Source organism: Psychromonas saccharinae (assembly GCF_051201515.1).
Classification (GTDB): Bacteria; Pseudomonadota; Gammaproteobacteria; order Enterobacterales; family Psychromonadaceae; genus Psychromonas.
Map to the genome: position 1 here is coordinate 3,979,333 of NZ_CP195153.1, position 230,686 is coordinate 4,210,018.

Annotated in this window: 199 protein-coding genes, 8 tRNA genes and 3 rRNA genes (1 of these 210 cut by a window edge); 56 read left to right on the forward strand and 154 right to left on the reverse strand. The window is 37.8% G+C overall.

Features of this window, described 5'->3' with window-relative positions:
* Positions 1 to 51: 51 nt before the first annotated feature.
* From ACR30L_RS17790 to murI, 4 genes are all read right to left on the reverse strand, one after another.
* Entirely contained in the window at positions 52 to 852 is an 801-nt protein-coding gene (locus tag ACR30L_RS17790; protein ID WP_435235573.1) for a sulfotransferase domain-containing protein, read from the reverse strand.
* Positions 849 to 2,171 carry a flippase gene (locus ACR30L_RS17795; RefSeq protein WP_435235574.1) on the reverse strand — a complete coding sequence of 441 codons (1,323 nt, stop codon included), beginning with the start codon at positions 2,169 to 2,171 and terminating at the stop codon, positions 849 to 851. The genes ACR30L_RS17790 and ACR30L_RS17795 overlap by 4 nt, the downstream gene beginning before the upstream one ends.
* Before the next feature lie 114 nt (positions 2,172 to 2,285).
* A complete protein-coding gene (locus ACR30L_RS17800) occupies positions 2,286 to 2,546 on the reverse strand; it encodes a YkgJ family cysteine cluster protein (RefSeq protein ID WP_435235575.1) in 261 nt (86 codons plus the stop codon).
* Positions 2,547 to 2,623: 77 nt separating this feature from the next.
* Positions 2,624 to 3,499: a glutamate racemase gene (gene murI, locus ACR30L_RS17805; protein ID WP_435235576.1), complete on the reverse strand. Its 876-nt coding sequence runs from the start codon at positions 3,497 to 3,499 to the stop codon at positions 2,624 to 2,626.
* 277 nt (positions 3,500 to 3,776) lie between these two features.
* Between murI and trmA the strand changes: the two genes are divergently transcribed.
* Positions 3,777 to 4,874 carry a tRNA (uridine(54)-C5)-methyltransferase TrmA gene (gene trmA / locus ACR30L_RS17810; protein WP_435235577.1) on the forward strand — a complete coding sequence of 366 codons (1,098 nt, stop codon included), beginning with the start codon at positions 3,777 to 3,779 and terminating at the stop codon, positions 4,872 to 4,874.
* Positions 4,875 to 5,113: 239 nt separating this feature from the next.
* On the opposite strand, the gene ACR30L_RS17815 is transcribed toward trmA, so the two are convergent.
* The 5 genes from ACR30L_RS17815 to ftsY form a co-directional block, all read right to left on the reverse strand.
* Entirely contained in the window at positions 5,114 to 5,944 is an 831-nt protein-coding gene (locus tag ACR30L_RS17815) for a prephenate dehydratase (RefSeq protein WP_435235578.1), read from the reverse strand.
* Positions 5,945 to 6,018: 74 nt separating this feature from the next.
* Positions 6,019 to 6,870 (reverse strand): RNA polymerase sigma factor RpoH, encoded by an 852-nt coding sequence (gene rpoH / locus ACR30L_RS17820; protein WP_435235579.1) that lies wholly within the window; start codon positions 6,868 to 6,870, stop codon positions 6,019 to 6,021.
* Between the two features lie 206 nt (positions 6,871 to 7,076).
* Positions 7,077 to 8,066 (reverse strand): permease-like cell division protein FtsX, encoded by a 990-nt coding sequence (gene ftsX / locus ACR30L_RS17825; RefSeq protein ID WP_435235580.1) that lies wholly within the window; start codon positions 8,064 to 8,066, stop codon positions 7,077 to 7,079.
* A complete protein-coding gene (ftsE, locus tag ACR30L_RS17830) occupies positions 8,059 to 8,739 on the reverse strand; it encodes a cell division ATP-binding protein FtsE (protein WP_435235581.1) in 681 nt (226 codons plus the stop codon). Before ftsE ends, ftsX begins: the two co-directional genes overlap by 8 nt.
* Positions 8,740 to 8,753: 14 nt before the next feature.
* On the reverse strand, positions 8,754 to 9,935 hold the full coding sequence (ftsY, locus tag ACR30L_RS17835) for a signal recognition particle-docking protein FtsY (protein ID WP_435235582.1): 1,182 nt from the start codon (positions 9,933 to 9,935) through the stop codon (positions 8,754 to 8,756).
* Positions 9,936 to 10,030: 95 nt separating this feature from the next.
* On the opposite strand from ftsY, the gene rsmD reads away from it, so the two are divergent.
* Positions 10,031 to 10,639: a 16S rRNA (guanine(966)-N(2))-methyltransferase RsmD gene (rsmD, locus tag ACR30L_RS17840; protein ID WP_435235583.1), complete on the forward strand. Its 609-nt coding sequence runs from the start codon at positions 10,031 to 10,033 to the stop codon at positions 10,637 to 10,639.
* A 65-nt stretch (positions 10,640 to 10,704) separates the two neighbouring features.
* Here the strand turns inward: rsmD and ACR30L_RS17845 are convergent, their stop codons facing one another.
* The gene (locus ACR30L_RS17845) at positions 10,705 to 11,319 is read right to left on the reverse strand and encodes a YccT family protein (RefSeq protein WP_435235584.1); all 615 of its coding nucleotides are present in this window, start codon (positions 11,317 to 11,319) and stop codon (positions 10,705 to 10,707) included.
* A gap of 184 nt (positions 11,320 to 11,503) precedes the next feature.
* Here ACR30L_RS17845 and ACR30L_RS17850 point away from each other — a divergent pair.
* Positions 11,504 to 12,533 (forward strand): IS630 family transposase gene (locus ACR30L_RS17850; protein WP_435235585.1). Its coding sequence is split into 2 segments (ribosomal slippage): positions 11,504 to 11,958 and positions 11,957 to 12,533, totalling 1,032 coding nucleotides; the frame shifts between segments, so codons are not numbered across the junction.
* On the opposite strand, the gene ACR30L_RS17855 is transcribed toward ACR30L_RS17850, so the two are convergent.
* The 5 genes from ACR30L_RS17855 to ACR30L_RS17875 all read right to left on the reverse strand — a co-directional run bounded on the left by ACR30L_RS17855 (position 12,530) and on the right by ACR30L_RS17875 (position 18,976).
* Positions 12,530 to 13,553 (reverse strand): IS630 family transposase gene (locus ACR30L_RS17855; protein WP_435235586.1). Its coding sequence is split into 2 segments (ribosomal slippage): positions 12,530 to 13,100 and positions 13,099 to 13,553, totalling 1,026 coding nucleotides; the frame shifts between segments, so codons are not numbered across the junction. The two genes, ACR30L_RS17850 and ACR30L_RS17855, sit on opposite strands and share 4 nt — an antisense overlap.
* A gap of 167 nt (positions 13,554 to 13,720) precedes the next feature.
* Positions 13,721 to 13,836 (reverse strand): 5S ribosomal RNA (gene rrf, locus ACR30L_RS17860).
* Positions 13,837 to 13,964: 128 nt separating this feature from the next.
* Positions 13,965 to 16,852: ribosomal RNA gene (locus tag ACR30L_RS17865) — 23S ribosomal RNA — on the reverse strand.
* 437 nt (positions 16,853 to 17,289) lie between these two features.
* A tRNA-Glu gene (locus ACR30L_RS17870) sits at positions 17,290 to 17,365 on the reverse strand.
* Between the two features lie 68 nt (positions 17,366 to 17,433).
* Positions 17,434 to 18,976, reverse strand: a 16S ribosomal RNA gene (locus tag ACR30L_RS17875).
* Together the 16S, 23S and 5S rRNA genes with 1 tRNA gene alongside form the textbook arrangement of a ribosomal RNA operon.
* 402 nt (positions 18,977 to 19,378) lie before the next feature.
* Here ACR30L_RS17875 and ACR30L_RS17880 point away from each other — a divergent pair.
* Together ACR30L_RS17880 and ACR30L_RS17885 are read left to right on the forward strand one after the other, a co-directional pair.
* Positions 19,379 to 19,924, forward strand: a complete 546-nt coding sequence (locus tag ACR30L_RS17880) for a gamma carbonic anhydrase family protein (RefSeq protein WP_435235587.1) — start codon at positions 19,379 to 19,381, stop codon at positions 19,922 to 19,924.
* Positions 19,925 to 20,146: 222 nt separating this feature from the next.
* Entirely contained in the window at positions 20,147 to 20,938 is a 792-nt protein-coding gene (locus tag ACR30L_RS17885) for a 2OG-Fe dioxygenase family protein (protein ID WP_435235588.1), read from the forward strand.
* 145 nt (positions 20,939 to 21,083) lie between these two features.
* Here the strand turns inward: ACR30L_RS17885 and argH are convergent, their stop codons facing one another.
* From argH to argC, 5 genes are all read right to left on the reverse strand, one after another.
* A complete protein-coding gene (gene argH, locus ACR30L_RS17890; RefSeq protein WP_435235589.1) occupies positions 21,084 to 22,964 on the reverse strand; it encodes an argininosuccinate lyase in 1,881 nt (626 codons plus the stop codon).
* Positions 22,965 to 23,279: 315 nt separating this feature from the next.
* Positions 23,280 to 24,485: an argininosuccinate synthase gene (locus tag ACR30L_RS17895; protein ID WP_435235590.1), complete on the reverse strand. Its 1,206-nt coding sequence runs from the start codon at positions 24,483 to 24,485 to the stop codon at positions 23,280 to 23,282.
* A gap of 4 nt (positions 24,486 to 24,489) precedes the next feature.
* Positions 24,490 to 25,401, reverse strand: a complete 912-nt coding sequence (locus tag ACR30L_RS17900) for an ornithine carbamoyltransferase (protein ID WP_435235591.1) — start codon at positions 25,399 to 25,401, stop codon at positions 24,490 to 24,492.
* A gap of 10 nt (positions 25,402 to 25,411) precedes the next feature.
* Positions 25,412 to 26,194 (reverse strand): acetylglutamate kinase, encoded by a 783-nt coding sequence (argB, locus tag ACR30L_RS17905; protein ID WP_435235592.1) that lies wholly within the window; start codon positions 26,192 to 26,194, stop codon positions 25,412 to 25,414.
* 13 nt (positions 26,195 to 26,207) lie between these two features.
* Complete coding sequence (gene argC, locus ACR30L_RS17910) at positions 26,208 to 27,218, reverse strand: N-acetyl-gamma-glutamyl-phosphate reductase (RefSeq protein ID WP_435235593.1); 1,011 nt, start codon at positions 27,216 to 27,218, stop codon at positions 26,208 to 26,210.
* 253 nt (positions 27,219 to 27,471) lie between these two features.
* Here argC and argE point away from each other — a divergent pair, with 253 nt between their 5' ends.
* The 3 genes from argE (at position 27,472) to tusA (ending at position 31,952) form a co-directional block, all read left to right on the forward strand.
* A complete protein-coding gene (gene argE, locus ACR30L_RS17915; RefSeq protein WP_435235594.1) occupies positions 27,472 to 28,617 on the forward strand; it encodes an acetylornithine deacetylase in 1,146 nt (381 codons plus the stop codon).
* 181 nt (positions 28,618 to 28,798) lie between these two features.
* A complete protein-coding gene (gene ppc / locus ACR30L_RS17920) occupies positions 28,799 to 31,435 on the forward strand; it encodes a phosphoenolpyruvate carboxylase (RefSeq protein WP_435235595.1) in 2,637 nt (878 codons plus the stop codon).
* A gap of 280 nt (positions 31,436 to 31,715) precedes the next feature.
* Positions 31,716 to 31,952 (forward strand): sulfurtransferase TusA, encoded by a 237-nt coding sequence (tusA, locus tag ACR30L_RS17925; protein ID WP_435235596.1) that lies wholly within the window; start codon positions 31,716 to 31,718, stop codon positions 31,950 to 31,952.
* A 12-nt stretch (positions 31,953 to 31,964) separates the two neighbouring features.
* On the opposite strand, the gene galU is transcribed toward tusA, so the two are convergent.
* Entirely contained in the window at positions 31,965 to 32,792 is an 828-nt protein-coding gene (gene galU, locus ACR30L_RS17930) for a UTP--glucose-1-phosphate uridylyltransferase GalU (RefSeq protein ID WP_435235597.1), read from the reverse strand.
* A 241-nt stretch (positions 32,793 to 33,033) separates the two neighbouring features.
* The gene (locus ACR30L_RS17935; RefSeq protein ID WP_435235598.1) at positions 33,034 to 33,477 is read right to left on the reverse strand and encodes a ComEA family DNA-binding protein; all 444 of its coding nucleotides are present in this window, start codon (positions 33,475 to 33,477) and stop codon (positions 33,034 to 33,036) included.
* A gap of 237 nt (positions 33,478 to 33,714) precedes the next feature.
* On the opposite strand from ACR30L_RS17935, the gene rfaH reads away from it, so the two are divergent.
* The gene (gene rfaH, locus ACR30L_RS17940) at positions 33,715 to 34,224 is read left to right on the forward strand and encodes a transcription/translation regulatory transformer protein RfaH (protein ID WP_435235599.1); all 510 of its coding nucleotides are present in this window, start codon (positions 33,715 to 33,717) and stop codon (positions 34,222 to 34,224) included.
* 3 nt (positions 34,225 to 34,227) lie between these two features.
* Positions 34,228 to 35,070, forward strand: a complete 843-nt coding sequence (gene glpG / locus ACR30L_RS17945) for a rhomboid family intramembrane serine protease GlpG (RefSeq protein ID WP_435235600.1) — start codon at positions 34,228 to 34,230, stop codon at positions 35,068 to 35,070.
* Between the two features lie 18 nt (positions 35,071 to 35,088).
* Here the strand turns inward: glpG and ACR30L_RS17950 are convergent, their stop codons facing one another.
* A complete protein-coding gene (locus ACR30L_RS17950; RefSeq protein WP_435235601.1) occupies positions 35,089 to 35,493 on the reverse strand; it encodes a flagellar basal body-associated FliL family protein in 405 nt (134 codons plus the stop codon).
* Between the two features lie 128 nt (positions 35,494 to 35,621).
* On the opposite strand from ACR30L_RS17950, the gene ACR30L_RS17955 reads away from it, so the two are divergent.
* Entirely contained in the window at positions 35,622 to 36,182 is a 561-nt protein-coding gene (locus tag ACR30L_RS17955; RefSeq protein WP_435235602.1) for a chorismate--pyruvate lyase family protein, read from the forward strand.
* Positions 36,179 to 37,042 carry a 4-hydroxybenzoate octaprenyltransferase gene (gene ubiA, locus ACR30L_RS17960; RefSeq protein WP_435235603.1) on the forward strand — a complete coding sequence of 288 codons (864 nt, stop codon included), beginning with the start codon at positions 36,179 to 36,181 and terminating at the stop codon, positions 37,040 to 37,042. Before ACR30L_RS17955 ends, ubiA begins: the two co-directional genes overlap by 4 nt.
* Positions 37,043 to 37,090: 48 nt before the next feature.
* Here the strand turns inward: ubiA and ACR30L_RS17965 are convergent, their stop codons facing one another.
* The gene (locus ACR30L_RS17965; RefSeq protein ID WP_435235604.1) at positions 37,091 to 37,822 is read right to left on the reverse strand and encodes a glutathione peroxidase; all 732 of its coding nucleotides are present in this window, start codon (positions 37,820 to 37,822) and stop codon (positions 37,091 to 37,093) included.
* 407 nt (positions 37,823 to 38,229) lie between these two features.
* On the reverse strand, positions 38,230 to 39,660 hold the full coding sequence (gene hldE, locus ACR30L_RS17970; RefSeq protein ID WP_435235605.1) for a bifunctional D-glycero-beta-D-manno-heptose-7-phosphate kinase/D-glycero-beta-D-manno-heptose 1-phosphate adenylyltransferase HldE: 1,431 nt from the start codon (positions 39,658 to 39,660) through the stop codon (positions 38,230 to 38,232).
* 176 nt (positions 39,661 to 39,836) lie between these two features.
* On the opposite strand from hldE, the gene ACR30L_RS17975 reads away from it, so the two are divergent.
* Positions 39,837 to 41,741 (forward strand): ATP-binding protein, encoded by a 1,905-nt coding sequence (locus tag ACR30L_RS17975; protein WP_435235606.1) that lies wholly within the window; start codon positions 39,837 to 39,839, stop codon positions 41,739 to 41,741.
* 174 nt (positions 41,742 to 41,915) lie between these two features.
* On the opposite strand, the gene rplS is transcribed toward ACR30L_RS17975, so the two are convergent.
* The 5 genes from rplS to ffh form a co-directional block, all read right to left on the reverse strand.
* Complete coding sequence (gene rplS / locus ACR30L_RS17980) at positions 41,916 to 42,269, reverse strand: 50S ribosomal protein L19 (protein ID WP_435235607.1); 354 nt, start codon at positions 42,267 to 42,269, stop codon at positions 41,916 to 41,918.
* Between the two features lie 41 nt (positions 42,270 to 42,310).
* Positions 42,311 to 43,057: a tRNA (guanosine(37)-N1)-methyltransferase TrmD gene (trmD, locus tag ACR30L_RS17985; RefSeq protein ID WP_435235608.1), complete on the reverse strand. Its 747-nt coding sequence runs from the start codon at positions 43,055 to 43,057 to the stop codon at positions 42,311 to 42,313.
* 19 nt (positions 43,058 to 43,076) lie between these two features.
* A complete protein-coding gene (gene rimM, locus ACR30L_RS17990; RefSeq protein ID WP_435237923.1) occupies positions 43,077 to 43,577 on the reverse strand; it encodes a ribosome maturation factor RimM in 501 nt (166 codons plus the stop codon).
* Between the two features lie 54 nt (positions 43,578 to 43,631).
* On the reverse strand, positions 43,632 to 43,880 hold the full coding sequence (rpsP, locus tag ACR30L_RS17995) for a 30S ribosomal protein S16 (RefSeq protein ID WP_435235609.1): 249 nt from the start codon (positions 43,878 to 43,880) through the stop codon (positions 43,632 to 43,634).
* Between the two features lie 458 nt (positions 43,881 to 44,338).
* Entirely contained in the window at positions 44,339 to 45,763 is a 1,425-nt protein-coding gene (ffh, locus tag ACR30L_RS18000; protein WP_435235610.1) for a signal recognition particle protein, read from the reverse strand.
* A 163-nt stretch (positions 45,764 to 45,926) separates the two neighbouring features.
* On the opposite strand from ffh, the gene ACR30L_RS18005 reads away from it, so the two are divergent.
* The 3 genes from ACR30L_RS18005 (at position 45,927) to ACR30L_RS18015 (ending at position 49,832) form a co-directional block, all read left to right on the forward strand.
* The gene (locus ACR30L_RS18005; protein WP_435235611.1) at positions 45,927 to 46,718 is read left to right on the forward strand and encodes a cytochrome C assembly family protein; all 792 of its coding nucleotides are present in this window, start codon (positions 45,927 to 45,929) and stop codon (positions 46,716 to 46,718) included.
* Between the two features lie 670 nt (positions 46,719 to 47,388).
* Positions 47,389 to 48,315, forward strand: a complete 927-nt coding sequence (locus ACR30L_RS18010) for a porin (RefSeq protein ID WP_435235612.1) — start codon at positions 47,389 to 47,391, stop codon at positions 48,313 to 48,315.
* A 236-nt stretch (positions 48,316 to 48,551) separates the two neighbouring features.
* Positions 48,552 to 49,832: an HlyC/CorC family transporter gene (locus ACR30L_RS18015; protein ID WP_435235613.1), complete on the forward strand. Its 1,281-nt coding sequence runs from the start codon at positions 48,552 to 48,554 to the stop codon at positions 49,830 to 49,832.
* 39 nt (positions 49,833 to 49,871) lie between these two features.
* Here the strand turns inward: ACR30L_RS18015 and luxS are convergent, their stop codons facing one another.
* From luxS to ACR30L_RS18100, 17 genes are all read right to left on the reverse strand, one after another.
* Positions 49,872 to 50,381, reverse strand: a complete 510-nt coding sequence (luxS, locus tag ACR30L_RS18020; protein ID WP_435235614.1) for an S-ribosylhomocysteine lyase — start codon at positions 50,379 to 50,381, stop codon at positions 49,872 to 49,874.
* A gap of 63 nt (positions 50,382 to 50,444) precedes the next feature.
* Positions 50,445 to 51,074, reverse strand: a complete 630-nt coding sequence (locus tag ACR30L_RS18025; RefSeq protein ID WP_435235615.1) for a hypothetical protein — start codon at positions 51,072 to 51,074, stop codon at positions 50,445 to 50,447.
* 22 nt (positions 51,075 to 51,096) lie between these two features.
* The gene (gene gshA, locus ACR30L_RS18030; RefSeq protein ID WP_435235616.1) at positions 51,097 to 52,677 is read right to left on the reverse strand and encodes a glutamate--cysteine ligase; all 1,581 of its coding nucleotides are present in this window, start codon (positions 52,675 to 52,677) and stop codon (positions 51,097 to 51,099) included.
* Positions 52,678 to 52,743: 66 nt separating this feature from the next.
* Positions 52,744 to 53,175: a YqaA family protein gene (locus ACR30L_RS18035; RefSeq protein ID WP_435235617.1), complete on the reverse strand. Its 432-nt coding sequence runs from the start codon at positions 53,173 to 53,175 to the stop codon at positions 52,744 to 52,746.
* 55 nt (positions 53,176 to 53,230) lie between these two features.
* A complete protein-coding gene (locus ACR30L_RS18040) occupies positions 53,231 to 54,361 on the reverse strand; it encodes a sodium ion-translocating decarboxylase subunit beta (protein WP_435235618.1) in 1,131 nt (376 codons plus the stop codon).
* Positions 54,362 to 54,370: 9 nt separating this feature from the next.
* The gene (oadA, locus tag ACR30L_RS18045; protein ID WP_435235619.1) at positions 54,371 to 56,185 is read right to left on the reverse strand and encodes a sodium-extruding oxaloacetate decarboxylase subunit alpha; all 1,815 of its coding nucleotides are present in this window, start codon (positions 56,183 to 56,185) and stop codon (positions 54,371 to 54,373) included.
* 21 nt (positions 56,186 to 56,206) lie between these two features.
* Positions 56,207 to 56,458 carry an OadG family transporter subunit gene (locus ACR30L_RS18050; protein ID WP_435235620.1) on the reverse strand — a complete coding sequence of 84 codons (252 nt, stop codon included), beginning with the start codon at positions 56,456 to 56,458 and terminating at the stop codon, positions 56,207 to 56,209.
* Between the two features lie 694 nt (positions 56,459 to 57,152).
* Positions 57,153 to 57,229, reverse strand: a tRNA-Arg gene (locus ACR30L_RS18055).
* A gap of 84 nt (positions 57,230 to 57,313) precedes the next feature.
* Positions 57,314 to 57,390, reverse strand: a tRNA-Arg gene (locus tag ACR30L_RS18060).
* Between the two features lie 65 nt (positions 57,391 to 57,455).
* Positions 57,456 to 57,532, reverse strand: a tRNA-Arg gene (locus tag ACR30L_RS18065).
* A gap of 21 nt (positions 57,533 to 57,553) precedes the next feature.
* Positions 57,554 to 57,646: transfer RNA gene (locus ACR30L_RS18070), tRNA-Ser, on the reverse strand.
* 168 nt (positions 57,647 to 57,814) lie between these two features.
* On the reverse strand, positions 57,815 to 57,997 hold the full coding sequence (gene csrA / locus ACR30L_RS18075) for a carbon storage regulator CsrA (RefSeq protein ID WP_435235621.1): 183 nt from the start codon (positions 57,995 to 57,997) through the stop codon (positions 57,815 to 57,817).
* 102 nt (positions 57,998 to 58,099) lie between these two features.
* Positions 58,100 to 59,332 carry an aspartate kinase gene (locus ACR30L_RS18080; protein WP_435235622.1) on the reverse strand — a complete coding sequence of 411 codons (1,233 nt, stop codon included), beginning with the start codon at positions 59,330 to 59,332 and terminating at the stop codon, positions 58,100 to 58,102.
* Positions 59,333 to 59,387: 55 nt separating this feature from the next.
* Positions 59,388 to 61,991 (reverse strand): alanine--tRNA ligase, encoded by a 2,604-nt coding sequence (alaS, locus tag ACR30L_RS18085; protein ID WP_435237924.1) that lies wholly within the window; start codon positions 61,989 to 61,991, stop codon positions 59,388 to 59,390.
* Between the two features lie 236 nt (positions 61,992 to 62,227).
* Positions 62,228 to 63,271 (reverse strand): recombinase RecA, encoded by a 1,044-nt coding sequence (recA, locus tag ACR30L_RS18090; protein ID WP_435235623.1) that lies wholly within the window; start codon positions 63,269 to 63,271, stop codon positions 62,228 to 62,230.
* An 82-nt stretch (positions 63,272 to 63,353) separates the two neighbouring features.
* Positions 63,354 to 65,660 (reverse strand): EAL domain-containing protein, encoded by a 2,307-nt coding sequence (locus ACR30L_RS18095; RefSeq protein ID WP_435235624.1) that lies wholly within the window; start codon positions 65,658 to 65,660, stop codon positions 63,354 to 63,356.
* Positions 65,661 to 65,731: 71 nt separating this feature from the next.
* Positions 65,732 to 66,223: a CinA family protein gene (locus ACR30L_RS18100; RefSeq protein WP_435235625.1), complete on the reverse strand. Its 492-nt coding sequence runs from the start codon at positions 66,221 to 66,223 to the stop codon at positions 65,732 to 65,734.
* A gap of 42 nt (positions 66,224 to 66,265) precedes the next feature.
* Between ACR30L_RS18100 and mutS the strand changes: the two genes are divergently transcribed.
* Positions 66,266 to 68,842: a DNA mismatch repair protein MutS gene (gene mutS, locus ACR30L_RS18105; protein ID WP_435235626.1), complete on the forward strand. Its 2,577-nt coding sequence runs from the start codon at positions 66,266 to 66,268 to the stop codon at positions 68,840 to 68,842.
* Between the two features lie 86 nt (positions 68,843 to 68,928).
* Positions 68,929 to 70,383, forward strand: coding sequence for a hypothetical protein (locus ACR30L_RS18110; RefSeq protein WP_435235627.1), 1,455 nt, complete (start codon positions 68,929 to 68,931; stop codon positions 70,381 to 70,383).
* Between the two features lie 18 nt (positions 70,384 to 70,401).
* Here ACR30L_RS18110 and ACR30L_RS18115 read toward each other — a convergent pair whose 3' ends face one another.
* Positions 70,402 to 71,244 carry a 23S rRNA (adenine(2030)-N(6))-methyltransferase RlmJ gene (locus ACR30L_RS18115; protein WP_435235628.1) on the reverse strand — a complete coding sequence of 281 codons (843 nt, stop codon included), beginning with the start codon at positions 71,242 to 71,244 and terminating at the stop codon, positions 70,402 to 70,404.
* 123 nt (positions 71,245 to 71,367) lie between these two features.
* Here ACR30L_RS18115 and ACR30L_RS18120 point away from each other — a divergent pair, with 123 nt between their 5' ends.
* The 3 genes from ACR30L_RS18120 to ACR30L_RS18130 all read left to right on the forward strand — a co-directional run bounded on the left by ACR30L_RS18120 (position 71,368) and on the right by ACR30L_RS18130 (position 75,936).
* Positions 71,368 to 72,735, forward strand: a complete 1,368-nt coding sequence (locus ACR30L_RS18120) for an MFS transporter (RefSeq protein ID WP_435235629.1) — start codon at positions 71,368 to 71,370, stop codon at positions 72,733 to 72,735.
* Between the two features lie 19 nt (positions 72,736 to 72,754).
* On the forward strand, positions 72,755 to 73,378 hold the full coding sequence (ssb, locus tag ACR30L_RS18125; RefSeq protein WP_435235630.1) for a single-stranded DNA-binding protein: 624 nt from the start codon (positions 72,755 to 72,757) through the stop codon (positions 73,376 to 73,378).
* Positions 73,379 to 73,563: 185 nt separating this feature from the next.
* The gene (locus tag ACR30L_RS18130; RefSeq protein ID WP_435235631.1) at positions 73,564 to 75,936 is read left to right on the forward strand and encodes a sensor domain-containing protein; all 2,373 of its coding nucleotides are present in this window, start codon (positions 73,564 to 73,566) and stop codon (positions 75,934 to 75,936) included.
* Between the two features lie 7 nt (positions 75,937 to 75,943).
* Here ACR30L_RS18130 and ansA read toward each other — a convergent pair whose 3' ends face one another.
* On the reverse strand, positions 75,944 to 76,972 hold the full coding sequence (gene ansA / locus ACR30L_RS18135; protein ID WP_435235632.1) for an asparaginase: 1,029 nt from the start codon (positions 76,970 to 76,972) through the stop codon (positions 75,944 to 75,946).
* Between the two features lie 106 nt (positions 76,973 to 77,078).
* Positions 77,079 to 78,995: a RecQ family ATP-dependent DNA helicase gene (locus ACR30L_RS18140; protein WP_435235633.1), complete on the reverse strand. Its 1,917-nt coding sequence runs from the start codon at positions 78,993 to 78,995 to the stop codon at positions 77,079 to 77,081.
* Between the two features lie 179 nt (positions 78,996 to 79,174).
* On the opposite strand from ACR30L_RS18140, the gene ACR30L_RS18145 reads away from it, so the two are divergent.
* A complete protein-coding gene (locus ACR30L_RS18145) occupies positions 79,175 to 79,894 on the forward strand; it encodes a tRNA-uridine aminocarboxypropyltransferase (protein WP_435235634.1) in 720 nt (239 codons plus the stop codon).
* Between the two features lie 14 nt (positions 79,895 to 79,908).
* On the opposite strand, the gene glpE is transcribed toward ACR30L_RS18145, so the two are convergent.
* The 11 genes from glpE to ACR30L_RS18200 all read right to left on the reverse strand — a co-directional run bounded on the left by glpE (position 79,909) and on the right by ACR30L_RS18200 (position 91,252).
* Positions 79,909 to 80,211 carry a thiosulfate sulfurtransferase GlpE gene (gene glpE, locus ACR30L_RS18150; protein ID WP_435235635.1) on the reverse strand — a complete coding sequence of 101 codons (303 nt, stop codon included), beginning with the start codon at positions 80,209 to 80,211 and terminating at the stop codon, positions 79,909 to 79,911.
* 103 nt (positions 80,212 to 80,314) lie between these two features.
* A complete protein-coding gene (locus ACR30L_RS18155) occupies positions 80,315 to 80,797 on the reverse strand; it encodes a GNAT family N-acetyltransferase (RefSeq protein WP_435235636.1) in 483 nt (160 codons plus the stop codon).
* A 19-nt stretch (positions 80,798 to 80,816) separates the two neighbouring features.
* The gene (locus tag ACR30L_RS18160) at positions 80,817 to 81,104 is read right to left on the reverse strand and encodes an excalibur calcium-binding domain-containing protein (RefSeq protein WP_435235637.1); all 288 of its coding nucleotides are present in this window, start codon (positions 81,102 to 81,104) and stop codon (positions 80,817 to 80,819) included.
* Positions 81,105 to 81,141: 37 nt separating this feature from the next.
* On the reverse strand, positions 81,142 to 82,050 hold the full coding sequence (locus ACR30L_RS18165) for an aldo/keto reductase (RefSeq protein WP_435235638.1): 909 nt from the start codon (positions 82,048 to 82,050) through the stop codon (positions 81,142 to 81,144).
* 127 nt (positions 82,051 to 82,177) lie between these two features.
* The gene (gene cydC, locus ACR30L_RS18170) at positions 82,178 to 83,956 is read right to left on the reverse strand and encodes a heme ABC transporter ATP-binding protein/permease CydC (RefSeq protein WP_435235639.1); all 1,779 of its coding nucleotides are present in this window, start codon (positions 83,954 to 83,956) and stop codon (positions 82,178 to 82,180) included.
* Complete coding sequence (cydD, locus tag ACR30L_RS18175; RefSeq protein WP_435235640.1) at positions 83,956 to 85,755, reverse strand: heme ABC transporter permease/ATP-binding protein CydD; 1,800 nt, start codon at positions 85,753 to 85,755, stop codon at positions 83,956 to 83,958. The genes cydC and cydD overlap by 1 nt, the downstream gene beginning before the upstream one ends.
* Before the next feature lie 136 nt (positions 85,756 to 85,891).
* A complete protein-coding gene (locus ACR30L_RS18180; RefSeq protein ID WP_435235641.1) occupies positions 85,892 to 86,914 on the reverse strand; it encodes a LacI family DNA-binding transcriptional regulator in 1,023 nt (340 codons plus the stop codon).
* Between the two features lie 8 nt (positions 86,915 to 86,922).
* Positions 86,923 to 88,020, reverse strand: a complete 1,098-nt coding sequence (locus tag ACR30L_RS18185) for an ABC transporter ATP-binding protein (RefSeq protein ID WP_435235642.1) — start codon at positions 88,018 to 88,020, stop codon at positions 86,923 to 86,925.
* Between the two features lie 2 nt (positions 88,021 to 88,022).
* Positions 88,023 to 88,985, reverse strand: coding sequence for a carbohydrate ABC transporter permease (locus ACR30L_RS18190; protein ID WP_435235643.1), 963 nt, complete (start codon positions 88,983 to 88,985; stop codon positions 88,023 to 88,025).
* Between the two features lie 6 nt (positions 88,986 to 88,991).
* A complete protein-coding gene (locus ACR30L_RS18195; protein ID WP_435235644.1) occupies positions 88,992 to 89,855 on the reverse strand; it encodes a carbohydrate ABC transporter permease in 864 nt (287 codons plus the stop codon).
* Between the two features lie 47 nt (positions 89,856 to 89,902).
* Positions 89,903 to 91,252 carry an ABC transporter substrate-binding protein gene (locus ACR30L_RS18200; RefSeq protein WP_435235645.1) on the reverse strand — a complete coding sequence of 450 codons (1,350 nt, stop codon included), beginning with the start codon at positions 91,250 to 91,252 and terminating at the stop codon, positions 89,903 to 89,905.
* Positions 91,253 to 91,895: 643 nt separating this feature from the next.
* On the opposite strand from ACR30L_RS18200, the gene ACR30L_RS18205 reads away from it, so the two are divergent.
* Positions 91,896 to 92,561, forward strand: a complete 666-nt coding sequence (locus tag ACR30L_RS18205) for a hypothetical protein (RefSeq protein ID WP_435235646.1) — start codon at positions 91,896 to 91,898, stop codon at positions 92,559 to 92,561.
* 170 nt (positions 92,562 to 92,731) lie between these two features.
* Here ACR30L_RS18205 and ACR30L_RS18210 read toward each other — a convergent pair whose 3' ends face one another.
* From ACR30L_RS18210 to ACR30L_RS18220, 3 genes are read right to left on the reverse strand one after another with little or no spacing between them, the layout of a single operon-like run.
* Positions 92,732 to 93,727, reverse strand: coding sequence for a DUF2955 domain-containing protein (locus ACR30L_RS18210; protein ID WP_435235647.1), 996 nt, complete (start codon positions 93,725 to 93,727; stop codon positions 92,732 to 92,734).
* On the reverse strand, positions 93,727 to 94,632 hold the full coding sequence (locus ACR30L_RS18215) for an HlyD family secretion protein (RefSeq protein WP_435235648.1): 906 nt from the start codon (positions 94,630 to 94,632) through the stop codon (positions 93,727 to 93,729). The genes ACR30L_RS18210 and ACR30L_RS18215 overlap by 1 nt, the downstream gene beginning before the upstream one ends.
* A 3-nt stretch (positions 94,633 to 94,635) precedes the next feature.
* Positions 94,636 to 96,057 (reverse strand): coniferyl aldehyde dehydrogenase, encoded by a 1,422-nt coding sequence (locus ACR30L_RS18220; protein WP_435235649.1) that lies wholly within the window; start codon positions 96,055 to 96,057, stop codon positions 94,636 to 94,638.
* Positions 96,058 to 96,213: 156 nt separating this feature from the next.
* Between ACR30L_RS18220 and ACR30L_RS18225 the strand changes: the two genes are divergently transcribed.
* On the forward strand, positions 96,214 to 97,104 hold the full coding sequence (locus ACR30L_RS18225) for a LysR family transcriptional regulator (RefSeq protein ID WP_435235650.1): 891 nt from the start codon (positions 96,214 to 96,216) through the stop codon (positions 97,102 to 97,104).
* A gap of 1 nt (position 97,105) precedes the next feature.
* On the opposite strand, the gene mobB is transcribed toward ACR30L_RS18225, so the two are convergent.
* The gene (mobB, locus tag ACR30L_RS18230) at positions 97,106 to 97,648 is read right to left on the reverse strand and encodes a molybdopterin-guanine dinucleotide biosynthesis protein B (protein ID WP_435235651.1); all 543 of its coding nucleotides are present in this window, start codon (positions 97,646 to 97,648) and stop codon (positions 97,106 to 97,108) included.
* Positions 97,649 to 98,086: 438 nt separating this feature from the next.
* On the opposite strand from mobB, the gene ACR30L_RS18235 reads away from it, so the two are divergent.
* Entirely contained in the window at positions 98,087 to 98,665 is a 579-nt protein-coding gene (locus tag ACR30L_RS18235; protein ID WP_435235652.1) for a hypothetical protein, read from the forward strand.
* 106 nt (positions 98,666 to 98,771) lie between these two features.
* Here the strand turns inward: ACR30L_RS18235 and ACR30L_RS18240 are convergent, their stop codons facing one another.
* Entirely contained in the window at positions 98,772 to 99,686 is a 915-nt protein-coding gene (locus ACR30L_RS18240; protein ID WP_435235653.1) for a LysR family transcriptional regulator, read from the reverse strand.
* A gap of 99 nt (positions 99,687 to 99,785) precedes the next feature.
* Here ACR30L_RS18240 and ACR30L_RS18245 point away from each other — a divergent pair, with 99 nt between their 5' ends.
* The 4 genes from ACR30L_RS18245 (at position 99,786) to ACR30L_RS18260 (ending at position 104,343) form a co-directional block, all read left to right on the forward strand.
* Positions 99,786 to 100,583, forward strand: coding sequence for a TSUP family transporter (locus ACR30L_RS18245; protein ID WP_435235654.1), 798 nt, complete (start codon positions 99,786 to 99,788; stop codon positions 100,581 to 100,583).
* Between the two features lie 268 nt (positions 100,584 to 100,851).
* Positions 100,852 to 101,829: a hypothetical protein gene (locus tag ACR30L_RS18250; RefSeq protein WP_435235655.1), complete on the forward strand. Its 978-nt coding sequence runs from the start codon at positions 100,852 to 100,854 to the stop codon at positions 101,827 to 101,829.
* A gap of 674 nt (positions 101,830 to 102,503) precedes the next feature.
* Entirely contained in the window at positions 102,504 to 103,181 is a 678-nt protein-coding gene (locus ACR30L_RS18255; protein ID WP_435235656.1) for a DUF1826 domain-containing protein, read from the forward strand.
* 112 nt (positions 103,182 to 103,293) lie between these two features.
* On the forward strand, positions 103,294 to 104,343 hold the full coding sequence (locus ACR30L_RS18260) for a CobW family GTP-binding protein (protein WP_435235657.1): 1,050 nt from the start codon (positions 103,294 to 103,296) through the stop codon (positions 104,341 to 104,343).
* Positions 104,344 to 104,450: 107 nt separating this feature from the next.
* On the opposite strand, the gene ACR30L_RS18265 is transcribed toward ACR30L_RS18260, so the two are convergent.
* Both ACR30L_RS18265 and ACR30L_RS18270 read right to left on the reverse strand, forming a co-directional pair.
* Positions 104,451 to 107,264, reverse strand: coding sequence for an FAD-binding and (Fe-S)-binding domain-containing protein (locus ACR30L_RS18265; RefSeq protein WP_435235658.1), 2,814 nt, complete (start codon positions 107,262 to 107,264; stop codon positions 104,451 to 104,453).
* 65 nt (positions 107,265 to 107,329) lie between these two features.
* A complete protein-coding gene (locus tag ACR30L_RS18270) occupies positions 107,330 to 109,033 on the reverse strand; it encodes an L-lactate permease (protein WP_435235659.1) in 1,704 nt (567 codons plus the stop codon).
* 180 nt (positions 109,034 to 109,213) lie between these two features.
* Between ACR30L_RS18270 and ACR30L_RS18275 the strand changes: the two genes are divergently transcribed.
* On the forward strand, positions 109,214 to 110,116 hold the full coding sequence (locus ACR30L_RS18275; RefSeq protein ID WP_435235660.1) for a LysR family transcriptional regulator: 903 nt from the start codon (positions 109,214 to 109,216) through the stop codon (positions 110,114 to 110,116).
* Positions 110,117 to 110,346: 230 nt separating this feature from the next.
* On the opposite strand, the gene ACR30L_RS18280 is transcribed toward ACR30L_RS18275, so the two are convergent.
* The 3 genes from ACR30L_RS18280 to ACR30L_RS18290 all read right to left on the reverse strand — a co-directional run bounded on the left by ACR30L_RS18280 (position 110,347) and on the right by ACR30L_RS18290 (position 110,649).
* A tRNA-Pro gene (locus tag ACR30L_RS18280) sits at positions 110,347 to 110,423 on the reverse strand.
* 27 nt (positions 110,424 to 110,450) lie between these two features.
* Positions 110,451 to 110,526 (reverse strand) — tRNA-His (locus ACR30L_RS18285).
* Positions 110,527 to 110,572: 46 nt separating this feature from the next.
* Positions 110,573 to 110,649 (reverse strand) — tRNA-Arg (locus tag ACR30L_RS18290).
* 461 nt (positions 110,650 to 111,110) lie between these two features.
* Between ACR30L_RS18290 and rnr the strand changes: the two genes are divergently transcribed.
* The gene (gene rnr / locus ACR30L_RS18295; RefSeq protein ID WP_435235661.1) at positions 111,111 to 113,600 is read left to right on the forward strand and encodes a ribonuclease R; all 2,490 of its coding nucleotides are present in this window, start codon (positions 111,111 to 111,113) and stop codon (positions 113,598 to 113,600) included.
* Between the two features lie 59 nt (positions 113,601 to 113,659).
* Positions 113,660 to 114,400, forward strand: a complete 741-nt coding sequence (rlmB, locus tag ACR30L_RS18300; protein ID WP_435235662.1) for a 23S rRNA (guanosine(2251)-2'-O)-methyltransferase RlmB — start codon at positions 113,660 to 113,662, stop codon at positions 114,398 to 114,400.
* 123 nt (positions 114,401 to 114,523) lie between these two features.
* Here rlmB and ACR30L_RS18305 read toward each other — a convergent pair whose 3' ends face one another.
* Positions 114,524 to 115,756 (reverse strand): DUF481 domain-containing protein, encoded by a 1,233-nt coding sequence (locus ACR30L_RS18305; RefSeq protein ID WP_435235663.1) that lies wholly within the window; start codon positions 115,754 to 115,756, stop codon positions 114,524 to 114,526.
* Between the two features lie 337 nt (positions 115,757 to 116,093).
* Here ACR30L_RS18305 and rpsF point away from each other — a divergent pair, with 337 nt between their 5' ends.
* The 6 genes from rpsF to ACR30L_RS18335 all read left to right on the forward strand — a co-directional run bounded on the left by rpsF (position 116,094) and on the right by ACR30L_RS18335 (position 120,057).
* Entirely contained in the window at positions 116,094 to 116,483 is a 390-nt protein-coding gene (gene rpsF, locus ACR30L_RS18310; protein ID WP_435235664.1) for a 30S ribosomal protein S6, read from the forward strand.
* An 8-nt stretch (positions 116,484 to 116,491) separates the two neighbouring features.
* The gene (gene priB / locus ACR30L_RS18315) at positions 116,492 to 116,797 is read left to right on the forward strand and encodes a primosomal replication protein N (protein ID WP_435235665.1); all 306 of its coding nucleotides are present in this window, start codon (positions 116,492 to 116,494) and stop codon (positions 116,795 to 116,797) included.
* A gap of 9 nt (positions 116,798 to 116,806) precedes the next feature.
* The gene (rpsR, locus tag ACR30L_RS18320; RefSeq protein WP_028865159.1) at positions 116,807 to 117,034 is read left to right on the forward strand and encodes a 30S ribosomal protein S18; all 228 of its coding nucleotides are present in this window, start codon (positions 116,807 to 116,809) and stop codon (positions 117,032 to 117,034) included.
* Between the two features lie 15 nt (positions 117,035 to 117,049).
* Complete coding sequence (gene rplI / locus ACR30L_RS18325) at positions 117,050 to 117,502, forward strand: 50S ribosomal protein L9 (RefSeq protein WP_435235666.1); 453 nt, start codon at positions 117,050 to 117,052, stop codon at positions 117,500 to 117,502.
* Between the two features lie 191 nt (positions 117,503 to 117,693).
* Complete coding sequence (locus tag ACR30L_RS18330; protein WP_435235667.1) at positions 117,694 to 118,158, forward strand: GAF domain-containing protein; 465 nt, start codon at positions 117,694 to 117,696, stop codon at positions 118,156 to 118,158.
* Positions 118,159 to 118,392: 234 nt separating this feature from the next.
* Positions 118,393 to 120,057 (forward strand): methyl-accepting chemotaxis protein, encoded by a 1,665-nt coding sequence (locus ACR30L_RS18335; protein WP_435235668.1) that lies wholly within the window; start codon positions 118,393 to 118,395, stop codon positions 120,055 to 120,057.
* 71 nt (positions 120,058 to 120,128) lie between these two features.
* Here ACR30L_RS18335 and gspD read toward each other — a convergent pair whose 3' ends face one another.
* The 5 genes from gspD to prfB form a co-directional block, all read right to left on the reverse strand.
* Entirely contained in the window at positions 120,129 to 122,273 is a 2,145-nt protein-coding gene (gene gspD, locus ACR30L_RS18340; protein WP_435235669.1) for a type II secretion system secretin GspD, read from the reverse strand.
* Positions 122,274 to 122,660: 387 nt separating this feature from the next.
* Positions 122,661 to 123,191, reverse strand: coding sequence for a porin family protein (locus tag ACR30L_RS18345; protein ID WP_435235670.1), 531 nt, complete (start codon positions 123,189 to 123,191; stop codon positions 122,661 to 122,663).
* A gap of 392 nt (positions 123,192 to 123,583) precedes the next feature.
* Positions 123,584 to 124,117, reverse strand: a complete 534-nt coding sequence (locus ACR30L_RS18350; RefSeq protein WP_435235671.1) for an outer membrane beta-barrel protein — start codon at positions 124,115 to 124,117, stop codon at positions 123,584 to 123,586.
* 207 nt (positions 124,118 to 124,324) lie between these two features.
* On the reverse strand, positions 124,325 to 125,842 hold the full coding sequence (gene lysS, locus ACR30L_RS18355) for a lysine--tRNA ligase (RefSeq protein ID WP_435235672.1): 1,518 nt from the start codon (positions 125,840 to 125,842) through the stop codon (positions 124,325 to 124,327).
* Between the two features lie 91 nt (positions 125,843 to 125,933).
* Positions 125,934 to 127,032, reverse strand: a protein-coding gene (prfB, locus tag ACR30L_RS18360; protein ID WP_435235673.1) for a peptide chain release factor 2 whose coding sequence is annotated in 2 segments (ribosomal slippage) — positions 125,934 to 126,956 and positions 126,958 to 127,032 — 1,098 coding nt in all. Because the reading frame shifts where the segments join, the coding sequence is not laid out codon by codon here.
* Positions 127,033 to 127,432: 400 nt separating this feature from the next.
* Between prfB and ACR30L_RS18365 the strand changes: the two genes are divergently transcribed.
* The 4 genes from ACR30L_RS18365 to ACR30L_RS18380 all read left to right on the forward strand — a co-directional run bounded on the left by ACR30L_RS18365 (position 127,433) and on the right by ACR30L_RS18380 (position 130,748).
* Positions 127,433 to 129,157 (forward strand): acetolactate synthase 3 large subunit, encoded by a 1,725-nt coding sequence (locus ACR30L_RS18365; protein WP_435235674.1) that lies wholly within the window; start codon positions 127,433 to 127,435, stop codon positions 129,155 to 129,157.
* A complete protein-coding gene (gene ilvN, locus ACR30L_RS18370; protein WP_435235675.1) occupies positions 129,150 to 129,647 on the forward strand; it encodes an acetolactate synthase small subunit in 498 nt (165 codons plus the stop codon). Before ACR30L_RS18365 ends, ilvN begins: the two co-directional genes overlap by 8 nt.
* Positions 129,648 to 129,723: 76 nt before the next feature.
* Positions 129,724 to 129,921, forward strand: coding sequence for a hypothetical protein (locus ACR30L_RS18375; protein WP_435235676.1), 198 nt, complete (start codon positions 129,724 to 129,726; stop codon positions 129,919 to 129,921).
* Between the two features lie 212 nt (positions 129,922 to 130,133).
* Positions 130,134 to 130,748 carry a tetratricopeptide repeat protein gene (locus ACR30L_RS18380; protein ID WP_435235677.1) on the forward strand — a complete coding sequence of 205 codons (615 nt, stop codon included), beginning with the start codon at positions 130,134 to 130,136 and terminating at the stop codon, positions 130,746 to 130,748.
* Positions 130,749 to 131,627: 879 nt separating this feature from the next.
* Here ACR30L_RS18380 and tuf read toward each other — a convergent pair.
* From tuf to tusD, 7 genes are all read right to left on the reverse strand, one after another.
* Positions 131,628 to 132,812, reverse strand: a complete 1,185-nt coding sequence (gene tuf / locus ACR30L_RS18385; protein ID WP_435235678.1) for an elongation factor Tu — start codon at positions 132,810 to 132,812, stop codon at positions 131,628 to 131,630.
* Positions 132,813 to 132,886: 74 nt separating this feature from the next.
* Positions 132,887 to 134,980 carry an elongation factor G gene (fusA, locus tag ACR30L_RS18390; protein WP_435235679.1) on the reverse strand — a complete coding sequence of 698 codons (2,094 nt, stop codon included), beginning with the start codon at positions 134,978 to 134,980 and terminating at the stop codon, positions 132,887 to 132,889.
* A gap of 80 nt (positions 134,981 to 135,060) precedes the next feature.
* A complete protein-coding gene (rpsG, locus tag ACR30L_RS18395; RefSeq protein WP_435235680.1) occupies positions 135,061 to 135,531 on the reverse strand; it encodes a 30S ribosomal protein S7 in 471 nt (156 codons plus the stop codon).
* A gap of 83 nt (positions 135,532 to 135,614) precedes the next feature.
* Positions 135,615 to 135,986, reverse strand: coding sequence for a 30S ribosomal protein S12 (gene rpsL / locus ACR30L_RS18400; protein WP_435235681.1), 372 nt, complete (start codon positions 135,984 to 135,986; stop codon positions 135,615 to 135,617).
* Positions 135,987 to 136,185: 199 nt separating this feature from the next.
* Complete coding sequence (tusB, locus tag ACR30L_RS18405; protein ID WP_435235682.1) at positions 136,186 to 136,476, reverse strand: sulfurtransferase complex subunit TusB; 291 nt, start codon at positions 136,474 to 136,476, stop codon at positions 136,186 to 136,188.
* Between the two features lie 324 nt (positions 136,477 to 136,800).
* On the reverse strand, positions 136,801 to 137,166 hold the full coding sequence (gene tusC, locus ACR30L_RS18410; protein ID WP_435235683.1) for a sulfurtransferase complex subunit TusC: 366 nt from the start codon (positions 137,164 to 137,166) through the stop codon (positions 136,801 to 136,803).
* Positions 137,167 to 137,175: 9 nt separating this feature from the next.
* On the reverse strand, positions 137,176 to 137,562 hold the full coding sequence (gene tusD / locus ACR30L_RS18415) for a sulfurtransferase complex subunit TusD (protein ID WP_435235684.1): 387 nt from the start codon (positions 137,560 to 137,562) through the stop codon (positions 137,176 to 137,178).
* A gap of 188 nt (positions 137,563 to 137,750) precedes the next feature.
* On the opposite strand from tusD, the gene ACR30L_RS18420 reads away from it, so the two are divergent.
* Entirely contained in the window at positions 137,751 to 138,209 is a 459-nt protein-coding gene (locus tag ACR30L_RS18420; protein ID WP_435235685.1) for an Lrp/AsnC family transcriptional regulator, read from the forward strand.
* A gap of 215 nt (positions 138,210 to 138,424) precedes the next feature.
* On the opposite strand, the gene ACR30L_RS18425 is transcribed toward ACR30L_RS18420, so the two are convergent.
* From ACR30L_RS18425 to ACR30L_RS18655, 47 genes are all read right to left on the reverse strand, one after another.
* Positions 138,425 to 139,705 (reverse strand): serine dehydratase subunit alpha family protein, encoded by a 1,281-nt coding sequence (locus ACR30L_RS18425; RefSeq protein WP_435235686.1) that lies wholly within the window; start codon positions 139,703 to 139,705, stop codon positions 138,425 to 138,427.
* Positions 139,706 to 139,891: 186 nt separating this feature from the next.
* Positions 139,892 to 140,278, reverse strand: coding sequence for a RidA family protein (locus ACR30L_RS18430; protein ID WP_435235687.1), 387 nt, complete (start codon positions 140,276 to 140,278; stop codon positions 139,892 to 139,894).
* 414 nt (positions 140,279 to 140,692) lie between these two features.
* Positions 140,693 to 144,913: a DNA-directed RNA polymerase subunit beta' gene (gene rpoC / locus ACR30L_RS18435; RefSeq protein ID WP_435235688.1), complete on the reverse strand. Its 4,221-nt coding sequence runs from the start codon at positions 144,911 to 144,913 to the stop codon at positions 140,693 to 140,695.
* 80 nt (positions 144,914 to 144,993) lie between these two features.
* Positions 144,994 to 149,040 (reverse strand): DNA-directed RNA polymerase subunit beta, encoded by a 4,047-nt coding sequence (gene rpoB, locus ACR30L_RS18440; RefSeq protein ID WP_435235689.1) that lies wholly within the window; start codon positions 149,038 to 149,040, stop codon positions 144,994 to 144,996.
* Positions 149,041 to 149,341: 301 nt separating this feature from the next.
* Positions 149,342 to 149,710: a 50S ribosomal protein L7/L12 gene (rplL, locus tag ACR30L_RS18445; protein ID WP_435235690.1), complete on the reverse strand. Its 369-nt coding sequence runs from the start codon at positions 149,708 to 149,710 to the stop codon at positions 149,342 to 149,344.
* Positions 149,711 to 149,750: 40 nt separating this feature from the next.
* The gene (gene rplJ / locus ACR30L_RS18450) at positions 149,751 to 150,254 is read right to left on the reverse strand and encodes a 50S ribosomal protein L10 (RefSeq protein WP_435235691.1); all 504 of its coding nucleotides are present in this window, start codon (positions 150,252 to 150,254) and stop codon (positions 149,751 to 149,753) included.
* A 286-nt stretch (positions 150,255 to 150,540) separates the two neighbouring features.
* Positions 150,541 to 151,245, reverse strand: a complete 705-nt coding sequence (gene rplA / locus ACR30L_RS18455) for a 50S ribosomal protein L1 (RefSeq protein ID WP_435235692.1) — start codon at positions 151,243 to 151,245, stop codon at positions 150,541 to 150,543.
* A gap of 4 nt (positions 151,246 to 151,249) precedes the next feature.
* Positions 151,250 to 151,678 (reverse strand): 50S ribosomal protein L11, encoded by a 429-nt coding sequence (rplK, locus tag ACR30L_RS18460; RefSeq protein WP_435235693.1) that lies wholly within the window; start codon positions 151,676 to 151,678, stop codon positions 151,250 to 151,252.
* A gap of 317 nt (positions 151,679 to 151,995) precedes the next feature.
* Entirely contained in the window at positions 151,996 to 152,544 is a 549-nt protein-coding gene (gene nusG, locus ACR30L_RS18465; protein ID WP_435235694.1) for a transcription termination/antitermination protein NusG, read from the reverse strand.
* Between the two features lie 9 nt (positions 152,545 to 152,553).
* Positions 152,554 to 152,934: a preprotein translocase subunit SecE gene (gene secE / locus ACR30L_RS18470; protein WP_435235695.1), complete on the reverse strand. Its 381-nt coding sequence runs from the start codon at positions 152,932 to 152,934 to the stop codon at positions 152,554 to 152,556.
* A 288-nt stretch (positions 152,935 to 153,222) separates the two neighbouring features.
* The gene (locus ACR30L_RS18475; protein ID WP_435235696.1) at positions 153,223 to 154,176 is read right to left on the reverse strand and encodes a DHH family phosphoesterase; all 954 of its coding nucleotides are present in this window, start codon (positions 154,174 to 154,176) and stop codon (positions 153,223 to 153,225) included.
* A complete protein-coding gene (gene cysC, locus ACR30L_RS18480; RefSeq protein ID WP_435235697.1) occupies positions 154,173 to 154,832 on the reverse strand; it encodes an adenylyl-sulfate kinase in 660 nt (219 codons plus the stop codon). The genes ACR30L_RS18475 and cysC overlap by 4 nt, the downstream gene beginning before the upstream one ends.
* Before the next feature lie 118 nt (positions 154,833 to 154,950).
* A complete protein-coding gene (locus ACR30L_RS18485; protein ID WP_435235698.1) occupies positions 154,951 to 156,678 on the reverse strand; it encodes an SLC13 family permease in 1,728 nt (575 codons plus the stop codon).
* Positions 156,679 to 156,753: 75 nt separating this feature from the next.
* On the reverse strand, positions 156,754 to 158,163 hold the full coding sequence (cysN, locus tag ACR30L_RS18490; RefSeq protein WP_435235699.1) for a sulfate adenylyltransferase subunit CysN: 1,410 nt from the start codon (positions 158,161 to 158,163) through the stop codon (positions 156,754 to 156,756).
* A 118-nt stretch (positions 158,164 to 158,281) separates the two neighbouring features.
* Complete coding sequence (locus ACR30L_RS18495; RefSeq protein WP_435235700.1) at positions 158,282 to 158,632, reverse strand: four helix bundle protein; 351 nt, start codon at positions 158,630 to 158,632, stop codon at positions 158,282 to 158,284.
* Positions 158,633 to 158,703: 71 nt separating this feature from the next.
* Positions 158,704 to 159,612, reverse strand: a complete 909-nt coding sequence (cysD, locus tag ACR30L_RS18500) for a sulfate adenylyltransferase subunit CysD (RefSeq protein WP_435235701.1) — start codon at positions 159,610 to 159,612, stop codon at positions 158,704 to 158,706.
* A gap of 797 nt (positions 159,613 to 160,409) precedes the next feature.
* Positions 160,410 to 161,549 (reverse strand): UDP-N-acetylglucosamine--undecaprenyl-phosphate N-acetylglucosaminephosphotransferase, encoded by a 1,140-nt coding sequence (gene wecA, locus ACR30L_RS18505; RefSeq protein WP_435235702.1) that lies wholly within the window; start codon positions 161,547 to 161,549, stop codon positions 160,410 to 160,412.
* Positions 161,550 to 161,887: 338 nt separating this feature from the next.
* Entirely contained in the window at positions 161,888 to 162,433 is a 546-nt protein-coding gene (rfbC, locus tag ACR30L_RS18510; RefSeq protein ID WP_435235703.1) for a dTDP-4-dehydrorhamnose 3,5-epimerase, read from the reverse strand.
* 23 nt (positions 162,434 to 162,456) lie between these two features.
* The gene (gene rfbD / locus ACR30L_RS18515; RefSeq protein ID WP_435235704.1) at positions 162,457 to 163,335 is read right to left on the reverse strand and encodes a dTDP-4-dehydrorhamnose reductase; all 879 of its coding nucleotides are present in this window, start codon (positions 163,333 to 163,335) and stop codon (positions 162,457 to 162,459) included.
* Positions 163,335 to 164,294: a glucose-1-phosphate thymidylyltransferase RfbA gene (gene rfbA / locus ACR30L_RS18520; RefSeq protein ID WP_435235705.1), complete on the reverse strand. Its 960-nt coding sequence runs from the start codon at positions 164,292 to 164,294 to the stop codon at positions 163,335 to 163,337. Before rfbA ends, rfbD begins: the two co-directional genes overlap by 1 nt.
* Before the next feature lie 105 nt (positions 164,295 to 164,399).
* Positions 164,400 to 165,479, reverse strand: coding sequence for a dTDP-glucose 4,6-dehydratase (gene rfbB, locus ACR30L_RS18525; protein WP_435235706.1), 1,080 nt, complete (start codon positions 165,477 to 165,479; stop codon positions 164,400 to 164,402).
* A gap of 55 nt (positions 165,480 to 165,534) precedes the next feature.
* Positions 165,535 to 166,359 (reverse strand): glycosyltransferase, encoded by an 825-nt coding sequence (locus ACR30L_RS18530; RefSeq protein ID WP_435235707.1) that lies wholly within the window; start codon positions 166,357 to 166,359, stop codon positions 165,535 to 165,537.
* A gap of 122 nt (positions 166,360 to 166,481) precedes the next feature.
* Positions 166,482 to 167,360 carry a glycosyltransferase family 2 protein gene (locus ACR30L_RS18535; protein ID WP_435235708.1) on the reverse strand — a complete coding sequence of 293 codons (879 nt, stop codon included), beginning with the start codon at positions 167,358 to 167,360 and terminating at the stop codon, positions 166,482 to 166,484.
* A 1,613-nt stretch (positions 167,361 to 168,973) separates the two neighbouring features.
* Positions 168,974 to 169,159 carry a hypothetical protein gene (locus ACR30L_RS18540; RefSeq protein ID WP_435235709.1) on the reverse strand — a complete coding sequence of 62 codons (186 nt, stop codon included), beginning with the start codon at positions 169,157 to 169,159 and terminating at the stop codon, positions 168,974 to 168,976.
* Positions 169,149 to 169,973, reverse strand: coding sequence for an ATP-grasp fold amidoligase family protein (locus ACR30L_RS18545; RefSeq protein WP_435235710.1), 825 nt, complete (start codon positions 169,971 to 169,973; stop codon positions 169,149 to 169,151). Before ACR30L_RS18545 ends, ACR30L_RS18540 begins: the two co-directional genes overlap by 11 nt.
* Before the next feature lie 310 nt (positions 169,974 to 170,283).
* Entirely contained in the window at positions 170,284 to 170,916 is a 633-nt protein-coding gene (locus ACR30L_RS18550) for an HAD family hydrolase (protein WP_435235711.1), read from the reverse strand.
* Positions 170,917 to 170,953: 37 nt separating this feature from the next.
* Positions 170,954 to 172,123, reverse strand: coding sequence for a hypothetical protein (locus ACR30L_RS18555; RefSeq protein WP_435235712.1), 1,170 nt, complete (start codon positions 172,121 to 172,123; stop codon positions 170,954 to 170,956).
* A 24-nt stretch (positions 172,124 to 172,147) separates the two neighbouring features.
* Complete coding sequence (locus ACR30L_RS18560; protein WP_435235713.1) at positions 172,148 to 173,305, reverse strand: glycosyltransferase family 4 protein; 1,158 nt, start codon at positions 173,303 to 173,305, stop codon at positions 172,148 to 172,150.
* 61 nt (positions 173,306 to 173,366) lie between these two features.
* The gene (locus ACR30L_RS18565; RefSeq protein ID WP_435235714.1) at positions 173,367 to 174,590 is read right to left on the reverse strand and encodes a glycosyltransferase; all 1,224 of its coding nucleotides are present in this window, start codon (positions 174,588 to 174,590) and stop codon (positions 173,367 to 173,369) included.
* 9 nt (positions 174,591 to 174,599) lie between these two features.
* Positions 174,600 to 176,051, reverse strand: coding sequence for an oligosaccharide flippase family protein (locus ACR30L_RS18570; protein WP_435235715.1), 1,452 nt, complete (start codon positions 176,049 to 176,051; stop codon positions 174,600 to 174,602).
* A gap of 77 nt (positions 176,052 to 176,128) precedes the next feature.
* Entirely contained in the window at positions 176,129 to 177,370 is a 1,242-nt protein-coding gene (gene wcaK / locus ACR30L_RS18575; RefSeq protein WP_435235716.1) for a colanic acid biosynthesis pyruvyl transferase WcaK, read from the reverse strand.
* Positions 177,371 to 177,485: 115 nt separating this feature from the next.
* The gene (locus ACR30L_RS18580; RefSeq protein WP_435235717.1) at positions 177,486 to 179,615 is read right to left on the reverse strand and encodes a hypothetical protein; all 2,130 of its coding nucleotides are present in this window, start codon (positions 179,613 to 179,615) and stop codon (positions 177,486 to 177,488) included.
* On the reverse strand, positions 179,599 to 180,111 hold the full coding sequence (locus tag ACR30L_RS18585) for a hypothetical protein (RefSeq protein ID WP_435235718.1): 513 nt from the start codon (positions 180,109 to 180,111) through the stop codon (positions 179,599 to 179,601). The genes ACR30L_RS18580 and ACR30L_RS18585 overlap by 17 nt, the downstream gene beginning before the upstream one ends.
* Positions 180,108 to 180,659 carry a hypothetical protein gene (locus ACR30L_RS18590; protein ID WP_435235719.1) on the reverse strand — a complete coding sequence of 184 codons (552 nt, stop codon included), beginning with the start codon at positions 180,657 to 180,659 and terminating at the stop codon, positions 180,108 to 180,110. The genes ACR30L_RS18585 and ACR30L_RS18590 overlap by 4 nt, the downstream gene beginning before the upstream one ends.
* Positions 180,656 to 181,837 (reverse strand): hypothetical protein, encoded by a 1,182-nt coding sequence (locus ACR30L_RS18595; protein WP_435235720.1) that lies wholly within the window; start codon positions 181,835 to 181,837, stop codon positions 180,656 to 180,658. Before ACR30L_RS18595 ends, ACR30L_RS18590 begins: the two co-directional genes overlap by 4 nt.
* 48 nt (positions 181,838 to 181,885) lie before the next feature.
* Positions 181,886 to 182,767, reverse strand: a complete 882-nt coding sequence (locus ACR30L_RS18600) for a hypothetical protein (protein WP_435235721.1) — start codon at positions 182,765 to 182,767, stop codon at positions 181,886 to 181,888.
* Complete coding sequence (locus ACR30L_RS18605) at positions 182,760 to 183,497, reverse strand: PulJ/GspJ family protein (protein WP_435235722.1); 738 nt, start codon at positions 183,495 to 183,497, stop codon at positions 182,760 to 182,762. Before ACR30L_RS18605 ends, ACR30L_RS18600 begins: the two co-directional genes overlap by 8 nt.
* Positions 183,460 to 183,891: a type IV pilus modification PilV family protein gene (locus ACR30L_RS18610; RefSeq protein WP_435235723.1), complete on the reverse strand. Its 432-nt coding sequence runs from the start codon at positions 183,889 to 183,891 to the stop codon at positions 183,460 to 183,462. Before ACR30L_RS18610 ends, ACR30L_RS18605 begins: the two co-directional genes overlap by 38 nt.
* Before the next feature lie 4 nt (positions 183,892 to 183,895).
* A complete protein-coding gene (locus ACR30L_RS18615; protein WP_435235724.1) occupies positions 183,896 to 184,384 on the reverse strand; it encodes a type II secretion system protein in 489 nt (162 codons plus the stop codon).
* Positions 184,368 to 185,567, reverse strand: a complete 1,200-nt coding sequence (locus tag ACR30L_RS18620) for a type II secretion system F family protein (protein WP_435235725.1) — start codon at positions 185,565 to 185,567, stop codon at positions 184,368 to 184,370. The genes ACR30L_RS18615 and ACR30L_RS18620 overlap by 17 nt, the downstream gene beginning before the upstream one ends.
* Positions 185,564 to 187,264 (reverse strand): GspE/PulE family protein, encoded by a 1,701-nt coding sequence (locus ACR30L_RS18625; RefSeq protein WP_435235726.1) that lies wholly within the window; start codon positions 187,262 to 187,264, stop codon positions 185,564 to 185,566. The genes ACR30L_RS18620 and ACR30L_RS18625 overlap by 4 nt, the downstream gene beginning before the upstream one ends.
* Complete coding sequence (gene gspG / locus ACR30L_RS18630) at positions 187,239 to 187,676, reverse strand: type II secretion system major pseudopilin GspG (protein ID WP_435235727.1); 438 nt, start codon at positions 187,674 to 187,676, stop codon at positions 187,239 to 187,241. The genes ACR30L_RS18625 and gspG overlap by 26 nt, the downstream gene beginning before the upstream one ends.
* 829 nt (positions 187,677 to 188,505) lie before the next feature.
* On the reverse strand, positions 188,506 to 189,303 hold the full coding sequence (locus ACR30L_RS18635) for a DsbA family protein (RefSeq protein WP_435235728.1): 798 nt from the start codon (positions 189,301 to 189,303) through the stop codon (positions 188,506 to 188,508).
* 100 nt (positions 189,304 to 189,403) lie between these two features.
* A complete protein-coding gene (locus ACR30L_RS18640; protein ID WP_435235729.1) occupies positions 189,404 to 191,254 on the reverse strand; it encodes a hypothetical protein in 1,851 nt (616 codons plus the stop codon).
* Between the two features lie 1,413 nt (positions 191,255 to 192,667).
* A complete protein-coding gene (locus tag ACR30L_RS18645; RefSeq protein ID WP_435235730.1) occupies positions 192,668 to 193,615 on the reverse strand; it encodes a Wzz/FepE/Etk N-terminal domain-containing protein in 948 nt (315 codons plus the stop codon).
* Positions 193,616 to 193,785: 170 nt separating this feature from the next.
* Entirely contained in the window at positions 193,786 to 196,557 is a 2,772-nt protein-coding gene (locus tag ACR30L_RS18650) for an SLBB domain-containing protein (protein WP_435235731.1), read from the reverse strand.
* 72 nt (positions 196,558 to 196,629) lie between these two features.
* Positions 196,630 to 197,844, reverse strand: coding sequence for a capsule assembly Wzi family protein (locus ACR30L_RS18655; RefSeq protein WP_435235732.1), 1,215 nt, complete (start codon positions 197,842 to 197,844; stop codon positions 196,630 to 196,632).
* A gap of 277 nt (positions 197,845 to 198,121) precedes the next feature.
* On the opposite strand from ACR30L_RS18655, the gene ACR30L_RS18660 reads away from it, so the two are divergent.
* The 7 genes from ACR30L_RS18660 to ACR30L_RS18690 all read left to right on the forward strand — a co-directional run bounded on the left by ACR30L_RS18660 (position 198,122) and on the right by ACR30L_RS18690 (position 205,880).
* Positions 198,122 to 198,352, forward strand: coding sequence for a hypothetical protein (locus tag ACR30L_RS18660; protein WP_435235733.1), 231 nt, complete (start codon positions 198,122 to 198,124; stop codon positions 198,350 to 198,352).
* Positions 198,353 to 198,421: 69 nt separating this feature from the next.
* The gene (locus tag ACR30L_RS18665; RefSeq protein WP_435235734.1) at positions 198,422 to 199,102 is read left to right on the forward strand and encodes a YjbF family lipoprotein; all 681 of its coding nucleotides are present in this window, start codon (positions 198,422 to 198,424) and stop codon (positions 199,100 to 199,102) included.
* A gap of 4 nt (positions 199,103 to 199,106) precedes the next feature.
* Complete coding sequence (locus tag ACR30L_RS18670) at positions 199,107 to 199,886, forward strand: capsule biosynthesis GfcC family protein (protein WP_435235735.1); 780 nt, start codon at positions 199,107 to 199,109, stop codon at positions 199,884 to 199,886.
* Positions 199,886 to 202,102, forward strand: coding sequence for a YjbH domain-containing protein (locus ACR30L_RS18675; protein WP_435235736.1), 2,217 nt, complete (start codon positions 199,886 to 199,888; stop codon positions 202,100 to 202,102). Before ACR30L_RS18670 ends, ACR30L_RS18675 begins: the two co-directional genes overlap by 1 nt.
* Positions 202,103 to 202,354: 252 nt before the next feature.
* Positions 202,355 to 204,511: an adenosylcobalamin-dependent ribonucleoside-diphosphate reductase gene (locus tag ACR30L_RS18680; RefSeq protein ID WP_435235737.1), complete on the forward strand. Its 2,157-nt coding sequence runs from the start codon at positions 202,355 to 202,357 to the stop codon at positions 204,509 to 204,511.
* A 20-nt stretch (positions 204,512 to 204,531) separates the two neighbouring features.
* Positions 204,532 to 205,212 (forward strand): hypothetical protein, encoded by a 681-nt coding sequence (locus tag ACR30L_RS18685; protein ID WP_435235738.1) that lies wholly within the window; start codon positions 204,532 to 204,534, stop codon positions 205,210 to 205,212.
* A gap of 203 nt (positions 205,213 to 205,415) precedes the next feature.
* Positions 205,416 to 205,880 (forward strand): hypothetical protein, encoded by a 465-nt coding sequence (locus ACR30L_RS18690; protein ID WP_435235739.1) that lies wholly within the window; start codon positions 205,416 to 205,418, stop codon positions 205,878 to 205,880.
* A gap of 136 nt (positions 205,881 to 206,016) precedes the next feature.
* On the opposite strand, the gene ACR30L_RS18695 is transcribed toward ACR30L_RS18690, so the two are convergent.
* Positions 206,017 to 207,504: a carboxypeptidase M32 gene (locus tag ACR30L_RS18695; RefSeq protein WP_435235740.1), complete on the reverse strand. Its 1,488-nt coding sequence runs from the start codon at positions 207,502 to 207,504 to the stop codon at positions 206,017 to 206,019.
* Positions 207,505 to 207,618: 114 nt separating this feature from the next.
* On the opposite strand from ACR30L_RS18695, the gene ACR30L_RS18700 reads away from it, so the two are divergent.
* Positions 207,619 to 208,266 (forward strand): LysE family translocator, encoded by a 648-nt coding sequence (locus tag ACR30L_RS18700; protein ID WP_435235741.1) that lies wholly within the window; start codon positions 207,619 to 207,621, stop codon positions 208,264 to 208,266.
* Positions 208,267 to 208,583: 317 nt separating this feature from the next.
* Here ACR30L_RS18700 and ACR30L_RS18705 read toward each other — a convergent pair whose 3' ends face one another.
* The 5 genes from ACR30L_RS18705 to ugpB all read right to left on the reverse strand — a co-directional run bounded on the left by ACR30L_RS18705 (position 208,584) and on the right by ugpB (position 213,627).
* Positions 208,584 to 209,429 (reverse strand): HAD family hydrolase, encoded by an 846-nt coding sequence (locus ACR30L_RS18705; protein WP_435235742.1) that lies wholly within the window; start codon positions 209,427 to 209,429, stop codon positions 208,584 to 208,586.
* Positions 209,422 to 210,528, reverse strand: a complete 1,107-nt coding sequence (locus tag ACR30L_RS18710) for a sn-glycerol-3-phosphate import ATP-binding protein UgpC (RefSeq protein ID WP_435235743.1) — start codon at positions 210,526 to 210,528, stop codon at positions 209,422 to 209,424. The genes ACR30L_RS18705 and ACR30L_RS18710 overlap by 8 nt, the downstream gene beginning before the upstream one ends.
* A complete protein-coding gene (gene ugpE / locus ACR30L_RS18715; protein ID WP_435235744.1) occupies positions 210,529 to 211,377 on the reverse strand; it encodes a sn-glycerol-3-phosphate ABC transporter permease UgpE in 849 nt (282 codons plus the stop codon).
* Complete coding sequence (ugpA, locus tag ACR30L_RS18720; protein ID WP_435235745.1) at positions 211,377 to 212,258, reverse strand: sn-glycerol-3-phosphate ABC transporter permease UgpA; 882 nt, start codon at positions 212,256 to 212,258, stop codon at positions 211,377 to 211,379. Before ugpA ends, ugpE begins: the two co-directional genes overlap by 1 nt.
* Before the next feature lie 61 nt (positions 212,259 to 212,319).
* The gene (ugpB, locus tag ACR30L_RS18725; RefSeq protein ID WP_435235746.1) at positions 212,320 to 213,627 is read right to left on the reverse strand and encodes a sn-glycerol-3-phosphate ABC transporter substrate-binding protein UgpB; all 1,308 of its coding nucleotides are present in this window, start codon (positions 213,625 to 213,627) and stop codon (positions 212,320 to 212,322) included.
* A gap of 250 nt (positions 213,628 to 213,877) precedes the next feature.
* On the opposite strand from ugpB, the gene ACR30L_RS18730 reads away from it, so the two are divergent.
* Both ACR30L_RS18730 and ACR30L_RS18735 read left to right on the forward strand, forming a co-directional pair.
* On the forward strand, positions 213,878 to 214,594 hold the full coding sequence (locus ACR30L_RS18730; protein ID WP_435235747.1) for a glycerophosphoryl diester phosphodiesterase: 717 nt from the start codon (positions 213,878 to 213,880) through the stop codon (positions 214,592 to 214,594).
* A 27-nt stretch (positions 214,595 to 214,621) separates the two neighbouring features.
* Complete coding sequence (locus ACR30L_RS18735) at positions 214,622 to 215,383, forward strand: DeoR/GlpR family DNA-binding transcription regulator (protein WP_435235748.1); 762 nt, start codon at positions 214,622 to 214,624, stop codon at positions 215,381 to 215,383.
* 213 nt (positions 215,384 to 215,596) lie between these two features.
* Here the strand turns inward: ACR30L_RS18735 and ACR30L_RS18740 are convergent, their stop codons facing one another.
* The 15 genes from ACR30L_RS18740 to uxaC form a co-directional block, all read right to left on the reverse strand.
* Positions 215,597 to 216,541: a DUF6268 family outer membrane beta-barrel protein gene (locus ACR30L_RS18740; RefSeq protein WP_435235749.1), complete on the reverse strand. Its 945-nt coding sequence runs from the start codon at positions 216,539 to 216,541 to the stop codon at positions 215,597 to 215,599.
* A gap of 49 nt (positions 216,542 to 216,590) precedes the next feature.
* Positions 216,591 to 216,974, reverse strand: coding sequence for a pyridoxamine 5'-phosphate oxidase family protein (locus ACR30L_RS18745; RefSeq protein WP_435235750.1), 384 nt, complete (start codon positions 216,972 to 216,974; stop codon positions 216,591 to 216,593).
* Positions 216,975 to 217,268: 294 nt separating this feature from the next.
* The gene (locus tag ACR30L_RS18750; RefSeq protein ID WP_435235751.1) at positions 217,269 to 217,637 is read right to left on the reverse strand and encodes a sirohydrochlorin chelatase; all 369 of its coding nucleotides are present in this window, start codon (positions 217,635 to 217,637) and stop codon (positions 217,269 to 217,271) included.
* Positions 217,638 to 217,742: 105 nt separating this feature from the next.
* The gene (locus tag ACR30L_RS18755) at positions 217,743 to 218,258 is read right to left on the reverse strand and encodes a lipocalin family protein (RefSeq protein ID WP_435235752.1); all 516 of its coding nucleotides are present in this window, start codon (positions 218,256 to 218,258) and stop codon (positions 217,743 to 217,745) included.
* Between the two features lie 92 nt (positions 218,259 to 218,350).
* The gene (locus ACR30L_RS18760; RefSeq protein ID WP_435235753.1) at positions 218,351 to 218,779 is read right to left on the reverse strand and encodes a group II truncated hemoglobin; all 429 of its coding nucleotides are present in this window, start codon (positions 218,777 to 218,779) and stop codon (positions 218,351 to 218,353) included.
* Positions 218,780 to 218,787: 8 nt separating this feature from the next.
* The gene (locus ACR30L_RS18765; RefSeq protein ID WP_435235754.1) at positions 218,788 to 219,072 is read right to left on the reverse strand and encodes a YciI family protein; all 285 of its coding nucleotides are present in this window, start codon (positions 219,070 to 219,072) and stop codon (positions 218,788 to 218,790) included.
* A gap of 8 nt (positions 219,073 to 219,080) precedes the next feature.
* Positions 219,081 to 219,509, reverse strand: a complete 429-nt coding sequence (locus ACR30L_RS18770; protein ID WP_435235755.1) for a GNAT family N-acetyltransferase — start codon at positions 219,507 to 219,509, stop codon at positions 219,081 to 219,083.
* Positions 219,510 to 220,394: an NAD(+) diphosphatase gene (gene nudC / locus ACR30L_RS18775; RefSeq protein ID WP_435235756.1), complete on the reverse strand. Its 885-nt coding sequence runs from the start codon at positions 220,392 to 220,394 to the stop codon at positions 219,510 to 219,512.
* On the reverse strand, positions 220,381 to 220,752 hold the full coding sequence (locus tag ACR30L_RS18780) for a winged helix-turn-helix transcriptional regulator (protein WP_435235757.1): 372 nt from the start codon (positions 220,750 to 220,752) through the stop codon (positions 220,381 to 220,383). The genes nudC and ACR30L_RS18780 overlap by 14 nt, the downstream gene beginning before the upstream one ends.
* Positions 220,753 to 220,845: 93 nt before the next feature.
* Positions 220,846 to 221,313 (reverse strand): DUF1847 domain-containing protein, encoded by a 468-nt coding sequence (locus ACR30L_RS18785; protein WP_435235758.1) that lies wholly within the window; start codon positions 221,311 to 221,313, stop codon positions 220,846 to 220,848.
* Positions 221,314 to 221,334: 21 nt separating this feature from the next.
* A complete protein-coding gene (gene nagA, locus ACR30L_RS18790) occupies positions 221,335 to 222,468 on the reverse strand; it encodes an N-acetylglucosamine-6-phosphate deacetylase (protein ID WP_435235759.1) in 1,134 nt (377 codons plus the stop codon).
* 19 nt (positions 222,469 to 222,487) lie between these two features.
* On the reverse strand, positions 222,488 to 223,270 hold the full coding sequence (kdgR, locus tag ACR30L_RS18795) for a DNA-binding transcriptional regulator KdgR (protein WP_435235760.1): 783 nt from the start codon (positions 223,268 to 223,270) through the stop codon (positions 222,488 to 222,490).
* Between the two features lie 146 nt (positions 223,271 to 223,416).
* Entirely contained in the window at positions 223,417 to 223,806 is a 390-nt protein-coding gene (locus tag ACR30L_RS18800) for a DUF2809 domain-containing protein (RefSeq protein ID WP_435235761.1), read from the reverse strand.
* A gap of 93 nt (positions 223,807 to 223,899) precedes the next feature.
* Positions 223,900 to 225,894, reverse strand: a complete 1,995-nt coding sequence (locus tag ACR30L_RS18805; RefSeq protein ID WP_435235762.1) for a heparinase II/III domain-containing protein — start codon at positions 225,892 to 225,894, stop codon at positions 223,900 to 223,902.
* Positions 225,895 to 225,918: 24 nt separating this feature from the next.
* Complete coding sequence (uxaC, locus tag ACR30L_RS18810; protein ID WP_435235763.1) at positions 225,919 to 227,325, reverse strand: glucuronate isomerase; 1,407 nt, start codon at positions 227,323 to 227,325, stop codon at positions 225,919 to 225,921.
* Positions 227,326 to 227,660: 335 nt separating this feature from the next.
* Here uxaC and kduD point away from each other — a divergent pair, with 335 nt between their 5' ends.
* From kduD to ACR30L_RS18825, 3 genes are read left to right on the forward strand one after another with little or no spacing between them, the layout of a single operon-like run.
* On the forward strand, positions 227,661 to 228,422 hold the full coding sequence (gene kduD, locus ACR30L_RS18815; protein WP_435235764.1) for a 2-dehydro-3-deoxy-D-gluconate 5-dehydrogenase KduD: 762 nt from the start codon (positions 227,661 to 227,663) through the stop codon (positions 228,420 to 228,422).
* A gap of 9 nt (positions 228,423 to 228,431) precedes the next feature.
* Positions 228,432 to 228,953 (forward strand): YgjV family protein, encoded by a 522-nt coding sequence (locus ACR30L_RS18820; protein WP_435235765.1) that lies wholly within the window; start codon positions 228,432 to 228,434, stop codon positions 228,951 to 228,953.
* A gap of 46 nt (positions 228,954 to 228,999) precedes the next feature.
* Positions 229,000 to 229,644 (forward strand): RpiB/LacA/LacB family sugar-phosphate isomerase, encoded by a 645-nt coding sequence (locus tag ACR30L_RS18825; protein ID WP_435235766.1) that lies wholly within the window; start codon positions 229,000 to 229,002, stop codon positions 229,642 to 229,644.
* Positions 229,645 to 229,699: 55 nt separating this feature from the next.
* Here the strand turns inward: ACR30L_RS18825 and ACR30L_RS18830 are convergent, their stop codons facing one another.
* Both ACR30L_RS18830 and ACR30L_RS18835 read right to left on the reverse strand, forming a co-directional pair.
* A complete protein-coding gene (locus tag ACR30L_RS18830) occupies positions 229,700 to 229,930 on the reverse strand; it encodes a hypothetical protein (RefSeq protein ID WP_435235767.1) in 231 nt (76 codons plus the stop codon).
* Positions 229,931 to 230,217: 287 nt separating this feature from the next.
* Positions 230,218 to 230,686, reverse strand: the 3' portion of a protein-coding gene (locus tag ACR30L_RS18835; RefSeq protein ID WP_435235768.1) for a hypothetical protein. It continues 206 nt past the right edge of the window; only the last 469 of its 675 coding nucleotides appear in the window; its start codon lies beyond the right edge, outside the window; it ends in the stop codon at positions 230,218 to 230,220.

The window sequence follows — 230,686 nt, forward strand, 5'->3', positions numbered from 1 at the left end:
AGTATTTCATAGTTCTTTGATTCTAACGCGTTATTTATACTAATATTAATTTCAATTCTTTAGCAATTCAGGATAGAAGTACTCAATTTCATCTTTTGCAACAAGAGTTATATATTCTTTAATATCAGCAGTTAGTAATTCTTCTTTTCTTTTTTTATTCTTTTTACCCACAAAAGTCATAGAATAGTTTGGATTACTATCTTTGTAATGTAGTTCAAGTTGAGACATTTCATCAAGTGATGAATATTTCAATGCTTTCTGCAAAACCTCAACTAAAACTTCAACTCCTAAATTTTCATATAATTTTTTTATTTCTAGTTCAGCATTAGATAACAAATTTTCATACTTAATAAAATGTAACCTTTGTGCATCTAGTCTTTTGTAATGCCAACTATTAATATGATTTTTCCATGCAACAATACCGTTATTACTTTTTACAAACTCTTCAAATGTGAAGTTTTGCCCATGATCAGTTAAGAAATTATAATAACTCACCATAACATCAAATGGATTTCTAATTAAATAAACTACAAAATAATAATATGGATTATATTTAGAGTGTGATTTAATAAACGATCTATTTAAAAACCGATTAATATTTATCCCTTTGACCTGATGTATATCAGGCAAATATTTATGATGATTATAAAATGTAATCTTTTCTCTCTTATCAATTAATTGTAACTCTATATTTCCAATAATATTCTGTAACCAAGTAATACCACTCTTTGGAAACTCAACAATATAAATATCATCATGCATTGGATTCTTAGGAAGCATATTTTTGTACTTTAAGTATCTTAAATACTCTTTACCGCCTTTGGCTAATTGCTTTAAGCTTTCTTTTATCATTTGAACTCTTTTATTTTATAAAATGTAAATATAGCTTCTGTTTGCATTCTAAAATTTATAATCGTTTTTGAGGACAATAAATTTCCAAAATAAGTAGCGATGGAGTAAGAAATAAGTGTTGCGTAAACAGCACCGATAAGGCCATATTTTTCTATCCAATATAAATTTAAAAGTATATTTATCAGAGCACCTGCAAATAATCTTATAGTCGCTATATGCTGCAAATTTTCTGATATATACCATTTCCATGAACCATTATTCAAAAAAACAAACATTATTGACCATACATACAACTGTAACAATGCGATAGACTCTGTATATTGCTCACCATAAGTATATAGAACAATATAATCTGACAAAAAATAAATGAAAGTTGATATTACCAAAGAGATAAATACGAGTAGTCTATATAAATTTTTTATTCTGTTGATATATATAGTTTGTGATGTTTTTTTGGAGTTTATAATAGCTGGAAATAAAGAATTCGTAATTGCTACTGTTATAAACAACCACATTTCACTAAACCTTACAGCTACTGCATAGTAACCAATTGCTTTATTCCCAAGCATGTTACCAATCATAATTTGGTCTATTTTCATATATAAAGCTATAGCTACCCCGGAAAGAATCATAGGCCAGCTTTGCTTTAGTAAATATTTTACTTTATAAAACTTAAACTTCCAATTTGAAAAATCTAAATGTTGTATTTTATAAAAATATATTAACCCGACTGCTACGACTAAAGTGTCTATACAAACAACGCTTGCGAAAAGTATTAAAGGAGCATCATTTAATATCAAAATAACTTTCAATATAGAAGATATTAATAAACTAATTGTATTTGCCATAACAACATATTTTGACAGAACTCTTGATTGAAAATAAAAATCAATAACATTAAAGCTTTGGAAAACTACTGATAATGATATAATTAATATCAATAAATTTGTAAAATAATCATGATTAGTGAATTGTATCGCAATCAATATAACAATGATCATAATAAAAAAACCGACTAGCTTTAGAACAAAAGTAGTACCTAGTAAAACGTCTCTGTCCCCTTCATTATTTAATAACTCTTTTACAACTATTGAATCTAAACCTAATGCAATAAAAACTGTAAATAAACCTAAAAAACTTTGTGCATAACTAAAAAGTCCAAATTGTTCAGGTCCTAAATATCTTGCAACCCAAATACCAACAAAAAGTCCAACGACCATACGTAGTATCTTTTCTGCAAACAACCATGAAGTATTCTTAAAATACCTAATGAAACCTTTATGGTGTTTTAATTCTTTTATTTTTGAAAGAAAAACCATTAATGTAAATTAACCTCTAAAATTATATTAAGTATCAACAAACCATTGTATACCTTAATGTTTACCTAAATACTGTAAATCTTGACTCTAAAAACTAATTTTATATTTATAGTATTAATAATTAGGCGCAGTTTCTAACTCTAACCGCTCTATTAATACCAACGCCTCTTCCCGTGTATCTCCGCAAACATCTAGCCCTGCTTTAAAATCATCACACAATTGTGGACGATCGGGATCACCAAATATGTTACATAAATTATCATCACTTAAGTTGAAGCAACGTATACCTGCAGGTTTTCCTTCTGGCATATTAGGCAATGGTGTGTTTATTGAAGGCGCGATGCAGCAAGCTCCACAATTTTGTCTACATTGCATATTAAAGATCATCATTATAAGGAAAAGTTGGATGATAGCATTTTATCTAGGAAATTATATTATCTATCAAACATAGTTCAGGGGGTCTCGATAAAAAGGCTGGGTGTGACCGGTAGCTTCGCTGCTGTTTTTTGATTAAGTGGATCATCTTTATATTGGGATAATGATGTAAAACCATAATCCTTAAATCGGTGTTGTAATACCTGTAGATTTGCCTTTTCAGCTGAACTATATGATTTGGTGTAGAATGCGATATGTTGATTATTATCTATATTATTGGACTGTTCAGCGAGCAACAGTGATACTCGATGCGCAATTGCTTTTCCTGAATCTACTAAGGTCACTTGATGTTGAAAACATGCTGCAATTTCTTCTTTTAATAGAGGAAAATGTGTACACCCTAATACAATGATATCAGGTCTAACAGGTAAACTTAGCCAAGGCGCTAGTATTTTATTCAAGCAGTTTACATCTATCGGCAAGCCGTGGAGTTTGTTTTCAGCTAGTTTGACAAGCTCCGTTGAACCAATTTTTAAGACTTCAAAATTAACAGCAAACTGTTCAATTAAATGTACAGTGTAATGACGGTGGATAGTTGCAGGTGTTGCTAATAATCCTATCACGGCATTTTTAGTTAGTTGTGCAGCGGGTTTTATTGCAGGCACAACGCCAACAATAGGAACCGATAAATGACTTCGTAACACATCTAAAGCGACAGTACTTGCTGAATTACAAGCAATAACGATAAGGTCAACGGGATGTTTGTTTACAAAGGAAAGTAATAATGCTGTTAGTCGATTAATTAGAAAGTCATCTTCAAGTTCGCCGTAGGGAAAACAGGCATTATCAAAGAGGTAGTAACTATTAATATTCGGGTTTACATGGATAATTTCTTGGTAAACTGATAGCCCACCGACACCAGAGTCAAAAATCAAAACTTGCTTTACTGTCATTTATTTAATCATCGTTTTCGATATGTGGCTCGATTTTACGCTTTTTATATTGAATGCCAATTTTAAGTTTGGCGTTATTTTGAAATATTAAATTAGATACTGGAAACCCGAAATAATTAATATCGAATAAAACTTGTTTAGCGAAGCTTAAAAAATCTCTGGGACTAAAATCTTATCACAGATATATTTTTTAATAACAAGCGCCTGTTATCTTTCATCTTGCCTCTTCCTTCTTGCTACTTTACACTTCAGTGAATTACTAAATAGAGAGGTTAAAATGAGTTTGCAATTTGTTGATCCAGATAATTATGAAAAGCAATTAAATGCTAAAAAAACACAATTCAACGAGCAATTTGCGACGTTTAATCTCCCCACATTAGAATGTTTTGCATCACCTAAACAAAACTACCGAATGCGCTCTGAATTTCGTGTTTGGCATGACGGTGACGATCTTTATTACATTATGTTTGATAAGGAAACAAAGCAAAAAATTAGAGTCGATCAATTTCTACCAGCCGGCATGCTTATTAATAATTTAATGCCGAAACTTATCACGCTGTTAAAATCATCTGACATTTTACGCCGTAAACTATTTCAAGTAGATTTCTTATCAACCTTAAGTGGACAGGTTGTTGTTAGCCTGCTCTATCATAAACAACTCGATGATCAATGGCTTTCGGAAGTTAACCGAATCAAGTCCGAGCTATCGAATGAATTTAACATTCACTTTATTGGACGAGCAAAGAAACAGAAAATCTTAGTAGATCAAAACTATGTTGTTGAAAAATTAAATGTCGATGGACAAGTGTTATTTTATCAACAAATTGAAAATAGTTTTACTCAGCCTAATACTGAAGTCTCGATAAAAATGCTGGAATGGGCGATTGACTGTACCCGTGATAGTCAAGGTGATCTATTAGAACTTTATTGTGGTAATGGTAACTTTTCATTAGCGCTAGCCAAAAACTTCAATAAAGTGTTAGCAACGGAAATAGCGAAACCTTCGGTGCATTCTGCTCAGTTTAATATTGCTAAAAACAATATTGATAATGTCACAATTATTCGCATGTCTGCTGAAGAGTTTACTCAAGCGATAAATGGCGAGCGTGAATTTAATCGTTTAGAGGGGATTAATTTAAACGATTATCAGTGTAATACTATTTTTGTAGATCCGCCTCGCGCTGGATTGGATGATGAAACAGTTAAGATGGTACAAAATTACGAAAATATTTTATATATAAGCTGTAATCCAGATACTTTATATAACAATCTTGAAGTGTTTAACCAAACCCATGAAGTGAAACGTTTTGCTTTATTTGACCAATTTCCCTATACGCACCATACGGAAGCAGGTGTTTATTTAGTTAAACGGTAAAGCAGCTGTCAGCTTTCAGTTGTTAGTTTAAGAGTTATGCATTCCACGGCGAGTTTGCCGACAGACAAGAGCTCACGAACGGGCTAAGTTCTGCATACCCTGGATGAGCATGGGAACGAGAGTAATAGCAGTAGCAAGCTACGATAAAGAGGTTTAGCATTTCGAAGCTCTAGGCTCGAAGCTTGGAAACGAGGATAAGGAGTTACTGACAGCTGACAGCTAACGACTGAAAGCTTGTTTTATCCCTCAGCTTTTATATATGAACCAATAATAGTCAATGGATACTCATTTCTAATTAATTCAAAGGCGCGTTTTATATTTTCATCTTCCTGATGACCATCAATATCGATAAAGAAATGATATTTGCCAAATTGTGATTTAGTTGGTCGAGACATAATAGACGTCAAGTTAACTTTCTGTTTGGCAAAAGCATTAACGATATTACCTAACACCCCAGGGCAATCTTTATCATTACGGACCACAAGCGTTGTCTTATAATTTTTATCCTTAAGCCTTGGCTGTTCTTTTCCACTCAATACTAAAAAACGTGTTTGATTATTCTCATAATTAGTGACATTTTCTTGCACCAAAATATTTTTTTCAACCATATCAAGTACATGATGAGGAATAATGGCTCCAGCTCCTTGCCCTGCTTGTTGAGCAAGTAAAAAAGATTCCATATTGCTCTGCGTTGTATGCAATTTAACCTTATCTAAGCTGTGAATAAACTCTGAACACTGCCCCTGGGCAACAAACTGGACATATAAATCAGTTAATTCAGAGATATCTTGGCACTTTGCTACAAACGAAAACTTAATCGGTAATAACAACTCTGCAATCACGACAAGATTAGTATCAATAAGGTGGTCTAATACAACTTGAACATACCCTTCGGAGAGATTTTCAATCGGCAGCACACCGACATCACAATCTTTCCCAATGGCATTAAAGGTTTCGCTTAAGGAAGGGAAATAGCTAACTTCACAGGGGATACTTTCAGTTTTAATATATAACTGAGTTGCCATATCTGAAAATGTTTCTTTCGGTCCAAGAGTTGCGATTCGATGCATGAGAGGTAACACTATAAAAGAAAGTAAAAAAGGACGATAAAAAAAGGTGAACAATTTGTTCACCTTTAATATTTTTATTCGAAATTAATATTTGTTTTTAATTTACCAATAGCATTAGCTTCGAGCTGACGAACACGTTCAGCTGACACGTTATATCGAGAAGCTAACTCTTGTAAGGTTGCTTTCGGTTCACTCAACCAACGAGAGCTAATTATATCTTGGCTTCGCTCATCAAGCTGAGATAAAGATGCATATAATTTACTTTTTAGATTCGATTCAGCATTTTCATTTTCAACTGCAACGGCAACGTCTGCGCTTTTATCTTCTAGATATTGTACAGGCGCATAGCTCGAATCTTCATCATCACTATCACTTAAATCGAAAGATTGGTCTTGCCCATTTAAACGAGACTCCATTTCCAATACATCTTTCGTACTAACGTTAAGGTGTTCAGCAACGGTTTCAACTTCCTCTTGACTAAACCAACCTAAACGTTTTTTTGCTTTGCGAAGGTTAAAGAATAATTTACGTTGGGCTTTAGTCGTTGCGACTTTAACAACACGCCAATTACGAATAACATATTCATGAATTTCAGCTTTAATCCAATGAACCGCAAAAGAGGCTAAACGAACACCAACAGAAGGATCAAAACGTTTAACAGCCTTCATTAAGCCGATATTACCTTCTTGAATTAAATCTGCTTGTGGCAAGCCGTAACCTGCATAGGTTTTGGCAATATATGCAACGAAGCGTAAATGTGACATTACTAGTTTTTTTGCGGCGTCTAAATCACCGTCATTAAATAAGCGTTCTGCAAGTTCCTTCTCTTCTTCTGCTGTAAGCATCGAGAATTGATTCACAGATTGAACATAGGCTCCAATGCTTCCTTGAGGAACTAAACTCATTGAATCTATTGTTTTAGTCATGGTTCACCTTATTTATTTGTAATAAAAATATTAAACTATATATCTTATTTTAGCATTTTTATAATAAATGCGTAGCGTCTTTTTATAACACGTCGTATTAAAATTCACAATATTAAAAGTATATAGGAATACCTAATATTGAAAAATAAAAGACTAAAAACAAAAAAAGAGATCTAAAGATCTCTTTTTTATACAAGGATTAGTGATTATTTGGGCTCAATTTTCACCAAGTAACGTTTAACAGATATATAGGAAGCAATAAACCCAAGGAAGCTTGATAAGCCAACGAGAATAGCCACTTCTCTAATATTCAAAATTGATATTTCGAAATCAATTCGATATAAGTCCATTAAACTCGCAACACCGGAATGAATCCATTGCACTAATAACAAAGTCAAAACCCAAGCAATTAGCCCCCCCAATAAACCATACCAAATCCCCACATAAACAAAAGGTCGTTGGATGAAGCTATTAGTTGCACCAACCAGTTTCATTACTTCTATTTCTGCACGTTGATTTAATATATTCAAGCGGATAGTGTTACTCACCACAAGGAAGACAGACAGTAATAACAACAATGCAATTGCCATCATTACATCGACAACCAAACCAATTATTGATTGCAATTTTTCAATCCAATCAATATCAACTTGAACCAAATCAACATCGGGTTCTCGTTTAAGCTTAGCGACTAACAATTTACTTGCTGCAATCGTCATCGCTTGTTTTGCAGGAACAACAACCAATACATCCGGAAGTGGATTTTCATCGAGATAATTTAATGCCTTAGAAAAACCAGACATTTCTTTAAACTCTTCGAGCGCTTGATGATTAGTAATATGGGTAACCGTTTCAATTTCACCGTATAAACCCAGCTTATTAATTAAAACTTGAACACGTTGTTCTGAAATATCTTTTTTCAAAAACAAACTAATTTCAGAGGCTTTATTCCATTGCCCACTTGCACGTTCAACATTCTTTTGTAAAACATGAAAAACAGAAGGCAATGATAAGGCAACCCCTAGCACTAAAATAGTCATCATTGTCGAAAAAGGTGTATTCCACAGTTCTCTAAAACTAATAAAAATCTGTTGAAAATGCTGATAAAAAAATGCTGAAAGGCGTCTTCCCAATGATACTTTAGTTATCCGAGGTGATCCTGATAGTATATTTTTTTCTAATTTTTGCTTAGCCATTGCGTTCTCTCATCAATCCGTCGTTAATCATTTCACCCTCTTTTAGGGTCAATGTGCGATAACGCATTTTTGCAATCAAGCCTAAATCATGGGTTGCAATTAACACTGACATACCTAATTCATTAAGAGATTCAAATAGACTCAAAATCTCTAATGATAATTTAGGATCGAGGTTACCAGTTGGTTCATCGGCAAGTAACAATGGGGGTTGGTTAATAATTGCACGTGCAATCCCTACCCGTTGTTGCTCACCACCAGAAAGCTGCATAGGCTCATAATCAGCTTTATCAGACAAGCCAACTTTATCGAGCGCGACAAGACTACGACGTTTGATTTCATAAGGACTGTATCCTTCAATCAAAAGTGGTAATCCAACATTTTCTAACACAGTTCGGTTCATTAATAAGCGATGGTCTTGAAAGATCATTCCGATATGACGGCGCATATAAGGAATATCATTCCCCTTTATGCCGCTAATATCATTACCGTTAAGAATTATCCGTCCGGTGCTCGGTCTTTCCATCAAGCTGATTAATTTTAATAGCGTACTTTTCCCTGAGCCAGAATGGCCGGTTAAGAACGCCATTTCGCCCTGCTTCAAATGAAAGTCAACATCCTTTAATGCACAAAAATCACCTGCATAAATTTTGCTGACTTCTTCAAATAAAATCATAGTTTATTATTACCTTATTCTGAATCTTCTTCTTTCGAAAAAAGTGCATCAGTAAACTCCTTGGCATTAAATTCTCGTAAGTCATCAATACCTTCCCCTGTACCAATATAACGAATTGGCAATTTAAACCTATCTGCAATTGAAAAGATGATACCACCTTTTGCAGTTCCATCTAGTTTTGTTAACGTTATTCCAGTCAAACCAACAGCTTGGTCGAACAATTGTACCTGACTAATTGCATTTTGACCGGTTCCTGCATCAATAGTCAACATTATTTCGTGCGGTGCGGTTTCATCCTTTTTACGCATAATGCGTACGACCTTACTTAGCTCGTTCATTAAGTGGTCTTTATTTTGTAAACGCCCGGCAGTATCTGCAATTAAAATATCCGCACCTCGCGCTTTTGCAGCATCCATTGCATCAAACAAAACCGAAGCACTATCAGCACCAGTTGATTGCGCAATAACAGGGATATCGTTTCGTTCCCCCCAAACCTGAAGTTGCTCGACAGCAGCTGCCCGAAAAGTATCACCTGCAGCTAACATGACAGATTTACCCTGTTGCTGATATTTTTTAGCCAGTTTACCAATAGTCGTTGTTTTACCAACACCATTAACACCGACCATCAAAATAACATAAGGAGATTTTCCTTCATCAATTCTCAGAGGTTGTTCTACTTTTTTCAAAATATTTGCTAAATCGACTTTTAGTAAATCGTATAAAGCACCGGCATCTTTTAATTGTTTACGGTTTGCATGCTCAGTTAAATTATCGATAATCTTTAATGTTGTCTCAACTCCAATATCAGCAACAATTAATTGTTCTTCTAATTCTTCAAACAATTCATCATCAATCTGCTTCCCTTTCAAAAAAGAAAATAAACCACTACCAAGACTCAGGCGTGTTTTTCTTAGGCTTCGTTTAAAGCGAGCAAAAAAACCTAATTTGCTTTGTTCTTCAGTGATTTCTGATTTAACAATTTCTTTTTTCTTATCGTCAGCAACCCTAGACTCAGTTGGTGTTTCGATAAGCGGCTGAACGATAGCGTTTTCCACTTCAATTTTTTGTGCTTCTAATCTTTCAGCTTCTAATTTTTTAGCAAGTGCGACTTCAAGTAATGAAGGTTTTTTATTCTTATTATTTTTCTGCTCTGTATCCATTCCAGATTCAGAAACTGTCTCATTATTTTTTGCCATTAATTAAAAACCTTACTTACAATCAATTGGAACTGTTAATATAACAAACTCTTAATACCGTTATATTACCATCTTATTCTCGGACTAAAAATTATATGGGCAGAAATCAACAAGCTAAATATCACGAAAGAAACAAAAAAACGGAAAAAACCGGTTTTATCCGTTTAATATCAGGTAAATGGCGAGGAAAAAAACTTCCTGTTAAAAACAAAGAAGGTTTACGACCTACAACCGATCGTACCAAAGAAACACTATTTAACTGGTTAATGCATGATATCCGCGATTCAAACTGCCTAGATTGTTTTAGTGGGAGCGGTAGTTTAGCATTTGAAGCCCTATCACGCTTCGCTAATAAAGCATTATTGTTAGAACGTGATAAACAAGTCGCCACTCAATTAAAAGAAAATTTAACAATATTGAAAGCTGATAATGGTATTATACTTGAGACAGACTCCATCGATTATTTACAAAAAAAAGCAAATCAACAATTTGATATTGTTTTTGTTGATCCACCTTTTAACAAAGGATTAATAACTCCTTGCTGCCAGGCCCTAGAACAAAATAATTATTTAATGCCGCAAGCTATAATCTACATTGAAATGGAAATACAATTAACCGATATTGATTTACCGACTAACTGGCAATTATTAAAAGAGAAAAAAACCGGTCAAGTGAGCTATCAACTTTACCAACGAAAAATTTAATATTGTCCTTCTGATAATGAACAATTGAGTTGCCCTTAATAATAAGCAACTCAATTAAGTAAAATCTACTTTATATCTTGTTCTAAGAGCCACATTCTAAATGCTTTTTTCTCTTCTAATGAAGACTTTTGATAAATAGTAATAAGCTGCTGGGTTTTATTGTGCATATTTTCACCTTTAAAGGTATTTTCTTCAATTTGCACTTTATTGCTATCGACTAAAGCAGGCGCCATAATTCCATTAGTTTGATTATATTTAGCAATAAGTTTCTCAATATCAGGTTTAATTTGAAAACCTTCTTCGAAAAGTTCTTCACCATCAGTTACTTTAATTGTTTCTTTATCATTATTAACTAGCCAAACAAGCCCTTTCCGAACAGCAGATTCAGCTTGATTTACATCTCTGAAATTACGTACTTTGATTTCAGTGTCACCAGCAACATCAATCGAAAAAATAGTTGGACGGCTATAAACCATATTTTGTTGGTTAATACGTTTGGCAAATTGAACAACAACCTGATGTTCTCCATTCGTCACATTAAGATCTTTACTTTTAAGCATACCCGAACTAATTTTTTGCCCATCAATAGCTAATAATTCAACACCATTTACCCCCTTTAACGTCGCAGCATGACTAATTGGTATTAACACTAAAGATAAGAACAAAACTAAGAATCTCATTTATATTTCCTTAAAACAGTAAAACGAATAATAAAAACAATCATATACCTTATTCTATCAAGTTAAATTAAAGACGCATTAGCTAATCTAATGAAACAGTGATGAAGTTATAATTAATGAATAAAATTTATACCAATTCCATTAATTTTATGATCTAATAAAGCACTCATTAAAGGTGCTGAATATGACTCAAGAATTATCGAAAATGATTAGCTCAACCTCAGATGCGAGATTAAAACTTCGTTTATTAGCGGTATCTCACTTTCTTGATGGTAAAAATAGAACTCAAATATCTGAATACTTAAAAGTAAGTCGAACGAGTGCAAATAGTTGGATACAAACCTATTTAACACAGGGAATTTCAGGGTTAAAAGAGAAAAAACATACGGGGCGCCCAAAAGGCCTAAGCGAAAAGCAACTGTCTCAACTGAAAGAGTTTGTTGTTTCTTCGGCTGTAAAGGCAGATGGTGGCAGACTCCAAGGAAAAGATGTCCAGCAGTATATTTTAGTTGAGTTTGGTATTGAGTATAAAAAGTCCAATATTTACAACCTATTACACGAATTAAATCTAAGCTGGATAACTACACGTTCAAAGCATCCCAAGCAGTCAATTGAACGTCAGGAAGATTTTAAAAAAATTCAAAATAAAAACGATCCTTAAGATCCCAGGTCATGTTGCGTTAGAGCGGGTTGATATCTGGTTTCAAGATGAGGCGCGTTTTGGACAACAAAATACGACCACTAGAATATGGGCTGAAAAAGGAACGAGACCACGCGTAGTACAGCAACAACAATACACTTACGCTTATCTATTTGGTGCTGTTTGCCCAGCAAATGGTAAAACAGAAGCTATCATTGCTCCTTTTAGTAATATGGAAATCATGAAAGAACATCTAGCGCTTATTTCCAAAGCAACGGAAGCGGGTCGCCATGCTGTAGTGATAATGGATGGTGCCAGCTGGCATCAGGAATACTTAGATCAAGCATTTGCTAATCTAAGCATTATTCACATCCCACCTTATTCTCCTGAATTAAATCCAATCGAGCAAGTATGGTCATGGATGAGACAAAATGAAATTGCCAATCGTGTTTTTAGTGATTATGAAGATATTGAAGGGAAGTGCACTATTGCTTGGAATAACTTTAGAAGTGATATTAATAGAGTCATGTCACTATGCTTAAGATCGTGGATTAATACCAATTCCGTTAATTAAGTTCCCAAATTAATCCAGTCTCTATAACATAATGATTTAACCGCTTCTGTATCTTCGCAGAAGCAATTCCAAGCCCTACAACACTGATCAACAATGTCGTTATAGTTATCAAAACACCTATTAGCTAACTTATTCTGTCGTAGCCAACGCCATACCTGTTCTATTGGGTTTAATTCTGGTGAATAAGGCGGAATATGTATGATTGTTAGATTATCAAACTCATCAGCTAAATAGGCTTGATGCCAACTTGCTTGATCCATAATGACTACCGAATGCTTACCTTTAGGTGTTGCTTTGGATATGAGAGCTAAATGCTCTCTCATTCCCTCACTATTACTGTTAGGCAATACAAGTGCCTCAGTTTGCCCAGTGTTAACGCATACTGCGCCAAATAGATAAGCATATTCAAATTGTTGCTGCTGAACGGCTCTTGGTCTTGTTCCTTTTTCAGCCCAAATTTTAGTGGTGGTATTACGCTGACCAAATCTTGCTTCATCTTGAAACCAAATAAAGACATTAGATAAGTGGATATGGCCTGGGATCTTAAGGATCGTTTCTATTTTGAATTTTTTTAAAAGATTTTTGGGCTTCAATTGATTGTTTGGGGTGCTTTGAACGTGTGGTTATCCAGCTAAGTTTTAGCTTATGTAGGATCTGGTAAACATTCGTTTTTTGATAGCTAATACCAAAGGAGGTTTTTATATATTTCTGTACGTCTTTACCTTGCAGGCGGCCGCCTTCAGGCTTGATGGCATTATCTACAACATATGCTTTTATTTGTGCTAATTGCTCAGGTGTTAATTTTGAAGGCCTGCCACTGCGGGACTTTACTTTTAATCCATCCAATCCCAAATCAAGATAAGATTTTATCCAAATATTGACACTTCTCCGACTAACTTTCAAAAAAGATGCAATTTCGGTTCGGCTTTTACCGTCAATAAAGTGAGAAACAGCAAGTAGTTTTAATCGCTGCCTAGCGTTAGATGTAGCATTAATTAGCCCAGAAAAATCGTGATCCATATAAACTCCTTTGATAGTGCTGTAATTAGATCACATATTTAACGGAATTGGTATAATTTGACCAGTTAATTAATGGAATTGGTATTACCTTCCACTATGAAATATCACAAACAGCAGACATAAAAAAACCCTGTCGACGTTAGTCAACAGGGTTCGTTTAATTAGGCGCTTGGCGATGCCCTACTCTCACATGGGGAAACCCCACACTACCATCGGCGCAACTGCGTTTCACTTCTGAGTTCGGCATGGAGTCAGGTGGGACCACAGCGCTAGTGTCGCCAAGCATAAAAAGTAATTAGAAAAGCTGTTTGATTCTTGTTCTTTATTTATCTAATCTTTGCATTCGTAAAATACGCTTCGCAAGCTTATTTCTTAAGTTGACTTGGTCCAACCAATGTACTTAGACATTGTATGGTTAAGCCTCACGGGTAATTAGTACAAGTTAGCTCAATACGTTACCGTACTTACACACCTTGCCTATCAACGTTGTAGTCTTCAACGGCCCTTTAGGGAGATTAAATCTCCAGTGAGAACTCATCTTGAGGCTCGCTTCCCGCTTAGATGCTTTCAGCGGTTATCGATTCCGAACGTAGCTACTGGGCAATGCCATTGGCATGACAACCCAAACACCAGCGGTTCGTCCACTCCGGTCCTCTCGTACTAGGAGCAGCTCCTCTCAATTCTCAAACGCCCACGGCAGATAGGGACCGAACTGTCTCACGACGTTCTAAACCCAGCTCGCGTACCACTTTAAATGGCGAACAGCCATACCCTTGGGACCGACTTCAGCCCCAGGATGTGATGAGCCGACATCGAGGTGCCAAACACCGCCGTCGATATGAACTCTTGGGCGGTATCAGCCTGTTATCCCCGGAGTACCTTTTATCCGTTGAGCGATGGCCCTTCCATTCAGAACCACCGGATCACTATGACCTACTTTCGTACCTGCTCGACGTGTCTGTCTCGCAGTTAAGCTGGCTTATACCATTGTACTAACCTCACGATGTCCGACCGTGATTAGCCAACCTTCGTACTCCTCCGTTACTCTTTGGGAGGAGACCGCCCCAGTCAAACTACCCACCAAACAGTGTCCCAAACCCCGATTCAGGGGCCATGGTTAGAACTCAAAACATACAAGGGTGGTATTTCAAGGTTGGCTCCACGTCATCTGGCGACAACGTTTCAAAGCCTCCCACCTATCCTACACATGTAGGCTCTAAGTTCACTGCTAAGCTGTAGTAAAGGTTCACGGGGTCTTTCCGTCTAGCCGCGGGTACACTGCATCTTCACAGCGATTTCAACTTCACTGAGTCTCGGGTGGAGACAGCATGGCCATCATTACGCCATTCGTGCAGGTCGGAACTTACCCGACAAGGAATTTCGCTACCTTAGGACCGTTATAGTTACGGCCGCCGTTTACCGGGGCTTCGATCAAGAGCTTCGACCTAAGTCTAACCCCATCAATTAACCTTCCGGCACCGGGCAGGCGTCACACCGTATACGTCATCTTGCGATTTTGCACAGTGCTGTGTTTTTAATAAACAGTTGCAGCCATCTGGTATCTTCGGCCGACAGGGGCTTAGAGAGTAAATCTCATCACCTCCATCGGCGTACCTTCTCCCGAAGTTACGGTACCATTTTGCCTAGTTCCTTCACCCGAGTTCTCTCAAGCGCCTTGGTATTCTCTACCTGACCACCTGTGTCGGTTTGGGGTACGATCCTTATATTTCTGAAGCTTAGAGACTTTTCCTGGAAGTATGGCATCAATGACTTCATCACCGTAGTGACTCGACATCGTGTCTCAGCATATAGTGTTCCGGATTTACCTAAAACACCTGCCTACGCACTTGAACCTGGACAACCATCGCCAGGCCCACCTAGCCTTCTCCGTCCTCCCATCGCAAAATATAAGGGTACGGGAATATTAACCCGTTTCCCATCGACTACGCCTTTCGGCCTCGCCTTAGGGGTCGACTCACCCTGCCCCGATTAACGTTGGACAGGAACCCTTGGTCTTCCGGCGGGGAGGTTTTTCACCCCCCTTATCGTTACTCATGTCAACATTCGCACTTCTGATACCTCCAGGATGGTTTACACCTTTCCCTTCGACGGCTTACAGAACGCTCCTCTACCACGCATATAAATATGCGTCCGCAGCTTCGGTGATATGTTTAGCCCCGTTAAATCTTCCGCGCAGACCGACTCGACCAGTGAGCTATTACGCTTTCTTTAAAGGATGGCTGCTTCTAAGCCAACCTCCTGGCTGTCTGAGCCTTTCCACATCGTTTCCCACTTAACATATACTTTGGGACCTTAGCTGGCGGTCTGGGTTGTTTCCCTTTCCACGACGGACGTTAGCACCCGCCGTGTGTCTCCCGTGATTGCACTTGTTGGTATTCGGAGTTTGCATGGGGTTGGTAAGTCGGGATGACCCCCTAGCCCAAACAGTGCTCTACCCCCAACAGTGATACACGAGGCGCTACCTAAATAGCTTTCGAGGAGAACCAGCTATCTCTTGGTTTGATTGGCCTTTCACCCCCAGCCACAAGTCATCCCCTAATTTTTCAACATTAGTGGGTTCGGTCCTCCAGTTGATGTTACTCAACCTTCAACCTGCTCATGGCTAGATCACCAAGTTTCGGGTCTAATCCCAGCAACTAATCGCCCAGTTAAGACTCGGTTTCCCTACGGCTACCCTAGATGGTTAACCTTGCTACTGAAATTAAGTCGTTGACCCATTATACAAAAGGTACGCAGTCACGGAATAAATCCGCTCCTACTGCTTGTACGTACACGGTTTCAGGTTCTATTTCACTCCCCTCACAGGGGTTCTTTTCGCCTTTCCCTCACGGTACTGGTTCACTATCGGTCAATTAGGAGTATTTAGCCTTGGAGGATGGTCCCCCCATATTCAGTCAGAATTTCTCGTGCTCCGACCTACTCGATTTCACTTAGAAGAAGTTTTGGTGTACAGGACTATCACCTTGTACCGTTGCACTTTCCAGAGCATTCCACTAACTTTTACTAAGCTTAAGGGCTGACCCAATTTCGCTCGCCGCTACTTTCGGGATCTCGGTTGATTTCTTTTCCTAAGGGTACTTAGATGTTTCAGTTCCCCTCGTTCGCTTCGCTTAGCTATGTATTCACTAAGCGATGACACCGAAGTGCCGGGTTGCCCCATTCGGAGATTCCAGGATATAACGTTTGTTATCAACTCCCCTGGACTTATCGCAGATTACCACGTCCTTCATCGCCTCTAATTGCCTAGGCATCCACCGTGCACGCTTATTCACTTAACCATACAATATCTAAAGACATTGCATGTTGTTTCCAAGACGCTTGCGATTTCTCATATTTTACATATGAAAAACACATTTGCGTTTTTCGTGCACCTATCAATCATTTACATGATTGAGTAGATACGTACGTTATTCAAAGTATCAATTTGAATAACATTTTATTTTTGCTTGATTACAATTACTAAAACCTTGGTTTTAATAATTGAGAACAATTTCGTTTATATTTATCTATACATCACAATAAATTGTAATGTAGTTGATAAATAAGAACTTTATCAGCTTTCCTAATTGTTAAAGAGCAGTGTTAAAAAACACTTTATAAACATTAATTAACTTAATATTTATAAAGTGCATTTCCGGTGTAACAGTGGTTCCTTTCTTGAATCAAGAAAGAGAATTTGCGGAGCAAATATCTTTTTATTTATTCAAATAAAAAGTGGTATCCCCAAGGGGATTTGAACCCCTGTTACCGCCGTGAAAGGGCGGTGTCCTAGGCCTCTAGACGATGGGGACCCGGAACTTTTGCACTTTATCATTCTAATCAAACAATCTGTGTGAGCACTAATAGTCGTTTCGTTACGTAAGGAGGTGATCCAGCCCCAGGTTCCCCTAGGGCTACCTTGTTACGACTTCACCCCAGTCATGAACCACACCGTGGTCATCGCCATCCCCGAAAGGTTAAGCTAATGACTTCTGGTGCAGCCCACTCCCATGGTGTGACGGGCGGTGTGTACAAGGCCCGGGAACGTATTCACCGTGGCATTCTGATCCACGATTACTAGCGATTCCAACTTCACGGAGTCGAGTTGCAGACTCCGATCCGGACTACGACAAACTTTATGAGATTCGCATACCCTCGCAGGTTAGCAACCCTTTGTATTTGCCATTGTAGCACGTGTGTAGCCCATCCCGTAAGGGCCATGATGACTTGACGTCGTCCCCACCTTCCTCCGGTTTATCACCGGCAGTCTCCCTAGAGTTCCCACCATTACGTGCTGGCAACTAAGGATAAGGGTTGCGCTCGTTGCGGGACTTAACCCAACATTTCACAACACGAGCTGACGACAGCCATGCAGCACCTGTCTCAGAGTTCCCGAAGGCACTCTACTATCTCTAACAGATTCTCTGGATGTCAAGGGATGGTAAGGTTCTTCGCGTTGCATCGAATTAAACCACATGCTCCACCGCTTGTGCGGGCCCCCGTCAATTCATTTGAGTTTTAACCTTGCGGCCGTACTCCCCAGGCGGTCTATTTAATGCGTTAGCTTTGAAACCCACGGCATATAGCCACAAACTTCTAATAGACATCGTTTACTGCGTGGACTACCGGGGTATCTAATCCCGTTTGCTCCCCACGCCTTCGCGTCTCAGTGTCAGTTACTGTCCAGGTGGCCGCCTTCGCCACTGGTATTCCTTCAGATCTCTACGCATTTCACCGCTACACCTGAAATTCTACCACCCTCTACAAAACTCTAGTTAACCAGTTTCAAATGCAGTTCCAGGGTTGAGCCCTGGGCTTTCACATCTGACTTAATTAACCACCTACACGCGCTTTACGCCCAGTAATTCCGATTAACGCTCGCACCCTCCGTATTACCGCGGCTGCTGGCACGGAGTTAGCCGGTGCTTCTTCTGCGAGTAACGTCACAGATAGCAGTTATTAACTACTACCCTTTCCTCCTCGCTGAAAGTGCTTTACAACCCGAAAGCCTTCTTCACACACGCGGCATGGCTGCATCAGGGTTTCCCCCATTGTGCAATATTCCCCACTGCTGCCTCCCGTAGGAGTCTGGACCGTGTCTCAGTTCCAGTGTGGCTGGTCATCCTCTAAGACCAGCTAGGGATCGTCGCCTTGGTAAGCCATTACCTTACCAACTAGCTAATCCCACTTGGGCTAATCAATAGGCGTAAGGCCCGAAGGTCCCCTACTTTGCTCCGAAGAGATTATGCGGTATTAGCAGTCGTTTCCAACTGTTGTCCCCCACCTATTGGCATATACCCAAGCATTACTCACCCGTCCGCCACTCGTCATCAACTAGCAAGCTAGTTATGTTACCGTTCGACTTGCATGTGTTAAGCCTGCCGCCAGCGTTCAATCTGAGCCATGATCAAACTCTTCAATTTAAAGTTTAATTTGCAACCTAAGTTGCGACTCAATATTACTGACTAAAACTAGAAACTTATGTTTCTTATTATTCTGAATTAATGAATTAATTCGTGTGTCACTGATATTGATTTTTGTCCCGAAGGACTATTTTGAAATCGACTATCAATGCGCACACAGATTGTTTGATTAAATTGTTAAAGAGCTTACAAACACTGTGTAACTTGCGTTACGTCCTGTGTCTGTGGATGCGCATTATAGAGATTCGTCGATCATTGGCAAGCCTTTTTTATCGAAAAAAACGTTATTTTTGCAATTAATTTTTATACCTACTTTACAAACAAGTTATCCACAGGTTTATCTTTGTTACACACACCTTATTGTCGTATAGTTAATTTTATTTCCTATTTAATGAGATTTTTATGCTTCCTGTATTACGCCCCTTTAATCAAACTTTTCCGACTATCGGCAAAGATGTTTATATTGATCCCTTTTCATCAATCATTGGCGATGTTGAATTAGCCGATGATGTTAATATTTGGCCCATGTGCGTATTACGTGGCGACGTCAACGCCATTAGAGTTGGTAAACGAACTAATATTCAAGATGGTAGTGTTTTACACGTAGCGCGAAAAGGTGAAGCGAGTCTCGAAGGTTATTCTTTAAATATCGGAGAGGATGTTACCGTCGGACACAAAGCAATGTTGCATGCTTGCCAAATTGGTGATCGTGTTTTAATTGGAATGGGTGCGATTGTTTTAGACAATGCACGCATCGATGATGATGTCATTTTAGGCGCGGGTTCTTTAGTACCTCCCAATAAACATCTTCAATCTGGTTATCTCTATCTTGGCTCTCCAGCTAAAGCTGCGCGACAATTAACAAGTGATGAGCTTGCATTTCTAAAGCGTTCAGCATCACATTACGTCAAACTAAAAAATGAATACCTAAAAGAAAGCGCTAAATAAGCTTTTTTTATACTTACCCCCTAATCAAATCTCAGTTAATGCTTATTAAGTGAGATTTGATTAGGCTCCCTTTAACAACAGTGACTAGGGAGACACCTTTCCATTTCATCGATAAATACATTTTCCTGCTTGAACTAATGTAACAGATTATTATTTTCATTCCTTTTATGCCATAAAAATAGAATAAGCAATGTCGCTTATTACTATGCAGAGGAAAATATAATGTCACATACACAAGTTAACTATCATCCCCCTTATATTGCCCCACCTACATTAACTTCCAAATCCTATTGGAATACACATGTTACCGAAGAACTTTCTGAAGGTTACTGGAGCAAAACAAATATTACATCACATATCAACCTCGCCGAGTGGCAAACCTATTTACAACACTTACCTAAAGATACTTATGTAGATACCCGTTGGAAACGTATGTCGTGGCTTTATATTGATGATTCAGGTGAGATAAATACATTACCTAATTGCCCAATGGCACAAAGTGGAAATTATAATGATGCAAAAACCATGTCAAATAAATTGCGTTACTACCCCGCATTAGAACATTCATTTTTACAACGCGAAGATGTAAAGGCTTTTATAAGAGCATGGGCTGAGCTTTGGGGGATATATCCTGGGGAACCGATTCTTATGCAGATTAATGGTATCAAAGGCGAACAATTGCTAGATCCTTTGCAGGGCCAAGGCACTCATCAAGATGGAAGTCAATTTCTAAGCGTACTGGTGTTAAATAGAAAAAATGTAACGGGAGGAAAAAATACGCTGAGTTTGGATAAACAAGCTAAATATCCAATCACAGAGGCTATCTTAGCGCCAGGCGATATTATACATATCCGAGATAATAAAATTTATCATAATGTATCATCCATTGAACCGCTAAATAAGTCTCTTCCTTTTGAACGATTTATTATCATTATTAATAGTCGTTTTAATGACCCATTTCAAAATAAAGTATTACGTGAACACTTTCCAGATGTAGTACTCAATGAAGGTTAAATAATATGCCAATACTCAATCATAAAAATAGTATTTATTTACCTTAAAACAAGATAGAAAGGTGTTATTCAGATACACCTCGTCTCTATGTTACCAATCAAGGTAATCTTTTATAACTTGATTGGTAACATATATACTGTCTCTATTAATTATTACTCATGTCTTTATGAAGCAGCATACTTGTCTTATAGTTTAACTCTAAAGCCCTTTCATCCGTTGCATGCTGAGTTACAAACATTGCACAGTCTTTTAATACTTTTTCAGGCATTGTTGTTTTACTTGCAGGACTAAAGCCTAATTTCATAAAGAATTCCGGCATACGCGTTAGCACAAACAAACGTTTAATCGTTAATTTCTCAGCCTGCTTTACTAATAACTCTACGAGTACACTACCTTGCCCTCGCCTTTCATAACCAGGCTCAATACCTAATGACCGTATCTCAGCTAATCCAGTGTCATAAATATGTACAGAACCACAACCAGTCACTTTTCCATCTAATTCAGTTACCGTAAATTCAGAAATTGATTGTTCTAAATCCGCTCTATCTCTTGGTAGATTTTCACCATTATCGGCCCAGTAATTCACCATAGACTCGATACGATCAACATCATTCAAATTCGCAGGTCTAATAATGATGCCTGACGTGTTTCGCTCGCTCATTCTGTGTTCCGCTTCGGTAAGCGCGAACTCAACCTGCTTAGGACATACACCACCAAGTGCTTTACGGGCTGCTAATGTTGATTCCAATGTTAATACAGGATAAACATCATCTTCAATAACATCTGAAAACGCTTTAAATTCTGCAACGGTTAATTCTTCAAGCGGTACGCCTTTTTCAATCGCACTAACAACAGCAACACCAACAATATGATGGGCTTCACGGAATGGAATCCCCTTCGCAACAAGATAATCAGCAAGCTCTGTCGCATTTGAATAACCACCTTTAGCAGCTTCTTCGGTGCGTTCTTTATTTACTTTTAGATCTGTCAACGCCATTGCAGCCATTTGCATGCAATCGCCCCAAGTATCTAAAGCATCAAATAAGCCTTCTTTGTCTTCTTGCATATCTTTATTGTATGCTAGTGGTAATGCTTTAAGTGTCATTACCATACCAGCTAATGAACCAAAAACACGTCCTGATTTACCACGAATAAGTTCCATTGCATCGGGGTTTTTCTTTTGTGGCATTAACGAAGAACCAGAGGTCACTAAGTCAGACATTTCAATAAAGGCAGATTCGCCACTATTATAGAAGATAAGATCCTCAGCCATACGTGACAAATGCACCATTGATAATGTTGCACAGCTCATCAATTCAACGACATGATCACGATCAGAAACAGAATCGAGACTATTACGCGTTGCACGTGCAAACCCTAACGAATGAGCCAACGCTGTTCTATCCATAGCATAAGCCGTCCCCGCTAAGGCACCACTACCCAAAGGACACGTGTCTAAACGTTCAAGACAACCAAGTAAACGGCTATGATCACGTTCTAACATTTCAAGGTAAGCTAAACACCAATGAGAAAAAGTAACAGGTTGCGCACGCTGTAAATGCGTATAGCCAGGCAAGACAACACCTTGATGAATACGCGCTAGTTCAATAAACTTTGCTTCGAGTGTCTCTAAATGGGCGATTAATTCGTGTGCTGTTTTTTTACACCAAAGCTTTAAATCTGTTGCGACTTGGTCATTACGGCTACGACCCGTGTGTAACTTTTTACCTAAATCGCCCACACGTTGAATTAATTGCGTTTCAACCCAAGAGTGAATATCTTCTGCATCGGATTGTAATATTTGCTCAGGAGCCGCCTTCACTGAGACTAATAATTCGCTTAATGCCGACTCTACGCTTTGTTGTTCATCAACCGTTAGGACATTCACAGAGACTAATGCTTTTGACCAAGCAATTGAGCCAATAATATCTTGTTCTGCAAGACGGTAATCGAATTTTAATGAGTCATTAAATAGTTTAAATTTTACGTCTGCCGCTTGGCTAAAACGTCCGCCCCATAGTGCCATATATATGCTCCGTCACTTCAATTTATTGAGTTGATTATCTTATTTAGTTTTTGTTAATGCCAATCCACTAGATTGCGAGTTATCAATGAAACCGTTTATATCGAACCAATTTACCACGATTTAAACCATATAAACTCTAACTGTTTGATTAAGCAGAATGTTATAACTTATTACTATTTAAATAAATTCTTTTTCTATAAAAATGTATTTAAATAAAAATTCCTGTTTAGCGATTAAACCAAACAGGAATTCAACAATTATCTTTATTTATAGCCGACCTAAAATAAACAGCTCTGCCATAATAAAATAATATTATTAACCTTTATTCAACTTACGAATGCGGCTCGAAAGTGAATACAAACGGATAAATCCTTCGGCATGCTTTTGATCGTATACATTATCATCGCCAAAGGTTGCAAACTCTTCTGAGTATAAGCTATTTGGTGAGCGTTTTTGAACTGCAGTCACCTGGCCTTTATACATTTTTACGACAACCTCGCCATTCACATCCTTAGCAAGCGCTTCAGAAGCAGCAAGTAACGATCCGCATAATGGTGTAAACCAACGACCGTCATACACTAAATGCGCGAATTCCTGACCAACTTGATCACGCCATTTACGTGCAGGTTTATCATGTACTAGTTCATCAATACCACGAAGTGCAGTCACCATCACTGTACCTCCAGGTGTTTCATAACAGCCTCGAGATTTCATGCCAACGGTACGGTTTTCAGTGATATCAATACGACCAACGCCGTGTGCTGCTGCTTTTTTGTTTAATAACATCAATGCATCATAAGGTGCTAATTCAACACCATCAACAGCAACAACACGTGAGTTTTCAACTTTAATTGTCAAATATTCTGGTTCATTTGGCGCATCTACAGGATCAACTGTTAAAGTCCAAACACCTTTACTAGGCTCATTCCATGGGTCTTCAAGCTCACCACCTTCGTGGGAAATATGCCATGCATTTGCATCGCGACTATAAATTTTAGTCGCACTTGCCGTTGTTTTAATATTACGTTCAGCAAGGTAGTCTAGTAAATCTTCGCGAGATACCATACTCCATTCACGCCAAGGTGCAATAACCGTTAACTCAGGAGCAAGTGCTGCAAAACAACTTTCGAAACGAATTTGGTCGTTACCTTTACCTGTACAACCATGACAAACAGCATCCGCACCAACTTTAAGCGCAACTTCAACTTGTGCTTTTGCAATAATTGGGCGTGCCATTGATGTACCTAATAAGTAAGTACCTTCATACACTGCACCCGTTGCAATCGTTGGATAAATATAATCAGCAACAAACGCTTCTTTTAGATCAACGATATGACATTCTGATGCACCTGAAGCCAATGCTTTTTCTTCTAATCCGATTAACTCTTCAGCGCCTTGACCTACATCGGCACAAAAAGCAACAATCTCACAGTTATCGTAGGTTTCTTTCAGCCATGGAATAATTGCTGACGTATCTAAACCACCAGAATAAGCGAGTACAACTTTTTTTACTTTACTCATTTGATTATTTTCCTTTCATCAATGTAAGCATAATAGCGTTTTGAATATGCATTCTATTTTCTGCTTGATCAAAAATCAATGAAGCAGGGCCATCCATTACATCCGAAGTAATATCTAAACCACGGTGAGCAGGCTGACAATGTAATATATGCTGAATACCCGTTGCATCAAGTAATTCTTGATTGATCTGGTATGGCATGAATTTTTCTTTAATTTGTTCAAGTGGTGTATCGTCACCCATTGATAACCAAGTGTCACCATAAACAACGTCATAACCTTTAATATCTTCAATATTGTTGGTTACTGTAATAGTAGCGCCACTTTTAGCCGCTAATGCTTCCGCTTTTTTTAGAATTTGAGCATCAGGACTATGACCAATAGGACAAACAGCGGTGACAGTAGCGCCTAGAATAGCACCAGCAATAAATAATGAGTGAGTCACATTATTACCATCACCGATATAAGCAAGTTTAACTTGCGATACGTCATCATAATTCTGAGATAACGTCATAAAATCAGCCATCGCTTGGCAAGGGTGGTACAAATCACAAAGTGAATTAATAACTGGCACAGATGAATACTTGTTCATTTCTAATATTGTTTTGTGGTCATAAACACGTGCCACAATACAATCCGCCCAACGAGAAATATTTGCTGCAAAATCTTTCACATCTTCACGTTGCCCCATTTCACCATTCGCTTGGTCTAAATATACAGCATGACCACCCAATTTATGAATGCCAATATCAAACGTTACACGCGTACGTAGCGATTGTTTTTCGAATAACGTAACAACACTTTTTCCCGCTAATGCTTGTGCATATTTAGTCGGGTTTGCTTTTAAATCTTTACCCAGTGCAATAAGATCTAGTGCTTCTTGCTGAGTCATTTCTAAACCGGTTAATAAATTTTCCATATTCAACTCTCTACTTAACTACTTTTGTACCCACTGCTTGTCCGGCAAGCAATGACACTAAATTATCTGGGTTTTTCCAACTTGCCAACATAACATAACCTAATTGTTCTGCGGCTTGCAATGCTGCTTTTACTTTGACAGCCATGCCATCTTGAATCACATTCTCAGCAATGAGTTTATCTGCTAATTGAGTACCTAATTCAGGAATAACCTGTTTTTTATCGTCCCAAACACCATCAACATCGGATAAGAACACAAGCTCTGCATCAATTAACTCACAAATAGCAATCGCAGCTTGGTCTGCATTAACGTTATATAAACGCCCATCATCACCAATGCCAATCGAGGAAATAACAGGTAGATGGCCACCAGCAAGTAATCCATTGATTAATGAAGGATTGTTTGGACTACAAAGACCAACCGCGCCAAGATCTGGATCCATTTGTGTCACTTTACAACTAAAACCATCTGCAAGCGATAAGCCAACGGCAGAAAGACCAGCTTGTAACGCTTTTGCCATCAAAAGTTTATTTGATGTTCCTGCTAGTGCACCTGCAACATAGGGAATTTGTTCAAAAGGCGTAATTCTTAAACCATTTTTCTTCTGACTAACGATGTTCATTTTTTTTAAAACATCTTCAACAATAACACCACCACCATGTACTAATAACAATGGACGTTGTTTATCTTTTAGATATGCAGTTAAAGCCGAAAATAAATTGGTTAATGCCTGCTCATTTTCAAGTACTGCACCGCCGAGCTTAATCAATAAAGGTTTTAATGCGCTTGTCATGATTCTATCCTGTTTATAAAAGTGACGTTGTAATAGCAAAACCAAAACGCAAATTAATGCATTGTATTGCTTGTGATGACGCACCTTTTAATAGGTTATCAATCGCACTAAATGCAACCAAGTCTTCTCCTTCAACAGCCCAACCTAAATCACAGTAAGGTGTCCCTACAACATTTTTAAGTGCAGGGAACGTTCCATCCATCAAACGAACAATAGGTTTATCTGCATAGGCTTCTTGATAAGCTTGATTAACTTGCTCTGCAGTCACGCCAGCTTTTAGTTGCACATTAATACTGGCTAAAATTCCGCGTTTAAAGCTACCTAAATGTGGTGTAAAGACCACCGGCAATCCCAAATGCTGATCAATTTCAGGTTTATGACGATGGGTAAACACACCATAAGGTTGTAAACTAACTTCGCAGAAACTACTCACTACACTTGCTTTTCGTCCCGCGCCACTCACACCACTGGTCGCATTAATTGTCGGTTTAGTTCCCGCTTTGATTAAACCCGCTTCAGCCAAAGGCTTTAGAGCTGTTAATGATGCGGTTGTATAACACCCAGGCACTGCAATAAGATCAGTATTTTTAACCGCTTCAGCATTCCATTCAGCTAAACCATAAACCGCTTTTTCAAGTAATTGTGGATGTTGATGTGTAAAACCATAAAACTTATCATAAAAACCACTTTCATTAACTCGAAATGCACCGGATAAATCAAAAACAACAGTATTTTGCGCTAAAAATAATGGCGCAAGATCGTGGCTAACTTCATGCGCAGTTGCTAAAACAACAATGTCGATACCTTTACAGGCCGCTTCAATGCCACTGTTACCAAGTGGTTGTAATGGCATATCAACTACACCGAGTAAGTTACCATAAAGACTGGATAACTTTTTACCCTTATCTAAGCTACCTTCAGAAACATATAAACCAGCCAATTCGATGTCGGGATGACGGGTTAGAAAATGTGCTAATTCTGCGCCAGTATATCCGCTAGCACCCACAACAATGGCTTTTAACATAAAGAAGTTCCTGTTTTGTTGACTCTAAAAAAACGACAAGAATCGCAAAGAAATGTAGTCTAGATCTTTACTTCACGATCAAAAACACATAGTAACCAGAAGTGACTATTTATTCAATATTAATGAATATTTATTTTAAGGTATTTACTTGATCATTTAATCTGCTATTGTGTTGTGAAAGATAATTGTTATTAACAAACTATTCTTCCTTTATATACAACACAATTTTTCTCGATTTATTTAAAGGTGCACTATGTCATTGCCCCCATTTTTAAACCTATATAAAGATATTATCGCTATCCCATCAATCAGTTCAACCGACTCGTCATGGGATCAAAGTAATTTACAGGTCATTAATCAATTGGCTACGTGGCTTGAGCAACTTGGTTTCAAAAATGAAATCGAAGCAGTAAAAAATGCGCCTGGTAAATATAACTTAATCGCGACCTTAGGTGAAGGTGATGGCGGTTTATTACTTTCAGGACATACCGACACCGTTCCCTATGACGAGAAGCTTTGGACAACAGATCCTTTTACAGTAGTTGAAAAAGACGATCGTTTATATGGTTTAGGCACCATCGATATGAAAGGCTTTTTTGTATTTATTATTGAAGCACTAAAAGAGATCGATTTAACAAAGCTTAAGAAACCCCTACGTATTTTAGCGACTGCCGATGAAGAAACAAGCATGGCTGGCGCGCAACAAATAGGGCAACAAAAAAAGTTTAAACCCGATTATGCCATTATAGGTGAGCCAACTGGATTATCTCCTGTTGTGATGCATAAAGGAAATATGTCTGAAGGTATTCGTATCACAGGGCGAACAGGTCATAGCTCCGATCCTGAAGCAGGCTTAAATGCAATCGAAGTGATGTACCTCGTTATTAATGAATTAAAAAAAGTACAACAAAAACTCAAAGACAACTACTCTAACCCGCATTTTAAAGTTCCTTATCCAACCCTTAATTTTGGTGCGATTCATGGTGGAGATAGCCCTAATAGAATATGTGGTTGCTGTGAATTACACATCGATATGCGCCCCATTCCAGGTCTGACAACAAATGAATTGTTCATGATGATTAAGCAAGCACTATCGGAAATTGAAAAACGTTATCCAAAAAGTGTTGATGTTTACCATTTACATGAGCCAATTCCCTCATACCAATGCCCATTACACTCAGATTTAATTGAAAATGCAGAAATCTATACAGGTAACTCAGCAGAGAGTGCGAACTACTGTACAGAAGCGCCTTTTATTCAACAACTTGGCTGTGATACGATTGTTTTAGGCCCTGGACATATTGCACAGGCGCATCAAGCAGACGAATATCTTGACCTCTCATTCGTCAAGCCAACCAAAAGTGTTATTGAAAAAATGATAAAACACTACTGCAGCTAGCCTACAGAATACACAACACATGAAAGCAATTAACTTATGTAATTAAATTACCAGTTGATATAAAGAAGAATAAATTTGGATAGATTTTATTCACGCTATATTGATTGTTATACCGGTTATGATAAGTTAGTTATTCCTTTTTATTTATAAATGTAATTTTATTACAAGGATTATAGGATATATGACAGAAGAATATGCGAACTTACGCAGCAACGTTGGCTTATTAGGACAACTGCTGGGTAAAAGTATCAGTGAACATTTAGGTGCTGAGTTTCTTGATAAAATAGAAACCATTAGACAACTTTCTAAATCATCTCGCGCAGGTAATGAAAACGATGGTGAAACACTCGTTAACTTACTTAATAATCTATCCGATGATGAACTACTACCAGTTGCACGAGCATTTACTCACTTTTTAAATCTGGCTAATATCGCTGAACAATTTCATGGTATCTCTCGTCATTGCGACCGTAGTGTTTGTTCTCCCGATCCCATATCGCAATTAATCCAACGCTTAAAATCTGAAAACCTCAGTCAAGAAGCAATTCAACATGCAGTCAGTGAACTGCAGATGAACATGGTACTCACAGCACATCCGACAGAAGTGACTCGTCGTACCCTTATTCATAAACATACTGCAATCAATGATTGTTTAACATTACTTGAACTTCACGATATATCCGATAAAGAGCGTGATAAATTACTTGGACGCCTTGAAGAATTAATAACTCAAGCATGGCATACCAATGATATTCGTAAAGTACGCCCAACACCTGTTGATGAAGCAAAAGCTGGCTTTGCATTTATTGAAAATAGCTTATGGGAAGCGGTGCCTGAATATGTTCGTCAACTTGATGAAAGTTTACAAAAAGAGTTAGATATCTCACTACCTATCGATGCATCTCCCATTAAATTTACATCTTGGATGGGGGGCGACAGAGACGGTAATCCATTTGTTACCGCAAAAGTAACTGAAGAAGTGTTACTAACCAGTCGTTGGGTTGCCGTAGATTTATATCTCAATGATATCAAACTACTAACGGAAGAATTATCCATGGATAATTGCTCCGCAGAATTGCAAGCAGCTGTGGGTGAAGGTGTAGATGCACCGTACCGAGTTATTTTACGTCAACTGCGTGAAGAGCTAAAAGAAACGCGAACAGCGCTTAGTGCGACACTACAAGGATTAAGTAGCAGCGCGAAAGATATCGTGACAAGCACAGAGCAATTAAAAACCCCCCTTGAGCTTTGTTACAACTCGTTAATTAAAACAGGCATGCACAGTATTGCAAATGGCTTGATTTTAGATATTTTACGCCGCATCGCTTGTTTTGGTATCAATTTAGTCAAACTCGATATTCGTCAAGACGGTGAGCGTCATGGCGATACCATTGCAGAATTAACACGCTACCTTGGTATCGGCGATTACAATGCGTGGGAAGAAACTGATAAACAAGCATTTTTATTACAAGAATTAAATAGCAAACGCCCACTTATCCCGAATACTTGGAAGCCATCTGCAGAGTCACAAGAAGTAATCGATACTTTCCGTGTTATAGCAAAAACGGATCCAGAAGCGCTCGGCATTTATATTATATCAATGGCCCGTCAAGCTTCAGACGTTTTATCGGTTCAATTATTATTAAAGAAAACAGGCTGCTTTAATCGCATTCCCGTTGCACCATTATTTGAAACACTAGACGACTTAAATAATGCGGCAAAAGTAATGAAACGTTTATTGGCTGTTGATTGGTACCGAGGCTATATCGGTGGCGAACAACATGTGATGATAGGTTATTCTGATTCTGCCAAAGATGCAGGTGTAATGGCAGCTAACTGGGCACAATATACTGCGCAGGAAGCACTGGTTAAAATTTGTGAAGATAACGATATCAAACTTGTTTTATTCCACGGACGTGGTGGCACAATTGGTCGTGGTGGCGCACCGGCACATCAAGCTTTACTATCCCAACCTCCTGGTTCATTAAAAGGTGGTTTGCGTGTTACAGAGCAAGGTGAAATGATTCGCTTTAAGTTTGGTTTGCCTAAGGTGGCCATTCAAAGTTTGAACCTTTACACTGCCGCAGTGCTTGAAGCGAATTTAATACCGCCACCAGCACCAAAACAAGAATGGCGTGATTTGATGGAACGCTTTGCTGAAGAATCTTGTGAAGAGTACCGTCGATTTGTCCGTGAAGAGCCTGAATTTGTTCCTTATTTCAGAAGCGTAACTCCAGAGCTAGAATTAGGCAAATTAGCATTGGGTAGTCGACCATCAAAACGCAAACCTAATGGTGGGATTGAAAGCTTACGTGCCATTCCTTGGATCTTTGCTTGGAGTCAAAACCGACTAATGCTACCTGCATGGTTAGGTGCAGGTACACCACTTAAACAATACCTTGATGAAGGTAAAAAACCGCTTATACGAGAAATGTACCAAAAATGGCCATTCTTCCAAACGCGTCTTGAAATGTTTGAAATGGTCTTTTTGAAAGCCGATGAAGCGTTAACTAAGTTCTATGAAGAGCGCCTCGTTCCTAAAGAATTATGGCCACTAGGACAACGTTTACGTGAGAATCTTGTACTGACTCGTGAAACCGTACTAGAAACAATTCCAGATCATAAATTAATGCAAGAACAACCATGGATAAAAGAGTCAATTGAACTCCGTAACCCTTACGTTGATCCGCTTAATTTACTACAAGCAGAATTACTGAGTCGTTCTCGTAAAAATGGCGATGAAATTTGTCCTGTTATTGATCAATCATTAATGGTTACCATTGCAGGTATTGCAGCAGGTCTTCGTAATACAGGTTAATCTAAACACAATACGCTTTCAGCTATTTGTCATTCTTGCTAAGAAATGTATTGAATTGAAGTCTAATAGTTGAAAGCGAAACATTCATATTTGTTCTGAGATTCCTAACGTTGTTCGGAATCTCAACATCTTCCCTATAAAAAACTCCCATCTAACAAGCTAAACACTAAAATTAGAATGCTATCGGCATTCGACTAGATCATCATCATAAATAGCTTTAGAATAGCTCTAGAATAGCTCTCCGAACTAAAACGATAACAATAGAAGTGATATAGATGTAATGGATAAAGAAAGCAGCCAAGAACTCAATACAATCGGATTGCGATGTCCTGAGCCTGTCATGATGGTCCGTAAAACAGTCAGAAAAATGCAGGAAGGTGAGTTATTAAATGTGATTGCAGATGATCCTGCAACCACTAGAGATATACCTAGCTTTTGCCGATTTATGGAGCATACGCTAGTGGAAGCAAACGTAGAACAAACACCTTATCGATACTTAATTCGAAAAGGTATTTAATCTTAGTTCATTTTAATCTTCGTAGATATTGTCATAGACGTAGTTAGTTGCTTCGATATAACCAGGCACACTACCACAATCAAAACGTTTACCTTTAAATTTATAAGCGAGCACACAACCTTTCTTGGCTTGAGTTAGCAATGCGTCCGTAATTTGAATTTCGCCACCTTTACCAGGAGGCGTTTCTTTAAGAATATCAAAGATATCAGGCGTTAAAATATAACGACCAATAATCGCTAAATTACTTGGAGCAGTTCCTTGAGGTGGTTTTTCAACCATGTCATCAACACGATAAATATCATCTTTAATCATTTCACCTTTAATCACACCATATTTATGGATTTGATCTTCAGGTACTTCTTGAACGGCAACAATAGTACAACGGAACTGATTATATAAAGCAACCATTTGCTTTAATACGCCATCACCTTCTTCATTAATACATAGGTCATCGGCTAAAACGACAGCAAAAGGTTGATCGCCAATTAATTTCTTACCAATTAAAATCGCGTGACCAAGTCCTTTCATTTCACGTTGACGAATAAAGGTAAAGTAAGCATTGTCCATAATGGCACGAATATCTTTCAGCTTCTCTTCTTTCGGTGTACCACTAATTTCATTCTCTAATTCATAATTAATATCGAAGTGGTCAGTTAACGAGTTCTTTCCTCGCCCAGTCACGATACACATCCCATTCATACCAGCTTCTAAGGCTTCATCGACACCAAATTCAATTAATGGTTTATTAACAATCGGCATCATTTCTTTCGGCATAGACTTAGTTGCGGGAAGAAAACGAGTCCCATAACCTGCAGCGGGAAATAAACATTTTTTAATCATAAAATTCAACTTCCTTTTAGATTTATCAGAATAAAACACAAAAAATTTTCAATTTACAGCAATTTTTCTTACGTAATAAATCTGCCATATAAAATCAAAAAATAATAAATACACAAAGATTCTAACACAAAATTAATAAGTTAAAACCTTAAGACCTGTTTATCTTCCTTAGCTTAATTTACCGATACATAAAAACAGGAACTGTAATGAAGCCAAGCAGTTCCCAAGATATAATATCAATCTATTTTAATGTTAAATAGGGCTGAGCATTCTTCAAAATACCATCACCGATGCCCTTCACATTAGTTAATTGCTCAAGATCCGTAAATTTCCCATTCTTTCTACGGTAATCAACAATCGCCTTTGCTTTAGCTTCTCCTATCCCTTTAATTGACATTAAATCATCAGTACTCGCTGTATTGATATTGATCTTTTTACTCATCGACGATGCCGAGGCAACGGTTTTTTTCTTAGTCGTAGACATCGATTTTTTAGAACTTTCCACCGCTTTGCTTGTCTTGTTTTTAACCGTCGTTGATTGTTTTGACTTTTCAGTTGAAGCGGTTGATTTTAATGTATTAATACTTGATGGTGTCTTCGAATCGGCAGCAAAAGTAGTTTGAACTGTCCCAAAAGTAACAAGTGAGGCAGTTAAAATTAAACGAAATAGTAATTTATTAAACATGTAAACATCCTTTTTTAAAATAAAAGTGGGATCTTAAATGTTAACAATAGAATAAAAACCATCCTAACGTTAACATTTAAGCAACATTCTAAAGTTAGTTGGTTTTTTGACATATTCAAGAAATAAGAATAAATATAGGGAGAAAATAAAGTATTATAGAGCTTTACTCTGTAAAAATAATTTAGTTAATTTAATATTTTCAATATAGTAGCGTCATAAAGTAGCAAAGGAAAAAATATGAGTGAACAGTGGTTTGTTGCCTATTGTAAAAGTAGAGAAGAATTACGTGCGCAACAGAATTTACATAATCAGGGGATTCACTCTTTTTTTCCCAAAATTCGAAAAAATAAGATAATAAGAGGAAAGAAGACTGTTATCGAAGAAGCACTTTTCCCGAGTTATTTATTTATCTTAACCGATAAAGAAAATAGTGCATTTCCTAAAATTCGTTCAACACGGGGCGTTAATGATCTAGTAAAATTTGGTAATAAAATTATTAGCGTGCCTGAAACACTAATCGAAAATTTGGAAAAACTTTGTTATTCCATTAATGATCTCAATGCTGATAACAAAGTTGACCTAAAAAAAGGAGACAAAGTCGAAATTCTAAATGGCTCTTTTCAAGGGTTAACGGCTATTTTTAAAGAGCAAGATGGGCTTGAACGCTCAATGCTATTTCTCCAATTGCTCAATCAAGAAAACACCGTTTCTTTCAGTAATAATGATATTCGAAAACTGGAAAGTTAATATATGTTCACACTTCATCATTTTCAAAATTTACGTGTTGCACAGGCTTTCTCTGACTATTTAACCAGTATTCAAATTCAGAATGAAATTCAACACGATGAATTTACTTATCTAATAATAATTAAATTAGATACTGATCAAATGCAAGCCGAAGAAGAACTTGCCCTTTTTTTACAAAACCCAAATGAAACCAAATATTTATCAGCAAGCTGGGAAACGGGGTCACCAAGCAAGCAACATTCGCAGTTAGCCTATGTAAATTCTAATATTTTTTCTAATTTCATTGCGCGTGGTGGTTTAGTCAGTCATAGCATTTTCATCGCATGTATTATTATTTATGCATTAACGAGTCTTGGCTTTGTTGAGCCAATGCATTCTCCCTTTGCTTTTTTTACATCACTTCCCTTCGATTACTCACAAAGCTGGCGTTTTGTTACTCCTGCTTTTTTACACTTTAGCGCATTACATATAACCTTCAATTTACTTTGGTGGTGGGAATTAGCGGGCACGGTTGAAAAGCACCATGGAAAACTTCGCTTAGTATTACTATTTTTATTTACCGCTATCACTTCTAATCTGGCACAGTTTTATGTCGTTGGCCCTTATTTCGGAGGGTTAAGTGGTGTTGTTTATGGATTGGTTGGCTATTGTTGGTTATCTGGAAAACTAAATAAACAAGGCAACGTATTATTGCCTAATGCTTATTTTATCTTTTTACTCGGTTGGCTCGTACTAGGTTTTGTTAATATATTACCGGTTAATGTGGCTAATTATGCCCATTTAGTTGGATTGCTTGCAGGGCTATTTCTTGCCTTTATCAGCCCAAAATTACATACCAAGGGTTAATAAGAAATCGAAAGCCAGTTATTGAAATAAGAATTTAGTAAACAGTACATCGATAATCGGTTTTGCTTTTGTTTCAGTAAAGAGCAGTTCATTTAACTCTTCGACACAACGCTGACGAATAGCATCTCTCTGATCCACCGATTTTACTGCCTTTTCGTCTTGCTCCCCTAAAATCGTAATAATTCTGTCGCGAATAAGGGGGTCATGTTTTTCTAATAGGGCATAATCGTCTTTGGAACGCACCATTAGCTCAACAGTCATACGTATAAATCCTATACGTTTTCCTGATTTAATATAATTTGTAATAATATCTGGCTCAATGGAGTAATACTGGTAGTCATTCGCCTCTGCCCCCTCCTCTGCAAATAGAGGTGAAGATAAAAATGAAAAACAAAATATTAAAATAAGCACTTTTTTAAACACAGCTCTTTCCTTATTACAAAAACTACGATTCATGATTGTATAAACCAGTGGTTTGAAGATATTTGAATGATACAATAGCAAAACATCATTATTGTAACTCAAAATTAGATCAACGAGTAAAGGTCATTATGCACAATCACCCATTTCCAATATCTTTAGCTGCATCTTGGGCAACTCAAAACCAAATGGAACCTTGTACTGATAAAATAAATTCATGGCTTTACGACGAAGATTCGTTAACTAAGAAACTTGAAAATTTATACGCAAAATTTCATGTTCAAGTAAACCACCAACTCATTATAGATGCTTCAACGGAAAATTTATCCGGATGCTTTCCTCATGAAAAAAAAATATTATTACGTGAAGTCTTTTTGTATTGTGATGATGTCCCCGTTGTTTTTGCACAAACAGAAATTCCCCTCAGTACTTTAGATAAGCAACAAACTCAGTTAGCGAATATTGGGAATCAATCACTTGGCAAAATATTATTTCAAAACACCAATATGAAAAGAGGTCCGATTGAAGTTGCCGCATTTACCGAAAATAAACCATTAAACAATCTCTGCCAATCACTTGAGCAACAATCTCCAAATACACTTTGGGCTCGTCGATCTCAGTTTTTTTTAGAAGATAAACCGCTACTTGTTAGTGAACTATTTTTACCCGCATCAGGCATTTATCAAATATGAATTATTTTTGTAAACAAAAGTGTCAAGCCTATCTGCAATTAATGCGTATGGATAAACCAATTGGCAGCCTTCTTTTACTTTGGCCAACACTCTGGGCTTTATGGATTGCAGCTAAAGGCTTTCCTCATCTATCGGTTTTAGTGGTATTTATCTTAGGTGTTTTATTAATGCGCAGTGCAGGATGCGTTATCAATGATTTCGCAGATCGTAAAATAGACGGTTTTGTAAAGCGCACTAAAGATCGCCCTTTACCGTCAGGAAGAGCAACGAGTATCGAAGCAATTGCCTTGTTTTTAGTCTTATCAATCAGTTCTTTTTTATTAGTATTGACACAAAATAGCCTTACTATTCAACTCTCCATTGTTGGTATTTTACTTGCTTTTTCTTACCCCTTTATGAAACGTTTTACCCACTTTCCACAATTTATACTTGGCCTTGCCTTTGGTTGGTCAATCCCTATGGCCTATGCAGCACAAGCTGGAAAATTAGCAACGGTTGTATGGATATTATTTGCCGTTAATATTTTATGGACTATCGCCTACGATACACTTTATGCCATGGTCGATAGAGATGATGACTTAAAAATAGGTGTAAAATCCACTGCGATTTTGTTTGCGAAAAATGATCGATTAATTATAGGGTTACTACAATTTTCATCTTTATGTTTATTAGTTTTTTTAGGTTGGCTAGAAGGATTAAACTGGATCTATTTTGTGGGATTAACCGTGGTGCTTGGATTATTTATTAATCAACAAATATTAATTACAGACCGAGAAAGAGAGGCTTGCTTTAAAGCTTTTCAAAATAATAACTACGTCGGTGGCGTTATTTTTATTGCATTATTTTTAAGTTATCTTTAAAACGCCATTTATTCAAATAGCGCTTATTGTTTCTATGATATTAAAACGTTAGCTGTTTACATATGCAATAACGGCATTACTATCACCCACATGACGCCCATCAACGTAAAGTTGAGGAACAGTCGTCTGCCCTGTAATGGCCTTTAAGCTCACACTAGTCGCATCAGTACCAAGTACAATCTCTTCAAATGCAATGTTATTATCTTTTAAAGCTGCTTTTGCCTTGGTGCAGAACGGACATCCAGGTTTCGTAAATAACGTGACCGCTGAAGGTGCTTTTGCTTTAGGATTAATGTAATTAAGCATTGTATCAGCATCAGAGACTTCAAATGGGTCGCCAGGCTGATTAGGCTCTATAAACATTTTTTCAATAACGCCATCTTTAACTAGCATACTATAACGCCAGCTGCGTTTACCGAACCCTATTTCACTTTTATCAACTAACATCCCCATCCCTTCACTGAAGGTACCGCAACCATCAGGAACAACGGTAATATTACCCGCTTCTTGATCCGCCAACCATGCATTCATAACAAAGGTATCATTAACACTCAGACAAACAATTTCATCCACACCGTTTTCTTTAAGCACGCCAGCTAATTCATTATAACGAGGTAAATGAGTTGAAGAACACGTTGGTGTAAATGCCCCCGGTAATGCAAATAAAACAACTGTTTTCCCTGTAAATAGTTGATCAGTAGTGATGTTTACCCATTCATCATTTTGACGAGCAGGAAAACTTGTATTTGGCACTCTTTGACCTTCAATGTTCTCTAACATGTAATACTCCAGATATATATTTTGGGACAAGCATAAGCTTATTGCGATAAAGTTATAATCTACACAATCACTCGATAGATAAAACCATTTAGTCTGAATAAATAAATAGTTTTTTTGTTATTTAAATGCTAATAAAAAGATATTTTGTGTAGTCAAAGAGCATAGCAGATCTTAATAAGAGGAGAATGACTAATTTGAAATTATGGGATAAAAGAAAAATAGCAGTATAAAAACAAAAAACGGTTATCGTTTGAGAAATTTTAAATAGGTCCGCTTAACCTCTGTATTTATATACCCGTTACCATTCAAGATGCAGAAATCAGCATCTTAATTGGTAACGGGTATATAATAAAAAATCAATGATAACCCTAGAAAAATAGGGTCATCATTAATTCAAGAATCATATGCTAATCGTTATTTCGAATAGTTTTAATAATCTCAGTAGTCGAGCAACCTTCTTCAAACTGTAATACTCGAACCTCACCACCATTATCAATAACCTCAGCACCACCTGCAATTTCTTCTGGTTTATAATCGCCACCTTTAACTAATAAGTCAGGCAATACTTCAGCGATTAACCGTTGTGGCGTTTCTTCTGTAAATTCAATCACCCAATCAACGGCGCCTAAACCAGCTAACACGGCCATACGACGATCAATAGGGTTAATTGGACGCCCTTCGCCTTTCAAGCCTCGAACAGATTCATCACTATTAACGGCAACGATCAATCGCTGCCCTTGCTCACGCGCAGTATTAAGGTAAGCAACATGACCGGCATGTAAAATGTCAAAGCAACCATTAGTCATTACCACTTTCTCACCACGATGCTGTGCTAATTTTACTGCAATTTTTAATTGCTCTTCAGACAACACACCAAAACCAATTTCTTGTTGGCTATAAACGGCATTCGCTAGTTCAATCGTATTTACCGTTGATGTCCCTATTTTCCCCACTACAACACCCGCAGCGGCATTGGCCAGTGTACAAGCTTCTTCAAAAGAACTACCTGCAGCTAAAGAAGACGCCAAAACAGAAATAACCGTATCACCAGCACCGGTAACATCATAAACTTCTTGGGCTAAAGTAGGTAAATGAAAAGGAGCAACACCTTCCCTTACTAAGGTCATTCCATTCTCACTTCGGGTAATTAACAGTGCTTGTAAATCAAACTGTTTAATTAAACCTAACGCTCGCTCAACTAATTGTTCATCGGAATCACAATGGCCAACAACCGCTTCGAATTCGGATAAATTAGGGGTAAGTAATGTTGCACCGCGATATTTTTCAAAATCAGCACCTTTTGGATCAACTAACACCGTTGCACCCGATGCTTTTGCTAGCTGAATCATCGGCTGTATATCCGATAATGATCCTTTATTGTAATCTGAAAATATAACAACTTTATAGTTAACTAATAAATTTGATTCAATTTTTTCAACCATTTGAACACTATCAATATGATGGAAACTTTGTTCAAAATCTAATCGAATTAATTGCTGATGACGGCTTAATACACGTAATTTAGTAATCGTCGGGAAATTCGGTAATATAACAAAATCAGTTTTAACATGAACTGATTTCAAGCTATTTGCTAATGCATTTGCAGGCTCATCATTACCAACTAGACCAATTAACGTTGCACTACCACCAAGCGCGGCAACATTTAGCGCGACATTTGCAGCGCCGCCTGGACGCTCTTCAATTTCTTCAACTTTAACAATCGGTACAGGCGCTTCTGGTGAGATTCGCCCTGTTGGGCCATGCCAATACCTATCTAACATAACATCGCCAACGACTAAGACCTGTGCATTTTTATATTCAGGTAATGTTATTTTCATATCTTATCTCTTTTTATAGGGAGCAACTTATAGCTATGCAGTATACAAGATTATCATACTCATATTGCTAAGCATTTTATTTTTATATTAAAAAGTAAGATAAAAATTCCCCAAATATTATAGAAACCTATATTCTTATTAATAGAGATCACTCCCGCTTAAAGAGAATATAATTTATGCTAAGTATTTTATGTGTTGATAGTGAATTGCAACGCCTCGCTCAATTAAAACAAGACTTGCTCCCATTAAGTGTTAGATTCAACATTATTGACGCAGACACACAAAAAAATGCAGAACAATTACTATTACAAGATAATCAAAATATCGCCTTAGTTATTTGTGCAGAAACATTGCTGGATGGTTATGCCATTTCTCTATTTAAACAACCACAATGTAACCAATTAAGAAAAATAATTTATACCGACACGCCAACGGTATCAATGTTAGGAGAGTTCATTAATCAAGGCCATATTGATTACTTTTTACAAGTTCCCTATAAAGTGCAAGAACTACTACGCATTGTCCAGACCCAGGTAAGTAGCTATCGAATAAACCAACAAAAAAACCGAAAAACACAATATAGCCCAATTAATAAAACCCGTTTACTTAATACATTAGACTCTTCTGAAACACCAAGTTTTCAAGATAAATTTATCGATTATTCCCTCTATACCGACTCTGAATTATCTAACCTCGTTCTTAGGTATTTATATTTTGTCTTAGAAGAGCAAGGTGATAAAGATGTTCGTCGAACTTACAGTTCAAATCACTTATTAACCAGAGAAGGTGAACCCAATTCTTTTCTTTGGTTTATCTGTAAGGGGGAAGTCTTAATAAAAAAACGTAATACACAAAATGAAACGCAAGATCTCACTATTATGCAAGCAGGTGGTATTGTTGGCGGCATGTCTTTTTTAACCGGAGAAAGCGCATTTAGTACCAGTCTAACCCTGTCTACAACGGAAGTATTAAAAATAGATAAAGTAGTTTTTTCAAACATTATGAAAGTAAATACGGCATTGCTCGCGCCTTTCAGTAGCTTATTATTGCGTAATTTTAATCGTCGCTTACAACGCAGCATTTCCGCAGAATTAACCCTTAAGGAAACCTTAAACTCCTTAGATGCAGCCCATAGTCAGTTAGTTGATAGTGAAAAAATGGCCGTATTAGGGCAATTAGTGGCGGGAATAGCCCATGAACTAAACAACCCTATTGCGGCAATATTAAGAGGCTCAGATACATTAATTACACTTATTAGCAGCTTGTTAGATTACGAAAAACATAGCGCCTTCTCTTTGCTTGCATCAAAAGTGTTAGAGCAAGGACTAACCGTTCGTCCACTTTCAACGTCGGAGGTAAGACAACGCATAAAAAACTTATTACCAACGATCAAAGATAAAAAAATGGCGAAGTTATTAGTCAATATGAATCTAGATAATATTACTATCCCATTAGAAAATGACCGTAATTTCAAAGATAGTGTGTTATTACTCAATCAATATTATCAAGTAGGAACCATCTTACGAAATAGTAATAGCTGCTCAACACGTATTGCAAATTTAGTAAAAAGCTTAAAACATTATGCAGGACAAGATAGCGAAACCTGTAGCTCTACCAATATCCACGAAGGACTGGAAGAAACACTCATTATTTTTGAAAATAAACTGAAGAATTATCAAGTTATTAGAGAATACCAAGTTCTTCCAAAAATTGATTGTTATCCAATAGAATTAGGTCAAGTTTGGACAAATATCATTTCTAACGCAATTGATGCAACGGATGGTCAAGGAAAACTTAAAATATCAACGGTCAATCTTCCCTATGATGAAACGCCTAATATTCAAGTCATTATTGAAGACGATGGTTCAGGCATTCCAGAATCAATTCGCTCAAAAATATTCGAGTTAAATTATACGACGAAAAGAAAAGGAAACTTTGGTCTTGGAATTGGACTAACGATTTGCTCTCAAATTATCAAACGACATAATGGATACATAGAAATAGAATCTGAATATGGAAAATTTACCCGTTTTATCGTTACATTACCTGTATTTAATCCAAATATTGACAGTAAAAAGTAGCGAAAATTAAGCAATAAACAATTTTAACCGGTCAAATAGATCAGCTAATTATTATGATTGGCATTATTTTCTTAGAAAAATAGTATTACTAGAGAAACAAAAAAGCCCGCAAAAAAGCGGGCTTTTAGCAATTAATTCTATTCAATAGAACTAATTAAACTGCAATTTAAAAAATTACTTCTTACCAAGCTTCTCTTTAATACGAGCAGCTTTACCAGTAAGTTCACGTAAGTAGTATAGTTTAGCTTGACGAACCACACCGCGACGTTTAACTTCAACGCTTCCTACAATTGGGCTGTGAGTTTGGAATACACGCTCAACACCTTCACCATTCGAAATTTTACGAACTGTGAAAGAAGAATGTAAACCACGGTTACGCTTAGCGATAACAAGACCTTCAAATGCTTGAAGACGCTCTTTTTCACCTTCTTTTACGCGAACACGTACTACAACTGTGTCACCCTGTGCAAATTCAGGGATATCAGTACGTAATTGTTCATTTTCAATTGCTTGTATAATATTGCTCATTTTAATACCTTTAATACCTAGTTAGCCAATAACATCGCTGGTTAGTTGGAGTCACTTTCCAGAGCAGCAAGCAATTTAGCTTGCTCGTCAGTCAGAGCTAGGTTGTTTAATAAATCGGGCCTTCTTTTTTTCGTGCGTTGCAGTGATTGTTTTAAACGCCAAAGACGAATTTTTTCATGATCACCACTTAATAAAACACTTGGCACTTGCTTACCATCTAACATCTCAGGACGCGTATAGTGTGGGCAATCTAACAAGCCATCCGCAAAGGAGTCTTGTTCTGCTGATTGCTGATGACCTAATACACCAGGTACAAAACGTACCACTGCATCAATTAAGATCATTGCAGGCAGCTCACCACCACTTAACACGTAATCACCTACTGACCATTCTTCGTCAACTAAGCTTTCAATTACGCGTTCATCTATTCCTTCATAACGTCCTGCGACTAAAATCAAAGCGGTTTCGCTTGATAATGACACTGCATTATGATGGTTTAAACGTTGTCCTTGAGGAGAAAGATAAATTACCTTTGCCTCGTGCCCTGCTTCTAAAGCGGCCTGTTTTGCTGCAACAATTGCATCCCGTAAAGGTTGCACCATCATCAACATACCAGGACCACCACCATAGGGACGGTCATCAACCGTTCTATGTTTATCCAAAGTAAAATCACGTGGATTCCAACATTGAATCGAAAGCAGATTATGTTTAATCGCTCGACCTGTCACCCCATTTTCGCTAATGGCCCGGAACATATCCGGGAAGAGGCTTACAACCCCAATCCACATTGCTTTTCTCCCAGGGTAATCAGAAATCAGGTTGCCAATTAACTGTAATTAGTTTGCCGGTAATATCTACTTGAGAAATCACTTGCTCTTCAATAAACGGAATTAACCGTTCTTTTTGTCCAAAAGCATCATTCGAGTTGGCTTTTACCACAAGCACATCATTAGAGCCTGTTTCCATCATTTCGGTGACAACACCTAAATCATAACCTTTATCAGTTTTAACCTGACACCCGACTAAATCTCGCCAGTAGAAATCGTCTTCCAACGTAGGAAGATGACTTGAGTCAATAAGAAGCGCATTACCAACAATGGCTTGTGCATCTTCACGAACATCAAATCCAGCTACTTTTGCAATAAAACCATTATTATGACGTTTCCAATCGGTAATCATAACCTCTTGAAGTTGTCCTTTAGATTCCATCAACAAAGGCTTATATTCAAAAATACTTTCAGCGTCATCGGTGTAGGAGTGGACTTTTAACCAACCTTTGATGCCATAAACTGCACCAAACTTACCCATTTCAATTGGTGTTGCTTTTTCGTTGCTCACCTAATGCTCCTCACCTAACTGCAATTATGCAGCTACAGCGTTGTCTTTTACTAATTTAGCTACACGATCACTTAGCTGTGCGCCAAGACCAACCCAATGGTTGATGCGATCTGTATCTAAACGTAATTTTTCTGATTTACCTTGTGCAGTTGGGTTAAAGAAACCAACTTTTTCAAGGAAACGACCGTCACGTGCGTTACGGCTATCAGTTACTACCACTTGGTAGAATGGGCGTTTTTTTTGTCCGCCACGAGCTAAACGAATAGTTACCATATCGTCCTCTATATATTGTTAAACGTATTTAGTCAGAAAATTCTGACCACCTGCTTTTGTAGAAAGCCGCAAAATTATACTCTTCTTAGCTAAAAGAACAATCAAAATCACACAATGATATTTATTTAGCTGTCAGCTTCAAGCTTTCAGCTGTCAGTAAGTGGATAAATAGTGCGGGGATAGATGAAATAAACTGCGAGTGGTGAGCTGCTAGCGACGAACTTCGTAACTCTCGACTCGTAGCTCGTACCCAATAAAAAAAACTTTGCAGCATTATCAAAAAGACATATACAACTTAGGCTAGCAAGCTGCGAGTGGCGAGCTACGAACTTCGTAACTCTCGACTCGTAGCTCGTAGCTCGTAGCTCAATGATACATCCCCACTCTGAAAATGGGAACGAGGAAAATGCAGCTCCCATTAATAAACTGGCAGCTGACAACTAAGAGTAGCAGTTAGATTATTTCTTTTTAAAACGACCTAAACCAGGAGGCATTCCCATTCCGCCCATTCCAGGCATACCGCCAGCACCACCCATGCCGCCCATCATACCTTGCATGCCGCTCATCATTTTACGCATGCCGCCTTTACCGGACATTTTCTTCATCATTTTTTGCATTTGCGTAAATTGTTTAAGCAATTTGTTCACATCTTGTATTTGTGAACCAGAACCTGCAGCTATACGGCGTTTACGTCCGCCTTTAATAATTTCTGGTTTAGCACGTTCTTTTTTTGTCATTGAGCTGATAATCGCTTCCATTTGATTAGTTGCTTTATCATTCACCTGATTTTTAACTGCATCGGGAACTTGTCCCATACCAGGCAGTTTGTCCATCATCCCAGCCATACCGCCCATACTTTTCATTTGTACCAGTTGCTCACGAAAATCATCAAGATCAAACCCTTTGCCCTTAGTGATCTTGTTAGCTAATTTAGTGGCTTTTTCTTTATCAACTTTGCTTTCAATTTCTTCAATAAGTGACAATACATCACCCATGCCTAAAATACGTGAAGCAAGACGATCTGGGTAAAATGGCTCTAATGCATCAATTTTTTCACCCATACCGATAAACTTAATCGGTTTGCCTGTAATATGACGAATAGAAAGTGCGGCACCACCACGAGCATCACCATCAGCTTTCGTTAAAATCACACCAGTTAACGGTAACACTTCATTAAAGGCTTGAGCAGTATTTGCTGCATCTTGACCGGTCATTGCATCAACAACAAACAGCGTTTCAACAGGATTAATTGCTTTATGAAGATCTTTAATTTCTGTCATCATATCGCTATCAACATGCAAACGACCTGCCGTATCAACAATAACAACATCAAAGAAATGTTTCTTAGCGTGGTCTATCGCGGCATTAGCAATATCAATTGGTTTTTGAGTAATATCACTTGGGAAAAACTCTGCATCAACTTCACCGGCTAATGTTTCCAATTGTTTAATCGCGGCAGGACGATAAATATCAGCACTCACCACTAAGACTTTTTTCTTTTCGCGATTTTTTAATAATAAGGCTAATTTTGCAACCGACGTTGTTTTACCCGCCCCTTGCAAACCCGCCATCAATAAAACAGCCGGAGGTTGTGCAGCAAGGTTTAATGATTCATTAACCTCACCCATAGCAACTTCAAGTTCTTTTTGAACGATTTTTAGAAATGCCTGGCCTGGGCTTAAGCTTTTCGCGACCTCTTGTCCTACTGCACGCTTTCTCAATGATTTGATAAAATCACGCACCACGGGTAAAGCAACATCGGCTTCGAGTAACGCCATGCGCACTTCGCGCAGAGTATCTTTAATATTGTTTTCATTTATGCGTCCTTTGCCACTGATATTTTTCAGGGTTTTGGACAATCGATCCGTTAAATTCTCAAACATACTCTGCTCTCGTTGCTAAAAAATAAAATAATTATACCCAATTCTGCGAATGCAAAATAGTACTAAGTTACAACCAACTTATTAATTAAACAGATAAAGACTGTTTTAAGCACAAAGCTGATCGTATAATCCCCTTATCGTTAACTTAATTATACTGAGTGATATGGATTATTTATTGTTAATTTGTGGTCTTTTTTATCTGATTGCTAGTGCCATTTCTGCTAGTAAATTGATCGCACCTAAAAAACCAATTAATCGCTATCTCATTCCTATTATTGCCCTAGCATTAACCACTCATGGATATTGGTTATATCAGCATATTATGACACTTCATGGTCAAAACTTGCCCATTTTAATCGTGTTATCTTTAGTGACCTTTATTATTTCAATACTCACTACTTTTTCTGGCAAACTTTTTAATACCGGTATGCTGCAACCTGTTGTCTATATTTGTGCCGTTATTAATTTAATTGCCGTCGCGTATTTACCGAGTCAATTTATTACCCATGTTCAAGCCCATCCTGTACTTGGACTGCATATATTACTCGCATTATTAGCCTATTCAATATTAAGTATTGGTAGCTTGTTTGCGTTGCAGTTAGCTTATCTTGACTATCGTTTAAAAAATAGAAAACTCCCTCTGACAAAAATTGATATGCCACCAATGATGAGCCTAGAAAAAAGCTTATTTCAAATTGTATTTATTGGCTTTATTTTATTAACCTTTACATTAATCACAGCCTTTTTCTTTCTCGATGATATGTTTACTTCAGAACGTATCAATCAAGCTATTTTATCCACCATTGCTTGGGTTATTTATGCGTTATTACTTTGGGGCCATAATACGCACGGGTGGAGAGGACGCATTACTATTTACTGCACCATAACAGGCTCATCATTTCTGACACTTGCTTATTTCGGTAGTCGATTTGTCAGTGAAGTGATTCTAAATTAATCTTCATGCTTAATGCACTTAACTCAGATAAAGCAGACAAAGAATTAAAAATACACTACAGAGGACACCGAGTTAAAAAAAGAAAAGCACAAAATAAGCAATAATTAGCTTATAACATATTGTTTTAGTCTTTTATCCGTGCAGCGCACAGCGCCTCTGTTAATGAATACGAACCGAAACGCAGTGTCGCAGTCACATGAAATGTGCGTGGTAGTGCTTTTTACAAAAACAGCCTGAGTAATCTACAGAAGCATGTTAATCATTTAAAAATGAACGAACACTCATTTCTGTTTTCATTTCAATCTATTATGATAAATTTAATTTCTTATTTTTATAAATAAGAGCAATTTTACGTCGGATTAAATGTCTACAAATTTAAAATATGCAAGCATCACGACAAAAAAAGATTAATATTTACACAGAAATTTGAGAGCTCTATCAAAAAATGAGCATGAAAAAATAGTGATCTACTGCAAATAAACAAAAAAACGAACAATAAAAACAATAAAATTCAATAACTTAAACAATTCCCACAAAGTTCCCACTGATATTGCAAACTCAAATCAAATTGCTTAATGTACAAATCGTAAAACGCAAACCGTTATTACAAAAAATTATAAAACTAACTCTAAATAATAATTAATACTTTGCAAACAAGGCGATAAATATCATGAAAAAAACTCTATTAGCGATAGCAATGACAGGTTTATTCGGTGCAACAGCTCAAGCAGCAACTGTATATGATGCAGATGGCGTAGCTGTTGAATTTTATGGTGACATTGAAGTTTTCTTAGCAAATGACACAGATGGTACTGACGCAACAATCCAACTTGATGATGCTGATTTAATGGCTAAAGTAACAAGTGTCGTAAATGATGACCTATCAGTTTACGGTGCAATTGAATATGTAGAAAATGTTGGTGACGGCGCAACTAACGCTCTTACATTAGACCACGCTTCTGTTGGTTTTATTTTTGATGCAGGCACACTATCTTTTGGTAAACAAGCAACTTTACTTGATGATGCTGGTATTTTTAATGATTACGTATTCGGTGTATCTGATTTTGCAGTAAACGGTGCTAACTCTGGTGAGCAAACAGTAAAATTCACTTTCGCTCAAGGCAATGTCTATGGTGGTGTTGCTTATAATATGGGTCAAACATTTGGTGATGCAGACGATGATTCAAGCATCCTAGATGGTAAAATCGGTATGACAATGGACAATCTTGATGTTGTTTTATACGCAGCGCTTGTCGATGATGGTACTGAAAAAGAAAAAAATATCCGCGTTGAAGCAACATATTCAATGGATGCGTTAACACTGGCTGCAACAGCTGCAACAACTAGTTACGATGGTGAGTCTGGTACATCTTTTGGTGCTCAAGTTGCTTACTCAATGGATAAATTCACCTACAGTGTAGGTGCTGCTAAAGTTGATACTTCTGATATCACTGGCGGAACAGACCAACTAGATTATATTGCAGGCGTTGAATATGCTTTAGCTAGCAACACTACTGTATATGGCCAAATTGGTGGTAACGATAACGATGCAACTGATGACCTTGGTTATGCTGTAGGCATGCAAGTTAGCTTCTAAAGTCAATTTAACTCTTGTAGACATAATCTACGATTTTTAAACAAATAATCCGATGACTCATACTCATCGGATTTTTTTATTTATAACGTAATACAATAAAGAAGAACGATTAATTACTCAATTTGGCCAAAAAACACTGCCAAGCGCCTATTTACAGTCATCATTTTTGTTTTATGTTGTGCGTATCGCTAGTATCATATGAATATAAATCCTAACTTAATACAAAAGAGAGAATCTTGAACGACATACCCAACAGTGCTTTATTTATCACGCTGGTAATTTTAATTGCAATTTCGGCTTATTTCTCAAGTTCAGAAACGAGTATGATGTCACTTAATCGCTATCGATTACGCCATCTCGCTAAAGATAAAAATAAAGTCGCCATGCGCGTCGAGAAACTTCTTACCAAACCAGATAAACTCATTGGCTTAATCTTAATAGGCAATAACTTAGTTAATATTCTTGCCTCTGCAATTGCGACAATTCTTGGGCAACGTTTATTTGGCGATGCAGGTATTGCTATTGCAACCGGTGTACTTACGTTGGTTATTTTAATTTTTGCAGAAGTCACCCCTAAAACCATTGCTGTGCTCTACCCTGAAAAAATTGCTTTTCCAAGTTCATTTATATTAAGACCATTACAAAAGCTACTCAGTCCATTAGTTTGGTTAATTAATGGTTTTTCTAACGGTCTACTCCGTATTGTTGGGATCAATGTGAGTCAACAACAGGATAATGCCTTGTCCAGCGATGAATTACGCTCTGTCGTTGACGAAGCAGGTACAATGATTCCAGCGCATCACCAACAAATGCTATTGAGTATTCTAGAGCTTGAGCAAGTCACCGTTGATGAAATAATGGTGCCACGAAATGAAATCGCAGCCATTGATATTAATGATGATTGGGAGAGCATTCTTAAACAACTACAGCATCGTACTCACACTATGACCGTGTTATATCGTGACAGTATTGATGATGCCATCGGTTTCATTCATGCACGAGATTCATTACTTATCCTATTAAAGGAAGAGTTTACTAAGACATCTCTATTACGTAGCGTTAGGGAGTTATACTTTATTCCCGAAGGAACGCCCCTTAATACGCAATTAATTAAATTTCAATTGAATAAAGAACGTATCGGTTTAGTTGTTGATGAGTACGGTGATATTCAAGGACTTGTTACTCTTGCAGATATACTGGAAGAAATTGTAGGGGACTTTACGACGACACATGTTTCTCACGCTTCCCAGGAAATTCATAAACAACAGGACAATTCCTATATTATTGAAGGCTCCATGGGTATCAGAGACCTTAATAAAGAGATGGGATGGACATTACCAACCGATGGTCCTCGCACCTTAAATGGCTTGATTATCGAGCATTTAGAAGAGATCCCAGAGGCGAAAATAAGCTCACGGATCTGTGGTTACCCAATGGAAATATTAGAAGTTGAAAATAATATGGTCAAACTTGTGAAAGTGCTGCCTCACCTTTATAGCGGTGATGAAGAAGAGTAACGTCAAGCAAATACTTAAGTTACTCTATGTTAGACGCAATTAAAGTTGTTTTAGTTGCGCTTCGCTTAATGCAATATCAACATTCTTATTAACACCGATACCTTCATCAATGACATTTTGCGCAATCGCTTTTGCTTCCGTTAATGAATGCATCGAATAGGTTCCACATTGATATTCATTTAATTCTGGAATGTCACTCTGTGCTTTAACTTCGAGTACATCTTGCATTGAGGCTAACCATGCTTCTTTCACTTGATCTTCAGAGGGAGAGCCAATTAAACTCATATAAAAACCCGTACGGCATCCCATTGGTGATATATCGATAATTTCAACGCTATCACTGTTTAAATGGTTACGCATAAATCCTGCATATAAATGTTCAAGTGTATGGATCCCTTTTTCAGATAAAATATCTTTATTTGGAATCGTAAAACGAAGATCAAATACCGTAATTGTGTCTTTTCCTGGTGTCTGCATTGTTTTTGCAATACGAACAGCAGGTGCTTGCATAATGGTGTGATCCACCGTAAAACTGTCTAATAATGGCATCTTCTTTCCTTTTATTTCATTCTTTAATTATTAATATTTACTGTTCAAAAATAGCATCAAGATTTAGTCGAAAAACAGTCGCCAAAGCCAACTTGAATCTAAATTGTCTTTACACGTTTTTAATTGTTGGGCATAACGTTTTGCACGACTATCTACACGATGAGATACTTTTTTCAACCATGGTTTCTTATTATAACTCTTTTTCCGGTAACCACCCCACCCTTCATGGTAGTTTAGGTATTGGCCATAAGCGTCCCATTTAGATACGCCGTTTATTTTATGGGTTTTGTAGGTAAACCATCCCATAAAATCGATAGCATCGGAAAAATTATCTCGATCAGCCCAACGATGACCAGTTTCTCTTTGATAATCGTCCCAGGTCATTGTTTTAGCCTGTGCATATCCATAGGCACTACTTACGCGGCCAATCGGAATAAACCAAAAATAACGCATAGGAGGGCTGGCATTATGTTTAAAACTGCTCTCCTGATACATCATTGCGATCGGAACATGGATAGGCGTTCCCCAGGTATTTTGCATTGCTTTTGCAGCATCATACCAATCATGATTTTCAAAAAAAATATCGCAAATATTCTCGGGATTTTTAGGGGGAGGCGTCGCACAGGCTGTCAGCAATAAACCAGAAAAAATACAGATAACACCATTTTTTAGATTTATTTGTTTATTTCCCACGGGCACGCCTTACAATCATTAACTACTCTTTTTCTGCATCCGCAAAATATTGCGCTAAATACTGATCAAAGGCTAATGTATCGCTTTTCTCAATTTCCTGCTGTTTTTGAATTGAATTCACACGTTCTTGTTGGAAATGTTGATCCGACCAAATTTGATAATCTTGAGCAAGTAACTCGGCTTTATAGGTTTTAGATAAGTTTAATGCAAGTAATCCATTATCAATGTTTTGTTCTTTGATCATCGCTAACACTCGCGCAGAACTTGTTAATTCTGGTTTGGTAAAACGACAGATAATATGCTCAATAGCTTGTTGGTAATGTTGATTACCTTTACTCTCATCTAATACTACTGCAAGCTCTTGCAATTCTTCCGAGATCCACGTTCCCCATTGTGCAACGCTTTGCTCTGTGCCATCGATTTCTAATTGAAGATCTGGCTTACGCCCTTCAGTTACAATTTTATTAAAATTTTCTCTAAAATGTGCTGATGTTTGCGCATTAATTTCAGGAGACGGTTTAATGGCACACCAAGTTAAAAACAGATCTAAGAAATTAACCTGCTCTTCGGTGATACCGACTTTTGCAAAGGGATTAACATCCAATGAGCGAATTTCAATATATTCAATCCCGCGTGCTTTTAATGCTTGTGATGGCGTTTCACCACTTTTCTGAACGCGTTTTGGGCGAATAGAAGCATAAAGTTCATTTTCTATCTGCAATATATTGTCATTAAGTTGTACGTACTTACCGTCATTTTTAATGCCCATTGCTTTAAATTCTGGGGATTTTTGATGCAAAGCATGACGCACTGACCCCAAGTAATTATCTAAGGAGTTATAACAAATATCTAATGATGATTGACTACTATTGGTATAACCCAAATCACTTAAGCGCAATGAAGTCGCATAGGGTAAATAAATAGAGCCATTGCCAATTTTACTAAATTTAAAACCCGTTTCTTTTCCTTGGAGGAAGGAACTACATAAAGCAGGTGAGGCACCAAATAGGAATGGAATAACCCAACCATATTTAAAATAATTACGTATTAACCCTAGGTAGCCTGCTGATTTTGCATCTTGACCAGATAATTCTGAACCATGAAGCTCAGACCAGGTCGACCAAAAATCTTCTGGTAATGAAAAATTATAGTGCACGCCTGCAATCACTTGCATCATACTACCATAACGATTTTTCAAGCCTTCACGATAAGTTGTTTTCATCAAACCTACATTCGACGTGCCATATTGTGCGAGCTCGACATTATTTTCGCTTTTCACAAAACAAGGCATACTAATCGGCCAAAGCGTTTCATCTTCATCAAGATTTTTGACAGCATAGTGATGGATATCATTAAGGTAAGCAAAAAGTTGATCGACGTCTTTAGCAACTGGCGTGATGAACTCTAATAAGCTTTCAGCAAAATCTGTCGTAATAGATTGGTGGCATAAAGCACTACCAAAGGCATAGGGATGTGGTTGTTGTGATAACTTCCCATCGGGTTTAACGCGAAGCGTTTCACGTTCAACACCGCGTCCAAAACCAACAAGTGATTGCGGTTTTTGACCAAGAATGGTTAAACGTTGCTTAAAATTAAGAGACAAAAGTAAATCCATTATGTAGCTAGAATATACTTCAGAGTAACCTATATAATGGTTATTTGACAAGGATTAAGCAGCTAAGTTAGGTAACAAATATAACGTAGAGCTAACAATTAACCAATATCGTAATGCTTTTCCAACAATAATCGCAATTGTTGAAGGTAAGATAGAAAACCTTAACCACCCAGCAGCCAACGGTAAAAAATCACCAATAATAGGCAACCAACTGAAAAATAATGTTATCACACCATAACGACAACTGTATTTCCACGCTTTAGGATATTTATAAGCCGCTTTATCACGCCCCCAGTTAATATAATATCCCAGTAAATACGTTATTATTGCGCCTAAGCTATTACCTGCGCTTGCGCTCAACCAATACAACCAACTATGTTGTGGATCGGCCTTAATATAATAGATTAATAGCAATTCAGACCCGCCAGGAAAAAGGGTCGCCGAAACAAAGCTACTTGTAAACAGTATTAATAATTCAGATAGCAAATCAAATCCAATAAAAAAGGCCGCTAATGCGACCTTTTAATTCAATGATGATACATTAACCCACTAACGCAAGTAAGACACCCGCAGCAACTGCACTACCAAGTACACCCGCAACATTTGGTCCCATTGCATGCATCAATAAAAAGTTATAAGGATTTGATTCTAATCCTACTTTGTTTGCCACACGTGCAGCCATCGGAACAGCAGAGACGCCAGCAGCACCAATAAGTGGATTAATTGGGTTTTTAGAAAATTTACCCATCAATTTTGCCATCATAATACCGGAGGCAGTACCAATTGAAAATGCAATCGCCCCCAAGGCTAAGATGCCTAATGTTTCCAAGTTTAAGAATTTATCTGCTGATAGTTTTGAACCAACACCTAATCCAAGGAAAATAGTAACAATATTGATTAACTCATTTTGTGCCGTATGACTTAAACGATCAACAACACCTGATTCACGCATTAAATTACCTAAGCAAAACATACCAATTAATGGTGTCGCAGCGGGCAAAAATAGAATGGTTAACATCAAGACAGCAAGTGGAAAAATAATTTTTTCCTTTTTGCTAACGACGCGTAACTGTTCCATTTTTATTGAGCGTTCTTCTTTTGTCGTTAGTGCTCGCATAATAGGCGGTTGGATAATAGGCACCAACGCCATATATGAATAAGCAGCAACAGCAATAGCACCAAGTAAATCAGGAGCTAACTTAGAGGCTAAGAAAATTGCTGTCGGCCCATCTGCGCCACCGATAATCGCAATCGCAGAAGCATCTTGTAGAGTAAATTCAAATCCTGGAATTAAGTTAAGTAAAATAGCACCAAATAGCGTTGCAAAAATACCAAACTGAGCCGCAGCGCCTAAAAACAATGTTTTAGGATTCGCAATCAATGCACCAAAATCGGTGAGAGCCCCTACCCCCATAAAAATAATTAATGGGAAAATCCCCGTTTCAATACCAACATGGTAGATGTAATAAAGCACCCCACCATCTTCAGTAAACCCTGCATTAGGAATATTCGCCAATATTGCCCCAAAACCAATAGGGAGTAATAATAATGGCTCAAATCCACGAGCAATCGCTAAGAATAAAAGGATGCAACCAACCGCAATCATGACTAGGTCGACTAAGGCAAAGTTAGCAATCCCTGTGTCCATCCAAAGTTTTATTAATCCGTCCACATGATTCCCTTAACCGATTGTAAACAGTGGTTCACCCACTATTACAGCATCGCCTTCTTTGACTAATATAGCTTGTACTACGCCTGCATTAACCGCTCTGATTTCAGTTTCCATCTTCATCGCTTCCAACACAAGCAGTACATCCCCTTCGCTTACTTGATCACCTTGTTTTGCGAGTACCTTAAAAACATTACCAGCCAATGGCGCAGTAAGATCTTCCCCTTCTCCAGCAGGTGCTTGTACTGGCGCAGCGGTCGATGTGGTCAAGTTTGCCGTAGGAGCCGCAGGAACAATACCATCGATACTGCCCTCAGGACCAACCTGCACAGTAAATAACTGACCATCTACAGCAACAGAATATGTCTCTGCTTTGCTTTTAGTCGCGGCTTTAACCGGTGCAGAAGAAGCGACATCATCGACACTCGGAACAGGCTCAAACGCATCTGGATTATCTCTGTTTTGTAGGAACTTCAACCCAATTTCAGGGAATAAAGCATAAATCAGTGCATCATCAATTTCTTGTTCAGCAAGCTTAATTCCTTTTTCTGTCGCCACTTTTTTTAACTCGGAAATAATATGATCCATTTCTGGCTTAATATTATCTGCAGGTCGACATGTAATAGGTTGGCCACCGTCTAACACTTTTTCCTGTAACTCTGTATTAACAGGTGCGGGTGTTGCACCGTACTCACCTTTTAAAACCCCAGCCGTTTCTTTAGTGATATTTTTATAACGCTCTCCCATCAACACATTGATCACGGATTGTGTCCCCACAATTTGTGATGTCGGTGTTACTAATGGAATATAACCAAGATCTTTACGGACAACTGAAATTTCTTTCAATACTTCATCCATCTTATCCGCAGCGCCTTGCTGTTTTAATTGGCTTTCCATATTGGTCAACATACCACCGGGTACCTGAGCAATTAAAATTCGAGGATCAACCCCTTTTAATTCACCTTCAAATTTCCCATATTTTTTACGAACATCACGGAAATAAGCAGAAATCTCTTCGAGTTTATGTAAATCTAATCCGGTATCACGCGCCTCACCCTCTACCATTGCAACGAGAGTTTCTGTTGCAGAGTGTCCATAGGTCATACTCATAGAAGAAATAGATGAATCAAGAATATCGACTCCTGCATCAATTGCTTTTTGTTGAGAAGCTAAACTTAAGCCCGTCGTTGCATGACAATGGAGTGCGAGAGGAATATCAGTACTGGCTTTAATTTTAGTAACTAACTCTTCAGCTGCATAGGGTTTAAGTAATCCAGCCATATCTTTTATGCATAATGAATGACAGCCCATATCTTCGAGTCGTTTAGCTGTATCAACCCAATTATCAATGGTATGAACAGGGCTGGTTGTATAAGAAATCGCCCCTTGAGCATGCCCGCCAACTTTAATGGCCGCTTTAATCGCTGCTTCAAAATTACGCACGTCATTCATCGCATCAAAAATACGGAACACATCAACACCGTTCTCGTGTGCACGTTCAACAAATTTTTCAACAACATCATCAGCATAGTGGCGATAGCCTAATAAATTTTGGCCACGTAATAACATTTGTTGTGGTGTATTGGGCATAACTGCTTTTAATTCACGAATGCGATCCCAAGGGTCTTCTCCTAAATAACGAATGCAAGAGTCAAACGTTGCGCCTCCCCAACTCTCAATCGACCAATACCCCATTTGATCGAGTTTTGCTGCGATAGGTAACATATCATCGATACGCATTCGGGTAGCAAATAAAGACTGATGCCCATCGCGCAATACTAATTCAGTGATTGCTAGTGGTTTAGACGCGTTCTTATTTTTATTCATTTTATCATTCCCTCTAAGATTTTATGCCGTTGTTCTTTTACGGTATTGCATGACAGCAGAGCTGATAGCCGCAACAACTTTTGGATCGATATCTGATGACTGAGGCTTAATTGCCTTTTGGACTGGCTTAGTCGCGACGGTAGGTTGATCTGCGTGTACAAACATTGCTAATAACTTGATAGCAATCATCAATAAACCTAAAAACATAAATACAAAGGTCATTCCTAACCCTAACAGCGTCATTGCCTTTAATAATAACTCGGTAATATCCATACTTTATATCCTATAGTTGTAGGTAACAGATCAATATTTATAGATGCATTCGTTATTCTGAATAAATATTCATAGCCATTTATTTTTTTATGGTTTTCAAAAAGACTAAATAAGTCGCAGACCTCTCTTTATGCCCCCTTAAAAGTCAAATAAAAAGCTATTTCTTTGTTAAAACCACTAAATTAACTATTTCATAATAGTTGATGAGCTTTACTGTGGGAACAGCATATCATACGAAATATTGTGCTCAATTGAAAGACAAGCAATATTGTGAACACCGATAAACTAAACACTAAAAATAATATGCTTATAAATAAAAGCTATTCAGTGCCAAATACGACTGTAAAAGCACTATTGCCAAGTCAAATTTCAATCAAAACGGTTTTATTTATTATGCTGAAACAAAAAGTATAAATATTCATTTAAGCTGAATACTTATATAAATTAACCAATACCCTCGGGGATACAGATGTAAAACTCCGATAAATTAACAATAAAACCAGCTGAGAACACTTTATTATAAGACCCTTTTAACATTTAATTTTGCTGTCAAGATCATAAAAAACAAGGAAAAAAATTTAGGAAAGCTTGGGATGTGATTTTTGTGCTTAATAACTCTTTTTTATACCCGACAATCATGAAATAAATCGAAAATAGAAAAATCATGAAAAAAGAAAGAGAGGAAATAAAGAGATGGTGCGGGTGAAGGGATTCGAACCCCTGACCGCCTGGTTCGTAGCCAGGTACTCTATCCAGCTGAGCTACACCCGCATGGTGTCATAATATTAAGTGGTTTAATATTATTAAGCTCTTAAAAACAAAAAAACTTACCGAAGTAAGCCTATTATCAAAGAATGGTGCGGGTGAAGGGATTCGAACCCCTGACCGCCTGGTTCGTAGCCAGGTACTCTATCCAGCTGAGCTACACCCGCCGCGATATTCTTTTGTTTTTAATTTTTTATTCTTAATACGCACATCTGTTACTACTAATAAAAGATGGTGCGGGTGAAGGGATTCGAACCCCTGACCGCCTGGTTCGTAGCCAGGTACTCTATCCAGCTGAGCTACACCCGCTTTAAGAATCTTTTAACAAAATGGCGGTGGAGGAGAGATTCGAACTCTCGAACAGGCTATAAACCCGTTACTCCCTTAGCAGGGGAGCGCCTTCGGCCACTCGGCCACCCCACCGTCGTCTTGTTGGCGCACATATTACTGTCTTATAAAAACAAGTCAAACATTTTTTAACAATCTTATTCTATTTGACTATTAAACAAGCAACTCATGACTTATGAGTGAACAACATCCCCTCTTAAAGCAAAAAAGAGCAATTAAGCTCTTTTATATTCGTTGCAATAATTAACTATTACCGTTCTCTTTTTCTGCTTGAATACGCATGTAAATCTCTTCACGATGCACTGATACTTCCTTCGGTGCATTAACACCAACACGTACCTGATTACCTTTTACACCTAAAACAGTCACGGTAACATTGTCACCAATCATTAAAGTTTCGCCAACTCTGCGAGTTAATATAAGCATACACTGCCCCTATTATATTTTTTATTTCCATTAATTCTATTTGCACTTGTACAAATAGAATTTCGATTTCTTACAATATCTTACAGTATAGTGCTGAAAGAACTATTTTTCTTCTTTTGGTTCAACATCTAATTCAAACGCTTTATGCAATGAGCGAACAGCCAGTTCTAGGTATTTACTATCAACCAACACAGAGATTTTAATTTCTGATGTTGTTATCTGATGAATATTAATCCCTTCTTGGCCTAATGTTTCGAACATTGTTTTTGCGACGCCAGGATGATTCCACATACCAACACCGACAATAGAAACTTTTGCAATATCACTGCTTCCTTGAACACTTTTTGCTCCAAGTCTGACACAAACTTCTTCTAAAAGTTCCTTAGCATGAAGATAATCATCATTATGAACGGTAAATGTAAAATCTGTTTTACCATCACCTAATGTATTTTGAACGATCATATCCACATCAATATTAGCACCACAGATTGGCGAAAGAATTTGTGCCGCTACGGTGGGTTGATCCGGTACACCAGACAAAGTTAAACGCGCTTCATCACGATTAAACGCGATGCCAGAAATAACCGGAGATTCCATCTTATTTTCCTCATAACTAATTAATGTACCGCCACCATCTTTAAAACTAGATAAAACACGAAGTGGCACATTGTATTTACCAGCAAACTCTACTGAACGAATTTGTAATACTTTCGTTCCTAAACTTGCCATTTCCAACATTTCTTCAAATGTAATGCTATCGAGACGACGTGCATTTGGCTCAACACGAGGGTCTGTTGTATAAACACCATCTACATCCGTATAAATTTGGCACTCATCAGCCTTTAAAGCAGCAGCAATAGCAACGGCAGAGGTATCAGAACCTCCTCGTCCCAGCGTGGTTATATTATTCTCTGGTGACCGCCCTTGAAATCCAGCGACAACAACAATACGGCCTTTTTGTAAATGTTGCTGAAGATTTTCAGTTTCAACATCTAAAATTCTTGCTTTACCATGACTACCGTCGGTTTTCATACGGATTTGATCACCCGTCATTGACACCGCATCAATATCCAAATCATGTAATGCCATGGTCAATAACGCAATCGTCGTTTGTTCGCCGGTCGTTAATAATACATCCATTTCTCTTTGACTAGGATGCTCATTAAATTGCTTCGCAAGTGCAATCATACGGTTAGTTTCACCTGACATAGCAGATAAAACCACAACCACATCATTACCCGCTTCTTTTGTTGCTTTAACTTTTTGAGCAACAACCTTTATCCGTTCAACGTTACCCACCGAGGTCCCGCCATATTTTTGAACAATTAATGCCATTATAATTTCTCAAATATTGTAAATATTAACCTGCTGCACGACACAGCAGGAGGTGTTATAGACGTTCAGCTAACCACGGCTCAACTAACGCAAGCGCATCTTTCAACGCAGCGGGATTATTACCACCCGCCATTGCCATATCAGGACGACCTCCACCTTTACCACCGACAGGAATTGCAACAACATTAACCAGCTCACCTGCTTTGACTTTTTTAGTTAAATCCTTAGTAACACCAGCAATTAAACTGACTTTATCATCTGATACAGCCGTTGCTAACACCACAATTCCAGACTGCAATTTATTCTTAATTTGGTCTACGCTGTCACGCAACGATTTAGGGTCAACACCTTCCATATTCGCAATAACAGCCTTAACACCATTAATTTCAATCGCACCATCCGTTAAATTAGCACCGGCAGCACTTGCTATTTTGGCTTTTAACTTCGCCACTTCTTTTTCTAATTGTTTCGTATGATCTAATACTTGAGCAACCTTATCAGCAACGGAATCATGATCGCCTTTCACTAAAGCACAAACCTTATCAACCTGACCTATCACTTTTGTAACGGCCTGTTCTGCGACCGCACCAACGCATGCTTCAATTCGTCGGACACCAGCAGCAATACCTGATTCAGAGTTGATTAAAAAGATACCCATATCACCCGTTCGCTGTGCATGTGTACCGCCACACAACTCGATAGATACATCACCCATTTGAACAACACGAACAACATCATCGTATTTTTCACCAAATAACGCCATTGCACCCGACGATTTAGCTTGCTCAATATCCATTAATTCAGTTGATACTTCGACATTATTACGAATCGCTTGGTTAACAAGATCATTAACTTGTTTTAACTCTTCAGCCGAAACCGCTTCGAAATGAGAGAAGTCAAAGCGTAATTTATCTGCGTCAACGAGAGACCCTTTCTGGGTTACATGTTCACCAAGTACTTTACGCAAAGCTGCATGCAATAAGTGTGTTGCAGAATGATGTAATGCAATCGCATGACGACGTGATTCATCCACTTGACACTTAACCTTGTCATTAAGTGCTAATGAACCACTTTGAATAAATCCAGTATGCAAAAACGCATGGCTCGATTTTTGTGTATCAGTAACAACAAACACACCATTTTCAAGTATTAACTGTCCTGTATCACCTGACTGACCGCCCGACTCGCCATAAAAAGGCGTTGTTTCTAATATAACTTGTCCTTTATCGCCTTCGCTCAGAGAATCAACAAAAGCACCATCTTTAATCAACTGGACTACTTTTGTATTACCTTCAAGATCTTCGTAACCAATAAAGTCAGTTGTTTCTTCAACGGTTAGGTGATCATTATAATCGGTACCAAAATGATTCGCTTGTTGCGCACGCGTTCGTTGTTCTTCCATGGCTTTATCAAAACCATCTTGGTCAATTGTTAGGTCTCGCTCACGTGCTATATCAGCCGTTAAATCTGCAGGGAAACCGTAGGTATCATACAGTTTGAAAACTAACTCACCTGGAATAACAGTGCCTTGTAATGTTTCTAATGCATTATCTAAAATCTGTAATCCACGATCTAAGGTTTTTGCAAATTGCTCTTCTTCAAGACGTAATACTTTCTCTACAAATTCACGCTGAGTCAGCAATTCAGGATATGCATCCCCCATTTGATTAATCAGTTCTTCATAGACTTTATAAAAGAAAACACCATTTGCCCCCAGTTTATTACCATGACGAACAGCACGACGAATAATACGACGTAACACATATCCTCGGCCTTCATTTGATGGCATAACACCGTCACAAATTAAAAAGCCACAGGACCGGATATGGTCAGCAACAACTCGTAACGATTTATCTTCAAGATCAGTACAGCCCGTAACCTCTGATACTTTTTTAATTAAAGCTTGGAAAAGATCAATATCATAATTAGAGTGACCATTTTGTAGAATGGCAGAAATACGCTCTAATCCCATCCCCGTATCAACGGAAGGTTTTGGTAGGTTTTCCATCTTCCCATCAGCATGACGATTAAATTGCATGAAGACCAGATTCCAAATTTCGATATAACGGTCACCATCTTCTTCCGGCGTCCCAGGAGGTCCCCCCCAGATATGCTCGCCATGATCATAGAAGATTTCAGAACAAGGACCACATGGCCCAGTATCGCCCATTGACCAGAAATTATCCTTTGCTCCGATACGTGATAAACGAGCAGGATCTACACCAATTTCTTCAATCCAAATACGCTCTGCTTCAGGATCTTCATTAAATACCGTCACCCATAGTTTTTCTTTCGGAAGTTTTAACTCAACGGTTAAAAATTCCCAAGCAAAGGTAATCGCATCGCGCTTAAAATAATCGCCGAAACTAAAGTTACCTAGCATTTCAAAAAAAGTATGGTGACGTGCTGTATAACCTACATTATCGAGGTCATTATGTTTACCACCCGCACGTACACAACGTTGGCTTGAAGTTGCACGTGTATAATTTCTTTTTTCAGTTCCTAAAAATGTATCTTTAAATTGATTCATCCCTGCGTTAGTAAATAGCAAAGTTGGATCATTATCAGGTACCAGTGAGCTACTACTGACGGTCTGGTGGCCCTTATTAGTAAAGAAATCGAGAAACCCTTGGCGAATCTCAGAAGTCGACTTAATCATGGTCATGATTTATTCCAAATAAATGTATCAATTTGCACTTTTAAAATGACTTGATAAAAGAACAAATGGTTTAAAAAATAGTAGCGGTCAATATAACACGGAGCATGGTACGGGGAAAGTATGAATCAAGGGATAAAGCAAGTGGTTAACGTAGATGAGGTTGATTTTACAGAAAGAGATATGCAAAGCGTATCAATATACGCTTTGCTAATTTGGCATTTTAAGCTTTTAAACTTTTATGCTTCTTCCTCTGCGTTTTTAGCATCTTTTACAGCTTCATCTTTTGGCAATAAAGCTTCGCGAATTTTAGCCTCTAACTCTTCTGCCGCAGCTGGATTTTCACGCAAGAATTGACAGGCATTTGATTTACCTTGGCCAATTTTGGTCCCATTATAAGAATACCAAGACCCCGCTTTTTCGACGAAGTCTTGTTTTACACCTAAATCAATTAATTCGCCAAAGTGATTAATCCCTTCACCGTACATGATTTGGAATTCAGCTTGTTTAAACGGAGGTGAAACTTTATTTTTAACCACTTTTACGCGAGTTTCATTACCAACAATTTCATCACCATTTTTAATTGAACCAATACGACGAATATCTAAACGGACGGACGCATAAAATTTAAGTGCATTACCACCAGTTGTTGTTTCAGGGTTACCAAACATAACACCAATTTTCATACGAATTTGGTTAATAAAGATAACTAAACAGTTAGTTTGTTTAATATTACCCGTTAATTTACGTAATGCTTGAGACATTAAACGAGCCTGTAAGCCCATATGTGAATCACCCATATCGCCTTCGATCTCGGCCTTTGGTGTTAATGCTGCAACGGAGTCAATAACAACTAAATTAACAGCACCTGAACGCACTAGCATGTCGCAAATTTCTAATGCTTGCTCACCGGTGTCTGGCTGTGAAATAAGCAAATTATCAACATCTACGCCTAATTTTTTTGCATAAATAGGATCAAGAGCATGCTCAGCATCAATAAAGGCACAGGTTTTACCTTGCTTTTGCGCTTCTGCAATAGCCTGTAATGTCAATGTCGTTTTACCAGAACTCTCTGGTCCGTATATTTCAACAACACGGCCATAGGGCAATCCGCCTATACCCAACGCAACATCTAAACCTAATGAGCCAGTTGAGACCGATTCAATCTCCATCATTGCTGCTGCGCCATCACCTAAGCGCATAATTGAACCTTTACCAAATTGTTTTTCAATTTGGCCAAGTGCTGCAGCTAATGCTTTATCTTTATTTATATCCTGACTCATGTTTTCTCCAAAATAGGTTATGCTGTTCATAAAAACAGTATACTGTTGATTTGCACAGTATCAAGTTATTTATAATATTATTTTATTCTGTTATTAAACCAACGGCCTTTAGTAGCAAATCAAAATCCATTGTTGGCAGTGGTTTGCTAAAATAGTAGCCTTGATAACATTCAATACCATAGGATTTTAATAATTCAAATTGTACTTTTGTTTCTACGCCCTCAGAAACAACGCCTAAATGAAAGTTATTACCCAAATCGACAATTGATTTCACCATCACATTGGCTTGTTGATCATCAATAATATCATTTACAAAGGATCTATCTATTTTAATTTCATCTATAGGCAAAGATTTTAAGTAGCTCAATGAAGAGTAGCCGGTTCCAAAATCATCTAAAGAAATATGTATTCCATAATTTTTTAATAAAGTTAACTTCTCTATCGCATCATCAATATCATGCAGCAACATCGTTTCTGTCACTTCGAGAGTAAGTTTTGTATGGTCAACGGTATACTGCTCAATAATATTAATCACTATTTCAACAAAGTCTTTTTGCCAAATTTGTTTAGCACTCAAATTCACTGCCATCGTTAAATGCTTGGTGTTTTCATTCGCTTGCCATTTTGCTAATTCCTTACAAGCCAAGTGCAACACGTTATTACCCAAGGGAATAATTAAATTAATATCTTCAGCAATACTAATAAACTTAGTGGGAGGAACAAGCCCATGAATAGGATGATTCCAACGAACTAAAGCTTCAGCGCCAGTAATATCCTCATTTTTGTTGTATTTCGGTTGTAAATAAATACAAAAATATCCATTATCCAATGAAGCTCGCATGCTTTTTTGTAATGAATTTGTATGGTGTAACTCTTTTTGCATTTCTAAATCAAAAATTATCGCATCGTTTCTTCCTTCAGCCTTTACTTGATACAAAGCAAGATCTGCAAGTTGAAGAAGTTTTTCTGGCGAGGTGTGGTCTGACTTAAAAATCACGCCGCCAATACTTGTTGTGATTGTATATTCAATGCTTAATGATTTAACTTCACTATCTAAATGAATAGGTAATGCGATTTCGCCTCTTATACGCTCTGCTATTTTCTCTGCCCGCACCGTAGCTGTATCGGCATCAGTACCAAGATCAGAAAGAAGAGCAACAAATTCATCGCCACCAAATCGTGCAATAACACCGTTCCCATTAATACAGTTATTTAACCGCTCCCCAATCTGGATCAATAAACGATCTCCCATATGGTGGCCATAGGTATCATTGAGTAATTTAAAGCGATCTAAATCTAAAAACAGTACGGCTTTATAGGCACCATTACAATTAGCAATCATGTCATTTAATTGTTTATCAAGTAAGACACGATTAGGGAGATGGGTTAACTGATCATAATAGGCAAGCGACTCAACTTTTTCCTTATTATATTTTTGCTCTGTAATGTCCTGAACAATACCAACTACCCATATTGGTTTGCCTTGTTCATCATTTTCAACAACCATCCCTCTATCCCAAACCCAAATAACATCGCCATTTGGCTTTTGTATTCTAAATTCAACGTCGTAGGATTTATTCTCTGTCATTAAATCAGATAGCGCCTTATCCACGATACTTTTATCTTCCGGTAAAATACAATTTTCAAATTCTTGAAATGATTCTTGGCTTCCTTCAATCCCGCTAATTAATTCCCATTGTCTATTATGTAATACTTCATTTGTTCGAATATTCCATTCCCACAACCCCTCTTGAGAAACACCTAAAACAGATTCAAGTCGTAACTTATCTTTTTCCGCATGATTCTTAGCAATGGTTATTTCAGAAATATCGCGCGCGATAACAATGATATGTTTCTCACCAAGCGGATTAGTAAAAGGCACTTTGAGGGAATGAAAATGACGAATCTCTCCCGTTTTTGCATCAACGGAATCTTCGTAAATGACTTCTGATTTATTATTTTTCATAATCGCTTGGATATTTTTTTTAAAATACTCGGCATGTTCTTTATTACCGGTAAAATAAGCATCGTCTTTACCCACCATCTCTTCTGGTGTTGTGCCGTAAAGTTGAGCAACATATTGATTACCAAAGACAAACTCTCCCTGATGATTTTTAATCACAACGGGTTCAGGCATCATATTGAGTATATTTTTAATAATACTGTTACAGGAAATTAAGTTTGCGATAAGGCGATAACAGAAAATAATGAAGAAGAGAAATAAAGCAGAAATGATTCCGAAAACATAATAAAGAAATTTAAAATTATTTGTCTCTAAAAAAAGATAAAAACAAAAAACACAAACACCCAGACAAAATATAAATAAGCATATTGATGACGTAACAAATACCGGTGAAGTGATTCGACTCTTTGAAAAAATATTGTGCATAGGCAGTGCCCCTACTAACAACTAATTAGCAATAACTAAACTATATATTTTAATACACCATATCAATTTGGTTAATTGATATGCTCCATTAAACCAATTAACGCTAAACGTATTGCTTGCGTACGCACTTCACTACGATCGCCTACGAATAGATAAGTAGCTGTTTTACTACCGACATGTGCGTTGTACCAAGACATACAAACGGTACCGACTGGCTTTTCTTCTGTACCACCGTTTGGTCCGGCTATCCCACTTATCGCAACAGCAATATCAGCATTAGAATGAGCCGTTGCGCCAATCGCCATTTGCTCGACCACCTGCTCAGAAACTGCACCATACTTTTTAAGTACGTGCGCATCAACTTCAAGCATCTGTTCCTTCGCATCATTGCTATAGGTAATAAAGCCACGATCGAAACACTGTGAACTTCCAGAAATTTCTGTAATAGCGTATGCTACTCCACCTCCGGTACAGGATTCGGCAGTGGCAGCAATTAGCCCTGATAGCGTGAGCTTTTCAACCAAAACTTGCGCTAATTCTTGAACGGTTTTTTCAGTAAGCATATATTTCTCCGCCATTTACTATTTTGATTAAGTGTATTAGTTATGAAGTCGACAGAACAAGAGTTAAAACAACATACGCCAATGATGCAACAATTTTTAACCATCAAAAGCGAAGTCCCCGACACCCTATTGTTTTATAGAATGGGGGATTTTTATGAATTGTTCTTTGACGACGCTCGTAAAGCTTCACAATTACTTGGGATCTCGCTAACACAACGCGGTAAAACGGGTGGTAATGCTATTCCCATGGCCGGCGTTCCTTACCATAGTGTAGAAGGTTATTTAGCTAAATTAATCGAAATGGGCGAATCAATTGCAATTTGTGAACAAATTGGTGATCCGGCCACCTCTAAAGGCCCCGTTGAACGAAAAATTGTTCGGATAATCACCCCGGGGACCATTACCGATGAAGCACTACTCGATGATCGCCAAGATAATTTATTATGTGCGGTTTATCAGCAACAGGATAATTTTGGCTTCGCCTCTTTAGATATCGGCAGTGGACGATTTATCGTTAATCAATTTAAACATACAGAAGCACTTCAAGCTGAATTACAACGTCTTAATCCAGCTGAATTACTCTACCCAGAAAACTTTGAGTCATTAGAATTTATTGAACACTTGCAAACCATTCGCCGCCGACCAGAATGGGAGTTTGACTTAAATACCAGTAAAACGACTTTAAATAAGCAATTTGGTACAAAAGATCTCATTGGATTTGGTGTCGAAAAAGCAGAATTTGCACTTTGCGCTGCAGGCGCCTTGTTGCAATATATCAAAGATACGCAACGTACTAGCTTACCGCATCTCCAGTCCATAAAACTTGAGCAAAGTATTGATACCGTTATTTTAGATGCAGCGACACGCAAGAATTTAGAATTAACCCAAAACCTTTCGGGTGGGTTTGATAACACTCTTGCGGATATCATTGATTGCACGGTAACACCAATGGGAAGCCGTTTATTAAAACGTTGGATCCACCAGCCAATTCGCAACTTTAATATTCTTAATTACCGTCAAAGTATGATCCAAACATTAATTGATAGCGATCTCACCGATGCACTTGCGCAGCCATTAAAACAAATCGGGGACGTAGAACGCGTCATTGCACGACTTGCATTACGCTCCGCTAGACCGCGTGATTTAACTCGTTTGCGTAGTGCCTTTGCACTTCTACCTGAATTACAAAACTTAATTGCAGAAATGCCATCTGAACTTGTCACTAAACTCAGTAAAGAAATGGGGTCTTACCCAGAGCTCCTGGAATTATTAGAAAAAGCTGTCATCGAAAATCCCCCCGTTATTATTCGCGATGGAGGAGTAATTGCTGAAGGATATAACCAAGAACTCGATCAGTGGCGCAATCTTGCTCAGGGCGCAACAGACTATTTAGAAAAACTCGAAATAAGAGAGCGTGAAGCAACCGGAATATCGACATTAAAAGTGGGATACAATCGCGTACATGGCTATTACATTGAAACGAGTCGAGCACATTCCGATGCGGTACCTTCACACTATATTCGCCGACAAACATTAAAAAATACCGAGCGTTATATCATTGCGGAGCTTAAGGAACATGAAGACAAAGTATTATCGAGTCAAGGCAAAGCCTTAGCCCTAGAAAAGAAACTGTATGAAGAATTAATTGATCTGCTCTTACCGCATCTAAAAGACCTGCAATTTACTGCACAGGCACTCGCGGAACTAGATGTATTAAATAACTTAGCGGAGCGCGCGCTAACGCTTAATTATGTTCGCCCTGTATTATCTGCCGATAGGGGGATCACTATTGAAGAAGGTCGACATCCAGTCGTTGAACAAGTCAGTAAAACCCCATTTATTGCTAATCCGATATCGCTCAATGATCAGCGTCGTATGCTTATTATTACCGGCCCAAATATGGGCGGTAAATCAACCTACATGCGCCAAGTTGCATTAATGGTATTAATGACACATATCGGTAGCTTTATCCCAGCACAAAGCGCTCAAATAGGACCAGTGGATCGTATATTTACCCGTATTGGCGCCTCTGATGATCTTGCCAGTGGACGCTCTACTTTTATGGTAGAAATGACTGAAACCGCAAATATTCTTCATAATGCAACAAAAAACAGTCTGGTATTAATGGATGAAATAGGCCGAGGTACTAGTACCTTTGATGGCTTATCACTGGCTTGGGCATGTGCAGAAGAGCTCGCTCAAAAAATCCAAGCTTATACCTTATTTGCAACCCATTATTTTGAATTAACCAGTTTACCGGAAACCATTCCAGAGCTAGTAAACGTTCACCTAGATGCAATCGAGCACGGTGACAGTATCGCATTTCTACATGCAGTACATGAAGGTGCCGCAAACAGAAGTTATGGATTACAAGTCGCTTCATTAGCAGGCGTGCCAAAACAAGTGGTTGAAAATGCCAAACATAAACTGCATCAATTAGAAGTCAGTTCATTGGCTCATAAAGACACGGCACCAATACAAACGGCATTAGACTTTACACAACCAGAAACGGATCCCGCTATTGATTTACTTAATAGCATCGATCCCGATGAATTAAGCCCGAGAAAGGCATTAGATCTTATTTATCAAATGAGAAAGTTGGTCGTCGCTAAAGAATAGAAATAAATAAGTGATTGTATATTGAAAAATGTAAGGAAAGCAGAAATAACAAAGCTTATAATACCTCCGATTATCAGGAGAAGTAGTTGCGTAAATTCAGACTTAAAAAACAAGAAAAACTATCAATAAAATTTGTCCATCATCTTAATAAGGGTGAGCATCGTAAAGTCGATATTTACTTTGCATTACCCAAGGAGATGGGCATTAACCAGAAAACCTTATCGGAAAATGAATATTTTAACGCCGGCATTAAAGGTCGGCGTTCATATTTTACGAAAGGATTGCATCTACCATTATTGCATACCCGTTTTGCAACGAGAATGAAGCGCTCACCTGAAGAATATAAAAGTAATTTAAACCTATTTGCTTATCAATACTTAGTCGCCCTCGATACCGATAGTCACAGTGCATTAAATATAAAAGAAAATGAAAAACTATCAGACTTCTATCATGCCGCGAATGAATTAAGTGAACATTGTTTAACGATTCTAAAGAAAAACCGCAGCCATACTCTTAACGATCCCGTTTATCAGTCTATTTTTGATAATGTCGATAACTACCTTTCCTGGTATACAGAACAAACGCTTTTGCGCATGCTAGCCAAGAAATCACGGACAACCGAATTTGCTGATATTCGCCAGCATATCCTCAAGATTTGTGAAGAGGAAAACCAATATCGACAAGATAAATGTTACAACAGCCCCGCAACAATCAACGATCCTAACCGCATCGCAAATAAAATGCGGCTGCTGCGAAGACTGATTGAATATGGTGTTATCTTCAAAAGTAACACGATCGAATTAGGCAATATCACACGCAAAATCGCAGCGGGAGTTGCGACGACATTAATTATGAGTGTTGTTTTAATATTGATCACCAAAACGCAAGGTGTTTTTAGCAGTATTACCGCTTTAATGATTCTAGTTCTCGCTATTATTTATGGTATCCGAGAAGTATTTAAAGATGACTTCAAAACAATACTTTGGCAATGGGTGCGTAAGGGAAAACCTAAATGGGCACGGACACTTAAAGATGCGGTTAATCATAAAGAAATCGCACGACAACGAGTTTGGTTAGATTATATAAAATCAGACAAGCTGCCCATCCAAACTAAAAATTTACTCGAAAAACGACACTTACAAAATAAACAAAGTGCCGAATTTTTACATTTCCGAATCGAAACAAAGGTCAATTATCAGGGCTTTCAAGCTGGCTATGAAAGTATTGAAGAAAATATTGTATTTAGTCTTCGCCCTTTTGCTCGTTACCTTGAACGTGGCAACGATAAAGTCTACCAACAGAATTCACCGACAGCGAACAAAGAAAAAATTCACGGCATTACCATCGCACGACGCTACCAAATAAATATGGTTATTGCGTTAAACCTAGGTGAATATAATCAAGAATTCGAGCGCTATCGCATTACCCTCGACCGCGCTGGCATTATTGAATTAGAAAAAGCAGACACCATTGCCAAAAAAGAGGCAAAAAAGAAACAAGGTACCTATTCAAGGTTACGTATGCTACTGCCCTTTAAATAAGAAAAATAATAAACTTGATTACTCCTCAACTAAGGTTTCTATTCGATAGAAACCTTCTCCGCGCATTCCCAAGGTATTAGCCAGAAATGGTAAAGACGCTTCCATGTCCGCCTTTAATGTCCAAGGCGGATTAATCACAATCATCCCCGTCGACGTCATGCCTTTTTCCATTGAGTCCTTACTTAACCCCAATTCAAAAAGTTGAATATTTTTTATTCCTGATTGCACCAACTCTCGTTCCATTGTACTAATAGTCTGACGATCAACCACTGGATACCAAAGCGCATAGGTTCCCGTTGCAAAACGTTTATGCGCTTTAATTAAAGTATCAACCACCTGTTGATATTCCGTTTTAATTTCATAAGAAGGATCAATTAGCACAAAACCACGACGTTCTTTCGGAGGCATATTAGCAATAAGTCCTTTTAAACCGTCACTATTAGCCATTTTGATTTGACGATTGCCTGAAAAATTTTCACGCATATTAGTAAATTCATTCGGATGTAATTCAAATAGAAACATCCGGTCTTGGTCACGTAACATTTGTAGCGCAATACTCGGTGAACCAGGATAAAAATTTAACTCACTCTGCGCATTAAACTCAGTCACCTGCTCAAGATAATCAGCAACAGGATCCGGTAGATCAGTGCGTCCCCATAACGGCCCAATACCATTTAAAAATTCATTGGTTTTTAATGCCTCATTAGAATCGAGAGAATACGCACCACAACCGGAATGTGTATCGAGATAACAAAATGGTTTATCTTTTTTAAGCATGTAATTAAGAATAGAGGTAGACACCGTATGTTTTAAGACATCTGCAAAATTACCCGCATGAAAAGAATGGCGATAGCTCAGCACAAAAATACTCCAATAAAATAGAACGCATAATAGCCACCATTATACCCTAAAAAATGTCCTCGCTAATACGCAATGGCATGTTATTATTCCGCCTCAAATTATTAACCTGAAAATGGAACAATAATGTCAAGCGACTCTCTCACCTCCATCGAAAAACGCGGCGCACTGTCCCTCTCTCTTATTTTTGCATTACGAATGTTCGGGCTGTTTATGATCCTGCCTGTGTTTGCTATTTACGGGCAACATTTAGTCGGTTATTCACCAGTGTGGGTTGGCTTTGCCATCGGTGCATATGGACTTACCCAAGCACTATTACAAATACCAGCCGGGATATTATCGGATCGTATAGGACGACGACCGGTTATTTTTATTGGCTTACTACTTTTTGCATTGGGTGGCATTATCGCTGCTTTTTCTGACAGTATTTATGGTGTTACGCTTGGGCGTGCAATTCAAGGTGGCGGCGCAATTGCCAGCGCGGTGTTAGCATTAACCGCCGACCTAACTCGAGAAGAACAACGAGCAAAAGCAATGGCGATGATTGGTATGAGCATTGGTGTCGCCTTCGCGCTGGCACTCGTTGCCGGCCCTATTTTGGCTCCTCTTTTTGGTTTACAAGGTTTATTTATATTAACCACAATAGGGGCATTAACGGGCATTGCCGTTCTACATTTTTTAGTGCCAAAGACAATAATCCAGGCTCCTCGAGGACAAACGGGCGCGATTCCCAAACAACTTTTACAACTTATTAAAAATCCGCAACTATTTCGCTTAGATATTGGCATTTTTATGCTTCACTTGACCCTAACCGCAATATTTGTGGTGCTTCCGATGCAACTCCAAAGTCTTGGGTTTACGGTTGAAAAGCATTGGCAACTGTATTTGCCAGCACTGATAGGATCAGTTATTTTAATGCTGCCGATGTTAATTATCGGTGCAAAAAAGAACATGAATAAACACTTCTTTTTATTTGCGATTGCCTTAATGGCCACCAGCCTAGTCGCAATGGCACTTTCATCACAATCCTTACCGCTAATGTTTATCTGTGTTTTACTTTACTTTACTGCATTTAATTTCCTAGAAGCCTCATTACCGGCTTTTATATCGATGCTTTCCCCAGCAGGTACGAAAGGAAGTGCTATGGGGATCTACAGCACATATCAATTTCTTGGTGCATTTTGTGGTGGCATTGTAGGTGGTACTTCCTATAAACTATTAGGTAGTAATGGCGTATTTTTATGTTTAGCTTGTTTAATGTTACTCTGGTTGATTATCTCCTGGGGAATGCATAATTTAAGTAAAATTCGTACTTATACCTATACAGCTGATATTAAAGATGAAAATCACGCAGCCCAGTTAACAGAGCAATTATTGAAACTGAATGGCATATTAGAAGTCGTCACGATCATCGAAGAACAAACTGTTTATCTTCGGGTAAATAATCAAGTCTTTGCTCTGCAAGAAGCGAAAGATATTTTAAAAAACAGTTAAAAGAAAACGGAGCAAAAACATGTTTAACCGTAGTGTAAACAAAGTCGTATTAGTCGGTAATTTAGGAAAAGATCCTGAAATGCGTTATATGCCAAATGGCGGCGCTGTAGCAAATTTAACACTCGCAACGACTGAAAGCTGGAAAGATAAACAAACCGGTGAGCGTAAAGATAAAACGGAATGGCATCGTTTAACTGTGTTTAACCGTCTTGGTGAAATGTGTGGTGAGTACCTAAAAAAAGGCGCTAAAATTTACGCTGAAGGTAAATTACAAACACGTAAATGGCAAGGTCAAGATGGCCAAGATCGTTACACAACCGAAGTCGTTGTATCCGAAATCCAAATGCTAGATGCGCGTAATCAAGCACAGGCACCTGGACAATATGGCAGCAGCCCACAACAACCAGGTAGTCAACAACCTAGTGCGCAACAAAGCTGGGGAAATGCCCCTCAACAAAGTGCTCCGCAGGCACCGGCTCAGCAAGCAGCACCACAAATGGCGCCAGCTTACCAACAGCCAACACCGGCAAGTCGCCCTCCACAAGCACCAGCTCAACGACCAGCGCCAGCTGCGCAACCAAAACAAGAGCCGGTTCAATACAATGAACCGCCAATGGATTTTGATGACGACATCCCGTTCTAACCAAAGACAAAATTGAAAAAATATTCATTAAAGCCGCTAACTAGCGGCTTTTTTAATTAATAAAATGCATCCACTCGCATTTTATATTCATTTATTACCAATTCTCCTAGTACAACGGATAAAATAGTGTAAATTTAATTCCAATGGTAAACTGTTTATATTCTAAGAAGCAGGGAGCTTATAGAGTGGAATTTGAAAACGAACTAAATAATGATTATTTAGCGAGCTTGTTGCATTTACAAAGTAAATCAACAATGTTACCCGTTAGTAAAATACATGACGTTATTCTTCAGGGGCTAAAAGACTTCCCTGGGATAGAGAGCATTCTTTGGGAAGATAAAAAAGATGCAGTCAGTCATGAAAATACCATTGAGCTCCCCTTAAAGCATGGCACCGCAAATTTTGGCTGCCTACAACTTATTACCTCAGATAAATCCACCTTAACGCCTTTTCTTCCCTATTTACGAAACTTCGCCACATTACTAACTGCTCTAATCGAAAACAGTAAAAAAGAATCCACAACCAGTATTCAAGAACGACTTTTTGAAATGGCCCCAGACTTACTCTGCATAGCGTCGAATAAAGGTTACTTTACAAAATTAAGCCTTTCATGGGAAAAAACATTAGGCTGGTCAAGGCATGAATTGTATGAAAAACCCTTTATTTCTTTTATTCACCCCGAGGATATTGAAGATACAAATAAAGCATTTAATACATTAATCAATGGCCAAAATGTTAATAATTATGTCAATCGATACCGACATAAAAATGGTGCTTACCGCTGGTTAGAATGGACGTCTTACCCTGAAAGTGAAGATACTTTCTTTGCAACCGCGCGCGATATTACCGACACGCGGGCCATTGCTAAAAAGTTACAGTTAGCGGCCAGTGTCTACAATAACACCACGGAAGCCATTTTTGTTTTTAATCATAAAGGGCATATTCTTTCCGTTAATCCTTCATTTACAAAATTAACAGGATTGTCTTTTGAGCAGGCATTAATAACTAATATTGCAGAACTCGATAGTACTGAAAATAATAGTAAACATACTTTAAGTAAACTCATCAACCCACGGTCACCAAATAGCTATCGAACCGGCAATACTTGGTGCAAAAAAGTATCTGGGGAAAGCTTTTTAGCTTCTTGTAGCGTCACACTTGTTCAAGATAAACATATGATCGGAGAACAACGCTTTATTTGTGTCATGAATGATATCACTGACCAGAAAAAAGATGAGCAACGCATTCGCCAATTAGCCTATCACGATCCATTAACCGGACTTGCTAATCGAACGTTATTACAAGACCGTATTACTCACTCTATTTCGAATGCCAAACGTAATCAATCTCGTATGGCACTATTATTTATTGACCTCGATAATTTTAAATCCATTAACGATACACTTGGCCACGATGCTGGCGATGAGGTGATTAAAGCACAGGCGAAACGGTTACTTTCTTGTATACGAAAATCCGACACGGTGGCACGTTTTGGTGGGGATGAGTTTGTCATTTTTATTGATAATGTAAAGAACACTGCCGATCTTTCTCATTTAGCACAAAAGATATTAACCGTGCTTGCGAAACCGATAACAGAAACGTCATCTCCAGTTTCTTTGACCTCCTCCATCGGTATTGCCATTTTCCCCGAAGACGGTTCAAGTTACGATAAATTAATGAAAAGTGCAGATACCGCAATGTACACGGCAAAGGCATTTGGGAAAAATAATTTCCGCTATTTTTCTTCAGCCATGATGGTGAAAGTTGATGAACGATTACAGCTAGAAATGGAGCTACGTGATGCTATCGATAATAATCAATTTGAAATGTATTACCAACCACGTGTCTGTCTTGCCAATAAAGAAGTCTCTGGTGCTGAAGCACTGATTCGTTGGAATCATCCCCAAAAAGGGTTAATTTGCCCATTACTTTTCATTCCCTATGCTGAAGAAGCGGGGTTGATAAATGAGATTGGTCGACAGGTCATTATCACCGTAATCGAGCAAATTGCGCAATGGAAAATAGACCTAATACAAGAAATACCCATCGCCATCAATATATCTGCACTCCAGTTTAATGAAGGTGAAATTAGAGATACCATCCTTGAACAATGTGAGTTACATGACGTAGCGCCTAACTTAATCGAACTAGAAATTACCGAAACCGTTGTAATGGAAAATTTAGATAAATCCATAAAAACACTTCAAGATCTCCGAAATATTGGCGTTCGTATTGCTATCGATGATTTTGGAACCGGCCTTTCGTCGATGGCTTATTTAAAAAAATTACCACTAGACACCTTGAAAATCGATAAATCATTTATCCATGAAATTGAAACGAATGCTGATGATATCGCAATTGTCAAAATAATCATCGCACTCGCGCAGGTTTTGGGATTAGATATTATTGCTGAAGGTGTAGAATTATCGATCCATGAAAAAATGCTCAATAACTTGAGTTGCCAACATGCTCAGGGCTACTATTATGCCAAGCCCATGCCCGTAAAAGAGTTTGTTGCTTTCATGCATCAACAGGATATCGAGCCGCTAACAAAATAAAAAATTATTAGCGCTGTTCTCCAATGGCTCCGAGTTCACCACGTAAATCGGTTTCTAGCAATTCTCGGATCACTTTATTAGATAACCCCTGACTCAGTAAATAATACAGTTTAGCAATCACGGTTTCGGTGGTCATATCCAAACCACTAATTACCCCAACTTCGCGCAACGCATGCCCAGTAGCATAACCATCCATATTCACCCGACCTTTGAGACACTGACTACAATTAACAATTAAAATGCCACGATCTTTTGCTTCTTTTAAGGTCGCTAATAATTGAGCATCTTGCTGTGCATTACCTACGCCATAAGTTAATAACACAAGGGCTTGAAGCGGGCTCTTTAATAAATTATCCAGCACCTGCCAATCTAACCCCGGAAAGAGATGCAAAATAGCGATAGACTGCTTGGTAATTTCACTCACCTGTAAACGCGTATTAACTGATTTCTGTTTATGTCCGGCAATATCTTTTATTGCAATCCCCGCTTCAAGTAAGACAGGATAATTCGGGGATGCAAAGGCATCAAACCCATCTGCATATTGCTTCGTTGAACGATTACCACGAAACAGTTGGTTATTAAAAAATAAACACACTTCATTGATCGGATGATGTGCGGCAATATAAAGCGAATTTAACAAATTAATACGCGCATCGGTTCGTAATTGTGAAAGGGGAATTTGAGACCCAGTAATAATAACGGGCTTACTCAGATTTTCGAAAACAAATGACAACGCCGATGCGGTATAAGACATGGTATCGGTGCCATGCAAAATAATAAACCCATCAAAATCATGGTAACGCTGTTGAATATCCGATGCTAATAATTGCCAAATATCAGGAGAAACATTGGCAGAATCTATAAGCGGATCATATTCATGAATTTCAAATTCGGGCATATCTTCATGGTAAAACTCAGGCATATTAGCAATGGTTTCAGATAAATAACCAGCAACTGGAATATATCCTTCCGTCGATGGTTTCATTCCAATTGTGCCACCCGTATATGCGATATAAATGCGTTTTTTATTGCCCATGGTTCCCCCTGATTTTTGCGCACAAGATAACAGAATTTAAGGGGTTTCTAAATGTATATTTAGTCTCAAATGATAGACTGAGTAAGATAACCTATTTTATCTTAAATTATTTGATTACAAGTTCTTTATCAATCCAGTCTTTTACATCTTTAAAGCGATACATTTCAAAGGAACCAAAACCACTCAAGCTACGCACTTTTAAACGCGTAAAAATAGGTGTAGTAAGCCCACAGAAGAACCTTGCCAATAAGACGGAGCTTGTTTTATCTGCGAGCTTATCGCGAATAGACTCACTTAATAGATGAAAATCATATTGCTCAAGTGGTGGTAATGCAGGCGGTTCGGGCAAAATAGCGGGCTTACCAGCACAAACGGAGCAATGTCCGCAAGGTTGTTGAAGACGATTATCGGAAAAGTAATTCGCAAGCTGAAGACTTAAACACGTTTTACTCGCAAAGAAATCTAATAAGTGATGGATACGTTTTATTTCACTGGTTTCTTTATCGCTGAATCGCAACACTAACTGTTCGCGTAAATTAGACGTTATCGCTTCTTTAAACACTTTATAGACTTGCGTCATCTGCTTACTTTGTAGCTCAATTAAGCCTTTCTGGTCAAGGTAATCTATCGCCGCAATGACACGACTTCGTTCACTACCATAATTTGAATACAATCTGTCAAAATTAATTGTCGCCCAAGTACGCGCCTTGTCAGAACTATGCAATATAGATTGTAAAAACGCGACACGCTCGCCTTGAAAGTGCCCGAGCAACGCATTTTCTGAAACTAACAGTTTATATTTATATTCAGCATAATAACTATAAGCAGGTTGGATCACGCCTTCTAATTCCAAATAAACAAGCAATGTTTTTAGTGCTAACAAACGCACATTAGACAAACTAGACAGGCTATTCATCAGCACTTCCCATTGTCCGTTTGTTTGTTGTATTTCATTTAAAATATAATCAATTGCAGTGGGCTCAGGTGTATCTGAATAGACAAAATTTTCCAGAATATTAAGGTGACTTTTATTCGCTAACACCAAGCAATCTGATGATAATCCATCTCGACCTGCCCGCCCTATTTCCTGTGCATAATTTTCAATAGATTTAGGTAGGTCATAGTGCACGACAAAGCGAATATCACTTTTATCAATTCCCATCCCAAAAGCAATTGTCGCCACAATCAAGGGTAATTGACCAGACATAAACTGCTGTTGAATCGCCACACGCTTTTCACTGTCCAAACCGGCGTGGTAAGCAGTGGCATCAACACCGTGCTTAGTTAAATAATTCGCTAAGCCCTCGGCTGTTTTTTGTAATGTCACGTAGATTATACCGGATGTGGCTTTACGCTCAGTTACCCAAGGAATTAACGCAGCGAGTTTATCCTCATCACTTACACCAACGACGGAAAGATTTAGATTAGCTCGATAGGAACCCGTTAAAGTAATATTGTTCGGATCGATAGCAAATTTATTCGCCATATCTTCGATCACTTTATCTGTAGCAGTCGCGGTCAACAATAAAACCTGAGGTATATGAAAATCGCGACGATATTGCGCTAATTTAAGATAATCGGGACGAAAGTTATGTCCCCATTCAGAAATACAATGCGCTTCATCAACCACCAACATAGAGATAGGAAGCTTCTTTAGAAATAACCGAAATCGTTCGCTATTCAATCGCTCAACGGAAATAAACAAAATTTTTATCTCGCCCGCAGACAGTGCATTGTACACGGCAGCTGACTCAGCGGGGGTCTGCATCGATTGAATACTTGCGGCACTAATACCTTTACTTTGTAAAAACTGTAATTGATCTTGAATCAAGGCAAGTAAAGGAGAAACAACTAAAGTCAAATGCGGAAGACGAAGTGCAGGAAGTTGATAACAGAGACTTTTACCTGAACCAGTAGGAAAAATAGCCGCAGCACTTTGCCCATCAACCAAGGTGCGAATAACCTGCTCTTGACCATCACGAAACGTTGAAAAACCAAAATATTGTTCAAGTAACTGCTTCATCTTATTCTCACCTGATTAACTAAGTTTTGTTTATATCATATACCCTAAAGTCTCGATTTAACCCGTTAGATCTTCACCTTTATGCCTAGAATCTGCTCACCTCTCGTCTTGCTGATTTCTGCATCTTGAATGGTAATGGGTATATAATCACAATTTCGATTAACCGACAGGCATATGTTATGCGCATTCATGCAATTCATAAACTTTATCAACAACGTCTAAGCCAATGTACTCGTCCTTTTTTAGCACGAGGTGGACGCATTGAACGCTGCACTAATTGTATGCTATTACCTAATTTATGCATTTGCAGTATAAAACAAACTGTCACCACCAACAGTGCATTTGTCTTGTTAATGTATGATGATGAAATTCTCAAGCCAAGTAATACGGGTCGCTTGATAGCAGATCTTATCCCTAATACCTATGCTTTTATTTGGTCTCGAACAGCCCCAGAAACTGAATTATTAACGTTATTGGCAGATCCGCAATGGCGGCCCATTATTATCTTTCCAGCCGAATATACAACAAGTGAGAGGCTTATACATGATTTGCCAGAAATAGGAGAAAAACGTCCTTTATTTATTATTTTTGATGGCAGTTGGGCACAAGCCAAGAAAATGTTCCGTAAAAGCCCTTATTTAAATAACTTTCCTATTTTATCTTTTTCGCCGGAAACCATCTCACGTTATTTAGTACGTAAGGCAAGCAAAGATAACCAACTCGCCACCGCAGAGGTAGCAGGACGAGTACTGGAGTTTATAGGGGAAAGTCAAAATGCCGAAATAATGGACTTATTATTCGACACATTTAAAGAGAACTATTTACTCGGGAAAGAGCGTAAGCAGCTACCTGACAATGCGAGCCAATACCGTTTAGCTGGATTACTTCAACAAAAATGAAACTCGCTTAACCACTATAGTGTTTGCAGTGCCCATTGCTGGTAACCACCGTCAACACTATATGATTCAGTAAAGCCTCGATGGAAAAAGTAATCTGCGGCACTTTTACTGCTGTTACCGTGATAACAATAAATAATCACAGGTTTTGCTTTATCTGAACTTTCAATAACCTGCTCAACATTTTCATTATTCACATTCGTCGCATGATAAATGGATCCTCTTGAAAAAGATTCAGGATCCCGAATATCTAATAGTGTTGCCCCTTCAATTTTTAATAATGCTTCGGCTTCATCCACTGAAATACACTTATATGACATAATTACTCCTTTAACCCATCGGTAACGAACATTAATATAACAATATATTTACAAAGCTGTCATATAATACTACTTAATTGCTGAAACCGATTCAATAAGTGGCCTATAAAGATTTTAACATCCAAACATCACATCCATTGTGTTCAGTCCCCAGCAAAGGCACTTTTAAATGGACAAAATCGAATCGCTCATAAAGCGATATTGCCTGCGTCATATTCGACAAAGTATCGAGGTAGCAATATGTAAAACCTTGGGATTGTGCAAAGGTAAGGCAGGCTTCAACCAATTGACGTCCGATCCCTAGACCTCGGCTATCGGGTAGGAGAAATAATTTTTTAAGTTCACAATATTCACGACTTTGATTAAAAGGCGCAATACCACAGCCCCCTACGATTTCTCCCTTAACCTTTGCAACCAAATAACAGCTGCAATTATCCTCCGTGTAATGAATGCTCATCGCTGACACTTCATCATCGGAAGGCCCAAAACCTTCTCCAATTGCACCGTATTCAGCACCAACTTGCTTAATGATATCGCAAACAATGGGATCATCATTGGTTTCTATTGGATTAATCGCATAACACATGAAATAACTCTCTTATAAATTAATGACAAAATTGGCGTTCACAGGGAACCCCATCATGGTTGCCATCCATTTTAGTGTTCGGGCAATTTTGAATAAAGAAAGTAGCTTCTTCACAGGATGTCATTTGACTACAATATTCACGACCATCACATGAATAACTCGCGTAAGTATCTACCGAATCATCAATGGTATTAACGGGTGGATTTAATAATTCCAGATCTGCGTTAGTAATAACCGGCACCGTGACTTTTTTATATATATGCCATCCAGCTACCGCCACAACAATCCATATTAATAATGTTTTCATTGATTTAATTTAGCCCTTTACTATTAAACTCAAAAAATTATGGAACTGGGCATCCCTTCGATGCAACCCAAATGCGGTACCATTGCTCCGTTGTCATGCTGAGACTCAAGGCTTCAACCGCTTGCTTAACCCGAGATATTTTCCCTGAACCAATTAAAGCAACTGGATTTGAAGGATGTTTTAACACCCAAGCAAAAATAACTTGTTCAATCGATGTTGCGTCCATTTCTACCATTAATTCAATTAAGGTTTTACGTAATCGTTGCATTTGCTCTGTATTATCAAAGAAAATACGTCCACCAGCGAGACATGACCAAGCCATAGGGCGGACACGATATTGTTGTAATTGATCCGTTGTGCCATCTTCAAGCACAACTAAATTAACCGGATTAATTTCCACCTGATTGGTCATTAGTGAAAAATCTAAACGTGACTGTAATAAGTCAAACTGCGAGGTTGTAAAATTTGAAACGCCAAAGTGTTTTACTTTACCGCTTTGCTTTAATTCAGAAAAGGCATCTGCAACTTGATCTGCATCCATAAGAAAGTCAGGACGATGTACTAATAACGCATCTAAATAATCGGTATTTAATCGTTTCAATGAATTTTCAGCAGAAGTTAAAATAGCCTCTTTACTACTATCGTAATGGGAAACACGTCTCTCTTCGGGCGACGATGGTATACCATTAATACCAAATTTAGAGACAATCTCAATCTCATTGCGAATACTCGGATTAAGTTTCAGCGCTTCCCCAAACAAAACCTCGCTATTGCCATAAATAGCCGCATTATCAACCGTTGTGATACCTAACTCGATATGTTCACTTAAAAAAGATAAACGTTGTTGAGCTGTCATTTCCCAAGATGCTAATCGCCAATACCCTTGTATTAACTCAGAAAAAGAAGGTCCCTGCGGCGACATCAACACTTTTTTCACTTCACTCATAGCTCACTCCAATATTGATAAAACTATCGTTCAGTTTAACAACAACGAGTCATCTTCAATACACAGGTCAACACACCGTTACATTTCAATACAAATTTACACGATAATTTGCTATTTATAGCCGCATCTATATAAGTGTTTGATGTAAGCTAGCGTAATAATGATCATTTTCTAACAATTTAGCGTGATTACCCGAAGTCCGTAACGCCCCTTCTTCCATCAGGTAGATTTCATCCATTTTATCCATCGCAGTCAAACGATGACTAATCATTAACACGGTTTTATCTGCAGCAAACTCAAACAGCAATGCAAGAATATCTCTTTCCGTTCGCTTATCTAATCCTTCAGTAGGTTCATCAAGTAATAATAATGGCGCATCGCGTAATAATACGCGTGCAACGCCAATACGACGTTTTTCACCACCAGAAAGTTGTCGACCACCTTCTCCAACCCACGCATCAAGCGGATTATCTCCCTCGGTTAACACCGCTAATCCAACTTTATTCAATACTTCAATTAAGTGTTTATCATTCAGATCCTGCGCAGCTTTTCGCTCTGCATAGGTTTCATATTGAAGCGGCTCAGGTTGCGCTAAGGTTAAATTACTTCTTAATGTTCCACTAAATAGATAAATACGCTGACTAACCAATGAAATACCAGATGTTAATGCATTTTGACTATATTGATTAATCGCGACACGATCTAACAATAATTCACCGCTAGTCGCTTCCCAATCACGAGTGATCAAAGAAAGTAATGTCGATTTACCACATCCAGTTTGGCCTAATAACGCTACTTTTTGACCTGCATGTATGGATAAGTTAATGCCATTTAATACCGGCTGACTATCATCATCATAATGGAAAACAATATTTTTAAGCTGAAGGGCTCCCTTGTTAATAACCGATGTTGCTCGCGCATTAAATGTAATATCCGGTGTTTGTTCCACTAACTCATTAACGCGCGTCGCGGCATTAATACAAGCAGATAGATGCTGAAATGCCCCCGCAATGGGTTGTAACATTTCAATGCAAGCAAGCGCTAGAAAAGTAACTAAAGCGAGCATAGGCCCTGGATATGAATCGCCACCGAGACCAGAAGAGGCAACGTAAAGCACAAACAAGACAATCACACCATGACATACAATTAATGCCGCTTGGCTAAATGCAGTGACGTTCGCCATCGCGCGCTGACTATCAATCAACTTCGCTTCAGAATCGCTCATTTTTTGGCGAAACCGTTGATTCGCACCAAATAATGAAATTTCAGCCAACCCCTGCATGTATTCTAATAATTGCACCCGAAAAACACGCTTACTTTCAAGCTCATTAACCCCAGGTTTTTTCCCCAACTGATAAAAAATTAAGGGTAAGACTAACCATGCAGACAGCAAACCAGCACATAGAATAAGTGCTAACTTCACATCAATCCAAGCAACAAAAAAGTATAAGCACACCAGTAAAATTAATGCTGAAAATAACGGAGTGATAAGTCGTAAATAAATATGGTCGAGGGTATCTACATCGGCAACTAAACGATTAAGTAACTCCCCTTGCCTTACTCCTTGCATATTACGCGCACTTAAGGGAAGTACTTTACGCCATGCCCAAACACGTAGTTGAGTCAGTAATTTAAAGGTTGCTTCATGCGTTGCTAAACGCTCACCATATCGACTTGCCGTACGAGCAATAGAAAAGAAACGCACCCCACCCGCCGGCGTAAAATAGTTAAATGATTGCGTTGCAACGAGCGTTAACCCTGCAACTGCGGAAGCTGACAAAAACCATCCAGAAAGGGATAACAAACCAATCGCAGAAAGTAATGTAACCACACTGAGAATTAAACCGATCAACATCATCAGCCATTGATGTTTAAATAACTTAATAAATGGTAATAACACTTTCATTAGATAAGCTCCTGTTGATCATCGGCTAACTCATCGGTCTGCATCTGTTTGAACACACCGTTAATGGCATTTAATTCATCAAAACTACCGCGCTGCACCACCTTACCTTTATCTAGTACTAAAATGGTTTTCATTTTGGCTAATTGCTCCAGACGATGGGTTACCATTAAACTCGATGAATTTACCATTGCATCATCAAGTGCGGTTAAAACAGCCGCTTCACTATGGCGATCTAAACTCGCCGTTGGTTCATCCAACAAAAAGAACTGTGCTTGTTGACCCAATGCACGAGCCAAGGCGATACGCTGTGCTTGTCCAACGGAAACGCCTGACATTTGCTCTCCAATGGGATAATCGAGTCCCGCAGATTGTTGATCCACAAAATCAATCACTTTCGCTTTAGTTAATAAATCTCTCACCCTCTGGTCATCCATATCAGAATCGGCCATCATCACATTATCTCGGACGCTGCCATGAAAAAGTTGCGGTTCTTGCCCGAGCCAAGCCAGTTGTGCTCGCCACTGCGGTAAAGATAATTGATTTAATTCGATACCATTAACCGTTAATGATCCTTGATAAGGCAGGAAGCCCAGTAAACCATTCAATAAACTACTTTTTCCTGCACCACTTGGGCCGACGACAGCAATATGCTCTCCCCTATTAATTTTAAAATCTAAAGGTCCAACTAACACCACACCAGAATGACTTTTTACAGTAAAGTCACGGGCAATGATTTCAATCCCATCAGTACATTTAAGCTCTTTGATTGCCGTTGCGTTTACCGAAGATTGCGTATTTTCTTCTACTTCATAGTCTAATAAATACATTAACTCTTCGGCGGCACCAATGGCCTGTGCTTTAGCATGATAATGAGTCCCTAAATCACGCAAGGGTTGATAAAACTCAGGCGCCAGCATCAATATAAACATTGAGGCAAACAAGGTAAATCCTGCGTTGTAATCACCAAAATTCAGATTGCCTAAAAAACTAAAACCAAAATAAACGGCCAATACCGCAATCGAAACCGCGCCGAAAAATTCCAATACCGCTGAGCTTAAAAAAGCCATACGCAGCACGGACATAGTTCGTTGGCGAAAAGATTCTGACGCATTTTCAATTGCAACGCTTTCAGCTTCACCTCGATTAAACAGTTTCAAGGTATTTAATCCCTGAAGACGATCCATAAAATGGCCGCTTAATTGCGCTAATGCTTTGAAGTTTTTTCGATTAGCATCGGCAGCCCCCATTCCCACAAAAATCATAAAGATTGGAATTAACGGCGCAGTACCTAATAAAATAAGTCCTGCAGCCCAGTTTTGAGGAAATACCACCACCAAAATCATTAAGGGTATAAAACCTGCCAAGGACATTTGCGGTAAATAACGCGCATAAAAATCCTGTAGATCTTCCACTTGCTCAAGCACAATACTTGCCCAACTTCCAGCTGGCTTTCCTTTAATATAAGCAGGCCCAAGATCCGTTATTTTATCTAATACAGCGCGACGAATTTGTAGACGTAACCTTTTCCCCGCTTCAAAGCTACTGCGTTCCCGACCAAAGGCCAGCAACGCTCGTACGGGAATCAGCAATAACAACAGAATAAAATCCTGAGTGTATGTCGACCTAGGTAATTCAAGGATAATAATCCCATGCAAAATTGTAGAGATAAGATAGGCTTGAATAATAAGAGAAAAGCCGGTTAACAAACCAAAAATCACCGTTAAATTAAGAAAAAAGCCACAGGATTTCTTCTGTTTTTTTAACCATGAGGTGAGTTGTTTTTCTAGCGGTTTATCCATGTTAATCCTGAGGTTAAAGAGTCTTTTGTAGGCATCGAAAAATGATACGACGAAGTATCGCAGGAGTCGAGAAGGAATGAAACCAGCTTATTAAAAAATTATCCATTTAAGGTGAAGGATTAACCTCCCAATCTCATTAACTTTTAATTAAACCGATAATATTTGCATCGGATTGGCGAGGGACGATATCGGCATAGAACCAATTTTGAATCGGGAATTGTCGGTTATCGAGTTTATTCAACATTAATTTCGCCATCATTTCTCCAACCGCCTCCGTATCATATTTCAATGTCGTGATTGAAGGTTTACTGTATACGCTGTATTCATAGTTACCATAGCCGGAAACCGCCACATCGACACCAGGTATATAACCTAATGACTCACAGGCGGCAATACATCCCATCGCCATAATATCATCGGCACAAAGTATCGATGTTGGGCGAACAGCCAAAGACATAACCTCCTTGGTCATTATTGTCGCCCCGCTTTCGGTTAATTCACCATTCAATATCCAACGTTCATCGACGGTTAATTTCGCTTCTTGCATCGCTGCTTGATAACCACGAATACGTGCTTGAGAAAGGGTTAGATCAATTGGTGCATCAAGAAAGGCAATATGTCGATGTCCAAGGGCTATTTGACGCTTGGTCAGTTGATAAAAAGCATCTTCATTATCGACATCGACAAAGGAATCTAAACCGTAACCTTGCCCATGACCAAAACAAACAAAGGGGAAGTTACTATTAGATAACAGGGTCAATCTTGAATCATCAGTACGGGTACGCACAATAAATAATCCATCAATTAATCCACTGGTCATAAAATCAAAATAGACATCCTGCTCATCTTGCCAGTCTGACAAAGTCATTACGATTAATTTGTATTGATGCTTGGCCAAAAAGGCAGACGCTTCCGCTAATACTTTTGAGAATGCAGGGGAAACAAACATAGCTGAATTAGCAGGGAGAATAATACCGACATTACGCGACTTACCCGAGGCAAGACGTTGCGCTGTCGGGTTTGCCTTGTAACCAATTTCCTGTGCGGCTTGAATTACTTTTTGACGGGTATCCGGGTTAACATCAGAGTATCCGTTTAGCGCCCGAGATACCGTCGACTTAGATAACCCTAAATACGCAGCAAGTTGTTTAATTGACATGGCAAAACTTATAATCGTTGTTGAGTTTGCGGATTAAAAACTAATACCCGAGACAGATCAACCAATAAGTCCATTTTATCATGACGGGTAATATCAGAACGCAAATCTAAACGCGCTTTAACGGTTGCCTCTCCCAAATTAAACAATACTTCTTTATCAAATCCCATCGGCTCAATTAAATCAATGCTTACTTGGCTAAAATTAAAGGTGTCATCGGTTTCAGCAAAAAAATTGATATCATTAAAAAAATCTGGACGAATACCGACTTTAACTTTCATACCTTCCACTGGTACCGTTTCTTGATAATGTAAACTGGTTATTTTTTGTCGTGGTAAATGGTAGCCCGCAACATCTAAATATTCATTAAATAATGTGCCTTCAATAATATTCATCGATGGCGAACCAATAAATTGCGCAACAAAAATATTCACCGGATTCAAATAAATTTCCATCGGCGAGCCCGCCTGAGCAATACCACCACCATCAAGCACAACCACCTTATCGGCAAGCGTCATGGCTTCTACTTGGTCATGGGTGACATAAACACTCGTACGCCCAAATTTATTATGAATTTTACCGATTTCAGTACGCATATGCGCACGCAGTTTTGCATCGAGATTTGACAAAGGTTCATCGAATAGGAATACATCGGCATCACGAATAATTGCACGGCCCATTGCTACACGTTGACGTTGACCACCGGAGAGATCCGCCGGTTTACGATCTAATAATTCATCAAGTTGAAGCATTTCAGCCACTTCGGCAAGCCTACGTTGAATTTCCTGATCCTCTACTTTCAAGCGGCGCAGCGCAAATACAATATTCTCTTTCACTGACTTATGAGGATAAAGTGCATAGTTTTGGAAGACCATTGCAATATTTCGGTTTTGCGGCTCAATATCATTAACGATACGATCGCCGATACTAATATCGCCGGATGTTGCATGCTCTAATCCCGCAATCATTCGTAAAGTTGTTGATTTACCACATCCAGAGGGGCCGACTAATACAACAAACTCACCGTCGTTAATCTCTAGATTAATATTTTTAACCACTTCGGTTTTGCCGTAATTTTTAACAATATTTTTTAATTTGATAGCAGCCATAATTACCCCTTAACCCCGCCGTCGGTTTTCCCACCTTTCATAAAGTGAGATGCAAATAGGAAACAAATAACAATGGGAGCAAGAGTCAACATAGAAGCAGCCATGATACGATCCCAAATTGCATTTTTAGATACGAATAACTCTTGAAGTGCGAGCGGTAGCGTATGAAGATCTGGATATTGCTTCAGAAACACAGAAGCAAACAAATATTCATTCCAACCAATAATAAAACAATAGATAAATACAGTGGCCAACATCGGTAACGAAAGTGGCAACACAACTTTGATAATGGCTTCCTTACGTGAGCAACCATCCATCATCGCCGCTTCCTCTAACGCAAAGGGGATACCTCGAAAGTAGTTACCTAACATATACATACCAACGGGTAGTGTTTGCACAATATAAATAACAAACAAACTAATAAAACTTCCCCACTTAGTGGATGCCAATCCAATATTCATCGCCATTTGATATAACGGCACCATCAACAAGACACCGCCAATCATATAAACAAATAATACCGACCGCTGAATAACCACCTGCCCTGTAAACCGTAATCGACTTATTGAATAGGCTCCCATCACCGCAAACACTAAGGAAATAGCAGCCGCGCCTGCAGAGAGTAATAAACTATTAAGCATATACTTGCCAAAGGGAAATAGGTTATCGTTAGATGTGTATTTTGCCGATATAACCGCTTTTTGCTTTTCCGATAGCTTTGGGTTATTTAATATTTTCTGAATCGCAACGGGGATTTCAACCTGTTTAACTTCAGTTAATCCTAGCAACTCTTTATAGGCATCAAAATTTAATGTTTGAGGAATTAAAGACGGATTTCCCCAATCATATTGATGCTTTAATGACGTTGACACAATCTGCGCAAAGGGTAATAAACTAAAGCAAACTAATAAACCAACGGCAATGATAAAGGCAAAACGCCCCTTTAAAGTTCGTTTCTCATTCATATTCAATCACCACTTCATGACTTTTTTGGTATAAAACCAGATAAATACACACAGCACACCAAGTTGAATAACGGAGGTTGCAGCCGCAAGGCCTTGGTCTATCACGCCGGTAAAAGCCTGGTAATAGGTGAATATAGGAAGTGTCTCAACGTTAGGTGCAAGTAAGAACACATCTTCAAACCGATTTAAATTCCAAATCAATCGGAGCAATATCACCGTCGCGAGTACAAAATGTAGTTCCGGCAAGGTGACATGGAAAAAACGTCCAATAGGGCCATAACCATCAATTGAAGCCGCTTCATATTGATCCTGAGAAATGGAGACAAGTTTTGATAGAATCAACATATAGGCGATCGGTGCATGCTTCCAAATATCGAAGAGCACGACAATCCATAATGCAGAATCAGGGTCGCCAATTAAATTAACCCGCTCACTCCAAATATGAAAAACATCAACAAACAGATAATTAAACACACCTGATATCGGATCAAATAAAAATTGCCACCCGAATACCACCGAAATAACGGGGGCAACATAGGGCAACATAATTGCGGCATTGACCAATCCTCGTCCAGGAAAAGGATCGCGTAGCAATAATGCCATGCCCAAGCCTAATATCGTTGTCCCCATTACGGTGCCAAATAAATACAGTCCCGTTGTCCAGATAGCCGCATAATATTCAGGGTTTGAAAGGAGTTTGTGGTAGTTGGCGATACCCACAAATAATTTATCACCGTTTAACTGAACATCGAAGAAACTCAAATAAACGTTATAAACCAATGGATAAAGAATAAGTAGACCAAGAATAACAATCGTTGGCGCAACTAATTTCCAACCAAATTTTGCTTCCGCTCTTTCTAATGGAGTCATCGTTTTGCCTCGTTAGAAGATATGGAGACCGAAGCCCCCATCAATTATTATTTATCGACTATTTCTTTCATTTGTTGCTCAGCCCAATCGAGTGACGCTTTCGTGCTTTTATCTTCAATTGTTGCGCTGTAGATCATCCGAGGAATGATTTGTTTAGCAAAAATTTCCCCCGATTTAGGGAAGGCCTTACCATCAACAACTGAAAAGTTTTTGATATTGTCAAATCCAGCAACAATTTCTTTAATTGATTCTTTACCGTATTTAGCAAAGATCCCCTTTGGATCATTTAAGAATTCATCGGTCTCCGCAATATCACGCAGCATCGGGAGATGACCACCAACGGCCATGTGTGAATAGGCAATCACCTGATCTTTTTCATTCATATATTCAACAAATGCCTTGGTTGCATCTGCTTCCGCTTTATCGTCATTTTTCATAATTGAAAAACCAATCATGGTGCCAAATGAAGAAGGTGATTTATTAGTAATGGTTGTTGCTAAACGCGTATTTTTAGCAAGGTTAGGATCAAACTGAGCATTCGTAAGCTCTTTAAAATTCTCTGAACTTAGCGAACTCGCAGCCGCTTCTGCTAATGCAATATCATCGAGGATATAAGAGGAATAGAAAAACATGGCCAATTTACCCTGTAAATAATAATCACGAGCACGCCATGTTTGTGGGCCAGGAGGATTGTATTGAGCTAACTTTTTATAAAAATCAAGGGTTTCCGTTTGCGCAATAGAATTGAAAATCAAATTACCTGCTTTATCAAATTCACCTGCATCGTTAGACAACGCAAACTGGGTATAACATTGTTCAGCATAACTATCGGCTTTCGTTCCAACTAAAATACCGTATTGATTTTCCTTCGGTTTATAAAAATATTTAGCCGCTTTTTCTATCGCCTCCCAGGTTGTTGGTGGTGCAAGTCCCGCCTCTTTAAACCAATCAGCACGATACCAAATACCTTGTATCCAGCCATGATAAGGAATGGCAACATATTCTTTAAGTTCGGGATTTTCCACCAGCGTCAATGCGCCATTATAAAAACGACTTTTACCGATATCACTGATAGCTTGGGTATTTGCCGCAGTATCAACAATTCCTTCTTCTGCAAAGGCTAATGATAGATTTGATCCGACTTCAATCAGATCTGGTAAAGTATTTGATGCCGCCGCCGCCGCAATTTGCTTCGGCATATCATTTTCGTCCACACCAATTATTTTCACATCAATGCCGGGGTTAAGCGCTTCAAATACATCGGCCATGATCTCAATGGTTTGAAGTCGATCCGATTGAGTTTGAATCGTCCAATATTCTACCGTTGTCGCATTAGCGAAGCTTGAAATAGATAACGTCGCAGCGGTTATTCCTAGTGTCAAAGTACTGATTTTCATCGTAACATCCTTCTTTGTCGTGTTCGTTTTCTTTGCAACCAAAGAAAATGAGTTAACCCATATATGAATAGGTTGATAGGAATACTGACCAAGCCCAAAAGACATCGCCAGTAAGAATCTTAAATTACAAATGACCACAACATCACAGCAACTAAAGTGATGGTGCAGTAGCAAACCGTATTTTTCGATTTATGCATGTCACGTTTAAGAACATTTACAAGAGAATCGCTAGATCAAAACCGGTTTTGCTTTTATGGCTAAAATATAAAAATAATATAATTAATAAGGTAACCATAGACACTATTACTGGTTGTTTTTCGTTCAACCTCTCACTTTTACAAGGGAACAAAACCGGTTTTGATAAGTTTGAGTTGCAGATCACAAAAATGATTTATCTAAATACGCAAACCCCCTCGGAAAAGTAAAATAAAAAAAACATAATAATAAAATAATAGACATAAAAAAATAAGTTTAATGATTTATTAATACTTAATATCAATATCCATCTCTAAGCACTCTGACCATATAGTTAAGTTTGTGAAAAGGCTCAATAAATATGATGCCATTATGCCAATCTGCTGTACTTGTATTAGATTAATCTTTATCCTATTCATTTTAATTTTCCAATAAGGATATAATGGTTATGTTAAAACGATTGCTTGTAATTATTACTTTAGCCATGCCGTCAATCGTCTTCTCTGCTCAAAACTACATACTTGATCCCTCTTTCAATGATTTCCGTCTCAATACAGGTGAATCTGAAGTGTGGATAAGTCACGAAGACTCTAAAGCAGGGTTAGGTGACGTTGGTTCTTCATCAACAAATGCCTCGGGTAAAGATCCTGCTTCTGCATTTAGATTTAAAAAAGATGGGATTGGTTCTGCACGTATTCGCTTCAAAAAATCTGAACACAATAATGATTTATCGACAAACCCAGGCTTGAGTCAAATAGTCATTGATCTTCCTAAAAATAAAGATATGACCTACTCACTTTATTACTGTGATAAAGAAGGCGCGACATCTCCTGCTTCTTTATACATGGGCGTCAGAGATATTAATCCCGGTGAAAGTACACTTTCAGGTAATCTTATTGCAGCAAAACTCGTTCATATACTTGAACTTCGTAATGCGCCAAAAGCGAAAGACTCTTGTTTTCACCGCGTAAGTGTTGACTTTAACTCAGGTGAAAGAGGTATTGTGGAAGTCTTTGCTTTATTAGCAATAGATAATAGAAAAATTGATGGTGCTAATATGAAAAAAGATATTGAAATTCGCGTCGATGATTTTTCTGTCAGAGCTAATAAATAAACCCGATTCTGATTTAGCCAAATAAATCAGTAGATAAATAACAACGCCTTGAATAACATCAAGGCGTTTTTTATCCCCATTGTATTAACTATATGAACTAAATTTTGCATAGGAAAACTGGTTTAGTTCGAGGCAAAAGTTACTGTTTTTTCAAAAAGAACATCCCACCATTAACTTGCTATGCTTTCATTTTTTGTTACAAACTTATCTAACCAATAACCAATGGTATAAATGATTAACAACACAACTACTAATTCAAAGGCACGAAGAATAATAGAGTTTAAACCAAAATTATTACCGTATTGGCCAATGTAAAGTTGATAGGGAATCAAAAAACCCATTAATGCGTCACTGTGGATCAAACCTTCTTCTTTATCGGGATGATTACACCACCATAGAATCGTGAAAACTAACACGGTTGAAATAAACAAATAGGTGAACAAATTAATTTCAGTCCCCGAGAACAACATCGACACAATAATCGCAAGACTACAGCCTCCGACCTGCGACAAAATTTTATTACGCGAATGTTCTTTCATCATGTCATGGGTCGGTTGCATTGCAGACGTAATCAAAGGAACCAAACAAAATACAGCGCTCGTTACTTCATTAATCATTATAAATGCTAAACCAACACCGACTAAAAGCAGGACCTTTAAACGATCAGCACCGCCAATTGGCATTGATACTATTTTCGGCATTTGAGGCTTATGTTTTATCGGCATAATATGATTAATAAAACTTGCTACTAATGCAGTAATTAGCACACTTAGCACGAGATCCCGCGTTATATTGGGGATCATTAATGTATATGCACTACTATTTGCATAAGTGTCGACAAAAATAATCATAAACATCGGCAAAATAACCATTCTTGCTTTTAAATTTGAGTCCACCTTACGTCGAATATGATCAAAATAAATAATACTACAGGTCCAAATAATAAATGGATGACCTGCAAAGGCTTGATTTAAAAGAACCGCGCCTAATGCTGCAAACAACGACGGCAACATCATTTTAATCATCACCCAAATATGATTGGAATAAGAGCTGGTAGCAATAACCACTGCAAATAACACGATGTAAACACTGACCGTTAAATGCAACATTTTACTGAGCATCAGACAAAGCACGATAATCAGTGTTTTACGAATTAGTTCATACATTAGTAGATAAACCTTAACCAACTTAAAAGAGTCATCCAACCGTCAGAAATAATTGAATCATCCCCAACCATCACACTCGCGCGACTACCTGCGACAATGTTCTCTGATTTTTGTTCAGGAATAATACGCACACGCACCTTTTGCTGTGGTCTTATCCAACGAGTTTCCGAGGTAATTTCACCCAGTTCATTTTGATTACTTAACCCACTACTAATAGCCTGATCTATTGAAACAATTTTTCCCCTAAAGACTTTATTCGGCACGGCATCGTAAACAATATTAACGACTTGATCGTGCTTCAATGCACTCAACCCTTTTTCGGTAAAATCGGCTTCAATCCATTGGTTATCAACTTTAACCAGATGCACAACCGTGGTTGATGGTGAAGCATACATTCCCTTGGTAAAGCTTAAGTTAGTAACAATGCTAGCTTCCTTAGCTTTAACCAATGTCCGATCCAGATTAAGTTGCGCTAAATTTAAACTTGCCTGAGCGGATAAATAATTCGCATAGGCAATTGCTTCATTAGATTTGGCCTCGTCTAACGCTTCTTTACTCACCGATGAACGCTTGCTTAATAAATTCACGCGCCTTAAATAATTTTGCGCTTTTATCCAACTACTTTTTACCTGTTTAACAGTCGCTTCCGCACGTTTTTTCTCAATTTCATAGGGTTGTGGATCAATTTGGAATAAAGGCGTGCCTTCTCGTACTCGTTGACCTTCATGAACAAACAATTCTTGAATATAGCCCTTTACTTCAGGCACCACTTTCACCGAGGTTGTTTTAACTGTCGCTTGCGTCGTGAAGGGCAATACGTTATCGCTGTAGATCAGAAAAGCACTAAAGCCAAAGGCAATCAACAACACAAAGGTAGTAATATAGGCGTACACATCACGTTTCATGAATTACCCCTTCAACATTGCTTCAAGTGCGATTTGTTTTTCGGCATAGGGCGCACTTAAACGAGAGGTTGATGTCTGACTATCTCCCTGAATAACAACTGGTTTTGCATGCGTAAATTGTTTAAAACCATGTTCGCCGTGATAAGCCCCTATACCAGAATGGCCAACACCACCAAAGGGAAGGCTATCAATCGTCACATGGGTCATAACATCGTTAATCACTAAACCACCCGACGTTGTATTATCCGCAAAGTGCTGTTGATTCTCAGGGTTATTACCAAAATAATAAGCAGCTAAAGGTCGTGCATTAGCATTAATATATTCAATAGCATCAAGGCGATCGCTATAGGTTTTCACTGGTAATAATGGACCGAATATTTCTTCCTGCATAATTGCCATTTTATCAGTTACGCCAATGACTAAATGTGGTGAAATTGTACGTGTGACTGCGCTATAAGCAGCTTCACCTTCTGGTGCTAAACTAATAATTTTCGCACCTTTTTGTTCTGCATCCTGTAATAATCCAGTCAAACGTTGGTAATGTTTATCGTTAATGATACTAGTATAATCAGGGTTTCCAATTATCGTTGGAAACGCTTTTCTCGTAAATAATTGCGCACTTTCTACAAACTCATTTAATTTATTTTCAGGCAATAAAACATAGTCTGGTGATAAACAAATTTGCCCGACATTAAAGGTTTTGACCGTTAATGTTTTTTCCACTGCATCAATAATATTCGCATCTGTATCAATCATCACTGGCGATTTGCCACCCAGTTCAAGTGTTACAGGAACAAGGTTTTCAGCAGCGGCACGCATTACATGTTTACCCACGGAAGTACTACCGGTAAACACTAAATGATCGAAAGGTAAGGCACTAAATGCCTGCCCAACTTCAGCATCACCCAACACCACTTCCAATTCATCGGGTCCAAAATTCGCCCCAACTAATTCAGCAAGTAATTCCGAAGTACGCGGTGTTAATTCAGATGGTTTTAGCATTGCCGTATTACCTGCTGCAAAAATACCGGCTAGTGGACCAAAAGCGAGGTTAACAGGGAAATTCCACGGACTAATAACACCAACAACCCCCAGAGGTTGATGCTGAATACGGGTTTGCATGCCTGGCTCTGGTGCTTCAATAAGAGTGGGAGCCATCCAAGCAGATACATTTTCGAGCGAATGTTGGAGCATTTTCATAGTGCTACCTAAATCAGCAACCTGTGATTGATAAGCGCTGCGATGGCCAAAATCAGCATTCATCGCATCGGTTAATCGCTGATAGTTCATGCGGATTAAATTGATACTACGCAGTAAACGATCTTGGCGAAGTTTTACATCGGCAGGCCCCTGGCTCAAATGTGCGCGTTTCATTGTTTTCAATACTTGTTGTAACTCTAGAGATGAAACTGATGATGTAACCATAATAATAAATCCTTAAAACGAGAAAGAGTTTAACCTAGGTACTGATTCACTAAGTTGATGCGTAGATAGTAATTGAACTAGCTTACTGCGGCCAACAATGGTATTTTCGTAGGGGTATAAATAAATTTATGAGCTCTGTTTCCATTAAGGTATCCAATGTCACTTGTCCGCCTTCGCACCTTTATCGAAGTCTATCGTCAACATTCCATCAGTAGCGCGTCTCGTATGTTGAATTTAACCCAGCCCGCGGTCTCTCAACATATTGCAGGATTAGAAGTTGCCGTCGGTCGCCCTTTATTTGAACGTTCAGCAACGGGTGTTATTCCCACTTCTGCGGCGGATCAACTTGCTGTTGATATTGGTGATAAGTTAGATTTAGCGGAAGCGGCCCTCGCTTCAGCGCGGGGAAGATCCATGAATGTGGCCGGTGTTTTACAATTTGTCGGTCATGCAGACTTTATTTCCGAGGTATTATCGGAGCAGCTTTTACCTTTACTTGAGGCGGGAATCCGAGTAAGAATGCATACCGGAGATGGTCCCTTCGTCAATAATATGTTAATTGAAGGGCATTGCGATCTTGGCATATCGGCTCATCCAGTTGTCGATAATCGTTTAAAAAGTGAAAAAATCATGACCACCCGCGCACTCCCCGTCGCTTCTCCTGTCGTTGCACAACGTATTATTGAATCGCCAAGCTTAGCAGATGCATTATCCACGGAACCAATGCTTGCCTATAATCTAGAGCTCTCGCTTATTGATAATTGGATAACCAAAAATAAACTCCAGGGAAAACCATTAATTCCGGCGGTTATTAGTCAAGATTTAAGAGCACAACGAAAACTACTGATCAAAGGATTTGGTTGGTCGGTAATACCGGAATTTTTATGTACTGATCAACTGGCCAATAATCAGCTCGTTCAACTTCCGTCTCCCCTTGGTACACCTGAACTTCATTATTATCTTATATGGGCGCCTAGTGCATTGCGCCAAGTTCGTGTGGCACATGCGCGACAAACGTTACTTCAGGGATTACGTGAACATCGCTAATTTAATGTTTACAACGATTAAAATGTTCAACAAAATCAATTATAAAGTGGGCGATTTTATCTACTTCATTAATATTTAGTTGCGCGAGCGAGCACCCATCTATGGGCTGATCACAGGCAAGTGCAATAATTGACGGATCTTCCGTGTATAAAAAGGGTTTATCCAGTTCACAACGATGTAGTTCAATTTTATTAAAGGACTCATGGCGAAAACCTTCCACCAGCACCAAATCTAGCGAGTCGGTTTGTAATAACTGCAATTGCTCGGTTAAGGTGCTTTCCTTCGGTTTATCATATTCATTGAATAAAATAGAACGCTGTGGACCCGCTAACACCAACTGTGAAGCGCCCGCTTTGCGCAATCGATAACTGTCTTTACCGGGTTTATCCATCTCAATATCGTGATGGCTATGCTTAACCAATCCGATATTTAATCCTTGCTTGGTTAACAAAGGAATCAACTGTTCAATCAACGTTGTTTTACCAACGCCACTAAAAGCAGCAAAGCCAAGTAAAGGAACAGGAAAGTGAGTAAGAAAAGACATCAGTTAACCTTATAAAAACTTAAAAAGTATCTACTCTACATCAATAAAAGAATAGTGTTAAACGCATGTAAACTATAACCTAAATGCGCCATTATCTATTAAATAAAATGCATAAGACGAAATACTTATCGTACTCCTTCTTTATCCTTTTTATCAACATGCAAAACTTCTTTTTACTGCATGTGGTTTAAGCGTAAAATGACAACAATGTCATGTTAGTGATGGATTAATGTCATTTATACTTAGTATCCTAAAACAACAAACCATTCAATCAATTCAGTGGCCTATTAATTAAGAATATTCCTCACTACTTCAGCAATATTAATACTAAGTATTCACGTCTCTGTAGACAGCACATAAATATGCATTCGACTCAAGGTACTAAAGCAATAGTACTCGCAGATACCAAGTGCATGAAATAAAATTGGAGAATTTATTATGAAAGCAGTAAAAAATGGGGTTTACGAAACAAATAAAATGCGCGTAGAGATAGGCAAAGAAGTTGTCTCTAAAATATTTAAACCAACTAGAAATAGCAGCCTTCGTTATAACCGAGAAAAAAAATCCCTACAACGCTTATCTGGACTTGCCCATTTCCCTAGATTAATTGACTTTAATGATAAAACCAAGTTAATAAAAATGAGTTCGCTACCGGGTACTCGCCCAGAAAAATTATCGGAACAACAAATAGACTTATTAAGAATAATGATTACAGATATGCTGGCAATGGGCGTAGCACGGCATGCATTACCTATCAGAGATTTACTTGCCGAAGATGAGCAAAAATTAGAAATGGTCGATTTTGAACGCGTGACCATTAAGCATTTTCAATACTCCATCATTTGGTTGATTGCCAAAAAAGTATCCTATTATCATTTGTATCGTTTAATACACCAATACCAACCGCAATTACTGTCTGAATCTGAAAGAAAATTCTTATCAAAAGTCGATAAAATAAGGACTGTTTTACAGGTAATCAAACCGTTAAAACATCCATTGAGATTACTTGCTAAATAACGTAATTTCAATGCGAGTTAAGGGAATAAATATTGAATTAAAATCATCATGTTATATGTATTTATCACTTTGCTTATCCAGTACAGAGGTTAACTTATACGCTTAACTAATCAAACCTTGCTAATCGCTCAGCAAGTCTCTCCTGCATAAATTCAAGAAAAGCCGTTACCTTTCTAGAACGATTAACGCGATCCGACGATAAAAGCGCAACGATATCAGCACTGGCAAGTTGATAATCGGGTAGAATTTCAACCAGCTTACCCGTTTCTAATTCTTGTTTTACATCCCATTCGGAACGTTGAATAATGCCCTGCCCCGCAATACACCAATCCTTGGTTATCTGGCTAACATTACTCGCTAATATTGGTGTAATGCGAACGCTGACCGGTTTATTCGTTTTCGATTCAGTAAACCGCCACATAGTTGCATCTTCATCGTTTTCTCGCAGGGCAATACAGCGATGATAAACTAAATCCATCGGATGATTCAAATCGGTAGTCGCACTAAGGTATGCCGGTGATGCTAATAATAAACGCCGATTCTTTGCAAGTACAATACGCTTAAGAGACGAGTCTTCTAGGTAGCCAATATAAAACATAATATCCGGGCTATTATGCACCGACCATTTAGGAATATCTGAAAGGCTTAACTCAATTCGTGTTAACGGATATTGATTCTGAAATTCCGCGACAATGGGGCCAATGTGCCGTTCACCGAATCCAATCGGCGACATTAACTTGATATCCCCCGATATTGTCAATTTATCGTTGGAAAGATCCTGCTGTAAGTTTTCTAACTCGACTAAAAGTAGCTCTCCTCTTTTCGCAAGTAGCTTTCCTTCCGTCGTTAATGAAATAGAACGTGCATTTCGCTCAACCAACTTCACGCCTAACTTCGCTTCTACATGCTGTAAGCGTTGTGACACACTTGGCGGTGTCACATTTAGCTTTCTAGCTGCTGCGGCTAAAGAACGACTAGCAGCAATGGTAATAAAAAATTCAATATCAGAAGAACAAAGCATTAGGTTTAACCTTAATCATGAAGTTAACAATCGTTAATTTAACTACACCTTGTTGAATGATACAAATATAACTAAATACATATTAACAAGGAATACAAAATGGAACCTTTCTTAACCTTACACAGCACAGATTTGCTGTATCTTTTTTTATTTTTGATCGCAATCATCGCAGGCATTGTTGATGCCATTGCAGGGGGCGGAGGCTTGATCACAATCCCAAGTCTATTACTTACCGGTTTTCCACCCATGGTGTCCTTGGGAACGAATAAATTTCAAGCTATTATCGGTGAGTTAACCACCTCTTTAATGTTTATTGTTAGCAAAGAAATCCCCATTAAAGGGCTCGCTTTGGGGGTTTTCTACACATCAATTGGGGCAATTACAGGTGCGTTTGCAGTGAGTGTCATTGACAAGGAATCGCTAGAGATCATATTACCGATTTTAATGGGGATCATCACCATTTATTCATTAACGTCCAACAGACTAAAATCAACTGAAGCAACAAAAGCTAAACTGACTACCAAACAGTTTATGGTATTAGGCGGACTACTCATTGGTTTTTATAATGGATTTTTTGGCCCCGGAACTGGCTCTTTTTGGATGCTAGCATTTGTTATTTTACTGGGTTACACCATTAAACAAGCGACAATGGCAACCAAACCTCTCAACTTAGTGGGTAATATCGCCTCACTTATTTTATTTATTTATATCGGACAGGTTGATTATCAAGTGGGATTAATTATGGGGGCAGGCCAAATAATAGGCTCAATAATTGGCAGTAAATTTGTTATCAGTCATGGCACAAAACTAGTTCGTCCCGTATTTATCTCCGTCTGTATGATAATGACGGTTAAATTGGTTTACGAAAATATGCCAATGAACCTATTTTTAAGCTAAAAAAAGAATAATTTACATTCATTGAAATTTTTTCGTCATATTCCCGATCATATAATTATCCTGCTAATTTTGTCGGGGAAATGTCTGTGCAAATAACCTAAAGTATTGATGTAAATAGTTAGATCGTTCACTTTAAACTTAACATCTATTTATTTCACGCATTGCTAATTTTTTATATCTTAAATAGCAATGCAGATAAGCAAATAAAATATGATCCGCACAGTCCATTTCACCGTAAAAACTATAAAATAAAAACAAGGGTAATCCAATGGACCACAATTTACGATTACGCTTAGGTGAGAATGTCATGCCTGAAGCGCCAACAATACAATTAACAAATGGTAATCAATGCATTCCGCAACATTATCTAACCTACCAACACACCCTAGAAAGTGTTGAAGCTGTTATTTGTGATATTGAATATGATCCACGATATATTGTTTTTGCAGCGCAAGAAGCGAGTGGTATTTATATCCAAGTCGGTGTTGTTGGTCACGATAATTATCAATATCCACCAGCAGCGAACGATTTAAAATTACTGTTCGGGCGAAAATGGCGTGTTGAACCTGAATTACCAACATCTGAAATTATTCAAACCGTTTTTTTAGCGATTAAAAAGTCGCGCGAACATGAGATCCGCGAACTATTTAAATTAACACTTAAGGAGAGCACAACAACTCCTTTTAACACCCATATTGATCTGCCTTTAATGGCTGAACAATATGAAAAGCAGCCATCCAAAAAAACGACGCTTATTAATATTTCGCCAGAGCAACAAATTGAAAGTATATTGACTCATCTTAGTTATGATCACAGTACCTTTACACTAGGGCAAATCGAACAACGGAGAAATGGTTTATGGCTAGTGGATATTGTAATACACCAGACTCAACGCAGCACTTTGCCTGAAACCAAACATAAAATACTCTACTTACAAGTGACTAACCTTTCGCTAAATACCATTAGCCGAGCGTTAATGAACGAATTAGTTACTCTCAGTAATGCACATGTGGATAAGCATTTCAGTTACCAAGGCTTCCATCGTTTCGATCCCAATATTGATATTGCAGATATTGCTGATCTTTCACAACAAACACGCAAACATAAACTACCAGAGAACTTCTCATCACAATTTAGCAAAACCAATAAAGAAGTAGATCAGAAACGAATTCCACCGGTTAAACCAGGAAAATTAGCCCATAAATACGAGTCGATCATTAAACAGTTTTTGGTGGTTGGGGAGTAGTTGATAGGAAGATTCAGAATATCGGTGTCATTTCAGTAAATACAGAAATGACACATAAAAAATAAATTACCCAGTTAGAAAAATTGACCAAATAAACAAAAAAACAGTATCTAAATCGATTTTTCTATTCTCTTAATTTAAGGATATAACTTACTATTTCAAAAAGTTAGCCTAATATCTAGCTTCCAGCAATAAACTTCCCTTTTTATATACGGTTATCTACTTAATTCACACATTAAACCACACAATATCGATCTATACCCGTTACCATTCAAGATGCAGAAATCAGCAAGACGAGAGGTGAGCAGATTCTAGGCATAAAGGTGAAGATCTAACGGGTTAAATCGAGACTTTATAACAACGAAGATGTTTGCCTCTCGCCTTGCCCTGCGGGTCACTAGCTCGAACACCAATACTGCGTTATAACATTCGATAAGGACTAGCCAATAAAGATGTAAAGTCTTGTTTTTACATCTACCGATAGAGGATTAACGCAGTTAATCGCTCGAAAGGTCATCATGTTACGCCTTGCCTTGGTATCCAAGCTAGTGACTGATAAACGCATCTTGATTGGTAACGGGTATATATACTAACCACATACTGTCAGTAGACATTCCTCTTTATTAAATGTTATGTTATAACGTAATTTAAATAACTTTAGTAAAGAGAATAAAATGCATAACTTATCCCCTGCGCTTAATATTAAACCTCCCCTGCCAAGCTACCGATTCCCATCAATCGATAAATACGCTTCCGTGTTAAGTGATATTTATCAAGAAGAAGTAAATATTGCTATTTGGCAAAATGATTTGTCAGATCAAGTCATTGAAAATATTAATAGCATTATGCACAGCAACCAACGATTAGCCGTCGTGATGACCTCAACACCATCTCAAGTTGTTGATAATTTAATTGAATGCTCGCCTGAATTAATGGATAAGATTCCCCTATGTGAACATATTGCACTATTGGCAGAGATGTTTTGTTCTCTTTTCGAATTAAAACGCGTTGGCCTTCGCTTAACTACCTTAGACCGTGCAATGTGTCCAAGATTTCACGTTGATAAAATCCCCTGCCGCTTAGTCTCCACCTTTGCTGGCACCGCAACAGAATGGTTACCCCATGATAAAATCAATCGTTCGAAACTAGGGCCCGGTAGCAAAGGAAAACCAGATGAAATATCGGGTCTAATTCAACATGCTAACGATATACAACAGATGCAGATTGGCGATGTTGCACTATTAAAGGGCGATGCGTGGTTTAACAACGAGGGAAACGGAGCAGTACATCGCTCACCAGAGATCTGCAATAATAATAAACGATTATTACTTACTTTAGACTTTATGGAATAATCAATAATGCACTTCACCTTCTCGATGCACGATTTATTAATACCCTTGTGTGTATTAAATACTGCTCGGTACGGTCTCAGTAAATGAATCTCTAATAATGAGCAATAAATACATGAAACACGAAAAAATTTTAGCCGTCCCCACCAATGTTATTACTGGTTTTCTCGGTGTTGGAAAAACCTCGGTAATTATGCAGCTGCTTAGCCAAAAACCAAAGCATGAACGCTGGGCTGTGCTAGTGAACGAATTTGGAGAAATTGGTGTTGATGGGGGCTTACTTTCAGGTACGTCTCCTTTAGATAGTCATGTTTTTATTCGAGAAGTACCTGGTGGCTGCATGTGTTGTGCATCTGCATTACCAATGCAAATCGCTCTTAATCAGTTACTTACCGAAGCGAAACCACATCGATTATTAATCGAACCGACAGGCTTAGGCCACCCTCAAGAAGTATTACAACTGCTATCGAATGAGTACTATCAAGAAACTCTTCATTTAGAAAAAACCGTAACACTAGTTGATGCACGTAACTTATCAGACAGCCGTTACACTGAGCATGACACCTTTAACCAACAACTTGAAATTGCAGACATTATTGTGGGTAACAAGGCCGACTTATACAATGAGCAGGATAAACAATCATTAGCCACTTATTTAAACACCAAAGGTTATACTCCCGAACACTTATATTTTGTGGAGCATGGTGCAGTCGGTTTAGATTGGTTATCAGAAAAGAAAGAGGCTTTATCGAAAAGAAATAACACGACAAAAGTACCACACCAACATACTCATGAACATGAACACCATCATGATCATGCGCATCATCACGACTCACAAAGCAATATCGACCAAACACCACTAGAATCAGGCTTTATAAAAGCTATTAATCAAGGTGAAGGGTATCAAAGTATTGGTTGGCGATTTGCAGCAAACCAATTATTTAATCACGATAAACTGATTCCCTTTCTTACCCATATTAAGGCGATTAGGGTTAAAGCTATATTTATGACAAACGATGGTATTTTTGGCTATAACAACACCCCCGAAGATTTTAACGAATTTACATTAAATAAAGCAGATGAAAGCCGTATAGAGATTATTTGCGATACGTTAGATGACACTTGGGAAGCACAACTTAAACAATTAATCATTCATGTCGATTAGTTTATATCTTTTGCTCAGCGAGTAGAGTTACTAAAGTCTGTTGACCCTAATATAAAGCCCATCATATTTTGCAATAGGACGGGCTTTATAGGTCATCATCAATCTGTTTAAGCGCTGACTTCATCCAGTAAATACAAAATAGATTGGTAAGGAATACCACTGTGGTGTGATAAACCAATCTCGCAGGTGCGGCTGTTACTGAATCCGCGCGTACAATTATCTGGTACTTGATCTTTTAACTCTTTGAGTGCTGCCGCGTTAAGCTCGGGTGTCGTAAAGCCTTTGTCTCCAGCCCAACCACAACATTGAATATGTTCAGGTACAATAACATCAGATGCGCAGGCCTTGGCTAATTCAAGCATGCTATTTTCCAATCCCATCCGTCGAGCGCTACAGGTAATATGTAACATAACGGTTTCTTGAGTTGGCGAAATAGTTAAGTTATCCAACAAGTATTTACGCACAAAAGCTGTTGGCTCTAATACTTCTAAAGGATGTGTAAACTCTTCAAGACTGCGCTTAGCACAGGGACTCGTATCCATTAACACAGGCCATTTGCCTTGCTCACTAGCCTGCCATAGTGCATCTTCCAATTGCTTTGCTTTCTGTTTCGCTAAATCAACCATACCTTTACTATCGTAGGGCATACCACAACATTGATCGTTTAATCCTGCTGGGATAATCACCTCAAAACCGGCTTTGGCAATAAGCGATTCCGTCACCTGAGTCAAAGAACGTTGATCCTTATTATCAGCTTGCTGTCCCATGGTTCGGCTCGCACAGGAAGGGAAATAAACCACTTTTTTATCATTGCCAGTCGAAAGACTATTTTTCTCAACACCGTTACTATTTGCAGTCGGTATTTCAGGCATCCAAATCGGTGTTTTTCCTGCTGTTAAGTGATGAGTACCATTAACAATATTCCCAACGACTTTATTACCTAACACTTTCTGGGCAACAGCATTGGTTTTTAAACCTGCTCGAACGAATTTGGTTGTCGTACTAAAGTGATTAGCAGTCCAACGGGCGATAGGTGTATATTTTTTATAACGTGCCGTGCGCAATTGCTTCATTAAATCGCCAGTATTAATACCAACGGGACAGCGCTCTGCACATAACCCCGTCGCAGCACAGGTATCGACACCCTGATAATCAAATACTTTACTTAGCGCTGCAGAACCTTGTTTTTCGCCCGCAGATTCTCGGCGCTGTAATTCACGATACAACACGATACGTTGACGTGGCGACAAGCTTAATGTCCGCGAAGGACAAACAGGCTCACAGAAACCACATTCGATACAACGGTCAACAAGCTCGTCGGCCTTCGGCATTGGTTTAAGATTTTTGAGATGTGAATGCGTATCTTCATTAATAATCACCCCAGGATTCAAGATACCTTTCGGATCGAATATTTTTTTAATTCGTTCCATTAAAGCATACCCATCTTTCCCCCATTCTAACTCAACATATGGCGCCATGTTACGGCCTGTTCCATGTTCTGCTTTTAATGAACCTTTATATTTAATCGCCACTAACTGAGCAACGGCATCCATAAAATCACCGTAACGTTTTATTTCATCTTCCGACTCAAAGCCTTGGGTAAATACAAAGTGAAGATTTCCCTCTAGAGCATGACCAAATATAATCGCTTCATCGTAATTAAATTGATCAAAAAGATCCTGTAGATCCTGTACACCTGCCGCTAAGTTTTCAACTGGAAACGCAACATCTTCAATGACCACACTGGTTCCAACTTCACGCACAGCACCAACAGCTGGGAACATACCCTTGCGAATTCCCCACAAGGTAGCAACCATACCTGCATCGCTCGTAAAGGCGACGGATTCAATCACTTTAAATTGTGAAACCGTCTCCATCACCGTCGCGCATTGACGATCTAATGTAACCTGATCACCCGCTCGCGATTCAATCAACAAGGTCCCCGCTTGTAAATCAAGTTGTGCGATAAAGCCTGGCATGCCCGGTTTATCTGCAACCGAACGCATCGCTCTTCCATCCATCATTTCAACGGCAGAAACGGGATCTTTTGCCAATGCAGTCACCGCAAGACTCGCTTCTTCGATATCTTTAAAAACAATCAGTGCAGAAGCTTTATAAGGATGTTCAATAACAGTGTTATAGGTAATTTCAGCAATAAAACCAAGCGTACCTTCGGAGCCAACTATTAAGTGTTTTAGTACTTCAATCGGATCGGAATAATCAACCAATGAATTAAGCGCGTACCCCGTAGTATTTTTAAGACGATATTTATGACGGATACGTTGTGCTAATTCGCTATTATTCTTCACTTCTTCCGATAAGGACTCAATTCCAGCGATTAGTTCAGCTTGATTAGTTTTGAAGTCACTAATACTTTCTTCACTAGCAGTATCTAAATAAGTACCATCGGCAAAAACCAGCTTCATACTGTCCACTGTACGGTAAGTATTTTGCGCCGTACCACAACACATACCACTGGCATTATTTGCGGCAATTCCGCCAATTTTACAAGCATTAATAGAAGCGGGATCTGGACCGATTTTTCGACCAAAAGGCGCTAGGTATTTATTTGCATCTGCACCAATAACACCGGGTTGTAAAGTAATCTTATTACCATCATCAAGAATACGGTGACCACGCCAGTCATCACTTAGGGTAAGCAATACAGAATCAGAGACAGCCTGACCCGAAAGACTGGTACCGGCAGCACGAAAAGTGCAGTGTATACTCAGTTCAGCACAGGCTTTTATAGAAAAGATAACCTCTTCAAGGCTTTTTAAACGCAGTACCATTTTAGGCATTAAACGATAAAAACTGGCGTCGGTACCGTACGCGAGACATTGCGCTTCTTCGGTAAATATTTGTGTTTTTTCTAGCCGTTCAGCTAATTTATTTTCTAGTTGTTGATAGTCAAGTTCCATCATATATCCTTCGTTAACATTTCTACCCATAAGATTTGCCACACCAATCGATGTGGCCCCGACTATCACCCCTTTTGGGCGAGCATAAGCGCATCGGTAAACCCATAGCCATAAATCACGACTAACCCAATCACGCCCGTTGCAATAACATAAAATAAAGTAGGTATAATTGTTTTTCTCAATGTCGCCCCTTCACGCCCCAGCAAACCAACCGTTGCAGAAGCTGCGACTACGTTATGAACTGCAATCATATTACCGGCAGCGGCACCAACTGCTTGTAAAGAAACCACCACCACACTAGAAACACTTAATGATTGCGCTACTTCAAACTGAAATTGGCTAAGCATCATATTGGATACAGTATTTGACCCCGCAATAAATGCCCCCATCGCACCAATTGAAGCACTCAAACCGGGAAATAAATCCCCCACTAAATTTGAAGCAAAATTAGCAGTCGTTACCGGCATACTTGCTAAATCAGCGGCATTAACACCTGAATTGATAAATATACGCACCATCGGAATAGTAAACATCAAGACAAATCCAGCTCCCAATAATGTTTTACTCGACTCACCCACGGCGCTCACTAAGGGTTTAAAACTGCGTGATTGCAATAACGTCGCAAGTAATGCAACAAAAACAAGAATCCCACCAGGTAAATACAAGGGTTGAAGTGATGCGCTAATACCCGTTTCACCTAAAATATTACTAAATGATAAGCTGATGCCTGTTAAGAAACCTTTAAAGTCAGTATTAACACGACTAACCACCAATATTGCAGCTAATAGGACATAGGGCGTCCATGCAAGCACTAGGCTCATAGCACTTTTTTTCTCGGCTTTTAGATCTATTTTTAGTGAACCCAACCATTCCTTTGGCCAACTACTTTCATTTTCAAAATCCCACTTATTTTTTGGAACAAGAAAACCTTTCTTCGCAGCCGTAATAACAATAGCCAAACTTGCTAATCCACCAATTAATGAGGGGAATTCAGGGCCAAGAAAGACACCTGTCAACGCATAAGGAACGGTAAAAGATAATCCAGCAAAGATAGCGAAAGGTAAAATATCTAATCCTTCGGTCCAGCTTTTCTTTTTACCAAAAAAACGGGTTAGCATAATAGCCATTAAAACAGGAATAAACGTACCAACAATCGCATGAATAACGGCAACACTACTGGTTATTTGCTGCAGATAAGCATCCCAGTTCGAGCCACCAGCAACTAATTTTTCTGTAATGTTGTGCGTATCAAGCCCTTTATTAACGCCCACAATAATTGGCGTACCAACGGCACCAAATGACACAGCGGTTGATTGAATCATCATTCCCATCAATACTGCAGCTAATGCAGGGAAACCAATAGCAACAAGTAATGGAGCCGCAATTGCAGCGGGTGTCCCGAAACCAGATGCACCTTCGATAAAGGTACCGAAACACCATGCAATAATAATCGCTTGAACACGACGGTCAGCAGAAATATCCGTAAAACCATTACGAATAACGCCAATGGCTCCGGTATGCTTTAAAGTGTTAAGTAAAAAGATGGCCCCAAAAACAATCCAAAGTACCGCAATGGTAATCATTAATCCCTGCAAAGAAGAAGAGATAACCCGAGTCATTGATACATCCCAGACAAATAATGCAATTAAAGCTGTCACCAAAAATGCGACGGGCATTGCACGTTTAGCAGGCCAATTTAGGCCAAGTAGCAAAATAGCCACCACCATTATTGGTGAAAATGCAATTAGCGCGAGAAGGGTTTCATTCATACTAATTATCCTTGTTTTTATCAAGTGTATTGTGTCAATCAAGTTACAACTGTTACCGGAATTGTTACCATTAAACAGTTTGTAAACGAGTCGTTAAAGCAATGTTGCACACAATACACCTATCTTTTTTGTCGATATAGAAGGATAATGAATAACATTATTTCCAAAAATGGACTAATCATGACTAAAGCAGATGATCTGATCTTATTTGTTCAAGTGGTAGAGGAAGGTTCTTTCAGTAAAGTAGCAGAACTAAATTCCCTTACAAATTCTGTAGTTAGCAAACATATTGCGAAATTAGAAGATGAACTTGGTGTTCAACTTTTATTTAGAACCACACGAAAACTAACCGTTACTGAAGCTGGAAATGTGCTCTATCAACGTGCTAGAAATGTGAAGCAGGCTACATTAGAGGCGATTGATTCTGTCTCTGGATTTGGAGATAGCTTGACTGGACACATCAAAATGTCAGTTCCATGCATCTCTGGTAACTTTGTTTTAGCCAATGCAGTTGCCGAATTTTGTAATATGCATCCCGACTTAACCGTTGATATGGGATTGGAAAACTCCTTTGTTGATATTTTAAAGGGTGGATATGACCTTGTCGTTCGCACAGGTAAGTTAATTGACTCAAGTTTAATCGCACGACACCTTATTGATTCTCAATGGGTTATTTGTGCCGCACCAACTTATATGTCACGTTATGGCACACCAATGACTCCCGAAGATCTGGTGAATCACAACTGTCTGCAATATGCCTATCAAACAACGGGCGCTTCGGAATGGGAGTTCAAAGGGATTGATGGTAACTACACGGTCAAAGTGTCAGGTAATTTCTCAACCAATAATACCGAAGCATTAAGAAAATCCGCACTTGGTGGCCACGGATTAGCCTACGTTCCAAGATGTTTAGTCCATGAAGATTTTTTAAAAGGAGATTTATTAGATGTATTCCCCGAGCGGGTCGGTAAAAAACTCGGTATTTATGCCGTTTACCCCTTTACCCGCCAACCACCACGAAAAATTGAAATGTTAATAGAACATATCAAAGCCGCCTACTCAGCGAAGACTTCTTATTTTTAAGGCATAAGCTCCTTAAGCCCATCACTTTAATTCGAAAAAAAAAAAGCCCGCTTAGTTCTAAGAACTAAGCGGGCTTTTTTAAATGTGGTCGAGGATAGAAAATTCGAACCTAAAAACCACCCCTCTGGTCCAACTGTTTATAGGCTTCGCGACAACGCGCTACCAAACTGCGCTAATCACCTCAAAATTAGAACGAAAAAAAACCGCAACAAGTGCGGTTTTCTTAAATGTGGTCGGTGATAGAGGATTCGAACCTCTGACCCTCTGGTCCCAAACCAGATGCGCTACCAAGCTGCGCTAATCACCGAGATATCTATTTTACATCGAGAAAAGATGGGGCGAATGACGGGGATTGAACCCGCGACAACCGGAATCACAATCCGGGGCTCTACCAACTGAGCTACATCCGCCACTAAACTAACACACTTAAGACCTGAAATATTGCTCTCAGAGAAATGGCGCACCCGACAGGAGTCGAACCTGTGGCCTTTGCCTCCGGAGGGCAACGCTCTATCCAGCTGAGCTACGGGTGCTCACGTCTTTAGCGTGGCGCGAATATTATTGCAAGTTGGCAATCGTGTCTAGTGCTTTTTTAAGTTTTTTTAATATTTTTGCTCAATTGCCTGTTCCTTAAACAATATTCTTATGAATAATTAAATTCTGTCACTAATTATTAATAAGATGTGAGATTGTTTTTCAGATATACTTCACCTGTGAGCTAACCTTTCACGTTCAGATTTTATTCGAAGTACCTGCATTCTGAGCAAAACGATAAAACAATCCGTTTTGCTATGCAAACTGTCATCAAAACAGCCCAGAATAGATTTCAATAAAGTAAAAAAGTAATTATTGACTATTTCTACAGCGTTAGAAAATATTATGTAAATAGCATAATCAATACTCAGCCTTGTATAAATCGCCAATACATTACAATAAAGAAGAACGCGAAAAGTAAGCAAAATTTACTTAATTATTATTAAAGAGCTTTTATTTTATGAAAAAAGACCCCTTTTTAGATCGCGAATCAAATACCTATGAACACCCAGTACCTAGCCGTGAATTTATTACCGAGTATATGGAAAAACAGGAAAAACCTGTTAGTCGAGATGCACTATTCAAAGCCTTCAACCTAAGCAGTGAAGAAGAAGCTGAAGGACTGCGTCGTCGTTTAAAAGCAATGGAACGCGATGGTCAACTCGTGTGGTGCCGTAATGCAACTTATGCTTTACCTGAAAAACTTAATTTAGCCAAAGGCAAAGTCATTGGACACAAAGATGGCTTTGGTTTTTTAAAAACAGAAGAAGAAGGACCGGACCTTTTCCTACCGGCTTTTCAAATGCGCACCCTTTTCCACGGCGATGAAATTCTTGCACAACCCGTCAAAGTTGATGCGCGAGGCCGAACTGAAGCCCGTTTTGTACGTTTACTAGAAGCACGTAAAGAAGCCATTGTCGGACGATTTTTTATTGAAGATGGTATTGCAGTTGTGGTGCCCGACGATTCTCGCCTTACCCAAGAAATTTTGATTAATAAAGAAGACAATCATGGCGCCCGTCATGGTCAAATCGTCGTCGTTGAAATCATACAACGCCCTAAAGCTCGCTTTACTGCTCGCGGAAAAGTAACCGAAGTACTTGGACAAGATCTCGAACCTGGTATGGAAGTTGAAATAGCACTACGCACCCATGACATTCCCCATGAATGGCCTGCAGAGTTGGATAAAGAATTAAAACGTTTTGGTGAATTTGTACCAGAAAGTGCGATTGAAGGTCGTATTGATCTTCGTGATTTACCATTAGTAACTATCGATGGAGAAGATGCACGCGACTTCGATGATGCGGTTTTCTGTCAACGCGAACCCGATGGAGGTTGGCGTTTATGGGTCGCTATTGCCGATGTTAGCTATTACGTTCGCAATGACACTATTTTAGATAAAGAAGCACTAAACCGTGGTAACTCTGTTTATTTCCCTGATCAAGTTATCCCGATGCTACCTGAAATTCTATCTAATGGTTTATGCTCTTTGAATCCACAGGTTGACCGTTTATGTATGGTTAGTGAAATGGTTATCTCAAAAGATGGTTCATTAAAAGATTATAAATTTTACGAAGCCGTTATGAACTCCCATGCACGTTTCACCTATACCAAGGTCGCAGCAATATTAAAGGGTGACGAAACATTACGAGAACAATATCAGCCATTAGTACCACACCTTGAAGAATTAGAGAACTTATATAAAGCTTTCAAAAAAGCACGTCATATTCGTGGTGGAATGGAATTTGAAACCCTTGAAGTACGTTTCTTGTTTAATGAGAACCGTAAAATAGAATCCGTTGAGCCCCTTGTACGTAACGATGCTCATAAGATCATCGAAGAATGTATGATCCAAGCAAATGTCGCATCAGCGCGTTTGATTCAAAAAGCACAGGCTTCTGCACTTTTCCGGGTTCATGAAACCCCAAGTGAAGAAAAGCTCACCAATTTCCGTTCATTTTTATCGGAACTTGGGTTAACGCTGCACGGTGGTGATAAACCTGCGCCCCTTGATTATGCAAATTTAGCGGAACGTTTTGCTGAACGTGACGATAAAGAATTGCTGCAAACCATGTTACTACGCTCAATGAAACAAGCTGTCTATCAAGATGAAAATCTTGGGCACTTCGGTTTAGCATTGTCTGAATATGCACACTTCACCTCACCTATTCGTCGTTACCCAGATCTTATTCTGCATCGTGCGATTAAATATGTTGTTGCACAGCAAGAAAAAGGACAACAAAAATCAAAATGGACGAATACCGGTGGTTATCATTATCAAGAAAGTGAGATGAGTGTATTAGGCGAACATTGTTCGATGACTGAACGTCGCGCGGATGATGCTACCCGTGATGTGGCCGATGCACTTAAATGTGAATATATGCAGGATCACGTTGGCGATAAAATGGTAGGGACAATTGCGGCCGTGACTAATTTTGGTTTCTTTGTTCGTCTGAATGATATTCATATCGACGGTTTAGTCCATGTTACCAGCTTACTTTCCGACTACTATATCTTTGATGCCGGTAAGCAGACCTTAAAAGGTGAGCGCACTGGCCGTACATATCGTATTGGTGATGTATTAGAAGTCAAAGTATTATCGGTTAATCTAGACGATAAGAAAATTGACTTTGAGCTAGCCGACCAAGAGGCAGCAGGACAACGCAAACGTGCTCGCAAAACGGCTAAAAAAGAAAAAGATCGTCCAATAGACCGTCGCGCACGCACTAAAAATGCGAACCAAGCAAATCATAAAGACACTGAGCAACCAGCGACGAAAGAAGATAGCAAACATGCTAAATCACAACCGTCGGCGCCTAAAAAGAAAAGAAAAATAAAACAAGGTGTGAAAAATACTGCCACCTCAAAAAAGAAAAAAACAACCAGCACCCAAAAACGCCCAGGTCGTGCTGAACGAGCAAGAGCAAAAGCTAAAAAAACAGAAAGCTAGTAATGATCTAGCCTTAGCTTTTTTCACCCAATTTTAGAAACTGAATTAGAGAAAGTAAAATGAGTAAAAGTGAATTAATTTACGGTATGCACGCCGTTGATGCCCTAATAGAAAAACAACCTGAACGTGTTATTGAAGTATATGCACTCAAAGGACGTGACGATGAGCGTTTAGGTGCTATTGTTGAAAAAGCACGTGAATGGGGCGTATCGGTTCAATTTATGCAGCGGAAAGCGTTGGATGATAAATCTGAAGGGGAACAACATCAGGGCATTATTGCTCGAGTTAAGGCCGCGAAAGTACTCACTGATAATGATTTAGATGCTTATATTAATCATTTAGAGGTGCCACCTTTTTTACTTATTTTAGATGGCGTAACGGATCCGCATAACCTTGGCGCTTGTTTACGTAGTGCCGACGCTGCAGGTGTCCATGCCGTGATTATCCCCAAGGACAATTCTGCTAGCTTGACCCCGGTTGTACGAAAAGTTGCCTGCGGCGCAGCCGAATCTGTACCGTTAATCCATGTGACTAACTTAGCGCGTACTATGCGTGCTCTTCAGGAAAAAGGCATTTGGATTTACGGTACGGCAGGTGAAGCGACTCAAAATATTTACGACTGTAAACTAGAAGGCGGTATCGCTATTGCAATGGGGGCGGAAGGCAAAGGCTTACGTCGTTTAACCCGCGAACATTGCGATGAATTAATCAAATTACCGATGGCCGGAGCAGTTTCAAGTTTGAATGTTTCCGTAGCAACGGGCATTTGTTTGTTTGAAGTCGTACGCCAACGTCGATAAACAACGATCTGATTGGAATAAAAGAACGAATAACAACTTTGTAAAACTCACCTTGTTATTCGTTCTTTTTAAATGTTTTACAAACACGTTCAAAATACACCGCTTCTAATTTCCCCCTTCTCGCTAAAACGCGTACTTCAACTTAAGATTTGTCGATATATCTTTATTCGACGTTCCATCGGGCACATTTTGTGTATATTTATAATTAGATTCTGAAATTAAAAACAATTCTCGATATATTTTATTTTGTAGTTTAAAGGATGCGCTATAGGTACTATTTTCTTTCCCTAGCTCTAACTCACTATCAAGGGAGAGCTGCAAAGACTCCGAAAGAACGTGTTTATCATAAATCCCTAGCCGAAGAATCAATTCATCAACAGAAACGGCACCTGTATCCACATTTGGTAACGCCATACGATAACCAGGACCAACCTCAACATTTAACTCATTCTTTTCACCTGCTAAAACAATCCGACCATAACCAACCGTATAACTATCTTCCTTATCATAACTGGCAAACTCGGTGCGTCGTAGATCAGTACGCGCATAGATAAAATTACGCGGATCTAAATATTTATCTCCCTGTAATTGCCATCGGAAATTCTTAGCCGTCATATAGCTATCTTCTTCTCTTATTCCAAAATTAACATTACTGGTAATTTCAAATAGATCTGCTGCTTCATAATTTAATATAAAACGGCCGTCTGCAGCACGTGTTTCGATACTATTTTGAGAATAGGAAAAACCAAATTCAATGGAGCCAGAATAATTTGATAACGGTTTTTGTTGACCGTATTGAGGTTGTGCGACATCTTTTCCAATTGTCGCCTGATATTCTTCAACCACAGTTTTATTTGTTTTAAATTTAATCAGATCAGGTTCACTTTCAATATCAGCTTTAACTAATTCAACATCTGATGCAATGGAAGATGACTTTGCTAACTTAAGTGTTTTGTTTTCTTCTTTTAATTCATTGATTTCTAGATTTTTTTGCATTAATTCTCGTCTAAAACGATTTAACTCTGTCATTAAGTCTATGTTTGTCTGATTAAATGAGATTAATTGGCTTTCTAAATTATCGCGTAATTTTTGTTGTGCTTTAACATCAATGCTAGGTGATGTAACCACCTCCTTTTTTTCTTTTTCCGCTTTATTAACCGATTCAACGGCGGGAGTAGAAACAGATGCTTTCACAATCGCATCTTTATTTAACATCCCCTCTCGAGGACTTGCACGCGAAAACGCATCAATTACGATGTCTACATCTTGTGACTTATTATTATGAAAGGACCACAATGCATTTCCCGCAAAAAAAATAATATTAAACCCAATAATGTAAACTAATTTAAATTTCAAAAAACACACTCATAACGATTAAAGTAAGCGATGCTATTACAAATAATGCGCATCAAAATATTTTATAAATTCATCAAAAAACATCATTCTAAGCACTAAAAAAATCAATGCAATATTTGTTAATTTATTTATATTTTTTAATGTTTGAAATATTCTTCGAAAAACGTTTAAAAATCTATTTGCTCAGCGCATTTAAAGGCAAAATATAACTTGCACCTATTGAGACTAAAATGTACAATTTGCGGCCTTAAATCAGCCACCCTTTTTGTTCCTTGCTTCTATTTGGTAAGGCTGAGCCAACTTATGAAGCTACTAACCCGTAAGGAGCGATTTTTATATGCGTCATTATGAAATCGTATTTATGGTTCACCCAGATCAGAGTGAACAAGTTAATGGTATGATCGAACGTTACACAGCATCTATTACAGAAGCTAACGGTATTGTTCATCGTCTAGAAGATTGGGGCCGTCGTCAACTGGCTTACCCTATCAACAAGCTACACAAAGCACACTATGTTCTTATGAACGTTGAAGCTGAGCAAAGCGTAATCGATGATTTGGAAACTGCTTTCCGTTTCAACGACGCTGTGATCCGCAACATGATCATGCGTACTAAAGCTGCAAAAACTGAAGCGTCTGTAGTGGCTAAAGCAAGAGAAGAACGTCCAGAACGTGCTCCTCGTGCACCACGTCCAGAAGTTGAAGCTGAAGCGACAACTGAAGCATAAGTTACTTAGTGACTGATAACTTTTTGCGACTTGCCGGTGTAGTAACTGAAAAGCCTACATTTAAAACAAGTCCGAGTGGTGTTGAACACTGCAATTTATCGATTGAACATCGTTCAATGCAAGAAGAAGCTGGTTTACCACGCAACGCATTTTGTTATATGCCCGTTGCAATTAGTGGCCCATTAGCTAGTCAGTTGAAAAATAAATTATCGAAAGGTATGCATATAAGAGTAAGTGGTTTTATCACTTATCACCAGAGCAAAAATAAGCCTGGTAAACTCGTTTTGCATGCTCAGTACATAGAACAAATTTGAGGAAATACCATGGCTCGTTACTTCCGCCGTCGTAAATTCTGTCGCTTCACTGCTGAAGGTGTTAGCGAAATTGATTACAAAGACGTTACAACGTTAAAAAATTACATCACTGAAAGTGGTAAAATTGTACCTAGCCGTATTACTGGCACAAGTGCTAAATACCAACGTCAACTAGCTCGCGCAATCAAACGTGCACGTTACTTGTCTCTTTTACCTTACACTGACTTACACAAGTAATAGGAGCTATAGATTATGGAAATTATCCTACAAGATACAGTTGCTAACCTTGGCCACCTTGGTGATAAAGTTACAGTTAAAGCAGGTTACGCACGTAACTTCCTTTTCCCAAAACAAATTGCTGTGCCAGCAAACAAAGCAAACTTAGAAGCTTTTGAAGCACGTCGTGCTGAATTAGAAGCTAAACATGCTGCTAACCTTGCTGCTGCTCAAGAACGTGGTGCTGCTCTAGAAGCTCTAGAATCAGTTGTTATCACTTCTAAAGCGGGTGATGAAGGTAAACTATTCGGTTCAATCGGTACACGTGATATTGCTGATGCAATCACTGCTGCTGGTGTAGCTGTAGTTAAAAGTGAAGTTCGTCTTCCTGAAGGCGCACTACGCAATACAGGTACTTACGAAATTACTATCTCAGTATATTCTGAAGTATCTGCAATTGTTAACGTTGAAGTTGTTGGCGAAGAGTAATCTTTCCCTTACAATTTAAACGATAAAAATACCTGCTTTCGAGCGGGTATTTTTTTGTCTGAAATAGAGTAAGCTGGGGATTTAGCAAGTTGCGAGTCACGAGCCTCGAGCTGCGAAAATCAAAAACTCGAAACCCGATACTCGAAGCTCGAAGCTCTACACTATCCTATCTGACACATAAGGTGATAAAAATGAAAACATTAGAACAATATCAATTATTAGCAAAGCAAGCGACTTCGCTCATTGAAGGTGAAAACGACTTGATCGCCAACTTAGCTAATATTAGTGCGCTATTGAATATGAACCTAGACAATATTAACTGGGTCGGATTTTATCTACTAAACGATGAGCAATTAATATTAGGCCCCTTCCAAGGCAATGTTGCCTGTGTTCGCATTGCATTAGGCAAAGGTGTATGTGGCACGGCATTTAGCACAAATACAATTCAACGTATCGCCGATGTGCATCAATTCGAAGGCCATATTGCCTGTGATGCAGCAAGCCAATCTGAAATAGTATTACCAATTAACGTTAATGGTAAAACGATTGGGGTTTTAGATATTGATAGCCCGATCACAGAACGATTTAATGAAATCGATGAGCAAGGGTTAGCTTTATTTGTTGAACACCTTGAGCAACATCTAAGTACTATCTAGTGAAATAAGAAATAGCCATTACTATTCAAGATATACTTAATTCTCGCCTTCAATAGTAATGGAGATATATGCGATCTCCCGTATGAAATGCAATCATTAGCCGTCCGTAATTGTTAACTTCTTCATGTATTTGTATCTCGATAAAGATACCTTCCATACTACTAAAATAAATACGTCTATAATCGGTTTAAGCACTGCTTACCTCCTACTCATTCATTTCAAACGGGAATCGATATGCTTAAATTCAACCTACGTATTAAATTACTTTTATTAGCTTTAGTACCGCTAATCATTATTTTATTCTCAATTATGTCGGTCACCTATTACATAGAAAATAAATCGCTAAATGTTAATGTTTCTGAGTTTCGAAAAAACTTAATTAACGAACGAATGACCCAACTGAAAGAAATTACCGAAGTCGCAGCAGGTATTGTTGCTTATCAGAAATCATTGGGCGAACAAGGTGACTTTAAAGCCGCATTGCGTAATATTCGCTTTGGTGAAGCCGGTTATTTTTATATTTATGATAGACAAGGCGTCAATATCTTTCATGCGGTCAAACCTGAATTAGAAGGAAAAAATTTGATCGGCCTTACCGATTCCAAAGGTACAAAACTAATTGTTGGTCTATTAGACGCTGCACAAAATAGCGATGGTAATTTTTCATTCTACTTTCAAAAACCAGGTTCCGATGAGCAAATTGAAAAACTCGGCTTTGCAATGATGTTGCCTGGTAATAATTTAATGCTCGGCACTGGCGCCTATATCGATGATATAGAAGCGACTGTTTCGGCATATTCCACCCAAGCTTATCAAGAAATGCATACTAAACTTGTTTCGTTTTCGATTGCTATTTTGGTCTTAATTCTATTAACGACATTCATTATTTTAATCAGCGTTAATAGGATGGTCGCCCCCATTAAACGTATGGCTGAAAATCTCGATGATATCGCACAAGGTGAAGGTGATTTAACCAAACGATTAACCATTTCAGGAAAAGATGAAATAGCTCAACTCGGCGAATCCTTTAATCTTTTTGTAGACCAATTACAGCATATGATTCAAGAGATTGGCGGTGCAACGGTTGCACTTAACCATGCAGGACATACTATTCGCAGTCAAACCGAAAATATGGCTGCGCAACTTCTGACTCACAATAACGAAACGGAACAAGTTGTCTCAGCGATTACAGAAATGTCCTCTACAGCTAATGAAGTAGCGACTAATACCAATCAAGTTGCCGATGCAACACAAACGGTATCAGAAGATGTGATGCGTGCGCAGGAATGTGTTGATAGCTCTTTGTCAGATATTTCTGCATTAATGGAAGAGATAAACGGTGCTGCAACCAATATTAATTCATTGAATGACCAATCCCAGAAAATCAACAATGTACTTTCAGTTATTGGTGGTATCGCAGAACAAACTAACTTATTAGCACTAAACGCAGCGATAGAAGCGGCTAGAGCGGGAGAGCAAGGTCGAGGGTTTGCAGTGGTCGCCGATGAAGTCAGAAGCTTAGCAAGCCGCACTCAAACGAGTACATTAGAAATTAATGAAATGCTAACAGAACTGCACCGATTGGTTGAGCTTGCAGTCCAATCAATGGAATTAAGTCAAGAAAGAAGCTCACGTTCCGTTGAGTCTTCCCGTTCCATTTCCGAAAGCCTAGGGTCAGTTACGACAGGTGTACGTTCAATCAATGACATGAGTATTCAAATAGCCACTGCAACCACGGAACAAAGCTCTGTTACTGAAGAGATAAACCGTAACTTATATGCAATTCAAGATGTTGTTAATACGTTAACACAGAGCAGCACCGAAGCAGAAAATATTAGTATTAATATCGCTAATGAAGGTGGGAAATTAGAGCAATTGGTAAAACAATTTAAAGTCTAAATACATTTAAAAATACCTGCGTAATAGCAGGTATTTTTATTAAGAGTAACCTTTTAACAAGAAACGATGCCCTATTCATTATCGGCGTTCAGCTTAGCTTGCGCTTCTGCAGATTTCATATTTTGTACGGCAATAAAATCATCTGGATTAATTTCATGACTGTGGCCCCATTCAGGTAAAATCGGTGCATCTGAATTTGGCATTAAATTAATACCATTTTTACGCTGCGCTTGTTGAATATCTCTTATTAGCTCATATTTATGACGGCTAAGCTCGTCCATACTTTCATCATCACGCAGAATGGTTGCGCGCATAAAGACCATTAAATTGCTTTTTTCAGTGCTACTAATTGTCGATCTAAACAACCAACCAATATAGGGGAGATCGCCTAACCAAGGAACCTTAGATACTGATTCGCTGACCTCTTCAGCAATTAGTCCACCGAGCACAATTGTTGCACCCGATTTAGCCAATACCGTTGTTTTCACAGAACGAGTCGCAAAAATAATATCCACAGAAGTCGATCCCTGAATACTCGAGACTTCTTGCTCAATATTCAGTTTAACCGTATCGCCTTTATTAATTTGCGGAGTCACTTTCAATTTAATCCCCACTTCTTCACGTTCCACGGTCGAGAAAGTTTCACTACTTGAACTCGAAGAACTTGATCCTGTAATAACCGGTACTTCATCACCAACAACAAAACTTGCCTCTTCGTTATCAAGGGTGGTTATACTTGGAGTTGATAAAATATTTGCTGTACTATCAGTACTAACAGCTTGAATAATAAAAGCCCAATCACTATCACCAAATCCCAGAATACTCCCTGAAATATCAGAAAGAGCATCGGCAGCATCATCATAATCATCATCTTCTTCGGCACTTATGTAAGCAGAAATAAGATCAGAAGTACTCACCCCGTTGTCGCTAAATGACGTCCCACCATAATTAGATGCGAATTGAGAATTAAGACCAATACCATCATCCTGAGACACTTCAACAATAATTGCTTCAACTAAAACCTGTGCCCTACGGATATCAAGTTGGTGAATCAAGCTCGTTAATGACAACATCATTTGGGGTTGAGCTGAAATAATAATAGAATTGGTTCCGGTATCAGCAACGATACTTAATTCTGGCGTGTTTGATCCATTTGAATTATTTGAATTCGAAGATTGCTGAACATGACTCGATTGGTTATTTTGCGAGCGATTGCTTTGTGAATTACTATTTTGACCACCACTACCAGGTCCGCCCTGCCGACCTTGATTACCTACCTGATCTTGATTATTCTGTTGGCCTTGTTGACCCTGCGATAAATTAACGCTTTGCGCACCATTTTGAATAGAGCCACTTACTCCTTGTAACACGGTGACGACATCACTTGCCGTTGCATACTCAAGATAAAAAACACGAATCTGATTATTATTTTGGTACTGTTTCTTAACTTCAGTATCTAAAGATTTGATTAATTTAATAACACGCTCACGTGACTGTTCATCGCCGCTAATAATCAACGAGTTAGTTCGTTCATCAGCGACTAAATTAGCCTGCAAAATATCACTGTTCTTGTTTTTATCACCAGAACCAGAGCTATTTTGAACTGAGTTAACTAACGCTATCATATCCGTTGCATTAGAATAATTCAGATTAACAATATCAACATCTTGATTACCTGCTTGGTCGACACGTTCAATAATCTCAACCAACTTATTAATCACGGCAGCACGCCCAGTCAGCATGATCACATTAGAGGGATCATAATAAACAACATTCCCGCCTCCAGAATTATCATTTAATTTACGTAAAAGCGGAGCAAGTTCTCGACCTGATACATTTTTAAGAGAAACAATACGGGTCACCATCTCATCACTACCTAAGGATGAGTCACCATCAATAACTGCAGGTCCTGATATTTTTGCATCTTTAGATTTGATCACCTTAAGAACGTTATTATCCATTTCAATAACAGCAAAACCATAGACTTCGAGTACATTCAGGAAAAACTGGTAATATTGTTTCTCATCAAGCGTATCATAACTGCGCACATTGACCTGCCCTCGTACATTAGGCGAGATAATAATGGTTTTATGCAGATTTTTACCAACGACATTAATAAACTCTTCAATATCTGCATCGTGAAAACTCGGTGAAAACTCCGTTGCAAAGACGATATTGCTACTTCCAACTGCGCACAGAAAAGTAATGACAAGCATTGTATACTTTCTTAACAAGTTGCGATGAAATCCTAAAAACACCATGTATTCCTAACTCCAGTTTATGCTTTATTTAGATAAATAAATTTAATCAATCTGAACATGTTTGTTGAGCTTTAACGACTCATATTTATCAAACTTCTCATTATGTTCATCTATGTGAATCACGTCGAATAGAAACGGTACAGAGGCTAATGATGCGAGCGATTGAGCCGCACTAAAATAGCACAAAGAATCATGCTAAAGATGCAAACATAAAGGAAGATAAGTGATTTAAAATACGAGAAAATAAGCAATTTAAAAAGAGAGAAATGGCACATTGAAGAGTCTAATAAGTAAAACTTCTGCTGAAATTTTATTTATTAGAAACTAAAGAATATATTGTATTTAAAATTTATAACCAACCGTAATAGCAGTTTGGCTGAATCGATTGTTATCTGTATCACTCTCATCGGAATCAAGGTAGTACGCACTTATGCCTAAATCGACATAAAAATGATGATATTGATAACGGACACCGGCTCCACCATAAAGACTACTTTCATCATAATCTCCTTCGGTGTAAGAAACGCCACCAAGTGAAATATAAGGTTTAATAAAAGCATTTTTGCTATAAAAAGCATAACCTAAATCCACGCCAAGCTTTGTGGCAGCTCCACTATCACTGGTAATATCGCCAGGCGATTCATCAACGGTTTCATAGGAAAAGTTGAGACCTACGATTTGATTAATATCATAACCGGCTTCTATTTTAATCCCACCTTCCGAAGTTTCTATATCGTCCTCTTTTACCGATGCACTTGAATACCCTCCTCCCAAGCGAAAACCAGAAAAGTCAGGTTCAGAAAAATCCTCAGCAACAGAGATAGTAGAAAAGAACATAGGGAGTACAGAAATACCAAGTAGTATTTTTTTCATTATTACTTTCCTTATATACCCGTTACCAATCAAGATACGTTTATCTACATCTTGAATGGTAACGGGTATACACTTACAAAATTGATTTATTTTTAATATTTAATAAATACGACTAGCAACAACACAAAGGATTAAAATATTGAGATAAAAGTATCATGAATAAGCAAATTAGGCTGAAAGTTAGCGTTATTTATCCCGTCAAAATATCACATAAGATTACAATGAAGGCACAAATATAAAGGAAATAAATAGTTAAAAATGAAGGAAGTTTTAAAAAGAAAGATTCACAGAGTCTAAAATAGATTTAAAAAAACCTCAATAATGAGTATAACAAGGCATACTATTATTGAGGCTTATGTAGAGAGAGTTTAGACTAACATAGCCTAATTCTTTTAGAATTTATAACCAAAAGTAATGGCTGTATGGTAAAATTTATAATCGTCTGAGCTTGTATCACCCGCATCTAAGTAATAGGCACTAATCCCTAAATCAGAATAAAAGTGATGATACTGAAAACGTACGCCTAATCCACCATAAACAGAACTTTCATCGAAATCGTCTTGGGAATAAGAAACACCACCTAATGCAACATAAGGTTTAAGGAAAGCTTCTTTGCTATAGAAAGCATAACCAAAGTCAACTCCGGCTTTTACTGCATAACCATCAATATCACCATTAACATTACCTAACTCGCCATTAATCGTTTCATAGGAAACATTAAGACCAAACATTCGGTTAATATCGTAACCTAGTTCAACTTTAAAACCTTCTTCAGTTGTATCACTGCTACCCAATTCAATTTCTGTATTTGAATAACCAGCACCCGCACGCAAACCTGCATAATCATTTTCAGAAACACTTGCTGCAATTGAAGCTGTTGAAAATAAAGTCGTTAATAACGATACTCCGAGTAGTACTTTTTTCATTAATATTCCCTCATTATTGTCTTTTCAAATTAAAGACATTATAAGTATGATCTCAACAAATACCACTAACAATGCAAAAAACAAGGTAAAAATGTGAATAAAAAAGGAATTAATAAAAAGAATGATATAGGTATTAACAAGAAGAGTTTTATTATTGAATTTATACCCCGTGCATATTGCAACGGGATATATTGAATAACTTTAGAACTATTTAGCTTGTGGACGCATATGAGGGAACAATAAAACGTCACGAATGGTGTGGCTGTCCGTAAATAACATCACTAAACGGTCAATACCGATACCTTCACCTGCTGTTGGCGGTAAACCATGCTCTAGTGCAGTAATATAATCCGCATCGTAGTACATCGCTTCATCATCACCAGCATCTTTTTGAGCAACTTGATCTAGGAAGCGTTGCGCTTGATCCTGTGCATCATTAAGCTCAGAGAAACCATTTGCCAGTTCACGACCACCGACGAAGAATTCAAAACGATCCGTAATACTTGGATCTTCATCATTACGGCGTGCAAGTGGTGAAATCTCGGCTGGATACGCTGTCACGAAAGTTGGTTGCATTAATTTATGTTCAACGGTTTCTTCGAATATTTCAGCGAGTACTTTACCTTCTCCCCAGCTATCTTTTAAATGAATATCTAAACGCTTAGCAACCGCTTTTAAGCCTTCCATTGTTTCAAGCTCTTGTACTTCGATGCCTTCGTTATATTCAACGATGGAATCTTTCATGCTGATTCGAATAAATGGCGCACCAAAATCAAACTCTAATTCACCGTATTTTACAATGTTTGTGCCCAGTACATTGGTTGTGATTGTACGGAACATATCTTCCGTTGTATTCATCAAATCAATGTAATCAGCGTACGCCTGGTAAAATTCAATCATGGTGAATTCTGGGTTATGACGAGTAGAAACACCTTCGTTACGGAAACTACGGTTAATTTCATAAACACGCTCAAATCCCCCCACCACTAAACGTTTTAGGTTTAATTCAGGGGCAATACGTAAAAACATAGGAAGATCTAACGCATTATGGAATGTTTCAAAAGGTTTAGCCGTCGCCCCACCAGGAATCGCCTGTAGCATTGGTGTTTCAACTTCCATAAAGTTTTGATCATTTAAGTACTGACGAATACAGTTAATAATTTTATTACGTAAAATAAAAGTACGACGAGAATCATCATTGGCAATCAAATCTAAATAACGCTGACGATAACAAGCTTCAGTATCAGATAAACCATGGAATTTATCAGGCAATGGGCGTAACGCTTTGGTTAAAATGCGAATATCACTTACTTTAACACTTAATTCATTGGTTTTAGTTTTAAACAACACGCCCGTTGCGCCAACGATATCGCCTAAATCCCATTTTTTGAATTCAGTATTGTAAAAACCTTCCGCTAAATTATCACGTGCAACGTATAATTGAATGCGACCGCCCATATCTTGAACCGTTGCAAAACTCGCTTTTCCCATTATACGACGGGTCATCATACGGCCTGCAATACTTACTTCGATAGCAAGTTCATCAAGCTCTTCTTTGGTTTTTTCTTCATAAAGCTTATGAAGCTCATCGGAAATATTGTCACGACGAAAATCATTAGGAAATGCTTGTCCCTTTTCACGCATCGCATCAAGCTTAGCCATACGTTGTGCTAGGATTTCATTTAACTCTTCTTTTGGTGCTTCTGCTTGATCATTTACTGACATGGTTTGTCCTATTGTCTTTCACTATTAATTTGGTTATGTAATTATTTACTGTGTATCAATTAGAGGTTAATTGAAGCGCTAGGCTTGCAAATTAGACCCCAGACTTTAAGCTTGCTTCGATAAACTTATCTAAACCACCATCAAGCACAGCTTGTGTGTTTCGACTTTCAACTCCGGTTCGTAAATCTTTAATACGTGCGTCATCAAGGACATATGAACGGATCTGACTACCCCAGCCAATATCTGCTTTACTATCTTCGCTGATCTGTTTTTCAGTATTCTGTTTTTGCAACTCATATTCATAAAGCTTGGCTTTTAATTGTTTCATCGCCTGATCTTTATTTTTATGCTGTGAGCGATCGTTTTGACATTGCACGACAATGTTGGTCGGAATATGGGTAATACGTACTGCTGACTCGGTTGTATTTACGTGCTGCCCACCCGCACCTGACGCGCGATAAACATCGATACGCAAATCTGCAGGATTAATATGCACTTCGATATTATCGTCAATTTCAGGGTAAATAAATGCCGAAGCAAATGAGGTATGGCGTTTACCCGATGAATCAAAAGGTGATTTACGCACCAAACGATGTACTCCGGTTTCAGTACGGAGCCAACCATAAGCATATTCACCAGAAAAGCGAATCGTTGCACCTTTAATGCCTGCAACATCACCGGCAGATGCTTCCATTAATTCAGTTTTGTAACCGTGCGCCTCGCCCCAACGTAAATACATACGTAAAAGCATATTTGCCCAATCTTGGGCCTCTGTGCCGCCAGATCCGGACTGAATATCTAAATAACAAGAGCTTGCATCTTGTTTTCCAGAGAACATGCGACGAAACTCTAGTTTCTCTAATTTTTTCTCAAGCTCATCGGCTTCACTGACTGCTTCATCAAAACTATCTTGATCTTCTTCTTCAACTGCCATATCCACAAGCATCTGAATTTCTTCAGCACCATCGGTCAATGCATCAATGGTTTCGACCACTAATTCCAAGTCACTTCGCTCTTTGCCAAGTGCTTGTGCTCGCTCAGGTTCATTCCAAACATCAGGGGATTCTAACTCACGGGAAACTTCTTCTAAACGCTCTGATTTAGCGTCATAGTCAAAGGTACCCCCTAAGCAATTCAGATCGCTCAGTTAAGTCTTTCACTTTGTGTAAAATAGGGTTGATTTCAAACATCAAAAATCTCAATTAAATTGCTAGAAAAGGAGTCGAATTTTAACCAAATTAATAACAAAGATATAGTGCTGTTGAAAAATAAACATAAGAGATTTAGATAAGTTTAAAAATGGGTAAAAAAATTGTTTCAATTTAACCAAAATAACACATTAATGATGGCTAATTTATTCCCATAGCAAAGAAATATCACATAACATTAAAAAATCACAAGATTAATACCATTTTCTTGGTGCAATTATTTACTATTAACGTACAGTTGAGCTTCTTGCGTAATAACAAATTCAAACAAACAGGAATCTGTTACTTGAGACCGCTTTTACGCTTGAATATTAAAAGTTCACCTCCACCCGATACAGGTGGAACGTGACGCAATTTACCAATTGTATACTAGGAGATAAAAATGGAAATGTTATCCGGTGCGGAGATGGTTGTCCGTTCGTTAGAAGATGAAGGTATTAAACATATTTTTGGCTACCCAGGTGGGTCAGTACTCGATATTTACGATGCTATTTTTCAATCTAATGATATTGAACATATCCTCGTTCGTCATGAGCAAGGCGCAGTCCATATGGCCGATGCTTACTCAAGAACAACTGGCAAAGTAGGTACTGTATTAGTAACCGCAGGTCCAGGTGCAACAAATTGTATTACGGGTATAGCAACAGCCTACATGGATTCGATTCCACTTGTTGTTATCACAGGACAAGTTCCTACCCATTGGATTGGCGATGATGCCTTCCAAGAAACAGATATGATTGGTGTTTCTCGTCCAATCGTTAAACATAGCTTTTCTTGTCGCAAAGCAGAAGACATTCCGATTGCCATCAAAAAAGCTTACTATATCGCATCAACTGGTCGCCCAGGTCCTGTCGTTATTGATATACCTAAAGATGTACAAAGCCCACTGAATAAATTTCCTTACGAATACCCAAAAAGTATGGAACTACGTTCTTACCACCCAACATTGAGTGGACATAAGGGACAAATTAAGCGTGCATTAGCTGCATTGTTAGGTGCTAAAAAACCGGTACTTTATATCGGTGGTGGTGCCGTTATTTCTAATGCATCAAAACAAGTCGTTGAATTAGCAGAGAAGCTGAATTTACCCGTAACGAATACGTTAATGGGATTAGGTGCATTTCCAGGTCAACACAAACAAAATATCGGCATGCTAGGCATGCATGGTACCTATGAAGCAAATAAATCGATGCATAATGCCGATTTAATCTTTGCAGTAGGTGCCCGATTTGATGACCGTGTAACCAACAATGTTGATAAATTCTGCCCCTACGCAAAAATAATGCAAATCGATATTGATCCAACATCTATTTCTAAAAATATCCATGTTGATCTACCCATCGTTGGCTCTGTCGAAATTGTTTTACAGCAAATGCTCGATCTTTTAGAAGAAACTCAAGCAAGTAATGATAGTGAAAAGATAAAGCTGTGGTGGGATCAAATCGATGAATGGCGTGCAAGGGATTGTCTTGCATATCAAACATCGGAAATCCATATCAAACCGCAACAGGTAATAGAAGAACTATATAAAGCAACTAATGGTGATGCCATCATCACTTCTGATGTTGGTCAACATCAAATGTTTGCAGCAAACTATTACCCATTCAAAGAACCTCGCCAATGGATCAATTCAGGTGGTGCAGGTACGATGGGGTTTGGTTTACCTGCTGCGATAGGTTGTAAAATTGCACGCCCAGAAAAAACCGTTTGTTGTGTTACCGGTGACGGTTCAATCCAAATGAATATTCAAGAGCTATCAACGTGCATGCAATACAAAATCCCTGTGATTATTGTGCTGCTTAACAATCGTTCTTTAGGCATGGTGAAGCAATGGCAAAAAATGTTCTACGGCGGTCGTCAATCACACTCCTATATGGATAGTGTGCCAGACTTCGTCAAACTTGCTGAAGCCTATAACCATGTTGGTATAAAAGTAGACACCATTGATCAACTTAAACCAGCATTAGATCGTGCAATTGAATTAAAAGATCGTGTTGTATTTATTGATGTTGCAGTAGATCCTGAAGCACAAGTTTTCCCAATGCAAATAAAACTGGGCAGTATGGAAGATATGCACCTTAGCAAAACGGAGAACACTCATGCGTAGAATTATTTCTGTATTACTTGAAAATGAATCAGGTGCGTTGTCTCGTGTTGTTGGTCTGTTTGCTCAACGTAGTTACAATATTGAATCATTGACTGTTTCGCCAACCAATGACAAGACATTGTCTCGTATGACTATCACAACCGATGTTATCGACGATGCAAGCCTTGAACAAATGATGAAGCAATTACATAAACTCATTGATGTTTTACGTGTTTCTGAATTAACTGAAGGCCCACATATTGAACGTGAACTATTGCTAGTTAAAGTACGAACAATGAATGATACACGCGAAGAAATTAAGCGTTGTGCTGATATATATCGTGGACAAATTGTCGATATTACACAAAACTTATACACTATTCAGTTGACCGGTACAGGCTCAAAACTTGATGCCTTTATTCAAACCATTGGCGATACAAGCGAGATTATCGAAGTAGTTCGTTCTGGTGTTTGTGGCATTGCTCGTGGTGAGAAATCATTACGCGGTTAACACCATTAATGATTAGATAAATCATAAAATGCAAAGTACAGTTATCTGGCTTTGCATTTTTTTTAAGGAAAATAACATGATTGAATTCGGTGCGTTACTCTTTAGTGCATTTATACTGTTTATGTTTGGTATTTCGTTTTTAAGCTTAGCCGTGATTAGTATTGTTATGGTATTAAGCTTTATATTAATCAGTACCCTCTCTATTTTCTTTAAATTCGGGTTTTGGATACTCCTAGCGCTGATTATTTATTATTGTTTCTTTAAAAAAGATTAACGAATAGTTAAATGGTTAGAAAAATAATAGTAATCAGAGGAGTTAACTGTTGTATTTATATAATATATTAGTCACTTGCTAATTTATGTATTATTAACAAATAAGAAAAATCTTCTAAGACATATTCAAAAATCTTTACTACTTATCACAATCAGTCTTAAGTTTTCAAAAAACTAGCCGATAATAATATTAAACATTAGTAAGGAACTTTAATGAAAAAAACATTATTATTAGTATTGTTATTCACATTTTCAAAATGTATTTATGCCGTCGATTACGGTGCAATAGAACTGTACACCCAAGATGAACTCAATAAGTTAATTTATAAGAACCAGCATCTACAGCGCGTTAAAGCCGATGATTGCCAATTAGTTGAAGATATCGAAGCACATGCCACCAAGGTCAAAGAGCCTTCCTATGTCTATCTATGGGGTGATATGTTAGCTTGGGGAGTCTGTGTTAATAAAGATGCCAAGTTAGGTATGCATTACATTGAACTTTCCGCTAAACAGGGGCTTCTACCTGCAATAGAACAATTAGGTCGCTATTATGAAAAAGGTATTTTTGTTCAGCCAAACAAAACACGTGCAATCATTTATTACCGAGAGGCCGCTCTACAAGGCTTTTTAAACGCACAAATAAACTATGTCCGATTGCTACTTGCAGGTTATGGCAGTCCCGTTGATTATGAAGAAGCATACCACGTTTTATTTCAACAGGTTATTGGTGATAAAAGAGTAAAAAATCAAGCAGCTTCATTACTCTCAAGGTTAGCCGATAGAATGCCAGATAACATCATTGCTCGTGCAGAAAAGAATGGGATTTAAAATAATTACCAGTATGTAAATATTAGAAGAAAGCATATAGCCACGAGCTACGAAAAACAAACGTCAAGCTACGAGCATCGAAGTTTTCAAAGCTATCAGCTCACCACTCTCTGCTAAGCAAGTTTTTAACTGACAACTGAAAGCTAACCGCTGAAAGCTATATTTTCTACGAGCTTCGAGTCCCGAGCCACGAAAGGCAAACCTCGGGTTTCATAGCTATCGGCTATCAGCTCGCCACTCGTAACTAAACAATCTTTTTACTGAGAGCTGAAAACTAATCGCTGACAGCTATATTTTCTACGGGCTTCGAGTCTCGAGCCACGAAAAACAAACGTCAAGCTACGAGCCTCGAGGTTTTCGTAGCTAATAGCTCGCCACTCGCAGCTAAACAAGCTTTTAACTGACAACTGAAAGCTACGGGCTTCGAGGTTTTCGTAGCTATCAGCTCGACACTCGCAGCTAAGTAAGATTTTAACTGACAACTGAAAGCTGTTCGCTGACAGCTTCACTATCCTACAGGCATAAAAAAAGAGAACCGAAGCTCTCTTTTTTTGAATATTATTTAACTAAACATCTTATTCGATGATAGTAGAAACAACACCAGCACCTACCTTGTTTACCGATCGATCGCGCCACCTTCTCATGTATCGAAACCTAGACCTTCATTTTCTTCAGGCATAAAAAAAGAGAACCGAAGCTCTCTTTTTTGAATGTTATTTAACTAAACATCTTATTCGATGATAGTAGAAACAAGCACCTACGGCCCCTAAAGGTATAGTGCCACCTTCATGGATAGCGAAATGTAGACCTTCACTTTTCTGTAGACGTAAAAAAAGAGAACCGAAGCTCTCTTTTTTGAATGTTATTTAACTAAGCATCTTATTCGATGATAGTAGAAACAACACCAGCACCTACAGTACGGCCACCTTCACGGATAGCGAAACGTAGACCTTCATCCATTGCGATTGGAGCGATTAGCTCAACAACGAATTTAAGGTTATCACCAGGCATTACCATTTCAACACCTTCTGGAAGCTCTACAGCACCAGTGATGTCAGTTGTACGGAAGTAGAACTGTGGACGGTAACCTTTAAAGAATGGAGTGTGACGACCACCTTCATCTTTGCTTAGTACGTATACTTCAGACTCAAATTTAGTATGAGGAGTGATTGAACCAGGTTTAGCTAGTACTTGACCACGTTCAACGTCTTCACGTTTAGTACCACGTAGAAGAACACCAACGTTCTCACCAGCACGACCTTCGTCAAGAAGTTTACGGAACATTTCAACACCAGTACAAGTAGTTTTTGTAGTAGCGTGAATACCGATGATTTCAACTTCTTCACCAACTTTGATGATACCACGTTCAACACGACCAGTTACAACAGTACCACGGCCAGAGATTGAGAATACATCTTCAATTGGAAGAATGAATGGTTTGTCGATATCACGTTCTGGAAGAGGAATGTAAGCATCTAGAGCTGCAGCTAGCTCAAGAATTTTTTCTTCCCATTCTGCATCGCCTTCAAGCGCTTTAAGAGCAGAACCTTGGATTACTGGAATATCATCTCCTGGGAAATCATATTCAGAAAGAAGTTCACGAACTTCCATTTCTACTAATTCAAGTAGTTCTTCATCATCAACCATGTCACATTTGTTCATGAATACAACTAAGTGTGGAACACCAACTTGACGAGAAAGTAGGATGTGCTCACGAGTTTGTGGCATAGGGCCATCTGTCGCAGCAACTACTAAAATACCACCGTCCATTTGAGCAGCACCAGTGATCATGTTTTTAACATAATCGGCGTGTCCAGGACAGTCTACGTGTGCGTAGTGACGAGTTTCTGTATCGTACTCGATGTGAGAGGTATTGATTGTAATACCACGTTCGCGCTCTTCAGGAGCGTTATCGATAGATGCGAAATCTTTAACTTCACCACCACTTGCTTTAGATAGTACAGCAGAGATAGCAGCAGTTAGTGTTGTTTTACCATGGTCAACGTGGCCGATTGTACCAACGTTTACATGTGGTTTATTACGTTCAAATTTTTCTTTAGACACAGTGTGTACCTTCTTTATCAGTTAATACCTCTCCACATGCCATCACATGGAAAGGCGTTAGTGTAATTTATTTTTTATTTCGCTTCAATAATTGCATCAGCAATTTTTTTAGGAGCAGCAGCATATTCACAAAATTCCATAGAATATGAGGCGCGACCCTGTGTTGCAGAGCGTAATGAGGTCGAATAACCGAACATTTCCGCAAGTGGTACTTTAGCATGAACAATTTTAACGCCACCAGGGCCATCATCCATACCATCTATTATACCACGACGACGGTTAAGGTCGCCAACAACATCACCCATCCAGTCTTCCGGCGTTGTTACTTCAACTTTCATAATAGGTTCAAGTATAGTCGCATCAGCTTTTAATGCACCATCTCTAAAGCCCATCATGGCCGCAATTTTAAACGCCATTTCGCTTGAGTCAACCTCGTGGAATGAACCACCAGTTAATGTTGCCTTAATATCAAGCATTGGGAACCCGGCAAGTACACCTTGGTTCATTTGTTCTTCACAGCCTTTGTTAATAGCAGGGATGTATTCTTTTGGAACACAACCATCTGTAATTTCATTAACAAATTCAAAACCAGAACCTGCTTCAAGCGGTTCAAGTTTGAGGAATACATGGCCATAATGGCTAGGTCCTTCCCCTTGACGAATAAATTCACCTTCAACGGAAACTGCCTTTAAGATAGTTTCACGATAGGCTACCTGTGGATTACCCACATTACAGTTCACACTAAATTCACGACGCATACGATCCACGATAATATCAAGGTGAAGTTCACCCATACCGGAAATCAATATTTGCCCAGACTCTTCATTCGTTTCAACACGGAATGAAGGATCTTCAGCAGCAAGTTTCTCTAACGCAATAGTTAACTTATCTTGGTCGGCCTTAGTTCTAGGCTCAACCGCAATTTGAATAACTGGGTCAGGAAACTCCATGCGTTCAAGAATCACTTTATGATCAGGAGAACAAAGCGTATCACCCGTAGTGACGTCTTTAAGACCAATAGCTGCAGCGATATCGCCGGCACGGATCTCTTTAACTTCTTTACGGTCATTGGCATGCATCTGTACGATACGACCAAAACGTTCTTTCTTCATTTTCACAGCGTTATAAACGTGATCCCCTGAATTAACAACACCTGAATACACACGCATAAATGTTAACGTCCCAACAAATGGGTCCGTTGCGATTTTAAATGCAAGTGCAGCAAATGGTGCTTCATCAGAAGCAGGACATTCAATTTCTTCATCTCTGTCGTTGATACCTTTAATAGCAGCAACTTCATTAGGCGAAGGAAGAAAGTCAATAACCGCATCTAACACAGCTTGAACGCCTTTATTTTTAAAGGCACTACCACAAGTTGCTAATACGATTTCATTGTTTAACGTACGAATACGTAAACCTGCTTTGATTTCGTCTTCTGAAAGCTCACCTTCTTCAAGGTATTTTTCCATTAACTCATCGTTTGCTTCAGCAGCTGTATCTACTAATTCTTCATGCAATTCTTCTGCACGTTCAAGTAGTTCAGCAGGAATGTCGTGATACTCAAACGTCATTCCTTGATCTGAGTCGCTCCAATTTATCGCCTTCATTTTAATCAGGTCGATAACACCTTCAAAGGTTTCCTCTGTACCAATATTCAAATGAATAGGAACACAAGTAGCACCTAAGCGGTTTTTAATTTGTGCGACAACAGCTTCAAAATTTGCCCCGGTACGGTCCATTTTATTAACAAATACAATACGTGGAACGTGATATTTGTTAGCTTGGCGCCATACTGTTTCCGATTGAGGCTCAACACCAGATGCACCACAAAATACAACAACTGCCCCATCAAGTACGCGCAATGAACGTTCAACTTCAATAGTGAAGTCAACGTGTCCAGGAGTATCAATGATGTTAATACGGTGTTGATCAAACTGACCTTGCATACCAGACCAAAATGTTGTCGTCGCAGCAGATGTGATAGTAATACCACGCTCCTGCTCCTGTTCCATCCAGTCCATTGTTGCTGCACCATCATGTACCTCACCTATTTTGTGAGATAATCCAGTGTAGAACAATATACGCTCTGTCGTTGTCGTTTTACCCGCATCGACATGAGCAACAATACCGATATTACGGTAGCGCTCAATTGAAGTTGTACGTGACAAAATGATGTCCTTTTAAATAAAACTTAGCTTTATCTAGAAACGAAAATGCACAGGTAACAATTACCTGTACAAATATGTTTTTACCAGCGGTAATGTGCAAACGCTTTGTTTGCATCAGCCATACGGTGAACGTCTTCACGTTTCTTAACCGCAGAACCTTTATTATCCGCAGCATCGACTAACTCACCAGCTAGACGTAATGCCATTGATTTTTCACCACGTTTACGTGATGCTTCAACTAACCAACGCATTGCTAACGCATTACGACGAGAAGGACGAACTTCTACAGGAACTTGGTATGTTGAACCACCAACACGACGAGATTTAACCTCGACGCTTGGACGTATATTTTCAAGAGCTACTTCAAAGATATCTAGTGCTTCTTTGCTACTTTTGTCAGCAGCAGTTTTTAGAGCACCGTAAACGATCTTTTCAGCAACAGATTTTTTTCCGTCAACCATTACAACGTTAACGAATTTTGCTAGAATTTCTGATCCGAACTTAGGATCTGGAAGTACTTTACGAGTAGCTATGACGCGTCTTCTTGGCATCTTATTTCTCCGTGCGCTTCAGGATTTTACCCAAAACATATTAAATTAAAATAGTGTTTGTTTGGCCTTACTTACGGAAAAGCTTACTTAGGCTTCTTAGCACCGTACTTAGAACGACCTTTACGACGATCTGCAACACCTGAAGTATCAAGTGCACCACGTACAGTATGGTAACGAACACCCGGTAAATCTTTTACACGACCGCCACGGATCAAGATTACACTATGTTCTTGCAGGTTATGGCCTTCACCACCGATGTACGAAGTTACTTCGAAACCGTTAGTTAGACGAACACGAGCAACTTTACGCATTGCTGAGTTAGGTTTTTTTGGAGTAGTAGTATATACACGAGTACATACACCACGTTTTTGAGGACACGCTTCTAACGCAGGAACGTTAGTTTTTTGAACTTTGTCCTTACGTGGTTTGCGAACCAGTTGTGAAATTGTTGCCATTATTAAATAGCTCCTAATTGTGTGTGAAAAATCAACCCTTAGATTAAGGGTTGCAAGAGTTTACGCTTATTACAAAAAGGAGTCAATATTTAAGCAATCAGGATTTTGATCACAAAGGCAAGCTTCGCGTGGCGAGATAATCACTTTAAGGTAAGTGCTAGCACATCATAGACCCAAGCTCATAAAACACTGCGGTTTATCACCAAGCTATTTGGCTTTTATGTTGCACAACCAATTTAACAAAATCAGTATAACTACACACCTTGCCAATATTATTTTGAATACCACGCGCTAGAAGATCTGCATCGAGTACCATAAGACGTCCTTGTTCGGAGAGCAAGGCAAGTTGTTCAGATGATGCATGCTTTGCTTGGGCTGCAATAACTGCATCTTCAATCAATAATAGAGTATCTTGCTCTGCCATTAATGCTAAACAATCGACAATGGCAAGCGTCTGGAAAGGCGATGTTTTTACCGTATGTAATATCATAAATAATCTCAAAATAAAGGAGCAACTAGCTGTGAGTATCAAGCTACGAACACCTTCCGTGCTAAATAGCTCACACGGCCTCGCGGAGCATGTGAACGAGGGTAAACTTCAATTTTTAATCGCTATTGTGAGTGCGATAACCTTAACATTTCAATCCGCATAGCACACCCAACTCGTATTTATTCCTGTAAATTTAATATCAGGTAGGGTGTGCTCTGCGCACCAAGTCTTTTATAGCTCCAACACTCTGTATGAAAACGAGGCTAAATTTCGCACTTCGCAGTTCAACCGATTTGACTGATGGCTAACCGCTGAAAGCTTCTTTTAGAAACTCAGTAATTGGTCCTGTTCTGCTAATTTAATCTGCAAGTCTTCCGTCTCCAGAAAACTCACCTCAATTAACAAGAGTTTTGTATCTAAGTGACGCTGTTGTAACGATTCGCTACAAACATAGATATTCTCCACATCATACATTTCTAGCATCTTAAATAATGGCTGATAGTTTTTTTGTAAAATTTGATTCGTTGAATGTCCCTTCACCAACTGATAAACCCCATCGCCAATAAAAAATAGCGATAAAGACTCGTTATAAGCCGATAAAGCCAAGGATAAATCTAAAGATTCACGCCCACTTGCAGTGCCATGTGGACCGCAGCGATTGATGATTCCTATTTTTTTCTCGTTCATCATATAGCGTCCTTAAAACTGCACCAAACGATCACAACCAGCGCTAAGCTCTGCGAGTTGTCCCAATCCGCTTAATATAAAGGGAGGTTTTAGATTAAAATGTTGTAAACCGAGTTGCTTTGCTTCAGTCTGATCGACAACACCACGGCGTAAAGCAGCTGAGACACAAACTTCTAAAGGGAATTTATTATTGTTCGCTAGTATTGACCATAAGTTAGGGAGATTTGTTTCATCACTAACGGGGCTAACTAATTGATTTGCGTTAAGCACACCTTCTTGATAAAAAAACACCCCCGTGATTTTATGTCCATCTTGCAATGCTGCTAAACAAAATTGATAAGCAGAGCTAGCACTTTGTGAACCATAGGGAGCCCCACTAACAACTATTGAAAATTTCATTTTTGATTATCCAATTAAATTACCGTGTCAAAAAATAGCAGTGAGTGACAAGTTATAAATACCCTGATTTCAAAGCCTAACGTTATAGGCAAATATTTTACAATAGTATCAATATTGAATCGCTATGAATATCTTCTCTATTTAGAGTATATTAAAGAAATAAAATCTATTATTTTAGGAATTTAAAGATGAAACTCGACAAAATAGATCGCATTATACTTTCTACGTTACAAAATGATTGTACGATTTCTTTAAATGACCTAGCTGAAAAAGTAAACTTAACAACCACGCCTTGTTGGAAGCGCATAAAACGCCTTGAAGACGAAGGTGTTATTAGCAAGCGAGTCGCATTATTAAATCCAGAAAAACTTGGATTACTATTCACTGCGTTCGTACTATTAAAAACCAACGACCATTCACATGAGTGGTACAACCATTTTGTTGAAACCGTCAGTATATTCCCTGAAATTATTGAGTTTTATCGTATGGCAGGGGAATATGATTATATGATGAAAGTCCAAGTTGAAGACATGAAACACTTTGATTCTTTTTATAAAAAGTTAGTTAACAGTGTGCCAGGCATTGCAAATGTAACCTCTACCTTTGCAATGGAGCCGCTGAAATATACAACGGCTTTACCGATATAACAGCTACGAAATACAAGATAAGTTCGCAGCTAGAAGCTCGCCACTCGCAGCTATATTAACTGATAGCTGAAAACTGATTATTTTGAAAACAAAGAGCAAGTAGTTTTGAAACCGATCCTTAGGAATCGTTACAAATCAACTTACTCTAAGTCTTCATAAAATCTTAAACACTGATTATTTTGAAAACAAAGAGTAAGTAGTTTTGAAGCCGATCCTTATTTATTCACCATAATATCAAGAATTTGTATGTCCGTCTGTGTCATAGAACCATTCGCTAATGCGCATAAATTCTCAATTGATTTATCAACATCATCGGACACAATACCTTCATTGCCAGAAGCATATGCTCCTTCTAACGCCATTAAGGCCGCTTTAACCGCCGCACCGGCTGATGATGAAACCTTTAATGCACATCCAGGTTTTGCGCCATCACAAATAATGCCAGACACATCGCCAATCATACTGCTAATGGCATAACTAATTTGTTGGTAATTTCCACCTAACAGGTAAGTAATGGCAGCTGTAGCCCCCATTCCTGCAGTAGTTGTCGCACATAATGCAGATAATTTATTTTGCTGGTATTTGATATAAATGGCCATTAAATGTGACAACATTAATGCACGCAGGGTTTGCTCTTCACTTGCTTGTAAATATTCAGCAGTAACGACAACGGGCATCGTCGCAGTAATGCCTTGATTTCCAGACCCTGAGTTGCTCATGGCTGGCTTCATTGCCCCATCCATTCTCGCGTCAGAAGCCGCAGAAGTTCGCATTATCACATCGGTTAACAAATCTTTAGACAATAATCCACGGTCAACATTACGTTGAAATGTTTTCCCTATTTTTAAACCATAATCTCCGACTAGGCCTTCTTTTGATAAGGCATTATTTAATTGACTCGATTGATTAATAAAAGCAATATCTGCAATTGATACATTAACTGAAAAATCATAAATATCCTTTGCACAAACGTTTTCAAAATCATTATGCAAAACTGAATGGTTATCTTCTATTTCAGTTGTTGCTAAATAGGTTGCGATACCATTTTCTTCAATCATCAGAACCCGAGTATGAGAGTCAGCAATAGTCACTGTAATAAATTCATTTAAGCTATTGATTGTTACTTTCGCATATAAAGGGTTGGGTACATCGGCAACTTTTATTGATACACAGTCCAGCAACCTCTTTGCTTTATCTACATCACAATCGGTTATATTTTTTAATACTTGCAAGCCACTATTTGGATCTCCTGCGACAGCACCTATTGCAGCAGCAATTGGCAAACCAACCATTCCTGTTCCTGGAACACCAACCCCCATCCCATTTTTCATTAAATTGGGTGAGACTTGAACATTTATTTTTTCAATATTTCCAGATAATTTATTTGCGGCAATGGCAGCAGCGAGGGCAACAGAAATAGGCTCTGTGCATCCCAAGGCCGGTACAACTTCTTTTTTAACAATGGCGATAAAATTATTCCATAAATCCCTGTTCATTTTATTAACCTTTTAACTTAGCAAGTGACTAGGATAACTATACGAACTTTGAGGGAGGAATAATTTGCTTTATTTACTATGAAAACAATAGATAGGAGAAAATTTTTCTACTTAAGTGAAAATTTCACTGAATAACAATGAGTCGCGAATTTCATGGTGGTAGGCTCGCGACTCGATGCTCTAAGACTATGCGGTTATTGCAATCGCTTCTAGTTCAACTAACACATCTTTTGGTAAACGTGCGACCTCAACACAAGAACGTGCAGGTGCGTTTTCTGGAAAGTATTTACCATAAACTTCGTTAAAAGCAACAAAGTTATTCATATCACTCAAAAAACACGTAGTTTTGATCACTGTCTCTGCCGATGCCTTCGCTTCTTTTAATACTGCCATTAAATTCTGCATTGCTTGCTCTGATTGTTCCGTAATACCACCTTCAACAATTTCCATCGTTTCCGGTACTAATGGAATTTGACCTGAAGTAAATAACATATTACCAAATTGGTTCGCTTGAGAATAAGGACCGATCGCAGCAGGTGCTTGAGAAGTCGAGATTATTTTTTTAGTTGTCATTGAGAACATACCTTTAAATGATTAAATAAGAAGTGCGTATATATTGGATTAGATACTAAGGAAAAACAAGGGGGGAAAGAAGCCTTCAGCTGTCAGCTATCAGTAAGACATAACAGCCGTATTTTACATTGTTTAATTTGCAATGCTCGAAATAAAGACGAAACACCAAACTGAAAACTGAAAACTGAAAGCCAATAGCCAATAGCCAATAGCTAATAGCTAATAGCTAATAGCCAATAGCTAATAGCTAATAGCTAATAGCTGAAAGCTGAAAGCTGAAAGCTGAAAGCTGAAAGCTGATAGCTGATAGCTGATAGCTGAGAACTATTCTTCCTGATATAAAAAAAGGTGCCGAAGCACCTTTTTAAAACTTACTACTTGTCAACCTAAGGCATTCAAGCTTAACGGCGTGATTTATTCACCAAAATCAACGGCATTTAGTAAGTCTGCTAAGCTTTGTTCAGCTGCATCTACATCTACTACTGGCTCTTCCACTTGTGGCTCAAGTGCTTTCGCTTTTTCAGCAGAGCGTGATTTATGATGTGCAAAACCAGTACCAGCAGGGATTAGACGACCTACGATTACATTCTCTTTCAAGCCATGTAATTGGTCACATTTACCAGCAACAGCTGCTTCTGTAAGAACACGTGTTGTTTCTTGGAAAGAAGCTGCAGAAATAAATGACTCAGTCGCAAGCGATGCTTTAGTAATACCCAATAATTGGTATTCGAACGTCGCAACGGCTTTACCTTCCGCTTCAAGTTTACGGTTTTCAATAATAACACGTACTACTTCAGCTTGCTCACCGGCTAAGAAGCTAGAATCACCCGCATCGGTGATAATACATTTACGCAGCATCTGATTAACGATAACTTCAATATGTTTATCATTAATTTTTACACCTTGTAAACGATATACTTCTTGTACTTCGTTAGTAATGTAATTAGCCACTGGGCTAATACCACGTAGACGAAGGATATCATGTGGAGATTCTGGACCGTCAGAAATAACCTCACCTTTTTCAATCTTCTCACCTTCGAAGATATTTAGGTGACGCCATTTAGGGATCATCTCTTCATACGTATCGCCATCTGCTTTAGTGATAACTAAGCGACGTTTACCTTTAGTTTCTTTACCAAATGATAACGTACCAGATACTTCAGCAAGAATTGCAGCATCTTTTGGTGTACGCGCTTCAAATAAGTCAGCAACACGTGGTAGACCACCGGTAATATCACGCGTTTTCGAACTTTCTTGAGGAATACGAGCAACCGCTTCACCGACTTTCACCTGAACACCATCTTCAAGGCTTACAATAGCTTTAGAAGGTAACGCGTATTGTGCTACAACGTTCGTTCCTGGAATAAATAAGTCATTGCCTTCAGCATCAACTAATTTAGCCAATGGACGCATCTCTTTACCCGCAGATGGACGTTGAGCCGGATCAATAACAACAATACTTGATAAACCAGTTAGTTCATCGGTTTGTTTGTTAATTGTCACGCCTTCAATAAAGTCAACGAACTCAATCTTACCTTCTACTTCGGTAATGATTGGATGCGTATGAGGGTCCCAGTTAGCAATGATTTCACCAGAAGTGATTTCTGCGCCATCTTGTTTCTCAAGGATCGCACCATAAGGCAATCTGTGATTCTCTTTTGTACGGCCTAAATCATCGATAATCGTTAATTCAGTCGAACGAGAAGTAATAACCACTTTATTATCTGAATTAATAACAAACTTAGAATTATGCAGTTTGATTGTACCAGAATTCTTAACTTGAATACTGTTTTCAGACGCAGAACGCGATGCGGCACCACCGATGTGGAAGGTACGCATTGTTAGCTGTGTTCCAGGTTCACCGATAGACTGTGCAGCCATAACACCAACCGCTTCACCTTGACCAACAAGATGACCACGCGCCAAGTCACGACCGTAACATTTCGCACAAGCACCAAAGTCAGTATTACAAGTAATAACAGAACGTACCCAGATTTTATCAACTGAAGCTTCTTCAACAAGATCACACAGTTTTTCATCGAGTAATGTATTACGAGCAAGTAAGACTTCGTCTTTAGTACCCGGTTTAATCACGTCTTTAGCAACAACACGACCAAGTACACGTTCTCGAAGTGGTTCAACAACATCACCACCTTGAATTAATGGCGTGATTAATAGACCTTCTTCACTACCACAATCTTCTTCAGTAATAACTAAATCTTGTGCAATATCAACCAAGCGACGAGTTAGATAACCCGAGTTCGCTGTTTTAAGTGCAGTATCGGCCAAACCTTTACGTGCACCATGGGTTGAGATGAAGTACTGAAGTACGTTCAGACCTTCACGGAAGTTTGCAACAATCGGTGTTTCGATAATTGAACCATCCGGTTTAGCCATCAGACCACGCATACCCGCTAACTGACGAATCTGAGCAGCACTACCACGCGCACCAGAGTCGGCCATCATGTAAACGCTATTGAATGAGTCCTGTTGAACTTCTTCGCCTTTCGAAGTTAAAACTGTTTCTTTTGAAAGGTTTTCCATCATCGCCTTAGCAACTTGCTCATTCGCACTTGCCCAGATATCGATAACTTTATTGTAACGCTCACCCGCAGTAACCAAACCAGCTTGGAACTGTTCTTGAATTTCCAACACTTCCGCTTCAGCAGAAGCAACCAGACCTTTCTTAGCTTCTGGAATTTCCATATCAACGATACCAACAGAGGCACCTGATAAGGTTGCATATTCAAAACCGGTATACATTAATTGGTCAGCAAAAATAACTGTATCTTTAATACCCAATAAACGGTAACACGCATTCAATGCACTTGAGATCGCTTTTTTGCCCATGTTTTGGTCTACATGTTCAAAAGGTAAACCTTCAGGCATGATCAAAGATAAAATAGCACGGCCAACAGTCGTTTCAACAAGCTCAGTTGTTGATGTGCGGCTACCATCTTCTTGAATATGTACTTGCGTCATACGCACTTTAACGATTGCTTGCAGTGACACAGCACCTGCACGGTAAGCTTTTTCAGCTTCCTTAGCATCCATAAAGTACATACCTTCGCCTTTCGCGTTGATATTTTTACGAGTCATGTAGTAAAGACCCAATACAACGTCTTGAGAAGGTACGATAATCGGATCACCATTCGCAGGTGATAGGATATTATTCGTAGACATCATTAGCGTTCGAGCTTCAAGCTGTGCTTCGATAGTTAATGGCACGTGAATCGCCATTTGGTCACCATCGAAATCGGCATTGTATGCCGCACATACTAGAGGGTGAAGCTGCATTGCTTTACCTTCAATAAGTACAGGTTCGAATGCTTGGATACCCAATCTGTGAAGTGTCGGCGCACGGTTAAGCATAACTGGATGTTCACGAATAACCCCTTCAAGGATATCCCAAACTTCACCGCCTTCACGGTCAACTAATTTTTTAGCTGCTTTAATCGTAGTTGCTAGACCTAATGCTTCTAGTTTTCCGTAAACAAATGGTTTGAATAACTCAAGTGCCATTTTCTTAGGAAGACCACACTGATGTAAACGTAGTGATGGACCAACAGTAATTACAGAACGACCAGAGTAATCAACACGTTTACCCAATAGATTCTGACGGAAACGACCTTGCTTACCTTTAATCATATCGGCAAGAGATTTAAGCGGACGTTTGTTAGAACCAGTAATTGCACGGCCACGACGACCATTATCTAATAACGCATCAACAGACTCTTGTAACATACGTTTTTCGTTACGTACGATGATGTCTGGAGCCGCTAAGTCCAATAGACGTTTTAGACGGTTATTACGGTTAATAACACGACGGTATAAGTCATTCAGATCTGAAGTCGCAAAACGACCGCCATCTAGTGGTACTAGTGGACGTAAATCAGGTGGAAGCACTGGCAATACAGTCAGGATCATCCATTCTGGTTTATTTGAAGACTGGTGGAAAGATTCAACCAATTTCAGACGTTTTGTTAATTTCTTACGTTTAGTTTCAGAATTAGTTGTACCTAATTCTTCACGCATTACTGAAATTTCATGCTCTAAATCTAACTGCTTCAATAAAGCAAATACCGCTTCAGCACCCATTAGTGCTTCAAACTCATCGCCCCATTGCTCAAGCATATCTAAATATTCTTCTTCAAGAAGAATTTGACGACGCTCAAGATCTGTCATGCCTGGTTCTACAACCACGAAAGATTCAAAGTAAAGGATACGTTCAATATCACGCAACGTCATATCTAGCATTAAGCCGATACGAGAAGGAAGTGATTTAAGGAACCAAATATGTGCAACAGGTGAAGCTAATTCGATATGACCCATACGGTCACGACGAACTTTAGATTGCGTTACTTCAACACCACATTTTTCACAAATAACACCACGATGCTTCAGGCGTTTGTATTTGCCACATAAACATTCGTAATCTTTAATTGGACCAAAGATACGCGCACAGAACAAACCTTCACGCTCTGGTTTAAAAGTACGGTAGTTAATGGTTTCTGGTTTTTTAACTTCACCGAATGACCATGAACGGATCGTTTCAGGTGATGCTAAACCAATTTTGATTCCATCAAATTCTTTGGTTTTATTTTGTTGCTTTAAAAACTTGAGTAAGTCTTTCACGCTACTCTCCCATAGGAGTTAAAACTAGGCGTCCGGCTAAACCAGACGCCACATATTTACTGCTAACTAGTGCCTAATGCTTAGTTATTTTCTTCATCAAGTTCAATATTGATACCTAATGAACGGATTTCTTTTAACAGTACGTTGAATGATTCAGGCATGCCTGGTTCCATTCTATGGTCGCCATCAACGATGTTTTTATACATCTTAGTACGACCGTTAACGTCATCCGATTTAACTGTCAGCATCTCTTGTAGAGTGTAAGCCGCACCGTATGCTTCTAGTGCCCATACTTCCATCTCACCAAAACGCTGGCCACCGAACTGAGCTTTACCACCAAGTGGTTGCTGAGTAACTAGGCTGTAAGAACCAGTAGAACGCGCATGCATTTTGTCATCAACCAAGTGATTCAATTTGAGCATGTACATGTAACCAACGGTTACTGGACGTTCGAATGGAATACCCGTACGACCATCAGTTAACTGTAGTTGACCTGTTTCAGGTAAATCAGCTAAACGTAACAGTTCACGAATTTCGCTTTCGTAAGCACCATCAAACGCCGGTGTTGCAACTGGTAAACCTTTGTATAGATTTTCAGCAAGACGCAATACAGCATCGTCATCGAAATCATTTAAGTCAACGTGACAAGGTGCCTGTCCAAATGAGTAAAGTTTTTGTACAAACTCACGCACTTTAGCAATTTCAACTTCACGCTGTGCTTTCACCATACGCTCAAGTTTTTCACCTACACCTTTAGCCGCTAAGCCTAGGTGAGTTTCTAAAATCTGACCGATGTTCATACGTGATGGTACACCCAATGGGTTAAGTACAACATCAACTGGCACACCAAACTCATCGTGAGGCATATCTTCAACAGGAACGATGTTTGAAACAACACCTTTGTTACCGTGACGACCCGCCATTTTATCACCCGGTTGAAGGCGACGACGAACTGCAAGGTAAACCTTAACAATTTTTTGAACACCCGGTGCTAAATCATCACCTTGCGTGATTTTACGACGTTTAATATCGAATTCTTTATCGTAATCCGCTTTAACTTCATCGTACTGTGCAATGATTTGTTCAAGGTATGACTGTTTAGTTTCGTCGTCAATGATAATTTCTAACCATTGAGCACGCGGCATTTGTAATAAACGCGCTTCGTCATGTCCAGCACTGATCAATAAGTTTAATGCTTTTTCATAAATTGCGTTTTCTAAGATTTGGAACTTCTCAGTTAAATCTTTCTTCGCCGCTTTAAGCTGCATTTCTTCAATTTCAAGTGCACGTTTGTCTTTCTCTACGCCATCACGGGTAAATACTTGAACGTCAATAACCGTTGCGTAAGTAGAAGCACCAACACGTAGCGAGCTATCTTTAACATCAGATGCTTTTTCACCGAAGATCGCACGTAATAGTTTTTCTTCTGGCGTTAGTTGTGTCTCACCTTTTGGTGTTACTTTACCAACAAGAATATCACCTGGTTTAACTTCTGCACCTACGTAAACAATACCAGACTCATCTAGTTTGCTTAATGCAGCTTCACCCACATTAGGGATATCCGCAGAAATTTCTTCACTACCTAATTTAGTTTCACGTGCAACACATGAGAACTCTTGGATGTGAATCGTTGTAAAACGGTCTTCTTGCGATACACGCTCAGAAATAAGGATTGAATCCTCAAAGTTATAACCATTCCAAGGCATGAAGGCAATCTTCATGTTTTGTCCTAGTGCTAAATCACCCATATCTGTTGATGGGCCATCTGCTAGTACATCACCGCGAACAATTGGCTCGCCTGGTTTACAAGTTGGACGTTGGTTAATACATGTATTCTGATTTGAACGCGTGTATTTAGTTAAGTTGTAAATGTCGATACCCGCTTCACCAGGAAGTAGTTCGTCATCGGACACCTTAACAACAATACGTGATGCATCAACGTAATCGATTGTACCACCACGTTTAGCCGTGATTGTTACACCCGAGTCAATTGCAAGACGACGTTCGATACCTGTACCTACAAGCGGCTTATCAGCACGTAAAGTTGGTACGGCTTGACGTTGCATGTTCGCACCCATTAAGGCACGGTTAGCATCATCGTGTTCTAAGAACGGGATAAGTGACGCAGCAACAGAAATGATCTGTTGTGGAGACACATCCATATAATCGATATCAGCAGGGCTCATAAAGGTAGATTCACCTTTATGACGACAAGGCACCATTTCACCGACTAGATAACCATTTTCATCAACTTCGGCACTCGCCTGTGCGATAACGAATGAACCTTCTTCAATTGCAGAAAGATAATCTGGTTCAATACCTAAATCAGCCGGTTTGCCATCGATAACTTTACGGTACGGTGTTTCTAGGAAACCATAGTCATTAGTACGCGCAAAAGTTGAAAGTGAGTTGATCAAACCAATGTTTGGTCCCTCAGGTGTTTCAATTGGACATAGACGACCGTAGTGAGTTGCGTGTACGTCACGTACTTCAAAGCCTGCACGTTCACGAGTAAGACCACCAGGACCTAACGCTGAAATACGACGTTTATGTGTTACTTCTGAAAGCGGGTTATTCTGATCCATAAACTGAGACAGTTGTGATGAACCGAAGAACTCTTTAACAGCAGCTGAAATAGGTTTTGCATTAATCAAATCCTGTGGCATTGTTGCATCAAGATCACCTAAAGATAAACGCTCTTTAACAGCACGTTCAACACGCACTAAACCAACACGGAATTGGTTTTCAGCCATTTCACCAACACAACGAATACGACGGTTACCAAGGTGATCGATATCATCCACTTCACCATGACCGTTACGTATATCAATTAACGTTTTCATTACGCTTAAGATATCGTCGTTAGATAAAATACCAGGACCTTCATCGCCTTCAAGACCAACACGACGGTTGAACTTCATACGACCTACTTTAGATAAGTCATAGCGTTCTTCAGCAAAGAATAGGTTTTGGAATAGACCTTCAGCTGCATCTTTTGTTGGTGGCTCACCAGGACGCATCATACGGTAGATTTCGACTAATGCTTCAAGGCGGTTAGTTGACGAATCAACGCGTAACGTATCAGAAATAAATGAACCACAATCTAATTCATTAGTATAAATAACTTCGAATGCTTTAATACCAGCTTCAGAAAGATCAGCGATCAATTCCATCGTCAGTAAATCATTTGCATTAACGATAATTTCGCCGGTATCACCACTGATATAATCTTTAGCAACCACTTTACCTTCAAGGTATTCAAGTGGTACTTCGATATTTTCTACGCCGTCTTTTTCAAGTTGGCGAATATGACGAGCGGTAATACGCTTACCTTGCTCAACATAGGTTTTACCATTAGCTACAATTTCAAATGAAGCCGTGTCGCCACGTAAACGATCCGCAATCAGCGCCATCGTTACTTTGCCATCTTTGATTTCAAACTTAGTTGTATCGTAGAACATATCTAAGATTTGTTCAGTCGTATATTCAAGCGCACGCAACATAATAGTTGCAGGCAGTTTACGACGACGGTCAATACGAACGAATAAGTTATCTTTAGGGTCAAACTCAAAGTCTAACCAAGAACCACGGTATGGGATCACACGTGCGTTATAAAGTACTTTACCTGAGCTATGCGTTTTACCTTTATCGTGATCGAAGAATACACCTGGAGAACGGTGTAATTGAGAAACGATAACACGTTCAGTACCATTGATTACAAAGGTACCATTTTCAGTCATGAGTGGAATTTCACCCATGTAAACTTCTTGCTCACGAATATCTTTAACCGTGCCTGCTGGTGCATCACGATCGTAGATAACAAGACGCAATTTAACACGTATTGATGCAGAGTATGTCACTCCACGGATCTGACATTCTTTAACATCAAATACCGGGTCACCTAATCGATAGCTGACATATTGCAGTTCTGATGTACCTGAATAGCTGGCGATTGGGAAAATGCTTTTAAAAGCAGCTTCTAAACCTACTTCACCAGTCGGATCGACTTCAATTAATCGTTTGAATGAATCGATTTGGATAGACAACAGATATGGTTTTTCCATCACCTGTGGACGTTTACCAAAATCCTTACGAATACGTTTTTTCTCAGTATAAGAGTAACCCATGTGGTTCCTTTGCTCGCTGATAAGTGATCATAGTTGCCTTGGTCTATATTGAGACCTCTATTTTTATAGACAACGGCGAACATTATTTTGGTGTTAATGATGTGGAATGACCCGTTATTACTCAAGATACATCGGCAAGATTTACCTTGATACCTTCAGTGATAACGAGTGCACATCATCTTTAGTGCCCGATTCCGTGAAAAATAATGGAAAATCACAGAATCCTGTACGCAAAAAGGCCGGTGATTAAATAATCACCAGCCAATACCATTTGCATGGTAAATCAGTTATATACTATAACTTATTTAAGTTCAACTGTTGCGCCGATTTCTTCTAATTCAGCTTTAAGAGCTTCTGCTTCTTCTTTAGATGCAGCTTCTTTGATTACAGTTGGGCAAGCTTCAACAGCTGCTTTAGCTTCTTTCAGGCCAAGACCTGTAGCGCCACGTACTGCTTTGATAGCTTTAACTTTGTTATCACCGAATGCAGTCATTACAACGTCGAATTCAGTTTGTTCAGCAGCAGCTTCACCGCCAGCAGCTGGACCAGCAGCAACTGCAGCAGCTGCAGATACGCCGAATTTTTCTTCCATTGCTTCGATTAGTTCAACAACTTCCATTACAGATAGTTCTGCAACAGCATCAATGATTTGGTCTTTAGTAAGAGACATGAGTCAATTCCTATATATAAATTAAATGGTATTACAGCGATTATGCTGCAGATTCTTCTTTCTGGTCGCGAATTGCAGCCAGAGTACGTACAAGTTTGCCAGCTGCAGCTTCTTTCATAGTTGCCATCAGTTTCGCAATTGCTTCTTCGTATGTTGGTAGTGTCGCTAGACGGTCCACTTGAGCGGCTTCAATGAATTCCCCCTCAAATGCAAGACCTTTAATTTCAAACGTTTCATTTGCTTTAGCGAAGTCTTTTAAAAGACGAGCTGCTGCACCTGGATGTTCGTTTGAGAATGCAAGGATCGTTGGACCACTAAACGTCTCTGTTAAACATGCAAAGTCAGTACCTTCAACTGCACGACGTGCTAGTGTATTACGTACTACACGTAAATAAACACCGTTTGCACGTGCTGCTGCACGAAGTTCAGTCATTGCACCAACTGTTACGCCGCGTGAATCGGCTACAACAGCAGACAGAGCAGATTTAGCTGCTTCATTGACTTCAGCGACAATAGCTTGTTTGTCTTCGAGTCTTAATGCCATTTGGTTTTACTCCTGGATTCCGCTGGATTTTATTCCAGCTAAACACCCTCACCTATAAATAGATGAGGCACTATTTCGGTTATCGGATCCAGGTAGAATAATTCTTTCTGGGGTCCGGCACCATCTACGCAGGAAATTAAGAAAATAGTTAACCTATTTTCACCTACGGTCTCGGAAGGGACCTAAGGCCCTCCAAAGTAAGGCGGCAAATTATACAGATAAATTGCCGCCCTGTATACCCATCTTAGAGAACATAATAATGTTAACTAAAATAGATATTAAAAAATTACGCTACCGTAGTTTCTAAAGATGTTTGGTCGATTTTCACGCCAGCACCCATAGTTGTAGATAGAGAAACTTTTTTCAAGAAAACACCTTTTGCAGCAGCTGGTTTTGCTTTTTTAATAGCAACCAATAGTGCTTCTAGGTTTTCTTTGATTTGTTCAGTAGTGAACGATGCTTTACCGATTGTAGAATGGATAATACCATTCTTGTCGTTACGGTAACGAACCTGACCAGCTTTAGCATTTTTAACTGCTTCAGCAACATTAGGTGTTACAGTACCTACTTTCGGGTTAGGCATTAGGCCACGTGGACCTAAGATTTGACCTAATTGACCAACAACACGCATAGCGTCTGGAGATGCAATTACAACGTCAAAGTTCATTTCGCCCGCTTTAACTTGTGCAGCAAGTTCGTCCATACCAACGATGTCCGCGCCCGCTTCTTTAGCAGCTTCAGCATTCGCGCCCTGTGTAAACACAGCAACACGTACTTCACGACCAGTACCGTGTGGCAATACTGTTGCACCACGTACGTTTTGATCACTACGTTTAGAATCAATACCAAGATTTACAGAAACATCAACACTTTCATTGAATTTAGCCGTCGCTAATTCTTGAAGAAGCGCTACAGCTTCATTGATCTCGTATTCTTTAGTCACGTCAACTTTGTCGCGAATAACTTTCATGCGTTTAGATAATTTAGCCATTGTATTAACCCTCTACTTCCAGACCCATAGAACGAGCAGAGCCCGCAATACAACGTACCATTGCATCAAGATCAGCACCTGTTAAATCAGGTTCTTTCGTTTTAGCGATCTCTTCAAGTTGAGCACGTGTAACTTTACCCACTTTGTTTTTATTTGGAACGCCAGAACCAGACTTGATACCGGCTGCTTTCTTAAGTAAGAAAGATGCAGGTGGAGTCTTAGTTTCGAAAGTGAAAGAGCGGTCATTGTATACTGTAATTACTACAGGTACTGGCGCGCCTTTTTCGATTGAATCTGTTTTTGCATTGAATGCTTTACAGAATTCCATGATATTAACACCATGTTGACCAAGAGCTGGACCAACTGGTGGTGACGGGTTAGCCATACCAGCTGAAACTTGCAGCTTGATATATGCTTGTACTTTTTTAGCCATTATTTTACTACCTTTGTTTGGGTGTAACGCTAATCCCGAATGAATTAGCTTCCCGATTAAAAATTTTTTACTGGGTACCTAAATATCCAATTAAATCTATTTGAAAAAAACATCCAAAAAACGATTTCTTCAAATAAAAAGGGCGGCGAATTATAACCATAATTCACCGCCCTAACAAGCTCTTTTGTAGTTTTTTTAAACAAGCTGCTAACTACGAGCCGCGAGCTACGAAAACCAACTGATACCCAAGCTACTTTATGCATCACGAAACGATCTTTTACCCTTTCGAAGCTAGAAGCTCGCCACTCGAAGCTATTTTAGTCTTTCTCTACTTGCGAAAATTCTAAATCAACCGGTGTTGCACGACCGAAGATAGAAACAGACACTTTCAAACGACTCTTCTCGTAATCCACACTTTCAACGGTTCCGTTAAAGTCCGCAAATGGCCCTTCAATGACACGGACAACCTGACCTGCTTCGAACAATGTTCTTGGACGTGGAGAATCATGAGACTCTTGCAGACGATTAAGAATATTGTCTACTTCTTTTTGAGAAATAGGTGCTGGACGCTCAGCAGTACCGCCAATAAAGCCCATTACACGATCAATACTTTTCACTAAATGCCAGCTTTGATCGTTCATCGCCATTTCAACTAACACATAACCAGGGAAGAATTTACGTTCACTTTTACGTTTTTGACCGGCACGCATCTCAACAACTTCTTCAGTTGGAACAAGAATCTCACCGAAAAAATCTTCCATTTCGTTTAATTTAATATGCTCAATTAAGGTTTTTTGTACACGCCCTTCATAACCTGAAAAAGCTTGAACAACATACCATCTCTTTTTTTGTACTTCTTCTGACATATTAAACCCTTAAATTGATGTAGTAATAAAAGAAACAATACGTACAAAAATACCATCAAGTCCCCACAGAACCAAACCGACGATAGTTGAGACTGCAAGAATAATTAATGTAGTTTGTACTGTTTCTTGACGTGTTGGCCACACGACTTTACGAACTTCTAAACGTGACTCTTTCGCGAATTCCGTAAATGTTTTACCTTTTTCTGTCATTGCAGCTGAAAACAGAGCAAGTGCAGCTAAAACCAGAAGCACAGCAACTCGAGCTACAATATGTAGACTTTCGCCATAGAGATAATTACCAACAACAATAGCTGCTAATAATAAAATTGTTACGCCCCATTTAAGTCCGTCTAACGAACTTGTGGTTTTTTCAGTTTTCATTGTGCTCATAACTAATTGTTTCCACTGTTAAAAATTAATAGTACCGACCAAACACCTTGTCAGGTTCGGTAAAACAATCTCGCTTTTAAAAGAGAGAAAGTAAGGGTATCAACAACACGGCCAAAGGTCTTGATCATTGACACCAAAAAATAAAGCAGCTAAGTATAAGGATTTTTAGACGATTTGTAACGCGATAATCACGATTTTTTACAAAAAAGAAGAGAAGCTGTCAACGCTTAGCTCCGAGCTATGAGCTTCGAACTTCGCGGTTCGAAACTTCTAGCTAGAAACTGCTGACTAGTATGTGCCTTCAACCAAATCAATAAAACGCTGTAAATCAGCTGCTGGCAATGCATTTATACCAGCTGCAGCCGCTCGACCACCGCCCGTTTCAAACTGACTACAAATATCGCCAGCACCTTGTTTATTATTCAATGGCGCTCGTAACGACACCATATAAGTCGCGTCTTTATTCAATGTAAGCACGGCATGTGCTGAATCAGGTGCTTGATTAGCTAATAAATTACCATAAACACCACTTATGCGACGAGCCCATGGCGCGTTAGGCAACTCAAATAATCCTAATTTATTGGTTAGATGTTTAGCCTCTACCGACAATGCATTATCCATATCCTGCTGGTGTGCTTTTTGTAGCACATAATAGGGGGAGTTTTGATCCGCTATCGCTTGAAATGGAGAAGAATACTGCATTAACGCTTTATATAATTCAGCAGGATCATAATGCAAATCATCGATTTTTGCGCCGTAACCATTGTAATTAATTAATGTCCCGAGCTCCTTTAACAAAGCGGCTTTATCTTCAGCAATACCAGAATCTTTTGATAACTGATCTGCTTTGGCAATTAAATTATCCCCATATGCAGCGGTGATTGCCCACTCATGAAATTGACCATCTAATAATTTATCAATAATCAGTGCTGTACAGGTGTTAGCATCAAGGTCGATATGCGCCTGTAAATTACTATTATCAGGAATTGCCCCACTACGATGATGATCCGCATAAAATACTTCAGCACCAACTTCTAAAGCAGAGACCAAAGCTGGCATATTCTTTTCCATGGACACATCAAGCACAGTAATCACATCATCAGGTTGTACATCGATTTGTGCAAGTAATTGAATATTGCGTTTTACACCCGTAATTAAAGTGGTATCGAGAGGCTCTGCTAAACGCAATTGAAGTAAAGCGATAATACCGTCAGCATCACCATTAAAAACATCATAAATCATAAAATATCTTTACTCCCTTTTACCGTTAAATACCCTTTACTCTTTAAGTATTCCACGACTTGTTTAGCACACGCTTCAATCGTCTTATTCGCTGTTTCAACATGGATTTCAGGTGACTTTGGTAACTCATAAGCAGAATCGATGCCCGTAAAGTTTTTAATTTCACCTGCGCGTGCTTTTTTATAAAGGCCTTTAGGATCACGAGATTCACACACTGCTAATGGTGTATCAATAAATACCTCAACAAACTCCCCTGCTTTAAGTTGAGCTCGAACCATCTCTCGGTCGGCAACAAAGGGTGAAATAAAAGCTGTTGAAACTAACAAGCCCGCATCGACAAACAGTTTTGAAACTTCGCCAATACGACGAATATTCTCAATACGATCGACATCAGAAAAACCTAAATCATTATTTAACCCGTGGCGAACATTATCCCCATCAAGCACATAGGTTTTAGCACCTAATTGATGCAACATTAAATCAACAGCATTCGCTACGGTTGATTTACCTGAACCGCTTAAACCTGTAAACCAAAGCACAGCAGGTTTATGGCCATTTAATTTCACGTGGTCTTCATGGGAGACACTAGCAAGATGCCAAACAACATCAGAAGATTTTTCAACATGATCTTCTTTATCAATATACGGGGTAGACATAAATTTCCTTAAGTACAGCTATCAGCCATTAGCTATCAGCTGTCAGTTAAAAACCACCTTATTGCCGATACGCGGGGTTAAAACTGATAGCTGACCGCTGAAAACTGATCGCTGCTTTTTACAATCCAAACACAAACGTAATAGCAGTAATTGCAACTACGCCATAAACAAGACTTATTGGTAATCCGATTTTCACAAAATCACTTAACTTATAGCTACCGGCATTAAATACCATTAAGTTGGTTTGATAACCATAGGGGCTAATAAAGCTTGCACTTGCACCAAAGGCAACTGTCATAATAAAAGCCATGGGATTAGCGTCTAAAGTAATCGCAAAACCATAAGCAATCGGAAATATTAATGCAGCAGCCGCATTATTAGTCACTAATTCAGTTAATAGCCAAGTTAATAGATAAACAACAACCAATGCCATTAATGGTGAAATGCTATCGGTATAATCTACGGCGAGTAGTTCAACTTGCTCAAGTAAACCACTATTATTTAACGCATAGGAGAGCAACAACGCCGATGAAATAATCAACCAAATATCTGTTGGCAAACGACGCATCAACTCACCGGGGGTTAAACAACGACTAATTAACAACACGCCGAGAAAAATAACCATTCCCTTGAATAAGCTAAAGATACCAAAGGCGGCACAGGCAACGGCGACAAAAAAACCGACAATAGACAATAATGCCCTCGCCCCGCTAAGCATTGAGTCAAGCTCGACGCCACTCACTAAAATAAAATTCTTACTAATATTACGACGTGACCGAAAGTCATCACCGGCAGCCAACACGAGATAATCACCGGCTTTTAAAACCAGATCACCTAATTTACCCGACACTTTTTCACCATCGCGTTTCACTGCGACAACCGCTGCATCAAATAATGCACGAAATCCAGCTCGTTTTAAGGTTTTACCAAGTAATACACTTTCTGGACGGATAACCACTTCGGTTAAATTATCTAATAATAAACCTTGATCATGGGCGAATAAGGATAATCCTGAAATTTGATTTAGCTGCTTAACTTTGGTCACGTCACCACTAAAAACAAGTCGATCTTTTACCTGTAATACTTCAGTAGGGGCAACGGGACTGATTAAATGATTTCCCCTAACAACTTCGACAAGGAACAAAGAGGTTAAATTACGTAATCCATTATCTTCAATGGTTCGACCAATTAAACTCGAGTCTTCCGTCACTGTTGCATCAATAAAATAAGACTCTCTTAATTCAGAGTCTGCTTTATATTCAGGTAAAAAGCGTGATAAAAACCATAGGCACAAACCACAGACAATCACTAAACAAGAGCCGACTAGGGTGAAATCAAAAAAATGCAATGAAGGCAAGCCTGCATCCAGTACTAAACTGTTCACAATCAAGTTTGTTGAAGTGCCAATCAGGGTTAACGTACCGCCAAGCACAGCCGCATAGGAAAGAGGAAGAAGCAGTTTACTTGCATGATGATATCGATTGTTGCGTATCGGTGCCAACATCGTTGAAACAACCGCAGTATTATTAAGTAATGCAGAAGAAAATATTGTAAATCCAAATAATCGCCACCAGGTGCCATTATAACTTTTTTGGATAATATGGGTCGCAATCACCCTTAAGAAATGCGTTTTCTCTAATGCCAAAGAGCAAAGCAGTAGTAATATTAAGGTGACTAGACCTTGATTGGAAATACTTCGTAACACTTGTTCCGTCGTGACCATATTCGAGGCATACAAAATCAGCAGCGTGACACCAAACACTAAACTTGGACGCTGCTGATATTTAATTAAGCCAATAATTGTCCCAACAAACACCATTAGAACAAAAATAGATTGAGCAGTCATAGATAGCCCTAAAGCAAAACGATACGAGCTACGAGCAAAAATTTAGAAGCTCGCAACTCGTAGTCCGTCGCTTATTTATCCTTTAAGAATATCTTTCGCTTCCCAGTGTGGGAAATGCTTACGGACTAATGCGTTAAATTCAACTTCGAATTCACTGTATTTATGTTCGCTTTTAGCAATGGCGTCAACGGAACCACTTATCATACCCGCGCCAACGGTAGCATTGGTTAATCGGTCGATAATAATAAATGCACCAGTTGAACGGTTATCACTATAAGCATCAAATTGAACAGCTTCAGCCACCTCGAAGTGACAGCTACCAATTTCATTAAGTGCGAGCTGTGAAGCATCCATTTTTTCCATGGTGTTCACATCAACTTTATAATCAATGGCAACGGCAGACCCAAAGGTGGAGTGAGGCCCAACTTTGATAATGTATTCACGATCAACCTGTAAAACATTTTCATCCATCCAAACCACTTCAGCTGCAAAGTTTTTAGTGGATTGTGGCTTTTCATGCGGACGTACAATCATATCGCCACGGCTGATATCAATTTCATCTTCTAGTGTTAATGTAATTGCCATACCTTCAAAGGCAGTTTCAATATCACCATCAAAGGTAACGATTGATTTTACTTTACTTTGCTTGCCCGATGGTAGTGCTTCGATAGTATCGCCAACACGAATCTCACCACCAGCAATTGTCCCTGCGAAACCACGAAAATCTAGGTTAGGACGATTAACGTATTGAACAGGTAAACGGAATTGGCTGTTATCGTGCGAGCTAATTTGAACTGTATTTAACAAACGCAGTAATGGCGAACCAGGATACCAAGTCATATTGGCACTTTCATTCACAACATTATCGCCTTTCAATGCAGAAATCGGCACAAAACGTACATCTTCAATATTCAGTTGTTCAGCAAACTCACGGTAATCTGCTTTGATTTTTTGATAAACGGCTTGATCGTAATTGACCGCATCCATTTTGTTCACGGCAATAATCACATGCTTAATACCTAATAATGAACAAATATATGAATGACGACGTGTTTGCACTTGTACACCATGACGAGCATCAATCAAAATAATAGCCAAATCACAGGTAGAAGCACCGGTTGCCATATTACGTGTATATTGTTCATGCCCGGGGGTGTCAGCAATAATAAATTTACGTTGTTCAGTCGCAAAATAACGGTAAGCAACATCAATCGTAATGCCCTGCTCACGTTCAGATTGCAAACCATCGACCAACAATGCTAAATCAAAATCTTCATTAGTCGTATTAAATTTCTTAGAATCTTTTTCGATAGCAGCCATCTGATCTTCAAAAATCATTTTGCTATCAAATAGTAAACGACCGATTAAAGTAGATTTCCCATCATCCACGCTACCACAAGTGATAAAACGCATAAGATCTTTATTTTCATGAACACGTAGATATTCTTCAATATCAGACGCGATTAAATTTGTATCTGCTGTCATTAAAAACCCTTACTCAATAAATTTAAAGTTAGAAGCATTGAGCTGAAAATACTAGCTACGAGATACGAGCTTCTAGCTTCGAACATTAATAACCTATCGCTTAATTTTAACGGTACGGCTACTCAATGTTCATTCTAATTTTTTTAATTAAACTGCCGAGCATCCGAGAAAGCTCTTCACATTCAACACTTAACGTTTCACCAAGTTGAACAGGTATGTAACCAATTTCAATTGCAATCATTATTTGCGTTTTAAGCTCTCCAAGTGAACCTTTTGCAATAACAATAAATCTAGCTTTATCTCTTTCTGTATCTCGCTCTAAACCTTCAGCAATATTACTCGGAACAGATAAGCTTGATCGACATATTTGGTCTTTAAAACCAAAGTTTTTGTTGTCAGCAAATAATTGGTGGATATTAACGCTTAAACGAAAACTACGTTTCCAAACATCTAAACGCTCATATCTCATTATTAAGCCCCTTAATGTTAAGCTATAAGCTAGTGTTTTGAATTTCGAAGCTATTAGCCCGTAACTCGAAGTTAGAAATACCCTTCCATTTTTTTCTTCTCCATCGAACCCGCTGAGTCATTATCAATAACTCGCCCTTGGCGTTCTGACGTAGTGGTTAAGAGCATTTCTTGAATAATTTCAGGTAACGTTGTCGCTTCTGACTCAATGGCGCCCGTTAATGGGTAACAGCCTAGCGTACGGAAACGTACCTTTTTCATTTCAGGTACTTCGCCTTCTTCAAGTGGCATACGCTCATCGTCAACCATAATTAACGTACCGTCGCGTTTTACTACAGGACGTTCAGCAGCAAAGTAAAGCGGTACCATTTCAATTTCTTCTTGATAAATGTACTGCCATATATCTAACTCAGTCCAATTTGACAGCGGGAATACACGGATGCTTTCGCCACGGTCAACCTTAGAATTATAAATATTCCATAATTCTGGACGTTGATTTTTTGGATCCCAACGGTGATTTTTATCGCGGAACGAATAAACACGTTCCTTCGCGCGAGATTTTTCTTCATCACGACGCGCGCCACCAAAAGCAGCATCAAAACCGTATTTATCGAGCGCTTGTTTTAAGCCTTGCGTCTTCATTATATCAGTGTGTTTTGCACTACCGTGTACAAACGGGCTGATATTCATTTCCAAGCCTTCAGGATTTTTATGAACAATTAAATCAAAATCATATTTTTCAGATAGATTATCTCGAAATTTAATCATTTCCTTAAATTTCCAATTCGTATCTACGTGGAGTAGCGGAAATGGAATTTTACCAGGGTAAAAAGCTTTACGTGCAAGGTGCAGTAAAACAGAGGAATCTTTACCAATTGAATAAAGCATAACTGGATTATCAAATTCAGCGGCCACTTCACGCATAATTTGAATTGACTCAGCTTCTAACGCTTTCAAATGGGTTAATCTATTTTTACTCATGATTTGTCCTTCGATTACACATGACTTATTTGTGATGGATCATTATGCATCAATTTGTTGTTGCAGTTAATATTAAATGAAAAAGAGGGAGGGAATGATTTATTCTTAGTTATAACGGAAAGTTATTACAGCGGAAACAATCTTTACATCAGATTTTTTAGCGGTATGTTATTTCTATGAAATAATGAAGAGCTAAGGGGATAATATGGACTTCTAACATATGTCAAGAAATTACAAACTAAGTTAGATGCTGATCAGGCAAAACGCATACTTTGCCTTTTTCTTAACCATCATTCATGAATTTATAGGACGGAGTAACCCGCTTATTTCAGTTTTCTTCACATACTGATTTTACTCAGGTGAAGTTAATAAATATTTAAAGCAAACCATCTGATTATCCCAACGTTTTCTGCGCTATCATCTTATCAAAGCTACCTATTATCGAAATAATTAATGATCAACTAAAAAAATTCTCAATTAGAATATTCTAGCCACCGCAGTTTACATCGCTTTATATTGAATTTATTAAGAAAATTAGTGGCGTATTATCTTAAGCCAATAAGCTATGTCTAAATATTACAAAGGCAGAAAAAAGGCAGGGCTGATGGCAATGCACTAACCCGAACTCAGGTTAACTAGTGTGACTGAATTTAGTAAACTACATCACGTTTATTACACGATAATATAAATATCATACTTACTACGTCTAGTTTGAATATTCATCATTATCTCTAAAAACAATCCCACCCCCATTTATCCGATGAATAACCATAATTATATTTACAACTCGACAATAGCTAGTATTTATATCCGTGCTTGTTCTTTCTATGATTCTTTCTAGCAAGCCGTTTATAAGCATTACCCATACGATAAACAGAAACAAGTACCCAAATATGTGTAATAGACTTCTTATACAATAAAAATAAAACAACAAATGCAAGGAGTTGAATCCAATCTGGAACACTGTATGCAGTAGTAACAACACCAATCGAACTCAGCAGAAATGAGAAAATTGTAATAATAACCAGTGTTTCACGTGAGCTAAATCCGGCTCTCATAAATATATGATGTAGGTGATCACGATCAGCTTGGAAAGGAGAAAACCCTTTTTTCATTCTACGCATCATAATTGCAGCCATATCCATTAACGGCAAAGCAACAATCCACAATGCAGCAACAGGAGAGAAAGAAGATGTATCTGTTGTTAGACCCGAACTATGTTTTTGACTTCCAATAGCTAATAACCAAACTACAGTAAAACCAATAAACATACTTCCAGCATCACCCATAAATATTTTCTTATGGCTAAAAAAAAATAGTTGCAAATTATAAATCAAATAAGGGGCTAAAACTGCAACACACAACAAACTAAAAACAGCATAATCTGTATCACCAGAGGAAAAGAACAAAATAGCTAAAGTAGTAAACGTCGAAATACCAATCCCACCAATCAAACCATCTATACCATCTACCATATTATAAGCATTTATTGCACCTAAAACTGCAATCACAGTAAATGGATAAGAAAAATACCAAAGTGAAATATCACCAAAAGATAAAAGATCCCCTACACTAAAAATTGCATTTCCTGCAACAAACATCATAATAGACGCAATTATCACCTGAACAATAATACGCACCCTGACACTCAAATCAAAACGGTCATCCAAAGTACCGGTAAGAACCATTAGTAATGAAGCCAAAAGGTAAGTAGATAACTGTGCAACATGGTTAGGTGAAAAAATAAGAATAACTAAAGAAGAAGTTAATACCCCCGCATAAACCGAAATCCCACCAATAAGGGGAATATTCCCTTTATGTCTTTTGCGAATACACGGCTTATCAACTAAAGCTATTTTAATGGCAAAAGGCCTCAATAGAACAATTGCTAAAAATGAACTAAAAAATGCTATAAAAATAATAAATGCAATAAACATTCTAAAAAACCATATCCCTATCGAGAAATATTTGTGCTAATTCTACAATAAAACTAAACAGAACTTAATCCTGCCTCAATTTCCTTAAAGACAGTGAAAATAAATACAGAGCTCAAATTCAGCTAACAACTATTACAATCAGAAATTTCAATAATTACAAAAACATCATTTACAACTTGTTAAGATTCAATAAATCTCTGCATAAAAATTAGTTTAGGTAAATCACAAAAAAGAGCAGGATAACATTAATCAAAATATGTTAATATCTATTTATGAGAGTAACTGATTTTGAATAAGCAAAAAAATATCATAATTTCATTTATCAAATTAAGTTTTTGTTATAAATCTTTAAATGCAGTGGCAATTTTATCTTTACCTGATAATTGTAAGCTCCGCAGTTCTTCATTGGTTAATGGCCATTCAATCCCAATATCAGAATCATCCCATTTCAAACTACCTTCATCACTTGGATCATAAAAATCTGTGCATTTATATTCAAAATCAGCAAATTCTGATAACACCACAAAACCATGAGCAAAGCCCGGTGGAATCCAAAATTGACGTTTATTATCTTCTGATAAAATAACCCCTTCCCACTTACCGTAAGTAACAGAGTCTTTACGAACATCAACGGCGACATCAAACACTTTTCCCATAACAACTCTAACAAGCTTACCTTGAGGTTTCGTTTTTTGAAAATGTAGCCCACGTAAAACCCCTTTCGAAGAACGAGAATGATTGTCTTGCACAAAAGGCAAATCAATCCCCACTAACTCTTTATAACGGTTTATCTGAAATGTTTCTAAAAAGAAACCACGCTCATCGCCAAAAACTCTTGGTTCAATAATTTTAACATCGGGGATATTCGTATGAATTACGTTCATTTTTATACTCTTTTTATCTGTGATTAAACATACTGCTCAATATTTTTTAATGCTGACTGCCAATCACTCGCTTCAATATTAAACGTATTGCTAATTTTATCTGTTGCTAATTTTGAATTAACAGGCCGTTTTGCAGGTGTTGGATAATCAGCCGTTGTGATAGAAGTCAAAGCAGGCACTTTTTCAATGATTCCATGTAATTTCGCTTCATTAAAAATCGCTTGTGCAAACTCAAACCAACTCACATGCGGTAAACCTGAAAAATGATATACCCCATATTTAACCGCTTCATTATTTTCAATTTTAGTGGCAATCGCAATCAGTGCATTCGCGATATCACCCGCATAGGTAGGACCACCGAACTGATCGCCAACAATGCTTAATGCTTCACGCTCTTTACCCAAACGCAACATGGTTCGAATAAAATTGTTACCGACTTCACCAAACACCCAAGCCGTTCTTAAAATAATATATTTAGCACAAGCGTTAACCACTTCTAGCTCACCCGCTAACTTACTTCCGCCATAAACAGATTGCGGACCTGTTGCATCTGTTTCTTGATAAAGTCCCGCTTTATCTCCAGGAAAAACATAATCAGTTGAGATATGTAAAATCGTAGCATCTATTTTGTTAGCAGCTTCCGCTAAATATTTAGGACCGTTCTTATTGATAGCGTAAGAGAGTTCAATTTCGCTTTCCGCTCTATCCACCGCAGTATGCGCTGCTGCATTAATAATAACGATTGGTTCAAATTCGCTTACAACTTTGTGCACTGCAGATTCATCGGTAATATCGAGCCCATCAAGATCTAATGATAAAACATCAATATCGCTCTGTTTATTAAGCCGCTCAGTAAGGCAATAACCAACTTGTCCGTTACCGCCTGTAATTAATACTCGCATTATTTCCCTTCACCCTTAGTTTCTGTAATCAAACGAGTTAAATATTGCCCATATGCATTTTTCATCATAGGTGCTGCAACCGTTAATACATCACTGTCCGCTAGCCAACCCTGACGCCATGCAATCTCCTCAAGACAAGCAACTTTTAATCCCTGTACATTTTCAATGGTTTGAACAAATGAAGAAGCTTCATGCAAACTTTCATGAGTACCGGTATCAAGCCAAGCAAAACCACGCCCAAGTAACTCGACATTTAACGAATTATCATCAAGATACATTTGATTAATACTCGTAATTTCTAACTCACCACGAGCAGATGGTTTAACCTGCTTGGCAAACTCCACCACACGCTGATCGTAAAAATACAAGCCAGTTACTGCATAATTAGATTTGGGATGTGTTGGCTTCTCTTCAATTGACAATGCTTTCATATTTTCATCAAAATCAACCACACCAAACCGCTCGGGATCTTTTACCTGATAACCGAATACGGTTGCCCCTCTTGGTCTTTGTACTGCGTTCGTAAGGGTTTTAGTAAATGATTGCCCATAGAAAATATTATCGCCTAGTACTAAACAGCAACAATTACCATCAATAAACTTTTCACCAATAATAAAGGCTTGTGCTAAACCATCTGGACTTTCTTGTACTGCATACTCAACATTCACGCCATAATCACCACCATCACCTAATAAACGCTTAAAGCTATCATTATCTTCAGGCGTAGTGATGATCAAAATATCTTTAATACCCGCAAGCATTAATACTGATAATGGGTAATAAATCATCGGTTTATCATAAACAGGTAAAAGTTGTTTAGATACACCTCGAGTAATAGGATAAAGGCGAGTACCGGAACCTCCTGCAAGAATAATACCTTTGTAGGTTGGTAAAGAGTTAGAAGTAATGGATGATGAGGACGTTTTTCCGCATTCATTTTTAATATCTGTTTGTTTCATTTTAAATCCTGAATTTAAACTATTTGTGATATGGTTATGGAGAAGCAGTAATGAATAAACAGTTACTTCATCACTAATTACATATCACCCATCACTCATCCTTCTTTACTCATTACCAATTCGTTCAAGTTGATATGAACCATCAAGTACACGTTTCCACCAGTTTTCATTAGTCAAATACCATGCCACGGTTTTCCGAATACCTGTATCAAAACTCTCTTCAGGCTTCCAGCCTAATTCACGCTCAATTTTTGATGCATCAATAGCGTAACGCAAATCATGACCTGGTCGGTCAGTAACAAAGGTAATCAGTTCTTTATAATGGACCATGGATGAAGATGAAAATGCAGGATTATTCGCAATAGGCTTTAATTCATCAAGAATTGCACACAAGGTTTCAACTACCTCAATATTTTTCTTCTCATTATGCCCACCAATATTATAAGTTTCACCAACCTTACCTTCTGTTACGACCTTATAAAGCGCTCGTGCGTGATCTTCTACATATAACCAGTCGCGGATCTGACAACCATCACCATAAACAGGCAGTGGTTTTCCAGCAAGTGCATTTAAAATAATATGTGGGATCAACTTTTCAGGAAAATGATAAGGACCGTAGTTGTTTGAGCAATTCGTCACCAAAGTCGGCAATCCGTAAGTACGCTGCCATGCACGAACAAGGTGGTCGCTAGATGCCTTTGATGCAGAATAAGGAGAACTAGGCTGATAAGATGTTTCTTCAATAAATAGCTCTTCAGTTCCTTCTAAATCGCCATACACTTCATCGGTACTAATATGATGAAAACGGAACGCAGATTTTTTACCTGCGGATAATTTTGACCAATAATTACGCGAAGCTTCCAACAAAGTAAATGTGCCAATAATATTAGTTTGAATAAAAGCAGCAGGTCCATTAATAGAACGATCAACATGTGATTCTGCAGCCAAATGCATCACTGCATCGGGCTGATATTTTTCAAAAACGTCCGCCATTGCTTGAACATCACAAATATCTGCTTGGACAAAGTTATAACGCTTACTATCTGAAATTATAGCAAGCGACTCAAGATTACCGGCATAAGTCAAACAATCTACACTAACAACCGAATCGTTCGTATTCTCAATAATATGGCGCACAACTGCACTACCAATAAAACCAGCAGCGCCTGTAACTAAATATTTCATTTATTTTCCTATTAGCCCGTAGACTAGCTATTACAATTTTTAAGTTCTGTATTGATCACCTAAAGTAACTATATGCCTTTACCTTTATTGATTTTGGAGCAATTCGCAATAGAAACAGTAAGACGGTATGGACTAAGTTGCCTACTGATAATACTTTTAAATGTCTAAATGCATATATTCGAGACTTAAAATCATTAACTGCTTTTTTAAAGCCTCGACGAGAATGAAATTGATCATTTACCCTAAAATAAAGCAAAGGCTGATTTATATTTGCAAACTTTTTGCCCGCAGCTAATAGATCAATCCAAAGATAATAATCTTGAGTGTTCATAAGCTCTGATTTATATCGTAAGTTGGGAGAAGTAAAAACATCAGCTCTAAACATGACTGAAGGATGATTCAATGGGCACCTTTTTATTATATTAGCCAAAAGTTCATCATGAGTAGCACTCATCTTTTTATAAAACAATTCAACCCCCAGCTCAGATATTTCAATCATATCTGAGCCAACGACCGAAATTTCTGAATTTTTTAATAAAAAAAGCAGTTGCGTTTCTATACGCTCGGGGGAAGAAATATCATCAGCATCCATTCTAGCAATAAAATCATATTTATCTGCGATAATGACTTTATCGATAATACTATTAAGCCTTGTAGCCAATCCTTTACACTGAGAATTAAAATTTAGTGAGATATTATCTTTTTCTTTATAAGTACTAAGTAAATCTTTTAAAGATTTAGAAACAAGACCATCAACCTCTATAAAAATATGAATATTTTTATAGGTTTGATTAAGCAAACTATCTATCGCTAACTTAACGTAACGACATTTATCTAATTTATAAACAGACATTGCAATAGCAACATTATATTTTTGCATGATCTAACCTAAACCTAATACCCATTTCTCACTCCTTGAAAATAAAAACAAACTTAAAAAAATCAAAGCCAACCATCCTTGTAACTAAAAAATTAAATTATGTCTAAAGACATACAAAAACTTCATCGCGAAGCATAAGATCCTGTACGTTTTTTAATACCATCTACAATTCCTTCCCACATATACTTCCGACGAATACTGGCATCTTTTCTAATAAGACCAAAAATAATAAAACGAAAAAATATACTTACAATGCACCTTAGTTTCCAATAAAGAGGTACGTAATCACGCCGCACTAAAACTAATATATTTCTAAATTGATAATACATGCGAATAGGCGAATCTATTTTATATTGAACCCCAATAAAACGACCTCGAGCATCACCTAGTGTATGCTCCATGACAACCTCTTCAGCTATCGCCACCTGAAATCCATGTTTTCTGGCACGCCAACACCATTCATGATCGACCGCATCAATAAAAAGCGACTCTTCCATCAGACCAACAACATTAAGTACATTAGCATCAATTAATTGCCCTGAAGCAATAATTTGTGGGCAAATGGTAAGGGCAGAAGAGATAGTTTTTTCTGATTGAATAAGAGGTTTCGTTTCTTTCCTGGAAAAAACATCAAAAGAGCGAGGACCAATACATGCTAAGTTGATTTTATCGGCCTGAGCTTCTTGCATCGTTGACAACAAGCCAGAAACCAAATCAGATTGCAAAATAGAGTCTTGATCAAACAAAACGACATAATTAGCACCGGCAGCTAACGCTAATTTAATTCCTATGTTCTGAGCACTCGCAATACCTTTATTTTCACCTAACACATGCACTAACACTCGCTCCGAAGAGAGTAGTGAAATATCACAGGGGGAAGGTGTATTGTCAACAATATAGATGGTAGATATAGAAGCATCCTTTAAAAGCTCATTTATATTAACACTAACAACCTTTAAATCAGGAAAGTAAGTAACAATTACAACTTGGACATTCAACATATTTATAATCTACTTTATTTTCAATGAAATGCCTAACAGAGACAAAATTAAGGATCATACATTAAGAGGTGCCCCAAATTCTACCCAAGCACCGCTCTTTTCTTATTCCGTATCAAAGTTATTGTTATTCTTGCGTTTGAAATGATGTCTCAATAAATCCAGCAGTAATACCGTGGTGATCTAGAGACTCAATTTTAAGCTCATCACCAAGCACGGCATAGCTTTTTTATTCTGATTAAACAAGTAAGACATGATGTTTTCATCATGCACCGAGAAATTCAATGATAATAAAGCGTGTCAGAAAAGAGTAATTGAGAATGCAAAATTGAGTCCTCACCACCTCCTAATAGTGCGAAAAACATAACTAAAAGATAGAAAATATTCGCTTTTTGATCCACATTTATGTGTCCAAGACTTTGCCAGAAGCTTGCAGATAAAACAGCTATTCTCTTTTACTCGTTTTTGGATTAGAACTAACTAGTTCGTCTTGAATAAAGATACTTTGTTTAAGTAAAAAAAACGCACCTAATCGATATACAAAATAATAAGTTGAGATCAATAGAAAATAAAAATAACTTTCTGTTTGAATATATAATATCAAAGAAATAACAAACAAAATGAAATAGTATTTTATTCTAAATATATCAACATTCCCAATATCTATTTTCTCAAAATTATATTTTGGCGAATTTGTAAGTTCCAGAAGTTTAGAAAACGGATATAGAAAAAGAGTAATTATTACAAAATAAAACAATTCAGAGAAGGTGACAAATATAAAAACAGCTCCATAAAACCTGATATAACTTAGTGGCAATATCAACACAAAGTTCCATATACTCCTGATTTTATTATAGATTAAGTACAATACCTGCAAAATAAAAACCATCATAAACAATTTTAAAGTCAGAATAAAGTCAAATGACACTAAGTAAAATAAAGTGATTAAAAGTAAACTGATAACTCCTCTTAACAAAAGTATTTTATTCCAGTTTTTCTCGACTAACCGCATATTTTCATCAGAAAGTCTAAACGTAGGTTTTTTTTCCTTTTTTGTTGTTTTTATATCATTTTGGATATATCCATTCTCATATATATAATTAATAAGTGTAATACTAATCACCAAAAGTAATATATTTTTTAACTCATAAAGAGGAACGAAAAAATTAAACAAAATGAAACTAGGTATAAAATAAACAAAAACCCAAGAAAGCCTTACAATTTTTCCTTTTAATCTTGTTTTTAAAAAATAGTAAAAGGGAATTAATATCAATTTATACATTTTAGACCTTTATTATCCTTGATATTGGAAGTTTTTTACTTTACCAAAACCTGATTCATCAGCATTATTCTGAAAATTTGTGGAATAATAATTATAAGATAAAAACTCAATCGTTAAATCATTAACTTTTAAAAAAACTGGTTTTCTTGCCTTATAAATATTTGTTCCCGATCCCTAAATACTTAACATTTAGTTCATCCAATCTTTTCACCGTTTCGTTATAACCATTTATCCCCTGATCAAAAATAGGCGCCTCAAAATGACCAATAGTGTTTACATCTGTAAAATAAAATCAGCCTCTTGTTCAAAAGCCCATTTCATTCCAACTTTGCGTTTATCCAACACCTAAATTATCAGCAAAGTTGAAAATTTTACTGCGATCCGATAAAGAAAGTATAATTTCTAAGTCAGAATTATTACAAACAACCATAAAATTTGTTTGAGCTAATAAGTTAATGACAACTGCATATAATGCATTATATGTAACAAGGATGACATAGGTTTTCGTTTTATTTTCCACTTTTAAGCTCCAGTAAATCACCCATATCTAAATCAAATTGATTAGGAGTAAAACTTTCTAAACAATTACCAGGAAAGTTTGTTAACTCTCCAAAATAAATTGTATTATCAAGTATGTACAAATCGACTCGTACAAAATCAAGCTCTGATGAAAGTTCTTCAGCAATTTTAATCGCTCTATCAAGAAGAATCGGCGATTCTATATCATAGCCTTTATCAAAATGATATTTAACATCAAGTAACTCAAACTCTTTCGAGTAAAGATTGCGGCTATGTCCACTATATCTATCTAAGTCGACCTGAATAAAACGGACCTTACCATTTAAGCAAAAGAATTTATAATCTGGCGGCGCATCTCCATTAAAATCGATGAATTCTTCAACTACAAGAACTTTATCTAAGTCTTTGTATACCCACTCTTTACCCTTCTTATAATAATCCAATTTTAACCACGACTGAGTTATTTTAGATAACTCATGAAAATCATTTATTTCCTTATCGACTATCATCACCATTTTTGATCCATGGTTTGCCTTGATTACAAACTTATTTGGCAAAGCATCCCATTCAGCAATTCCTAGAGATTTCCCTGTCCATAAAAGAGGAATTAGCTCACATTCACTTGAGTGATTCGAAACATAATCACGAACCTTAATTCTGTCTGAAACTAACTTTCTAAGTTTTGACTGTATATGTTTAGGCCTTAATTTAAGATAAAGAATTTTGTCGGTTAGAGTTTTTGGGGTCAATAATCTTGGTATTTTCTTCTGCCTAAATACATAAACCAAAATTGAAAAAATATTATCGAAAAGCATTTTTGTCCTTAATAGAAATTTTAGTGTTGATTTTTTTACCTAAGTTAATATCTTGTACTGACGTTTTGGATAATATTCCCCCCGATAGTGGATAATATTATCCAAAATAAAACTATCTAGTTCAATTAGACCAGAATAGAAGTTCAAGATGTAATCATAAAGCTCAATGACAGGTCAAAAAGGAAGCTAAATTATAAAACACCAGCCAAATTAATGACTGGACACATTGTGGTTATAGCTACTTAGCGATGATGCACTTCAAAGTTGAATCTGCGAAATAATTAAAAAAATATAAGCTTTAATTTATACACTACAGCACCTTTATCATTTTATAGTTTTTCAATTTTTTTGATTCCCAAAAAGATACGTTTTTCTCTTTAGAAACAATATTTATTTCTTTTGACATAAGACATAATTCATAATCACTTTTATTATCCGTAATAATAAAATCAATCTTCTTCCCCTGAAAATATTGGTGTTTATTCCCTAATAAGTCTTCTAATATTTTCCCTACATAAATCTCATTATCACAATCTAAAGTTGTTGATAGATATTCAATATTCCCGAGTCTTTCAGCAATCGCTTTTGCTACAGGCTCAATCGTTGCGGAGACCAATAAAATATCTTCTTTTTGAAAACGAGCAAGTTGCTCATGAACTTCATCAATTTTTTTAAACTCTAAAAAAGCATCAACAAAATTTAAAGAATCTAATTTAATTTGCTCTACAGTTTTATTCTTTAAAGTGTAAATATGAAACACTCGAATAAAATCAAAGTGAAATAATTTTATTAGAATTTTATTTACAACTTTTAATGGAAGTGTTTTAGACAAACGTAATAAACTTTTTAGTATAAGACTATCGCAACGCCATTCACAAAAGTCCATAGTCGTATTTGAATTATACAATGTTCCACAAATATCAAAAATTTTATAGCTCGGCAATACTGTCAACTCCTTATTAATTTCAGTTTAATTGATGCTAATTAGACCGCTTTGAACTCTTTTTATTTTTCACTATCCGATTGATTGAACATAATGTCATAATGACAACCAAATGATTTGTATCAAAGATATAAGGATTTGAAATTGCATAACCTATATAGGACAAATATATTAATCCAGAATATTCAAAGTACATAAATCGTCTATATAAATAAAATAACGCCAGTATATACAAAATTAAAAGCACAAAACCTGTTTGATTCAAAAAATAAAGCGTTTGTACTTCAAAATAAATATCACCAGTATAATCACGTGATGGCGTGACAATCTTAAGGGTATGCCCCAATCCTTTACCTGTTAACGTTGTGAATACATTGTTACTCATATCCGTTAATAACACATCGGCTTGATCGAATCGAATCCCAATGGATGATTGGTCTCCCGCCGCAGATTTCCTTTCAATTACATTGACAGCATAATTCATCGCGACGGGTACAAATAAAACAAGAAGAAAAAGAAAGCAGATATTTTTAACTCCTTTAACTCTATTGAAGTAATTTGTTTTCATAATAAACCGACATACATAATAAAATGCACTGCCAATTAAAAACATAAAATTACCGGCAAAAATAGTCGCTATTAAAAGGAATATTTCAATTCGCTTGTATTTTTTTATTTTAGTTAAATCATATAAGTGATTCGATATCATGGCAAAAAAGGGAATAAGCGCATTTCCCTTTATCTGCACTCGAAAAAAACCATTGCCATAAGTATAAACATCTCCGAACCCATTTCCCTGAAACCATAATCGAATCGGAATATAGTCTGATGTTTCCCATGTCAAATACAAATATAACGATAGTGATATGACAACTAAACCTTGTATTACATATAAGTAGAGTACAATGTTGAGTGATTTCAAGCTATTAAAGGGGATAAAGTGCACACATAATAAGGAAATTAAAATAATATAAAATCTAATAACAAATATGGGCTCATTCCCCAGCACCAGTACACTATATAAAGCAAAACAAGTAAGAATTAAAAATAAAACACCAATAAATTTATCTTCATTTTTAAACCAATGAATAAACCCAATAATAGACAATATTAATACGCAAATATTGGATATTGGAGTCAACATACTTAAAGGAAAATTTCTTGTTAAGATGAAAGCAATAGTGACAAAGAGAAAAGAATAAATCATAGTAATTTTCTTACACTTCGCATTTTAGCTTTCTCCCAAAGTACAACATATCACTTTATTTATCTTATTGGCTGCTTGGCCATTTGAAAATTTTTCTGCACTGATATACGCACTCATTCCGATACTCTTTAGTAATATTCTATTTCCCTCAATAACAGAAATTATTTTGGAAAACTCTTTGACATTACCCACGTCAAATAGAAAACCACTTTTACCATCCACAATTAACTCTGGATTTGCTCCAGAATCACTTGCAACCACAGTCATTTTTGAATGCATAGCTTCAATAGTAACGCGGCCAAAGGCTTCTGATTTAGAAGCAACAACAGCTATATCGTGTTTTTTTCTTATACTAAGAACATCAGAAGAATATCCTAGAAATTCAATTCGGTCTTCACAATTAATACGTTTAATATATTCTTTAAGGTAAGTAACATAATTTGTCTTCTCATCACCAACAATACTTAACTTAACATTAAGGTTAATAGATTTCATATATGCAATACAGTCAACAATAAATTCATGTCCCTTTTCATTACTAATTGTTCCTACCATTAATAGAGAAAGTATCTTCTCAGTATTAAAAAATTTTTCGTTGGTTGAGTCTTTATTGGCGACATCATTATATATCATATCAATCTTATTTTGTGGTACATTAAAATTTATTAGTTTATCTTTTAAAGCATTTGAAATGACGACTACTTTATTGGTTGACGAACTAACAAATTTATAAAAATTAGCTTCTCCGAATAGATGAGACATATTTTGATCTTCAACTCCAAATTCTCTAATATGCCAAACATGCTTGGCCACCATTAACTTAGATAAAAATGCACCAATATAAACATCAGAAGTATTTGTATATATCAAATCGAATTTATAACCTTTCAATACCAGCTTAATTGCCTGAGTTAAATTTAAAACAACACCTGCTATTGACTTCAATTTTTCTACTAATATATTTTTTCCTGTCGCCTTATGACGAACCCCATAAATAAGTGCTTCAATAAACTTAATACCATGAGAGTCCAACACTTTGTCAAGACCACGTTTTGTGTTTGGAATAAAAGCAATTATTTCATACTTCCCCATTCTTTTTAATGCAATAACTACCTCAAGCATCGATGCAGTAGCTCCACTGAGAGGGTTCGAATCATGGAATACAAATAATACTTTTTTCACTTAACACCCTCTTGCATTTCGGTTTCTGATATATTAATTCTTTTATTTGAAAGTATCTAAACTAATAATATTTCATAAGTTTTTGGTTTAGTGTTTCATTATTAAATTCTTCTCGACACTTAAGCCTTGCATTTACTTGTAGGTTTTCAAGATCATGAACTGAAAGCGCATTTATTTTTATTAGTGAATTTGCAATCTGATTCACTTGAGACTCATCAACTAAAAAACCAGATACATTATTTTCAATTAGTTCAGGTATACCTGAATGATATGTAGATAAGGTTATTAACCCTTTTGCCATAGCCTCCATTAAAGCGACTGGAATTCCTTCCATATCACCATCCTGTGCTGTGACACTTGGTAATAAGAAAACATCTGACTCATTTAGTTTATCTTTAACTACGTCTTGAGGCTGCCTACCTAACAGATGAATATAATTACTCGCTTGTGAAGATACAATTAACTGTTCAGCCGCATTAAAAAGCTCTCCATCACCAATAATAGTAAAATCGATTGCAATCTTTTGAGATGCTAAAACAACTGCTTTAATAGCGTCAAGAATTGCTTTTTTTTCAGTTAACCGCCCAACTTGTATTACTTTTAAAGGGCTGGACAATGGAGATTGGGTCACCTTGAGTTTAAAGTCATTCAAATCAATCCCCATTCTATGCACTTTAATTTTTGATGGTTTACAGCCCCACTCAATTAATTTACATCTCCATAATTCACTTATCGGAAGCATTAAATCACCATATACAAACAATTTTTTATAGGCGTCGATATTTTCATTAACAGTTTTACGGCGGCTCATCTCTTGTCCATGAAAAATCGTCGAGACAGGCCCTGAAATAAGCCCTAGTTCTCTAAGCTTACAAACGTAATAACCGTTATTCCCAAAGTGACAAATAATATTTGTATAGTTGACCGCTTGACCATCATTGTGACTAAGCGCATAAATTAAATTTATCTTTTTGGCTCTAGCCAAACACGGGTCAAATAATACATTAATTAGTTGGGAGTACTTCCCTCTCAAAACCAATTTAAGGGCATTGCTAACTGTTAATAGTACCTGCTCTACTTTATTTTTTTTAGATGGTAAGCCAATACGTTTCACTCGTTCAAGCAATCCATACTTTTCGACGCTTTGGTGCATAACGCCAGAGTTCATTAATTCATCAGTGATAATATCGACTTTGACACCTAACTTTATCAGACCAACTATTTGATTAATAACAAACGTCTCAGAAAGTACTGGAAAGGTATTTGAAAAAACAGCGATACGCATTATTGTCCCCTACAATGAACTTTTGTTAGATTTTAAAAAAAAATATGGCGTTGGTAGTGCAATTGTATTTCCTTGAAAGTGATAACTTAATAAGTAATACCCTACAGTCGACAACATGGACACCAGCGCAATATTTAACCAATTAATGATATCAAATGGTAAACTTGACACTAATAACACACTAATCGAAACAGAGAATAACGATAAGAAAAAAAAGATTAAAATAGGAGTGATGTACCATCTATAGTCAAAATTAATAATCCTCTTGTAAAAAACAACAAACACCATATTCATTAATAACATTTGCAATATTGCAAGTCCCCAAGCGAGAGTGTAAGCACCATAAGGAGCTGAGACGACACACAGTAAGCTATATAGCGCTAATACCGAAACATTCCAATAAAAATCAATTTTCGTTTTCCCTAATCCTTGTGCAAGCGGACCAACTAGCGCTCCACCAATTGAACGAAGAGCCCAAAATAAAGCAAGAGGCACAATAAATAATGAAACCTCAAGTTTTCCTTTACCATACATAATGGTCACTAGATCAACATTTAAAAAACAAACTAAGGTGTATGGTAAAATCAATAAAACGACTACATACGCATGTGCTTTTTTAACCAAAAGTCTCATTTTTTCCATATCTGATTGAGAAGAGGCCAGCAAAGGTAAACAAACTTTTTTTACTATAGGTAAAATAAAAGATGCCGGTTTTTGTATTAGTTGCTTAGCTAAGTTATATGCACCTAATTGTGTGTTATCAATATAAAAACCTAACAATAAGGTATCTAGATTTCCCCTGAATTGATTAATTAATTGAGAACCAATTTGATAAACACCATATTTCCATGCACTTTTCGCTTCTTCTATAGAAAATAGAAATTGAGGTCTCCATACTTTTTCAGCGTTTCCCCAGATTAAGATACACTTCATTACATTAGCTGAGACACCTCCTAAAATAATAGCAGCAGCGCCCATTCCCATATAAGCAGTACACACCGCAATGACAGTGCCCAATACCTTTGAGATCATATCGAATTTAGCAAGTTCATTTAATTTAAATTCACAGATATAACGAGCTTGCATTTGAGAAGACAATGAAATTGGAATGAAAGCAACTGCAGACAGAGGAAGTAGATGTGAGATAGCTTCTTGTTTGTATATATCCGCAATAAATGGAGCTAATAAGGACAACAATAAGAAAAGTAAAATACCGGATAAAAAACAAATCCAAAAAACAGTTGAATTTAATACCGATGAGATTGTTTGTCTATAAACAAGATAATTAGCCATTCCAAGATCAGAAAGAACTTGAGATATATTAATAACCACCATAACAATCGCAACTAAACCAAAGTCTGACAGTTCTAATATTCTAGCTAATACAGCAACTTGAAGAAGTGATAAACCAAATATGATGACACTTGATATGGTTTGCCATTTCAAAATATTTTTAATCATAAGAGCTCAAATATAAACTTTTTACTGAAAAATTTTAATAATCCAGTTTCAAATAATGTAGATACAAAATTTAATATTTATTTTATCTCTACAGAAGACAACATATCTTCTACCATTTTATGAGCTCTCTCTCTCTCTGATTGAACATGTTCAGAAATCAATGGTAACATCTCATCACTTTCCAATAATGTAGCAATCGAAGTATCTAAACTGCCATCAAACAAACTCGTAATCGCTTTAGAATAATCAGGAAGAGCTAATTGCTGCATGATCCCTTCCGATTTATGCTCATAATTAAGTGCAATTGCTGGAGTATTAAAATTCATTGAAATAATCGCACTATGTAAGCGAGTGCCAATGGTTAATTTACAATAAGAGAGTAATGTACCTAGCTCAACATCATTCAGTTCATCCATGACCACATGACAAGACTCTTTGGCTAATACATTATTAATAACATTCAAGGCCACCATACGATCATCTTTATGGTAACTATCTATACCAGTACAAGTTGAACAAAATAACACCTGGTATCCTAACTTAACAATATTATCAACAACATTAGCGAAGGCTTTTTCATAATCCTTCTGCGTAACACCAAGACGCTTATCAAATGGAGCTAGTTCACGTAACGTAATAGCCACTGTGGGATTTGAATTTACATATTGAAAAAGTGCTAATGGTATATCAACTGGTGTCGGATTAACTAACCAAGCGGTATCTGCGCCTTTATACACATTTTTAATTGGCATATTAGCTTCTTGCATCAATGATAAGCTGACAGATTCACGCAAAGAGATCATATTTGCCTTAGCGAAAACTGTTTTGGCAATAAGGTTAAAACTGCGCTTTTGGAATGGGCCTACAGAATGCCCCAATAAATAAAGGGGTTTACCTGCTAAAAGAGTACACAATGCATGCTCAAACTGAGCTTCACCATAAAGGTCAACAAAAAATGATCCACCAACCTGAATAACAGCATCGTATTCTTTTAATCTTTCTAATTGCTGCTCAATATGCTCAGGAAGCTTCCCTTTCCACTTTCCCTGTACGGCTAAATGCAACAGGTGTGGAATTAGTTTAGGGCTGAAACGTTTCCAAATGCTGTCTAATCGACTTTTACGCTGCTTATGATAACGTTCTAGTAAATCTGTTTGTAACGTTTCCCCTAATAAAAATGAAGAGCTAACGGGATAACGTGTTATGGCATCTATCTGTAAATTAGGTGCTGAAGATCTTAAATCAGACAGTAAACCTCGCAATATTGCCGCATCGCCACGATTACCGCATGTATGATTACCAACTAATAAAACTTTCATAACTTCCCTGTACATTGAAAAAACTTAATGAATTAGACATATACCCCAACCACTTCAAGATTCACTTTTGTTCCGCGAGTGGTTAATAAATATATAAGGTAAATAAGCACCACTCTTATTCAGTTTTCTCTTTTGTTTGATTTCCCACTTGTTCACTGCTTAATTCAGTACTTAATGGGAAGCTATATAAATCAAGAATTTTACTGCCAAACTCGTCCACTTCATCGACTGACTGAACGGTTTTACTTGTAATTAACATAATTAATTCCGTACGAGAACGCGAAGATGAATCATATTTAAAAAGGTTACCAATTAATGGAATATCACCTAACCAAGGAATTTTGTTACCACCATCCGTATTTCGATCTTGAATCAATCCACCTAATGCAACAGTCTGACCATTCCCAGTAAAAATATTCGTCGAGATCGAGCGGCTTGTAATTGTAGGAGAGTCAATACTTGAACTCGATGTAGTTGATGATGTACTACTACTCATCGTAACGCTAAGATTGATCAATCCTTTTGCATTAATAGTCGGTGTAATTGACACTTGGATCCCCGTACTAACATATTGAACTGAATTAGTTACTGTATCGCTATCACTCGTACTAGTCGACGTGATAGTCGGGATATCATCACCTGAACTTATCGTTGCACTTTCTCCATCTTTAACAATTAAAAATGGTTTTGATAATACTTTTAAAGCAGATTGTGTTGATAAGTAACTAAGCGTTGCACCCCAGTTACCATTAATTATCGATGAGGACAATGTGCCCGTTGAGTTCGTCATATTCACCGATAAAAATGAGTCTAGAGTATCACTCTGTCCAGTCGAGGAATAGGACCAGTCAACACCAGAAGTTAACTGATCACTTAAGGTTACTTCTGCTATTACAATATCTAAAATAACTTGGCCAGGTAATTGATCCAACTTATCTAAGAGTTGTTTTATTTTTCTATACTTATCTGCCGTTGTATTGAAAATCAATGCATTTTGTACTTCATCGACAGACATTATTGAAGAGGCGGAAGAAGACGACGCGGTTTTATCGTTAGCACCACTACTGCCACCAGATGAAACAGGAGATGTTTCAGTTTGACTTAAAATAGAACCAATAAGCGGACTTAAAGATGCTTGTATATCAATCGCTTTGTTAAATTGCGGACGGAAAATAAAAAATTGAGACTCGTTACCAGCAACTGCGATATCTAGCTTTTTACTCCAAAACTCAGCTCGACTAGCAGCTTCATCACTCACCGCATAAACAACAAGGGCACCCAAACGAGGTATTGAAACAAATGCGACATCCTGATCTCGACCTACTTTATACCCATCATTATTTAGAAGCTCTGTTACTTTCTGGACTAAAGTATCAGGAGCAACATAAGCTAAGCTTATCAAACGAATCGACTTTCCTGCAGAGTTTGGTACATCCAGCATACGTAATACACGCATTACATCTAATACTTCATCCCGACTACCTTTTGCCGTAATTAATTTTTGACTGCCATCTATCGAAACTTTTATACCCGTCAGTTCTTTAATAATATTAGAAAGGCTACGACTATCAGTGTAAACATAAGGAATTATTTGTACAATTTGGCCAGCAGTCTCTGGCACGTCAATATTATTACGTCCAATACCTACTTGTGAATTTGAATAATCTTTACCTTTTTGTTTTTTTTGTATAAAGAAAATATTGTCTTTACGAACAATCGCAATATCATTATCACTTAAAAGCTGACCAGTCGTTGAGTACAACGTAGATTTATCCATCGGATCCTTTAGATTAAGGGAAATCTCAGTTGTATTTGATTGTAATTCCGATGCAATAACATAATTTAAATTAAGCAGATCACCAAAGACATAATGAATAAATTCAACAATTGTCATTGAATCCACACTAATAGATACTTTTTCATCATCGAATGCCGGTGGCTGTTGAACTTCATAAGTGATACTTTCTATCCCAGAAAGAGCATTCAGCTTTGTCGTTGTTTGCTGTTTTGGCAAAAGATCATTATTTTTATTTGACTCTCTAGCTGCCTTTTCATTACCAATTTTTTCTCGCTGTTCAGCTGGAACTTGAATAAGAGATTTTTCAAGAATTAATTCACTTGGCATATTATTAACAGAGCTAGTAGTATCCTCAGGCTCTTCTATAGTTGCACATGAAGTAAGTATTAATGAGCAAGCAATTACAGAAAACAAAGATGTGTTTGAAATATTATTGTTTTTCATCATTTATTTCTTTTTCAGTTAAGTTAAGTTCTTTTGGATGGAAAAGCTTGATAATAAATTCTTTCCCTTTGTTTTCAACAACAATATGCTGTTCACTAATCGATTTTATAAGCAAATCATTAACTATATCACCTTCTTTCACTAATACCCGTTTTGTTTCTTTAGGCGACGAGACTTCAATCAGTGTCGCTATTGTACTTGCAACAGTAGACTGAGCAACAATTTTGACTTGATAATTTCCAGGGAGAGTCAATAATTCCGCGTTTTCATCTTTATCAATATAACTATCCAGATTAAAATCAAATAATTTAAGAACAACAAGATCTAATTTCTCTTTCCCATCTGTATGCGTATCGTTAATATTGACGGATTCGTTTATAGAAACTTTTTCATTAGCACCATAACCATCCATAAAAAATAGTTTTATTAATAATAATATAAGGGCACATAAAACCCCGACTCCAATAGCAACGAATAGCTTTTTTCCTATTTTTATCATTCTATTTCAACGCCTTTACGAATAAACCAATATCCAACATAAAGTTGAGCAGTTAATTTTTCGTTTTTAATTCCTTTTTTAGTTCCACGTTTCAACACTAATTTATCAATGAAAACATAGGGTGACTTTAACTCAAGTTGTATAATGGCTTTCATCACATCACTAGGATTACCAGAAATAAAAAAGCTCCCTGTAACATATCCAATTTGCTCAGTTACAAGTGATTCAAACTCAGATTTTTGGTTATATACTTTAATGTTTTTATTTTTAATTGACTCTATTAAATTAAACCAAAGAGTATTGGAATCATCTCCAATATTTAAAGAAGCAATGTTTTCAACAAATTTATCTAATTTGGCTTCGTGCTCAATTAACTTTGACTTTAAAAGTGCTTTATTATTAATTGCTATATCTTGCTTAGCTGAAAAAGATTGTAATTGCTCTATCTTTTGCTGTTGCGAATCTAACCAACCACGCCATGGCAAATAAATAAATTTAATCGAAATAAGCAATGCGAGTAATGATAAAATTAACTTCTTTTGTTTCACAACAATATCCCATTAACATCGTAAGATAATTTAATATAGAAGCGCTCTTGGCCTTCCTTGTCGGGGCTAGGTGATCTTACGAACTCAACATCATTGAAACCAGGCGTTTTTGATAAGGTAGAAAGTAAATTTACAGCACTGTCTGTTAATCCTTGCAATTGAATATCTACCGGAGATATGTCAATAGTCGTAATTTCAAAATTTTGTTTTTCAGATAATTCAGACAACTTTATCAAAATAGGACTTTTTTCTGGATGTTCCTTAAGTGTTTTATTGATCTTAATAATATCATTTTTAATTTCCTTAAGTTTATTTGTTGCTTGAATTGACTCTAATGCATAGCTATTTTGCGTTGCTACTTTCGATGAGAGATAATCATTTTGCCAAACAGAGTACGCAGACACACCAGTAACAACAGTAAATATGAAACTCAAAGTAAAAACTAAAAAATATGGCCCAATATGCCCCCAACGAGATTTCAGTTCACTGAGATAAATAAGAACTTGTGAGTAACAATCTAAAAACTTTAAAACATGAAAATGCTTTAGTATCGAAGCATATTGAGCTTCTTTAATTTCTATCGCATTATCTAATTGCTGCGTTATAAAAAACTCGACCCCTTTAGATTCACTAACCGATAGAGAAGCAATATTGCTATCACTAATTTGTAATAAAAGGCTGTTTTTTAAAAAAGAGTGGTGATTATCTGTATCTGTATCTGTATCTGTATCAATAGAATCATATAAAACAGGCTCTAAAGTTACGTTTGAGTTATAGGTTCCTTCTTTATTAAATAGTTGGCGATATAAAGGAAGTGTTTCTGGAATTAAACGAAATAAATTATAATGTTTAGCTTTTGCTAATACATCATGAGAAAAGCAACAATACAAAACAATCGATGAATTTTTTGATATGTGAATGATATAAGCAGACGTTTTGCCCGGAAGTGGAGATATTTCTGCAATTTCCGATTTAATTATCTTGTATATTTCAATAAGATTTGAGGTTGGATAAGATTTAACTAATTCCCAATAATTATCACGTAAAATAGTACAATTAGACATTGACCAAGGTAAAGCCTTAATTAAACTATTTAAAATATTCTTTTTTGTACTCGGCGCTCGAACAGATAACTGATAAAGTCCTTTACCCCCCAAAAATAAACCTTGCTCTTTCACAATAATTCCTTACTTACCAACAACATCATTAATATTCGAACATATCAATTATTTTTCATTCCAATAACTAATTACAAATGGTCTCTCTTCACCTAACCTACGTAGAATATGTATTTCCTTTGTTGCTTTAGCTCGTTTATAACGACTTTCTATACGAATAATCAAATTACCAGAGGGGTAAGAATCGATTAGCGTTGTTCTTCCTAGCGAACGACTATTTTCACGCCTAGCAATTATATTTTGTATTTCGAATTCACTACTCATAACGGCTAACAGTTCATCAGGCGCATAATTAATTGAGGAGGTTCCAGCCCCAAATTGAATAATATGCTTATCGGTTGCTAAGGTTTCTAGCAATTCAGGGGAAACTTTACTAAATAATCCAATATCTTTTGTGGTCTGTATCGGCTGATTTAACGGATAACCAAAAACGCTATATTCGTTAGATTCTGCACCATTTAAGCGACGAAATCCATCGTTATCTTGCCAGTCCTCTAATACATCTAAAAAATAATAAATCTGATCTTGAGGCCAATTCAAAGATTCAAGATAACGCTTAATTAGTGAAGTATCTATAGGCATTAGAGGTATTAATCCTCCCATATCTTGAATTTTAACCTGCGAAGATCTGAATGTAAAAGGCGCATTATATAAATTAATATTCTCTGGTAATCCCATGCTGTCAGAGAAAGTTGTATCCGTAAGCAAAACATTATTACCAAGTATAATATATGGTGATGTTTGCATATTAAAGATCAATGTATTTAAATCCGATAACGCATTTCGTTCAGCTTGCATATATTCTTTTGCAATAGTAATACGTTCAACATGGTGCTTCGTTTTAGCAATCAATAATGCTGAGACAACACCTAAGATTGTTGCGATAAATAATACGATTATTAGGGCTGCGCCACGTGAAGATCTATTCATCGCTAGTATTGTTCATTAAAATTTGCGCCGGATCTGCATCACTAATATGGAACCATAACTGACTAGGGCGGTATGGTTTTTCGCCTTGTTCATAAGTAATAAGTACCTTTATGTATTGTGGTAGTACTCCTCGATTACTACCTAACCAAGGTGTTATCCAATTTTGGGCCTTATCTAAGATCCCTGTTCCCACCGTACCATACAAAGCATCAATAGAAGGCCACCCAAAGTATGAAAATACAGCAGATTTTATATTTTTTGCTATTATCATCGGCTCATCACAGCTTGCATCACTAACCACGGTAGGAAAAGAAGAATTATTTGGAAATTCACAATAGACTAAATCCAGTTGATTTTTTTCATTCCGCTTTTCTTCTATTGAGATCCTAGTCGGCTGAGCTGGAAAATTAATGCTTCCAATTGTAATTGCAACAAAACCGTCTTTACTTCCTCTAAAAAACAACTTAGCACCACTTAAACTCACACCGGATTCGGGAATATAATAATATTGGATGGTTTTAATAGACGAACGAATTTTAATCATATCCATCGCTTCTTTCATAACAAGCTCACTATTAACCGTTCGAGAACCTAATGACATATAGAATTTAAAGGCTGAAGAGGCAATCAACAATACAACGGAAAACACCGTCGATGCAATTAACACTTCAAGTAATGTAAATGCTTGTTGTTTAGCTTTTCGGTTCGACGACCAATTGGGTAATTTCAAATGTTTTTCCTGGATAATTTTGCACATGATATTCGACATCATATAGGGCTACATAGTTAGAGTACGAATATCCACTGTCGATGCTCCCAGACAACTCTGGATCCCAAGTTTCTACGACTTGCTTTCTTTTATTAAGTTGAGCTTCCCAAATAAGAGAATACTCACCCAATTTATAATCTCCACTGTAATTACCTTGTTCTAACTCATAAAATAAATAATCAAAAAAAGATTGTTGATTTAATAAGAGAGCATAGTCAACTTGGTTTAATCGCTGATAATGATTTAATACCCGATGGACTCCTGCCGTTGTTCCAATGGCAACAAATAAAATAACTGAGGCAATTAACACCTCAATCAATGTCATTCCTGACTGTTTAGTTTTGTAATATTGCATACAATTAATCTCGAAGGCGCAATTGAGACAATGATAATTCTGAGCTGCTTAATAATTTAACGATGTTATCTCCCTGCCACTCGCCATTAACTATCTTTATACTCGTATCTTCAAATTGGAAATAGCGACTATGCAATGCTTTTAAATCACGATTATCAATACGTGCATATTCATCGACATCATCGACTTCCTCTGTATCTTCTTGTTTCGTACGATTATCTAACTCGGCTAACTGTATAATTTTAAATTCAGAAGAGGAAAATTCTAATTGAATGGTACTCTTCCCAAAAAAACTTCTTTCAATACTCAACTCGGTTAATGCTTTAATTTTAGCTATTTCTGTTCGTGCCTCAGACCGTTTTAACATCCCAAACATATCAGGAACCAACACCGATGCTAATAATCCCATAATAACTAAGACTATTAATAGCTCAATTAAAGTAAAGCCCGTTAGCTTTTTAGTTAGATTAATAGGCTTACAGTGAAATATCATTAACAGACACAATACTAAGTAACATAATGACCACAACGGTACCTACTATTCCACCCATAATAAGAATCAAAAGTGGCTCAAGCAGTGCTGTCATTTTAATCATCCAGGCTTCAAAATCATTTTTAGAACGCGAAGTAACTTCTGAAAATGACTTATCAAGCGTTCCACTCTGCTCTCCAACCTGTATCAGCGATAATGCAATTCTATCGAGAAAATGGCTTGCCGCTAAACTTTCAGATAATGAGGCACCGCTATCGACTTTCAACCTAGCTTGCTCTAGTTGTTGTTTATTCCTATTTGATGTTAATGTTTTTATACTTAACAGCAAAGAAGCAGATAAACTTAAACCACTTTGCAGTGTTAGGCTCATCGCTGAAGTAAAACGAATTTGCTCTGCTTTATCAAACATGCCCCCCAAAAAAGGTACCCCTCTAATCCACAACAGTAATGTCTGCCGTGTTTTTTCCTGATTCCATAATGTATACAATAAAGCAGATACGCCAACACAAGCGAAAATAAGTAAGAAGCTATTTTCACTCACAAAATGACTTGTATCCAACAACCATTGAGTATAAAAAGGTAACGTTTCCATTGATGTAAACACACTTTCCATATTTGGAATAACGAAATTAAAAATAGCAAAAATAGCAACGACACAAACCATGAAGATAATCATAGGGTATATCAATGCTTGAATTGTTTTACTTTTCAAAGATTGTTGAAAAGCTAGATTATTGGCAAGGTTACGAAAAACACTCGGTAATGTACCTGTATTTTCAGCTATATTTGCCATTTCCCGATACAACAAATCAAAATGTTCAGGATATTTTTCCAATGCTTGATACAGAGACTTACCACTCTGTACTTCAGCATAAATGGTTCGCCACACTTCGCTTAATGCCTGAGAAGCAGCAGTATCTACCAGTATTTCTAATGCATCATTAATACGTAAACCATTTTCTAATAAAGTCGCTAATTGGTTTGTAGATTGCTCAATCGCAGAAACACTGACTCTTGATTGGCCTTTAAAAAGTCCACTCGTATTTTCTTCATGGATTGACAGTACAATCAAAGATTGCTTTTTCAATAGCTCACGAGCGTTTTTTTCACCTTCGGCAAATATATACTCAGTGATTTTTTCACCTGAAGCTGTTAATGCTTTGTATTTAAACTTCTGCGTCATCCGGCTACCCGCAGTACTTCATCTAACGTTGTTTGACCTTTAATTGCTTTTAAAAAGCCATCTTCTTTTAAACTTCTTAATTTATTTCTTTTCATATAATCAGCAGCTTCAATAAAAAAGGTATCACCTTTAGGCAACTGCTTGATTTCATTATCACAGGGAAGGTATTCAAGTAATGCCACACGCCCTTGGAATCCTGTATGTCCGCAATGCTCACAACCATTTATCGTCTTGAGTGTTATTTCCTCAACACCATACTGTTTAGCTAAATGCTCCAAATCATACTGTTGACTCATCGCCTGTAAAGTTTCATCATCAACAGGTTTTGCACACGAACATAAACGACGAACCAAACGTTGCGCCAAAATAGATACCAATGCCGCATTTAATAAGTATTCTTGAACACCTAAATCCAGTAAACGAGTATAAGCAGTTGCAGCATCGTTAGTATGTACAGTACTAAAAACCAAATGCCCAGTTAATGCAGATTGTAAAGCTATACGCGCGGTTTCATTATCCCTAATTTCCCCGACCATAATAACGTCAGGATCTTGTCTCACAATACTTCGCAAACCTTTTGCAAAATCAAAACCGATTTCGTTATTAATCTGTACCTGATTAATACCTTCTAGTTGGTATTCAATGGGATCTTCAAGGGTAATGATTTTAACTTCGGGGCGGTTTAACTGATTAAGATAGGAATACAAACTTGTCGTTTTACCTGAGCCCGTAGGACCAGTCATTAAGATTACACCGGAGGTTCTTTTTAAATCGGCTTCAATCCGCTCAGCTAAATCTTGTTCATAACCCAATGTTGCGAGATCGAACTGGACTGCTTTTTTAATCAAGAAACGCATAACCATACTTTCCCCTTGTCCAAGAGGTAATGACGAACAACGTATATCTAAATCGACATTATTTGCGCGCGTTTCTATTTTACCATCTTGCGGACGCCGTTTTTCTGCGATATCCATACCAGAAAGTATTTTGATACGAGAAATAACCGCAAGCTGTAAATTTTGAGGAATCGGATCCGCTTCATGTAATATACCATCCACACGATACCTTGCTCGATATCGATCTGCCACTGGCTCTATATGCAAATCTGATGCACCTATTTTAACCCCTTGAGTGACCAGTTGATTAACAAATGAGACAGTGGGAGCGCCTTGTGCCAACTCTTTTAAACGTGCTATTTCGCCATCTCCGGCATATAAAATACCATCAATGCTTTGTTCGGCTAATTGGAAATTGAGCTCATACTGCTCCATCAATAACGCCAGCTGTTTTGCTGTGCAAAAATTATAAGAGACTGAAAACGGTAGTAACCTAATATAGTCAAATAAGGCCCACGCCTCTACTTGCGCAATCCCTAGTGTTAATGTGCCACTATCAAAATCCAACGGGACAGCACCATGCCCCAACAAAAAATCACTATTTATAATATCTAATAATTCAACAATTTTTTCACTTTCAAGTACAGTTGCCGAACTTGGTAATATTTTTGCCTGATAAACTGAAGCATAAAGAGAAGGTAATTGCTCTTCTTCCAACACTCCCATGGAAATAAGCGTTTTTTCTAATGAAACATGTAGTGTTTTTTGTAATTTATGCGCTTCAGATAACTGCTTATCATTTAGCTTTAACGTATCGCGTAAATATTCAGTTATACTAGCGGATAATATCACTTGCTTCACCCTCTCCGCCTTCTTGGCCATCACTCCCATAACTGATTAAATCAAATTCTGCATTATCACCAGGATACTTATATTGATACCTATTTCCCCATGGATCATCTGGCACATTTTTAGGCAAATAAGGCCCTTCCCAAGCCGCCAAATTGGACTCTGTTAACTCACTCAAATCACTAGGATAGCTTCCAATATCAAGGCGATACATATCAAGGGCAGTTGAAAGCATTTCCATTTGTGTTTGTGCTGTTTTTTGCTTTGCACCGCCAACTTTACCAAACATTTGTGGTGCAACTAAAGAAGCAAGCAACCCTAAAATAACCATAACAATCAGTAATTCAATTAAAGTAAAACCTTTTATTACATCTTGATTTTTTCTTTCTGACTGTACTTTTCCAGCTCGATACAGATTAAACATGTTTCACTAACCTCATCCTAAATACCCAATAATATAATTGGGATTATATTAACACAAACCGTCATTTATCATATAACAGTTCAATAAATCCCATCAAATTAGATTAATCGTAATAACTGCAATTGATATAGAAATAACATAATATAACGAAAATAACTATTTATTACATGTAATAACTTAATATTAAAGAATTAATTAGTGACCAGAAGAGCAGTCAACGTGGCAAGCATTACCATTATCAATCCATATGTATTTATCTGTCATTCGCACGGATACCAAGACAAGGCACAACAGGATGTTAAGGCAGGTCCTTATCGAATGTTGGAACGAAGTATTGGTGTGTGTGTGTGTGAGTGAGCGACCGACAGAACAGGCCGTTAGGCAAACATCTTCGTCGTTATAACGTCTTGATTTAACCCGTTAGCTCTTTAATTTTATGATTAGAAGCTGCTCACCTTATGGCTTGCTGATTTTTGTATATTGAATAGTAATGGGTATATGTTGTTTTGCTAAGTACTAAACCTATCCCACCATTAACCGATGTGATTAAAATACATTCTTTAGTAGGTTATACCAATCGTAATAATTAGCTAATCTATTTTTCTGGTTAAAATAGTTTATTTCTTTGTTGAAAGTTTCGTTAAGGGAACAACCATTTACATCAACTTTCGCCTCAAACTAAACTATTTTTCCAGCGCAAAATTTAGATCACATATTTAATACAATTGGTATTACTTGTTTTTACATATGCCGGTAGAATGAACTCTGTTAATCCTCTACCGGTTATTTTATTACGGATATCCAAACGACCGACTGGGATTCGCTAATATTATTCAACATTAGGTTTATTAGCAGCTAAAGTTACAAATTGGTCGATAGCTTGACTAAATTGATCAATCGTTTTTGCACCTTTAATTATTTTCCAATCTGTCACTACCCCCTCTTTTTGTAATCCAATCACAAATGAAGGCGTACTATTGAGTCCTAATTGTTTAGCCATCAACATATCTTCTCTGATTTTTGCCGTTACATCAGAGCCATTCATACAAGCTTCTAATGCAGTTTTATCAACATTTTGCGCAATACTAAAGGAATCAAGTTCAGCATCAGAAATACCTTTTTTCTGAGAAAATATCCATGTTTTTGCTTTTTCATAACCTATCGCATCTGAAGTCTGTTCACGAGAGCATTCTAACAATTGTGAAGCAATAAAAGCACTAGGGTGTAATGATGTTATTGGTAAATGCTTTCCAATAAAACGCATTTTTCCTGTTGAAATATATTTATCCATTAACGTAGGAAATGTTTCTGAATTAAATCTTTTACAAAATGGACAACGTAAATCAGTAAACTCAACCAAGATAACAGGCGCATTTTCATCTCCTAAACTTGCACTTTCTCCGACATTTAAATGGGGTTGAGCAAGTCCGATCTTTTGTGCAATTATTGTTTGATTTTGAGTCAGTGTTGATACTTGTTTTTTTAATAGCACTAGTTCGGATTGCATTGAGTCAGTCGATTTGCTTTGTTCCGTTACAGCACAACCAGAAAGAAAAAGACTAGATACAAGTAACATAAATACCAATCGAATAAAAAGATTGCTATTCATTAAAACACGATAAAACATATTTTTTCCTTAAATTAAAAAATCACAGCAAAAAAAAACCCCCTTACGGAGGTTTTTAAATTATTGGTTTAAATATCGAATATCGAATAACGATTATCGATTATTCACTCCAATCATTCATATCAAGTACTGGTAATACACGATCTACACCACCAGCAATTTTCTGAACACTTACACCGTGAACTGTGTTGCTTGGAGCAGTTACAGTGAATGTCATTGTGTAACGTTTATGACCTTCAGCATTACGAGTAAATCCAGCTTCTACCGCTTGATCAATTAAGTCATCAGCTAAGTATAAAGTTGAAGAGTATTTAGAAACACCTTCATCAAGGATTACTGTAACAGGAGCAGTGTGATCATCTTCATCGAAGATATCCATAGTTACTACAGCATCTTCAGAGTTTTCGTTTGTAATACGGATCCAGTTATTAGCTGTATCATATGCATACGGTACTTTCAGTACAGCACCGTTTACATCTACGTTATGTAGATTTTTTGAAGTAGTACAATGATCAAGTAGTGTATCTTCTTCATTGAACTCTAGAGTGTACTCAGGTGTATGTGCGTAATTAAAGTTCATTACACCGTATTCACCATCAGCAGCTACATTTTCTAACACATAGTAAACTGTGTTTGATTGACCGTAAGCTGTATCTGAAGCAAGAGCAGATGGGTAAGATTCACCGTCATCAGCAATACCATCTGTAAAGATAGAAGTTGCTTGCGTTTCATAAGGACTAGCAGTATTTAATGTACCGTATAGAACACCAGTTTCAACACCAATTTGTTCACTAACATCACCAGTAGACGCATTTTGTAAATCGAAAATACCAGCTTTCACAGAAGCACCAGCATCAGCATCTGTTACGAATGTTGTAGATAAATAATCATCAGCATCTAAGTCAACTGATTGGTCGAATGCATTATTAGCACCATAATCAACAAAAGTTGCAGCAGTGATTAATTGATGTTGTTTAAGTGTAAATTTGTCAGTAGATGAATCTTCATAAACAAATTCTGTACGAGAAATAATATCATTATTGAAAGCGTCTTTGCTCTCAGCATTAACTTCACCATCAGTTGCAGTTACACCAACAAATGTACGGAATTGAGCGCTGATATCAGCAACAAGTTGAGCACTTGATACCGCACCAATAATATCGTAACCAGTACCACCATCTGTTACTGCAGATGTTGCAGCAATAGTAACAGTTTCTGTTGAATCAGGATCAGTACAACCTGTGTTTTCAATGTGAATACCTACAGGGTCAATGTCAGCCTCAACAGCACCTGAAGAAACACGAGAGAATACTAAACGCGTACCCGCACCGATTGTAACACCAGATTTAGTTAAGAATGTGATTGTACTCTCACCGTCTACATCACCATCAGAAGATGCAACTGCTTCAAAAGAACCGTCAGCTGCATCTTGGTCATATTGCACCAAATGGATAAGATCTGAATTACCATCAAATGTTGCACCAGTTAATTTCATGGTGATCAATGTACCTGGTGGTACATCTGTAGTAGGAATATATACAATTTGTAAATCTGTGTCAGTTCCATCTACAGCATCAAAATCAACATCTAAATTGCCAGTTAATTCGTAAGCGATTTTTGCTTCATTAGTTGGAAGTAGTGAATTTCCTGCAGTTGCATCAACACCAGTTGCAAGTTCTGATTGAGCAGTACAACTAGCTGGAGCATATGTAGTAGCAAAACCATAAACATTTACAGCATCAACACCATTATCAACATCAGCAGGAAGATATGCTGCATTATCAGCACCTTTATATACTTCGAAACATGCAGCTGTACCAGCGAATGCAGAACCCGCTGTTAATGAACCAACTACAGCTACTGTTACAGCAGCTAAATTAAATTTTTTCATGTAAGTAATTCCCTTAATTAATTTTATATATATATATATACATTTATCAACTTTGCCCATAGAAGTATCGATACTTTGAGCAAGCTATAGAAATGAACCATCCTTTAACTAAGAGAGTCAAAAGATGATTTTATCAACTAAAACTACTATTTAGTTAATAATGCATTAGCACTATAATCCAATCATTAAAATTGTCAATTAATAACGTGCGCATAAATCACAAAAATATTAAGTAAAAAGAGTTGAATATTGTAAATACTATGCAATTATGAAAAAAACAAATCAAGTATGCAAAACATCATGTTAAAAAAGGTGCATATTCGCAAAAAAATGGAAAATGTGTAATTTTCATGACACCTTTTCATCATAATTCATTGACTTTTTAATGATTAATAATATTACAAATAAGATCGCGTTTTGATTTACATAAAATGACTGAGTTCAAATAGAGAATATTCAAAGAATTAATAAGTTACGTTCTATAAATAGTTTTTGTGTAATAGACAGCAGATCTAAGGTGATCGTCAGCCTCATCTACATAGGTATGTAAAAATGAAATACTAAAGAATTTAGCCTAAACGTTGTTCTGCGAATGCAATTACCCCCCTCTCAGATTTTCCTACGAAAAAATAACTTAATAATCTTAGTTGATTGACACCAATATTTGTTATTTGTGGTAACTCGATATTATCTAGACTCATCTATAGATTTGTTATTGGTATTATACCAATCGTAATAATTAGCTGATCTATTTTGCTGGTTAAAATAGTTTATTTCTTTGTTGAAAGTTTCGTTAAGGGAACAACCATTAAAGAATTAATGTCTTTATATTAATTCTCACGTTAGAGGATTCACTTGTTAATCTCTCGGTAGTGGCAATTTTCGTCTCAAACTAAACCATTTTTCCAGCGCAAAATTTAGATCAAATATTTAATACAATTGGTATTAGTTTGTTGATTAGAATCAAAATACATTCAGAGGAATAATTGCTATTGCGATAATTCAGCTAGATATATACCCGTTACCAATCAAGATGCGTTTATCAGTCACTAGCTCGGATACCAAGGCAAGGCGTAACATGATGACCTTTCGAGCGATTAACTGCGTTAATCCTCTATCGGTAGATGTAAAAACAAGACTTTACATCTTTAATGGCTAGTCCTTATCGAATGTTATAACGCAGTATTGCCATGGTTTATAAGAAACGAGCTAGTGACCCGCAAGGCAAGACGAGAGGCAAACATCTTCGTTGTTATAAAGTCTCGATTTAACCCGTTAGATCTTCACCTTTATGCCTAGAATCTGCTCACCTCTCGTCTTGCTGATGTCTGCATCTTGAATGGTAACGGGTATAAATGGATTTTATAAAATATCGCAATTAGGAATTGAAGATGTAAGATTGGCGCAGAGCAGAACAGCGCATCATATTAATATTAATTACATATGCTTGTTTTAAAAAGTTAGAATCCCCCCTTACTCTTCACTCTTTCTCATAAAGTATTTCACTAATACAAGCAGAATACTAAATACCCCTCCTAATAGCGTCCCTAGCACACATATTAATGCGCGTTTAGGTTTACTTTTATCTTCCGGTATAACTGCAGGATCAATTGTTTTAAATGTATATTCTTCACGCACTTGAGATAACATTTTAGTTTTTAATTGATCTTCAATTAACTGATAAAAAACAGTTCTCATATCCGCTAAATTAGTTTCTTCGAGGTTTGCTTTAAGGTAATTAATATTTCGATCAACTTCTCGCGAATCTTTTTCACGCATTTCTTTATTTAAATCCAAAACTAACCAGTCCACCCATTGTTTAGCCAACATTGGAGATAAAAACTCTACACTTAAGGTTATCATTCCTGTCTTTTTATCTGTATCTAGAAGAACGAGCTCTTGAAATAACTTGTATACTTCCCAGTCACTGGGTTCACTTAGCCTGCCGGGTTTAACTTCACGCGTCCATTTTTTTTGTTTTGTATCATAAACGGTATTATCTAATATTAATTTCCCAGTGTGAATGTCCCATTCTTTTCCCGCAAAAAGGGGGATTTTCAAATCATGTCGATTAACAAAAGACGTTAGAAATTGCCTTGATTTTAAAACAGCCATCGCTAAACCAGTCTTATCTGTTGAGCCAGATCCAAGGCTCACACCGGCTAAAGATGCTAACCCTCCAAATTGTGAGGCAAGTCCATTCATTGCACTACTCTCTTCAGCCGCTGGGGCTAATAGAACAGAAGCAGTGTAAATATTTGGTTTTGATAAGGCATATGCAACAGAAGCCACCGCAAAAACAATCGTAAAAAGCATAATTATCCATTTACCTTTCCACAAGACAGAAAATAATTCACGCAGATCAACGTCATGATCCACTTTATTGTCCAATACGAAGTTATTTTCATTTTGATTTTGCATTGTCATTATCTCGTTGTACAAAGTGTAAATATGAACACTATTTAGTGATGCACCCTATTTCTTAAAATAGTAAATTGCAGCTCTAACCTATCGGACTCAATAGCCATTTTTCAATTAGTAAAGTATCGGTATAACAATTTCATACTGATACTTGATTTAATTTAAAGTTATTAATTGCTAATCGCACTCCATGCAACGCCTAGTTGATACAGTATTTGTGTTGCAGAGGTAAATGTCGTTAATTTATCCATATAATCAGTATCCATTGGCATCACGATGGTATCACCCGGCATTAAGGGTTTATCTTCTCGACTAAACCAAAAAGACTGATTTGGAACAAATACACTACCATTTGCTCGAATAACATAGACTCTGTCAGTATCTGCCTGTTTTTTTGCTCCGCCCGAAAGTGCTATATAATCATTAATACTTTTGTTTGCTTCAAAAATATGAGACGTTGGGAACTGAACATAACCAATGACTGAAATCACTTTACGTAATGGTGGAATATATAAAAAATCTTGATTTTCTAGGTTAACGTTTTGCTCTTTATTCTGCGCCATTATTTTGTCTAAATTAATTGACATGCGACCAACCGCTTCTGCCGTCCCTAATTTATCAACCATTTCCATTGCGCTTTGGGCACTATTACTTTGGACTGGATTACTACTTGATTGACGTCTAAATGATAATGAACTTACTTCTTGTCGTAATTGCTGATGTAGGTATTTCAATTGCTCTTGTTCGATTTTACGTAAGCTTTCTCTTGCAAAAACGGCACCTTCTGGATAGGCATATTCAGTTAAGCCACCCGCTCGTTCAATTACATCGTATAACGTCTCACCTCGATTAAATCCGTATTCGCCAGGAAATTTAACTTCACCTGATAGAGTGATCTTATAATCTTCTCGCCATTCAGGCTTAGTGAAAATATGGATACGGTCTTTACTTTCTAATTTTAGATTTGCATTATTTTTACTTGCCATTGCATCTGCAATATTAATTTTTTGATAATCAATATGCGTCTTCCCATTAGCCAATTTCATACGGCTGAGCTCACCTTCGGTTAGATAAGAAGCCTCTTTTAATCCTCCAGCAATGTTAATCAGTGTTTGAAGATCAGCATCTTCAAATAATGGATAAACCCCCGGAAACTTAACCGCACCTCTAATATCTACAATTTGCACTGGAGTTTGATAATCAGCTTGTGCCTTAAGTTGTGCAATAATTGGCTTTAATAACTCCGTTCTAAATGCCTGTGCGTTATTTTGAGCTATCGATTTATCATCTAAATCAGATATTTCTAATTCATCATTATCATAACTACTAGTAACGTTCGAATTTTCTATATTATTATAACTATTACCGCTACTTCCATAATTGCTATTGCTTGTATTATTTACATTGTTAATGTCACTATTTTTACTATTGGCATTGATGTTATTTATGCCATTTGTATTATTTGTATAATTAACATTATTATTTCTGGTATTTGCCGATAAATCTGTTTTTCTTCCCGGCATATTCGGAAATTGTAAATCTTGATCAAGTGTTGACTGGTTATAGCCACCATTGTCCTTATTTAAAACTATAATCTGATCATCAGCTTGCAATTTTATGTCTAATTTACTTTTCGGATTAGAAATAGCTTCGAGCAGATTAAAAGATATAACCTTGATTTGATGATCCGGACTAATCTCTCTCACAAGTAAAGCATTTTGCAATTCAGCGTCTTTATTCACATCTAATTTAAGCGATTTAACAATGTCACTCACAGTTGAATTTCTTGTCCATTGATAAACACCAGGATTAGTAACTGCGCCAGAGAGTGTGACTGCATTGTGATAAACATCACTTGATTTACCGACTAATAATTCATCTCCATTACGCATTGAAAATGTTTTATTCGATTCGGCACTATTCAATTTAATATCGTATAATTGCAATCCTTTATTAGTCTTTCTTGTCACTTGTACTTTTTGTTCACCTTCAGCTGCTAATCCACCCGCAAGCGAAAGTACAGTATCAATATTTATTTCATTTTTTAACTCATATATTGCAGGCCGTTTTACGGCACCATAAATACTCACGGTTTTCTTTTTAAGTGGTATAAATACAACATCGCCCTGTTTAAGAGATATATCAGATGATGTATCGCCAGATATTAATAAGTCGTACAGATCAATCGTTTTAATTATTATATTATTACGTTTAATTTGGATATGACGTAATGAACCTAATTCATCAATCCCTCCAGCCGCTTTTATTGCTTGAGTTGCAGTAGAAAGTGAACTTACAACATAACTACCTGGCTTATAAGCTAAACCAAGAACAAATACTTGTATCGTTTTTAATTTACCTAAACTTACACTCGTTTCTACACCAATCATGCTTCGCTTTATGAATTTAGAGATATCTTGACGAGCTTGCTGATAAGTTAACCCTCGAACTTGAAATGGGCCTAACTCTGGAATATAAATACTACCTTCACGATCAATTACTAAGTTATAATTTTCAGTCTTTTTACCAAAAACCTTAATTTGTAATTCATCACCGACGCCCAAAATATAATTATTAGGAACAGGGAGATCATCCAAGGGAGTCAATGACATGGGCTCGCCGGCAAACAAATCATAACCAAACATGTCTAAATCATCGACACTAACAACATCTTCCGTTTCATCTCTTTTATGAGCATTCTCGAGTGTACGAGGTTGAATTGTTTCTTGAGGTTGATTCATATTTATTGTCGAAGTACTCTGTAATGAAAGAGATTGGAGTTGATCGAGGTCCATTCCATATTGAGAGGCAAGCATTTTTTGTTGAGCAGCAGGTAATTTTTTAAATTGTGCGATTTGCTCAGGAGTTGGGCTTGCAGCAACTGCATTAGCAGACAAAACTAACAAAATAAGCATTGAAAATAATCGATATAAATTAAACATGTTTTATTAATTACCTATTTATTATAAATTATGAAAACCTTCTAGACTAAGTATTAACTTTATCCAAAATGGTCAAAAACGTAATTCCCACGAGATTCCAGCATTAACTGGATCAGAAAATTCTGCATCAGAGAATAAAAATGACAAAGATAACATACCTTTGTAAAGCAGAAAACGGTAAGCACCAACTAACTGATTTCCATTACTTTCTGTATTGTTACGATGTAAAAAAAGTTGCCATTGATGATCGTTTTCCATCTGCACGTAAGTACCTAGTGAGTAACGAGAATATTTTTCATCGATGTGGCTATACTCAAAAACGAACCGTATCTGATTATCATAAGCCCGCACACTATAATCACTTCCTAATAAATAATCATTAAATTCTGATTGTGAATCATTAATTATGTATTGGGTATAAATCCCCAATGGAAGATCCGTAATAGAAAATAGACTTAAACGAGCATCTGTACTTGTTTGATAATCATGTTCTTCAACATCGTTATTCTGTGAGTCCATAAAATCAAAGCGCGTCAAAGATAATTCCAACATCTCGGTTGGTCGCAATGATAAACGAGATCGCCATGAATATTTCCAATCATCACTACTTCTTAACTGATTAATCCCTGATTTAACGTAAACATTCCCGATCGCAGGTAAATCTATAAAGGTTTTCTCCATGCCTAATTCATAGGAGGGATGAATGCGCTGCTCAGCACTTAAAGACTGAATCCAACTGGGACTCCACCACTGATTTTGAGTACTAATAAAGAAGTTGGTCTTACCCGTTGTAACTGCGAAATAGCTATCATCTAAGTTATATTGAAAATTTTCTTTGTCATAATATTGTGCATAGTTAGCACTTATTTTCATCGCAAAACGTAATTCATCAAATGCAGCACTAGAAAAAACACCCCATTTAACATCATTACGGCTCCCATAACTACTCGGAATACTTTCCTGTGAAGCCTTTAATTTCAAAGAATTATTACCATATCCTTCTTTCGCAGCGTTAATTTTGTAGCGAAGGTGAAAATAAGCTGAACGAACGTTATCACTTAAATTATTGGGTGATGAATTTATTATTTGTTCTGAGATCTCTCGCCATGGTAAAGGAAAAGTATTAACAGGCACACTTATTAAACCAGCATCCGAAAGTAATTGTAAATCACTTCTCAAATAGGCATCATCACTTTCCACCCAAGGGTTGGCTTGTAATGGTAAGATGATCAAGTAAGAAAAAATCCAACAGATAGAAGCTAATATTTTTCTTTTAAAATAAGTCACTTACCGATAACCACCCTATTAAATCACAGATAAAAAGACACATTGCTCTATTCTCGCTTCTGTTTTTCATTTACTCAGTTAAAAATGCGCTAGCAAAATATTCTAACTATACCTTAAAAACTTGCGCAAAATAAATGTATATTGTTAGATAAAATTGAACTATTCTCTTAAGCCAATATATTAAAATTGCTTATTTTTTAATATTTAATATGCTAAATTAAGTCAATCAGCTTATACTTATAGTTGGTTAACATCGATGTTTGGAAAAGGAAAAACTATGAAAAAAAGTCTTATTGTTTTAGCAATTGCTTTATTTGCAGGCTCTGCAATGGCTGAGGGTGAAGCAGGCGTATCAGGTGCAACTGGTTTATCTAGTGGTACTGTAGGTGTCGCTGCAGTTGCTGGCTCTACAGCTTTATTAGCTATCGTAATTGATGCATCATCCGGAGACGGAACAGATGGTACTAGTGGTACAACTGGTACAACTGGTACAACTGGTACAAACTAATCTAAAAAAAATACTCAAAAAGCCATCAATTTATTGGTGGCTTTTTTATATTTTCAACATGAGATTATTATGCCTTTATTAAAACAATTACCGTTTCTTTTTTGCTTAATTTTTATTAGCGCATGTTCTCAAAGAGGAAAAGATGTTCTCGCAACTGTGGACGAAGCAGTATTTGGCTTCCCCAATGTCATAAAAACGAAAGAAGCGTTACAAGATATTCCTTATGCTAATAGCTATTTAAAAATTGATAATGGACATCAAGTACTTATTGTTTTGGCATTAGCAGAGCTTTCCCCTAAAGATCCGACACAAACTCAATTAAAATGGCTTTCAGCTGACAGAGTAATGTTAACAACTGAAAATGGACGTTTAATTAAAACATTAAGATTACTCAATAATAATATTAGTGGTTTAAACGCCAATAATTCAATTGACCCATTAACACTGAATGGTAAAAAACCAAATAATCATGAATGGCATGCGATTTATGATTGGCAACCCCAATATCGCTATAATTACGAAGCAAATTTAACTTGGAATTACATCGACTCTGAAACCATTCATTCTACTATTTGGGACAAAGAGACAGATTATTATCAAGAAGAAGTTTCGATCCCTGCTATTCATGCGCAATTTACTAATCATTTCTGGTTAGATAAAACTTCCCATGAAGTTGTAAAATCTATTCAATACCTTGGCCCTGATATGGCATCAATTGAAATGACCATTCTCAAACCCTTTACGAGGTAACAGCATGAACGCTATTTACAAAATGATTGTGTTAAGTTTATTGCTGCTGGTAAATACAACAAATGCTAGTGAACCCCAAACGCAATTAATTGTTCATGTCCCTTCACTTTCCTTGAATTTAACTTACCCATCACCAGTAAGATTAAGCCAAGTACTTAGTGATGTTGAAACAAACATTCAGAGCAAAGGAAGTTTTTCTATCTTTTGGTTAGCAGCTCAATTATTAGAACAAAAAAACAATGAAAAAATCACCAAGTTAAAAAATGAATTAATCGCTCAATTAACGCATTTGAGTCAGGCTAAACCCAAAACGAAAATTAAAGCAGACCTGTTAATTAAATTCATTCAAACTAATGACTTCAATTATCGCCATTTCATTAATTTAGATAATGATTTAGTACGTATCCAAAATCAATTTAATCCTCTTTTAAAGGGCCACTTCATATTAGAAACACCAGTTAGGTCGAATCAAATCCGTATCGTTGGAGGAAAAGAGATAAAGCAACGCGAGGAGCTAATCGCACATCGTTCTATCGCAGATTATCTAAAAACAATACCATTACCAATAACAAGCCAGACTTCCTTCGTTTATATTATTCAACCGGATGGTGTCGTCAATAAAGCAAGTAATAACTATTGGAATAATATCACCACTTTCTTCGCACCAGGCGCAACCCTTTTTATTGGCTTTGATAAACTACCAGCAGAATTTGCTTCTCTTAATCAAAAAATAGCTAATTTATTGCGGTATCTCCCCCCTTTAACTGTGTCTGGAACGATCTAATGAAATTGAACTCATCACTTTTTAAGTTATCAATTATTGTTTTCTTGTCCTTTACGAAAACAACCACTGCAGATCCTTTCACACCAGCAAAATTTAACGTCTCACAAACAGACTTTGGTGGTGTTGGTTTAATGCAAATGCCAAGTGGTCGAATGGCACCGGAAGGTGAGTTAAGCTTTGGTGGAACGTTCAATAACGAATATTACCATGGCACTGTATCATTACAGTTAATGCCTTGGGCAGAAACAACGATACGCTACACAACTGTAAGAGATTTATTATATAGCCCATACTATGAACTCAGTGGTGACACTAGTTATACCGATAAAGGTATCGATGTTAAGTTTCGTTTATTGGAAGAAAGCTCTTGGTTACCAGAGACCTCAGTTGGTATTCGTGACATTGGTGGAACAGGTTTATTCGATGGTGAATTTATTGCGGCAACAAAACGCTTTTCTAATGTAGACTTCACACTTGGGATGGGATGGGGATATCTAGGTCAGAGTGATAATTTTAGCAATCCATTTTGTACACTAAGTGGTAGTTATTGTGAACGTAGTAATGGTTATAGTGATAATGGAGGGACTATTGAATACAGTAAATGGTTTAAGGGTTCCTCCGCCATTTTTGGTGGGGTTGAATATCAGACACCTTATCAACCGTTACGCCTAAAAGTTGAATATGACAGTAATGACTATAGCGGTGATTTTCCAGTGACGAAAGGTGCAACGGAAATGACTCAGCATACCCCTTGGAATTTTGGACTACTATATAATATCGCGCATTGGGGGGATTTAAGAATAGGTTATGAACGAGGCGATACGCTAACACTTGGTTTTACCTTCAACACTAATTTCAATAATATAACACCATCATGGCGCGATTCACCAGTGCCAGCTTATGCGCCGAATTCAAAGACAGAAAATACAAATTGGGCTGAGGTGAGTAAAGAACTTGCTAATAATGCAGGGTATCAACAAGCAGAAATAATTACCTCAGAAAAAAATATTACAGTTAAAGCAACACAAACTAAATACCGGGATTTAGATATTGCTCAAAAGAGAGCAGGTCTATTACTTTCTCAAGTACGTACTCCTGATATTGAATCCTATACTTTCATTGAAATGAAAAAAGGAATGGAGTTAATTGAAACACAATTCGATGCTGACAAATTCGATCAAGTTATCAATAACGAATATATTGGTGCCAAACTAGACGATGCTAAAGTATCAAGTATGACTAATTTAACGCCACAAAACAGTACTAGTTTTAGTCCAAACGACAATAAACTCACCTACAATCTGGACGGCACATTAACTCAAAGTTTTGGTAGTGCGGAGAACTTTTATTTGTATGCTGTCGGTGTAACAGCAAATAGCGCGTATCAATTAACGCCCAAGCTTGAGTTATCTGGTGCGCTGTATATTAATTTTTTTGATAATTACGATGAATTTAGCTACGTTGAAAATTCGCCCTATATTGATAATTTCGCGGTGCCAAGAGTCAGAAGCTTATTCCGCTATTATGTACACGATAATCCCGTACGCATGACTAACTTACAATTGACTTGGTTTGACCGTTTAAGTGAAAACATTTATTTTCAGGGTTACGGCGGTTATCTAGAATCCATGTTCGCAGGTATTGGTGGAGAAGTTTTATATCGTCCTGAAAATTCAAATTGGGCAATAGGAGCAGATCTAAGTCTCATTTCTCAACGTGATCCGAATAATTGGTTTTCAACTTATTCAGATGATTATTTTGAATTTGATGACGGATGTAACGGTGGTGTATATACAACCAACTGCGCCGCTTATGTATTATCTCAAGGTGAAACTGGCTTTATAAACCTTTATTACAGACCTCAATTATCATTTCTAGGTAATACCTTAATTCAAGCAAATATAGGCCAATTCCTTGGTCAAGATAAAGGTGTACGCTTAGATGTTTCTAAACGCTTTAATAGTGGTATTATTGCGGGTTTTTACGCAAGTTTTACTGATTTATCTTCTGAAGATTTTGGTGAAGGCAGCTTTACAAAGGGGTTCTACGTTTCAATGCCCTTTGACGTCTTAACTGTTAAACCGAGCAGAACACGTGTTATTTTAGACTGGCAACCTTTAACTCGAGATGGTGGACAAAAATTAGGTCGAAAATATGACCTATACAATTTAACCGACACACGATCTCCTTGGTTTACTCAACCTGCAGGACAATAACAACGAAAATAATCTCTATGAGTCTTATTATCTTGAAGTCTCATAGAGATACTTTACACCATGGTTCCCTTTATCCCCCCTTAATATAAACGACCAAGTCTCAATATAATTCATGCCAAAATTCACTCTTTTTTAAAAATATTGTATTCGTATTTACACGCCAAAATCGCTATACTTTTTCGCCTTAGACACAATATATAGTGCCTCCTAACTACAAAAACACATACATTTAGTAATCGTAAGGAGAGAAACATGGCATCACCCCGCGTTGCACAATCGTGCCCAGCGACCGTCCAAGACATACCACTGCAGGATGCATCCCAAGATATTTGGGACAAAAAATACCGCTTAAAAGATAAACATGGTCATCCCGTTGATCAATCCCTCGATGACACTTTTATACGTGTAGCACAAGCAACGGCTGCTGTTGAAAAAACAAAGGAACAACAAGAAAAGTGGACTCAAGAATTTTTCTGGGCATTACAAAATGGTGCGATACCGGCGGGCCGAATTACCTCTAATGCAGGTGCCCATGATTACAAACCAGCGACTTCTACAATTAACTGTACGGTTTCAGGTATTATCGAAGATTCCATGGATGGCATCCTGAATAAAGTCCATGAAGCCGGGCTGACACTAAAAGCAGGTTGTGGTATTGGCTATGAATTTTCAACGCTTCGTCCGAGTGCCGCTTATGTTTCTGGTGCAGGTGCTTATACCTCTGGCCCACTTTCCTTTATGGATATCTACGATAAAATGTGTTTCACCATCAGTTCAGCGGGTGGTCGGCGTGGTGCTCAAATGGGCACCTTTGATGTATCTCATCCTGATATGATGGAGTTTGTCCGCGCTAAACGAGAAGATGGTCGACTTCGTCAGTTTAATCTTTCATTATTAATTTCTGAAGCATTTATTAATGCGGTGAAAGAAGATGCCGAATGGCCCTTAAGCTTTCCTGCAACAGCAAAAGAAGTTGAATCCGATAACCTTGCATTAGATAACAGTGAACAAATTGTATGGCGAGATTGCCCCTTTGATTTAAAATATTCAGCTTCACAACACTATATATTGAACGATCAAGGGCAAGTTGCCTGCCGCATATATAAGACTATGCGGGCATCACGTGTTTGGGATGTCATTATGGCATCGACTTACGATTATGCAGAGCCTGGATTTATTCTTATCGATCGCGTAAACGAAATGAATAACAACTGGTTCTGCGAGCATATCCGTGCAACCAATCCCTGTGGAGAACAGCCACTTCCTCCCTATGGTGCTTGCCTTTTAGGTTCTATCAATCTCACTAAATTTGTGGATAACCCTTTTACTAGCGATGCTCGTTTTGACTGGGATCGTTATCGTAAAGTCGTTGCTATTTTTACTCGTTTACTCGATAACGTTGTTGAAATTAACGGTCTGCCTTTACAGGAGCAACAAGCTGAATTAATCCGTAAACGTCGTCATGGTATGGGATTCCTTGGCTTAGGATCAGCTCTTGCTATGTTAGGTATTCGTTATGGTGGTGCAGAATCCGTTGCCTTTACCGAAGAAACATCTAAGCAGATGGCATTGCAAGGATGGCGAACCGGCATTGAACTTGCCGAAGAAAAAGGTGCGGCACCGATAATGGAAGAAGAGTTTATTATCGACTCAGCAATGCTAACTAAACGCCCAGAGATGCGAAAAGACGGCATTAAAATCGGTGATAAGGTCAAAGGTAAAGTGCTACATGGGCTATACAGCCGTTACATGCAACAAGTTGCTGAAGAAGAACCAGAACTTGTCCAACGAATTATCGAAAAAGGTTGCCGCTTTACCCATCACTCTTCAATTGCACCAACTGGCACCATTTCACTCTCAATTGCGAATAATGTTAGTAATGGTATTGAACCCAGTTTCTCCCATAAATATACGCGTAATATTATTACTGAAGGTAAAAAATCAAAGCAAGCTGTCGATGTTTATTCCTTTGAAATGCTAGCCTACCGTCAATTAATTGATAACCAGGCAACGGAAACACAATTACCCGATTATTTTATCTGCGCTGATCAAGTGAATCCCCACGAACACATTGATATTCAAGCTGCAGCACAACGCTGGATAGACTCCTCTATTTCTAAAACGATCAATGTTGCTACTGATATTGATTATGACGAATTTAAAGGTATTTATCTCTACGCACACGCCCAGGGTTTAAAGGGTTGTACCACTTTTCGCTTTAATCCAGAAGCATTTCAGGGGGTGTTAGTCAAAGAGCAAGATCTTGAAAATACGCAGTATGAATTTACCTTAGAAGATGGCTCGACCATTTCAGTAAAAGGCAATGAAAAAGTTAATTACGATGGTGAAGAACATTCCGCAGCCAACCTCTTTGATGCATTAAAAGAAGGCTATTACGGAAAGTTCTAATTCGTAGCTAAGGAGCAATGATGACAATCAATATAGATAAAAAAATTATTGGCTACAAAGTAGTAAGTCAAGAAAAAGAAATACAAGAGAATGAGACACAAGACGAAACTCTTGTTCAAAAGATGAATGAAAATGTCTCTCGTCCAGAAGCTTTAATGGGAACCACCTATAAAATAAAACCACCGGTATCGGATCATGCATTTTATATTACGATTAACGATGTGCTGCTAAATGAGGGGACGGAATATGAACAAATTCATCCCTACGAATTATTTATCAACTCTAAAAGCATGGATCACTATGCATGGGTCGTAGCCATGACCCGCGTTATCTCGGCGGTATTTCGAAAAGGTGGCGATGCAACATTTTTAGTCGAAGAATTAAAAGCCGTTTTCGATCCTAAGGGGGGATATTTCAAACCCGGTACAGGTCAATATATGCCAAGCATTGTTGCTGAAATTGGTTTTATTATAGAAACGCATATGAAACGAATCGGGATGCTCAAAGATGAAACTGATGTCCACCAACAGCGCTATTTAGCAGAAAAAAAAGCGCAAATGGCAGCGAATAATACAGAACAAACCACTAGCAGCGACTTTCCTAAAAATGCAGTGATGTGTAGTAAATGTCATCAAAAATCAGTGATTACTATGGATGGTTGTTTAACGTGCCTAAATTGTGGTGATAGTAAGTGTGGGTAAAATAGTTTTAAGCTTTTAGCGTTCAGCTGTCAGTAGAGATTGACCCCTTAGTTATTACCACTAACGGCCACAATGCAATACGCTTAAAGCGACTGAAGTCGCTGCCCCAAAAGCATGCCAGACTTGGGGCGGTGATTTTAGTCAGCTAAATAACGATTTTCCAAATATAATTAGAAGTACCTCGCATTCAAGGTAAAAGATAAATGAAATATATCAGGAAAACTGTTTTGTTTTTTCTTGTATTGGTTGGCTCAAATGCATGTGGTAACGAGCAAAAAAATGGCAGTCAGCTAGTTGATGTAAATACTAACAATGAAACTGTAAAGCATAGAAGTTATCTAGCTGAATTAGGTCTAGTTTTACCCGACAAAGCAAAAATTATACATTTTTATCAAGAAAAAGGTGGTGAACTATTTATTCGCTTAAAAATAGAGATGGATTTTCAAACATTTAATAATTGGATGATTAGCCTTAATAATAAAGAAGAATATTTTATAGAGGATAATCGTTATTTGCTTGGACCTGACTTCGAGCAATGGCAACCATCAAAGGAACCGACACTATTCGCAATGCAAATAGCATCTGACCAAGGACTCTATCTAAATCTGGGTATTACTTCTAAGGTAGAGGAAAATAAAGTCGTATACATAGTTTTTCATGGAAGTTAAAAATTACGAATTTATGAATTAGAAAATACTTATATATTGTGTGCGGTGAATTATTATCACTAACGATCACAATGCAAGCCCCTTAGAGCGACTGAATTCGTCGCCCCAAAAGCATGCCATACTTGGAGCGGTGAGTTTAGTCGGTTAAATATCTATTTTCCAAATGCGCTTTGAAGAACGAAGGATTCAAGGTTTCGCCCGTTGCGCCTTTAACCAACTCATCGGTAGTCAATAAACTTCCTTTACTCCAGATATTTGTCGATAACCAAGTAAAGATAGGAGAGAGATCGCCACTGCGGATCGCAGCATCGACATCTACTGTTTTCTTCATCGCAGCCATAAACTGTGCGGCATTCATTGCCCCTAGTGTATAGGAAGGAAAATATCCAAAGCTTCCATCGGTCCAGTGAATATCCTGCATGCAACCATTTTTATAATTACCCTTTGTTGATAATCCTAAATAAGCTCGCATTTTTTGATCCCACAACTCAGGCACATCACTAAATTGAATTTTACCGTTCATTAAATCACGTTCGATTTCATAACGTAAAATAACATGTGCAGGATAGGTCAGTTCATCTGCATCAACACGAATAAAATCTTTTTCCACGCGGGTATACAGTTTTTGGAAATTCTCCGGTGTAAACAATGCAGGCTCATTAGTAGAAAAGGCATCTTTAGATAAATCAGCCAGTAACGCGATAAAATTATCATTACGGCCTATCTGCATTTCCATAAAAAGTGACTGTGATTCATGAATTCCCATGGAACGTGCTTCACCAGCAGGCGTCCCAGCAAAAGCCTTGGGTAATCCCTGTTCATAACTTGCATGCCCCGTTTCATGAACAACGCCCATTAATGATTGTACAAATTCATTTTTATTATAACGCGTGGTCAAACGAACGTCCGTTGGCACACCGCCACAAAAAGGATGAACACTTTCATCTAAACGACCATGTTCAAAATCAAACTGAAGTAGTTTCATTACCTCAAGCCCAAGCATCTTTTGCTTGTCCGTATCGTATTCACCCTGTGGGGTAATAAAAGACTCTGCTTGTTGTTTATCGACCACTTGATCAATTAATTCAGGCAGCCAACTCTTAACATCATTAAAAATATTATCTAAAGATGCAGTGCTTGTGCCCGGCTCGTAAATATCGAGCATGGCATCGTAAGGATTTAAGCCAGTTGCCTCGGCACGAATTTGTGCTTCTTCTTGAGAAAGTTTAACCACTTCCTTCCAGTTATCCGCAAAGCCATCCCAGTTATTTTCATTACGCTGAGTGCGCCATGCGTGCTCACATTTAGAACCTGCTAATGATTTCGCCTGTACTAAATCGGCCGGCAAAACATTTGCTAACTGCCAGCTACGCTTTAATTCACGTAATACTGCTTTATCCTGGGTACTAAGAGTTTCATTACTTGCCTGTTCGAACCAATCTGCTAACTGGGGTTGTGTTTGCAATTGATGAATATGAACAGACAATGCAGCCATCGCTTCAGATCTTGCTTGGTTACCACCAGAGGGCATCATTGCAGCCTGATCCCATCCACAGATAGCAGCGAGATGATTAAAATGCGAAATTTGTTTTGAATGATCAATCAATTTTTCAAGTGTTGTCATAATGCGTTCCCATAATGCAGAAAAATAAAATTACCTTAAAAGAAAAAACAAGCTTGGTATCTTGTTACTTTATTGATATAACAGTTATTCTAATTGGATTAGGCGCCCATCTCTATGTATATTCTAAATTTTGAAGCATTTCTTATCGCGATTACTATTCTAACCCTCACTCCAGGCTTAGATACCGCATTAGTCATTAAAAATACCAGTCGCTCAGGCAGCACCGATGGCTATGTGACTAGCCTCGGTATTTGTTCAGGATTATTTATCCACGCAACTTTTTCAGCCATTGGAATTTCAGCGATATTACTGCAATCTGCTGAATTGTTTCAAACCATGAAATGGATTGGTGCTTGTTACTTAATTTACTTAGGCTTTAACGGTATTAGAGCAACATTTAAAGGTATTAAAGGACTAAAAGTTAGCCACGCAGAAACCAGCGATTTTAGTTGTAAACGGTCGCTGCGAGAGGGTTTTTTGTCCAATGTGTTAAACCCTAAAACAGCCGTTTTCTACCTTGCATTTTTGCCGCAATTTATTGATCCGCAACACTCGCCTTTTATTCAATCTTTATGCATGGCAGGTATTCATTTTGTGATTGCAATGGTATGGCAGTGTAGTTTGGCAGCATTAGTTAATTCCGCTAAAAAACTTGTACAAAATTCTTCTATTTTAACGTGGATGGAGGGTATTACTGGGACGGTATTAATTGCATTAGGCATTAAACTTATTATGGATGACAGCATGCCAGGCGCGCATTAATATACAAAACAGAAAATAGATGCTTTCACCTCACCGATGAAAGCATCTATACCCATTGCCATTCAAAATGCAAAAATCAGCAAGCCATGAGGTGAGCAGATTCTAGGCATAAAGTTGAAGATCTAACGGGTTAAATCAAGACTTTATAACGACGAAGATGTTTGCCTCATGGCTTGCCCTACGGGTCACTCGCTCAAATACCAATACTGCGTTGTAACATTCGATAAGGACCCGTCCTTGACATCATGTTACGCCTTGTCTTGGCATCCGAGCGAGTGACTGATCAATGCATCTTGATTGGTAATGGGTATAAATTATCAACGAGCGACCTTCCTATCAGGCACGATCGCTAACCTTGTTTCCTTTGCTTGTAAAATAACCTCAGCTAACTCAGCAAAACCATAGCCTCCATTCCTTGTGGCAATATACGCGGGCTTTACCGCTAACTTATCCAGCACTGGCTCAATATTTTTAACGCCAACCGTATTCGATAACCAAGTAAACATGCTTTCATCATTTAATGAATCGCCAACATAGGCCACTTCATCTAGCTGAATAATGCCATTCTGTGCATTTTCTAATAGGTAATGCTCCGCAGTAAAGCGTTTGCTGTGATGACCAACCCACACATTAAGATGAATAGAGCTAAGCGCAGCATTAACCACTTCACCATCAACACGTAATTGGCGAATACTATCCAATAATTCCTGGCATATTGCTTCATCAATCGGTTCACGATCTTGGCTTAAATTAATGGCGACATCGCAGAAGCGAAAGGCTTGATCATCGGCAAATCCAATATCAGGATAATCTTTTAATAGCGCGTTTAAATCATTCATTAATTCATGTTGTCGCGATCTCATTTTCGCCATCGGATATAGGGTATTCGTCAAAAATCCCCGTGTATTTTTTTGCATCCAAAAGGCGCCATTCTCACCAATCACACCATGCACTGGCCATAGTCTTGCTATTTGATCGCACCACCCAGCACAAGCGCCCGTCACGGGCACAATCTTCACACCTGCTGCATTAAGTTTGTCTAGAGCTAACAATGTTTTGGCAGGTAATTTCCCTTCCCATGTTAAGGTATCATCAACATCGGTTAGCAACCATTTAATCTTGCTAGCTTGCTCCCTCGTCAAAGTAGATAACGGCTTAGGCATAAATCACCTCTTTTTCAAGCGGGAAATGACTCTCAAAATACAGGTTCTTAAATGTTCGAGGATCGAAGAGGTGTAAATGTTGTAGATTAATATCCAAACCAATAATATCACCAATATTCATACACATATGCCCTTCCACGCGAACCACTAACGACTGCGCCTTATCATCGAGCGTTTTACAATATAATAATAAATCGGCACCAAGTGCTTCAATTAACTCCACCTCCACTTCAAACCAAGGATTAGCTGTAACAATTTGAAGATGTTCGGGTCTCAACCCAAGTTTTACCGCACCAAGGTTAATAGACTGCGTATTAACCAATAATAAGGAATGCCCCAACTCAATACCTTCAGGCGTGATATTGGCATCTAAGATATTCATAGCAGGAGAACCGATAAAAGTCGCCACGAAGAGTGATGCAGGATTGTCATATATTTCTAATGGTGTGCCGACCTGCTCAACATTCCCCTGATTCAGCACCACCAATTTATCAGCAAGCGTCATAGCTTCGACTTGATCGTGCGTCACATACACAGAGGTTGTCGCTAAGCGGCGTTGCAACTTTTTAATTTGTAGACGCATTTGTACTCTTAACTTCGCATCTAGGTTTGATAACGGCTCATCGAATAAAAACACTTTAGGCTCTCGTACAATCGCACGCCCCATCGCAACCCGTTGACGTTGACCACCTGAAAGTTGTTTTGGTTTACGATCCAACAAGCCTGACAGTTCGAGCATTTCAGCCGCTTCAGTAACTAATCGGTGAATTTCATCCTTGGGTGTTTTACGATTACGCAGTCCATAGGCCATATTATTATAAACGGTCATATGTGGATAAAGTGCGTAGTTTTGAAACACCATCGCAATGTCACGTTCGCCGGGCTCTAAGTGATTAACGACTTGACCATCAATGGTCATTTCACCCGAGGTAATTTCTTCTAATCCCGCGATCATACGTAATAGGGTTGATTTACCGCAGCCACTTGGGCCAACTAAAACAACCATTTCTGCATCATTAATATCTAAATCAAGTTGTTGAACAGCTTGATATCCATTCGCGTAAGATTTAGCAATATTTGCAAGTGTTAATGTGGACATTTATTTCTCCGTATCGACTAAACCTTTTACAAAGGCTTTTTGCATAGCAATAACGACAACTACAGGAGGTAGCATCGCGATAATAGTGGTGGCCATAATCTTGTTCCATTCAACGATACCGTCGACCACGCCGAGCATCTGTTTAATGCCCATCACAATGGTGTAGTACTGGGCATCGGTGGTAATCAATAATGGCCATAGGTATTGATTCCAGCCGTAAATAAAAGTGATCACAAATAATGCTGCGATATTAGTACGCGATAAAGGTAATAAAATATCGAAGAAAAATTTAATCGGGCCTGCGCCGTCAATGCGTGCAGCTTCAATCAATTCCTGTGGGATGGTAAGGAAAAACTGTCGAAATAAGAAAGTTGCTGTCGCACTAGCAATCAAAGGAATCGTTAATCCTGAGAACGAGTTCAACATATTTAAATTGGTAATAACTTCAAATGTCGGCATTATCCTCACTTCGACCGGCAACATTAAGGTGAAAAAAATCATCCAAAAAGCCAGCATTCTGCCTGGGAAACGAAAAAATACCACGGCATAGGCAGACAATATTGAAATGCTTAATTTGCCGACGGTAATCGTTAGCGCCATTACAAATGAATTAAATAACATATGAGCAATAGGCAAGGATATGTTATTAAAATGGCTTTCATTGCTGAGCAACTCCTTAAATACACTCAATCCCAGATCGCCAAACCACAATGGCGTACCCAACGCAAAAGCGCTGTTTTCATGGGTTGTTGCAACGAGAGCAATCCATACTGGTAATGCAATAGCGAGAATGCCAAGTATCAAAATAGCATGGCAAAAAATTTTGAATAGTGGTCTACGTTCTACCATCAGTAAGCTACCTTTTTTTCTACATATTTAAATTGGAACACGGTAAGCAATGCAACTAGTACCATTAAAATAACGGACTGAGCAGCGGAAGAACCGAGATTTAATCCAATAAACCCATCGTTATAAACCTTGTAAACTAAAGTTGATGTACTGTTACTTGGACCGCCCTGCGTCATCGCATGGATAACAGCGAAGGTATCAAAGAACGCATAAACAAAATTCACCACCAATAAGAAAAAACTTGTTGGTGAAATAAGTGGGAAGCTTATGGTGATAAAGCGCTTAATCGGGCCACTACCATCAATCGCCGCCGCTTCATGTAATGCTTTCGGTACCGACTGTAATGCCGCTAGAAAAAACAAAAAGTTATAACTAATCTGCTTCCAAGTTGAAGTGATGACGACCATCCACATAGCATGGGTATCATTGAGAACAGGATCCCAATCGACACCAACAAAGGCCAATAACTCCGTAATAATCCCAATGGTCGGATCGAATAAAAATAACCACAACGAACCAGCGACAACGGGTGCAACGGCATAGGGCCAAATCAAGAAAGTTCGATAAAAAGTAGCCCCACGAGTAATATGCTCTGCAAAAGCGGACAATATCAACGCGCTCACTAAGGCTAATACGGCAACGGTAATACTAAATTGCAGCGTAGTAAAAAATGACGAGAGGTAATTGCTATCGTTAAATAAACTAACAAAATTTTCTAATCCAACAAATTCCGTACTGAGCCCAAAGGCATCTTCCAATTCTGTTGATTGGATAATCGCCTGTCCCGCTGGCCAAATAAAAAATACCAATGTTATTGCTAACTGAGGCGCAATTAATGCAATCGGTAACCACTTATTTTTAAAACCGACATGTGATGACATATAAAAACCTAAGAAATTGTAAAAAATTCGCCACATTAATGATTAATGTGGCGAGATGGTTCTATTTTTGGGTACGTTCAAAACGACGCAACTCTTCATTACCTTGTTTAACCGCATTATCTAATGCGGTCTGCACAGAAATCTTACCTGCCCATACGCCTTCTAATTGCTCATTGATAATGTCACGTGTTTGTAGAAAGTTACCAAAACGAATACCTTTAGAATTAACCGTTGGTTTAGTTGAAGTCATTTGCATTACCGCAATATCAGTACCGGGGTTTGCACTGTAAAACCCTTGCGCTTTAGTCAACGCGTAAGCATCCTGGGTAATAGGCAAATACCCCGTAAATTGATGCCAATCAGCTTGTACTGCTGCACTTGATAAGTAACTAAAGAACTTAGCAACACCTTTATATTCTTCACTTGAATGACCGCGTAGTACCCACAGAGATGCGCCACCGATAATGGTATTTTGTGGTTGTTCAATTAATGTTTCATCGTAGGGAAGTTGCGCAACACCGACGTTGATACCTTCCATATTGGCTTGAATACCCGCAAGGCCCGCAGAAGATCCCATGGTCATTGCACATTCTTGGGTATAAAACAGTGGCATCCCCGTTGATTGACGACCTCCATATTTATAAATACCCGACTTAGCCCATTCGCTCATGTCGTTAATATGTTTAACAAACTCAGGTTTATTAAAGGTAAATTTAGTGTCTAAGCCATCAAAACCATTGCTGTTATCGGCCATGGAAACATTATTACGTGCACCAAAGTTTTCGATTTGAATCCAAGACTGCCACGTTGTTGTAAAACCACACTGTGCGCCTGAATCTAATAGTTTTTGAGAAACTTCCCCCATCTCTTTCCACGTTTTAGGTGCCTCAGTAATACCCGCTTTAGCAAACATATCTTTGTTGTAATATAAGACCGGTGTCGAACTATTAAATGGCATGGATAACATTTGGCCATCATTGGTTGTGTAATAACCGGTTACCGCTGATAAGTATTTATTTGGATCAAAGGACTCTTTCGTATCTGCCATTAATTCATATACAGGATAAATCGCTTGTTTAGCCCCCATCATGGTAGCTGTACCGACTTCGAAAACCTGGACAATTGCTGGTTGCTGTTTAGCACGAAATGCAGCAATCGCACTGGTCATGGTTTCTGCATAGGTACCTTTAAAAACAGGTTTGATTTCATAGTCTGACTGGCTTGCATTAAAATCAGCAGCGATTTCATTTACTTTCTCGCCTAACTCTCCACCCATTGCATGCCACCACTCAACCTCAGTTTTAGCGTGAGCCGATGCACTCATTAATGCAGCTGCAACAGCGACTCCTGCGATCTGTTTAATAAACATAAAACATTCCTTATCTCAAATTAGTTAAATCGTTATTTAAAAGAATTAATACTTCTCGGCTGTATCCACTTATCAAATGAACACATTTAATTTTCATTTAAAGACTAATTGAGCTAGATGACAGTTTGATTACATAAATATGAACTTATTTGAACAAGTTTTATGTTCATATCAACCTCACTGATTGCAACAAAACTGTCATAAAATATTGTTAGTATCCATAAAAAACAGGTTACACAATGAGGGTAATATGAAGACAGCAGCACACCGAGGCGTTTCCAGTCTCGCACCAGAAAATACACTAGCAGCATTTAGTAAAGCAGCAGAGATGGGGTGTGAATGGATTGAAATTGATGTACAACTTAACCGTGATAACATTCCCGTTGTTATTCATGATCAAACCGTTAATCGTTGTACAAATGGTTATGGTAAGGTGGCAGATCTCAGCTTAAAAGCACTGCAGTCATTGGATGCGGGATCATGGTTTTCAGACGAGTTTCGTAATGAAAAGATCCCCACTTTAGAACAAACACTGCGATTAGCAAAAGATAAAAAACTTAAGGTTAATATTGAGATAAAACTTTATCCAGAAGATGATATCGCACGACTTTGCGAAGAAATAAAAGCGGTGATCACAGGATTAAATATAGAAGCCAGCCAACTACTGTTTTCGAGCTTTAATTTATCGGCACTGAAAGTAATGCAACAACTGTTACCAACTATTCCACGCGGATTACTATGGTCTAAAATGCCCAATAATGCATTGAATTTACTGACCGAGATTGCGGCTTTCAGCGTCCACTGTAACTACAAATTTTTAACCCAATCACAGGCTGCAGACATTAAACAAGCAGGTTATGAAATTTATTGTTACACACCGAATGAACCTGACATGGTCAATCAATACTGGAGTTGGGGCGTTGATATGATGATTACTGATACGCCACAGGCTTACGCAACTATTTAATTGCACACGATAAGAGAACTCAAGCCTATGCATAAACTCAGTGTCCGACAGCAAACCATTTTAGATATGCTTCAGCAACAGGAATATTGCTCAATAGAGGCGCTTGCACTTCACTTTGATGTCACCACGCAAACGATACGACGTAATATCAATGAATTATGCGCAATGGGCTTAGCCAGTCGTCACCATGGTGGAGCAGGCTTACCGATCACACTCGCGAATCGTAGTTATCTCTCTCGAGAAATTACCAATAAAGATGAAAAACAACATATTGCAGAACAGGTCGTAAACCAAATTCCCAGCGGATGTACCCTATTTCTAGGCATTGGTACCACCATTGCGGCAATCGCCGAAAAGCTTATTAATCATCAGGAACTTAGGATCGTTACTAATAATTTTGAAGCCGCTTACATTTTATCGCAATACGATAACATCGAAACATGGATACCCGGCGGGAAAATACGCCCCAATGACCGGGATGTCGTCAATGACAATATCGGTCAGTTTTATGGCCAATTTACCGCAGATATTGGTATTATCGGTTGTGCTTCGATCAACTCTATCAATAAACCAGAGCAATTAAGCACCCCTTTAGCGCCACAATTAGAAGAATATGTTTTCGAACATGAGTTAAGAGAAGCCGCAGTTAGCCAAGCGATTATTAATGGTTCGCAACAAAAATGGTTGGTCGCTAACAGTTCGAAATGGCAACGTAAAGCCAACGCAAAGGTTGCTCCATTAAGTCATTTTGATCAGGTATTTAGTGGTAAAAACCTTGTTAATGAGTAACCTATACCCATTACCAATCAAGATGGGTATAAATAGCTAACTGATGAATTATTAATTTACATGCTTATCCACTTAACGCAGGTGAAGCAGATAAAAAATTAACATCATTAAAAATGCACCACAGAGAATACCGAGTTAAAAGAGAAAAGCACAAAAACTGATCAATTCCACATTCTGGGGCGTCGACTTTAGTTGACCGAATTAAAGGAATATCTACAAACGAAGTGCGAAGGAAATTCCTGCCGTTAAGCTTGGATCTACTGACTCACTGTAAAGAGTATTGCCGTCGCTATCTTCTAGTGTTAACTCGTTGCCCAATTTTACACCTGTAACGAACATAAATTTCATACCGGGATTCAACTGATAGGTCGCACTGGCAAGTAGTGGGAAAGCGCGATATTCACCAACGCCACTGGCAATATCGCCATTTTTATCCAGACGAAAACGAGATTTTTCATAATAGCTGCCAAGGGTGTATAACCATTTTTTATTCGCTTTATAACTTACCGTCAGTCCAGGAGATTGAATTGCTCCTCTGTTACTACCAAGATTCAAGGTTAATTGATCGTTAATATCCCAATTAACTAATAGTAATGGAAATAACGATGCCGATTCTTCTATCTGTGAACTAATCGCTAAACCAGTGCCAATACTTAAATTATCACTAAAATGGTAATTTGCCGCTGCAATTATCCCAGTTGTAATTGAGTCTTCAAATTGCGTATTAGACTCACCTGAAAAACGTATATAAGGCAATGCAAATGCAGACCATTCTGCATTCAAAGGCGCACGTATTGGGGTGCTTAAAGTTAATGTATTGACTTTATTCCAAGGATTAAGCTGCGCTAAACTACCGTTATCTCCACCAGAAAAGCCATAATCAGATTGTTCATAACTCAAAGAAAGACTGGCACTTGTGTTTTTATCCCAAAAGTAACTTTCACTAACCTGAGCCATTATTTTATTACGTTTATATTCGCCTCCATCGTTAATATCAGCGTCTAGTTGTGATTCGGCACCGACTTTCAATGAAGTAAACCAACCAGGAAAAGGATAATAGGCATTTTCTTTTTTCCCCATTTCTTCGCCTAGCAATGTATTGGGAAACAATAAAACACTTGGTAAAAATAGTACTAGAGAACGATTAACAAGGCCCATACCAATATCCTTTCCATAGGTATTTATTCATTAGTTATTTAAACTGTTATTACTTTTCTTCGCCACCAACTAATCGAAGCGATTTAGTTACTTTGAATGTCACTAATAATCGAGGATCTTGCTGATCCGCTGTGGTGTGATGACGTCTCGATAAAGAACTAATTAAGGCTTGATTATGGCTCTCTTCAACTTTCGTTAAACTGAGCCTTACACCTTGATAATCATCACCTTCTTCAATAAAGAGATAATGTGCATGGGGATTAGATTGTAAATTCTGATGGGATAATCTATCGCGCATAATAAAAGCAATATTTTCATGGTCGATAACATGGGGTCTCGCAAAAATAGCACTATTTACCTCGCCCTGTGCATTTGCAGTTGAAAACACACCTAGCCCAGTAGTCTCATTAAAATAGTTTTTTAATTCAATCATATCCATTCCTTTATATACCCGTTACCAATCAAGATGCGTTTATCAGTCACTAGCTCGGATACCAAGGCAAGGCGTAACATGATGACAATGGCTAGTCCTTATCGAATGTTATAACGCAGTATTGCCATGGTTTATAAGAAACGAGCTAGTGACCCGCAGGGCAAGACGAGAGGCAAACATCTTCGTTGTTATAAAGTCTCGATTTAACCCGTTAGATCTTCACCTTTATGCCTAGAATCTGCTCACCTCTCGTCTTGCTGATTTCTGCATCTTGAATGGTAACGGGTATACATATTATTGACTCGCATTAGCGGAATCAATCAGAAGATCCATCATTAATTCAGAAGCACCTAAATGCGCTGCTATTTTTATCTCAATATTGGGATAATTTACTTGGGTTTGCTCAACAATATTCGGTATATCTTCGACAACATGTCGACCAGAATTAAGAAAATAAGGTAGCACAATAATAGAACTAGCCCCTTCGTCGATACATTGTTTAATACCATCGGGAATAAGCGGATCAGCTAACTCAAGAAACCCTGCATGAATAATTTCATATTGTGCAGTACTATTTGCTTTTAACTTTTCAGCGAGCTTAATCACTTCTTCATTTGACTGCTTGCGACGACTGCCATGGGCAACCAACAAAAGTGCTTTCATTTTTATATCCTTTTCAGCATTAATAACTCTATTTTGCTCATTAAATTTTTTATTGCCTTGTTGAAATTTAGTAAAGATAACAATTACTTAAATTAACTTTCTTTGTTAGTTATGTTCAACAAAAATCAAATTATCCGTATCGAAACCACGTGCTTTCGATTCTTTAATAAAACGAGCTTTAAGTTCAGGTGATATGTCAGGGGTTCTCGATAATAACCATAAATAGGATGTATCAGGACCAGAAACGAACGCATACTGATAATCAACTTTATCCAAATCAAAGATAACATAGGACCCATAAAAGGGGCCAAAGAATGACACTTTAAGGTAGCCTTGGTCGCTACTATCAATAAAATAAGCTTTACCCTGTGCTTCACTCCATTCGTTATCTTCGATTGAAAATCCACGATTGACAACAGTGACGCCACCATCATCCTTAAGGCTGTATTCAGCTGAGACGTTATTTAACCCACGTTCAAAGGAATGATCTAATCGAGCGACTTCGTACCATTTCCCAAGATATTTATCGACGGAAAAACCACTCACAGGGGTTACAGACTCAGGCATACCAGTACAACCACCAAGCAATAAAAACGTTGCCATCAGAAATAATTTTTTCATCGTAAACTCCAATCATTTATTCGCGATAATACTGCTTTTTTATTAACACTATAGCTCGACTCTATACGAATAGAACCCTGTTTAGGATCTATTTATTGTCGTTTTAACGCTTCTTGACAGACTTCTTGTATTCTTTCTGTAGGCACACGTAATTGCGTTAACAAATATTCTTTAAATTCAGGGGTATAAGGTTGATCATCTGCCGCTTTTTTCATGCATAACAACCATGCTTCACCTTCCGATTTACCAATGGGAAGATGTTTATGTGAGACAGGAATAGGCATCGCTTTGAAGTTTTCGGCATATAACTTAGGACCGCCCATCCATCCCGATAGAAAATAAGCGAGTTTTTTCTTGGTAATGGTTAAATCTTCACTATGCATATCACGAATATGTTTTGCTTCGGGTAGCGTGTCCATATAATGGTAAAAGGCATCTACCAGCTTAATAAGACCTTCAATTTCTCCTGCAGCCTGATATGAACAATCACCTACGCCAAATTGTCTATTTTCGTTATTCATTCTATCTCCTATAATAAAAATGCTAATGGTGGAGCCACCTTGCTGGGTATAAATTCAATCATTTCATAATGCGCCAAATTATTAATCTTAAAGGGATCTTCTGCAATAATTCCATCTAAAACGTGAGCAGACTCGACGTTAGCAATAATAATCCCGCCAGTACGAGGGTTCTTTCGCCCAGAAGCTAAAAAATGCCCTGCTGCATAATGACGATCTAAATACGCAATATGTGACGATAAATGATTTTCTATTTCATCCATTTCACAAAGATAAGTTAAAGAAACAATAAACATATTACTCCTTAAATTAATGGCAGAGATTTTTGATAAAATATTTTATCTACACCCGCTACGGGAAAGTTTTTATAGCGGCCAACTTCTTTAAACCCTTTTTTTTCATAAAATTTAGGGGCCTGGAAGGTAAAAGTATCAAGGTAAATATGATGAACACTGTGCTTAATCGCCTCTAATTCTATACGTTCCAATAACTGACTTCCCAAGCCACATCCACGATGGCGTTCATCAAGCCAAAGATATTTCACGCTCAAGCTTGTCAAAATCATCGTACCGGTCAAACCAGCAATGATCTTTTTATTCTTATCTCGTACTAATAACGCGATATTTTGTTCTTTAATGCCCTCGGGAAAATGCGGTAAATTAAAACTTAATAACCCATCATAAATAGACTTAAGATCTTCTTCATTGGGTGAAAATGATAATTCAATATTCATCTAACTCACCCAATATTCTAATAAATTACGCGCAATGGCTTCCTTAGGTGCAACAATAAAAGGTAACGTTTGATCGCCCAATAATGCCGCTTTTATCTCATTTTTACTGACCCACATTGCATCCTGTAATTCTTTTAAATCAATGGTCAGGTCGGTTGTTTGCGCTTCAACATGCACACCAATCATTAGATTCGAGGGAAATGGCCAAGGCTGATTAAGTACAAAATGTACCGCTCCACCTTTAACGCCCGATTCTTCCCATAGCTCACGACGTGCTGCTTGTTCAAAGGTTTCACCTGGTTCCATAAATCCAGCTAAACAGGAATAACGTTTTTCGGGAAAGTTATAACTGCGCCCCAACAAACATTGATCACCATGGGTCACTAACATAATCACGACGGGATCGGTTCTCGGAAAATGTTGCGCACCACAACTTGGGCAATCACGTCGCCAACCACCATAGGCAGGCACACTTTTCGTACCACAACGAGAACAATAAGCATGGCTATGATGCCAGCTGACAACGCTATTCGCCTCTGCAAGTAAGCCAAATTGCTCATTAGGCACCGATTCAGCCGTGACAAACGCACGCAGTGGAATCGCTTCGTATTGCTCTGCCAACTCAGGGCTGAGAGACAATGCAAAATAATGAATACCGTCAACACCACCTAAGAAAACACAAAGCGCATCCATTAATAGCGTTTGAGGCAATTCAGCAGCGCTCATAAAACATTGTTTATTGCTGTTTAACAGCACATTTCCCTTGGACAATAATAGGTATTTATCGGTATCGGGATGACGGTTATCTAAAATATCAGGCCGTAGCACATCCATTCGGTCAAGCATATTGACACTAAATACAGGTTGTATATCAGTCGCATTCATTATTTGGCTCCGTTGTTTTATCTAAGGAAGCAAGGCTTTCAGCCCATTTTTCGGAAAATTCGGGGAAGGGAGAGAGTAATGTTGTTAATTGCTTTCCTAATTCACTAACTTGGTAGCCCTGCTCACAACGCTCAAGCAATAATGCTTCTCGTAACTCTTTTATTCTTGCATTTAATACTGCAGGAGAGATGGTTTCACAGCGTGATTGAAGTTCACGAAACGTACAAGGGCCACATAGATTTAATTGCCAAATGACCCCCATCGCCCAACGACGACCGAGTAAATCAAATAATGCCATGGTGGGTTTTCCGGTCGTTGAACCACGAACGGGCTTACCAGGATAAGGAAAGTTTTGCATTGAAATTACCTCTGCTATGTTTTCTATAGCAAAGCATAATCCTTTTATTTTTAAAATGCTATGTTTTTAATAGCGTCATAGTAGAATCGATGATTATCTAATATCGTCAACAGCAGCGGCGGGATCATTACCATTAGTAAAGTCTTTAGTGAACAATGTAGTCACTGGGGCGCTAGACTGAGCATTAAAAATCATATCATGGCCAACACAAAGCCCAATAGAAACATTCATATCGCAATTATTTTCATTTAAAAAATCAGCTTGTCCTGCTGGATTACAAATAATGCGGGTGCTACCACCATTGAATAATTCATTTTCTCGAAGTCGTCCATACTTACAATTAACCGAATGCACCGTAAAATATTTAGACAAAAAGGCTTGAATAACCTTAGTTTCTCGATTAAACATGACACAATTTGCTAATCCAATGGTTTTATAATTAAGTCCTCGCGCTAAATCTCTGATCAATTCAATTCGGTTACAGCTCATATCCGACAGCGAGTCAAAGGTTTTCATTATTTGTAAATATTCTTCATTGTATAATGTTGCATCAGAACTCATTTTTATTCCTTGGATTTATTTTCAGTGAGTTAACAACTCCCCGTTTACAATGGTTGCCGTCACTTTATAGTCATTATTGAATGCCGTTAAATTCGCAATTTTTCCAGCAGTAATACTGCCGAGCTTATGATCAATTGAAATGGCTCTAGCAGGATAAAGCGTTGCCATGCGAATGGCTTCTTGTAATTCAATGCCAACGTGCTTAACGCTATTTTTAATTGCATCAATCATCGTCAGTGCGGAGCCTCCTAAAGTGCCATCCTTACCTACGCACTTCCCTTCCTTGTAATATACGCTAGTACCGACAAAATCGAATTGATCAATATCAGCGTTAACCGGTGCAGTCGCATCGGTGACTAATATTAATTTTTCACCGAGTAGTCGTTTTGAAATACGAATATTAGGATAGGACACATGAAAACCGTCTACGATAATCCCCGCATACAGATGATGATCGTAAATCGCACCAAGCATACCGGGTTCACGCCCAATCATTGAACTCATAGCATTAAACAGATGTGTGGCAAGCGTTGCACCACTTTCAATCGTAGCACTAGCCTGTTTATAGGTAGCATTACTGTGACCAATCGATACATTAATGCCTGCTTTTATAAATTGTTTAATAACATCGCTTGATACATTTTCAGGGGCAACGGTAATCGTGGTCACAACATCATTAGATGCACAGATTAAATCCACCATGGCTTGCTCGGGTTGACGTATAAACTCTGCGCGATGAATCCCTTTTTTGGCCAAACTTAAAAACGGTCCTTCTAGGTGTAATCCCAATACTTCGTTACTTTTTTTATCCATATACTGACGGGTAACGGTTAATGCTTTTGTTATATCTTCATTGGTAGACGTAATCAGTGTCGGTAAATAACTGGTCGTACCCGATTTCAAATTAGCCGATTGCATGGTTTCAAGCGTTTGCTCAGAAATATCACCATTAAACATGACGCCGCCACAGCCATTGATTTGTAAATCAATAAAACCAGGACATAAATTAGCCCCCTGAAGATCAATCTGCTTGATTGCGGAATCTAATTCCGTAACCGGTTGAATGCGGCTTATATGCCCCTCTTCAACCACAACGGTATGATTTGTTAATATTGAGTCGGTTGTATAAATTGTGCAATTTGTTAAAGCATACATAACAAATTCTCCATGGGGTTTAAATGGGATAATCTTCACAACCTAATTGTTCTGAGATTTTTTTACCTGCATTTTGGAGTAATCGGACATAATAGGATTTACGTTTTTGATCAAAACGCATCGTTGGAAATGAAATCGATAACCCATAAATAATGCTACCAAAACGGTTATAAACCGGCACTGCAATACAATATAACCCAGGCTCTTGCTCTTCATTGTCTTCTGCATAATGTTGTTGTTTGACAGTTTCTATTTCCGCTAAAAACTGTTCAACATTTTCCAAGGTTTTTGGGGTACTTTTTTCAAATTTAATATCGGAAAAGAGATGACGAATAGATTCTTCACTGTGGTCAGATAAAAGAATTTTACCGATACCTGTGGTGTAGATAGGATTACGGCGCCCAATACGAGAATGCATGCGCAAGCTGTAACTAGAATCGATTTTATGGATATACATAATGGAATGATCATCAAGCGCACCGAGATGCACGGTTTCATTGGTTTGCTCGGATATGTATTGCATCTGTTTATCGGCAAGTGCAACCACGTCGACATATTCCAATGACTTTGAACCTAATTCAAACATTTTCAAGGTCAACGAGTACTTATCAGCTTCCCCTTCTTGGTCTACATAACCAAGCGATTTCATGGTTTGAAGAAAACGATAAGTTGTTGCTTTAGAAGTAACTAAACGTTGAGACAACTCTGTCACACCAATCTCTTTTTGTTGACCAAGTGCTTCCAAAATATTAAACACTTTAACAACCGAAGAAACCGCTTCAGGTGCTGTCGACTTTGTCATAATTACCTCGTTAACTTTCTCTATTTTTATAAGGGCATTATTATAGCCGTAAAGTCCATTAGGATAGAAATTTAAAATGATATTTCAGTTTTTATGAAAAACCACAAGTCTTTATCAGTAAAGGCTTCTCCTACTAACAAACACATTCAATTATTACAAAAGTACTTTATCCGGCACCAATCCATCATTAAAATACAACCTCCACCCAGGGTATAGGCAAGAAAATCAAACCAATCAAAGGTGGAGCCAATAATAATTCGAGCAATTTTAATATGTTGTAGGCCAAGGATATCGACTAAATTAAAAAATTGGCCAATCTCAAGTGCATAGGCAAACAGTAAAACAAACAAAGTCATTTTCTTCGTTGTTATATTAATAAATGATTTTAAACACAAAAACATCCAAACAATCACTAATACATCGCCAATAAATGGCCGAATAATTTGATCATGAAGAAATAACGCGATACCAACTAGCACCAATAATAATAAAATACTTGCTATCAAATAGCGGCCGTTAAATTGTAATACTTTCAAGGGGTTTACTCTTTTGCCTAGGTTTAAGTAAGTCAATACTCACAGGAAATAGTTCTGTCCACATATCAACTTCATCCACTTATAACCTATGCATTATAAAGACACTCTCCCCTTGATAAAATCAATCAACACTATTTTAGTGATATTTTTCTTCGATAATTCAACTTTTAATTGATCATCTTGCCATTCCACAGAAACTAACCCGCAATCACCACTTAAATCATGCAACACAATATTTTTTAATAATGCCCGTTTACTACGCAGTAACACATAATGTAAATTCGAGGTAGCCGGATTATCTGGTGCTAATCCCGTTAACCAATCCTCGGCGCCTTCACAGTACATAAATTGTTTATACGGTGTTTCCTGCTTAACATCATATGTAAACACTTTTATCTCTTTATTAACGGGATTCACTCTACAATCGGTCATGCGCGCTAAAGGGCCGACTAACGGTGATTCAATAGGAGCGCCTGTCATTTGAGAAAGACATTGTCCGCGAGTATGCCAAGTTAAATCTAACTGTTGCAGATGCGGGTTAGTTACTTGATTAATTTCAATCGCAGCAAAGCCTAACCAAAGCATAGAACGCCTGAATTGAATATCTTTATAAGATTCTTCATCCCAATGCACTAATGTATGGCTATCAACCGTTGCGACGGGCAAGCGCCAATCTACCCATGTATCGACAAATACTGCGTCATCGATTTCCTGGCAATTCAACACGGTCGGATTAGCTGGCGTTTGGTTACTTTGATTAACGGTTAACGTATTATGGGTTGCGCTATTTTTATAGTAACCATAATGCAACTCTGCACCGTAACCACTGGTTCCTAAATCGGGCAAAATTTCTTGACCATGCTTAATTAAGGTCAGTCCAAGGCGATCATAATGATCGTGCTCCCCGCCATAAAGTGAATGCTTCAACACCATCTGATTATTGCTTTTTTTATCGGTTAATTGAGTTAATCCTACAATCGGAAAATGTACATTTTTCGCTGCTAATGGTTGCACTTCTGGCAACTTTTCTACGCCATAAAGCAATGCATCCATATTATCACGACTGATATTTTGATAGGTACTGGCTAAAGCGGCAGCAAAAATAGGATCCTCAAATTCACTGTAGGCGAATTCAAAAATATGCGCTTCGGTGATTTTCTCTTGTCCGGCAACACAATCATTCATACGAGGAAAATCCCCTGTATTTAAAACGAGCTGCAAGGGAAAAGTCAGCATGGTGTAATAATTTGGATTAGAACGAATGGAGTATTTGGTATTTCTTGCTAATTTTTCATAAGCTAACAACGCTTGTAATGCGTAATAGTGATAATGCACCGATCCTTCAAACCAAAAACCTTCCCCCTTTAATCCATGATTCAATTGATAATGCAGACCGTAATCGGTATTCAACGCAAATTGGATATAATCTTCATCCTGCAAAATCAAACCGATCACCCCAATGGTCGAATTAATTTTCATTTCATGGTTATGGAGTTGCTTAGTCCGGTGCGCCATTAAAAAGTCAGCGCCCTCTCTCAGTAAACGCCTTTCAATATAGAGTTGATCTTGGTTAGATAATCCTGCCTTGATAAAGTCATAACCTAATGCAAAATCAAGATGACAATTCGCTTCGCATAGGGTTTGAGCATTCGCTTTACCAGGCCCATTATAGGGAATACCACCATGGGGTTCATAATCGGGATAGTACTTTGCATACTGCAGCAAAATGTCACGTACTTTATCTAAATAAATGGGATTGTTCGTTAACTGCCACAGTAACCCTAATTGATTACATGCCTTTGCATTCAAGCCATTTAGCCAACGCCACCAGGCACCATCATAGGGCTCGCCAGTAAATAATTGCCCATCGACAGGACAATAATGTTCAAGCGGTTTATTACGATCCCAGGTTAATCGCACACCATGATCAGAGCAAAAGTAATAATGATTCCACGTCGCACGATTATCCGGTGGGACCAGTACATCAAAGGATAAAACCACCTTATTATCAGCTATAATATTATCAATAACTTGCTGGCTAACGCGTGACTTAATTACTGAAAACTGTTGCGAGTTAAACTGTAACATATTGAATATCCTTACATTAACAATCTAAAGTGCAAAATAGTTTTTAGCGTTTTTATAGCAAATACCTTCAATTGTACTTTTTAACAATTGCTCGTCGTTAGGTAGTTCCCCCTCTTCAACCCATTGACCGATTAAATTACATAAAATACGACGGAAATATTCATGTCGAGGCATTGAGAGCAAACTACGCGAGTCGGTTAACATCCCGACAAAACGACCTAAGATGCCCATATTACCTAAGGTTTTTAACTGGCTAAGCATCCCGTCTTTCTGATCGTTAAACCACCAAGCGGAACCAAATTGAATTTTACCGGGGACAGAATCACTGTCTTGATAGGCGCCAATTAATGAGGCAATCACTGCGTTATCACGCGGGTTAACACAGTAAATAATCGTTTTTGGAAGATGATGGTGATAGTCCAAATCACTCAGTAAATCCCCTAGATTACTGGCAATCAGCTTATCATCCATGGCACTCATCCCCGTTGCACCACCAATTTCCTCAAAACGGCGTTTATTAGGGTCCTGTAAAACCCCAATATGAATCTGCATTGCCCAACCGAGTTGTTGGTTTTTCTTACCAAAATAGTGAAAAATTTGAGTTTTAAAAACAGCAGCTTCATGAAGTGTAATATCACTACCCGTTAATACTTTTTGGAATACGGCATTGGCCTCTTCCACCGAACAATCAACATAGGGAACAATTTTGATACCAATATCCGATAGACGACAACCATTTTCATGAAAGTACTCAAAGCGTAAATCTAACGCAGAAAATAAATCTTTCATGGCATGGATATCGACATTGGTAATACTCGCTAAACGGCCTATCCACTCGACAAACTTAGTGCATTTTTCAATATAAAAGAGGTCGTCGGCACGGAATGTCGGTAATACCTTTATCTCAAAACCTTTTTCGGCCAATGCTTTATGGTGTGCTAAATCGCTAAGAGGATCATCGGTTGTACAGAGAGACTCCACATTCATTCGACGTAACAAATTCTGTGCACTAAATTCAGGCAGAGCCAACTTTTGATTGCATTGCGCCCAAATCGCCTCCGCATTTTCTTCATTGATAAATAAATCAATATCAAAATATCGTTGCAGCTCTAAGTGAGTCCAATGCATTAACGGATTACCAATTAAATACGGTACCGTTTCACACCATCGATTAAATCGCTCCTGTTCAGAAGCGTCGCCGGTAATATATTGCTCTTCGATACCATTACTGCGCATAGCACGCCATTTGTAATGATCATGACCTAACCAAGCTTCAGTGATAGAAGAAAAATTTACATCTTCGTTAATTTCCTGTGCACTTAAATGATTGTGGTAATCAATAATAGGTAATGCCTTTGCATAACTGTGGTACAAGTGTTCTGCGGTTTTACTACGAAGAAGAAAATTTTCACCGATAAATTGCGTTGCCATTTGGACACTCCATCTAAGAATTAACTTAACAGTCATCGTTAAGTTATGCTTTAAAATGGTAATACAAATAAGCGGGAAAGATTAAGATCAGAATCACAAATGTAAAATTTTAAACCATCGTTTCAATAATAACATTCTTTATATAAATTCATGCATATCATTTAATTTAATAACACTAATATAGATAAATCCATCTACCTCACATTAAATATATATTTTTAAAATGATGTTTCAATTATTATTGATCGAAAATTGTTTTTGTACTATTTTATTCTTTAAACAAATTAAGCACATCCCGTTAAAACCGAATTAACGAGATGCGAGCGAGGAAATATATGATTCTAAATACATTTAATCTCAGTGGAAAAGTCGCGATTGTAACGGGCTGTAATACTGGACTCGGTCAAGCAATGGCAATCGGACTTGCAGAAGCAGGCTGTAAAATTGTGGGAGTGAATCGAAGTGCCCCTACTGAAACCATAAAAAGAATGGAAGAATCAGGCTATTCATTTTTAGATATTCGCGCAGATTTACTCAATCAAACCGATATCCCTACAATTATTGAAAAGACAATTATCGCATACGGCCAGATAGATATTTTAGTCAATAATGCAGGTATTATTCGCCGAGAAGATGCTATCGATTTCTCTGAAAAAGACTGGGATGATGTTATGAACGTCAACGCTAAGACCGCCTTTTTTATGTCACAGGCCGTAGCGAAACAATTTATTTCACAGGGAAATGGTGGAAAAATTATCAATATAGCCTCCATGCTCTCATTCCAAGGAGGCATTCGCGTCCCTTCTTATACCGCATCCAAAAGTGCATTAATGGGGATTACCCGTGCCATGGCCAATGAATGGGCAAAATATGATATTAACGTCAATGCGATTGCACCAGGTTACATGGAAACCAATAACACCGAAGCATTGCGTGCCGACGTTGATCGTAATGCCGCTATTTTAGAACGCATTCCGGCAAACCGATGGGGTAAACCAGAAGATGTAGCAGGCCCTTGCGTATTCCTTGCTTCCGATGCAGCCAATTACATCAACGGCTATACCATTGCCGTCGATGGTGGTTGGCTAGCGCGTTAGTCAATATTGATGAATATTTCCTTCGACATCACAGCGCAAGCTTTTGGCTTACTGAGTTTCCTGCTCGGTATTGCTACTTTTTATCAAAAAGACGATAGAAAACTAAAAATAATCATGTTGGCTTTGAATATCAATCATTGCATTCATTTTCTATTATTAGGCTCAGTCGTTTCAGCATTAAGTGCCGTATTATCAGCATTGCGAACCGTCACTGCTATTTATATATCATCCAAATGGGTTGCAGCAGTCTTTATCATTATTAGTGTCGCTAGTGGTATTGCATTAGCCGAAAATCTATCGCAATTATGGTCAATTGCCGGCACCGTAGTTGGCACCTATTCAATCTTTTTACTCAAGGGCATCAAATTAAGAATTGGTTTCTTAATCGGTGCCTCATGTTGGCTAACCAACAATATTTTAATTGGCTCCATTGGTGGAACGTTACTTGAAATGTCTGCTATTACCGTCAATTTAACAACCATGTATCGATTGTATCGAGATCAAAAACAATTGATTAACACTGCTATTTAATTTTTAAATAACCATTAATAAGCGGCTATTGCTGCAGGAGAAATAAATGAAAATTGCACTCATGATGGAAAACAGCCAAGCAGGCAAAAATGCAGTTATCCACAAAGAATTAAAAGATGTTGTCGGGCCTTTAGATTATCCAGTGTTCAACGTCGGCATGAGCGATGAAAAGGATCATCACCTGACCTATATTCATTTAGGTATTATGGCGAGTATTCTGATTAATTCGAAAGCGGTTGATTTTATTGTTGCGGGTTGTGGCACAGGACAAGGCGCTATGATGTCCTTAAATATTCACCCTGGTGTCGTTTGTGGCTACTGTTTAGATCCTTCCGATGCATTCCTATTCAACCAAATCAATAACGGTAATGCCCTTGCATTAGCTTTCGCCAAAGGTTTTGGTTGGGGAGCTGAACTTAATGTCCGTTACATTTTTGAAAAAGCATTTACAACCGGTGAACGTGGACAAGGTTATCCACTAGAACGAGCCGAACCTCAACAATGTAATGCCGCACTATTAAATGATGTAAAAGCAGCCGTCGTAAAAGCAAACTACCTTGATACACTTAAAGCGATTGATCCGGAACTTGTTAAAACAGCAGTGACTGGCGAATGCTTCCAACAATGTTTCTTTGAAAACTGCCAAGTGCCAGAGATTGAGGAATATGTGAAATCAGTGCTTAATAGTTAACATTCAAATGGCTAATTTCATCATATTGAAGTTAGCCTCATTACCATGATCCCATCTAAATTATTTCAACTAAGAGGTTATCTTTAAAATAAAGCGCGACATAACAATTTTCACTATCAACCACTTTATTCCTACCATTTTGATCGCCAAACATGATTAATTCAACAATCTTTTGAATGGTTAATGTATCTAATGATTTTTTTATCCCAATAACCGCTAAATACTCTGCTCCATACTCAAAAAATTTAGCTAAATTAGCTGATAATATTTTGTTATTTAGAAACATAAACGCGTTACCACGATTTTTGTAACCGTATTGAATGGTTTCAATATCATCGTTTTCCGCGTTGATTAATTGGAATAAATAATCTCCCTCTGTACTTAAAAACGGAGCAACAATATAAAGCGCCTTATCACCTATTTTTTATTAGAAATTTGTTCAGTTAATAACGTAATAACAGCTTCAATAAATACAGGATTATTTATATCATTAATGTTTTCTTGCCACTCGGTATCCAATAGGTCTTTCATTTAAGCTTAACTCTTCGTGTCGCCTTACAATATGTTCTCTATTTATTCACCGTTTTTATAGTATTTCCAAGTGGCAACATCGCTACTCCCAACACAACTCACTTGCGCTCTAAAATCAACTAATAATGCCTTGTTTTCTTCAATACGGTATCGACTAGCAGTCCCACACTGGCCCGATGAATTACGTCTTTGAATTACAAATAAACCTTCTTCATCAAAGAAGAAACTGCCATCAACCAAGTTGCTTTTAGTTAGTTCATACTTAGCTTGTTGTTGAATGCTTTGTGTATATTCATTCAATCTTTTTTCAGCTTGTTCCCCCTCGGGAAACTCAGCCGCTATCTTCATTTCGTTGACCAATTTAGGTAATGAAAATTCAAGTAATTTTGGCTGGCTTGGTTTATCTGCATCCACTAAAAAAATATTTGCCTGATTAATGCTTAAGTCACACAGATTATAAACTAAATATTTTCCAGGTTGGAAATCTAAAAACACAAGATCAGGACTAGCA

Excerpts from the sequence above, each read along its gene's own strand:
- ACR30L_RS17790 (WP_435235573.1), bottom strand. The coding sequence starts at position 852 with ATGATAAAAGAAAGCTTAAAGCAATTAGCCAAAGGCGGTAAAGAGTAT.
- ACR30L_RS17795 (WP_435235574.1), bottom strand. The coding sequence starts at position 2,171 with ATGGTTTTTCTTTCAAAAATAAAAGAATTAAAACACCATAAAGGTTTC.
- ACR30L_RS17800 (WP_435235575.1), bottom strand. The coding sequence starts at position 2,546 with ATGCAATGTAGACAAAATTGTGGAGCTTGCTGCATCGCGCCTTCAATA.
- murI (WP_435235576.1), bottom strand. The coding sequence starts at position 3,499 with ATGACAGTAAAGCAAGTTTTGATTTTTGACTCTGGTGTCGGTGGGCTA.
- trmA (WP_435235577.1), top strand. The coding sequence starts at position 3,777 with ATGAGTTTGCAATTTGTTGATCCAGATAATTATGAAAAGCAATTAAAT.
- ACR30L_RS17815 (WP_435235578.1), bottom strand. The coding sequence starts at position 5,944 with ATGCATCGAATCGCAACTCTTGGACCGAAAGAAACATTTTCAGATATG.
- rpoH (WP_435235579.1), bottom strand. The coding sequence starts at position 6,870 with ATGACTAAAACAATAGATTCAATGAGTTTAGTTCCTCAAGGAAGCATT.
- ftsX (WP_435235580.1), bottom strand. The coding sequence starts at position 8,066 with ATGGCTAAGCAAAAATTAGAAAAAAATATACTATCAGGATCACCTCGG.
- ftsE (WP_435235581.1), bottom strand. The coding sequence starts at position 8,739 with ATGATTTTATTTGAAGAAGTCAGCAAAATTTATGCAGGTGATTTTTGT.
- ftsY (WP_435235582.1), bottom strand. The coding sequence starts at position 9,935 with ATGGCAAAAAATAATGAGACAGTTTCTGAATCTGGAATGGATACAGAG.
- rsmD (WP_435235583.1), top strand. The coding sequence starts at position 10,031 with ATGGGCAGAAATCAACAAGCTAAATATCACGAAAGAAACAAAAAAACG.
- ACR30L_RS17845 (WP_435235584.1), bottom strand. The coding sequence starts at position 11,319 with ATGAGATTCTTAGTTTTGTTCTTATCTTTAGTGTTAATACCAATTAGT.
- ACR30L_RS17880 (WP_435235587.1), top strand. The coding sequence starts at position 19,379 with ATGCTTCCTGTATTACGCCCCTTTAATCAAACTTTTCCGACTATCGGC.
- ACR30L_RS17885 (WP_435235588.1), top strand. The coding sequence starts at position 20,147 with ATGTCACATACACAAGTTAACTATCATCCCCCTTATATTGCCCCACCT.
- argH (WP_435235589.1), bottom strand. The coding sequence starts at position 22,964 with ATGGCACTATGGGGCGGACGTTTTAGCCAAGCGGCAGACGTAAAATTT.
- ACR30L_RS17895 (WP_435235590.1), bottom strand. The coding sequence starts at position 24,485 with ATGAGTAAAGTAAAAAAAGTTGTACTCGCTTATTCTGGTGGTTTAGAT.
- ACR30L_RS17900 (WP_435235591.1), bottom strand. The coding sequence starts at position 25,401 with ATGGAAAATTTATTAACCGGTTTAGAAATGACTCAGCAAGAAGCACTA.
- argB (WP_435235592.1), bottom strand. The coding sequence starts at position 26,194 with ATGACAAGCGCATTAAAACCTTTATTGATTAAGCTCGGCGGTGCAGTA.
- argC (WP_435235593.1), bottom strand. The coding sequence starts at position 27,218 with ATGTTAAAAGCCATTGTTGTGGGTGCTAGCGGATATACTGGCGCAGAA.
- argE (WP_435235594.1), top strand. The coding sequence starts at position 27,472 with ATGTCATTGCCCCCATTTTTAAACCTATATAAAGATATTATCGCTATC.
- ppc (WP_435235595.1), top strand. The coding sequence starts at position 28,799 with ATGACAGAAGAATATGCGAACTTACGCAGCAACGTTGGCTTATTAGGA.
- tusA (WP_435235596.1), top strand. The coding sequence starts at position 31,716 with ATGGATAAAGAAAGCAGCCAAGAACTCAATACAATCGGATTGCGATGT.
- galU (WP_435235597.1), bottom strand. The coding sequence starts at position 32,792 with ATGATTAAAAAATGTTTATTTCCCGCTGCAGGTTATGGGACTCGTTTT.
- ACR30L_RS17935 (WP_435235598.1), bottom strand. The coding sequence starts at position 33,477 with ATGTTTAATAAATTACTATTTCGTTTAATTTTAACTGCCTCACTTGTT.
- rfaH (WP_435235599.1), top strand. The coding sequence starts at position 33,715 with ATGAGTGAACAGTGGTTTGTTGCCTATTGTAAAAGTAGAGAAGAATTA.
- glpG (WP_435235600.1), top strand. The coding sequence starts at position 34,228 with ATGTTCACACTTCATCATTTTCAAAATTTACGTGTTGCACAGGCTTTC.
- ACR30L_RS17955 (WP_435235602.1), top strand. The coding sequence starts at position 35,622 with ATGCACAATCACCCATTTCCAATATCTTTAGCTGCATCTTGGGCAACT.
- ubiA (WP_435235603.1), top strand. The coding sequence starts at position 36,179 with ATGAATTATTTTTGTAAACAAAAGTGTCAAGCCTATCTGCAATTAATG.
- ACR30L_RS17965 (WP_435235604.1), bottom strand. The coding sequence starts at position 37,822 with ATGTTAGAGAACATTGAAGGTCAAAGAGTGCCAAATACAAGTTTTCCT.
- hldE (WP_435235605.1), bottom strand. The coding sequence starts at position 39,660 with ATGAAAATAACATTACCTGAATATAAAAATGCACAGGTCTTAGTCGTT.
- ACR30L_RS17975 (WP_435235606.1), top strand. The coding sequence starts at position 39,837 with ATGCTAAGTATTTTATGTGTTGATAGTGAATTGCAACGCCTCGCTCAA.
- rplS (WP_435235607.1), bottom strand. The coding sequence starts at position 42,269 with ATGAGCAATATTATACAAGCAATTGAAAATGAACAATTACGTACTGAT.
- trmD (WP_435235608.1), bottom strand. The coding sequence starts at position 43,057 with ATGTGGATTGGGGTTGTAAGCCTCTTCCCGGATATGTTCCGGGCCATT.
- rimM (WP_435237923.1), bottom strand. The coding sequence starts at position 43,577 with ATGGGTAAGTTTGGTGCAGTTTATGGCATCAAAGGTTGGTTAAAAGTC.
- rpsP (WP_435235609.1), bottom strand. The coding sequence starts at position 43,880 with ATGGTAACTATTCGTTTAGCTCGTGGCGGACAAAAAAAACGCCCATTC.
- ffh (WP_435235610.1), bottom strand. The coding sequence starts at position 45,763 with ATGTTTGAGAATTTAACGGATCGATTGTCCAAAACCCTGAAAAATATC.
- ACR30L_RS18005 (WP_435235611.1), top strand. The coding sequence starts at position 45,927 with ATGGATTATTTATTGTTAATTTGTGGTCTTTTTTATCTGATTGCTAGT.
- ACR30L_RS18010 (WP_435235612.1), top strand. The coding sequence starts at position 47,389 with ATGAAAAAAACTCTATTAGCGATAGCAATGACAGGTTTATTCGGTGCA.
- luxS (WP_435235614.1), bottom strand. The coding sequence starts at position 50,381 with ATGCCATTATTAGACAGTTTTACGGTGGATCACACCATTATGCAAGCA.
- oadA (WP_435235619.1), bottom strand. The coding sequence starts at position 56,185 with ATGAATAAAAATAAGAACGCGTCTAAACCACTAGCAATCACTGAATTA.
- ACR30L_RS18050 (WP_435235620.1), bottom strand. The coding sequence starts at position 56,458 with ATGGATATTACCGAGTTATTATTAAAGGCAATGACGCTGTTAGGGTTA.
- csrA (WP_435235621.1), bottom strand. The coding sequence starts at position 57,997 with ATGCTTATATTAACTCGCAGAGTTGGCGAAACTTTAATGATTGGTGAC.
- ACR30L_RS18080 (WP_435235622.1), bottom strand. The coding sequence starts at position 59,332 with ATGGCATTAATTGTTCAAAAATATGGCGGGACCTCGGTGGGTAACGTT.
- alaS (WP_435237924.1), bottom strand. The coding sequence starts at position 61,991 with ATGATTAAGTCGACTTCTGAGATTCGCCAAGGGTTTCTCGATTTCTTT.
- recA (WP_435235623.1), bottom strand. The coding sequence starts at position 63,271 with ATGAGTCAGGATATAAATAAAGATAAAGCATTAGCTGCAGCACTTGGC.
- ACR30L_RS18095 (WP_435235624.1), bottom strand. The coding sequence starts at position 65,660 with ATGCACAATATTTTTTCAAAGAGTCGAATCACTTCACCGGTATTTGTT.
- ACR30L_RS18100 (WP_435235625.1), bottom strand. The coding sequence starts at position 66,223 with ATGCTTACTGAAAAAACCGTTCAAGAATTAGCGCAAGTTTTGGTTGAA.
- mutS (WP_435235626.1), top strand. The coding sequence starts at position 66,266 with ATGAAGTCGACAGAACAAGAGTTAAAACAACATACGCCAATGATGCAA.
- ACR30L_RS18120 (WP_435235629.1), top strand. The coding sequence starts at position 71,368 with ATGTCAAGCGACTCTCTCACCTCCATCGAAAAACGCGGCGCACTGTCC.
- ssb (WP_435235630.1), top strand. The coding sequence starts at position 72,755 with ATGTTTAACCGTAGTGTAAACAAAGTCGTATTAGTCGGTAATTTAGGA.
- ansA (WP_435235632.1), bottom strand. The coding sequence starts at position 76,972 with ATGGGCAATAAAAAACGCATTTATATCGCATATACGGGTGGCACAATT.
- ACR30L_RS18140 (WP_435235633.1), bottom strand. The coding sequence starts at position 78,995 with ATGAAGCAGTTACTTGAACAATATTTTGGTTTTTCAACGTTTCGTGAT.
- ACR30L_RS18145 (WP_435235634.1), top strand. The coding sequence starts at position 79,175 with ATGCGCATTCATGCAATTCATAAACTTTATCAACAACGTCTAAGCCAA.
- glpE (WP_435235635.1), bottom strand. The coding sequence starts at position 80,211 with ATGTCATATAAGTGTATTTCAGTGGATGAAGCCGAAGCATTATTAAAA.
- ACR30L_RS18155 (WP_435235636.1), bottom strand. The coding sequence starts at position 80,797 with ATGTGTTATGCGATTAATCCAATAGAAACCAATGATGATCCCATTGTT.
- ACR30L_RS18160 (WP_435235637.1), bottom strand. The coding sequence starts at position 81,104 with ATGAAAACATTATTAATATGGATTGTTGTGGCGGTAGCTGGATGGCAT.
- ACR30L_RS18165 (WP_435235638.1), bottom strand. The coding sequence starts at position 82,050 with ATGAGTGAAGTGAAAAAAGTGTTGATGTCGCCGCAGGGACCTTCTTTT.
- cydC (WP_435235639.1), bottom strand. The coding sequence starts at position 83,956 with ATGAAAGTGTTATTACCATTTATTAAGTTATTTAAACATCAATGGCTG.
- cydD (WP_435235640.1), bottom strand. The coding sequence starts at position 85,755 with ATGGATAAACCGCTAGAAAAACAACTCACCTCATGGTTAAAAAAACAG.
- ACR30L_RS18180 (WP_435235641.1), bottom strand. The coding sequence starts at position 86,914 with ATGTCAATTAAACAACTTGCTGCGTATTTAGGGTTATCTAAGTCGACG.
- ACR30L_RS18185 (WP_435235642.1), bottom strand. The coding sequence starts at position 88,020 with ATGGCTGCTATCAAATTAAAAAATATTGTTAAAAATTACGGCAAAACC.
- ACR30L_RS18190 (WP_435235643.1), bottom strand. The coding sequence starts at position 88,985 with ATGAATGAGAAACGAACTTTAAAGGGGCGTTTTGCCTTTATCATTGCC.
- ACR30L_RS18195 (WP_435235644.1), bottom strand. The coding sequence starts at position 89,855 with ATGACTCCATTAGAAAGAGCGGAAGCAAAATTTGGTTGGAAATTAGTT.
- ACR30L_RS18200 (WP_435235645.1), bottom strand. The coding sequence starts at position 91,252 with ATGAAAATCAGTACTTTGACACTAGGAATAACCGCTGCGACGTTATCT.
- ACR30L_RS18205 (WP_435235646.1), top strand. The coding sequence starts at position 91,896 with ATGTTAAAACGATTGCTTGTAATTATTACTTTAGCCATGCCGTCAATC.
- ACR30L_RS18210 (WP_435235647.1), bottom strand. The coding sequence starts at position 93,727 with ATGTATGAACTAATTCGTAAAACACTGATTATCGTGCTTTGTCTGATG.
- ACR30L_RS18215 (WP_435235648.1), bottom strand. The coding sequence starts at position 94,632 with ATGAAACGTGATGTGTACGCCTATATTACTACCTTTGTGTTGTTGATT.
- ACR30L_RS18220 (WP_435235649.1), bottom strand. The coding sequence starts at position 96,057 with ATGGTTACATCATCAGTTTCATCTCTAGAGTTACAACAAGTATTGAAA.
- ACR30L_RS18225 (WP_435235650.1), top strand. The coding sequence starts at position 96,214 with ATGTCACTTGTCCGCCTTCGCACCTTTATCGAAGTCTATCGTCAACAT.
- mobB (WP_435235651.1), bottom strand. The coding sequence starts at position 97,648 with ATGTCTTTTCTTACTCACTTTCCTGTTCCTTTACTTGGCTTTGCTGCT.
- ACR30L_RS18235 (WP_435235652.1), top strand. The coding sequence starts at position 98,087 with ATGAAAGCAGTAAAAAATGGGGTTTACGAAACAAATAAAATGCGCGTA.
- ACR30L_RS18240 (WP_435235653.1), bottom strand. The coding sequence starts at position 99,686 with ATGCTTTGTTCTTCTGATATTGAATTTTTTATTACCATTGCTGCTAGT.
- ACR30L_RS18245 (WP_435235654.1), top strand. The coding sequence starts at position 99,786 with ATGGAACCTTTCTTAACCTTACACAGCACAGATTTGCTGTATCTTTTT.
- ACR30L_RS18250 (WP_435235655.1), top strand. The coding sequence starts at position 100,852 with ATGGACCACAATTTACGATTACGCTTAGGTGAGAATGTCATGCCTGAA.
- ACR30L_RS18255 (WP_435235656.1), top strand. The coding sequence starts at position 102,504 with ATGCATAACTTATCCCCTGCGCTTAATATTAAACCTCCCCTGCCAAGC.
- ACR30L_RS18260 (WP_435235657.1), top strand. The coding sequence starts at position 103,294 with ATGAAACACGAAAAAATTTTAGCCGTCCCCACCAATGTTATTACTGGT.
- ACR30L_RS18265 (WP_435235658.1), bottom strand. The coding sequence starts at position 107,264 with ATGGAACTTGACTATCAACAACTAGAAAATAAATTAGCTGAACGGCTA.
- ACR30L_RS18270 (WP_435235659.1), bottom strand. The coding sequence starts at position 109,033 with ATGAATGAAACCCTTCTCGCGCTAATTGCATTTTCACCAATAATGGTG.
- ACR30L_RS18275 (WP_435235660.1), top strand. The coding sequence starts at position 109,214 with ATGACTAAAGCAGATGATCTGATCTTATTTGTTCAAGTGGTAGAGGAA.
- rnr (WP_435235661.1), top strand. The coding sequence starts at position 111,111 with ATGAAAAAAGACCCCTTTTTAGATCGCGAATCAAATACCTATGAACAC.
- rlmB (WP_435235662.1), top strand. The coding sequence starts at position 113,660 with ATGAGTAAAAGTGAATTAATTTACGGTATGCACGCCGTTGATGCCCTA.
- rpsF (WP_435235664.1), top strand. The coding sequence starts at position 116,094 with ATGCGTCATTATGAAATCGTATTTATGGTTCACCCAGATCAGAGTGAA.
- rpsR (WP_028865159.1), top strand. The coding sequence starts at position 116,807 with ATGGCTCGTTACTTCCGCCGTCGTAAATTCTGTCGCTTCACTGCTGAA.
- rplI (WP_435235666.1), top strand. The coding sequence starts at position 117,050 with ATGGAAATTATCCTACAAGATACAGTTGCTAACCTTGGCCACCTTGGT.
- ACR30L_RS18330 (WP_435235667.1), top strand. The coding sequence starts at position 117,694 with ATGAAAACATTAGAACAATATCAATTATTAGCAAAGCAAGCGACTTCG.
- ACR30L_RS18335 (WP_435235668.1), top strand. The coding sequence starts at position 118,393 with ATGCTTAAATTCAACCTACGTATTAAATTACTTTTATTAGCTTTAGTA.
- gspD (WP_435235669.1), bottom strand. The coding sequence starts at position 122,273 with ATGCTTGTCATTACTTTTCTGTGCGCAGTTGGAAGTAGCAATATCGTC.
- ACR30L_RS18345 (WP_435235670.1), bottom strand. The coding sequence starts at position 123,191 with ATGAAAAAAATACTACTTGGTATTTCTGTACTCCCTATGTTCTTTTCT.
- ACR30L_RS18350 (WP_435235671.1), bottom strand. The coding sequence starts at position 124,117 with ATGAAAAAAGTACTACTCGGAGTATCGTTATTAACGACTTTATTTTCA.
- lysS (WP_435235672.1), bottom strand. The coding sequence starts at position 125,842 with ATGTCAGTAAATGATCAAGCAGAAGCACCAAAAGAAGAGTTAAATGAA.
- ACR30L_RS18365 (WP_435235674.1), top strand. The coding sequence starts at position 127,433 with ATGGAAATGTTATCCGGTGCGGAGATGGTTGTCCGTTCGTTAGAAGAT.
- ilvN (WP_435235675.1), top strand. The coding sequence starts at position 129,150 with ATGCGTAGAATTATTTCTGTATTACTTGAAAATGAATCAGGTGCGTTG.
- ACR30L_RS18375 (WP_435235676.1), top strand. The coding sequence starts at position 129,724 with ATGATTGAATTCGGTGCGTTACTCTTTAGTGCATTTATACTGTTTATG.
- ACR30L_RS18380 (WP_435235677.1), top strand. The coding sequence starts at position 130,134 with ATGAAAAAAACATTATTATTAGTATTGTTATTCACATTTTCAAAATGT.
- rpsG (WP_435235680.1), bottom strand. The coding sequence starts at position 135,531 with ATGCCAAGAAGACGCGTCATAGCTACTCGTAAAGTACTTCCAGATCCT.
- rpsL (WP_435235681.1), bottom strand. The coding sequence starts at position 135,986 with ATGGCAACAATTTCACAACTGGTTCGCAAACCACGTAAGGACAAAGTT.
- tusB (WP_435235682.1), bottom strand. The coding sequence starts at position 136,476 with ATGATATTACATACGGTAAAAACATCGCCTTTCCAGACGCTTGCCATT.
- tusC (WP_435235683.1), bottom strand. The coding sequence starts at position 137,166 with ATGATGAACGAGAAAAAAATAGGAATCATCAATCGCTGCGGTCCACAT.
- tusD (WP_435235684.1), bottom strand. The coding sequence starts at position 137,562 with ATGAAATTTTCAATAGTTGTTAGTGGGGCTCCCTATGGTTCACAAAGT.
- ACR30L_RS18420 (WP_435235685.1), top strand. The coding sequence starts at position 137,751 with ATGAAACTCGACAAAATAGATCGCATTATACTTTCTACGTTACAAAAT.
- ACR30L_RS18425 (WP_435235686.1), bottom strand. The coding sequence starts at position 139,705 with ATGAACAGGGATTTATGGAATAATTTTATCGCCATTGTTAAAAAAGAA.
- ACR30L_RS18430 (WP_435235687.1), bottom strand. The coding sequence starts at position 140,278 with ATGACAACTAAAAAAATAATCTCGACTTCTCAAGCACCTGCTGCGATC.
- rpoB (WP_435235689.1), bottom strand. The coding sequence starts at position 149,040 with ATGGGTTACTCTTATACTGAGAAAAAACGTATTCGTAAGGATTTTGGT.
- rplL (WP_435235690.1), bottom strand. The coding sequence starts at position 149,710 with ATGTCTCTTACTAAAGACCAAATCATTGATGCTGTTGCAGAACTATCT.
- rplJ (WP_435235691.1), bottom strand. The coding sequence starts at position 150,254 with ATGGCATTAAGACTCGAAGACAAACAAGCTATTGTCGCTGAAGTCAAT.
- rplA (WP_435235692.1), bottom strand. The coding sequence starts at position 151,245 with ATGGCTAAATTATCTAAACGCATGAAAGTTATTCGCGACAAAGTTGAC.
- rplK (WP_435235693.1), bottom strand. The coding sequence starts at position 151,678 with ATGGCTAAAAAAGTACAAGCATATATCAAGCTGCAAGTTTCAGCTGGT.
- nusG (WP_435235694.1), bottom strand. The coding sequence starts at position 152,544 with ATGTCAGAAGAAGTACAAAAAAAGAGATGGTATGTTGTTCAAGCTTTT.
- secE (WP_435235695.1), bottom strand. The coding sequence starts at position 152,934 with ATGAGCACAATGAAAACTGAAAAAACCACAAGTTCGTTAGACGGACTT.
- ACR30L_RS18475 (WP_435235696.1), bottom strand. The coding sequence starts at position 154,176 with ATGATTTATGATGTTTTTAATGGTGATGCTGACGGTATTATCGCTTTA.
- cysC (WP_435235697.1), bottom strand. The coding sequence starts at position 154,832 with ATGTCTACCCCGTATATTGATAAAGAAGATCATGTTGAAAAATCTTCT.
- ACR30L_RS18485 (WP_435235698.1), bottom strand. The coding sequence starts at position 156,678 with ATGACTGCTCAATCTATTTTTGTTCTAATGGTGTTTGTTGGGACAATT.
- cysN (WP_435235699.1), bottom strand. The coding sequence starts at position 158,163 with ATGACAGCAGATACAAATTTAATCGCGTCTGATATTGAAGAATATCTA.
- ACR30L_RS18495 (WP_435235700.1), bottom strand. The coding sequence starts at position 158,632 with ATGAGATATGAGCGTTTAGATGTTTGGAAACGTAGTTTTCGTTTAAGC.
- cysD (WP_435235701.1), bottom strand. The coding sequence starts at position 159,612 with ATGAGTAAAAATAGATTAACCCATTTGAAAGCGTTAGAAGCTGAGTCA.
- wecA (WP_435235702.1), bottom strand. The coding sequence starts at position 161,549 with ATGTTTATTGCATTTATTATTTTTATAGCATTTTTTAGTTCATTTTTA.
- rfbC (WP_435235703.1), bottom strand. The coding sequence starts at position 162,433 with ATGAACGTAATTCATACGAATATCCCCGATGTTAAAATTATTGAACCA.
- rfbD (WP_435235704.1), bottom strand. The coding sequence starts at position 163,335 with ATGCGAGTATTAATTACAGGCGGTAACGGACAAGTTGGTTATTGCCTT.
- rfbA (WP_435235705.1), bottom strand. The coding sequence starts at position 164,294 with ATGAAACAAACAGATATTAAAAATGAATGCGGAAAAACGTCCTCATCA.
- rfbB (WP_435235706.1), bottom strand. The coding sequence starts at position 165,479 with ATGAAATATTTAGTTACAGGCGCTGCTGGTTTTATTGGTAGTGCAGTT.
- ACR30L_RS18530 (WP_435235707.1), bottom strand. The coding sequence starts at position 166,359 with ATGCAAAAATATAATGTTGCTATTGCAATGTCTGTTTATAAATTAGAT.
- ACR30L_RS18535 (WP_435235708.1), bottom strand. The coding sequence starts at position 167,360 with ATGTTGAATGTCCAAGTTGTAATTGTTACTTACTTTCCTGATTTAAAG.
- ACR30L_RS18545 (WP_435235710.1), bottom strand. The coding sequence starts at position 169,973 with ATGCTTTTCGATAATATTTTTTCAATTTTGGTTTATGTATTTAGGCAG.
- ACR30L_RS18555 (WP_435235712.1), bottom strand. The coding sequence starts at position 172,123 with ATGATTTATTCTTTTCTCTTTGTCACTATTGCTTTCATCTTAACAAGA.
- ACR30L_RS18565 (WP_435235714.1), bottom strand. The coding sequence starts at position 174,590 with ATGCGTATCGCTGTTTTTTCAAATACCTTTCCAGTACTTTCTGAGACG.
- ACR30L_RS18570 (WP_435235715.1), bottom strand. The coding sequence starts at position 176,051 with ATGATTAAAAATATTTTGAAATGGCAAACCATATCAAGTGTCATCATA.
- wcaK (WP_435235716.1), bottom strand. The coding sequence starts at position 177,370 with ATGAAAGTTTTATTAGTTGGTAATCATACATGCGGTAATCGTGGCGAT.
- ACR30L_RS18580 (WP_435235717.1), bottom strand. The coding sequence starts at position 179,615 with ATGATGAAAAACAATAATATTTCAAACACATCTTTGTTTTCTGTAATT.
- ACR30L_RS18585 (WP_435235718.1), bottom strand. The coding sequence starts at position 180,111 with ATGATAAAAATAGGAAAAAAGCTATTCGTTGCTATTGGAGTCGGGGTT.
- ACR30L_RS18600 (WP_435235721.1), bottom strand. The coding sequence starts at position 182,767 with ATGAATAGATCTTCACGTGGCGCAGCCCTAATAATCGTATTATTTATC.
- ACR30L_RS18610 (WP_435235723.1), bottom strand. The coding sequence starts at position 183,891 with ATGCAATATTACAAAACTAAACAGTCAGGAATGACATTGATTGAGGTG.
- ACR30L_RS18615 (WP_435235724.1), bottom strand. The coding sequence starts at position 184,384 with ATGATATTTCACTGTAAGCCTATTAATCTAACTAAAAAGCTAACGGGC.
- ACR30L_RS18620 (WP_435235725.1), bottom strand. The coding sequence starts at position 185,567 with ATGACGCAGAAGTTTAAATACAAAGCATTAACAGCTTCAGGTGAAAAA.
- gspG (WP_435235727.1), bottom strand. The coding sequence starts at position 187,676 with ATGTTTAATCTGTATCGAGCTGGAAAAGTACAGTCAGAAAGAAAAAAT.
- ACR30L_RS18635 (WP_435235728.1), bottom strand. The coding sequence starts at position 189,303 with ATGTTTTATCGTGTTTTAATGAATAGCAATCTTTTTATTCGATTGGTA.
- ACR30L_RS18640 (WP_435235729.1), bottom strand. The coding sequence starts at position 191,254 with ATGGGCAAAGTTGATAAATGTATATATATATATATAAAATTAATTAAG.
- ACR30L_RS18645 (WP_435235730.1), bottom strand. The coding sequence starts at position 193,615 with ATGCAAAATCAAAATGAAAATAACTTCGTATTGGACAATAAAGTGGAT.
- ACR30L_RS18650 (WP_435235731.1), bottom strand. The coding sequence starts at position 196,557 with ATGTTTAATTTATATCGATTATTTTCAATGCTTATTTTGTTAGTTTTG.
- ACR30L_RS18660 (WP_435235733.1), top strand. The coding sequence starts at position 198,122 with ATGAAAAAAAGTCTTATTGTTTTAGCAATTGCTTTATTTGCAGGCTCT.
- ACR30L_RS18665 (WP_435235734.1), top strand. The coding sequence starts at position 198,422 with ATGCCTTTATTAAAACAATTACCGTTTCTTTTTTGCTTAATTTTTATT.
- ACR30L_RS18670 (WP_435235735.1), top strand. The coding sequence starts at position 199,107 with ATGAACGCTATTTACAAAATGATTGTGTTAAGTTTATTGCTGCTGGTA.
- ACR30L_RS18675 (WP_435235736.1), top strand. The coding sequence starts at position 199,886 with ATGAAATTGAACTCATCACTTTTTAAGTTATCAATTATTGTTTTCTTG.
- ACR30L_RS18680 (WP_435235737.1), top strand. The coding sequence starts at position 202,355 with ATGGCATCACCCCGCGTTGCACAATCGTGCCCAGCGACCGTCCAAGAC.
- ACR30L_RS18685 (WP_435235738.1), top strand. The coding sequence starts at position 204,532 with ATGACAATCAATATAGATAAAAAAATTATTGGCTACAAAGTAGTAAGT.
- ACR30L_RS18690 (WP_435235739.1), top strand. The coding sequence starts at position 205,416 with ATGAAATATATCAGGAAAACTGTTTTGTTTTTTCTTGTATTGGTTGGC.
- ACR30L_RS18695 (WP_435235740.1), bottom strand. The coding sequence starts at position 207,504 with ATGACAACACTTGAAAAATTGATTGATCATTCAAAACAAATTTCGCAT.
- ACR30L_RS18700 (WP_435235741.1), top strand. The coding sequence starts at position 207,619 with ATGTATATTCTAAATTTTGAAGCATTTCTTATCGCGATTACTATTCTA.
- ACR30L_RS18705 (WP_435235742.1), bottom strand. The coding sequence starts at position 209,429 with ATGCCTAAGCCGTTATCTACTTTGACGAGGGAGCAAGCTAGCAAGATT.
- ACR30L_RS18710 (WP_435235743.1), bottom strand. The coding sequence starts at position 210,528 with ATGTCCACATTAACACTTGCAAATATTGCTAAATCTTACGCGAATGGA.
- ugpE (WP_435235744.1), bottom strand. The coding sequence starts at position 211,377 with ATGGTAGAACGTAGACCACTATTCAAAATTTTTTGCCATGCTATTTTG.
- ugpA (WP_435235745.1), bottom strand. The coding sequence starts at position 212,258 with ATGTCATCACATGTCGGTTTTAAAAATAAGTGGTTACCGATTGCATTA.
- ugpB (WP_435235746.1), bottom strand. The coding sequence starts at position 213,627 with ATGTTTATTAAACAGATCGCAGGAGTCGCTGTTGCAGCTGCATTAATG.
- ACR30L_RS18730 (WP_435235747.1), top strand. The coding sequence starts at position 213,878 with ATGAAGACAGCAGCACACCGAGGCGTTTCCAGTCTCGCACCAGAAAAT.
- ACR30L_RS18735 (WP_435235748.1), top strand. The coding sequence starts at position 214,622 with ATGCATAAACTCAGTGTCCGACAGCAAACCATTTTAGATATGCTTCAG.
- ACR30L_RS18740 (WP_435235749.1), bottom strand. The coding sequence starts at position 216,541 with ATGGGCCTTGTTAATCGTTCTCTAGTACTATTTTTACCAAGTGTTTTA.
- ACR30L_RS18745 (WP_435235750.1), bottom strand. The coding sequence starts at position 216,974 with ATGATTGAATTAAAAAACTATTTTAATGAGACTACTGGGCTAGGTGTG.
- ACR30L_RS18750 (WP_435235751.1), bottom strand. The coding sequence starts at position 217,637 with ATGAAAGCACTTTTGTTGGTTGCCCATGGCAGTCGTCGCAAGCAGTCA.
- ACR30L_RS18755 (WP_435235752.1), bottom strand. The coding sequence starts at position 218,258 with ATGAAAAAATTATTTCTGATGGCAACGTTTTTATTGCTTGGTGGTTGT.
- ACR30L_RS18760 (WP_435235753.1), bottom strand. The coding sequence starts at position 218,779 with ATGAATAACGAAAATAGACAATTTGGCGTAGGTGATTGTTCATATCAG.
- ACR30L_RS18765 (WP_435235754.1), bottom strand. The coding sequence starts at position 219,072 with ATGTTTATTGTTTCTTTAACTTATCTTTGTGAAATGGATGAAATAGAA.
- ACR30L_RS18770 (WP_435235755.1), bottom strand. The coding sequence starts at position 219,509 with ATGAATATTGAATTATCATTTTCACCCAATGAAGAAGATCTTAAGTCT.
- nudC (WP_435235756.1), bottom strand. The coding sequence starts at position 220,394 with ATGAATGCGACTGATATACAACCTGTATTTAGTGTCAATATGCTTGAC.
- ACR30L_RS18780 (WP_435235757.1), bottom strand. The coding sequence starts at position 220,752 with ATGCAAAACTTTCCTTATCCTGGTAAGCCCGTTCGTGGTTCAACGACC.
- ACR30L_RS18785 (WP_435235758.1), bottom strand. The coding sequence starts at position 221,313 with ATGAGTTCTGATGCAACATTATACAATGAAGAATATTTACAAATAATG.
- nagA (WP_435235759.1), bottom strand. The coding sequence starts at position 222,468 with ATGTATGCTTTAACAAATTGCACAATTTATACAACCGACTCAATATTA.
- kdgR (WP_435235760.1), bottom strand. The coding sequence starts at position 223,270 with ATGACAAAGTCGACAGCACCTGAAGCGGTTTCTTCGGTTGTTAAAGTG.
- ACR30L_RS18805 (WP_435235762.1), bottom strand. The coding sequence starts at position 225,894 with ATGTTACAGTTTAACTCGCAACAGTTTTCAGTAATTAAGTCACGCGTT.
- uxaC (WP_435235763.1), bottom strand. The coding sequence starts at position 227,325 with ATGGCAACGCAATTTATCGGTGAAAATTTTCTTCTTCGTAGTAAAACC.
- kduD (WP_435235764.1), top strand. The coding sequence starts at position 227,661 with ATGATTCTAAATACATTTAATCTCAGTGGAAAAGTCGCGATTGTAACG.
- ACR30L_RS18820 (WP_435235765.1), top strand. The coding sequence starts at position 228,432 with ATGAATATTTCCTTCGACATCACAGCGCAAGCTTTTGGCTTACTGAGT.
- ACR30L_RS18825 (WP_435235766.1), top strand. The coding sequence starts at position 229,000 with ATGAAAATTGCACTCATGATGGAAAACAGCCAAGCAGGCAAAAATGCA.
- ACR30L_RS18830 (WP_435235767.1), bottom strand. The coding sequence starts at position 229,930 with ATGTTTCTAAATAACAAAATATTATCAGCTAATTTAGCTAAATTTTTT.